The sequence below is a fragment of the Amycolatopsis solani genome (assembly GCF_033441515.1).
In the GTDB taxonomy this organism is placed as follows: Bacteria; Actinomycetota; Actinomycetes; order Mycobacteriales; family Pseudonocardiaceae; genus Amycolatopsis; species Amycolatopsis solani.
Window position 1 is genome coordinate 2,437,417 of the sequence record NZ_JAWQJT010000002.1, and the last position, 230,686, is coordinate 2,668,102.

At 72.2% G+C, this 230,686-nt stretch carries 192 protein-coding genes, 1 tRNA gene and 3 pseudogenes (2 of these 196 running past the window's edge); 132 read left to right on the forward strand and 64 right to left on the reverse strand.

Features of this window, described 5'->3' with window-relative positions:
* Positions 1–305: the beginning of a glycosyltransferase gene (locus SD460_RS31770; RefSeq protein WP_290058430.1), read on the reverse strand. It extends 820 nt beyond the left edge of the window; 305 of the gene's 1,125 nt are visible here — the first part of the coding sequence; it begins with the start codon at positions 303–305; the stop codon falls past the left edge of the window.
* A 160-nt stretch (positions 306–465) separates the two neighbouring features.
* Positions 466–1,092, reverse strand: a complete 627-nt coding sequence (locus SD460_RS31775; RefSeq protein ID WP_290058431.1) for a TetR/AcrR family transcriptional regulator — start codon at positions 1,090–1,092, stop codon at positions 466–468.
* Positions 1,093–1,227: 135 nt separating this feature from the next.
* Between SD460_RS31775 and SD460_RS31780 the strand changes: the two genes are divergently transcribed.
* Positions 1,228–3,312 (forward strand): AAA family ATPase, encoded by a 2,085-nt coding sequence (locus SD460_RS31780; protein ID WP_318307148.1) that lies wholly within the window; start codon positions 1,228–1,230, stop codon positions 3,310–3,312.
* On the forward strand, positions 3,302–3,814 hold the full coding sequence (locus SD460_RS31785) for a hypothetical protein (protein WP_290052174.1): 513 nt from the start codon (positions 3,302–3,304) through the stop codon (positions 3,812–3,814). The genes SD460_RS31780 and SD460_RS31785 overlap by 11 nt, the downstream gene beginning before the upstream one ends.
* Before the next feature lie 36 nt (positions 3,815–3,850).
* Here SD460_RS31785 and SD460_RS31790 read toward each other — a convergent pair whose 3' ends face one another.
* Positions 3,851–4,498: an isochorismatase family protein gene (locus SD460_RS31790; protein ID WP_290052172.1), complete on the reverse strand. Its 648-nt coding sequence runs from the start codon at positions 4,496–4,498 to the stop codon at positions 3,851–3,853.
* A 106-nt stretch (positions 4,499–4,604) separates the two neighbouring features.
* A complete protein-coding gene (locus tag SD460_RS31795) occupies positions 4,605–5,210 on the reverse strand; it encodes a TetR/AcrR family transcriptional regulator (RefSeq protein WP_290052171.1) in 606 nt (201 codons plus the stop codon).
* 49 nt (positions 5,211–5,259) lie between these two features.
* Between SD460_RS31795 and SD460_RS31800 the strand changes: the two genes are divergently transcribed.
* The 3 genes from SD460_RS31800 to SD460_RS31810 all read left to right on the forward strand — a co-directional run bounded on the left by SD460_RS31800 (position 5,260) and on the right by SD460_RS31810 (position 8,220).
* Positions 5,260–6,216, forward strand: a complete 957-nt coding sequence (locus tag SD460_RS31800) for a quinone oxidoreductase family protein (protein WP_290052169.1) — start codon at positions 5,260–5,262, stop codon at positions 6,214–6,216.
* A 104-nt stretch (positions 6,217–6,320) separates the two neighbouring features.
* On the forward strand, positions 6,321–7,265 hold the full coding sequence (locus SD460_RS31805) for an NADP-dependent oxidoreductase (RefSeq protein ID WP_290052167.1): 945 nt from the start codon (positions 6,321–6,323) through the stop codon (positions 7,263–7,265).
* 25 nt (positions 7,266–7,290) lie between these two features.
* Positions 7,291–8,220 (forward strand): alpha/beta hydrolase, encoded by a 930-nt coding sequence (locus tag SD460_RS31810; RefSeq protein ID WP_318307149.1) that lies wholly within the window; start codon positions 7,291–7,293, stop codon positions 8,218–8,220.
* A 17-nt stretch (positions 8,221–8,237) separates the two neighbouring features.
* On the opposite strand, the gene SD460_RS31815 is transcribed toward SD460_RS31810, so the two are convergent.
* Positions 8,238–8,795, reverse strand: coding sequence for a CGNR zinc finger domain-containing protein (locus SD460_RS31815; protein WP_318307150.1), 558 nt, complete (start codon positions 8,793–8,795; stop codon positions 8,238–8,240).
* Positions 8,796–8,905: 110 nt separating this feature from the next.
* Between SD460_RS31815 and SD460_RS31820 the strand changes: the two genes are divergently transcribed.
* The 4 genes from SD460_RS31820 to SD460_RS31835 are packed head-to-tail and all read left to right on the forward strand — an operon-like array spanning position 8,906 to position 13,197.
* Entirely contained in the window at positions 8,906–9,613 is a 708-nt protein-coding gene (locus SD460_RS31820) for an HAD-IA family hydrolase (protein WP_290052161.1), read from the forward strand.
* A 14-nt stretch (positions 9,614–9,627) separates the two neighbouring features.
* Positions 9,628–11,007 (forward strand): MmgE/PrpD family protein, encoded by a 1,380-nt coding sequence (locus SD460_RS31825; RefSeq protein ID WP_290052160.1) that lies wholly within the window; start codon positions 9,628–9,630, stop codon positions 11,005–11,007.
* A complete protein-coding gene (locus tag SD460_RS31830) occupies positions 11,000–11,836 on the forward strand; it encodes an asparaginase (RefSeq protein WP_290052159.1) in 837 nt (278 codons plus the stop codon). Before SD460_RS31825 ends, SD460_RS31830 begins: the two co-directional genes overlap by 8 nt.
* 2 nt (positions 11,837–11,838) lie before the next feature.
* Positions 11,839–13,197 carry an amidohydrolase family protein gene (locus SD460_RS31835; protein WP_290052158.1) on the forward strand — a complete coding sequence of 453 codons (1,359 nt, stop codon included), beginning with the start codon at positions 11,839–11,841 and terminating at the stop codon, positions 13,195–13,197.
* A 57-nt stretch (positions 13,198–13,254) separates the two neighbouring features.
* Here the strand turns inward: SD460_RS31835 and SD460_RS31840 are convergent, their stop codons facing one another.
* Positions 13,255–13,869: a TetR/AcrR family transcriptional regulator gene (locus SD460_RS31840; protein WP_290052155.1), complete on the reverse strand. Its 615-nt coding sequence runs from the start codon at positions 13,867–13,869 to the stop codon at positions 13,255–13,257.
* Positions 13,870–13,937: 68 nt separating this feature from the next.
* Between SD460_RS31840 and SD460_RS31845 the strand changes: the two genes are divergently transcribed.
* Together SD460_RS31845 and SD460_RS31850 are read left to right on the forward strand one after the other, a co-directional pair.
* Positions 13,938–14,324 carry a Dabb family protein gene (locus SD460_RS31845; RefSeq protein ID WP_290052154.1) on the forward strand — a complete coding sequence of 129 codons (387 nt, stop codon included), beginning with the start codon at positions 13,938–13,940 and terminating at the stop codon, positions 14,322–14,324.
* Positions 14,325–14,472: 148 nt separating this feature from the next.
* Entirely contained in the window at positions 14,473–15,273 is an 801-nt protein-coding gene (locus tag SD460_RS31850; RefSeq protein ID WP_290052151.1) for a TraB/TrbI/VirB10 family type IV secretion system protein, read from the forward strand.
* A gap of 57 nt (positions 15,274–15,330) precedes the next feature.
* Here the strand turns inward: SD460_RS31850 and SD460_RS31855 are convergent, their stop codons facing one another.
* Positions 15,331–16,500, reverse strand: coding sequence for a S8 family peptidase (locus SD460_RS31855; protein ID WP_318307151.1), 1,170 nt, complete (start codon positions 16,498–16,500; stop codon positions 15,331–15,333).
* A gap of 266 nt (positions 16,501–16,766) precedes the next feature.
* Between SD460_RS31855 and SD460_RS31860 the strand changes: the two genes are divergently transcribed.
* From SD460_RS31860 to SD460_RS31875, 4 genes are all read left to right on the forward strand, one after another.
* A complete protein-coding gene (locus SD460_RS31860) occupies positions 16,767–17,852 on the forward strand; it encodes an Rv2629 family ribosome hibernation factor (RefSeq protein ID WP_290052148.1) in 1,086 nt (361 codons plus the stop codon).
* A 554-nt stretch (positions 17,853–18,406) separates the two neighbouring features.
* Positions 18,407–18,940, forward strand: coding sequence for a (2Fe-2S)-binding protein (locus tag SD460_RS31865; protein WP_290052146.1), 534 nt, complete (start codon positions 18,407–18,409; stop codon positions 18,938–18,940).
* Positions 18,937–19,941: an FAD binding domain-containing protein gene (locus tag SD460_RS31870; protein ID WP_318307152.1), complete on the forward strand. Its 1,005-nt coding sequence runs from the start codon at positions 18,937–18,939 to the stop codon at positions 19,939–19,941. The genes SD460_RS31865 and SD460_RS31870 overlap by 4 nt, the downstream gene beginning before the upstream one ends.
* Positions 19,938–22,028, forward strand: a complete 2,091-nt coding sequence (locus tag SD460_RS31875) for a xanthine dehydrogenase family protein molybdopterin-binding subunit (protein ID WP_318307153.1) — start codon at positions 19,938–19,940, stop codon at positions 22,026–22,028. Before SD460_RS31870 ends, SD460_RS31875 begins: the two co-directional genes overlap by 4 nt.
* 303 nt (positions 22,029–22,331) lie before the next feature.
* On the opposite strand, the gene SD460_RS31880 is transcribed toward SD460_RS31875, so the two are convergent.
* From SD460_RS31880 to SD460_RS47035, 9 genes and pseudogenes are all read right to left on the reverse strand, one after another.
* Complete coding sequence (locus tag SD460_RS31880; protein WP_290052142.1) at positions 22,332–23,510, reverse strand: Gfo/Idh/MocA family protein; 1,179 nt, start codon at positions 23,508–23,510, stop codon at positions 22,332–22,334.
* Between the two features lie 17 nt (positions 23,511–23,527).
* On the reverse strand, positions 23,528–24,346 hold the full coding sequence (locus SD460_RS31885; RefSeq protein ID WP_290052140.1) for an SDR family oxidoreductase: 819 nt from the start codon (positions 24,344–24,346) through the stop codon (positions 23,528–23,530).
* A complete protein-coding gene (locus SD460_RS31890) occupies positions 24,343–26,010 on the reverse strand; it encodes a GMC family oxidoreductase (protein ID WP_290052139.1) in 1,668 nt (555 codons plus the stop codon). Before SD460_RS31890 ends, SD460_RS31885 begins: the two co-directional genes overlap by 4 nt.
* A complete protein-coding gene (locus SD460_RS31895) occupies positions 26,007–26,510 on the reverse strand; it encodes a gluconate 2-dehydrogenase subunit 3 family protein (protein ID WP_290052137.1) in 504 nt (167 codons plus the stop codon). Before SD460_RS31895 ends, SD460_RS31890 begins: the two co-directional genes overlap by 4 nt.
* Positions 26,511–26,529: 19 nt before the next feature.
* Positions 26,530–27,384, reverse strand: coding sequence for a sugar phosphate isomerase/epimerase family protein (locus SD460_RS31900; RefSeq protein ID WP_290052134.1), 855 nt, complete (start codon positions 27,382–27,384; stop codon positions 26,530–26,532).
* A 19-nt stretch (positions 27,385–27,403) separates the two neighbouring features.
* Positions 27,404–28,432 (reverse strand): substrate-binding domain-containing protein, encoded by a 1,029-nt coding sequence (locus SD460_RS31905; RefSeq protein ID WP_290052132.1) that lies wholly within the window; start codon positions 28,430–28,432, stop codon positions 27,404–27,406.
* Positions 28,429–29,409, reverse strand: coding sequence for an ABC transporter permease (locus tag SD460_RS31910; protein ID WP_290052131.1), 981 nt, complete (start codon positions 29,407–29,409; stop codon positions 28,429–28,431). Before SD460_RS31910 ends, SD460_RS31905 begins: the two co-directional genes overlap by 4 nt.
* Positions 29,410–29,411: 2 nt before the next feature.
* Positions 29,412–30,449 carry a sugar ABC transporter ATP-binding protein gene (locus tag SD460_RS31915; protein WP_438860856.1) on the reverse strand — a complete coding sequence of 346 codons (1,038 nt, stop codon included), beginning with the start codon at positions 30,447–30,449 and terminating at the stop codon, positions 29,412–29,414.
* A pseudogene (locus SD460_RS47035) lies at positions 30,444–30,887 on the reverse strand (ATP-binding cassette domain-containing protein); the annotation flags it as partial. The gene SD460_RS31915 and the pseudogene SD460_RS47035, both read right to left, overlap by 6 nt.
* A gap of 145 nt (positions 30,888–31,032) precedes the next feature.
* Here SD460_RS47035 and SD460_RS31920 point away from each other — a divergent pair.
* Positions 31,033–32,268, forward strand: coding sequence for an ROK family transcriptional regulator (locus SD460_RS31920; RefSeq protein WP_290052126.1), 1,236 nt, complete (start codon positions 31,033–31,035; stop codon positions 32,266–32,268).
* Between the two features lie 368 nt (positions 32,269–32,636).
* On the opposite strand, the gene SD460_RS31925 is transcribed toward SD460_RS31920, so the two are convergent.
* The 3 genes from SD460_RS31925 to SD460_RS31935 are packed head-to-tail and all read right to left on the reverse strand — an operon-like array spanning position 32,637 to position 36,669.
* A complete protein-coding gene (locus SD460_RS31925; RefSeq protein WP_290052124.1) occupies positions 32,637–33,200 on the reverse strand; it encodes a DJ-1/PfpI family protein in 564 nt (187 codons plus the stop codon).
* A 12-nt stretch (positions 33,201–33,212) separates the two neighbouring features.
* On the reverse strand, positions 33,213–34,295 hold the full coding sequence (locus tag SD460_RS31930) for a ricin-type beta-trefoil lectin domain protein (RefSeq protein ID WP_290052123.1): 1,083 nt from the start codon (positions 34,293–34,295) through the stop codon (positions 33,213–33,215).
* A 16-nt stretch (positions 34,296–34,311) separates the two neighbouring features.
* Positions 34,312–36,669, reverse strand: coding sequence for a ricin-type beta-trefoil lectin domain protein (locus SD460_RS31935; RefSeq protein ID WP_290052122.1), 2,358 nt, complete (start codon positions 36,667–36,669; stop codon positions 34,312–34,314).
* Between the two features lie 449 nt (positions 36,670–37,118).
* Between SD460_RS31935 and SD460_RS31940 the strand changes: the two genes are divergently transcribed.
* The 6 genes from SD460_RS31940 (at position 37,119) to SD460_RS31965 (ending at position 46,418) form a co-directional block, all read left to right on the forward strand.
* Complete coding sequence (locus SD460_RS31940) at positions 37,119–38,291, forward strand: ThuA domain-containing protein (RefSeq protein ID WP_438860562.1); 1,173 nt, start codon at positions 37,119–37,121, stop codon at positions 38,289–38,291.
* A gap of 32 nt (positions 38,292–38,323) precedes the next feature.
* Positions 38,324–41,185: a PQQ-dependent sugar dehydrogenase gene (locus SD460_RS31945; RefSeq protein WP_290052121.1), complete on the forward strand. Its 2,862-nt coding sequence runs from the start codon at positions 38,324–38,326 to the stop codon at positions 41,183–41,185.
* Positions 41,182–42,492 carry an extracellular catalytic domain type 1 short-chain-length polyhydroxyalkanoate depolymerase gene (locus SD460_RS31950; protein ID WP_318307155.1) on the forward strand — a complete coding sequence of 437 codons (1,311 nt, stop codon included), beginning with the start codon at positions 41,182–41,184 and terminating at the stop codon, positions 42,490–42,492. The genes SD460_RS31945 and SD460_RS31950 overlap by 4 nt, the downstream gene beginning before the upstream one ends.
* 21 nt (positions 42,493–42,513) lie before the next feature.
* Positions 42,514–43,857 (forward strand): RICIN domain-containing protein, encoded by a 1,344-nt coding sequence (locus tag SD460_RS31955; RefSeq protein WP_290052118.1) that lies wholly within the window; start codon positions 42,514–42,516, stop codon positions 43,855–43,857.
* A gap of 61 nt (positions 43,858–43,918) precedes the next feature.
* On the forward strand, positions 43,919–44,938 hold the full coding sequence (locus SD460_RS31960) for a LacI family DNA-binding transcriptional regulator (RefSeq protein WP_290052116.1): 1,020 nt from the start codon (positions 43,919–43,921) through the stop codon (positions 44,936–44,938).
* A 43-nt stretch (positions 44,939–44,981) separates the two neighbouring features.
* Entirely contained in the window at positions 44,982–46,418 is a 1,437-nt protein-coding gene (locus SD460_RS31965; RefSeq protein WP_290052114.1) for an arabinofuranosidase catalytic domain-containing protein, read from the forward strand.
* A 69-nt stretch (positions 46,419–46,487) separates the two neighbouring features.
* Here SD460_RS31965 and SD460_RS31970 read toward each other — a convergent pair whose 3' ends face one another.
* Genes SD460_RS31970 through SD460_RS31980 form a run of 3 tightly spaced genes read right to left on the reverse strand, consistent with a single transcriptional unit; the run spans position 46,488 to position 50,735 of the window.
* A complete protein-coding gene (locus tag SD460_RS31970) occupies positions 46,488–47,726 on the reverse strand; it encodes an extracellular catalytic domain type 1 short-chain-length polyhydroxyalkanoate depolymerase (protein ID WP_290052112.1) in 1,239 nt (412 codons plus the stop codon).
* 23 nt (positions 47,727–47,749) lie between these two features.
* A complete protein-coding gene (locus SD460_RS31975; RefSeq protein WP_290052110.1) occupies positions 47,750–49,363 on the reverse strand; it encodes a glycoside hydrolase family 27 protein in 1,614 nt (537 codons plus the stop codon).
* A 22-nt stretch (positions 49,364–49,385) separates the two neighbouring features.
* On the reverse strand, positions 49,386–50,735 hold the full coding sequence (locus tag SD460_RS31980) for a glycoside hydrolase family 43 protein (RefSeq protein ID WP_290052109.1): 1,350 nt from the start codon (positions 50,733–50,735) through the stop codon (positions 49,386–49,388).
* A 256-nt stretch (positions 50,736–50,991) separates the two neighbouring features.
* Here SD460_RS31980 and SD460_RS31985 point away from each other — a divergent pair, with 256 nt between their 5' ends.
* The 6 genes from SD460_RS31985 (at position 50,992) to SD460_RS32010 (ending at position 59,732) form a co-directional block, all read left to right on the forward strand.
* Positions 50,992–52,959, forward strand: a complete 1,968-nt coding sequence (locus tag SD460_RS31985) for an alpha-L-fucosidase (protein ID WP_290052106.1) — start codon at positions 50,992–50,994, stop codon at positions 52,957–52,959.
* Positions 52,960–52,986: 27 nt separating this feature from the next.
* On the forward strand, positions 52,987–55,359 hold the full coding sequence (locus SD460_RS31990; RefSeq protein ID WP_290052105.1) for a ricin-type beta-trefoil lectin domain protein: 2,373 nt from the start codon (positions 52,987–52,989) through the stop codon (positions 55,357–55,359).
* A gap of 29 nt (positions 55,360–55,388) precedes the next feature.
* Entirely contained in the window at positions 55,389–56,855 is a 1,467-nt protein-coding gene (locus SD460_RS31995; RefSeq protein WP_318307156.1) for an arabinofuranosidase catalytic domain-containing protein, read from the forward strand.
* A 28-nt stretch (positions 56,856–56,883) separates the two neighbouring features.
* A complete protein-coding gene (locus SD460_RS32000) occupies positions 56,884–58,299 on the forward strand; it encodes an endo-1,4-beta-xylanase (protein WP_318307157.1) in 1,416 nt (471 codons plus the stop codon).
* A gap of 114 nt (positions 58,300–58,413) precedes the next feature.
* Positions 58,414–59,070 carry a 3,4-dihydroxy-2-butanone-4-phosphate synthase gene (gene ribB, locus SD460_RS32005; RefSeq protein ID WP_318307158.1) on the forward strand — a complete coding sequence of 219 codons (657 nt, stop codon included), beginning with the start codon at positions 58,414–58,416 and terminating at the stop codon, positions 59,068–59,070.
* Positions 59,070–59,732, forward strand: a complete 663-nt coding sequence (locus SD460_RS32010) for an HAD family hydrolase (RefSeq protein ID WP_318307159.1) — start codon at positions 59,070–59,072, stop codon at positions 59,730–59,732. The genes ribB and SD460_RS32010 overlap by 1 nt, the downstream gene beginning before the upstream one ends.
* Here the strand turns inward: SD460_RS32010 and SD460_RS32015 are convergent.
* Positions 59,729–60,283 (reverse strand): DM13 domain-containing protein, encoded by a 555-nt coding sequence (locus SD460_RS32015; protein WP_290061788.1) that lies wholly within the window; start codon positions 60,281–60,283, stop codon positions 59,729–59,731. The genes SD460_RS32010 and SD460_RS32015 overlap by 4 nt on opposite strands.
* 148 nt (positions 60,284–60,431) lie before the next feature.
* Between SD460_RS32015 and SD460_RS32020 the strand changes: the two genes are divergently transcribed.
* From SD460_RS32020 to SD460_RS32040, 5 genes are all read left to right on the forward strand, one after another.
* Complete coding sequence (locus tag SD460_RS32020; protein ID WP_290061790.1) at positions 60,432–61,208, forward strand: IclR family transcriptional regulator; 777 nt, start codon at positions 60,432–60,434, stop codon at positions 61,206–61,208.
* A gap of 92 nt (positions 61,209–61,300) precedes the next feature.
* Entirely contained in the window at positions 61,301–62,182 is an 882-nt protein-coding gene (locus SD460_RS32025) for a fumarylacetoacetate hydrolase family protein (RefSeq protein ID WP_290061791.1), read from the forward strand.
* A gap of 419 nt (positions 62,183–62,601) precedes the next feature.
* Positions 62,602–63,570, forward strand: coding sequence for a ParB/RepB/Spo0J family partition protein (locus SD460_RS32030; RefSeq protein ID WP_290061792.1), 969 nt, complete (start codon positions 62,602–62,604; stop codon positions 63,568–63,570).
* A gap of 63 nt (positions 63,571–63,633) precedes the next feature.
* The gene (locus tag SD460_RS32035; protein WP_318307160.1) at positions 63,634–66,306 is read left to right on the forward strand and encodes a helix-turn-helix transcriptional regulator; all 2,673 of its coding nucleotides are present in this window, start codon (positions 63,634–63,636) and stop codon (positions 66,304–66,306) included.
* Positions 66,307–66,440: 134 nt separating this feature from the next.
* A complete protein-coding gene (locus SD460_RS32040) occupies positions 66,441–67,208 on the forward strand; it encodes an AfsR/SARP family transcriptional regulator (RefSeq protein WP_290062361.1) in 768 nt (255 codons plus the stop codon).
* Positions 67,209–67,232: 24 nt separating this feature from the next.
* Here SD460_RS32040 and fabG read toward each other — a convergent pair whose 3' ends face one another.
* Positions 67,233–68,018 carry a 3-oxoacyl-ACP reductase FabG gene (gene fabG, locus SD460_RS32045; RefSeq protein ID WP_290062362.1) on the reverse strand — a complete coding sequence of 262 codons (786 nt, stop codon included), beginning with the start codon at positions 68,016–68,018 and terminating at the stop codon, positions 67,233–67,235.
* 151 nt (positions 68,019–68,169) lie between these two features.
* On the opposite strand from fabG, the gene SD460_RS32050 reads away from it, so the two are divergent.
* From SD460_RS32050 to SD460_RS32105, 12 genes are all read left to right on the forward strand, one after another.
* Positions 68,170–69,198 carry a methyltransferase gene (locus SD460_RS32050; RefSeq protein WP_318307161.1) on the forward strand — a complete coding sequence of 343 codons (1,029 nt, stop codon included), beginning with the start codon at positions 68,170–68,172 and terminating at the stop codon, positions 69,196–69,198.
* Between the two features lie 112 nt (positions 69,199–69,310).
* Positions 69,311–71,146, forward strand: coding sequence for an asparagine synthase (glutamine-hydrolyzing) (asnB, locus tag SD460_RS32055; RefSeq protein ID WP_318307162.1), 1,836 nt, complete (start codon positions 69,311–69,313; stop codon positions 71,144–71,146).
* Between the two features lie 68 nt (positions 71,147–71,214).
* Positions 71,215–72,480, forward strand: coding sequence for a beta-ketoacyl-[acyl-carrier-protein] synthase family protein (locus SD460_RS32060; protein ID WP_290062365.1), 1,266 nt, complete (start codon positions 71,215–71,217; stop codon positions 72,478–72,480).
* A complete protein-coding gene (locus SD460_RS32065; RefSeq protein ID WP_318307163.1) occupies positions 72,477–73,679 on the forward strand; it encodes a ketosynthase chain-length factor in 1,203 nt (400 codons plus the stop codon). The genes SD460_RS32060 and SD460_RS32065 overlap by 4 nt, the downstream gene beginning before the upstream one ends.
* 286 nt (positions 73,680–73,965) lie before the next feature.
* Positions 73,966–75,030: a methyltransferase gene (locus SD460_RS32070; protein ID WP_290050832.1), complete on the forward strand. Its 1,065-nt coding sequence runs from the start codon at positions 73,966–73,968 to the stop codon at positions 75,028–75,030.
* A gap of 23 nt (positions 75,031–75,053) precedes the next feature.
* Positions 75,054–76,088: a methyltransferase gene (locus SD460_RS32075; protein WP_290050833.1), complete on the forward strand. Its 1,035-nt coding sequence runs from the start codon at positions 75,054–75,056 to the stop codon at positions 76,086–76,088.
* A gap of 22 nt (positions 76,089–76,110) precedes the next feature.
* A complete protein-coding gene (locus SD460_RS32080; RefSeq protein ID WP_290050834.1) occupies positions 76,111–76,383 on the forward strand; it encodes an acyl carrier protein in 273 nt (90 codons plus the stop codon).
* Positions 76,380–77,297 carry an aromatase/cyclase gene (locus tag SD460_RS32085; protein WP_318307164.1) on the forward strand — a complete coding sequence of 306 codons (918 nt, stop codon included), beginning with the start codon at positions 76,380–76,382 and terminating at the stop codon, positions 77,295–77,297. The genes SD460_RS32080 and SD460_RS32085 overlap by 4 nt, the downstream gene beginning before the upstream one ends.
* Positions 77,294–78,217 carry an MBL fold metallo-hydrolase gene (locus SD460_RS32090; RefSeq protein ID WP_290050840.1) on the forward strand — a complete coding sequence of 308 codons (924 nt, stop codon included), beginning with the start codon at positions 77,294–77,296 and terminating at the stop codon, positions 78,215–78,217. The genes SD460_RS32085 and SD460_RS32090 overlap by 4 nt, the downstream gene beginning before the upstream one ends.
* Positions 78,214–78,669, forward strand: a complete 456-nt coding sequence (locus SD460_RS32095) for a nuclear transport factor 2 family protein (RefSeq protein ID WP_318307165.1) — start codon at positions 78,214–78,216, stop codon at positions 78,667–78,669. The genes SD460_RS32090 and SD460_RS32095 overlap by 4 nt, the downstream gene beginning before the upstream one ends.
* 14 nt (positions 78,670–78,683) lie before the next feature.
* Complete coding sequence (locus tag SD460_RS32100) at positions 78,684–79,130, forward strand: nuclear transport factor 2 family protein (RefSeq protein WP_318307166.1); 447 nt, start codon at positions 78,684–78,686, stop codon at positions 79,128–79,130.
* Positions 79,127–80,521: an FAD-binding oxidoreductase gene (locus SD460_RS32105; protein ID WP_290050846.1), complete on the forward strand. Its 1,395-nt coding sequence runs from the start codon at positions 79,127–79,129 to the stop codon at positions 80,519–80,521. The genes SD460_RS32100 and SD460_RS32105 overlap by 4 nt, the downstream gene beginning before the upstream one ends.
* Before the next feature lie 251 nt (positions 80,522–80,772).
* On the opposite strand, the gene SD460_RS32110 is transcribed toward SD460_RS32105, so the two are convergent.
* The 3 genes from SD460_RS32110 to SD460_RS32120 are packed head-to-tail and all read right to left on the reverse strand — an operon-like array spanning position 80,773 to position 84,953.
* Positions 80,773–81,450 carry a response regulator transcription factor gene (locus SD460_RS32110; protein ID WP_290050849.1) on the reverse strand — a complete coding sequence of 226 codons (678 nt, stop codon included), beginning with the start codon at positions 81,448–81,450 and terminating at the stop codon, positions 80,773–80,775.
* Entirely contained in the window at positions 81,447–82,658 is a 1,212-nt protein-coding gene (locus SD460_RS32115; protein ID WP_290050851.1) for a sensor histidine kinase, read from the reverse strand. Before SD460_RS32115 ends, SD460_RS32110 begins: the two co-directional genes overlap by 4 nt.
* 45 nt (positions 82,659–82,703) lie before the next feature.
* A complete protein-coding gene (locus SD460_RS32120; protein ID WP_290050855.1) occupies positions 82,704–84,953 on the reverse strand; it encodes an MMPL family transporter in 2,250 nt (749 codons plus the stop codon).
* A 166-nt stretch (positions 84,954–85,119) separates the two neighbouring features.
* On the opposite strand from SD460_RS32120, the gene SD460_RS32125 reads away from it, so the two are divergent.
* Together SD460_RS32125 and SD460_RS32130 are read left to right on the forward strand one after the other, a co-directional pair.
* Positions 85,120–86,331 (forward strand): nucleotide disphospho-sugar-binding domain-containing protein, encoded by a 1,212-nt coding sequence (locus SD460_RS32125; protein WP_290050857.1) that lies wholly within the window; start codon positions 85,120–85,122, stop codon positions 86,329–86,331.
* Positions 86,331–86,978, forward strand: a complete 648-nt coding sequence (locus SD460_RS32130; RefSeq protein WP_290050859.1) for a DUF3159 domain-containing protein — start codon at positions 86,331–86,333, stop codon at positions 86,976–86,978. Before SD460_RS32125 ends, SD460_RS32130 begins: the two co-directional genes overlap by 1 nt.
* Here the strand turns inward: SD460_RS32130 and SD460_RS32135 are convergent.
* The gene (locus tag SD460_RS32135; protein WP_290050862.1) at positions 86,969–87,934 is read right to left on the reverse strand and encodes a LysR family transcriptional regulator; all 966 of its coding nucleotides are present in this window, start codon (positions 87,932–87,934) and stop codon (positions 86,969–86,971) included. The two genes, SD460_RS32130 and SD460_RS32135, sit on opposite strands and share 10 nt — an antisense overlap.
* Positions 87,935–88,038: 104 nt before the next feature.
* Between SD460_RS32135 and SD460_RS32140 the strand changes: the two genes are divergently transcribed.
* Positions 88,039–88,884 carry an alpha/beta hydrolase gene (locus SD460_RS32140; protein ID WP_290050865.1) on the forward strand — a complete coding sequence of 282 codons (846 nt, stop codon included), beginning with the start codon at positions 88,039–88,041 and terminating at the stop codon, positions 88,882–88,884.
* On the forward strand, positions 88,881–90,254 hold the full coding sequence (locus tag SD460_RS32145) for an MFS transporter (protein ID WP_290050867.1): 1,374 nt from the start codon (positions 88,881–88,883) through the stop codon (positions 90,252–90,254). The genes SD460_RS32140 and SD460_RS32145 overlap by 4 nt, the downstream gene beginning before the upstream one ends.
* A 57-nt stretch (positions 90,255–90,311) precedes the next feature.
* Here SD460_RS32145 and SD460_RS32150 read toward each other — a convergent pair whose 3' ends face one another.
* Positions 90,312–91,106, reverse strand: a complete 795-nt coding sequence (locus SD460_RS32150; protein ID WP_290050870.1) for an IclR family transcriptional regulator domain-containing protein — start codon at positions 91,104–91,106, stop codon at positions 90,312–90,314.
* A 113-nt stretch (positions 91,107–91,219) separates the two neighbouring features.
* Here SD460_RS32150 and SD460_RS32155 point away from each other — a divergent pair, with 113 nt between their 5' ends.
* The 7 genes from SD460_RS32155 (at position 91,220) to SD460_RS32185 (ending at position 97,406) form a co-directional block, all read left to right on the forward strand.
* Positions 91,220–91,780 carry a flavin reductase family protein gene (locus SD460_RS32155; protein WP_290050872.1) on the forward strand — a complete coding sequence of 187 codons (561 nt, stop codon included), beginning with the start codon at positions 91,220–91,222 and terminating at the stop codon, positions 91,778–91,780.
* A gap of 27 nt (positions 91,781–91,807) precedes the next feature.
* Complete coding sequence (locus SD460_RS32160; RefSeq protein WP_290050874.1) at positions 91,808–93,364, forward strand: 4-hydroxyphenylacetate 3-hydroxylase family protein; 1,557 nt, start codon at positions 91,808–91,810, stop codon at positions 93,362–93,364.
* A gap of 13 nt (positions 93,365–93,377) precedes the next feature.
* The gene (gene catA, locus SD460_RS32165) at positions 93,378–94,226 is read left to right on the forward strand and encodes a catechol 1,2-dioxygenase (RefSeq protein ID WP_290050876.1); all 849 of its coding nucleotides are present in this window, start codon (positions 93,378–93,380) and stop codon (positions 94,224–94,226) included.
* Positions 94,227–94,259: 33 nt separating this feature from the next.
* A complete protein-coding gene (locus SD460_RS32170; RefSeq protein WP_290050879.1) occupies positions 94,260–95,378 on the forward strand; it encodes a muconate/chloromuconate family cycloisomerase in 1,119 nt (372 codons plus the stop codon).
* Position 95,379: 1 nt separating this feature from the next.
* On the forward strand, positions 95,380–95,670 hold the full coding sequence (locus SD460_RS32175; protein WP_290050881.1) for a muconolactone Delta-isomerase: 291 nt from the start codon (positions 95,380–95,382) through the stop codon (positions 95,668–95,670).
* 123 nt (positions 95,671–95,793) lie between these two features.
* Positions 95,794–96,102, forward strand: coding sequence for a hypothetical protein (locus tag SD460_RS32180; protein WP_290050884.1), 309 nt, complete (start codon positions 95,794–95,796; stop codon positions 96,100–96,102).
* Complete coding sequence (locus SD460_RS32185; protein WP_290050886.1) at positions 96,099–97,406, forward strand: DUF4474 domain-containing protein; 1,308 nt, start codon at positions 96,099–96,101, stop codon at positions 97,404–97,406. The genes SD460_RS32180 and SD460_RS32185 overlap by 4 nt, the downstream gene beginning before the upstream one ends.
* A 6-nt stretch (positions 97,407–97,412) precedes the next feature.
* On the opposite strand, the gene SD460_RS32190 is transcribed toward SD460_RS32185, so the two are convergent.
* Positions 97,413–97,673, reverse strand: a complete 261-nt coding sequence (locus SD460_RS32190; protein WP_290050888.1) for a hypothetical protein — start codon at positions 97,671–97,673, stop codon at positions 97,413–97,415.
* A 9-nt stretch (positions 97,674–97,682) separates the two neighbouring features.
* Entirely contained in the window at positions 97,683–98,255 is a 573-nt protein-coding gene (locus SD460_RS32195) for a PadR family transcriptional regulator (RefSeq protein WP_290050889.1), read from the reverse strand.
* Positions 98,256–98,346: 91 nt separating this feature from the next.
* On the opposite strand from SD460_RS32195, the gene SD460_RS32200 reads away from it, so the two are divergent.
* From SD460_RS32200 to SD460_RS32225, 6 genes are read left to right on the forward strand one after another with little or no spacing between them, the layout of a single operon-like run.
* Positions 98,347–99,900 (forward strand): class I adenylate-forming enzyme family protein, encoded by a 1,554-nt coding sequence (locus tag SD460_RS32200; protein ID WP_318307167.1) that lies wholly within the window; start codon positions 98,347–98,349, stop codon positions 99,898–99,900.
* A gap of 5 nt (positions 99,901–99,905) precedes the next feature.
* Positions 99,906–102,344 (forward strand): xanthine dehydrogenase family protein molybdopterin-binding subunit, encoded by a 2,439-nt coding sequence (locus SD460_RS32205; protein ID WP_290050893.1) that lies wholly within the window; start codon positions 99,906–99,908, stop codon positions 102,342–102,344.
* Positions 102,345–102,346: 2 nt separating this feature from the next.
* Positions 102,347–103,126 (forward strand): enoyl-CoA hydratase/isomerase family protein, encoded by a 780-nt coding sequence (locus SD460_RS32210; protein WP_290050895.1) that lies wholly within the window; start codon positions 102,347–102,349, stop codon positions 103,124–103,126.
* Positions 103,127–103,135: 9 nt separating this feature from the next.
* A complete protein-coding gene (locus SD460_RS32215; RefSeq protein ID WP_290050897.1) occupies positions 103,136–104,032 on the forward strand; it encodes an FAD binding domain-containing protein in 897 nt (298 codons plus the stop codon).
* Positions 104,029–105,249, forward strand: a complete 1,221-nt coding sequence (locus tag SD460_RS32220) for a xanthine dehydrogenase family Fe-S subunit (RefSeq protein ID WP_290050900.1) — start codon at positions 104,029–104,031, stop codon at positions 105,247–105,249. Before SD460_RS32215 ends, SD460_RS32220 begins: the two co-directional genes overlap by 4 nt.
* A 24-nt stretch (positions 105,250–105,273) precedes the next feature.
* Positions 105,274–106,605 (forward strand): MFS transporter, encoded by a 1,332-nt coding sequence (locus SD460_RS32225; RefSeq protein ID WP_318307168.1) that lies wholly within the window; start codon positions 105,274–105,276, stop codon positions 106,603–106,605.
* 75 nt (positions 106,606–106,680) lie between these two features.
* Here SD460_RS32225 and SD460_RS32230 read toward each other — a convergent pair.
* Both SD460_RS32230 and SD460_RS32235 read right to left on the reverse strand, forming a co-directional pair.
* A pseudogene (locus tag SD460_RS32230) lies at positions 106,681–108,222 on the reverse strand (MFS transporter); the annotation flags it as partial.
* A gap of 3 nt (positions 108,223–108,225) precedes the next feature.
* Positions 108,226–110,724, reverse strand: coding sequence for an ATP-dependent Clp protease ATP-binding subunit (locus SD460_RS32235; protein WP_290050904.1), 2,499 nt, complete (start codon positions 110,722–110,724; stop codon positions 108,226–108,228).
* Positions 110,725–110,849: 125 nt separating this feature from the next.
* On the opposite strand from SD460_RS32235, the gene SD460_RS32240 reads away from it, so the two are divergent.
* Positions 110,850–112,199 (forward strand): cytochrome ubiquinol oxidase subunit I, encoded by a 1,350-nt coding sequence (locus SD460_RS32240; RefSeq protein WP_290050906.1) that lies wholly within the window; start codon positions 110,850–110,852, stop codon positions 112,197–112,199.
* Complete coding sequence (locus SD460_RS32245; RefSeq protein ID WP_290050909.1) at positions 112,196–113,209, forward strand: cytochrome d ubiquinol oxidase subunit II; 1,014 nt, start codon at positions 112,196–112,198, stop codon at positions 113,207–113,209. The genes SD460_RS32240 and SD460_RS32245 overlap by 4 nt, the downstream gene beginning before the upstream one ends.
* A 4-nt stretch (positions 113,210–113,213) precedes the next feature.
* Here SD460_RS32245 and SD460_RS32250 read toward each other — a convergent pair whose 3' ends face one another.
* On the reverse strand, positions 113,214–113,540 hold the full coding sequence (locus tag SD460_RS32250; RefSeq protein ID WP_290050911.1) for a DUF8129 domain-containing protein: 327 nt from the start codon (positions 113,538–113,540) through the stop codon (positions 113,214–113,216).
* Between the two features lie 94 nt (positions 113,541–113,634).
* Between SD460_RS32250 and SD460_RS32255 the strand changes: the two genes are divergently transcribed.
* The 3 genes from SD460_RS32255 to SD460_RS32265 all read left to right on the forward strand — a co-directional run bounded on the left by SD460_RS32255 (position 113,635) and on the right by SD460_RS32265 (position 115,778).
* A complete protein-coding gene (locus SD460_RS32255) occupies positions 113,635–113,982 on the forward strand; it encodes a hypothetical protein (RefSeq protein ID WP_290050913.1) in 348 nt (115 codons plus the stop codon).
* Positions 113,983–114,067: 85 nt separating this feature from the next.
* Positions 114,068–115,228 carry a glutathione-independent formaldehyde dehydrogenase gene (locus tag SD460_RS32260; RefSeq protein WP_290050915.1) on the forward strand — a complete coding sequence of 387 codons (1,161 nt, stop codon included), beginning with the start codon at positions 114,068–114,070 and terminating at the stop codon, positions 115,226–115,228.
* Position 115,229: 1 nt separating this feature from the next.
* Positions 115,230–115,778, forward strand: a complete 549-nt coding sequence (locus SD460_RS32265) for a type 1 glutamine amidotransferase domain-containing protein (protein ID WP_290050916.1) — start codon at positions 115,230–115,232, stop codon at positions 115,776–115,778.
* Between the two features lie 29 nt (positions 115,779–115,807).
* Here SD460_RS32265 and SD460_RS32270 read toward each other — a convergent pair whose 3' ends face one another.
* The 3 genes from SD460_RS32270 to SD460_RS32280 form a co-directional block, all read right to left on the reverse strand.
* Positions 115,808–116,080: a hypothetical protein gene (locus tag SD460_RS32270; RefSeq protein WP_290050919.1), complete on the reverse strand. Its 273-nt coding sequence runs from the start codon at positions 116,078–116,080 to the stop codon at positions 115,808–115,810.
* Entirely contained in the window at positions 116,077–116,523 is a 447-nt protein-coding gene (locus SD460_RS32275) for a hypothetical protein (RefSeq protein ID WP_290050921.1), read from the reverse strand. The genes SD460_RS32270 and SD460_RS32275 overlap by 4 nt, the downstream gene beginning before the upstream one ends.
* Positions 116,524–116,618: 95 nt before the next feature.
* Entirely contained in the window at positions 116,619–117,488 is an 870-nt protein-coding gene (locus SD460_RS32280; protein ID WP_290050924.1) for a TIGR03620 family F420-dependent LLM class oxidoreductase, read from the reverse strand.
* An 89-nt stretch (positions 117,489–117,577) separates the two neighbouring features.
* On the opposite strand from SD460_RS32280, the gene SD460_RS32285 reads away from it, so the two are divergent.
* Positions 117,578–118,441 (forward strand): LysR family transcriptional regulator, encoded by an 864-nt coding sequence (locus tag SD460_RS32285; RefSeq protein ID WP_290050925.1) that lies wholly within the window; start codon positions 117,578–117,580, stop codon positions 118,439–118,441.
* Here the strand turns inward: SD460_RS32285 and SD460_RS32290 are convergent.
* Positions 118,433–119,557, reverse strand: coding sequence for an LLM class flavin-dependent oxidoreductase (locus tag SD460_RS32290; RefSeq protein ID WP_290050928.1), 1,125 nt, complete (start codon positions 119,555–119,557; stop codon positions 118,433–118,435). The two genes, SD460_RS32285 and SD460_RS32290, sit on opposite strands and share 9 nt — an antisense overlap.
* A gap of 156 nt (positions 119,558–119,713) precedes the next feature.
* Between SD460_RS32290 and SD460_RS32295 the strand changes: the two genes are divergently transcribed.
* From SD460_RS32295 to SD460_RS32310, 4 genes are all read left to right on the forward strand, one after another.
* Positions 119,714–120,979 (forward strand): sulfite oxidase, encoded by a 1,266-nt coding sequence (locus SD460_RS32295; RefSeq protein WP_290050930.1) that lies wholly within the window; start codon positions 119,714–119,716, stop codon positions 120,977–120,979.
* 324 nt (positions 120,980–121,303) lie between these two features.
* Positions 121,304–122,170 carry an amino acid ABC transporter permease gene (locus tag SD460_RS32300; RefSeq protein WP_290050932.1) on the forward strand — a complete coding sequence of 289 codons (867 nt, stop codon included), beginning with the start codon at positions 121,304–121,306 and terminating at the stop codon, positions 122,168–122,170.
* Entirely contained in the window at positions 122,167–122,934 is a 768-nt protein-coding gene (locus SD460_RS32305) for an amino acid ABC transporter ATP-binding protein (RefSeq protein ID WP_290050933.1), read from the forward strand. The genes SD460_RS32300 and SD460_RS32305 overlap by 4 nt, the downstream gene beginning before the upstream one ends.
* 8 nt (positions 122,935–122,942) lie before the next feature.
* The gene (locus tag SD460_RS32310; RefSeq protein WP_290050935.1) at positions 122,943–123,881 is read left to right on the forward strand and encodes an ABC transporter substrate-binding protein; all 939 of its coding nucleotides are present in this window, start codon (positions 122,943–122,945) and stop codon (positions 123,879–123,881) included.
* 9 nt (positions 123,882–123,890) lie between these two features.
* On the opposite strand, the gene SD460_RS32315 is transcribed toward SD460_RS32310, so the two are convergent.
* Positions 123,891–126,740 (reverse strand): helix-turn-helix transcriptional regulator, encoded by a 2,850-nt coding sequence (locus SD460_RS32315; protein ID WP_318307169.1) that lies wholly within the window; start codon positions 126,738–126,740, stop codon positions 123,891–123,893.
* Positions 126,741–127,370: 630 nt separating this feature from the next.
* Here SD460_RS32315 and SD460_RS32320 point away from each other — a divergent pair.
* The 17 genes and pseudogenes from SD460_RS32320 (at position 127,371) to SD460_RS32400 (ending at position 146,422) form a co-directional block, all read left to right on the forward strand.
* Positions 127,371–128,231, forward strand: coding sequence for a 3-hydroxybutyryl-CoA dehydrogenase (locus tag SD460_RS32320; protein WP_290050938.1), 861 nt, complete (start codon positions 127,371–127,373; stop codon positions 128,229–128,231).
* A gap of 17 nt (positions 128,232–128,248) precedes the next feature.
* Positions 128,249–129,457, forward strand: a complete 1,209-nt coding sequence (locus SD460_RS32325) for an 8-amino-7-oxononanoate synthase family protein (RefSeq protein WP_290050940.1) — start codon at positions 128,249–128,251, stop codon at positions 129,455–129,457.
* Positions 129,454–131,058, forward strand: a complete 1,605-nt coding sequence (locus tag SD460_RS32330; RefSeq protein ID WP_290050942.1) for a carboxyl transferase domain-containing protein — start codon at positions 129,454–129,456, stop codon at positions 131,056–131,058. Before SD460_RS32325 ends, SD460_RS32330 begins: the two co-directional genes overlap by 4 nt.
* Before the next feature lie 7 nt (positions 131,059–131,065).
* Positions 131,066–133,018 (forward strand): acetyl/propionyl/methylcrotonyl-CoA carboxylase subunit alpha, encoded by a 1,953-nt coding sequence (locus tag SD460_RS32335; protein ID WP_318307170.1) that lies wholly within the window; start codon positions 131,066–131,068, stop codon positions 133,016–133,018.
* A gap of 11 nt (positions 133,019–133,029) precedes the next feature.
* Complete coding sequence (locus SD460_RS32340) at positions 133,030–134,283, forward strand: ATP-grasp domain-containing protein (RefSeq protein WP_318307171.1); 1,254 nt, start codon at positions 133,030–133,032, stop codon at positions 134,281–134,283.
* A gap of 11 nt (positions 134,284–134,294) precedes the next feature.
* Positions 134,295–135,332, forward strand: coding sequence for a 3-oxoacyl-ACP synthase III family protein (locus SD460_RS32345; RefSeq protein ID WP_290062827.1), 1,038 nt, complete (start codon positions 134,295–134,297; stop codon positions 135,330–135,332).
* Between the two features lie 12 nt (positions 135,333–135,344).
* Positions 135,345–136,565: an MFS transporter gene (locus SD460_RS32350; RefSeq protein WP_290062828.1), complete on the forward strand. Its 1,221-nt coding sequence runs from the start codon at positions 135,345–135,347 to the stop codon at positions 136,563–136,565.
* Positions 136,566–136,775: 210 nt separating this feature from the next.
* Positions 136,776–137,465, forward strand: a complete 690-nt coding sequence (locus SD460_RS32355) for a response regulator transcription factor (protein ID WP_318307172.1) — start codon at positions 136,776–136,778, stop codon at positions 137,463–137,465.
* A 215-nt stretch (positions 137,466–137,680) separates the two neighbouring features.
* On the forward strand, positions 137,681–138,646 hold the full coding sequence (locus SD460_RS32360) for an AraC family transcriptional regulator (RefSeq protein ID WP_318307226.1): 966 nt from the start codon (positions 137,681–137,683) through the stop codon (positions 138,644–138,646).
* A 106-nt stretch (positions 138,647–138,752) separates the two neighbouring features.
* Entirely contained in the window at positions 138,753–139,709 is a 957-nt protein-coding gene (locus SD460_RS32365; protein ID WP_438860849.1) for an ATP-binding cassette domain-containing protein, read from the forward strand.
* A gap of 124 nt (positions 139,710–139,833) precedes the next feature.
* Positions 139,834–139,944, forward strand: a pseudogene (locus SD460_RS32370) (daunorubicin/doxorubicin resistance ABC transporter ATP-binding protein DrrA); the annotation flags it as partial.
* Positions 139,941–140,720, forward strand: a complete 780-nt coding sequence (locus SD460_RS32375; protein WP_290060326.1) for an ABC transporter permease — start codon at positions 139,941–139,943, stop codon at positions 140,718–140,720. The pseudogene SD460_RS32370 and the gene SD460_RS32375, both read left to right, overlap by 4 nt.
* 7 nt (positions 140,721–140,727) lie before the next feature.
* On the forward strand, positions 140,728–140,958 hold the full coding sequence (locus SD460_RS32380) for a DUF5988 family protein (RefSeq protein WP_290060324.1): 231 nt from the start codon (positions 140,728–140,730) through the stop codon (positions 140,956–140,958).
* Between the two features lie 10 nt (positions 140,959–140,968).
* Entirely contained in the window at positions 140,969–141,979 is a 1,011-nt protein-coding gene (locus SD460_RS32385; protein WP_290060322.1) for a 3-oxoacyl-ACP synthase III family protein, read from the forward strand.
* On the forward strand, positions 141,976–143,949 hold the full coding sequence (locus SD460_RS32390; protein ID WP_318307174.1) for a CocE/NonD family hydrolase: 1,974 nt from the start codon (positions 141,976–141,978) through the stop codon (positions 143,947–143,949). Before SD460_RS32385 ends, SD460_RS32390 begins: the two co-directional genes overlap by 4 nt.
* On the forward strand, positions 143,940–145,136 hold the full coding sequence (locus SD460_RS32395) for a phthiocerol/phthiodiolone dimycocerosyl transferase family protein (protein ID WP_290060320.1): 1,197 nt from the start codon (positions 143,940–143,942) through the stop codon (positions 145,134–145,136). The genes SD460_RS32390 and SD460_RS32395 overlap by 10 nt, the downstream gene beginning before the upstream one ends.
* 14 nt (positions 145,137–145,150) lie before the next feature.
* Positions 145,151–146,422, forward strand: coding sequence for a glycosyltransferase (locus SD460_RS32400; protein ID WP_290060319.1), 1,272 nt, complete (start codon positions 145,151–145,153; stop codon positions 146,420–146,422).
* Between the two features lie 66 nt (positions 146,423–146,488).
* Here SD460_RS32400 and SD460_RS32405 read toward each other — a convergent pair whose 3' ends face one another.
* From SD460_RS32405 to SD460_RS32440, 8 genes are all read right to left on the reverse strand, one after another.
* Positions 146,489–147,184 carry an ABC transporter ATP-binding protein gene (locus SD460_RS32405; RefSeq protein WP_290060317.1) on the reverse strand — a complete coding sequence of 232 codons (696 nt, stop codon included), beginning with the start codon at positions 147,182–147,184 and terminating at the stop codon, positions 146,489–146,491.
* A complete protein-coding gene (locus tag SD460_RS32410) occupies positions 147,171–149,087 on the reverse strand; it encodes a dipeptide/oligopeptide/nickel ABC transporter permease/ATP-binding protein (RefSeq protein ID WP_290060316.1) in 1,917 nt (638 codons plus the stop codon). The genes SD460_RS32405 and SD460_RS32410 overlap by 14 nt, the downstream gene beginning before the upstream one ends.
* Entirely contained in the window at positions 149,084–150,025 is a 942-nt protein-coding gene (locus SD460_RS32415; RefSeq protein WP_290060315.1) for an ABC transporter permease, read from the reverse strand. Before SD460_RS32415 ends, SD460_RS32410 begins: the two co-directional genes overlap by 4 nt.
* Entirely contained in the window at positions 150,013–151,368 is a 1,356-nt protein-coding gene (locus SD460_RS32420; protein ID WP_290060314.1) for a GH1 family beta-glucosidase, read from the reverse strand. The genes SD460_RS32415 and SD460_RS32420 overlap by 13 nt, the downstream gene beginning before the upstream one ends.
* Positions 151,365–152,912 (reverse strand): ABC transporter substrate-binding protein, encoded by a 1,548-nt coding sequence (locus tag SD460_RS32425; RefSeq protein ID WP_318307175.1) that lies wholly within the window; start codon positions 152,910–152,912, stop codon positions 151,365–151,367. The genes SD460_RS32420 and SD460_RS32425 overlap by 4 nt, the downstream gene beginning before the upstream one ends.
* Before the next feature lie 30 nt (positions 152,913–152,942).
* Positions 152,943–154,811 carry a CocE/NonD family hydrolase gene (locus SD460_RS32430; RefSeq protein ID WP_290061484.1) on the reverse strand — a complete coding sequence of 623 codons (1,869 nt, stop codon included), beginning with the start codon at positions 154,809–154,811 and terminating at the stop codon, positions 152,943–152,945.
* 115 nt (positions 154,812–154,926) lie between these two features.
* On the reverse strand, positions 154,927–155,499 hold the full coding sequence (locus SD460_RS32435; protein ID WP_290061481.1) for a TetR/AcrR family transcriptional regulator: 573 nt from the start codon (positions 155,497–155,499) through the stop codon (positions 154,927–154,929).
* A 129-nt stretch (positions 155,500–155,628) separates the two neighbouring features.
* The gene (locus tag SD460_RS32440) at positions 155,629–156,477 is read right to left on the reverse strand and encodes a helix-turn-helix transcriptional regulator (protein ID WP_318307176.1); all 849 of its coding nucleotides are present in this window, start codon (positions 156,475–156,477) and stop codon (positions 155,629–155,631) included.
* A gap of 133 nt (positions 156,478–156,610) precedes the next feature.
* On the opposite strand from SD460_RS32440, the gene SD460_RS32445 reads away from it, so the two are divergent.
* From SD460_RS32445 to SD460_RS32510, 14 genes are all read left to right on the forward strand, one after another.
* A complete protein-coding gene (locus tag SD460_RS32445; RefSeq protein WP_290061476.1) occupies positions 156,611–158,224 on the forward strand; it encodes an AMP-binding protein in 1,614 nt (537 codons plus the stop codon).
* Positions 158,225–158,478: 254 nt separating this feature from the next.
* Positions 158,479–159,540 carry an alpha/beta hydrolase gene (locus tag SD460_RS32450; RefSeq protein ID WP_290061473.1) on the forward strand — a complete coding sequence of 354 codons (1,062 nt, stop codon included), beginning with the start codon at positions 158,479–158,481 and terminating at the stop codon, positions 159,538–159,540.
* A 1,856-nt stretch (positions 159,541–161,396) separates the two neighbouring features.
* Positions 161,397–161,828: a division/cell wall cluster transcriptional repressor MraZ gene (gene mraZ / locus SD460_RS32455; RefSeq protein ID WP_125314530.1), complete on the forward strand. Its 432-nt coding sequence runs from the start codon at positions 161,397–161,399 to the stop codon at positions 161,826–161,828.
* Positions 161,829–162,045: 217 nt separating this feature from the next.
* Positions 162,046–162,999: a 16S rRNA (cytosine(1402)-N(4))-methyltransferase RsmH gene (gene rsmH / locus SD460_RS32460; protein ID WP_290061489.1), complete on the forward strand. Its 954-nt coding sequence runs from the start codon at positions 162,046–162,048 to the stop codon at positions 162,997–162,999.
* Positions 162,996–163,715 carry a cell division protein FtsL gene (ftsL, locus tag SD460_RS32465; protein ID WP_318307177.1) on the forward strand — a complete coding sequence of 240 codons (720 nt, stop codon included), beginning with the start codon at positions 162,996–162,998 and terminating at the stop codon, positions 163,713–163,715. Before rsmH ends, ftsL begins: the two co-directional genes overlap by 4 nt.
* Positions 163,715–165,637 (forward strand): peptidoglycan D,D-transpeptidase FtsI family protein, encoded by a 1,923-nt coding sequence (locus SD460_RS32470; protein ID WP_318307178.1) that lies wholly within the window; start codon positions 163,715–163,717, stop codon positions 165,635–165,637. The genes ftsL and SD460_RS32470 overlap by 1 nt, the downstream gene beginning before the upstream one ends.
* A 236-nt stretch (positions 165,638–165,873) precedes the next feature.
* Complete coding sequence (locus SD460_RS32475) at positions 165,874–167,418, forward strand: UDP-N-acetylmuramoyl-L-alanyl-D-glutamate--2,6-diaminopimelate ligase (protein ID WP_290061983.1); 1,545 nt, start codon at positions 165,874–165,876, stop codon at positions 167,416–167,418.
* Complete coding sequence (locus tag SD460_RS32480; protein WP_290061981.1) at positions 167,415–168,917, forward strand: UDP-N-acetylmuramoyl-tripeptide--D-alanyl-D-alanine ligase; 1,503 nt, start codon at positions 167,415–167,417, stop codon at positions 168,915–168,917. The genes SD460_RS32475 and SD460_RS32480 overlap by 4 nt, the downstream gene beginning before the upstream one ends.
* Complete coding sequence (gene mraY, locus SD460_RS32485; RefSeq protein WP_290061980.1) at positions 168,914–169,996, forward strand: phospho-N-acetylmuramoyl-pentapeptide-transferase; 1,083 nt, start codon at positions 168,914–168,916, stop codon at positions 169,994–169,996. The genes SD460_RS32480 and mraY overlap by 4 nt, the downstream gene beginning before the upstream one ends.
* A gap of 1 nt (position 169,997) precedes the next feature.
* On the forward strand, positions 169,998–171,404 hold the full coding sequence (murD, locus tag SD460_RS32490) for a UDP-N-acetylmuramoyl-L-alanine--D-glutamate ligase (RefSeq protein ID WP_290061979.1): 1,407 nt from the start codon (positions 169,998–170,000) through the stop codon (positions 171,402–171,404).
* Positions 171,391–172,902, forward strand: a complete 1,512-nt coding sequence (ftsW, locus tag SD460_RS32495; RefSeq protein WP_318307179.1) for a putative lipid II flippase FtsW — start codon at positions 171,391–171,393, stop codon at positions 172,900–172,902. The genes murD and ftsW overlap by 14 nt, the downstream gene beginning before the upstream one ends.
* The gene (gene murG / locus SD460_RS32500) at positions 172,899–174,023 is read left to right on the forward strand and encodes an undecaprenyldiphospho-muramoylpentapeptide beta-N-acetylglucosaminyltransferase (RefSeq protein WP_290061932.1); all 1,125 of its coding nucleotides are present in this window, start codon (positions 172,899–172,901) and stop codon (positions 174,021–174,023) included. Before ftsW ends, murG begins: the two co-directional genes overlap by 4 nt.
* Complete coding sequence (gene murC / locus SD460_RS32505; protein WP_290061919.1) at positions 174,016–175,419, forward strand: UDP-N-acetylmuramate--L-alanine ligase; 1,404 nt, start codon at positions 174,016–174,018, stop codon at positions 175,417–175,419. The genes murG and murC overlap by 8 nt, the downstream gene beginning before the upstream one ends.
* 4 nt (positions 175,420–175,423) lie before the next feature.
* On the forward strand, positions 175,424–176,257 hold the full coding sequence (locus SD460_RS32510) for a cell division protein FtsQ/DivIB (protein ID WP_290061920.1): 834 nt from the start codon (positions 175,424–175,426) through the stop codon (positions 176,255–176,257).
* Here SD460_RS32510 and SD460_RS32515 read toward each other — a convergent pair.
* Positions 176,247–176,720: a M15 family metallopeptidase gene (locus tag SD460_RS32515; protein WP_290061922.1), complete on the reverse strand. Its 474-nt coding sequence runs from the start codon at positions 176,718–176,720 to the stop codon at positions 176,247–176,249. The two genes, SD460_RS32510 and SD460_RS32515, sit on opposite strands and share 11 nt — an antisense overlap.
* A gap of 87 nt (positions 176,721–176,807) precedes the next feature.
* On the opposite strand from SD460_RS32515, the gene SD460_RS32520 reads away from it, so the two are divergent.
* Both SD460_RS32520 and SD460_RS32525 read left to right on the forward strand, forming a co-directional pair.
* Entirely contained in the window at positions 176,808–177,476 is a 669-nt protein-coding gene (locus SD460_RS32520) for a response regulator transcription factor (RefSeq protein WP_318307180.1), read from the forward strand.
* Entirely contained in the window at positions 177,469–178,551 is a 1,083-nt protein-coding gene (locus SD460_RS32525) for a sensor histidine kinase (protein ID WP_290061926.1), read from the forward strand. The genes SD460_RS32520 and SD460_RS32525 overlap by 8 nt, the downstream gene beginning before the upstream one ends.
* Here SD460_RS32525 and vanX read toward each other — a convergent pair.
* Genes vanX through SD460_RS32540 form a run of 3 tightly spaced genes read right to left on the reverse strand, consistent with a single transcriptional unit; the run spans position 178,520 to position 181,156 of the window.
* Positions 178,520–179,155, reverse strand: a complete 636-nt coding sequence (vanX, locus tag SD460_RS32530) for a D-Ala-D-Ala dipeptidase VanX (protein ID WP_290061928.1) — start codon at positions 179,153–179,155, stop codon at positions 178,520–178,522. The two genes, SD460_RS32525 and vanX, sit on opposite strands and share 32 nt — an antisense overlap.
* The gene (locus SD460_RS32535; protein WP_290061930.1) at positions 179,152–180,156 is read right to left on the reverse strand and encodes a D-alanine--D-alanine ligase family protein; all 1,005 of its coding nucleotides are present in this window, start codon (positions 180,154–180,156) and stop codon (positions 179,152–179,154) included. The genes vanX and SD460_RS32535 overlap by 4 nt, the downstream gene beginning before the upstream one ends.
* Positions 180,149–181,156: a D-isomer specific 2-hydroxyacid dehydrogenase family protein gene (locus SD460_RS32540; protein WP_290061931.1), complete on the reverse strand. Its 1,008-nt coding sequence runs from the start codon at positions 181,154–181,156 to the stop codon at positions 180,149–180,151. Before SD460_RS32540 ends, SD460_RS32535 begins: the two co-directional genes overlap by 8 nt.
* 223 nt (positions 181,157–181,379) lie before the next feature.
* On the opposite strand from SD460_RS32540, the gene SD460_RS32545 reads away from it, so the two are divergent.
* Genes SD460_RS32545 through SD460_RS32555 form a run of 3 tightly spaced genes read left to right on the forward strand, consistent with a single transcriptional unit; the run spans position 181,380 to position 188,084 of the window.
* Positions 181,380–186,233, forward strand: coding sequence for an RHS repeat-associated core domain-containing protein (locus SD460_RS32545; RefSeq protein WP_318307181.1), 4,854 nt, complete (start codon positions 181,380–181,382; stop codon positions 186,231–186,233).
* A gap of 14 nt (positions 186,234–186,247) precedes the next feature.
* Positions 186,248–186,526: a DUF6881 domain-containing protein gene (locus SD460_RS32550; RefSeq protein WP_290062565.1), complete on the forward strand. Its 279-nt coding sequence runs from the start codon at positions 186,248–186,250 to the stop codon at positions 186,524–186,526.
* A gap of 43 nt (positions 186,527–186,569) precedes the next feature.
* The gene (locus tag SD460_RS32555) at positions 186,570–188,084 is read left to right on the forward strand and encodes a pentapeptide repeat-containing protein (protein WP_290062564.1); all 1,515 of its coding nucleotides are present in this window, start codon (positions 186,570–186,572) and stop codon (positions 188,082–188,084) included.
* A 129-nt stretch (positions 188,085–188,213) separates the two neighbouring features.
* On the opposite strand, the gene SD460_RS32560 is transcribed toward SD460_RS32555, so the two are convergent.
* Entirely contained in the window at positions 188,214–188,372 is a 159-nt protein-coding gene (locus SD460_RS32560) for a hypothetical protein (protein WP_290062563.1), read from the reverse strand.
* 159 nt (positions 188,373–188,531) lie between these two features.
* Here SD460_RS32560 and SD460_RS32565 point away from each other — a divergent pair, with 159 nt between their 5' ends.
* The 3 genes from SD460_RS32565 to SD460_RS32575 all read left to right on the forward strand — a co-directional run bounded on the left by SD460_RS32565 (position 188,532) and on the right by SD460_RS32575 (position 192,386).
* The gene (locus SD460_RS32565; protein ID WP_318307182.1) at positions 188,532–190,337 is read left to right on the forward strand and encodes a serine/threonine-protein kinase; all 1,806 of its coding nucleotides are present in this window, start codon (positions 188,532–188,534) and stop codon (positions 190,335–190,337) included.
* A 67-nt stretch (positions 190,338–190,404) separates the two neighbouring features.
* Entirely contained in the window at positions 190,405–191,598 is a 1,194-nt protein-coding gene (locus tag SD460_RS32570) for a right-handed parallel beta-helix repeat-containing protein (protein ID WP_318307183.1), read from the forward strand.
* Complete coding sequence (locus tag SD460_RS32575; RefSeq protein ID WP_290062312.1) at positions 191,595–192,386, forward strand: FHA domain-containing protein; 792 nt, start codon at positions 191,595–191,597, stop codon at positions 192,384–192,386. The genes SD460_RS32570 and SD460_RS32575 overlap by 4 nt, the downstream gene beginning before the upstream one ends.
* 128 nt (positions 192,387–192,514) lie before the next feature.
* Here SD460_RS32575 and SD460_RS32580 read toward each other — a convergent pair whose 3' ends face one another.
* Complete coding sequence (locus tag SD460_RS32580) at positions 192,515–193,186, reverse strand: response regulator transcription factor (RefSeq protein ID WP_290062313.1); 672 nt, start codon at positions 193,184–193,186, stop codon at positions 192,515–192,517.
* Between the two features lie 50 nt (positions 193,187–193,236).
* On the opposite strand from SD460_RS32580, the gene SD460_RS32585 reads away from it, so the two are divergent.
* The 3 genes from SD460_RS32585 to SD460_RS32595 are packed head-to-tail and all read left to right on the forward strand — an operon-like array spanning position 193,237 to position 197,015.
* The gene (locus SD460_RS32585; protein ID WP_290062314.1) at positions 193,237–193,908 is read left to right on the forward strand and encodes a response regulator transcription factor; all 672 of its coding nucleotides are present in this window, start codon (positions 193,237–193,239) and stop codon (positions 193,906–193,908) included.
* Positions 193,905–195,149, forward strand: coding sequence for a sensor histidine kinase (locus SD460_RS32590; protein WP_290062315.1), 1,245 nt, complete (start codon positions 193,905–193,907; stop codon positions 195,147–195,149). Before SD460_RS32585 ends, SD460_RS32590 begins: the two co-directional genes overlap by 4 nt.
* Before the next feature lie 12 nt (positions 195,150–195,161).
* The gene (locus tag SD460_RS32595) at positions 195,162–197,015 is read left to right on the forward strand and encodes a fibronectin type III domain-containing protein (RefSeq protein WP_318307184.1); all 1,854 of its coding nucleotides are present in this window, start codon (positions 195,162–195,164) and stop codon (positions 197,013–197,015) included.
* Positions 197,016–197,038: 23 nt separating this feature from the next.
* On the opposite strand, the gene SD460_RS32600 is transcribed toward SD460_RS32595, so the two are convergent.
* Complete coding sequence (locus tag SD460_RS32600; protein ID WP_318307185.1) at positions 197,039–198,322, reverse strand: serine/threonine protein kinase; 1,284 nt, start codon at positions 198,320–198,322, stop codon at positions 197,039–197,041.
* 127 nt (positions 198,323–198,449) lie between these two features.
* On the opposite strand from SD460_RS32600, the gene SD460_RS32605 reads away from it, so the two are divergent.
* The 6 genes from SD460_RS32605 (at position 198,450) to SD460_RS32630 (ending at position 205,147) form a co-directional block, all read left to right on the forward strand.
* Complete coding sequence (locus tag SD460_RS32605; RefSeq protein ID WP_318307186.1) at positions 198,450–199,223, forward strand: hypothetical protein; 774 nt, start codon at positions 198,450–198,452, stop codon at positions 199,221–199,223.
* A gap of 4 nt (positions 199,224–199,227) precedes the next feature.
* Positions 199,228–199,548, forward strand: coding sequence for a hypothetical protein (locus tag SD460_RS32610; RefSeq protein WP_290058280.1), 321 nt, complete (start codon positions 199,228–199,230; stop codon positions 199,546–199,548).
* A 25-nt stretch (positions 199,549–199,573) separates the two neighbouring features.
* Positions 199,574–200,770 carry a NucA/NucB deoxyribonuclease domain-containing protein gene (locus SD460_RS32615; RefSeq protein ID WP_290058279.1) on the forward strand — a complete coding sequence of 399 codons (1,197 nt, stop codon included), beginning with the start codon at positions 199,574–199,576 and terminating at the stop codon, positions 200,768–200,770.
* Between the two features lie 88 nt (positions 200,771–200,858).
* Positions 200,859–201,818, forward strand: a complete 960-nt coding sequence (locus SD460_RS32620; protein WP_290058278.1) for an AAA family ATPase — start codon at positions 200,859–200,861, stop codon at positions 201,816–201,818.
* Between the two features lie 3 nt (positions 201,819–201,821).
* Entirely contained in the window at positions 201,822–202,949 is a 1,128-nt protein-coding gene (locus tag SD460_RS32625) for a DUF58 domain-containing protein (protein ID WP_318307187.1), read from the forward strand.
* Positions 202,949–205,147 (forward strand): transglutaminase TgpA family protein, encoded by a 2,199-nt coding sequence (locus SD460_RS32630; protein ID WP_290058276.1) that lies wholly within the window; start codon positions 202,949–202,951, stop codon positions 205,145–205,147. The genes SD460_RS32625 and SD460_RS32630 overlap by 1 nt, the downstream gene beginning before the upstream one ends.
* Here SD460_RS32630 and SD460_RS32635 read toward each other — a convergent pair.
* Positions 205,051–205,779 carry an AfsR/SARP family transcriptional regulator gene (locus SD460_RS32635; protein ID WP_290058275.1) on the reverse strand — a complete coding sequence of 243 codons (729 nt, stop codon included), beginning with the start codon at positions 205,777–205,779 and terminating at the stop codon, positions 205,051–205,053. The two genes, SD460_RS32630 and SD460_RS32635, sit on opposite strands and share 97 nt — an antisense overlap.
* 147 nt (positions 205,780–205,926) lie before the next feature.
* On the opposite strand from SD460_RS32635, the gene SD460_RS32640 reads away from it, so the two are divergent.
* Positions 205,927–208,716, forward strand: coding sequence for a hypothetical protein (locus SD460_RS32640; RefSeq protein ID WP_290058274.1), 2,790 nt, complete (start codon positions 205,927–205,929; stop codon positions 208,714–208,716).
* A 117-nt stretch (positions 208,717–208,833) separates the two neighbouring features.
* Here SD460_RS32640 and SD460_RS32645 read toward each other — a convergent pair.
* A tRNA-Leu gene (locus tag SD460_RS32645) sits at positions 208,834–208,907 on the reverse strand.
* 175 nt (positions 208,908–209,082) lie between these two features.
* Between SD460_RS32645 and SD460_RS32650 the strand changes: the two genes are divergently transcribed.
* The 7 genes from SD460_RS32650 to SD460_RS32680 all read left to right on the forward strand — a co-directional run bounded on the left by SD460_RS32650 (position 209,083) and on the right by SD460_RS32680 (position 216,095).
* Positions 209,083–209,697 (forward strand): ANTAR domain-containing response regulator, encoded by a 615-nt coding sequence (locus SD460_RS32650; RefSeq protein ID WP_247021332.1) that lies wholly within the window; start codon positions 209,083–209,085, stop codon positions 209,695–209,697.
* A gap of 424 nt (positions 209,698–210,121) precedes the next feature.
* Positions 210,122–211,303: a branched-chain amino acid ABC transporter substrate-binding protein gene (locus SD460_RS32655; protein WP_290058282.1), complete on the forward strand. Its 1,182-nt coding sequence runs from the start codon at positions 210,122–210,124 to the stop codon at positions 211,301–211,303.
* Positions 211,304–211,409: 106 nt separating this feature from the next.
* Positions 211,410–212,408, forward strand: a complete 999-nt coding sequence (locus tag SD460_RS32660) for a branched-chain amino acid ABC transporter permease (RefSeq protein WP_290058272.1) — start codon at positions 211,410–211,412, stop codon at positions 212,406–212,408.
* Positions 212,405–213,550, forward strand: coding sequence for a branched-chain amino acid ABC transporter permease (locus SD460_RS32665; protein ID WP_290058271.1), 1,146 nt, complete (start codon positions 212,405–212,407; stop codon positions 213,548–213,550). The genes SD460_RS32660 and SD460_RS32665 overlap by 4 nt, the downstream gene beginning before the upstream one ends.
* Positions 213,547–214,473, forward strand: a complete 927-nt coding sequence (locus SD460_RS32670) for an ABC transporter ATP-binding protein (RefSeq protein WP_290058270.1) — start codon at positions 213,547–213,549, stop codon at positions 214,471–214,473. The genes SD460_RS32665 and SD460_RS32670 overlap by 4 nt, the downstream gene beginning before the upstream one ends.
* Entirely contained in the window at positions 214,460–215,173 is a 714-nt protein-coding gene (locus SD460_RS32675; RefSeq protein ID WP_290058269.1) for an ABC transporter ATP-binding protein, read from the forward strand. The genes SD460_RS32670 and SD460_RS32675 overlap by 14 nt, the downstream gene beginning before the upstream one ends.
* A 160-nt stretch (positions 215,174–215,333) precedes the next feature.
* Positions 215,334–216,095, forward strand: a complete 762-nt coding sequence (locus SD460_RS32680; RefSeq protein ID WP_318307188.1) for an alpha/beta hydrolase family protein — start codon at positions 215,334–215,336, stop codon at positions 216,093–216,095.
* Here the strand turns inward: SD460_RS32680 and SD460_RS32685 are convergent.
* On the reverse strand, positions 216,061–217,032 hold the full coding sequence (locus SD460_RS32685) for a LysR family transcriptional regulator (RefSeq protein ID WP_290058267.1): 972 nt from the start codon (positions 217,030–217,032) through the stop codon (positions 216,061–216,063). The genes SD460_RS32680 and SD460_RS32685 overlap by 35 nt on opposite strands.
* Before the next feature lie 6 nt (positions 217,033–217,038).
* The gene (locus tag SD460_RS32690) at positions 217,039–217,479 is read right to left on the reverse strand and encodes a PaaI family thioesterase (protein WP_290058266.1); all 441 of its coding nucleotides are present in this window, start codon (positions 217,477–217,479) and stop codon (positions 217,039–217,041) included.
* 62 nt (positions 217,480–217,541) lie between these two features.
* On the opposite strand from SD460_RS32690, the gene polA reads away from it, so the two are divergent.
* From polA to SD460_RS32705, 3 genes are all read left to right on the forward strand, one after another.
* Positions 217,542–220,283 (forward strand): DNA polymerase I, encoded by a 2,742-nt coding sequence (gene polA / locus SD460_RS32695; RefSeq protein WP_290058265.1) that lies wholly within the window; start codon positions 217,542–217,544, stop codon positions 220,281–220,283.
* 97 nt (positions 220,284–220,380) lie between these two features.
* Positions 220,381–220,908 (forward strand): EF-hand domain-containing protein, encoded by a 528-nt coding sequence (locus SD460_RS32700; protein WP_290058264.1) that lies wholly within the window; start codon positions 220,381–220,383, stop codon positions 220,906–220,908.
* A gap of 200 nt (positions 220,909–221,108) precedes the next feature.
* Positions 221,109–222,710, forward strand: a complete 1,602-nt coding sequence (locus tag SD460_RS32705) for a trypsin-like peptidase domain-containing protein (RefSeq protein ID WP_318307189.1) — start codon at positions 221,109–221,111, stop codon at positions 222,708–222,710.
* 320 nt (positions 222,711–223,030) lie between these two features.
* On the opposite strand, the gene SD460_RS32710 is transcribed toward SD460_RS32705, so the two are convergent.
* The 6 genes from SD460_RS32710 to SD460_RS32735 form a co-directional block, all read right to left on the reverse strand.
* Positions 223,031–223,603: a TetR/AcrR family transcriptional regulator gene (locus SD460_RS32710; RefSeq protein WP_290062800.1), complete on the reverse strand. Its 573-nt coding sequence runs from the start codon at positions 223,601–223,603 to the stop codon at positions 223,031–223,033.
* Positions 223,600–225,495 (reverse strand): YhgE/Pip domain-containing protein, encoded by a 1,896-nt coding sequence (locus SD460_RS32715; protein WP_290062801.1) that lies wholly within the window; start codon positions 225,493–225,495, stop codon positions 223,600–223,602. The genes SD460_RS32710 and SD460_RS32715 overlap by 4 nt, the downstream gene beginning before the upstream one ends.
* Positions 225,492–226,175, reverse strand: a complete 684-nt coding sequence (locus SD460_RS32720) for an ABC transporter ATP-binding protein (RefSeq protein ID WP_318307190.1) — start codon at positions 226,173–226,175, stop codon at positions 225,492–225,494. The genes SD460_RS32715 and SD460_RS32720 overlap by 4 nt, the downstream gene beginning before the upstream one ends.
* Positions 226,176–226,282: 107 nt before the next feature.
* The gene (locus tag SD460_RS32725; protein ID WP_318307191.1) at positions 226,283–227,203 is read right to left on the reverse strand and encodes a GNAT family N-acetyltransferase; all 921 of its coding nucleotides are present in this window, start codon (positions 227,201–227,203) and stop codon (positions 226,283–226,285) included.
* A gap of 15 nt (positions 227,204–227,218) precedes the next feature.
* Entirely contained in the window at positions 227,219–228,130 is a 912-nt protein-coding gene (locus tag SD460_RS32730; RefSeq protein ID WP_290057749.1) for a GNAT family N-acetyltransferase, read from the reverse strand.
* Positions 228,127–228,978 (reverse strand): class I SAM-dependent methyltransferase, encoded by an 852-nt coding sequence (locus SD460_RS32735; RefSeq protein ID WP_290057747.1) that lies wholly within the window; start codon positions 228,976–228,978, stop codon positions 228,127–228,129. Before SD460_RS32735 ends, SD460_RS32730 begins: the two co-directional genes overlap by 4 nt.
* Before the next feature lie 283 nt (positions 228,979–229,261).
* Here SD460_RS32735 and rpsA point away from each other — a divergent pair, with 283 nt between their 5' ends.
* Positions 229,262–230,686 carry the 5' portion of a 30S ribosomal protein S1 gene (gene rpsA, locus SD460_RS32740; protein ID WP_290057746.1) on the forward strand. The gene runs 75 nt beyond the window's last position, so the window shows 1,425 of its 1,500 coding nt (coding positions 1–1,425); the start codon lies at positions 229,262–229,264; its stop codon lies off the right edge, out of view.

The following is a 230,686-nucleotide window of genomic DNA, read 5'->3' on the forward strand; positions in this document are numbered from 1 at the left end:
TCGCACAGCTCGTCGAAGGCGAGGTCCGCGCGGGTCGTGGTGAACAGGGCGACGGTCGTGTCGAGAAGGCGGTCGCTGTCGGTGCGGTAACCGACAGCGTCCTGTCCGAACCGGCGGTCGTTCTCGGCGAGGACCTCGGGCAGCGACGGCCGGAGGGCGCGTACGGCCAGGCCGTCGACTGTCCCGTGCAGCTCGTCCGAAGTCACGACCACCGCCTCGTCATCGGCCGCGACCGCCGCCTTGGCGAGCGGAAGCATCGGCAGCAGGTGGCCGTAGGCGGGAAAAGTGGTGAAGAGCGCTTTCACGCAAAACCTTTCGGGCAAGGGAACGGAGGCTTTGTCCGAGACCCTGGGCCACGCCACCGTCCGATCTCCACCGCCCGCCGTGCCCACCGGTGCTCACTGCTGCCCACCGGCCCACTCCTGCGCGACGCGATCGGTGGTCCCGCGGCCGCGTCCGGCACGCCTAGGGCCCGATCAGGGCGCTGGGCAACGCGTCGTTGAGCCAGGCTTCGGAGGCGTCCAGTGTCCAGCCGAGGTCGTCGGTGCGGATGAAGTAGGCCGCGTTGCACAGGTGCAGCCAGAGCAGGTCAGTGGCGTGGGAAACGTCCATGCCGTCGCGGAGCGCGCCCATTTCCGCCAATCGACGGGCGGTCAAGGCCAGCCCGCCGCGCATGCTGTCGTGGGCGATCCGGAGGATTTCGCGCACACTCGGCTCCTGAGGAGCGGCGGCGACGACCTGTCGCATCAGGCCCGACCACTGCTCGAACTTGACCCGGGTGGCGTGCACGATGAAGCCGATCAGCTCTCGCGGCTCTTCGATCGACTCGATCCGGGCCAGGATGGCCGGGACGTCCTCGGCCGTGGTGCCGGACTCGACAAGCGTGCGGAGCAGTCCGTGTTTTCCTCCGCCGACCGCGTAAACGGTGGCCGGAGCGACACGGGCCATCCGGGCGATCTCTTCGACCTTCGTGTCGAAGTATCCCTTCCGGACGAACAGGTCGCGCGCCGCGTCCACAATGGCCTGACGGGTGAGCTGGGCGTATTCGCTCCTCCTGCCCGATGGGGCACTGCCGGCGTGCTCGCGAACCACGTCGTCGATCTTAGCTGCTACTGTTCGTCAGAGCCAGCTCTGACGAACAGACCTCGCTCTGCGGGGGTGGGGCGGGCGGTGCGGGGCGGACCTGCGATGCGGTCCGGGTACCGAACCGGACGAAAGGAGCGCCGGGTGGTTGCGACGGGTTTGGCGGCCCGCCTGGCCGAAGCGCGAGCCGGAGCGCTGGTGGGCCGGGAGCCGGAACGGGCGGTGCTCGACCGGATGCTCTCGGGGGCGGCCGACGCGCCGCTCGTGGCGTACGTGCACGGTCCCGGCGGCATCGGCAAGTCCTCGCTGCTGCGCTACGCCGCCCGGCAGGCCGAGCTCGCGGGGCGGCGGGTGGTGCCGGTCGACGCCCGGTTCCTCGACGCGGATCCGCGTCGCCTCGAGGAGGCCGCCACTCCGGCCTGCGCCGAGCCGGGCACCGTACTGCTCCTCGACACCTTCGAGCGGTGCCAGCCGCTCGAGTCGTGGCTGCGCGACACCTTCCTGCTCCGGCTGGCCGAGGGGGCTCTCGTGGTCCTGGCGAGCCGGGTCGCTCCGGATGCCGAGTGGTCGCTGGATCCGGGCTGGACGCCGCTGTTCACCGGGCTGGCCCTGCAGCCGCTGGATGCCGCCCAGTCCGATGCCCTGCTCGCCGCCCGCGGTGTGCCCGCCGGGCAGCGCGAGGCGTTCGTCGCGTTCGCCGGGGGCAGCCCGCTGGCCCTCTCCCTCGCCGCGTCGGTGCCGCTCGCGGCGCCGGACGCACCGTGGAAGCCGACCGGGGACGTGCTGAAGACCCTGGTCGACCGCCTGGTCGGCGACGTGCCGGGCACGGCCCACCAGCGAGCCCTCGAAGTCGTCGCTCAGGCTCACGTGACCCGCGAGTCGTTGTTGCGCACGGTACTGGCGGAGGAGGAAACCGCGGCGGTGTTCTCCTGGTTGCGGCAGCAGCCCCACATCGAGACCACGCCGGAAGGGCTGCACCCGCACGATGCCGTGCGGACCACGCTCGCGGCCGACCTGCGCTGGCGAGACCCCGAGCGTTACGACGACATCCGCGTCCGGATCTCGGTCGCGGCCCTGCAGGCGGTGCGTGCGGCCGCGGAGGACGACGCGCTGCTGCGGGCCGCGGAGTGGATGTTCCTCTGCCGCGCCCGAAGCGGCCCCGACCACCCGTACGACTGGCGGGCGCATCGCCACATCGAAGACACCCCGCTTCGGCCCGCCGACGTGCCCGATGTGCTGCGCATGGCCGAGGCAGCCGAGGGCCCGGCTTCCGCGGCCGCGGTCGCCCACTGGGTCCATCGGCAACCGGAGGGTTTCCGCGTCTACCGCAGTGCGGGAACCCCGGCCCCCTTGGGGTTCATGGCCATCCTGCACCTGGCCGTGCCGCTGCCCGAGGACCGGTCGGCGGACCCGGTGGTCGCGGCGGTCTGGGACGTCGTGGCCGCGGTCGCTCCACTGGGACCGGGCGAACACCTGGGTATCCGGCGGTTCGCCGTGTACCCCGGCCGGCACCAGCGGCCGTCGCCGCTGATGGATCTGATCAGCCGGCGCACCATCGCGGAGGAGATGCGCACCCGCGGCCGCGCGGTGACCTTCACCGTCTTCGAAGACGGTGAACGGTGGCGGGCCTATCTCGCGGAGGCCGGGCTGCGCGAGGTGGCGGTCGTGGACGTCGGCGGGCGGAGCCAGCACGTGTTCGGCCGGGATTGGCGGCTGCAGACGGTGGAACAGTGGGTGGAGCACCGGGTTCGCACCGTGGCCCCGCCGGTGGCCACGTGGCCGGCGGCTTCGCCGTCCGAACAGCCGGTGGGCCGGCCGCGCCGCGCGGCGTTCGAAGAGGGCGTGCTGGAGGCGCTGCGCCGGTGGCACGCTCCCCGCGAGTTCGCGACCAGCGTTCTGCTGCGCTCGTCCCTCGTGCCGCCGGATTCGGCCGACCCGGTGGCGGACCTGCGTGCCGCCATCATCACCGCGCTCGACGCGCTGCAGGTCGACCCGGCCGGCGTCAAGGCGCACGAAGTGCTCACCGCGACGTACATCGCGGCTCCTCGCACCCTCAAGGCAGCTGCCCGCCGGCTCGGCGTGCCCTACGGCACCTACCGGCGCCACCTCGCGACGGCCAAGGACCGGCTCATCGAGCAGCTCCTGAGCCCCGCGGACGCCGTCGTCATCGGTGCACGGGTGTCGCGCGCCGGCCACCCCGCCCCACGGAGGCCCGAACATGTCGGCTGAGCGGATTCCGGGCTCGTCGTCCGAACCCGCGGACCTGGTGGGCTGCGTGCCGTGCGACATGATGCGCGGGCGAGTTCCCCTGCCCGGCGGGCAGATCCACGCAACGCCGCGTTGGCTGGTCATGCACGTGCTCGGCACGTTCGGCCTGGGAGCGCTGGCCGTGGTGCCGCGGCGGCACGTCGTCCACGTCGCGGACCTGGTGGACGAGGAAGCCGCCGAACTGGGCGGCTTGCTCTCGGAGGCCGCCGCCGTGGTCACGGCGCTGACCGAGCCGGTGCAGGTCTACACGTGCCAGTGGTCGCACACCCACGGCGAAGCCGCCCACATCCACTTCATCCTCCAGCCGATCCGGCGCTCCGACATGGAGCGCCATCCCGGGCGGCTGGGCCCGGTGCTGCAGTCGGCCATGTTCACCGCGGAGAACAAACCCGGCCCGGCCGAGGTGGCAGCGTTCGCCGAGCTCGCCCGTACGGCGTTCGCCCAGCGGCGCACGGCGCGGTGAGCGCTGGGGAAAATGCCGCGGCCGATGCCGGAAGCGTCACTTCGGCTCGTCGGTCCGGTGGGCCGCGGCGCCGGCGAAGAAGGTGCGGCCGCTCATCATCATGAGCGGCTGGTGCGCGGCCATCAGCCGGCCGCGGATCGGGGAGTCCCGGAACTTCGGGTCGAGTTGGAACTCGGCCGCCAGCGACCACCAGGTGACCGGCACGATGCCCGACATGACCATGCGCTGGATCGCCGTCTCGTGCGCCTGCGCGCTCGTGGTGGCGGTGGCGTCCGCCACGACGTAGACCTCGTAACCCGCACGCAGCGCGGCGAGCGAAGTCTGCAGGACGCAGCCGTCGGTGGCGATCCCGCCGATGATCAGCCGGTTCCGGCCCGCGTCCCGCACCGCTCGCGCGAAGCCTTCGTCGAGGAACGCGTTGAACGCCTCGCCGCCGGTGCGCACGATCACCGGGATGTCCCCGATGGCTTCGGCCAATTCCGGGTACAGCGGTCCCGAAGGCCGCGAGTCGGCGCCGTTGGTGACCACGAGTTCCGCGCCGTACGACCGCGCCGTCCGGGCCAGGCCCACCACGTTGTTGATGTGCTCCCCGAGGTCGTGCGAGCGCAGGACGTTGGCGAAGCCGACCGCGTAGTCCACCAGCACCACGGTGCTGTCGTCGGGGGTCAGGGGTTCGATGTTCATCAGGTGCCGCCTTTGCTTGACGTAGCGACGAAGTCGGATCGCGGGCGCCGTCCTCTCGCCGCGATCCTGCCCCTCGTCGCTGCCCGATCGCCACGGTTCGCTGTGCTCAGCCGGGTCCGGGGGTGCTCGCCCACGACAGCAGGCGGTCGAGACAGAGGTCCAGCCCGGCTTCCAGGTGTTCCGTGGAGCCGGTGGAGAGCAGGACGGTGACACCGCCCTGGATGGTGCCGATCACGGCCGCGGCGGTGCGGTCGGGGTCGAGTCGCGGGTCGGCCTCGCCGGCCGCCTGGGTGGCCTCGATACCGGCCCGGATGCACTCCTGCCACCGTTTCACCAGTTGTGCCGCAACGGCTTGCGAGGCCGGGCTGTGGCGGCCGACGTCGGAGATCAGCACCCCGAGCGGGCAGTACAGACCCTGGTCGCGGTACTGGCTGACGATGAGGTCGCGCCACGCTTCCCAGGCCGCGCGCGAGGTGAGCTCGTCGAGGTACGGCCGCTGGCCCTCGAACACGCGGTCGGCTTCGTGTTCGGCGACCGCCAGCAGGAGCTCTTCCCGGCCTTCCGCGAAGTAGTGGAACAGCTGGCCTTTCCCGGTGCCGCTGCGCCGGCCCACGTCGTCGAGGGTGACGGCGTTCAGGCCGCGTTCCCGGATCTCGGCCGCGGCGGCCTCGACGATGCGCAGGCGGGTCGCCGCACCCTTCTTCGTGGTCATGGAAAAAGTGTACTTGCAGGTACATTTTTCGCGGCCTAGCTTCGGCCGCATGAAAGCGATGGTCGTCAGTGAAGCCGGGGGACCGGAAGTGTTGCGGCTGCAGGAACGGCAGGCCCCTCGGCCGGGCCCGGGAGAGGTCCTGGTGGACGTCCGGGTCGCGGGCGTGAACTTCTTCGACGTCGGTGTCCGCCGCGCACGGCTGGCCGAAGTGCCGGGCATGGAAGGCGCCGGCGTGGTCGCGGCGGTGGGCGAGGGGGTCGACGAGTTCGCCCCGGGAGACCGGGTCGCGTGGCTGACGATCGAGACCCACGCCAGTTACGCGGAGCAGATCGTGCTTCCCGTCGCCACGGTCGTCGCGGTGCCGGACGCCATCGATGACGAGACGGCCGCGGCCGTGCTGCTGCAGGGCCTGACCGCCCACCACCACTGCACCGTCTGCCACCCGGTGCGGCCCGGGGACGTCACGCTCGTGCACGCCGCCGCCGGCGGGGTCGGGCTGTTGCTGACCCAGCTGATCAAGGCCCGTGGAGGCACCGTGATCGGCCTCGTGTCGCGGCCCGAGAAGGCCGGGATCGCCACCGCCGCGGGCGCCGATCACGTCGTGGTCTCCACGGGTGCGGCGTTCGTCGAGCCGGTGCTGGAACTGACCGGGGGTGCGGGGGTGCACGCGGTGTTCGACGGTGCGGGCGGGCCGACGTTCGCCGCGTCGCTGGAGGTGTTGCGGACCCACGGCACGATGGTGTTCTACGGGCCGCTGATCGGTGACGTGCCGACCATCGCGATGAACGAGATCCCGCGCAGCACCCGGCTCACCTACGGCACGCTCCCCGATCACATCCGTACTCGCGAGGAGCTCGTCGGGCACGCGGCCGAGCTGTTCGGGCTGGTCGAGAAGGGCGAGCTGGTCGTGCGGATCGGCAGCCGTTACCCGCTGGCCGAGGCGGCCAGGGCCCACGCGGACCTCGAGTCCCGGGCGACGACCGGGAAACTGCTGCTGATCCCGTGACGGTGGTGCCGCGGGACGGGCAGCACTGGGCCCGGGTGGGCACTGTCCGGCATGGAGATCGAGCAGGGGGCGAGGGCAGGCTCGCGGGAGCGGAAGGGAGTTCGATGAAGGCAGTGCGTTTCCACCAGTACGGCGCCCCCGATGTGCTGCGGTACGAGGATGTGGAGGTGCCGGTTCCCGGTGCGGGGCAGGTGCGGGTGCGGGTGGCCGCGACGTCGTTCAACTCCGTCGACGGCACCATCCGCGGTGGGTTCATGCAGGGCCCGATCCCGGTGGTGCTGCCGCACACCCCGGGTCTGGACGTCGCCGGCACGGTGGACGCGCTGGGCGAAGGGGTGACCGGCGTCGAGGTCGGTGCCGAGGTGGTCGGGTTCCTGCCGATGGACAAGACCGGTGCCGCCGCCGAATACGTCGTCGCACCGGCTGAGGTCCTGACCGCCGCGCCGTCGAGCATCCCGCTGGCCGACGCGGCGGCGCTGCCGCTGGTGGGGCTGACGGCGTACCAAGCGTTGTTCGACCACGGCAAGCTGACCACCGGGCAGCGGGTGCTGATCAACGGCGCGGGCGGCGCGGTCGGGGGTTATGCGGTGCAGCTGGCCAAGGGCGCCGGCGCGTACGTGATCGCGACCGCGAGCCCGCACAGCGGTGCGGCGGTCAAGGCGGCGGGTGCGGATGAGCTGGTCGACCACACGGTCGGGAGCGTGCGCGAGGCGGTGTCCGAGCCGGTGGATCTGGTGCTCAACCTGGCTCCGGTCGAGCCGGCGGAGCTGGCCGCGTTCATCACGCTGGTGCGACCGGGTGGAGCGCTGGTCAACACCACGGTGTGGATGCCCGCACCGTCCGATGAGGACCGCGGGGTGCGCGGCATCGATTTGTTCGTCCGCAGCGACGCCGGCCAGCTGGCGAAGCTGGTCGCGCAGGTCGACCACGGCGAGCTGCGGGTCGGCGTCGCCGAGCGGGTTCCGCTGGCCGAACTACCCGCGCTGCACGCCCGGGCCGCCGAAGGCTCCGTGCGCGGCAAGGTCGTCGTCGTCCCGCGCACCGCCTGACCCCGACTGCGAAAGGCATCCTGTCATGGCACTCAGCTTGGATCCCGAAATCGCCGAGGCGCTGGCGCCGATGGCGGGCGCCACACCCCCGCGAGTGGGCGACATCGCGGCACGCCGCGCCCTGTGGGAGCCGATCATCGGCGCGGCCGGAACGGCCCAGCCGATCCCGGCCGACGTGCGGACGAGCGAGCACCACGCGACCGCCGGCGACGGCGCCCGGATCAAGATGCGCTGGTACACCAAGGAAGGCGCGACACCCGGCCCGGCGGTGCTGTTCTTCCACGGCGGCGGGTACATCTTCGGTCACATCGACCTGTTCGACGGACCGGTCAGCCGCTACGTCTCCGCCAGCGGCGTGCCGATGCTGTCGGTCGAATACCGCCGCGCCCCCGAGCACCCCTTCCCGACCCCGCTCGAGGACGGCTACGCGGCACTCACCTGGCTGCACGAGCACGCCGCCGAGCTGGACGTCGACCCCGCCCGGATCGGCGTCATGGGCGACAGCGCCGGCGGCGGCCTGGCCGCGGGACTTACGATCCTCACCCGCGAGCGCGGCGGGCCCCGGATCGCCCGGCAGATCCTCATCATGCCGATGCTCGACGACCGCACCACCACCCCCGACCCGCACATCGCGCCCTACGTGCTGTGGTCCTACGACGACAGCCGTACCGCGTGGCCGGCGTTGCTCGGCGACCGCACCGACGTCCCCGCCACGGCCGCCCCGGCCCGGCTCGAAGACGCCACCGGCCTCCCGCCCGCCTACATCGAAGTCGGCCAGCTCGACGTCTTCCGCGACGAAGACGCCGCCTACGCCACCAAACTCGGCCGCGCCGGGGTGGAGGTGGAATTCCACCTCCACCCCGGCGCCCCGCACGAGTTCGACTCGATCGCCTTCGGCTCGGACGTCGCCCGCCGCGCCATCGCCGACCGCGTCCGGGTCCTCAAATCCCTCTGAACGCCGGCCGGGCGCGGTCACCTTTCCGGCGTGCCGGCTTTCGCGCGTTGCCGGCGGCGATAGGCCGCCGTGTGGACGCGGTTCGCGCACGTTCGCGCGTCGCAGAAACGGCGGGAGTGGTTCTTGGTCGTGTCGAAGAGCACGTTCGCGCAGCCGTCGGCGGCGCAGGTTCTGAGGCGGTCCGATCCGCGGTCGCGGACCACGAGCAACAGGGCCATGAGGCTCGTCACGAAGACGCGCTGGGCCAGCGTTGCGCCGGGGCGGGCGTAGTGGAAGTGCCAGCCGCCGTCGTGGTCGGTCAGCTGGGGGAGGACGTCGCACTCGGACAGCAGCCGATTGAGGTGCGCCACCACCTCCCTCTCGTCCCCGCCCTCGAACGCGAAGCGCAGCCGGGGTCGCAGCGCCCGGAGAAACGCCAGATCCGCTGACGTCAGATCGTCGACGATCCAGCCGTGCTCGCCGAGGAGCTCGGCGCACGCGTCGAGGTCCGGCAGGCCGTCGTCGCCGGGGGTGAGGCTGTTGACCAACGCCACGACGGTGTTCACCGCTCGCTCGCCGTAAGGCTCAAAAGGCATTTGACTCCTGCTTCAGCTCGCGCTAGCGTCCCTCGCAACGACAGGAGTAAAACTATCATAGGTCCTGTTGCCGCGGTACGTGCGTGGCCAGGCTCCGAAGGAGGACGTCGATGGCCGCGCCCTTGCCCGACGAACCGCACCTGATCACCTTCGACACGTACGGAACGCTGATCGACTGGGACACGGCGTTGCGCGCCTACGTCGGCGCTCTCTTCGTCCGCAAAGGCGTCGGCCTCGACGTTTCGAGCTTTTACCGCGATTGGTACTACGGCCACGCATTGCCCGCGGTGTCAGGGCCTTTTGTGCCGTATCGAGAGTTGCTGACGACGACGTTGCGCACGGCCCTCGCCGCCGCGGACGTGCCGCTGGACGCCGATGACGGCCGTGATTTCGGGGATGCGATGGCGGCCGCCCGGCCGTTCCCGGATGCTGTCGACACGCTTGCCCGGCTCGCGCGTCACGTGCCGCTGGCCACGATCTCCAACAGCGAGCACGACATCATCCGCGAGAGCAGCAGGCTCTTGGGAGATCCGTTCACCTACGTGTTCACCGGCGAGGACGTGCGCGCGTACAAGCCGGACGCGGCGCTGTTCGAGCTCGTTCTCGAGAAAGCGGGCGTGCGTCCGCGGGAAACAGTTCACGTTGCCCAGTCACAATACGTCGACCTGCCGCGTTCGGTGCCGATGGGCATTCCGACGATCTGGATCAACCGGCACGGCCAGACGCTCGCGGACGGGACGCCGGCGCCGACACTCGAACTGCCGGACCTGACTCGGCTCCCGAGCGTGCTCGGCTTCAGCGCGAAAGGCGAAGAATGACCGGGGGAGCAGCCTTGACCAGTACGACGACCGAGCGGTTTGTCGCCTCGTTGCGCAACTACCGCTATCCGGCGTTGCCGGCCCAGGCGCTCCACGACGGCAAGCGCGCTCTGTTCGACTGCCTCGGCGCGGCGCTCGCCGCGACCGCCGATTCCTGGCCGATCCTCGGCCTCGTCGAAGGCGTCGCCGAGGAGACCGGCGGGACACCCGAGTCCTCGCTGATCGGGTCGAGCCTGCGGACGAACGCCGTGACCGCGGCTCTCCTCAACGGGACCCTGGCGTATTACTGCGACATCGAAAGCCATCACCCGACCGCGAACGTCCACGCGACCGCTGTCGTCGTCCCGGCCGCGCTCGCCGTCGGGCAGCGCACGCGGTGCAGCGGCGCCGACCTGCTGGCCGCCGTCGTCGGCGGAATAGACGCGGCCGCGCGGATCAGCTTCGCGCTCGGTCCGGCCGCGCAGTACGCGCGCGGGTTCCACCCCTCGACCGTCGCCGGCACGTTCGGTGCCGCCGTCGCCGCGGGACTGCTGCTCGGCTTGGACGACGAGACTTTCCTGAACGCACTCGGGCTCGCCGGGAACTCGGCTTCGGGGCTGCTGGCCTGGGTCGACGATCCCTCCGAACAGTCGCGGCCCCTGAGCATCGGCCTCGCCGCGCGAAACGGCGCACAAGCCGCGCTGCTCGCCGCCGCCGGGCTGAAGGGGCCGGCTGACATCCTCGCGGGCAAGTACCCGCTCGGCCGGGCGTTTTCCGACTCCTGGGACGAATCCGGGCTATGGCCTCGTGACCCTTCGTCCCTCGAAGTCAGTCAGCTGTTCTTCAAGCGCTGGTCCTGCTGCGTCTTCATTCCGGCCGGCGTCGAGGGCGTGCTCGCGGTCCTCGACGAGGACAACGTTGCGGTCGACCAGATCGAGAGCATCACGGTCCGCGCTCCCCAGTCGGTCTACCACGTGGTCGACGGCAACCCGTTGCGATCACACAACCTCCAGTACGTCGTCGCCGTCGCGGTCCATCGCGGAGACGTGCGATTCGACGACATCGTCAACGATCGCCGTCTCGAGGACGAGCGCATCAAGGACCTGCACGATCGCATCACCGTCGAGGGGGACAAGAGTCTCGACGAGGCCGCGGGCGCCGGTCGCCAGTCCGTCGCTTCGACGGTCTCGCTGACGACTCGCGACGGCAAGCGGCACTCACGTCACGTCACACATCCGCGTGGCGCCGCGGAGAATCCTCCTACCGAGGAGGAGCTTCGCGCGAAGTTCCGGCAATTGACCGAAGGCGTGGTCTCTCGTGACGACGCTGACGCGTTGTACGAATCGGTGTACGCCATCGAGCAGGCGTCCGATCTTTCGGAGCTGTTCGCTCACCTCACGAGACGACATGTCTGATGCCCGCCCCAAGGTGGCGGTCTTCGCGACCGGCGGCACCATGGCCTCGCCCGCGGAACCCGGCGTGGGATCGATTCCCCGGCTGACGGCCGAGGACTTGGTCGCGACTGTGCCCGATCTGGCCGACATCTCCGCGATCTCGTTCCGGCAGGTCCCCTCGTTCGAGCTGACCGTGCCCGACCTGGTCGACCTGGTGGAGAACATCGGCCGGCAGGTGTCCGCGGGAGCGACCGGAGCGGTCGTCGTCCAAGGCAGTGACTGCCTGGAAGAGATCGCTTTCCTGCTCGACCTGCTTTGGGACGGGGACCAGCCGATCGTCGTGACGGGCGCGATGCGCAACGACGAAATCCACGCGGCGCGGTTCGTCCACAAGACACACACATCGAGTACGGCAACGTTTCGCTCTACGCCCACTGGTCCGATCGGCTGGGTCTCCGAGGGCAACGTGCGGTTGGCGGTCCGCCCGATCGGGCGCCACCATGTTTGGCCGGATCACGCCCTCGCCCCGTCCGTCGCGCTTCTCAAAGTCGGATTCGGCGACGACGGGCGGCTGCTCTCTTCGATCGCGGAGGGCGGCTACTCCGGTCTGGTCGTCGAGGCTCTCGGTGGAGGGCATGTGCCTCGAACGATGGTCGAGCCGCTCGAACAACTCGCCGCGCGCATGCCGGTCGTGCTCGCCTCGCGGACGGGCAGCGGCGAGGTGCTGACCCGTACTTATGGTTTCCCGGGATCCGCGAGCTCGGAGCAAGTCGCCGAGGCGTTCTTGAAGGTGGGGACGCCGGGGAACGGCGATTTCCTTCTGGGCAAGCCATCGTGGAAGAGGTCGTGACCATGCCGGACGTAGTCGCGCTACAGCACGCCACCCTCATCGACGGGACCGGGCGTGCTCCCGTGCCGGACGCGACGGTCGTCGTAACCGACGGCCTGATCAGCGCGGCCGGGCCGACGGCGTCCGTCCCGGTGCCGGCCGGTGCCCAGGTCCTCGATTATTCAGGCAGTTACCTGATTCCCGGTCTCATGGACGCGAACGTTCATCTCGTCTCGGCTCGTACGCCGGACACGCTCCTGGAGTTCGAAGGCCGCTATGAGGAACTGGCGTTCGAAGCCGCCGAACTGGCCTTGAAGTACGGACTGACTACGGTGTTCGACACGTGGGGCCCGGCCGGTCCGCTGGTCACGGCACGCGACGCAATCGCCACCGGCCGGCGGGCAGGGGCGCGGTTCTTTTTCGCCGGCAACATCCTCGGTCTCAACGGCCCGATGTCCGAGGACTTCTTCAAGACCGGCCTGACTTTCGAGCCCGCGACCAAGCAGCGCATCAACGACGTGTGGGAGGTCGGGTGCGGCACCGACCTGATCTCGCTGACGGTGGACGAGATCGGTGAGGCGGTTACCGACTACATTCACGCCACCGGTGTCGACTTCATCAAGTACGCCGCGTCCGACCACCGCACAGAGGGCTTTCTGCTGTTCTCCGAAACGGCCCAGCGGAGGATCGTGGCGTCCGCGCACGCCGAAGGGCGGCTGGTCCAGGCGCACACGACCTCGGTCGAGTCCCTGCGGATGGAGGTCGAGGCGGGCGCTGACCTGCTCCAGCACCCGGACATCACCGGCGGCCACCCGATCCCCGAACCACTCGTGGACGAAATCGTCACCCGGCGGTTGCCGTGCATGGCCATGTTCCGCACCGAGCGCTACCTGGCGTGGCTCGCCGACGCGAAGCCCGAACTCGGCGCCCGTGCGGCGGTCAGCGACCAGAACAACCGCGCGTTCATCGCCAAGGGCGCTCGGGTCCTGCTGACCACCGACGCTTTTGCGTACGGGCAACGGGTGAAGAACCACCCGGGATTCCGCCCCGGCATCCTCGAAGACTCCGTGCCGGACATGCCGACGCACATCGGATCGGCCCACTTCCGGTGGATCCAGGCCGCGTGGGAGCGGGGTATGGAACCGATGGAGATCCTGCGCTCCGCGAGCGTTCACGTCGCGGAGGCGTACGGCAAAAGCGACCACTACGGCACCGTGACTCCCGGCAAGGTCGCCGACCTGGTGGTACTCGAGGGTGACCCGTTGGCCGCGCCGGAGAACTACCGCAGGATCCGCGACGTGATCAAGGACGGGGTCATCGTCGACCGCAGCTCCCTGGCGACCGAGCGGTTGCTTGCCGATGATCCCGGTGAGGCGCGGTAGCGGACCCAGCGGCCGGCCGGCGGCACCGCTACCGCCCTCCGGCTGAGGCACCGGGCTTCAGGCCGCGAAGGCGCGGAGCACCGTTTCGGCGGCCTGGTCGGCCACGGCGTCGATTTCGGCCGCGGGCAGTCGCCGGGTGCCGAGGTGCGAACGGTGCTCGAGCGGGCCGGTCAGCAGGGCGAGGAACTGCTCCGCGACCAGAGCCGGGTCGCAGTGCCGCAGCCGCCCGCTGACCACGAGCCGGGCGAGGCGGTCGGCCAGTGCGTCACCCAGCCGGCCCGCGGTGACGGCGTGGACGTCCACCAGGAGCTCGGGAAACCGGCTCAACTGGGCGTAGGTGAGTGTGCGCAGGGCGCGGGACCGCTCGTCGCAGCAGCGGCGGGCCAACGCCCGGGCTGCGCGCGTCAGGGTCCGCCGCGGGTCACCGTCCGGGGTGATGCGCTCGACCGCCGCGAGGTTGGCCGCGCCGACCTGCTCCGCCGCCGCGGCGAGCGCCGCGCGGAACAGCGTTTCCTTGTCGTGGAAGTGGTTGTAGACCGTCGGCTTCGCGACGCCGGCCTCGGCGGCGATCTCCTGGACGTTCGCCGCGTCGTAGCCGACCCGGGCGAAGACCGCGAAGGCGGCGTCGAGGATCGCCTCCCGCTTGTCGATCCGGCCTCGCGTGCTGGTCATGGACGTAGTTTACAACAGACGCATTGGTTCGCTAATTTGAACTCACGAGTTCATTCTAGGAGGCCGTCATGATCGTCAACCTGCTGCGGTTCCGCTTCCGTGACGACGTCACCGAGGCCGAGCGGGACACCGTCCTCGAGGCGATGCGGCGGACGGCGGGCGTCGAGTCCGCCGCGTTCGGCACGGTCGGGCGGGACCTCGGCGATCCGGCCGACGGGTTCACGCACGCCTACTGCGTCGGCGTCCCGGACCTCGCCGCGCTGGAGCGGTACCTGCACGATCCCGTGCACCTGGCCGGGGACGACGTCATCCTGCCGAGCCTGGCGCGGCTCTCGGCGGTGCGCTTCACCGACGACGCCGACCCGGACACCGGCGCGAAGATGGGCGCCTTGGTCCTCGCGAAACTCGCGAAGTACCCGGCCTGGGAACAGCAGCTGAACGCGATCCCGGGCTGAGTTCAGAATTCGGGCATCGTTGACAGTTCACGCACGCGTCCTTACTTTCGGTGCATGGCAACGGGATGGAGTTTCACACGATCGAGGTCGGACCGGATTCGGTGTCGCTGAACGTGACTCCGCGACCGATCCGTCCCGAGGAGCTCCCATGCGCCCCGTCGCCGAACGCTCGGCCGACCTGAACCGCCTGCTCGCCCAAGGCCCGTTCCCCGCCGCGCTGCGGGCGGCCATCGGGGAGAGCGGGCTGTCGCTGGATCGCATCCGCCACCGCCTCGCGCGGCGTGGTCTGACGGTCAGCGTTCCGACGCTGAGCCTCTGGCAGTCCGGCCGGCGGCGCCCGGAGCGCGCGGAGTCACTGCGGGTCCTCGCCGGCCTGGAACAACTGCTCGAGCTGCCGCCCGGTGCGCTCGGTACGTTGCTGGGGCCGCCACGGCCGCGGCGGCACGGCCGGTTGGTCGCGCTGAGCCAGCACGACCGGGCGGAAATCGACGAGAGCGGCCGGCTCACCGCCGTCCGCGTCCGGGTGGTGCTGCGAGCTGTCGAGGCGGGATCGGACCGCTGGCCGGTGCGCTGGGACCTGCCACCCCGCGTGACGCCGAAGATCGTGGCGGACCGCAACTGCCGGGTCGGCAGCGTCGTGCACGACCTCGACCGGAGCCGGCTGACCGCGGACCTCGTGCTGGACGCCGCGCCGGCACCGGGGGAGTCCGTCATCGTCGAATACGGGGCGACGTTCCCGGCCCGGCCGGCCGCGCACGAGTTCTTGCGCGTCTTCGCCCACCCGGTCCGCGACTACCTCTTGGAGGCGCGCTTCGCCGAGCTGCCGGCGCGGTGCGTGCGGCTGCCCGGCGGCGGCGCCGTCCGGGAGCTGTGCCCGGACTCCGGCGGAACCGTGCACGTCGCCGAAGCCGACGCCGCCGGCCGGATCGGGATCCGCTGGGAACCGTGAAGACGAGCGGGGCCCCGGCGTGTTCGCCGGGGCCCCGCTCTCCTTTCCGGTGCGGCGTCAGGGTGCGATGTAGAGGGTCCGGTTCGGGGTCCCGCTGCCCGGGTTCCTCACCAGGTTCGGCGTCGACGCCGCGACCAGCGCTTGGCCGACCTGGGCGGCGGTGGCGGTCGGGTGCGTGGCGAGGTAGATCGCCGCCGCGCCGGCGACGTGCGGCGACGCGAACGACGTGCCGTTGCCGGTGTAGGTGGCGGTGTCGTTGGTGTTCCACGCCGAGGTGATGCCGACACCGGGGGCGAACAGGTCGACACCGGCGCCGTAGTTGGAGAAGGACGCGCGGGTGTCGGTCTTGTCCGCGGCAGCGACCGTGATCGCTTCGGCGACGCGGGCGGGCGAGGAGGTCGAAGCGTTGGCGTTGGCGTTGCCCGCGGCGACGGCCCACGTGACGCCCGAGCTGATCGAGTTCCGGACCGCCGCGTCGAGCGCGGTCGACACCCCGCCGCCCAGGCTGGCGTTGGCCACGGCGGGCTTCTTCGCGTTGGAGGTGATCCAGTTGACGCCGGCGATCACCCCGGAAACCGTGCCGCTGCCGTCGGAGCCGAGGACCCGCACCGGGTACAGCTGGGCGCGCTTCGCGACTCCGTACTGCGAACCGGCGATCGTCGCGGCCACGTGCGTGCCGTGCCCGTAGCCGTCGTCGGCGTTCGTGTCGTTGTCGACGAAGTCGTAGCCCTGGTGCACGCGCCCGCCGAACGTCTGGTGGGTCGCGCGGATCCCGGTGTCGAGCACGTAGACGTTCACGTTCGACGCCGTGGTGCTGTAGGAGTACTGGTTGTTCAGCGGCAGGTTCCGCTGGTCGACGCGATCCAGGCCCCACGACGGCGGGTTCTGCTGGACCGCTTCCGCGTGAACGGTCTTGTCCTGCTCGACGAAAGCCACGGCGTTGTCGGCCGCGAGGCGCTTGGCGTGCTTTTCGTCCAGCCGCACGGAGAACCCGGCGAGGTTCTGCGAGTAGACCCGGGCGACGGTGCCGCGGTAGCGCCGGGCGAGGTCGCCGCTGTCGGTGTTCTTCGCGCTGTCCTTCAGCACGACGATGTAGCTGCCGGCGACGGTTCCGGTGTCGGTGGTCCCGAGCACCACGCCTTCGGCGGCCTGGGCCGGGGTGACGCCGGTGAAGACGACCGCGGCGGCCACGGCGACCGCGGCTCCGGTGAATCTCGCTGCACGCATTTCCTGCTCCTCGGGGAAGGGGACGTTCGCCCACCGAAGTTAAGGTCGCGCGTGTTTTCTCGGCAGCCGCGGGTTTTTGCGTTTTTGCGCTCGCTTTGCGGTTCCGCGCCGGCCGGATCTCGCCCTGCGAAGGGAGGTTCCCGCGACGTGGACCGGCGGCCTCGACCGGACCGCCGCCCGGACGGGCGACCCGATCGCGGCCGTGGCCGTTTGTCCGGGGGCTTGCCGGGTACGGGGGTGGCAGGCCGACGAGCGAGGAGAGTGCTGTGGACCAGGATCAGGTGAAGACCGTGCTGACCGCGGACGGCCCGTTCGCGTCGGTGTACCTCGAGGACTCGCACGACACCGAGGACGCGGACCGGCAGCTCGACGTCAAGCTGCGTGACATGGCCGGGGAGCTGGGCGAACAGGGGGTGGACGAGGCGACCGTAGAGGCGGTCGTGAGCGCGATCCGGGACGGTGATCCGCCGGTGGGGCGGAGCGGGCGCGGTGTGGTGGCCGCCGGTGGGCAGGTTCTGGTGGACCGGCGCCTCGCGGGGCCGCCGGCCGCCGAGGTGGCCCGCGTGTCGTCGCTGCCCTATCTGCTGCCGTTCTTCTCGCACGCTCCGGCGGGGATTCCGTACCTGCTGGTGACCGTGGACCACCGGGGTGCGGACCTGGTGACCCACGACCGCGACGGCCGGGAAGTCGCCACGGAGACGGTGGAGGGGGAGGACGCGCCGCTGCACAAGGTGCGTGGTGGGGGGATGGCGCACGCCGGCATGCAGGCCAACGTCGAGGAAACCCGTGACCAGAACCTCGAGCGGGTCGCCGAGCGGGTCGCGGCCACGCACCCCGGGCTGGTGCTGCTGGTCGGGGAGCAGCAGGCGCGGCGGGCGTTGCACACCAAGCTGCCGCCGGCGGTCCAGGACGTCACCCGCGAACTGTCGGCGGGCAGCCGGGCCCCGGGGGCCTCCCAGGAGGAACTGGAGCGGGAGATCCGGACCGTGCTGGCCGAGCAGCGGCTGCGGGTGCTGGACGAGCTGGCCGAGCGGTTCCGCATCGGGTCGGGCCGGGCGGACGGGCTCGCGGTGACCGGGCTCGCCGAGGTCGTCGGGGCGCTGGCCGAGGCCAACGTGGACGCGCTGCTGATCGGCGAACCCGGCGACGCCGAGGTCCGGGTCGGCCGCAACGCCGGTGAGATCGCCCTCGACCGCGACGGGCTGGCGGCTTTCGGGGTCGAGGACGGCCGGGAGGAGCGCGCGGACGAAGCTCTGCCGTGGGCGGCGCTCGCCTCGGGCGCGTCCGTGACGGTCATGGACGAGCGGATCGACCTGAAGGAGGGAGTCGGCGCTCTTCTGCGGCACACCTGATCGGGTGACGGCGAAGCAGAACCGCTTCCGCTCAGCGAAGGCTGGGGGGAGACCTGCGAGCGGAAGCGGTGGTCGAAGGTCGGTACGGGGGTCGCCTCTCGGCGAGTGGCACGACCCGGCTCCGGGGTGAACCGGTGGTCCGGGAAGGCGGAAGGGGTGAGGCCCGGGGGACTCCGCCGTACCGACACCCTGTACAACGCCCCGGGCGGCGCGGTGTTCCCCGCCGACGACGCCGGCCGGCGTGACGTGCGTCGCTCACAGGTCACAGTCACCGGCGACGTTCTGCGGATCGCGGTGTTTGTGCCGCCGCGGGGCGGGCACCCGGCCAGTCGCGCTCCCCGCGGGAAGACCAACGGGAGGTCGCGCGCGGCTGCCGCACGGCCGCGACGACCTCCCTGCATGAGGGTGACCCGGCGTGCGGTGACGGCCTGCAGGGGGCGGTCACCGCACCGGGTCACCCTCCCGGTCCCGCCGTCGACGGCCGACCCGGCCCGGCCGGGTTTTCCGGCGGGGCAGCCGGGTAACCGGACAGCTCACGGACGAGGAGCGACGCCATGGCGACCACCGGAACCGCGGGCCGGTCCCGCACGATCGAGCTGCGGGTCGACGGCACCGCGTACCACCCGGACGTCGACCCGCGGCGGACCCTGCTGGACCTGCTCCGCGAGCAGCTCGGGGTGACGAGCCCCAAGAAGGGCTGTGACCACGGCCAATGCGGCGCCTGCACGGTGCTGCTCGACGGCCGGCGCGTGCTCGCGTGCCTGACCTTGGCGCTGACCTGCGACGGCGCCGAGGTGACGACCGCGGCGGGCCTGTCCGGGGACGACGGCCTGCACCCCCTGCCGCAGGCGTTCGTCGACCACGAGGGGTTCCAGTGCGGCTACTGCACCCCCGGCCAGGTCTGCTCCGCCGCCGGGCTGCTGGCCGAGTTCGACGCCGGTGCGCCCAGCCACGTCACGCCGTCCGTTTCGGACAGTCCGCGGTGGACGGACGAGGAGATCGCCGAGCGGATGAGCGGCAACCTCTGCCGCTGCGGCGCCTACGTCGGCATCGTCGCGGCGATCCGGCAGGCGGGGGACAAGCGGTGAAGCCCTTCACGCTCGACCGGCCGGAAACCGCGGCCGACGCCGTCAGCGCGGTCGCGGCCGACCCGTCGGCGGCGTACCTGGCCGGCGGCACCAACCTGGTCGACCACCTCAAGCTCGGGATCACCGCACCCGGCCTGCTCGTCGACGTGTCGAGGCTGACCTCGTCGGACGTCCGCGAAGACGACCGCGGCGGCCTCGTCGTCGGCGCGGGCGTCCGCAACAGCGACCTGGCGGCCGACCGGCGAGTGCGGGAGCGCTACCCCGTCCTCGCCGAAGCGCTCCTGTCGGGCGCGTCCGGGCAGCTTCGCAACATGGCGACCACCGGCGGCAATCCGTTGCAGCGCACCCGGTGCGTCTACTTCCAGGACGTCAGCACGCCGTGCAACAAGCGGGCACCGGGATCCGGCTGCTCGGCGCTGGGCGGCTACACCCGCTACCACGCGATCCTCGGCGCCTCGGAGCACTGCGTCGCCACCCACCCGTCGGACATGGCGGTGGCACTGGCCGTGCTGGACGCCGAGGTCCGCGTCCTCGGGCCGGACGGAGAACGCGTGGTCGCCTTCACCGACCTGCACCGCCTGCCGGGTGACCACCCGGAGCGGGACACCGTGCTGGGCCACGGGGACCTGATCACGGAGATCGCCCTGCCCCCGGCGGCCTGGGCGCGCCGCTCGGCCTACCGCAAGGTCCGCGACCGCGCGTCCTACGCCTTCGCGCTGGTCTCCGTCGCGGCCGGGGTGTCCCTTGTGGACGGCGTCCTCGAAGACGTGCGGGTCGCGCTCGGCGGTGTCGCGCACAAGCCCTGGCGCGCCCACCGCGCCGAAGCGGTGCTGCGGGGTGCACGCCCGTCGCGTGAGGTGTTCCTGGCGGCCGCCGACGCGGAACTCGCCGACGCCCGGCCGGTCGAGGGCGCCGACGGCGGGAACGCCTTCAAGGTTCCGCTCGTGCGGCGGACGCTCGCGGCGGTGTTGCGTGATCTGACCGAGGAGGCGGACCGGTGACCGAACTGCTCGAACCCTCCGCGATCGGCCGGGACGACGTGCGCCGCGACGGCGCCGCGAAGGTCGCCGGCACCGCGCCGTACGCCTTCGAAGTGCCCGTCGACCAGCCGGTCCACTGCCACCTCGTCCAGTCGGCGATCGCGCTCGGCCGCTGCACCCGGGTCGGCACGGTCGAAGCCGAATCCCTCGACGGTGTACTGCGGGTGCTGACTCCGTTCACCGCCGAGCGGCTCGCCGACACCGACGACGCCGAGCTCGCCGTGCTGCAGGGCTGCGAAATCCCGTTCCGGGGCCGGGTGCTCGGGCTCGTCGTCGCCGAGACCTCCGAGATCGCCCGCCACGCGGCGGAACTGGTCGAGGTCGACTACGACAGCGAGACCGCCGACGTCACGCTCTCCGCCGACCGCGACGACCTGTACAAGCCGGACAAGGTCAACCCGTCGTTCCCCACCGACAGCGCCGAAGGCGACGTGGACGCGGCCCTGCGCGACGCCGAGGTCACCGTGGAGCAGACGTACACCACGGCGATGTACCACAACAACCCGCTCGAACCGCACACGACGACGGCGCTTTGGGACGGCGAAACGCTGACGCTCTGGGACTCCACGCAGGGCGTGCACCCCACGCGCAAGACGATCGCGAAGGTGTTCGGGCTATCGCCGGAGCGGATCCGGGTGATCAGCCCGTACGTCGGCGGCGGGTTCGGGTCCAAGGGCACCGTGCACGCCAACGTCGTGCTCGCGACGCTGGCCGCGCGGGCGCTGCCGGGCCGTCCGGTGCGGCTCGCGCTGACCCGGCAGCAGATGTTCGCGCTGGCCGGGTACCGCACGCCGACGATCCAGCGGATGCGGCTCGGCGCCGGCCGCGACGGGCGGCTTCAGGCGCTGCGGCTCGACGTCGTCGAGCAGACGTCGCGGATCAAGGAGTTCGCGGAGCAGACCGCCATGCCCGCGCGGATGATGTACGCCGCGCCGAACCGGAGCACCACGCACCGGCTCGCCGCACTCGACGTGCCGGTGCCGTCGTGGATGCGGGCGCCGGGGGAGTGCCCGGGCATGTTCGGCCCCGAGGTCGCGATGGACGAGCTGGCCACCGAACTCGGCCTCGACCCGGTCGAGCTGCGCGTGCGCAACGAACCCGAGCGGGATCCCGACTCGGGGAACCCGTTCTCCAGCCGGAACCTCGTCGAATGCCTGCGCACCGGCGCCGCGAACTTCGGCTGGGCGGATCGCGATCCGCGGCCCGGGATCCGCCGCGACGGGGCGTGGCTGGTCGGCACCGGCGTCGCGGCGTCGGTCTACCCGGCGAAGCGGATGCCGGGGTCGACCGCGACGGTCCGGTTCGAGGACGGCCACCACGTCGTCGAGATCGGCGCGGCCGACATCGGCACCGGCACGTGGACGGTGCTGCCGCAGATCGCCGCCGACGCCCTCGGCGTGCCGGCGGCGCGGGTCGAGGTGCGGATCGGCGACACCGACCTGCCGCCCGCCACGGTCGCCGGCGGGTCCACCGGAGTGGCCTCGTGGGGTTCGGCCGTGGTCGAGGCGGCCCGGGCGTTCCGCGCGAAGTACGGCCCGGACCCCGACGACGGCGACGAGGCCCAAGGCGACACCCCCGAGAACCCCGACGAAGAGCACTACGCGATGTACGCCTTCGGGGCCCAGTTCGCCGAGGCGCGCGTCAACGCCGACACCGGAGAGCTCCGGGTCGCGCGGCTGCACGGCACGTTCGCGGCGGGGCGGATCGTCAACCCGCGCACGGCCCGGTCGCAGTTGCTGGGCGGGATGACGATGGGCCTGTCGATGGCCCTGCACGAAACCAGCGTGGTCGATCCGCGCTTCGGGCACGTGGTCAACCACGACTTCGCGGAGTACCACATCGCGGCCAACGCGGACGTGGCCGACCTGCGGGCCGACTGGCTCGACGAGCACGACCCGCACCTGAACCCGATGGGCGCCAAGGGAGTCGGCGAGATCGGCATCGTCGGCACGGCGGCGGCGGTCGCCAACGCGGTGTTCCACGCGACCGGAGTCCGGGTGCGCGACCTGCCGATCACCTTGGACAAGCTGCTGCCGGCGCTGCCCTGAGGGCGACACATCAGTCCCTGAGGGACCTCAGCGGAACCGCTGGGGGGCGCGCAACCGCGGGTTCCGGGTCACGCCGCTGTCGATGCAGGCGCTCACCGACCTGACCGAGGCGCGCGTGGTCAACGAGGGTTCGGCGCTGCGGCTGTCGGCGCGGCGGCGTCACGTGGGAGTCGGAAGTGCCGGCCGCGCACCACCGGCTCGCCGGGCAGGCGATGCTCCTGCCCGGCGAGCCGGTGCGGCGCAACGAGGAGTGGGCGCGCGCACCTGAGTTCCACCACACGCTGATCAAGGCGTGCGGCAACGTCAGGCCGCGGCCCACGGCGGCTCGACGTCCTGTGCCAGCTCGACGACGTGCGGTTTCGCGTCGGACAACGTCCACTCCGGCAGGTACACCCGCTCGCCGCCGCGGAGGGCGGACTCGTGGGACAGGATGCCGGCGCAGGTGATGTTCGCGGCCTGCACCGCGTTCGGGTAGGGCTCGGCCTCACCGAGCACGGACATCAGCAGCCGGTGCGCCAGGTGCGGGTGGGAACCACCGTGCCCGCCGCCCTGGACGAACGAACGGTGCTCGGTCTCGCCGTCGTCGGTGTACACACCTGCCGTGGTGAACGAGCGGATCTCCTCGGGCAGCCGGTGCGCGAAGTCGGGTACCTCGACCCGCTCGGGCGTCTCGCCGAGGTACAGCACGTGGGCGGCGTCCTCGGTCTGGGCCCATTCGAAGGAGCGGATCGAGCCGTAGACGTCGAAGCTCTCCCGGTACTCGCGGGCGACGGCCCACAGGTGCCGGGTGACCTCGGCGACGACGTCGCTGTCCAGGAACTTGATGTGCGTCGACTCGATCGCGTAAGGCGAGCCGTAGGCGTCCTTCATGCGGTCGAACACCGAGCCCGAGCCCAGGCACTGCACGTACTCGGCCTGGTGCCCGGCGAGCGCGAGCGTCGGGCTGATCGCGTGGGTCGCGTTGTACATCGGCGGCATCCCGTCCCAATAGGACGGCCAGCCGGTCATGTCCTGGTGGTGCGAGGCACGGAAGAACTGGAGCCGGCCGAGCCGGCCACCGAGGTAGTTCTGCTCGAGGAAGAAGAACTCGCGGCTGTACACCGTGGTCTCCATCATCATGTACGTCAGCCCGGTGCGCCGCTGCGCCTCGACGATCCGGCGGCAGTCGTCCACCGACGTGGCCATCGGGATGGTGCAGCCGACGTGCTTGCCGGCTTCCAACGCGGCGACGACCTGGTCGGCGTGCAGCTGCAGCGGGGTGTTGATGTGGATGACGTCGATGTTCGGATCCGCCAGCATCCGCGCGTAGTCGGTGTAGCGCACGTCGACGCCGTAGCGGTCGCCGACCTCGTTCAGCTTCGACTCGGTGCGCTGGCAGATCGCGTACATCTCGGCGTGGGGGTGCCGCTGGTAGATCGGGATGAACTCCGCGCCGAACTCCAGCCCGACGATGCCGACGCGCAGCACCTTCTCCGAAGACATGCCTTGCCCTTTCTGGTTCATTTCTTGCTTTCGCCGGCGTCGACGGTCAGTTCCAAGCCGGTGATCATGCGCGCCTCGGCCGAGAGCAGCCAGAGCACGGCGGCCGTCGAGTCGCCGATGCCGAGGTCACCGGGCAGCAGCTGCCCGGCCCGGAACCCCGCCAGCAGGTCTTCGCGCGGCACCTGGTTCAGCTCGACCATCGCGGTGGTCATCTCGGTGTCGATGCCGCCGGGGTGCACGGTGTTGCACCGGATGCCGTACGGGCCGAGTTCGGCGGCGAGCGACGCGCTCAGCCCGCGCAACGCCATCTTCGCCGCGACGTAGTGCGCGAGCCGCGGGACCGGTTTGATGCCGACGCCCGAGCTGATCAGCACCAGCGCCGACCCGGCTCCCCGCTCGATGAGCCGCGGCACAGTCGCGTGGCAGGTGTGGAAGACGCCGGTGAGGTTGATGTCGATCATGGTCCGCCAGTGCGCCGGCGGCAGTTCCCAGGTGCGGTGGAAGCCGTCGGTGATGCCCGCGTTCGCGATCACGTAGTCGATCCCGCCGAGCCGGCGGACGGTCTCGTCCGCGGCCCGCACCAACGACGCGTGGTCGCGAACGTCCGCTTCGAACACTTCGGCCCGGCGGCCGAGCGCCACGATCTCCGCCCGGGTGGCTTCGAGGTCGTCGATCGTCGCGGTGCGGTACGGCGGGTTCGCCACCGTTCCGGCGCGGCCCAGGTCGAGCAGCGCGACGTCCGCGCCCTCGGCGGCGAGCCGCACGGCGTGACTCCGGCCCTGGCCACGCCCCGCTCCGGTGACGAAGGCGACCTTGCCGTCGAACCGGCCGCTCACCCCCGCTCCAGCAGGTGCTCGGCGCTCAGGTAGGCGAGCGCCTGGATCGTCTGGTTCGGGTTGTACCCGCCGTAGCTGACGAACTGCCCGCCACCGATCGCGAACAGGCCGCGGCATTCGTGCACCTCGCCGTAGACGTTCGTGACCGAGGTCGCCGGGTCCTCTCCCATGCGGTGCACGCCGACGTCGTGGGTGGACAGGTGGTACGGCGGCCGCGGGGCGTCCGTCCAGTAGTCCTTCGCACCCATTTCGCGGGCGATCTTTTCCTTGTAGCGGCCCATGAGCGTGACGGAGTTGGCGTCGTGGGCTTCCCAGTCGTGCGTGATCCGCAGCGCGGGCTGGCCCCAGCGGTCCTTGACGTTCGGGTCGAGGTCGCAGTAGTGGCGGGGGTGCGGGAAGTTCGTGGTCTGCGAGTACATCCGGTGCAGGTGCAGGTAGTTGTCGCGCAGCCAGTGCTTGAGCGACAGGCCCCACTTCGGCACCTTCGGGTCCATCAGGTGGTAGGCCTCGATGGGCTGCAGGTCCCCGGTGACGCTGATGATCGGCGAACCCCAGAGCACGCCGAGGTCGTTGTCCGGCACCAGTTCCGAGGTGTAGTCGTCGATCGCGCTGGAGGCGTTGAACGTGCCGAGGAACGGGTTCGTCGGCTCGGGCAGGACGGAGGTGAACCAGCCGAAGTTGTGCGTCATGAAGTTCCGGCCGACCTGGCCGTCGCGGTTGATCCCCGAGACCAGCAGCAGGCGCACGTTCTCCAGGGCGTAGGCGGTCAGCACCACCAGGTCGGACCGGACCTCGTGCGCGGTGCCCGTCGCGTCCACGTAGGTCACTCCGGTGACCCGGGAACCGTCGCCGGTCCGGTGGATCCGCAGCACCCGGCTCAACGGGCGCAGGTCGAGGTTCCCGGTCGCCTTGGCGGCCGGCACCGAGGTGACCTGCGTGGTCGACTTCGCGCCCACGTGGCAGGGATAACCGTGGCAGAACCCGCAGTTCACGCAGGCGGGCCGGCCGCGGTACTCGGTCGAGTTGATCGCCAGCGGCTGCCGGAACGGGTGCAGCCCGAGACGCCGGGCCGCCTCGACGAACGGCACGTCGCCCGGCCCCTGGGTGACCGGCGGCATCGGGTAGTCGTGCTCGCGAGGCGGCCCGAACGGGTTGTCCGCGGCCCGGCCCGAGATGCCCTGTTCCCGTTCGACCTTCTCGTAGTACGGCTCGAGATCGGCGTAGCTGATCGGCCAGTCCGCCAGGGTGCCCTCCGGCAGCGCCTCCTTGCCGAACCGCTCGGCGATCGCCGAGCGCATCCGGAAGTCGGCTTCCCGGAACCGGTACGCGGCGCAGCCCCAGTGGAGCGTGCCGCCCCCGGTGCCGATCGAGGGCAGGCCGTACAGCGGCTCGTCGGAACCGAGTTCGCCCGCGGACCACGGCAGCACGCTCGCCGTCTGGTTCTCCCCGGCCCGCCAGGTCACCGGGTCGACGTCGACCCCGGCGACGATGGCACCGCGCTGGTAGTACCGCAGCTCGTCCTGCTTCACCAGGAAGTCTTCCTGGGTGTAGTCCGGCCCCTTGTCCAGGCCCAGCACCCGCAGTCCCGCCTTGGTCAGCTGTTCGGCGATGATGCCGCCGGACGAGCCCATCCCGACGACGATCGCGTCGAAGCGCTCGGTCACCGCGCACCCCCGATCCGTGCGTAGAGGTCCTTGATGGTGAGCAGCGGGATCTCCCGGGCGTCGACGCCCGGGCGCATCTGCTCGGCCGAGTAGCCCCACTGCGCTCCCGGGAAGCCGACGAGCTTCCACCCGGCGAGGCCGCGGTTGCCGCCGTACGCCGGGTCGCCGAAGAACCCCTGGACGGTGTGCTCGCGCACGATCCGGAAGAACCGGCCGGCGAAGTCCGGGCTTTCGGCCAGCGTGGCCACGATCTCGCGCCGCGTTTCGGCGTCGAGGTCCGCGAAGGTGACGTCCCCGCTCAGCTCGCGCAGGGCGATCAGCCCCGCCCGGTAGACCGGTTGCAGGTCACGCAGGAAGCCGGCCAGCGAGCGGTCGATGTACTCGACGACACCAGCTTCGCTCGCCCCCGGCGAACCCTCTTCGCCGGGCAGGATCTCCTCGACCAGCGCGTCGAGGACGGCCGCTTCCTCGCGGTTGAGGAACAGCAGTGGGTGGTCCATCTTGTCTTTCTCCCGTGCTTCAGGAACTGATGCGGGCCTTGGTCCTGGCTTCGACCAGCGGGCGCAGGTACTCGATCGAGGTGCGCGCGTCCTCGTCCGGCTCGATGCCCCGGCGGTGGAAGCCCGTCTCCATCGTCAGGTAGCCGTCGTAGCCGGTGTCGAGCAGGGCGTCCACAAGGGACGGGAAGTCGCCGACGCCGGAACCGGGCGGGAGGCGCTCGCTGTCGGCGATGTGGATGTGCTTGAGGTGCTCGCCCATCTTGTAGACGTAGTCGCTGAGCACCTCACGCCGGTACAGCACGTGGAAGGTGTCGAACATGAGCTTCACGTTGTCCCGGTCGACGTCCTCCATCAGCTCGATCGCGTCGTCGGCGCTCTCGCAGAGGTTCGTGTCGTGGGAGGTCGGCTCGATGACCAGGGTGACGCCGGTGTGCGCGATCGAGTCGGCGATCTCGGTGAGGCATTCACGGCTCCACTTCAGCGCCTGCCGCCGCGAGGTGCCGAAGATGATCCAGCCGGGCAGGTAGATCAGCGTCTTGCCACCCCACTGCGCGGTCAGCTCCGCGAGCTCCTTGTAGTGCTCGACGGTCGCCCGGCGCTCTTCGGCGATGGGGGAAGCGGGGTTGTTGCCGGGACCACCGGACGGCGCGGGGAGCATGCTCGACAACGAGAGCCCGTGCTCGTCGAGCAGGTCCTTGACCTGGGCACGCCGGTCGGCCGAGAGGTGCGGCGGGTAGGCGTGCGGGGCGGCGGCGCCGATCTCGATGCCGTCGTAGCCGAGCCCGGCGATGCGCTTGATCGTCTCGTCGAGGGTGTAGGAGGGCACCCAGACGAAGAAGCTGGAGTAGGCCCAGGTGTTGTAGGAGATCTTCACTGCGTTGGTTCCTTTTCTGTTACTGCGGAGGCCGGCCGAGGAACCGGCCGACGTTGGTGCGGTCGATGAGGGTCGAGGCGAGCTTGATCCGGGGCGCGAGCGGCTCGCCCGCGCAGAGCTTCGCGGCGGCGATCGCGGCTTCCTTGGCCACGAGCGGATAGCCGACCGTGGCGGTGAGCGAGCCCGCGGAGATCCGGTCCAGCGCGTCGGCCTCACCGTCCACGCTGAACACCTTGATCTCGTTCTGCCGACCGGCTTCCCGGATCGCCTGCAGCGCACCGAAGGTCATCTGGTCGTTGTGCGAGTAGACGGCCTGGATCTGCCCGTGCGGGAAGCGCTGCAGCAGGTCTTCCATCACCTTGAGCCCGTCGGCGCGCTTGTAGTTGGCCGTCTGGGTCGCGATGATCCGGACGCCGGAACCGGCAATGCCCTGCCGGAAGCCGGCGCCGCGGGTGATGGTGGGGGAGGCGCCCAAGCTGCCGGACAGCTCGACGACCCCGCCGCGGCCGCCCAGCGCCTGGACGACGGCCTTGCCGTCGGTGACCCCGGCTTCGACGTTGTCGGAGCCGATGTAGCTGGACACGTCGCCGTCCACCTGCCGGTCGGCGGTGATCACCTTGACCCCGGATCGGGTGGCCTGCGCGACGATCCCGCGCAGGGCGGCAGTGTCCTGCGGCGAGATGACCAGGACCCGCACGCCACCGGCGAGCATGTCGGACACCTGGTTGACCTGGGCTCCCGCGTCGCCCTGGGCGTCGGACACGCTCACCTTCATGCCCGGCAGGAACTTCCGGGCGAAGTCCGGGAAGATCTGGGTCGTCTTCGCGCCGTAGGGAAAGGCCGTGCTGTTCCAAGAGACCCCGACGGAACAGTGCACAGTGGACGGATCGGCGTGCAGGACCAGCGCGCCCCGGCAGTCGGCCTCGCAGTAGACGCTGGGGGCCAGCCGGTCGCCGAGCTCGTCGGTCACCGGCGTCCCGTCGTGGGGGACCGTCGTGCAGCCCGCGGCGAGCAGCGCCAGGCTCAGCGCCGCCAGCCGGGCCTTCACGACTGCCTGCCCTTGCGGCGCCGGACCGCCTGCACGGCCAGCAGCACCGCCACGAGGATCACCGCGCCCTTGACGATCTGCTGGTCGAAGGGCGAGACCCCGATCAGGTTCAGCACGTTGGCCAGCACCGCGAGCAGCAGCGCGCCGAACACGGTGCCGACCGCGCCGCCGATACCGCCGGCGAGGCTGGTTCCGCCGATCACGACCGCGGTGATCGCGTCCAGGTTGGCCAGGCCACCGGCGGTCGGGTCACCGACCCCGAGCCGCGCCGCGCTCATGATGCCGGCCAGCCCGGCGCACAGGCCGCTGAGCGCGTAGGCCAGCACCAGCGTCCGGTCGGTGCGCACCCCGGAGAGCCGCGCCGCTTCCATGCTGCCGCCGATCGCGTAGAGGAACCGCCCGAACGGCAGGTAGCGCAGGGTCAGCACGCCGATGACGGAGACGAGGAGGAAGATCACGAACGGCCCGGGGATCCCGAGGACGTCGCCGCTGCCCATCAGGGTGAAGAACCCGCTGGCGGTGTCGAACGACTTCGGGCCGCCGTTGGTCAGGCGCAGCGACAGGCCCTGCATCGCGACCATCGTCGCGAGGGTCATGATGAACGGCTGCACGCCGAACCGGGCGACGCCGAGGCCGTTGAGCACCCCGACGCCCGCGCCGACCAGCAGCGACAGCACGACCGCGAGGGGCAGGACCATCCCGGCGTTCAGGAACAGCGCGGTGGTCACCCCGGTCAGGGCGAGGGTCGCGCCGACCGACAGGTCGATGCCGCCGGTGAGGATCACGAACGTCATGCCGATCGCGATCACCCCGACGACCGCGGACTGGCGGCCGACGTTGAGCAGGTTGGCGGGCTGGAAGAACAGCGGTACCGCGATCGCCACCACGGCGATGACGACAGCGGCGATGAGCAGCGGCAACCAGTTGCGCCGCACTCTCAGCGTCAGGGCCGGCATCCGGCCGGCTTCGATGGCCACGGCTATCGCCCTCCAACGGCGTGGGACATGATTTCCTCCTCGGTGGCGGTGCCGCCGGGCAGTTCGGCGGTGACTTCGCCTTGGTGCATCACGAGAATCCGGTCGGAGAGCGCCAGCACCTCGGGCAGTTCCGACGAAATGACGATGATCGCGAGGCCCTGCGCACACAGGTCCCGGATCAGGGTGTAGATCTCCTGCTTGGCGCCGATGTCGATGCCGCGCGTGGGTTCGTCGAGGATCAGCACGTCCACGCCCGCCTCGAGCCACTTGGCGAGCACCACCTTCTGCTGGTTGCCGCCGGAGAGCGTGCCGACCGGGGCCTGCGGGCCCGGCGTCTTGATGCGGAGCTTTTCGATGTGCCGCCGGGCGACGGCGTGGTCGGTCGCGGGCCGCACCGTGCGGCGCCCGCGTTTGAGCAGGCTGACCAGCGAGATGTTGGTGGCGCAGGACTGACCCACGACGAGCCCCTGCGTCTTGCGTTCCTCCGGCACCAGACCGATCCCCGCCTTGATCGCCTGCAGCGGGTCGGTGATCCGGACGGTCTTTCCGTGCACCCGCACGGTTCCGGTGTGCGGGTCGGCGCCGAAGATCGCGCGGGCCAGCTCGGTCCGCCCCGCGCCGCGCAGCCCGGCGATGCCGAGCACCTCGCCGGCCCGGACCGAGAACGAGATGTCCGACAGCACCCCGGGCCGGGACAAGCCTTCGACCTGGAGCACCGGCTCGCCGAGCCGGGCACCCGGTTCGCGGGTGCCGCGCACGAAGTCGCGGCCGACCATCCTTGAGACCAGCTCGTCGTGCGTCGTGTCCGCGATCGCGCCCTCGCCGGTCAGTTCGCCGTCCTTGAGCACGACGTACCGGTCGGCGAGGCCGAAGACCTCGTCCAGGCGGTGCGAGACGAAGATGACGCTCACCCCGCGCCGGGTCAGGTCGCGCACGAGCGCCAGCAGCCGGTCGACGTCGGCGCCGCCGAGCACGGCGGTCGGTTCGTCGAGGATGAGCACGCGGGCTCGGCGGCGCAGGGCCTTCGCGATCTCGATCATCTGCTTGTCGGCGACGCTGAGCTCCCGCACCCGCTGGTCGGGCGAGACGGTCAGGCCCAGTTCGGCGAGCAGGGCGGCGGCCTCCCGGCGCGCCGCCCGCCAGTCGATGCGGCCGCGGCCGGGATAGCTGTTGAACAGCAGGTTCTCGGTGACGGTGAGCTCGGGGAACAGGCTCAGTTCCTGGTAGACGGTCGCGATGCCGAGCGCCTCCGCGCCGGCCGGACCGTTGATCGCGACCGGGTCGCCGTCGAGGAAGACCTCGCCGCCGTCCGGTGCGTGCGCGCCGGAGAGGATGCGGATGAGGGTGGACTTGCCGGCGCCGTTCTCGCCGATGAGCGCGAGCACCTCGCCGGCCTGCAGGGAGAAGCCGACGTCCCGCAGAGCTTGGGTGCCGCGGAACGCCTTGGTCAGGCCGCGTACGGCCAGGCGGGCCGCCACTTACCCCACCCCCGGCGTCGGGACGCGGGTGACAGCGCTGTCCTCCGTGGATCTTGTCATGCGGCGAGCGTAAATTCTGCTGGCGAGAGCCAAAATAGGCCAGATTTATTTCTTTTTCGACATAATTAGGGCTAGGATCCCAGCCATGGGCTCCCTGTGGACTGAAGTCGGCATCCTGCTCGAGGAGCAGAGCCTGGCCCCCGACGCGCACGCCGCGCGGAGTGTCATCGCCCGGCTGATCGCGGACGACGCGCAGGTCAGCCGCAGCAGGCTGGTGCGCACCACGGGCCTGGCGCGCTCCACGGTGGACAAGCACCTCGAGGTGCTGCTCGACGCCGGGCTGATCGAGGACGCCGGGCTGGGCAAGCAGGACGCGCGCGGCCGCCCGGCGCAGATGTTCCGGGTCAGTGCCGCCAAGGGTGTCGTCCTCGTGGCCGAGGTGTCCCCGCGCCGGTCCCGGGTCGCGCTGACCACGCTGGACAAGGAGGTCGTCGGGCGGCGTGAGCTGGCGATCGACGTGGAAGCGGGCCCCGAAGTGCTGCTGGCCGCGCTCGTCGAGCAGTTCGAAGCCCTGCTGGCGGAGAACGGTCTCACGAAGGAGGACGCGCTCGCGATCTCGGTCGGCCTGCCCGGGCCGGTCGATTCGCACCTGGGCATCGCCGTGCGGCCGCCGCTGATGCCCGGCTGGGACGGTTTCGGCGTGTGCCGGTTCCTCGCCGAACGGCTCGGGTGCGACGTGGTCGTCGACAACGACGTGAACCTGATGGCACTGGGAGAGGCCCGGTCGCTGAAGGGCGCGCACCTGCCGCTGCTGCTCGTCCACATCGGGCCTGGCGTGGGAGGCGGCTTCGTCGGCGAGAACGGCCGGCTCCTGCACGGCGCGGACGGCGCCGCCGCGGACATCGGGCACATCCGCGTGCCCGAGCTGCCCGACGCGCTGTGCCGCTGCGGAAACCGCGGCTGCCTCGAAGCCATCGCCTCGACCGGCGCCATCGCGGCCCGGCTCGACCTGAGCGAGGACGACCTGATGGCCTCGGTGATCCGCGGCGAGGCGAACACGGTCAGCGTGGTCCGCGAAGTGGCCATCGTCGTCGGCCGGGTGATCGCCGACCTGGTCAACTTCTGCAACCCGGCGCGAATCGTGCTCAGCGGGCCGATCGCCCAGTGCACCGAAGAGGTGCTGGCGCAGGTCCGCAGCGTGGTCTACCAGCAGTCCCGCCCGCTCGCCACCCGCAACCTGTCGCTGGTGCACAGTTCACTGGGCGACGAGGCAGGCCTCATCGGCGGCATGGTGTCGGCGATCGAGCAGGTGCTTTCCCCGCGGGGGATCGCTTATCACACCCGGCCGCAGGACTCGCCCATGCTGCCGCTGGGGTTGTGACCGTCGACCGGCGACCGTCGACCGCGGGCCGCCGACTGCCCGACTGTCCACCGCGGATCGCCGACCGCCGGGTGGCGACCGCCGACTGCGGACTGCCGACCGCGGCCTCTGACTGCCGACTGTCGACAGCGGGCCGCCGACTGCGGACTGTCGACCGCGCACCGCCGACCGCCGACTGCGGACAGCAGGGCTGCCGACCGGCGACCACGGACCGCCGGCCGGTGACTGTCGACCGGCGACTGTCGCCGGTCGACCGCGGGCTCCGACCGCCCGACCGCCGACTGCCCGACTGTCCACCGCGGACCGCCGGCCGCCGGGTGGCGACCCGGAAGCCGCCGCGGGCCAGTCGGGGACGGCACCTCGGGCGGCTACCGGGCCGGGGTCTGCTTCTCGAGTAGCCGGAGGAAGGCGCGGGACCACTCGGGCAGGTCGGGCCAGCCTCGGCAGGACACCATCGGGCCGTCGACGACGTCCGGTGCGTCGGCGAACGTGGCGCCCGCCTGCTCCATGTCCACCTTCAGTGGCGGGAACGCCGCCGTGGTGCGGCCGCGCAAGAGACCCAGTGCCGCCGGAACCTGCGCGCCGTGGCAGATCGTGCCGATCGGGAGCTGCCTCTCGAAGAAGTGGGTGACGATCCGGGCCACTTCGGGGTCGGTCCGGAGGTACTCCGGTGCGCGGCCGCCGGGGATCACGAGGGCGTCGAAATCGCGCGGGTCCACGTCGGTGAACGGCAGGTCGGCCGGGAGCAGGTGCCCCGGCTTCTCGGTGTAGGCGTCCCACCCGGGTTCGAAGTCGTGGACCACCAGGTGCACGGGGCGCGCCGCCGGGGCGGCCACGACGGCCTCGTGGCCGCCTTCGCGCAGGCGGAAGATCGGGTACATCGAGTCGAGCTCCTCGGCGGCGTCGCCGACCAGGACCAGCACCCGGGCCATGTCTTTTCCTCCCTAACGCAACGTCCACCGCTGGTTCGCCTGCCCGCTGCAGGCCCAGAGGACCAGCTGAGTGCCGTTGGCGGTGCCCTGGCCGTACGCGTCGAGGCAGAGACCCGACTGGACGCCGGTGATCGTGCCGTTGGCGTTGACGGTCCACTGCTGGTTGGTCTGGCCGTGGCAGTCCCACACGATCACCGGGGTCCCGTTGGCCGTGCCGTGGCCGGACGCGTCGAGGCACTTGGTCCCGCCGACGGTCAGCGTCTGGCCGACTCGGGTCCACGCCTGGCCGGCCTGCCCGCCGCAGTCCTGCAGCCGCACCTGGGTGCCGTTGGCTGCGCCGGCGGCGTCGGCGCAGCGGCCCGACTGGGCGCCCACGATCTGGCGGGCCGTCGACGTCCCCGGGGTGCCGATGCTGCCGGACACCGACTGCAGCGCGCCGAACCAGGTGGCGGCCATCTTGTCGTACCCGGTGGCCGTGGGGTGGATGCCGTCGATCAGGTCGCCGGTGGTCACCGCGGAGTGCATGTCGACCAGGTGCACGTGCTTGCCCGCGTTCTGGTTGCTCTGCACGATGCCGGGGATCGTGGCGTTGAACGTGCGGACCGCGGACTCCTGCCCGGAGTTGGCGAGCGGGATGATCGTCGCGACGAAGACCTCGGCGTCCGGTGCCGTCGCGGTGATGTGGTCGATCAGCCCGGACAGCCGGGCGGGTGCGCGGCCGACGTCGTAGTTCTGCAGGACGTCGTTGGTACCGATGTGCAGCAGGACCGTGTGCGAGCCGGTGTTCCGCAGCCAGGTGACGACGTTCGCGTCGATCTGGTCGATGCGCCAGCCCGGGTGGCCCTCGTGGTCGTGGTCGCCGAGAGTGGCCGGGCCGTTGTACTGCGAGCCGGTGAAGTCGACCTGGTAGCCGCCCGCGCTCAGGCGCTGCCACAGCCCGATCCGGTAGCCGCCGGGTACCTGCGTGCCTTCGGTGATGGAGTCGCCGAGCGGCATGACCCGGACTCCGCCGTTGGAATCGGCGGCTGCCGGGGTGCCGGGGAGCAACGCGCCGAGGAACAGGGCCGTCGCGGCCGCGATGAATCGGATTCTCATGGCTCTCCTCGATCGTTCAGCCGAAGGCCCACTTCTGGTTGGCTTGCCCGGTGCAGGTCCACAGCCGGACGGTGGTACCGCCGTCGGGCACGTCCAGGCACAGTCCGGATTGGACACCGGTGACGGTGCCGGCCGAGCCGGCCTGCCAGCGCTGGTTGGCCCCGCCGTTGCAGGTCCAGATGACGACCTTGGTGCCGGGGGTGGTGCCCTGCCCGGACGCGTCCAGGCAGCGGGTGCTGTCTCCGCTGTAGACGGTCAGTTCCCCCGCGCTCGTCCGGGTCCAGGACTGGTTGGTCCCGCCGGTGCACTCCCAGATCTGCACCTGGGCGCCGGGGGTGGTGCTGACGCCGTTGACGTCGAGGCACTTGCCCGAACCGGCCGCGCGCACCGGGCTCGCGGCCGAACCGGTGCCGATGGGGCCCGCGCCGGCGATCACCTGCTGGGCGCCCGGCGGCCAGGCGGTGCCGCTCACCTGGACGTTGCCGCTGAGGACGTTGTTGTGCGGTGACCCGGTGGCCACGTTGGTCGCGCCGCCGTTGTACCAGTTGCCGCTGAAGGTGCTGTCGTTGGTGTTGTTGCTGCCACTGGCGTTGGTGAAGGCCCACACCCCGGAGTCCTGGATCACGTTGGCCGACAGGGAAACGTAACGGGAGCCTTCGTCCAGGTACAGGCCGACCGTGTGGTTGTTGTCGTAGACGTGGTTGTGGTCGATGGAGCTGCCGGGGTTGGCGGAGAGGTTGTAGATGCTCCCGCCGTCGTGCATGAGCTTCTTCGTGCCGTGCACCCGGTTGTAGCTGACGACGGTGTCCCGCAGCGTCGTCGCGGTGGAGTACACGGGCTGGTAGTTGTAGAGGCCGCGGTTGCGGTAGTCCTGGCTGCCGCCCGGGTCGTTCGCGCCCCAGCCCCAGCCGACGTCGATGCCGTCGTAGGTCAGGTTCGCCACGTCGTTGTGCGTGATCACCGCGTGCGTGACGTAGGTCGAGAGGATGCCGGCCATCTCCCGGTAGTCCAGGGCGACCCGGCTCACCGTGTTGTTCGACAGCGTGATGTCGCGGTTGGTCATCGCCGGGTCCGGCGGGTGGTGGGCGTCCGGCCGCACGCCGCCGACGACGATGCCCGCGCCCGAGTCCTCGGTGAAGGTGTTGCGGTCCACGGTGATCGCCGACGCACCGAGGCCGACGCCGGACGCGTGCGCGTTCGCGTCGTTGCCGATGCCCAGCGCCACCTGCCCGAGGTGGGTGAAGGTGTTGCCGCGGAACGTGATCCCGGTGGCGGCCGAGACCTGGACGGCGGCCGGCGCCTGCGCCCAGCTGTTGCGGGCGCCCTCGAACAGCGGGCAGCCCGACTGGCACGAGCTCAGGAAGTCGCCCGGCATGGTCGCCGCGGCCGGGAGGAACGTGCCGCTCTGCTGGTTGGCGTAGCCGGTCGACGTGCCCGGCGTGAGCCAGGTGGTGTGCTCGAAGTGCAGGCCGCTGAACGTGAGGCCGCGCACCGGATTGTCGTAGCTGCCGCTGATCCGCAGCAGCGACGTCAGCCGCGGCAGTTCGACGTCGTGGCTGCCGGGCACCCAGCCGCTCGGCGCCTTGTAGTAGAGCTTCCCGGCCTCCGGGTCGAGGTACCACTGGCCGGTGTTCTTGAGGAACGAGTAGGAGTTCTCCAGGAACAGCTGGCCGCCGCCGAAGGGACTGGCGAGGGTGTCGTAGCCCCAGTTGTTGTTGTTCCACGCGGGTTGCTGCATGACGATCGAAGTGCCGCTGACGTGGTCGACGGGGGAGTACCGGTCGGTGAAGGAGTTCTGGCTCTCCACCTCGATCCGGTTCTGCCGCGGCACCGTCGCGAGGTAGTTCAGCGCGGAGTTGACGATGGTCAGCCCGGACGTCGTGATCCGCACGTCGCCGCGCGAGATCGGGATCGACGCGCGCGGCGCCAGCGCCCCGTCCACGAACAGCTGCCGGGAGTCGGCGCCCGGCGGCACGGACGCCACCCAGATGTTCTGGGCCGCGTCCTGCACCGCCCAGCCGGTGACCGGCGAGCCGCCGGACAGGATCGGCGTCTGGCCGGGCGCGGCCTGCCAGGTGACGGTGTGGCCGTTCTGGCCCGAGTCGGCGCTGGTGAACGTCAGCGGGGCGGAAAGCCGGTACGTTCCGCCGTCGAGCTGCACGACGACATCGCCGGCGGCGGCCTGGGCGCGCGCCAGCTGCTGCGCCTTGGCCGGGGTGGCGACCGGCAGGCCGGGCGTGCCGGGGTTGGCGTCGTCGCCGGTGGGTGCCACGGCGATGGTGACGGTCGCGGCGGAGGCGGGCGGCGCGGCGAGCGCGGTCACCAGGAGGGCGGTGATGAGGGCGGCGGCCACGGATCCGGTGCGCGGCGACATGGCGAGGATACCTCTCCGGGGACGGGGTTTCGATCCTCTACAGTGGACAGTCGAAGCGGCGAAGATGTGTACGACTCATACGAGGTCAACACCGGTCCGGCGTCAAGGGACGAACGGATGCCTCGACGTCGTTCGATGATTTCACCTGCGGGAATGCATGTAATTTTCATTCCGGGCGGCTTCGGTGTTGACCGGACGGGCAGGCGGCGCGGTACAGTCACTGGTCGGCGCCCAGTGAGTCGTACTCATCGGCGATCCGCATCCCTGCGCGCATTCCTTTGTGGACCTTCGGGGCAGGCGCGATCCCGTTGCCCGTGAGTAAGTTTCACCGCACATTGACCTTTGCCGCCCACCGCTTCTATCTTGGCTCTTGCCCGTTTCGTTCGGTGACCGGACGATTTCGCGGCGCGCACCCCGCGCGCTCCCGCCACTCCTGAAGAGGAGTACTCGTGACGACGCTGTCTCGTGCTCTCCGTGCGGCTGCCCTGATCGCCGCCGTGGTCCTGGGCTTCGCGACACCCGTGGCCGCCGCGCCCGCGGCCGCTTTCAAGGTCCTGGTGTTCTCCAAGACCACCGGCTTCCGGCACGACTCCATCCCCGCCGGGATCGCCGCGATCCGGCAACTGGGGCAGCAGAACGACTTCGCGGTCGACGCCACCGAGGACGACGCGGTGTTCACCGACGCCGGCCTCGCCCCGTACGCCGCCGTGGTCTTCCTGTCCACGACCGGCGACCCGGTCGGCACGCAGGCCGCGAAGGACGCCTTCCGGCGGTACATCGAGCGCGGCGGCGGGTTCGCCGGCATCCACGCCGCCTCCGACAGCGGGTACGACTGGGCCTGGTACGGCCAGCTCGTCGGCGCCTACTTCAAGCAGCACCCCGCGCAGCAGAACGCCGTCGTGAAGGTCGAAGACGCGAACCACCCTTCCACGCAGGGGTTGCCGGCCCAGTACACCCACTACGACGAGTGGTACGACTTCCGGGTCAACCCGCGCTCGTCCGTCCACGTCCTGACCACCGTCGACGAATCGAGCTACTCGGGCGGCACGATGGGCGCGGACCACCCGACCACGTGGTGCCACGACTTCGACGGCGGCCGCGCCTGGTACACCGGCATGGGCCACACGAGCGAAAGTTTCAGCGAACCGAACTTCCTGCACCTGCTGCTGGGCGGGATCCGGACCGCGGCCGGTGCGGTCTCCGCCGACTGCTCGGTGACCACCACGCCGCCGCCGTCGGGCAAGCAGATCGTGGGCGCGCAGTCGGGCCGGTGCCTGGAGGTGCCGAACGCCTCGACGGCGAACGGGACCCAGGTGCAGCTGCGGGACTGCGCCGGCCAGGCCGCCAACCAGCAGTGGACCTACACCGGTGCCAAGCAGCTGACGGTCTACGGGAACAAGTGCCTGGACGCCTCCGGCCGGGGAACGGCCAACGGCACCCCGGTGATCATCTGGGACTGCACCGGGCAGCCGAATCAGCAGTGGAATGTTAGCGCGAACACGATCACCGGTGTTCCCTCGAACCGGTGCCTCGACGCCTCCGGCCGCGGCACGGCCAACGGTACGAAGATCATCCTGTGGTCCTGCGGCGGGCAGGCCAACCAGCAGTGGACCCTGCGGTGAACCGCCGGCCGCCCGCCTCGAGGAGGCCCGTCATGCCCGGATCTTCCGCACTGCGCCGCGGCGCGCTGGCGGTGGTCGCGGTCTTGGCCGCCGCCCTGGTCCCGGTGCTCACGACCCCGGTGGGACCGGCCGCCGCGGCGGCGCTGCCGCCGGACTCGAAGTTCCAGAAGGTCACGCTGCACACCGAGACGTCCAACCCGATGGCGCTCGACGTGGCCCCGGACGGGCGCGTGTTCTACATCGACCGACTCGGGGACGTGAAGGTCGTCAAGCCCAGCGGCACCACGGTCCTCGCGACGCACCTGAACGTCTTCACGGCCAACGAGTCCGGCGGGCTCAACATCGCGCTCGACCCGGGGTTCGCGACCAACCGGTGGGTCTACGTCTACTACTCGCCGAACAGCGGCGGCAACGTCGACCGGCTGAGCCGGTTCACCGTCAGCGGCGACACGATCGACCAGTCGACCGAGAAGGTCGTGCTGGACGTGCCGGTGCAGCGCGCCGAATGCTGCCACCACGGCGCGGGCCTGGTCATCGACAAGAAGAACGGGAACCTGTGGTTGTCGCTGGGCGACAACACCAACCCGTTCGCTTCCGACGGCTACAGCCCGCTCGACCAGCGGTCGGGACGCGCGTACTGGGACGCCGAACGCACGGCGGGCAACACCAACAGCCTGTCCGGCAAGGTGCTGCGGATCCACCCGGAGGCCGACGGCACCTACACGATCCCCTCGGGCAACCTGTTCGTGCCCGGCACGGCCGGCACGCGCCCCGAGATCTACGTGATGGGTGAGCGCAACCCGTTCCGGATGGGCCTCGACCCGAAGACCGGCTACCCCCTCGTCGCCAACTACGGTCCGGACGCGCCGAACGCCAGCTCGAGCCGCGGCCCGCAGAACACCGTGGAATGGGACGTCGTCAGCAAGCCCGGCAACGCCGGCTGGCCGTTCTGCGTCGGCCCGAACCTGGCCTACCACCAGTACAACTTCGCCACCGGCGCGTCCGGCGCGCAGTTCGACTGCGCCGGCGGTCCCACCAACAGCTCGCCCAACAACACCGGCCTGACCAAGCTGCCGCCGGCCATCCCGGCTCAGGTGTACTACCACTACCAGGCCGACCCGGCGCACTTCCCGCAGCTGTCCGGCGGGGCGCCGATGGCGGGCCCGGTCTACCGGTTCGACCCGAACCTCGCCTCCACCCGCAAGTGGCCGGCGGACTTCGACGGGCGCGCGGTCTTCGCCGAGTGGAACACCAGCTCGATGTACACCTTCCAGCTCGACAGCGGCGGCACGGCCGTCACCTCCATCGACGCGCTGCTGCCTTCGGTCGAGTTCAACCGGCCGATGGACTTCGAGTTCGGCCCGGACGGCGCGCTCTACGTGGTCGAGTGGGGCACCGGGTACGGCGGCGGCAACAGCGACGCGGCCATCGTCCGGGTCGACTACCTCGGCGGCGGTTCGGCCGCGCCGGTCGCGAAGGCGGCCGCGGACCGCACCAGCGGGCCCGCCCCGCTCACCGTGAACTTCTCCAGCGCCGGCTCGGCCGACCCGGGCGGCTCGACGCTGCGGTACAGCTGGAACTTCGGGGACGGCACGACGTCCACCGCGGCGAACCCCAGTCACACCTACGCCGCCGGCAACTACACGGCGGTGCTCACCGTGACGAACGCGGCGGGCGCCACCGCGACCGCGAGCGTCGCCGTCACCTCGGGCAACACGGCACCGGCGGTCACCATCACGACCCCGCCGGCGGGCGGCCTGTTCGAGTGGGGCGACAAGGTGAACTTCGCCGTCACGGTCAGCGATCCCGAGGACGGGACGATCGACTGCGCGCAGGTGACCGTCCAGGCCTACCTCGGCCACGACGAACACGGGCACCCGCTCGAGCAGTACCACGGGTGCACCGCCCAGGTGCAGACCACGCTTTCCTCGGGGCACAGCGAAAACGACAACCTCTTCTACGTCGTGGAAGCGTCCTACACGGACAAGGGCGGAGCCGGGGGAGCCGCCCCGGTCACCGGCCGCGCCCAGGCGCTCCTGCAGCCCAAGATGAAGCAGGCCGAGTTCTTCGGCGCCACCGGCCGCACCGCGGACGGGAAGGGCACCGACACCGCGGGCGTCACCGTGGAAACCGCGACGGACCCGGCCGGCGGCGGCAGCAGCGCGGCGTTCATCCAGGACGGCGACTGGTGGTCCTTCGACCCGCTGGCTCTCGACAACACCACCGGGCTGCACGTCCGGGCGTCGTCGGGCGGCTCCGGCGGCACGCTGGAGGTGCGCCGCAACGCGCCGGACGGCGCTCTGGTCGCCTCGGTGCCGATCACCGGCACCGGCGGCTGGCAGAACTGGCAGGACTTCGCGGTCGGCCTCTCGAGTCCGCCCACCGGGACCGGGAAGCTCTACTTCGTGGCCCGCAACCCCTCCGGCCAAAGCGGAGCCGCCTACCTGTTCAACGTCAACTGGGTCCACTTCACCGGCTCCGGTGTCGGCCAGCCCGGCACTCCGCCGTCCGGCAAGCAGATCGTGGGGACCCCGTCCGGCCGGTGCGTGGAGGTGCCGAACTCGTCGACGGCCAACGGAACACAGGTGCAGCTGCGGGACTGCGGCGGCCAAGCCAACCAGCAGTGGACCTACACCAGCGCCAAGCAGCTGACGGTGTACGGCAACAAGTGCCTGGACGCGTCCGGGCAGGGCACGGCCAACGGCACCCCGGTGATCATCTGGGACTGCCACAACCAGGTGAACCAGCAGTGGAACGTCAACGGCAACGGCACGATCACCGGCGTCCAGTCCGGATTGTGCGTGGACGCGAACGCGCAGGGCACGGCGAACGGCACGAAAGTCATCCTCTGGTCCTGCGGCGGCCAGGCCAACCAGCACTGGAGCTTGCGATGAAACGGCTGCTCGCCTTCCTCCTCCTGGTGCCGCTGGCGGTGGTGTTCGTGGTCGCGACCGCCCGTCCGGCCGCGGCCGCCGCGTTGACCCGCGTCACCGGCTTCGGGGCCAACCCGACCAACCTCGGCATGTACCTGTACGTGCCGGACAACGTGGCGCCCCGGCCCGCCCTGCTCGTGCTGGTGCACTACTGCGGTGGTTCGGCGAGCGCGATCTTCACCGGCAACGGGCACGACTACGCGACGGCCGCCGACCGGTACGGCTACCTCGTCGTCGTCCCCGAGGCGACCCGGGACGGCCACTGCTTCGACGTGTCCACGAAAGCGGGCTTGACTCGTGACGGCGGCAGCGACACCACCGGCATCATGGCGATGGTGGCCTGGACCCGCCAGCACTACGACGTGGACCCCGGCCGGATCGTGGTCAGCGGCTTCTCGTCAGGCGCCATGATGACGAATGTCCTGGCCGCGCAGTACCCCGATGTTTTCTCCGCCGGTTCCGCGTTCTCCGGGGTGCCCGCGGGGTGCTTCGCCACCACCGACGGCTCGCTCTGGAACAGCCAGTGCGCGGGCGGCAACGTCGTCAAGTCCGCGCAGCAGTGGGCCGACCAGGCGCACGCCATGTACCCCGGTTACGCCGGTGCGTATCCCCGGATGCAGCTGTGGCACGGGAACCAGGACACCACCCTGGCGTACCCGAACTACGGCGAAGAGATCAAGCAGTGGACGGCGTTGCGCGGGGTGAGCCAGACGCCGTCCGCCACCGATCACCCGCAGTCGTCCTGGACGCGGAACCGCTACGGTGACTCCGTCGAAGGCATCACCGTCGCCGGGACCGGCCACACCCTGCCGCAGGCCGGGATGATCGCGTACGCGATCTCCTTCCTCGGCCTCGACGCCGGCGGCGGGACGAGCACCGGCGGCCCGGTGCGGTCGGTGGCCGCGGGCCGGTGCCTCGACGTGCCGGGCCAGTCGACCACCCAGGGCACGCGAACCCAGGTCTGGGACTGCCACGGCGGCGCGAACCAGGCGTGGACGACCACGGCGGCCGGGGAGCTGACCGTCTACTCCGGTGGCTCACTGCGGTGCCTGGACGCCGAGGGCGCCGGGACCACACCCGGCACGGCCGCGATCATCTGGCCCTGCCACGGCGGAGCCAACCAGAAGTGGCGGATCGACTCCGGCGGCAGCGTCACCTCGACGCAGTCCGGACTGTGCCTGGAGCTCGCGGGCTCGACCGCGAACGGCACCGGCGTGCGGCTCGGGACCTGCACCCACGCCACCACCCAGCAATGGACCCGGAACTGACCGGGGAAAGGAGCGCACGCGATGAGGTTCGGACGTTTACTGGTGTCCTTCGCGCTCGGTGCGCTGCTGGCCGCGCCCGGGCCCGCCGAAGCCGCGGAGCCGGCGGTGACGGCGGCGACCGCGGGCTGTGGCCAGGCCCCCGGGCTCGCGAGCGGCACCCACACGATCTCCAGCGGCGGCCAGAACCGCAGTTACGTCCTGCGGGTCCCGGCCGGCTACGACAACGCTCACCCGTACCGGCTGTTCGTCGGGCTGCATTGGCGCGGCGGCACGGCCAACGACGTCGACTCGGGCGGGACCGACGGCTACAACTGGTCGTACTACGGGCTCCGGCGGCTGGCGGACAACGCGGGCAACACCACGATCTTCGTGGCACCCCAGGGCAACGGCAACGGCTGGGCCAACCCGGGCGGCCAGGACGTCACGTTCATCGACGACCTGCTGAGGCAGCTCGAGGCGGCCCTGTGCGTCGACACCTCGCAGGTCTTCGCGGGCGGGTTCAGCTACGGCGGCGCCATGAGCTACGCGCTCGCCTGCGCCCGGCCGGCGGTCTTCCGCGCGGTCGCCGTCTACTCCGGGGCCAACCTCAGCGGGTGCAGCGGCGGCACCCAGCCCGTCGCGTACATCGGCATGCACGGCACCGGGGACAACGTCCTGCCCATCGCTTCCGGCCGTTCGCTGCGCGACCAGTTCGTGCGGAACAACGGTTGTGCCGCGCAGAACCCGCCGGAGCCCGCGGGCGGCAGCCGGACCCACATCGTCACCGCCTACTCCGGCTGCCGGACCGGGTACCCCGTGGTCTGGGCCGCGTTCGACGGCGGCCACGACCCCGGCCCGCGCGACGGGTGCGCCTGCAGCGGCTGGCAGACCTGGACGTCGGGCGAGGTGTGGAAGTTCCTCACGCAGTTCGGCTCGTCGACTCCGCCGTCCGGGGCCCCGGTCCAGGTCGGGGTGAACTACACCCTGGCGGCCGAGCACAGCGGCAAGCTCCTCGACATCAGCGGCGTCTCCACCGCGGCCGGCGCCCTGCTGCAGCAGTGGCCGGCCACCGGCGGCCAGAACCAGCAGTTCGACTTCCTCGACTCCGGCGACGGCTACTACCGCGTCCGGGCCCGCCACAGCGGCCTCGTGCTCCAGGTGGCCGGCTCGGCCACCGGCGCGGACATCAGCCAGCAGCCGGACTCCGGAGCCGCCGCCCAGCAGTGGCGCGTGGTCGACCTGGGCGGCGGCGTGGCCGGCATGGTCAACCGCCTGAGCGGCCTGACGATGGACGTCTGGGGCGCCTCGACCGCCGACGGCGCGCGGATTTCCCAGTGGACGGCCACCGGCGGGGCCAACCAGCGGTTCCGGATCCAACGCGCTTGAGGCACCCCGGCGATATCCTCGAGCGAGCCCGCAAAGACAACGACGTCTTGGGAGAGCGAACGTGTCCTCCGTCGAGTTGCCCCAGCTCCGTCCGACCCTGGCCGACGTCGCGCGAGCGGCCGGGGTGTCGACCGCCACCGCGTCCCGCGTGCTCAACGGCTTTCCCCGGGTCCGGCCGAAGACCCGCAAGCAGGTGGAGTCGGCGATGTCGGCTCTCGGCTACGCCCGGCAGAGAGCCGCGCGGGCGACGGCGGGGCGCACCGGCTCGGTCGCGCTGGTCGTGTGCGAGGAGGTGCTGCGGCTGTTCGCCGACCCGTACTTCGCCCGCATCTCCGCCGGCGCCGGGAAGCAGCTGACCGAGGCGGGCCTGCAGCTGGTGCTGCTCACCGTGCCCGCGACGGAGAACTACGAGGCCCCGGTGGTCCGGTACCTCGACGGCGGCCACGTCGACGGCGCCCTCGTCGTCGGCATGCACGGGCGGCGCCCGCTCGACCTGGACTGGCTCGGCATCCCGGTGGTGTTCGGCGGGCGCCCGGTCCGGCCAGGGGGCTGCTCCTCCTACGTCGACGTGGACAACCGGGGCGGGGCGCAGCGGGCCACGCAGCGCCTCATCGACGCGGGACGGCGCACCGTGGCGACCATCGCCGGACCCCAGGACATGACCGCCGGCGTGGACCGCCTGCTCGGCTACCGGCAGGCGGTGGCGGGGGTCGGCCGCGGCGACCGCGGACTGGTGGTGTTCGGCGACTTCGGCCAGGCCTCCGGCGAGCACGCCACCACCCGCCTGCTGAGCCGCCGTCCGAACGTCGACGCCATCTTCGCCGCCTCCGACATGATGGCGGTCGGCGCGCTGCGCGCCCTGCACCGCGCCGGGCGGCGGGTGCCCGGTGACGTGGCCGTGATCGGGTTCGACGACCTGCCGATCGGCCGCCGGACGGATCCGCCGCTCACCACCGTGCGCCAGCCGATCGAGGAGATGGGCGCCCGGATGACGGGCGAGCTGCTCGCGATGCTCGACGGCTCGGCCACGCCCCGCTGCGCCGTGCTGGACACCAAGCTCGTCCTGCGCGCGACGGCTTGACCTTGATTGTGTTAGCGCTAACAACCTGAGTGCGGGAGGATTCGTGACGATTCGAGTCAAGCCGGTGCGCGCCATTTTGGTGGTGGCCGCCGTGCTGGCGGCCGCGCTGAGCGGCGCCCCACCGGCGTCCGCGGCGTCGACGTCCCTCACGAGCGTGGCGTCGGGGCGGTGCCTGAACGTGACGGGCGGCGCCGACACCCCGGGAACGGCGCTGGAGATCCGGGACTGCACCGGCCAGGCGAGCCAGTCCTTCGAGTTCACCTCCGCCGGTGAGCTGCGGGCACTGGGCGGAACGCGGTGCGTGGACGCCTACGGCAACCAGACCGCACCCGGCACGGCGGTGATCAGCTGGTCCTGCACGGGCGGGGCGAACCAGCAGTGGCGGCAGAACTCCGACGGGTCGATCACCGGCGTCCAGTCGGGGCTGTGCCTGGACGTGAACGGGGCCGGGACGGCGAACGGCACCGCCGTCATCCTGTGGACGTGCCACGGCCAGAGCAACCAGCGGTGGACCACGAACACCCCGCCACCGGCCGGCGCGGGCCCGTGCGACATCTACGCTTCGGGTGGCACGCCGTGCATCGCCGCGCACAGCACGGTCCGCGCGCTTTACGGCTCCTACACCGGAAATCTCTACCAGGTCCGGCGCGCGTCCGACAACACGACCCGGAACGTCGGCGCCGACGCCGGGGTCCAGGATTCCTTCTGCGCCGGCACTTCCTGCGTCATCACGGTGGTCTACGACCAATCAGGGCGGGGGAACGACCTGTGGTACCAGGGATCGACCGTGGTTCCCGGGTCCAGTCAGAGCAGTCCGGCGAAGGCGACCACGGAGTCGCTCACGGTCGGCAGCCGGAAGGCGTATTCCCTGTACATCAACCCCGGCAACAGCTACTGGCGCGACGGTCACCTGACCGGCGTGCCCACCGGCAGCGCGCCCGAGGGCATGTACATGGTGACCAGCGGGACGCACGTCAACAGCGGCTGCTGCTTCGACTACGGCAACAGCGAGACGACCCGGAAGGCCGACGCGGCCGGCGCGATGGACGCGATCAACTTCGGCAAGCAGTGCTGGTTCGGCGGGTGCTCCGGCAGCGGCCCGTGGGTGCAGGCCGACCTCGAATGGGGGCTCTACCCCGGCGGCAGCCAGACGTGGAACCCGAACCAGCGGGCGTTCACCGGCAAGTTCGTGACGGCGGTGCTGAAGAACAACGGGACGTCCCGGTTCGCCATCAAGGGCAGCGACGCCCAGTCCGGCAGCTTGACGACGCTCTGGGACGGCGGGCTCCCGAGCGGGTACAGCCCGATGAAGAAGCAGGGAGCGATCGTCCTGGGCAGCGGCGGTGACTGCTGCAAGCCCGGCGGCGGCGCGAACCTGAGCGCGGGGACCTTCTACGAAGGGGCGATGGTCGCGGGCTACCCGTCCGACGCGACCGAGAACGCGGTGCAGGCCAACATCGTGGCCGCCGGTTACCGCTGAGGCCACGTTCCCGGGGAGAACTGGACGCCCGAGCCGGCACGGCTCGGGCGTCCGGTTTTGTTCAGGGCGTCAGCGGAGGGAACAGGACTTGCCGTTGAGAGCGAAGGCCGAAGGTGCGGCCGCGTCACCGGTGTGGGTGGCCTGGAAGCCGATCGTGATCGAGGCGTTCGGCGCGAGCACCGCGTTGTAGGGCGCGTTCCGCGCGGTCACCTGACCCGACGCGGGGGAGTAGGTGGCACCCCAGCCGGAGGTGACGCGCTGCCCGCCCGGCAGGGTGAAGACCAGCGACCAGCCGTCGATCGCCGTGCTGCCGGTGTTCGTGAGGGTGAGGTTCTCCGTCAGGCCGGTGTTCCACGCGGACACGGTGGCCGTGACCGCGCACGAGCCGGCCGGGGTGACCGTGCCGGTCAGCCCGAAGAACGCGATGGCCTGGGCGGCCATGCCGGTGGCCGGGAGGCTGTGCCCGGCGCCCTGGATGCTGTACGCCTCGACCGTGTCGCCGTACCGGCGGCGTTGCCAGCCAGGCTGCGGGGTGTCGCTGGACGTCGGTGTTTGGCTCAGCCCGAACACGTCCGTCCACTGCTCGATCTCCTCCTGCAGCAGCGAGTAGGGCACGAGCGTGTCGGCGGTGCCGTGCCACAGCTGGACGCGCGGACGGGGACCGCTGTAGCCGGGATAGGCCTGGCGGACGGCGTCGCCCCACTGCTGCGGCGACCGGTTCATGCCGCCGCCCGTGCACTTGCTGACCCCGGGCGGGTAGTCGGCGGCGCCGGCGAAGCAGTCGAACGGCACGCCCATGAACGCCGCACCGGCCTGGAACACGTCGGGGTAGAGGGCGAGCATCTCGTTGGTCATCATGCCGCCGGAGGACGACCCGGTGGCGAAGACCCGGCTCGGGTCGCCGCCGTAGTGCTGTTCGGTGTAGGTCACCATCGAGACGATCGAGACCGGGTCGCTGCCGCCGCCGCGGTGCTTCGCCGCGTCGGACCAGGTGTCGAAGCACTTGCCGAAGCCGGCCTGCTGCTGGGCGCTGGGGTAGATGACGACGAACCCGTACCGGTCGGCCAGCGAGGCGAACTCACTGCCCGAGTGGAAGCCCGGGCCCGAGCCGCCGCAGCCGTGCATGGCGACCACGATCGCCGGCCGGGCCGGGTGCGAGTCCGGGACGTAGACGTGCATGCGCATCCCGCCCGGGTTGCTGCCGAAGTCGCTCACCTCCACCAGGGACGCGGCCGCCGCCGGCGGGGCGGCCGTCCCGGTGACGGCGAGCAGCAGAACGGCGGCGAGCGTCGTTTTCAGTCCGGCCATCGTGGCTCTCCTTCCGGATGGGTTCAGGCGCGGCTCCACCGCTGGTTGGGCTGCCCGTTGCAGCTCCACAGGATCGCGTGCGTCCCGTTGGCGGTGGCCGCCCCTTCGGCGTCCAGACACAGTCCGGAGTGGACGTTGCGCACCGAGCCGTCCGAGCCGAACGTCCACTTCTGGTTGTCCTGCCCCGTGCACGGCCTGCTCGTCACCTGGGCGCCGCTGGTCGTGGCGTCGAGGCACTTGTCGCCGAAGACGCGCACCTCGCCGCTGCCCCACGTGGTCCACAGCTGGTTGGCCGCGGTCTGGCAGTCCCAGATCAGCGTGCCCGCGCCGGCGGCCGTCGAGGCGTTGTCGACGTCGAGGCAGCGCCCGGATCCCGTGCCGCGCAGCCGGGACGTCGTCGAGGCCAGTGGGGTACCGCCCGATACCCGGTACGCCGCGACGCCGTGCGACGGCACGCTCGCGCTGATCGGGCCGCCGGTCGTCGACGTCGCGCCGGTCCACAAGTCGGTCAGGGTGAACGCCGTGCCCGACAGCCCGATCTGCGCCGCGGTCGTGCTCACCGTGGCCGTGGCGCTCCCGCGGTTGAGCAGCCCGACCGCCACCGATCCGTCGGCCAGGGGCTTGGCGAAGACCTCGGCGTTGCCGTCGTCGCGCACCCGGCGGCCACCGGACCCGAGGCGGTCCTGGTCGACCGCGAGCAGGCGCGGATTCCGCAGCACCGCGCTGATGTCGGCGGACATCGTGCGGATGTCGTTGCCCGCCATCAGCGGCGCGGCCATCAGCGCCCACAGCGCGAAGTGGGCGCGGGACTCGGTCAGCGACAGCCCCGGCCGCCCGACGACGAGCATGTCCGGGTCGTTCCAGTGCCCCGGGCCGGCCTGTGCGGCCAGCGGAGCCGTGACGTCCAGGACGTTGCCCACGCCCATCGGGTAGCTGTTGGTGTTGCCGTTCTGCCAGATGTCCAGCAGGTCTTCGGTGGTGCGCCAGAGGTCCGCGACCTGGCCCCAGTCGTACTTGTCGCCGGTGATGGCGTGGTAGCTGTTGGGGTTGATGCTGTAGACGATCGGGCGCCCGGTGGCGCGCACCGCGTCCCGCATCACCGTGAACCGGGCGACCTGCTCGTCGCGCGTGCCGGCGGGGGAGCACCAGTCGTACTTGAGGTAGTCCACGCCCCAGGACGCGAACGTGGTGGCGTCCTGGACCTCGTGTCCCGCGCTGCCGGTGGACCCGGGGTAGGTGCCGGTCCGCTGGGCGCAGGTGCGATCGGTCGGCACCTGGTAGATGCCGAACTTCAGGCCGCGCCCGTGGATGTAGTCGCCGAGGGCCTTCATGCCGCTCGGGAACTTCGACGCGTTGGCGCGCAGCGCGCCTTGGGCGTCGCGTTGCGGGTCGAACCAGCAGTCGTCGACGACGACGTACTGGTAGCCCGCGTCTTTCATCCCGGACGAGACCATCGCGTCGGCCGCCTGGCGGATCGCGGTTTCGGTGACGCCACAGCCGAAGCTGTTCCAGCTGTTCCAGCCCAGCGGCGGGGTCAGCGCCGGGCTGCCGGGTGCGGCCGTGGCGGCCGGTGGCGCGGTGAGCACGGCCAATGCGGTGGCCGCGGCGGTGAGCAGGTGGCGGAGTCGAGCGGGCATCGTCGCCCCTTTCCGGGAGTGGTCAGGCCGCGAACTGCCACCAGTTCACGTTGAACAGGTAACCGCTGCCGCCGGTGAACCGCAGGTACAGGTCGTGGGTGCCGGTGGCTCCGGTCACCGGGCAGGACACGCTCGTCCAGGTCTGCCAGCCACCCGTGCCGCCGACCGTGCAGGTGCCGGCCAGGGTGCCCCCGGTGCTGTCCAGCCGCAGCTCGATCCGGCCGCCGGACGCCGCGGAGGCGACTCGGGCGGTGAAGGACCGGGCGCCGGAGCCGAAAGCGGCGCCCTTGACCTTGATCCAGTCCCCGTTCTCGAGGTAGCCGACGTTCATCCCGCCTTCGGTGGAGGGCTCGGTCTCGACGCCGGACTCGAAGGCGATCGTTTCCGCTTCCTGCCGCGTGTACGGGTTCAGCGTGCCGACCTGTGGCGCACCCGCGGTGCTCATGGTGATGGTCGGGATGGAGCCGTCGGCGTTGTAGGAGAACTTCTCCACGGCCACCGAGCGCGTGTAGCCGCTGCCGCCCGGCAAAGCACCGTTGTGGTAGAAGAAGTACGAGTTCCCGTTGAAGTCGATCACACCCGGGTGGTTGGTGAAACTGGCGCCCTGGGTGGGCATGACCGTCCCGCGGTACGTCCACGGTCCGGTGGGGCCGGGCGCGGTCGAGTAGCCGATGAACTCCGAGCAGCACTTCGCCGCGAACACGTTGTAGTACAAGCCGTTGCGCTTGTAGACCCACGGGCCTTCTTCGAACAGGGTCGGCCGGCTGGTGTTCCCCGGCCGCGTGCCGAACCCGGCGGTGGTGAGCGGGATCTGCTTCACCCCGCCGGAGTAGGAGATCATGTCGGCGTTGAGCTTCACGTACCACAGATGCGGGTTGCCCCAGTACAGGTAGGCCTGGCCGTCGTCGTCGACGAACACCGTGGGGTCGAACTCGCCGTTGGCGACGAGCGGGTGCCCGAGCGCGTCGCTGAACGGCCCGGTCGGGCTGGTCGACACGGCCACGCCGATGCCCATCGCGCCGGTCGCCCGGACCGTCATCGGGACGTACCAGTAGAACTTGCCGTTGCGGTAGACGGTCTGGCCCGCCCAGGCGTTGGCGCTCGCCCAGGAGAAACTGGCCAGGTTCAACGGCGATCCGTGGTCGGTCCAGTTCACCATGTCCGCCGACGACCACACCCGCCATTCCTTCATGGTGAAGTTCGTCGAGCCGTCTTCGTCGTGGCCGGTGTAGAGGTAGACCCGGCCGTTGTACACCAGCGGTGCCGGGTCGGCGGTGTAGATCGTCTGGACGATCGGGTTGTCCGCCACGGCCGCGGCCGGGAACAGTCCGAGAGCGCACAGCAGCGCAACGACGAGGGTGACGACTTTCACGGGCGCTCCTTCGATTGTGGTCACCGTTGCTCGCGCTCCGAGGCCAGGCGAAGAGCAGTGTGGCACGGTGATGTTCACGCTCACAAGCATTCGTCGCAGCGCATGAAAGTTACAAGTCGTCCAAGAGGTTCACGCTGGGATTTCGCCGCCTTCCTCTTTTCCGTGCGCGGGAAAAGCTTGACCGCCGGCATCTCCGGAGCCTAAACCCATCGTGTTAGCGCTAACTCAATACCGCAGCCGAGGAGGCTTTCCCGCCATGCCCGAGTTCAGCCGTCGCACGATGCTGGGTCTGATCACCGTGAGCGGCGCGGCGACAGCCGGCCTCCTGCGCGGCGGGGCCGCGTGGGCCACCGCCGGGCCGAGCAGCTACACGCCCTCCTGGTCGTCGGTCGACCAGCACCCGCCCGCGGCGGAATGGTTCCAGGACGCCAAGTTCGGCATCTACTTCCACTGGGGCGTCTTCAGCGTCCCCGCGTTCGGCAACGAGTGGTACCCGCGGAACATGTACGTCAGCGGGTCCGGCGAGAACAACCACCACAAGGCCGTGTACGGCGACCCGTCGGCGTGGCCGTACCACAACTTCGTCAACGGAGCCCGCGACAAGGCGGGCAACTGGGTCCAGTTCGCCCCGAAGCTCAAGTCCGCGGGCGGGAACTTCGACCCGGCGGAGTGGGCGCAGCTGTTCGCCGACGCCGGCGCGAAGTTCGCCGGACCCGTCGCCGAGCACCACGACGGCTTCTCGATGTGGAACAGCGCCGTCAACGAGTGGAACTCCGTCGCCAAGGGGCCGCGGCTGGACCTGGTGCGGCTGCACGCCGACGCGATCCGGGCCCGTGGCCTGAAGTTCATGGTGTCGCTGCACCACGCCTACCACTTCACCGGCTTCTACGACCACGTGCCTTCGCAGCCGGACGCGAGCCTGCGCAAGCTGTACGGCCAGCTGGGCTCGGCGGCGGAGAACCAGCTCTGGTACGACAAGCTGGCCGAGGTCGTCGACGGCTACCAGCCGGACCTGCTGTGGCAGGACTTCAACCTGCCCCGCGTCGACGAGTCGCGGCGACTGAACTTCCTTTCGTACTACTACAACAAGGCCGTCGCGGGGAACAAGGACGTCGTCGCGACCTACAAGGACGGCTTCAACAATCGGGGCGAGGTGTTCGACTTCGAGCGCGGCGGGCCAGGGGACATCCAGAACCCGTACTGGCTGACCGACGACAGCATCTCCAGCTCCAGCTGGTGCTACACGGTGGGGATCGGGTACTACTCGATGAAGGCGATGCTGCACTCGCTGATCGACCGCGTCAGCAAGAACGGCACGATGCTGCTGAACATCGCGCCGATGGCCGACGGCACCATCCCTTCGGGACAGCGGACGATCCTGCTCGGCATCGGCGACTACCTCGCCCGCTTCGGAGAATCGATCTACGCGACCCGGGCGTGGTCGGCTTACGGTGAGGGCCCGACGCAGATGGGCGGCGGATCGTTCACGACACCCCGCGAAGGCACCAACCGGGACATCCGGTTCACCCGCAGCAAGGACAACACGGTCCTCTACGCCACGGTCATGGGCTGGCCGGGCGGCACGCTGGACATCGCGACGCTCGCCTCGGGCCGGATCACCCTCGGTTCGCTGAACTCCGTGCAGCTGCTCGGTGCCACGGCCGGGTCGTACACCGACCTGCCCGACCGCACCCAGGACGGCTCCGGGCTGCACATCCGGCTTCCGTCAGTGCCGTTCAGCGCCCCGGCGTACGTGGTGAAGCTGACGTTCTCCGGCCAGATCCCGGCCCTGGGCTCGGGTCCGGTCCCCACGGGCTGGGTGCGGATCGCCAACGTGACCACGGGTCTGGTGCTCGACAGCGGCGGGAACGTCGCGGCCGGGTCGGTGCTGAAGCAGTGGTCCTACGACGGTTCGACCAACCTGCACTGGCAGCTGGCCGACCTGGGCACCGGCTACCACCGGATCGTCAACCGCACCAACGGCATGGTCGCCGACAGCGGCGGCCGGACCGGCAACGGCGTCACCGCCGTCCAGGCCGCGTGGACCGGGAGCGACAACCAGCAGTGGCGGCTCGCTGCCCTGGGCAACGGCCGCTACCAGATCGTCAACCGGGCCACCGGCACCGCGCTCGACGGCGCGGGCAGCACGGCGGCCGGCTCGGCCGTGGTCCTGTGGGCCCCGAACGGCAGCACCAACAACCAGTGGACCGTCACGGCCGTCTGATCCCCTTCGTCGGAAGCGAGAGCTGCCATGTTCCGAACCCTGCCGCGGATGCTGGTTGCCGCCGTCGTCCTGGCCGCCGGTGTGGTGGCCGCGGCCGCGCCGGCCGAGGCCGCCACGTCGATCACGATCAACGGCGGTTCGGCGGGCCGCACGTTCGACGGTGTCGGCGCGGTCAGCGGCGGGGGTGGCAACAGCCGCCTGCTGATCGACTACCCCGAGCCGCAGCGCGGCCAGATCCTCGACTACCTCTTCAAGCCGGGCTACGGCGCCGCGCTGCAGATCCTCAAGGTGGAGATGGGCGGGGACACCAACTCCACCAGCGGCGCGGAGCCGAGCCACGCGCACTTCCGCGGCGACCTCGACTGCAACCGCGGCTACGAGTGGTGGCTCATGGAGCAGGCCAAGGCGCGCAACCCCGGCATCAAGCTCGTGGGCCTGCCTTGGGGCGCGCCGGGCTGGATCGGCAACGGCACTTTCTTCTCCGACGACCTGACCGGCTACTACCTTTCGTGGCTCGGGTGCGCCAAGCAGCACGGGCTCACCATCGACTACCTCACCAGCGTCCAGAACGAGAAGCAGTGGAGCGCGGACTGGACCGTGACCCTCCGGAACGCGCTCAACGCCAACGGGTACAGCGCGGTCAAGGTCATCTCCGGCGATTCGTGGCCGGGGGACTGGGGGCCCGCGAGCGCGATCTCGACCAACACGGCCTACCGCAACGCCACCGACGTGCTGAGCGCCCACTACACCTGCGGATACCTCAGCGCGCAGACGTCGTGCAGCGTTCCTGCCAGCGTCATCGGTACCGGAAAGACGTTGTGGTCCAGCGAGAACGGCTCGCAGGACTACAACGACGGCGCCAAGCCGCTGGCCCGCGGCATCAACCGCGTCTACCTCGACGGCAAGATGACCGCGTACCTCAACTGGGACCTCATCGCCGCGACCACGCCGAACATCCCGTGGCCGACCGTGGGCCTGATCCTCGCCAACCAGCCGTGGTCGGGCTTCTACTCGGTCGGCAAGGACGCCTGGGCGCTGGCGCACACCACGCAGTTCACCGCGCCCGGCTGGAAGTACCTCGACGCCTCGAGCGGCTACCTCGGCGGCAACCGCGCGAACGGCAGCTACGTCACGCTGAGGTCCCCGAGCACCGGTGACTACAGCACGATCGTCGAGACCATGGACGCCACCGCGGCCCAGACGCTGAACCTGAACGTCACCGGCGGGCTCTCGACCGGCCAGGTGCACGTGTGGGCGACCAACCTGAACTCGAACAACCCCGCGGACCACTTCGGGCACACCGCCGACATCACGCCGTCCGGAGGGGCGTTCTCCCTGACCGCGCAGCCCGGTTACCTGTACACGATCACGACCACCACCGGACAGGGCAAGGGAACCGCGGCCAGCCCGGCGCAGGGTTCGTTGAACCTGCCCTACAGCGACGACTTCGACGGGTACGCGAAAGGCAAGGAAGCCAAGTACCTGATGGACATGGAGGGCGCCTTCGAGACGTCCGCCTGCGGTGCCGGCCGCTCCGGCACCTGTGTGCGCCAGGCCGCGCCGCAGAAGACGATTCCCTGGAAGAAGTTCGTCGATCCCTACGCCCTGCTGGGCAACGTGGCCTGGAGCACCTACACGGTCAACGCGGACGTGCTGCTGGAGAAGCCCGGGTCGGTCCAGCTGCTCGGCCGGGTCGGCTCGCAGGACACGGGCAACCAGGGCGCGGTGAACGCGTACTACCTCCGGATCAGCGACGCCGGCGCGTGGTCGATCCAGCGCAACAACACCAGCCAGCAGGTCACGACCCTGCGCAGCGGCACGGCGACGGCGCTGGGCACGAACAGCTGGCACAAGCTGTCACTCGGGTTCTCCGGCAGCACCATCACCGCTTCCCTCGACGGCGCCGTGCTCGGCACGGTCACCGACAGCACCTTCCCGGCCGGCCAGGTCGGGATCGGCACGAGCACGGGGGAGACCGCCCAGTTCGACAACCTCGCCGTGACCGGTTCGGGCGGCGGGTCGACGTCGGTGCTGCGCAACGCCGCTTCGAGCCGGTGCCTCGACGTCCCGAACGTGTCCCAGACCAACGGCACCCAGGTCGCGTTGTGGGACTGCAACGGCGGCGGCAACCAGCAGTGGACGCTCACGTCCGGGAAGCAGCTGCTGGTGTACGGCGCCAAGTGCCTCGACGCGGAGGGCGCGAGCACGTCGGCCGGTACCCGGGCGATCATCTGGGACTGCACGGCCGGCACGAACCAGCAGTGGAACGCGAACGCCGACGGCACGATCACCGGTGTCGCATCAGGACTGTGCCTCGGTCCGGGCGGCACCGGGAACAGCGCACCGGTGACCCTGCAGGCCTGCACGGGCAGCAGCGCCCAGAAGTGGGCTCGGAGCTGACGGTGTTCCCCTCCGGACAAAGGAGTTCGATGAAGACACGATGGAGAAAGTCACTGCAGACTGCGGGTGCGGCGGTGGCGCTCGCCGCGGGCGCGCTGGCCGGTCCGGCCGCGCCGGCGCAGGCCGCCACGCAGGGGCCGTGCGACCTCTACGCCGCGGGCGGCACGCCGTGCGTGGCCGCGCATTCGACCACGCGGGCGCTGTACGGCGCCTACAACGGTGCCCTGTACCAAGTCCGGCGGGCGTCCGACAACGCGACGCGGGACGTCGGCCTGCTGAGCGCCGGCGGCGTCGCGAACGCCGCGACCCAGGATTCCTTCTGCGCTGGGACGACCTGCCTGATCACCGTGATCTACGACCAGTCCGGCCGAGGCAACCACCTCACGCAGGCCCCACCCGGCGGGTTCCAGGGGCCGGCCGCCGGCGGGTACGACAACCTCGCCAACGCCGCGGCCGCCCCGATCACCGTGGGCGGGCAGAAGGCCTACGGCGTCTTCGTGGCTCCCGGCACCGGGTACCGCAACAACAACGCCACCGGCACGGCGACCGGTGACCAGCCGGAGGGCATGTACGCGATCTTCGACGGCACGCACTACAACGGCGGCTGCTGCTTCGACTACGGCAACGCCGAGCGCAACAGCCGGGACAACGGCAACGGCACGATGGAGGCCATCTACTTCGGCAACATCAAGGTGTGGGGCTACGGCGCCGGGAACGGCCCGTGGATCATGGCCGACCTCGAGAACGGCCTCTTCTCCGGGATCAACCAGCGCTACAACGCCAACGATCCCAGCATCAGCCACCGCTACCTGACCGCGATCATCAAGGGCGGACCCAACCACTGGGCCATCCGCGGCGGCAACGCGCAGTCCGGTGGCCTGTCGACCTTCTACGACGGCGCTCGCCCCAACGTGTCCGGGTACAACCCGATGCGCAAGGAAGGCGCGATCATCCTCGGCACCGGTGGCGACAACAGCATCGGCTCCGCGGGGACGTTCTACGAAGGCGTGATGACGTCCGGCTACCCGTCGGACGCCACGGAGAACGCGGTGCAGGCCAACATCACCGCGGCCGGCTACGGCACCGGCGGCAGCGGCACCACGACCGGGCCGCTGCACGCGGTGGGCGCCGGCAAGTGCCTCGACGTCCCGGGCTCCACCACGACCCCCGGCACCCAGCTGCAGATCTACAGCTGCTCCGGCCAGGCGAACCAGAGCTGGACCCGCACGTCGTCGAACCAGCTGACGGTCTCCGTCGGCGGGCAGACGCTCTGCCTGGACGCCTCGGGCAACGGCACCAGCGCCGGGACGAAGGTGGTGACCTGGTCCTGCCACGGCGGGGCCAACCAGCAGTGGACCGTCAACTCCAACGGCACGGTCACCGGCGCCCAGTCCGGGCTGTGCCTGGACGTGACGAGCGCGTCCACGGCCAACGGCGCGCTGGTCGAACTGTGGACGTGCAACGGCGGCAGCAACCAGCAGTGGACGCTGGGTTGAGCACTTCGGACGAAGGAACGAGGTTGTGATGACCACCAGCCCATCCCGGTGGCGGAGCGCGCTCGCCGCCACCTGCCTCACGGCGGCCTCCTTGGTGCTGTTCCCCGGCACCGCCGGAGCGGCGAGCACCCTCGGCGCCGCGGCGGCGCAGAGCGGGCGGTACTTCGGCGCCGCGATCTCCACGAGCCACCTCGGCGAGTCGGCCTACGTGAACACCTGGACGGCGGAGCACAACGGCGTCACGCCCGAAAACGAGATGAAGTGGGCCACGGTCGAGCCGAACCGGAACCAGTTCAACTTCGGGCCGGGCGAGCAGATCGTCAGCCAGGGCCGGGCCAAGGGGATGAAGATCCGCGGCCACACGCTGGTGTGGCACGGGCAGCTGGCCGGGTGGGTGAGCGGGCTCGACGCGAGCAACCTGCGGTCCGCGATGCAGAACCACATCAGCCAGGTGGCCGGTCACTGGAAGGGCCAGCTCTACGCGTGGGACGTCGTCAACGAGGCGTTCGAGGAGAACGGCACCCGACGGCAGTCGGTGTTCCAGCAGAAGCTCGGTGACGGCTACATCGAGGACGCGTTCCGCGCCGCCCGCACGGCCGACCCGAACGCCAAGCTCTGCTACAACGACTACAACACCGACGGTGTGAACGCGAAGAGCACCGGGATCTACACCATGGTCCGGGACTTCAAGAGCCGGGGCGTGCCGATCGACTGCGTGGGCTTCCAGAGCCACCTCGGCTCGAACTCCGGTCTCGGCAGCTACCAGGCGAACCTGCAGCGCTTCGCCGACTTGGGCGTCGACGTGCAGATCACCGAACTGGACGTCGGCGGTTCGGGTTCCGGCCAGGCGAACGTGTACCGCCAGGTCACCCAGGCGTGCATGGCCGTCACCCGCTGCACCGGCATCACGGTCTGGGGCGTCACGGACAAGTATTCGTGGCGCTCGGGCGACACACCGCTGCTGTTCGACGGCAACTACGGCAAGAAGCAGGCGTACACCGCCGTCCTCGACGTGCTCAACGGCGGTGGCAACGGCGGCGGTGGCACCGGCGCGGTCCGCGCCGCGGCCGCGAACCGGTGCCTGGACGTGCCCGCGTCGTCGACCGCCGCCGGTACGTCGCTGCAGATCTGGGACTGCCACGGCGGGACGAACCAGCAGTGGACCCGGACGAGCTCCGGGGCGCTGACCGTCTACTCGGGTGACTCGCAGCGCTGCCTGGACACCGCCGGCGGCGGGACGGCCGCCGGCACCGCGGCGGTGATCGCGAACTGCACCGGCGGCACCGGCCAGCGGTGGACGTCGAACGCCAACGGCACCGTCACGAACGGCCAGTCGGGCCTGTGCCTGGACGTCAAGGGCGCCGCGACCGCCGGCGGCACCGCCGTGATCATCTGGACCTGCAACGGCGGGGCGAACCAGCAGTGGACCGGGCCGGCGGCCTGACCGCACCGGGGACTCGTTCAGGTCATCGGTGGCGCTTCGGCGAGCGGCCACGCCCTCGGTTGTGGATCATGCTCTCGTGCTGTTGACCCTCGCCGCGTCCGGAAAGGACAGCTGATGACCTCCACCATTCCCGGGCAGGTCCGCCACGACCGGTCGTCCCGGCTCGACACGGTGCAGGCCGCGATCGCCGACCTCAGGTCCGGGCGGCCGGTGATCGTGGTCGACGACGAAGACCGCGAAAACGAAGGCGACCTGATCATGGCGGCCGAGCACGCCACGCCGTACGCGATCGCTTTCTTCATGCGGCACACCAGCGGCCTGATCTGCGCCCCGATGCCGCCGGAGACGGTCGGCCGCCTGCGGCTCCGGCCCATGGTCGAGGCCAACGAGGACCCCGCGGGGACGGCGTACACCGTATCGGTGGACGCCGCCGACGGCATCGAGTCGGGGATCTCCGCGGCCGACCGCGCCCACACGCTGCGGGTGCTCGCGGATCCCGCCACCACACCCGGCGGGCTCTGCCGTCCCGGGCACGTCTTCCCCCTGCGGGCCAGGGAAGGCGGCCTCGCCGAACGGCGCGGGCACACCGAAGCCGCGGTGGAGCTCATGCGCCTGTGCGGCCTCACCCCGGTCGCGGTGATCAGCGAGGTGTGCAACGACGACGGAACCGTCTCCAGGCTGCCCGAACTGCGCGCGTTCGCCGACCGGCACTGGCTGAAGGTCGTCTCCATCGAGCAGGTCGCCGCGTTCGTGCCGCAGGTCGTCCACTGATGCCCGACGCCACCGTCTTCGACCTCGACGACACCCTCGTCGACAGCGCGGCCACGTGGAACCACGTCATCGGCACCGTCGCGGCCCGCCACGGCCACACCTGGACGCCGCGGGACTGGGCCGCGATCCAGGGCACCAGTACCGGTAGCTGGAGCGGCTACCTGGCCCGCCGGTGCCGGGGCCTCACCGCCGGTGACGCCGTCACGCAGTGCGTCGAGGGCATGGTCTGGGAGGTCGGCCGCGGGGGATTCGGCCTGGTGCCCGGAGCGGCGGACCTGGTCGCCGCGGCGACCGCACTCGGTCCGGTCGGCCTGGTTTCCGCGTCGCCGCGGCGCTACGTCGAGGCGGCCGTGACCGCCTGCGGGCTCGTGCCGCACCTCGCGACGGTCGTGGCCGGCGAAGACGTCGTGCGCGGCAAACCGGCCCCCGACCCGTACCTGCTCGCGGCGCACCGCCTCGGCGTGGCCCCGGCGCGGTGCCTCGCGGTCGAGGACTCGGCGTCCGGGATCCGCTCGGCCCACGCCGCCGGGATGACCGTGCTCGCCATCCCCAACGCGACGACGGCCGCCGACTTCGCGGTGCTGGAGCTCGCGCACCACCACGCCACGGATGCGCGCATCGCCGCGAAGACGCTCCGCACGCTCGCCGCCGTTGCCGGCTAGCGGGACGTCAGCTCGGCCGCGCCGAAGGAGACGTCGAAGCGGTCGCACCAGATGCTCACACTGGTGTACTTCGTCAGGTCGACGTCCGCGGGCAGCGCGTAGTTCTGGTTCCCGCGGTTGCCCTTGAGCTTGCCCGCGTCGAGGTGGCGGCCGTCGTCGAAGACGGACCAGCCGGCCTGGCCCGGCTTGACCGGTGCGTCGGTGAGCCAGACGTGGACGTCGGGGCCGCTGCTGGTGGCGAGGTTCTCCAGGCGCAGGACGAGTGAGCCGTCGGCCGCGCGGACGATGCGGACGGTGCCGCTCGTCTCGTGTTCGTGGCTGATCAGCGTCCCGGTCGCCAGCTCGGCGGGCTGCGGCGCCGGAGCCGACGCCGACGCCGACGTCGGAGCCGGCGCCGCGGCGGCGGCGGGTGGCAGGTCCTCCTGCACCGCCTCGTCGACCCAGAGCTGCCACGGCTGGAACCAGTACAAGCCCGCCGCCACCACGACCAGTGCCACCGCCGTGGCGCCGAGGAACCAGGGGCGGGTGAGCAGACGTCGTGCGCGGGTCATCGTGTTATCTCCTCGGGTCTCGTCCGGTGCCGCTCAAGTGAACCGGACGAATCGCCCGATCGTCGCCGAGACGGGGTTACCGAACTCTTACCGGCGGCCCGCGTCCAGCTAGGCTGAATGCCATTCAGCAGGACGGGAAGGACCGGACGTGGTGGAGCCACCGGTGCGCAGCGTGGACAAGGCGCTCGCCGTACTTCAGCTGCTCGGCGAGAAGGGGCCGGACGGTCTGTCCCTTGTGGACATCGCGCAGGCGCTCGGCAGTCCCAAGAGCGGGGCCCACCTCACCCTGTCCGCGTTGCGGCACCGCGGTTTCGTCGCCCAGGACCGGGAAAGCGGCCGGTACCGGCTCGGCGGTGAGACGTTGCGGGTCGCCGCGTCCTATGAGGAGAAGCTGAGCTTCCGCGCCAGCCTGCTGCCCCTGATCAGGCGGTTGTCCGAGGAGATCCGGCAGGTGTGCCACGTCGGCATCCTGGACGGCGCGGACATCATCTACCTCGAGAAGGTCGAGGCCGACCGGTCGGTGACGGTGGGCTCGAAGATCGGCGGCCGCAACCCGGCGGCGAGCACCGCGCTCGGCCGCGCGGTGCTCGCTTGCCACGATTGGGACAGCGGGGCGTTGCGAGCCCAGCTGGGGGGCACGAAGGCCGGTCCGCTGCCCGGACTCGGCTGGGCGCACCTGCAGGACGTGCTGGCGCAGGCGCGGGCTCGCGGTTACGCGCTCGACCTCGAGGAGAACGAGCCCGGGATCGCCTGCGTCGCGGTTCCGGTGCTGCTCAACGGAGTTCCGTGCTGCGCGATCTCGATCTCCACGCTCGCCGGGGAAACCGATCCCGGCACCCTCGCGGACTACGTGGCGCGGCTGCACGCGCTCGCGGCCCAGTACCTCGTGCCGCCGCTCCAGCTCCCGGCCCGCCCCTTGCGTTGACGGGGTGCTCACGGAACCGTAGGGTCTGTCTGATACTGAACGACGTTCAGTATCGCTGAACTCCGAAGCTGCTGACGCACAAGGAGAAAAGCGTGACCCAGCTGGTTCGATTCGCCGAGCCCGGCCGTCCGTCGGACATCCGCGTCGGGGTGCTGGACGACGAAGGTGAGCGCCTGCGCGCGCTTCCGGTGGGCAGCATGAGCGAGCTGCTCGGCCGGCCGCTGACGGAGATCCGGGAGCTGGTCGCCGCGGCCGCCGGCGCGCCGGACGTGCCCGCGGCCGGTGTGCGGCTGCTGCCACCCCTCGACGGGCGGATGGAGGTGTGGGCGGCCGGCGTGACCTACCGCCGGTCGGAGGAGGCCCGCCGCGAGGAAAGCGCGGACGAGGACGTCTACGCCCGCGTTTACCACGCCCAGCGGCCCGAGCTGTTCTTCAAGTCCGCGGCCTGGCGCGTGGTCACCGAAGGCGACCCGATCGTCATCCGGGCCGACTCGCCCAACAACGTGCCGGAGCCCGAACTCGGCCTGCTGCTGACGAGCCGCGGCGAAATCGCGGGCTACCTGGTGGTCGACGACGTCAGCTCGCGCAGCATCGAGGGCGAGAACCCGCTGTACCTGCCGCAGGCGAAGATCTACCAGGGCTCCTGCGCGGTGTCGCCCGGAGTGCGGCCGGCCTGGGAGATCGACGACCCGCTGAAGCTGGACCTGAGCATGCGGATCCTGCGCGACGGGGCAGAGGTGTTCAGCGGCCGCGCCACTACCGCCGAGATGAACCGCAAGCCGGCCGAGCTGGTCGAGTACCTGATGCGCGACAACCTTTATCCGGACGGAGTGGTGCTCTCCACCGGCACGTCGATCGTGCCCGGGCTCGATCTCGGCCTGGCCGAAGGAGATGTGGTCGAGATCGAGATCGAGCAGGTGGGCACTTTGCGCACGCCGGTGGTGCGAGGTGCGCGCCGGCTCGGCCAGGAGTGATGGCCCGGCGGCCGAAGTTTTCCGTCGCCCGGATTTCGAGCAACGAACAGAAATTTTTCTGAAACACGTTTCTTTTCCGTCGTGTCCGGCGCCGGGCGGTAAAGGGTTTCCCTGCGTTCCGCTCTGCTGGTGAAAATATTGCTATCCGGATGGGTGCATTCCGGCCGTGCCGTCGCGGATCGAGGACCCCTATCGGTGCCGATCGACCCCGGAATCCGCATGATGAGGGCGTCGGTCGGCCGGGGACTGGTAAGTTGTCCGTGGTACAGGGGGAGTTCCTAAGCGCTGATCCGATACCGCGAGAAGTGGGATGGCTCTCGCGGAGGTCCGGACGACGTCCGCGGGCGGTGCGGGAGTGGCGGGGACAATGAACTCTCGAAGGGCGAGCCGATCGGGCTGGGTCGGGAGGGGGATCGCTGGTGGCGCAATTCCGCGACGCGCACTGGCCTGCCGGGGGAGAACCGGAGCGGGTTTCGATCGATTCGCTGCGGCCTTCGGACTCGCCCCGGCTCGACGGGGAAAGCACCGAGCACGTCCGGACGCTGGCCGCGTCCGGTGCGTCGCTGCCGCCCATCGTCATCCACCGCGCCACGATGCGGGTCGTCGACGGGATGCACCGCGTGGGCGCGGCGATCCTGCGCGGTGAGGACGAAATACTCGGTCACTACTACGAAGGCAGCGAAGACGACGCTTTCATCATGGGCGTCGAGGCGAACATCGCGCACGGTCTTCCGCTGTCCACGGCCGATCGCACCGCGGCGGCCGAGCGCATCATCGTCGCGCGGCCGCAGTGGTCCGATCGGCGCATCGCCGCCGTCAGCGGGCTCGCCGCGACGACCGTGGGGGCGTTGCGGCGCCGTTCGACCGGGCGGGACGGACAGTCGAACAGCGCGCCGAGGGTCGGCATCGACGGCCGGGCCCGTCCGTTCGACGCCGCGGCGGGCCGGATCGCCGCCGGCGAGCTGATCACCTCGCGGCCGGACGCGTCGATCCGCGAAATAGCCGCCGCGGCGGGCATTTCGCCGTCGACGGTCCTCGACGTCCGGCGGCGGCTGCGGAACGGGGAGGACCCGCTCCCGAAGCGCCAGCGGGCGGCGGCGGGCGCGCCACCGAAACCGGGACAGCACACCGACGCCGGTTCGTCCCGGCAGGTCGTCGCCGAAGTCCAGACCATCATGCGCCGGCTGCGCAAGGATCCGTCGCTGAGCCTCAACGACGCCGGCCGGATGCTGCTGCGCTGGCTCGACGCGCACAACCCCGCGCTGCGGGACTGGGAGCGGTACCTGAACGTGGTGCCCGCGCACAACAAGCGCGCGATCGCCGAGCTGGCCCGGATGAACGCGCTGGTGTGGGAAGAGTTCGCGACTCAGCTCGACTGCGGTTCGTGACGGGCGCCGCGGGGCGCATTCGGTCCTGGGGAGGGAACAGCCGAGGTGCAGGCCGTTCAGGTGATGGAAACACTGGAACGCTACCTGGCGTTCGACGCCGACTTCGGGCACCTGACCGTGATGGTCAAGGGGGCACCGGCGGCCGGGCAGTCCGTGGTGCACCTGGGGTTCGGGCGGCTCGCGGAGGCGCACGGCGCCCTCGTGCTGGGCACCGTGACCGGCTACGGCGACGGGGTGCGCGACGTCCTCGACGCACTGCTGCACTCGCTGTCCGGCGCCGCGTTGTCCGGTGAGCAGGCGGCGCGGGTGAAGGAGTTCCGCCCTCCGGCCGGACCCGCCGCCGGGCGGGCGGTGGGGGGACTGCTGGCGGACCTGGCCGGGGCGCGGCCGATCGTCCTGCTGATCGACGACTTCCAGTTCGTCGACGTCGAGACCGCGGAAATGCTCGCGTACCTGCGGCGAGGCACCGGGAAGGCGCAGCTGCTGCTCGTGACGACCGAAGCCTGCTGCGCGGAGGTCAACGGCCCGCACGCGTCCTGGGAGCTCATCCGGTACCCGCACGTTTCGCTTTCGCTTTCCCCGCTGTCCGAGCGGGAGGTGGCCGCGGAGCTGGAACGCGGCTGCGGACGCGAGGCGGCGGCCCGGTGCGCGACGACCGTGCACGAGCTGAGCGGTGGCAACCCCGTACTGGTGAACGCGCTCGTCGAAGCCGTCCGGTCGACCGGCTCCGCCGAAGACCCGGCCTGCCACGAGTACGGGGCAGCCGTGCTCGCGATCCTCGACGGTGTCGATCCGGCGACCGCCGCCGTCGCCCGCGCGATCGCGGTGCTGGACGCGGACGCCGGCTCCGCGGTGCTGGCGCGGTTCGCCCGGCTCTCCCCGGAGGTCACCGGGCGGGCGCTGGAGTGCCTGGACCGGGCCGGGATCACCCGGGCCGGGCGGTTCCGGCACGGCGCCGCACGGGCGGCCCTGCTGGAAAGCATGACGGCGGCGGACCGGGCCGACGCGCACGTCCGCGCCGCCGAGCTGCTGCACGCCGGCCGGGTGGGCGCGGAAGCCGTCGCCGGGCACCTGGCCGCCGCGGACCGGGTCCCCGGCCCGTGGGCGCTGACGGAGCTGCTGGACGCGGCGGAGAACGAAATCGAGTGGGGTGACGCCGGTTCCGCGTCGCGGTACCTCGCGCTGGCCCACCGGTACGCCGATGCCGGCCTGCGGGCCCGGGTGACGCACGCGCTGGCCCGCGCGGGCTGGCGGGCCGGTCCGGCGCGGGCCGCCGAGCACGTGCGTGCCCTGCGTGCCGCGGCCGACGGCGGCACGCTGGACGGACCCGGCGCGCGGACCCTGATCCGGTACGCGCTGTGGGACGCCGACGGGGAGACGGCGGCGGCCGCGCTCCGGGTCCTGACCGCCGCCGGGCTCGACGCCGGCGAGCGCGCCGAGCTGCGGACGGCCTGGATGTGGTGGTACGGCGCGGTACCCCGTGCGGTGCCCGGCGTCGCGGACGACCCGTGGGGCCGGGCCGTCGAGGCGCTCGAGACGCTGTGGTCCGGCGACGCGAAAGCGGCGTCCGCGGCGGAAACGCTGCTGCGCAACACCAAGCTGGGTGACAGCTCGCTCGAGCTGGTCGCGACCGCCGTCACCGCGCTGACCATCGCGGGGGAAACCGGGCAGGCCGCCGAGTGGTGCGACCGGTTCCTGGAGACCGCGGCCGAGCGCGGGGCGGTGACGTGGCAGGCCCTGTTGTCGGTCTTCCGCGCCCGGGTCACCTTCCACCGCGGCGAGCCGGTCCGGGCCGCCGCGCAGGCCGAAGCCGCGCTGGCGGCGCTCGATCCGCGGGACTGGGGCGCGACGATCGCGGTGCCGGTCGAGACGGCGATCGGGATCAACACCGCCATCGGCCGGAACCTCCACGCGGCGGAAGCGCTCGAGGTGCCGGTACCGGACGCCGTGTTCACCACGGTCCCCGGGCTGCGGTACCTCTGCGCGCGCGGCCGCCACCACCTCGCCGAAGGGCGGCTGCTCACCGCGACCAGCGAGTTCGCCCGGTGCGAACGGCTGGCTGTCGAACTGGAGCTGGACCGGCCGGCGTTGGTCCCGTGGCGCACCGGCATGGCCGAGGCCCGGTTGCGGCTCGGGGACACCGACGTCGCGAGACGGCTGCTGCTCGACCAGCTCGACCGGATCGACGCGGCCGACCGCCGGACGCGCGGCAGCACCCTGCTGGTGCTCGCGCGGGTGAGCCGGGCGGCCGAACGGGCGCAGATGCTGGACACCGCGGCGGCCTGCCTCGGCGACGTCGGCGGGCCGGGGGAGCTGGCCGACCTGGTTTCCGCGTTCACCGACGCGCACGGCGAAGACCGGGGGTGGGAACGGCTGCGGTCCCTCACCGACCCGGCCGCGTTCGACACCCTGGTCACCGTGGTGTGCCGGCTCCTGCAGGCCCGGGGCGACTTCACCCGGGCGCGCACGGCGTCCGCCCGTGCGTCCGGTGCGGCCGACGACCGGGCGGGACGGGCGGTGCGGCCCGCCCCGCCGGGCCGGCTCAGCGACGCCGAACGGAGAGTCGCGGAGCTGGCCGCGGGCGGGCACTCCAACCGCGAGATCGGGCGCCGGCTCCACGTCACCGTGTCCACGGTGGAGCAGCACCTGACGAACGTGTACCGCAAGCTCGGCGTCGACGGACGCGCACACCTGCCCTCGGGCCTGGCCGGGCGGGACGGCGGGGAACGCCGGTAGGGGTTGGCACCGGCGCCGGTCGTTCCTAGCCTCGTCCGGCGAAGGGGAGCCCGGCCGGGACGAGCCGTCCGCCGGGTGGGTGCAACCGAGGACAAGGGGGATGGGCCGTGCTCGACATTCGTGTGCTGGGACCGATGACCGTGACGGGGCGCTCCGGCGCCGCCGCGCCGACGGCGCGCAAGCCGCGGCAGGTGCTCGCGCTGCTGGTGCTGGGGGAGGGGGAAGTCCTGTCCGTCGACTCGATCGTGCGGGAGCTCTGGGACGGGCAGCCGCCGAAGAGCGTTCTGACCACGGTCCAGACCTACGTGATGCTGATCCGGCGGCTGCTGTCCGCGGGTCTCGGGATGACCGGCGCCGAGGTCGCCCGGCGCGCGCTGATCACCCGGAACAGCGGCTACCTGCTGACGCTGCCGGACGCCGGTGTCGACCTGCGCGCGTACCGCTCGCTGGAACGCGAAGGCATGCGCGCGTTCGAGAGGAGGGACGACGAACGGGCGGTGCGCCTCTTCGACGACGCGCTCGGGCTGTGGCGCGGCCGCGCTTTCGCCGACGTCGAACTGGGCGGCGTGCTGGGGCCCGAGGTCGCCGGGCTCGAGCAGTCGCGCCTGACGCTGAAGGAGTGCCGCATCGAGGCGGAGCTGCGGCGGGGCCGGCACCGCGAGATGTTGAGCGAGCTCACCGTGCTCACCGCGCAGAACAGCTACAACGAGAACCTCCACGCGCTGTACATGCTGGCCCTGCACCGGTCCGGGCACCGGGGCCGGGCCCTGCAGACCTACCACGACCTCCGGGCCCAGATGATCGGCGAACTGGGGGTCGAGCCCTCGCGCCGGGTGCAGCAGCTGCACCAGGCGGTGCTGACCGGTGCCGCGGCGGCGGAACCGCCGGCGCCGGCGGGCTGAGCCGGCGCCGGGCGGTCGCGGGGGTCAGTAGTTCCCGAGGCCCCCGCACACGTTCAGCGCTTGCGCGGTCACCACGGCCGCTTCGTCGCCGGCCAGGTAGTCCACCATGGCGGCGACCTCGGCCGGGGTGCCGTAGCGGCCCAGCGGGATCTTGGCGTTGAACTTGGCCAGTACGTCCTCTTCGGACACTTCCCAGATGTTCGCGTAGGTGGCCCGCACCCGTTCGGCCATCGGCGTCTCGACGTAGCCGGGGCAGACGGCGTTGACCGTGATGCCCGTCTTGGCCAGTTCGAGCCCCAGCGCCTTGGTGAAGCCGACGACGCCGTGCTTCGAAGCGGAGTAGGGCGCGCCGAGGACGACGCCCTGCTTGCCGCCGGTCGACGCGATGTTGATGACGCGCCCGCGACCGAGGCCGAGCATGCCGCCGTCGGTGAGAACGCGTTTGGTCACCGAGAAAACGCTGTTGAGGTTGACGTTCACGACGTCGAGCCACAGCTCGTCCGGCAGGTTCGCGGTCACCCCGCCGCCGCTGCGCCCCGCGTTGTTCACCAGCACCGAGATCGGGCCGAACCGGGTCCGCGCCGCTTCGACCAGCCGGTCGACCTGGGCGGCGTCGGTCACGTCGCAGACCGCGCCGTCGGCCGCGTGGCCGTCGGCCCGCATGCTCTTCACCGTCGCTTCGACGGCCGCTCCGTCCCGGCCGCAGACGAAGACCCGATGCCCGCTCCTGGCCAGGCGCTCCGCCGTGGCCCGTCCGATACCGCTCGTGGCGCCGGTGATCAGCGAAACCCGGCCGTGTTCCTTCGGCATGAATCCTCCCTGTGTGGTCGCCCGCCCATGGTGATCCAGGCTTCTCGAACCGGCACCGGATCGTTCTCGAACCCTTTTCGCGCGCGTCTCGAAATCGCCCGGTTGACGAAAATTCCACGATTCCTGTAGCGCGCGGGTGCCCACTGGGGCGATGACGATTCAGGAAGAGGACATTCCCGGCCACGACGCGGTCATCGGGGTGCGTGAGCTCGCGCTGGGGGCGGCGGGCGCGTCGGCACTGCGGGCCGCGGCGCGGATCGGGGTCGCCGAAGCGCTGGGTTCGCGGCCCCGGACGGCCGCGGACCTGGCCGGCGAACTCGGGGTGGACCCGGAGGTGCTGGGGCGCGTGCTGCGCGCGCTCGAACAGTACGGCGTCTTCGCCCGGACGCCGGAGGGGTACGTGCACACGCCGTCGTCGCGGCTGCTGCGGGAGGACGATCCGCGCAGCCTCAAGTTCTACGTGCAGTGGGTGACCGAGCCGTGGACGTGGGAGCTCTGGCCGCACCTCGACGCGGCGACCCGCGCCGGGCGGGGCGGGTTCGACGAGCGGTACGGCGCGGACTTCTTCACCCACCTGCACCGCACGTGGCCGGAGTCCGCGACCGTGTTCGACCGCGCCCAGACCGAGCTGAGCAGGCTGGCGGCCGACGCGGTCGCGGACGCGCTCGACCTGCGCGGGGTGGGCACGCTCGCCGACGTCGCCGGCGGCCGCGGGTACACCCTGGCGACCCTGCTGGAGCGGAACCCCCAGCTGCACGGGACGCTGCTCGACCTGCCGCCCGTCGTGGCCGAGGCCGACGGACGGCTGCGCGACGGCGGGCCGCTCGCGTCGCGGGCCCGGCTGGTCGGCGGCGACTGCCTCGAGGAGATCCCGGTCGAGGCGGACGTGTACCTGTTCAAGAACATCCTCGAATGGGCCGACGAGAAGTCGGTGGCCGCGTTGCGCAACGCGGCGCGGGCGGGCCGCGGCGACAGTCGGTTCCTCGTCATCACCAACCTCATCGACGGCAGCCCGGAGATCCGGTTCACCACCGGGACCGACCTGCTTTTCCTGCTCAACTCCGACGGCCGGAAGCACACGAAGGAAACCATCACGAAGGTGGTGCGGGACGCGGGTCTCCGGGTGGTCGGCATGCGGCCGGTGAATTCCTACCTGCACCTCTTGGAAGCGGCGCCGTGACGGTCCGCTCGACGATTTCTCCAGCTGCGCCCGTGGTCCGGTTTTAAGGCGATTCGAGCAGACCCCAATAGGTTCACTTCGCGAGGACGCGGAGATTGCGGAGGGAAAAACGATGTGCGGTATCACTGGCTGGGTCTCGTTCGGCCGGGACCTGAGCGGGCAGGCGTCCGTGCTGGACGCCATGACCGCGACGATGGCCTGCCGGGGCCCGGACGCGTCGGGCACGTGGCTCACCGCGCACGCCGCGCTGGGCCACCGCCGGCTCGCGGTGATCGACCTGCCCGGCGGGGTGCAGCCGATGGTCGCGGAGACCGCGGACGGCCCGGTCACGCTGGTCTACTCCGGCGAAACCTACAACTTCACCGAACTGCGCGACGAGCTGCGCCGGCGCGGCGCGGTGTTCCGTACGGACTCCGACACCGAGGTGGTCCTGCGCGGCTACCTGGAATGGGGCGAGGCGGTCGTCGACCACCTCAACGGCATGTACGGCTTCGCGATCTGGGACGGCCGCACCGGGAAGCTGGTGATGGTCCGGGACCGGATGGGGATCAAGCCCTTCTACTACTACCCGACCGAAGACGGCGTGCTGTTCGGCTCCGAGCCGAAGGCCGTGCTGGCCCACCCGCTCGCCGACCACGTGGTCGGCATCGACGGCCTGCGCGAGATCCTCACCTTCGCGAAGACGCCCGGCCGCGCGATCTGGGAGGGCCTGCGCGAGCTGCCGCCCGGGCACCTCGCCGTGCTCGACCGCGGCGGGCTGCGCGAAAAGCGGTACTGGCAGCTGGAGGCCGGCGAGCACCGGGACGACGAGCAGGCCACCGTCGCGCACGTGCGCGAGCTGCTCGACGACATCATCCGGCGGCAGCTGGTCGCCGACGTGCCGCGGTGCACCCTGCTGTCCGGCGGGCTCGACTCGTCCGTCATGACCGCGCTGGCCGCCCGCGAACTCGGGCGCCAGGGCGAAGCCGTGCACAGCTTCTCGGTCGACTTCGCCGCCCAGGCCGAGAACCTCCGGGCGAACGAGATCTCGCCGACGCACGACGCGCCGTACGTGCACGCGCTCGCGGAGCACGTCGGCGCCGAGCACCGGGACATCGTCCTGGACGGTGCCGCGCTGTCGGATCCCGCGGTGCGGGTCGCGTCGGTGGGTGCCCGGGACTTCCCCGGCGCGTTCGGCGACCGCGACAACTCGCTTTACCTGCTGTTCAAGGCGATCCGGGAGCAGTCGACGGTGGCGTTGTCGGGCGAATCCGCGGACGAGGTGTTCGGCGGCTACCCGTGGCTGCACAACGAAGCCGCCCGCACCACCGAAGGCTTTCCCTGGCTGGGCAACCGGAACTCCCCGCTGCGGGCCACCGGCCTGCTCGACGCGGGGCTCGTCCGCGAGCTCGACCTGGACGCCTACGTGGCGGACCAGTACCGCAGCGCGCTGGCCGCGGTGCCCCGCACCGGCGCGGAAACCGGGCTGGAGCGGCGGATGCGCGAGCTGTGCCACCTCGCGCTGACCCGCGTGCTGCCGATCATGCTGGACCGCAAGGACCGGATTTCGATGGCCGTGGGCCTCGAGGTGCGGGTGCCCTTCTGCGACCACCGGCTGGCGCAGTACGTGTTCACCACGCCGTGGTCGCTGAAGACCTACGACGGCCGGGAGAAGAGCATCCTGCGGGGCGCCGCCCGCGACGTGCTGCCGGACGTGGTCGCCGACCGGAAGAAGAGCGGCTACCCGGGCAGCTTCGACCCGGGCTACCTGAGCGCCGTCCAGGCCCAGGTGCGGGACCGCGTCGAAGGCGATCACCCCGTCCTCGGCCTGCACGACCGCGCCGCGGTGCTGGCGGCCGCCGAGGTGCCCGCCGGCGCGATCACCCCCGCGCAGCGCTTCGGGCTCGAGCGGTTCCTGGACTTCGCCACCTGGCTGGACATCCGCGGCCCGCGGATCAAGCTCCCGTGAGCGCCGCCGAGCGTTCCCCGGTGCGGGCCCGGTCCGGCCGCCGCACCGGACCGAGAAAGGAGAAGACCGTGGACCGGAGTGTGGTGATCACCGGCATGGACGTGCTCGCGCCGGGCGGCGCGGGCCGGAAGGAGTTCTGGGACCTGCTCGTCTCCGGCCGCACGGCCACCCGGCGGATCTCCTTCTTCGACCCGAGCCCGTTCCGCTCGCGCGTGGCGGGCGAGTGCGACTTCGACCCGGCCGCCGCCGGCCTGCGGCCGCGGGAGATCCGGCGGCTCGACCGGGCCGCGCAGTTCGCCGTCACGTGCGCCGGGGAGGCGCTCGCCGACAGCGGCCTCGACCCGGGCGCGCTGGACCCCGGCCGGATCGGGGTGAGCCTCGGCAGCGCCGTGGGGGCGACCACGAGCATCGAGCGGGAGTACGTCGTGCTCTCCGACAGCGGCCGTGAGTGGCTGGTCGACGAACGGCACCTGTCCCCGCACATGTACGACTACATGGTGCCCAGCGCCGCCGCCGCCGAGGTCGCCTGGCGGGCCGGCGCCGAAGGGCCGGTCGCCATGGTCGCCACCGGGTGCACGGCCGGGCTGGACGCGATCGGCCGCGGGTACGAGCTGATCATGGACGGGGTCGCGGACGTCGTGCTCGCGGGCGGCACCGACGCCCCGATCTCCCCGATCGCCGTCGCGTGCTTCGACGCGATCAAGGCGACCACGCCGCGGGAGGACGACCCGGAGCACGCGTCCCGGCCGTTCGACCGCACCCGCGACGGGTTCGTCCTCGCCGAGGGCGCCGCGGTGCTGGTGCTGGAGGAGGCCGGGCACGCCCGGGCACGCGGCGCGCACGTCTACGCCGAGGTCGCCGCCCACGCCACCCGCTGCAACGCCTACCACATGACCGGACTGCGCCGGGACGGCCGCGAGATGGCCGAAGCGATCGGGCAGGCGCTCGCCCAGGCGCGGTGCGCGCCGGAGTCGGTCGACTACGTCAACGCGCACGGCTCTGGTACTCGCCAAAACGACCGCCACGAAACGGCCGCGGTCAAGCTCGCGCTGGGCGAGCACGCGTACCGCGTCCCGGTCAGCTCCATCAAGTCCATGGTCGGGCATTCGCTCGGCGCCATCGGCTCGATCGAGGTGGCCGCGTGCGCGCTGGCCGTCGAGAACGACGTGGTCCCGCCGACGGCGAACCTGCACGAGCCGGACCCCGAGTGCGACCTGGACTACGTGCCCCTCGAAGCGCGGGAGACCCGGGTGGACACCGCGCTTTCGGTGGGCAGCGGGTTCGGCGGGTTCCAGAGCGCGGTGGTGGTGCGCGCGTGGCGGGGGGACCGATGAGCGTCTCCGCGGTCGTGACCGGCATCGGCGTGATGGCCGGTGACGGCGAAGGTGCCGAGGCGCACTGGAAAGCCGTGCTCGACGGCCGGTCCTGGATCCAGCCGCTGCGGCGGTACGACGCGTCGCGCTACAGCGCGCGCCTGGCCGGCCAGATCGCGGGGTTCGAGGCCGCGGCGGTCCTGCCGAGCCGGCTCGTGCCGCAGACGGACCGGGTGACCCGGCTCGCGCTCGTCGCGGCCGACGAGGCACTGGCCGACGCCGGAGCCGCCCACCGCGGCTACGACGACTTCGAAACCGGGGTCGTGACGTCGAACGCGTCCGGTGGCTGGGAGTTCACGCACACCGAGATGAACAAGCTGTGGCGGCAGAGCCCCGACCGGGTCAGCGTGTACGAGGCCTTCGCCTGGTTCTACGCGGCCAACACCGGCCAGATCTCCATCCGCCACGGCCTGCGGGGCGCGGGTGGCGTGCTCGTCGCCGACCAGGCGGGCGGCCTGGACGCGATCGGCCAGGCCCGGCGCAGCCTGCGCCAGGGGGCCCGGCTCGTGGTGACCGGCGGCCTCGACTCCTCGCTCGATCCGTGGGGCTGGCTTTCCCACGTGTCCGGCGGCGAAGTGAGCACCGCCGAGGACCCGGCCGCGGCGTACCTGCCGTTCGACGCCGCGGCCCGCGGCAGCGTGCCGGGCGAGGGCGGCGCGCTCCTGGTGCTGGAGCGCGGCGACGCCGGCCGGGCCGCGCACCAGTACGGCCTCGTGGCCGGGTACGCGGCGACGTTCGACCCGCCGCCGGGCAGCGGCCGACCCGGCACCCTGGCGCGCGCCTTGCGCCTCGCGCTCGCCGACGCCGGAGTTACGCCGGCACAGGTCGACGTCGTGTTCGCCGACGGCGCGGGCATCCCGGCGCGGGACCGGGAGGAGGCACGGGTCCTCGCCGAAGTCTTCGGCCCGGGCGGCGTCCCGGTCACCGTGCCCAAGGCCGGGGTGGGCCGGCTGCTGGCCGGCGCCGGCCCGCTCGACGTGGTCACCGCGCTGCTGGCCGTGCGGGACGGCGTGATCCCGCCGACGCCCCACGTCCGCACGGTCCCCGGCGACTACGGCATCGACCTGGTGCGCGCACCGCGGCGCGCCGAACTCGACGTCGCCGTCGTGCTCGCCCGCGGCCGCGGCGGCTTCAACTCCGCACTGGTGATCACCCGGTGAGCCCGGGCGCCGAACCCGACCCGAACGAAAGCAGGCTGGCCATGGCGGCGAGACGGTCTGCCGAGCCGGGTCCGGTCACAGACCGAATCGGTGCGCCGGTTGGTCAAAGTTCTCGCCACCGAACGAAATCTCGTCCCCCGCGCGCAGCGGGCTCGCCGGGACAACAGCCACTGCCGCTGTTGCCGATCACCACGCGGTGGTGGTGTTCCTTGCCGATGTCCGCGCCGACACCGTCCACCGATCCGCCGAATGACCAGTTCGGACCCACAAAGAAGGTAGGACCACCATGACCGAGCAGACGGCGAGCAAACCGGCCGTGAGCACGATGAAGGAGCTGCACGGCGACTCCGCGTTCAGCGACATGATCTGGCTGCTCAGCGGCTTGCCCATCGCCTACATGCTCCAGACGGTCGCGGAGCTGGGCATCGCCGACGAGCTGGTGGCGGAGCCCCTGCCGGTGGAGGAGCTGGCGGAGCGCACCGGCAGCGACGCGGACGCCCTCTACCGGGTGCTCCGGGGCGTCGCGACGAAGGGCGTCTTCACCGAGGTCGCCCACCGCACCTTCGGCCTGACGCCGCTGGGGGACATCCTCCGCTCCGACGTGCCGAACTCGCTGCGTGATGCCTTCCGCATGCACGGGCAGCAGTGCATGCGCGACACCTACGCGGAGACGGCGTACTCGGTGCGCACCGGGAAGCCGGCTTTCGAGCACGTCAACGGCGCACCGCTGTTCCCGTACTTCGCGCAGCGGCCGGACCTCAAAGACCTCTTCGCCAGTTTCACCGGGACGGCGGCCCTGCGCATGCAGCTCGCCGCCGCGGAGACCTGCGACCTGACCGGCGTGCACCGGCTGGTCGACGTCGGCGAGCTGCACGGCAGACTGCTCGCGACGCTGCTGGTCCGCTACCCGCACCTCGAGGCCGTCTACGCCGACCAGCCGTTCGCCGTGCCCGGTGCGGAGCAGGCGTTTCGGGAGGCCGGGGTGGCCGGGCGGGTGGAGGTGGTCGCCGGGGACTACCTCCGGTCGATCCCCCCGGACGGCGATGTCTACCTGCTGCCGCAGCTGCTCCACCGGCTGAGCGACACCGACGCGGTCACCGTGCTCGCCGGCATCGCCCGGGTGATGTCGCCGGCCGGGAAGGTCCTGGTGATCGATCCCGTGCTGCCCGAAGGCGATCTGCCGCACCTGGCGAAGGTCCTGGACTGCACCCAGCTGCTGCTCGGGCCGATCCGGGACCGGACCGAGGCGGAGTTCCGCGAGCTCTTCGAGGAGGCGGGACTGCGGCTGGCGGGCATCAGCGGCCGCGCCCTGCCCTCGAGCGTGCTCGTCGCCCTTCCCCGGCCGCGATGACGACGAAACGAGGAGGGACGGTCATGTCCGAGTCCACTGTGGACGACAAGCGCGACGAAGCACTGCTGAACCGGATGATGGACTTCCACGGCGGGCTGCGGATGGGGTTCCTCCTGTCCGCGGTGGCCGAGCTCGGGGTCGCCGACCGGCTGGCGGACGGCCCGCTCCCGGTGGCCGAACTGGCCGCGCGGACCGGAAGTGACGCGGACGCCCTCTACCGGGTGCTGCGTGCGATGGCGAGCAAGGGCGTCTTCACCGAGGTTTCGAGCCGCACGTTCGGGCTCACGCCGCTCGCGGAGATCCTCCGGTCGGACGCGCCGAACTCGCTGCGCGACGTCTTCCGGTTGCAGGGCAAGCCGTTCATGCGCAACGCGTACGCGGAGATCGGCCTCTCGATCCGCACCGGCCTGCCCGCCTTCGACCAGGTGAACGGCACGGACCTGTTCAGCTACCTCGCCGAGCGGCCGGAGATGAACGAACTGTTCAGCCGGGCGATGGGCAACGCCGCCGGCCACTCGCAGCGGGCGGCCATCCAGGCGTACGACCTGACCGGCGCCCGCAAGCTGGTCGACGTGGGTGGCGCGCACGGGCACCTGCTGGCCGCCGTCCTGACCCGGTACCCGGACCTGGCGGGCGTGGTGTTCGACCAGCCGCACGTGGTGCCCGGCGCGGAGCGCGTGCTCCGCGACGCGGGGGTCTTCGACCGCGCCGAGCTGGCCGGGGGCGACTACCTGCGCGAGGTGCCCGGCGGCGGGGACGTCTACACGATTTCCCACGTGCTGCACCAGCTCGGCGACGCGGAGGCGGGCACGCTGCTCGCGAACGTCCGCCGGGTGCTGCCCGAGGACGGCCGGGTCGTGGTGATCGACCCGGTCATCCCGGACGGCGACGTGCCGCACCCGGGGAAGTTCATGGACATCACGATGCTCGCGCTGAGCCGCGGCCGGGACCGCACCGAGGCGGAGTTCGCGGAGATCTTCGAGAAGGCGGGGCTGCGGCTGACCGAGACGATCGGCCTCGCCGCGTCGTCGAGCGTCGTCGTGGCCGTCGCCGCCTGACGACCCGGAAGCTGGGAGAACCATGAGTGACCGCATGACGTTCGACGACTTGCGCTCGATCCTCGTCGAGGCCGCGGGTTCGGCGGGCGAGGCGCCGCTGGGGCCGGAGGCCGTGGACGCCGACCTGTACGAACTCGGCTACGACTCGCTGGCGCTGATGGAGACGTCCGCGTACATCAGGGCCCGGTTCCGGGTGGACATCCCCGAAGCGGAGCTGGCCGAGCTGCGCACCCTGCGCCAGATCCTGAACTGCGTGAACGCGCTGGTCCTCGCCGGGGAGGGGAGTCCGAGATGACGTCGCCGGAGCTCCACACGCGGCACGAGACGATCGTCGAAGCGGACGCCCCGGCGGTCTACGACTTGATCACCGACGTGGTGTCGTGGCCGGTGATCTTCGGCCCCACGGTGCACACCCGGGTGCTGGAGCGATCGCCACAAGGCGACCGGTTCGAGATCCGGGCGCTGATGCCGGACGGGGTGGTGCGGGCCTGGCGCTCGCACCGCGAGTTCGACGCGGCCCGCCGGGTCACGTTCGCGCAGGACCACGACGACCCGGCGTTCGGGCGGATGGCCGGCGGGTGGACCTTCGTCCCGCTGCCCGGCGAGCGGACGAAGGTGGTGCTGGAGCACGACTTCACGCCGCCGTCGGACCACGACCGCGACGCGGTCCTCGCGCGGCTGGACCACAATTCGACGGCGGAACTGGCGGCTCTGCGCGCGGTCGCCGTCCTGCCCGGCGGGGTGGGCCGGTGGCTGCTGACCTTCACCGAGTCGCTCGCGCTGGCGGGGCCGGTGTCCGCCGCGCGCGAGTTCGTCTGGGCCGCGGATCGCTGGCCGGAGCGGCTTCCCCACGTCGACGGCCTCGACCTGACCGGACTCGGGGCGGACACCCAGTCGCTGATCATGCGGACGCGTGCGGCCGACGGGTCGGTCCACACCACGCGCTCGCTCCGGGTGCTGCTGCCCGGTGGATCCATCGCCTACAAGCAGAACCAGCCGCCGCGGGGACTGCTCGGCCACTGCGGCCGCTGGGACTTCCCGGCTGACGGGACGTCGATCCGCTCCACGCACACGTTCCTGGTGGACCCGGCCGCGGCCGGCGCACCGGAGGCGGCGCTGAACCGGTTCCGCGCCGCGCTGGCGGCGAACAGCCGGACCACGATGGAGCACGCCGCCCGCTTCGCCGCGTCGATCGGCGCGGTGCGATGAGCACGCCGCTGCGGGCGCCGCTGGGCACGCTGCGGGAGGTGGCGGACGGCGTCCACGCTTTCCTGCAGCCACCGGGCGGCTGGTGCCTGAGCAACGCCGGGGTGATCACCGGGCCCGACGGGCTTCTCGTCGTGGACACCGCCGCGACGAGACGGCGTGCCGAGGCGCTGCGCGCGGCGGCCGAAGGGCTCGGCCGTGGCCCGGTGCGGGCCGTGGTCAACACCCACAGCCACGGTGACCACGTCTTCGGGAACTGCGCCTTCGACGCCCCGGTCATCGCCCACGAGCTGGCCGGGCCGGAGATGGCCGCCGCCGGTCTGGGGCTGCGCGAGCTCTGGCCGGACGTCGAGTGGGGCGAGCTGGCCCTGCGGCTGCCGACGGTGACCTTTTCGCGGAGCATGACGCTGTCGCTCGGGGGACGGGTCGTCGAACTCCACCACGTCGGTCCCGCGCACACCACCCACGACGTCGTCGTGTGGGTGCCGGACGCGCGCGTGCTCTTCGCCGGCGACGTGGTGCTCCCGGGCTGCACGCCGTTCTGCTTGACGGGTTCGGTCCGCGGGTCGCTGCCGGCGCTCGACCGGCTCCGCGGCTTCGGCGCGGAGACCGTCGTCGGCGGGCACGGCCGGATCTGCGGCCCCGAGGTGTTCGACCGGACGGAGAGTTACCTGCGCCGGATCCTCGCGCTGGCCGAGGAAGGACTCGCCGAGGGACGCACGCCGCTGCAGCTCGCGCGGCGGCACGGGCCGGGCGAGTTCGGCGGGCTGCTCGACCCGGAGCGGCTCGTCGGCAACCTCCACCGGGCCTGCCACGAGCTCGCGCACCCGGAAGCGCCGCTCGGCGCGGCCTTGGACGTCTTGGCGGTGTTCGGCGAGATGGCCGAATACAACGGCGGGCTCGTGCCGGAGTGCCTGGCATGACGGACGCGCTGCCCCTCGCGACCCACTACGAGCTCAGGCGGTTCTACGCGGACCAGCTCGAGGCCCGCGACCGCGGGGGGACCGAAGAATGGCTGGCCGTCTTCGACGACGACGCGACGATGACGACCAAGGTGCTCGGCCGCGATTCGCCGGTGCGGAAAGCGGAGTTCGCCGCCGAGGTGCGCGCGCTGGACGCGTCCTTCCACGAACGGGAAGTCCAGCGACGGCACTGCGTGCACGGGTTCGCGTTCAGCGCCCGTGACGGCGTGGTCGAAGCCCGCTTCTACGCGCTCTTCCTGGTCGTCGACGCCGCGAGCGGTGCGCGGCTGCAGTCGGCGGCGATGATCCACGACCGGCTGCGGCGCCACGGCGGCACCTGGCGGGTGCTGTCCCGCGTGATCGAACGCGACGACCTCGGCCGGTTGCGCCCCGGCCCGCCGTCGCCCGGATGAGGGAGGAACCCACCATGCAGCAGCAAACCGTCCCGGCCGCCGTCTCGGCCGAGATCTGCGCCCGGATCGACCAGTTCTACGCCGCGCAGATGCAGATGCTCGACGAAGGGAACGTCGGCGGCTGGGTGGCGACCTTCGCCGTCGACGGGGTGTTCGAGTCCAACGGCCTGCCGGAGCCGAGCCGGGGCCGGGCGGCGCTGACGGCGCTGGCCGCCGCGGCGGTGGCCCGGCTCGACGCCCAGGGCGCGATCCGGCGGCACTTCGTCTTCAACGTCATCGTCGAACCGCAGGACGGCGACGTCCTGCGCACGACGTGCTACGTCCCGGTCTTCGACACCGTCGGCGGCGTGACGACCCTGACCACGAGCACCGTCATGCGCGACGAGCTCACCGTGTCCGGTGCGGAGCTGCTCGTCCGGCACCGCACCGTCACGCGCGACGACCTCCTGGTGCGGTCGTGACCACCGCGCGGATCCGGCGGCTCGCGCTGCGCCGGGGGGACGACGGTTTCGAGGCAGCCCGCACCGGCGTGCAACGCGCCTACCTGCACCGGCCTTCGGTGGCGGTGCGCGCGACCGGCGTGGCCGACGTGCGGGCCGCGGTCCGCCACGCCGCCGAGCACGGCCACGCGGTCGCGGTGCAGGCGACCGGGCACGGGCTCACCGTGCCGCTCGAGGACGGGGTGCTGATCGACACCTCGCGGATGACCGGCGTCCGGGTCGACCCGGTGGCCCGGACCGCCCGCGTGGCGGCGGGCACCCGCTGGGCGGAGGTGATCGAAGCCGCGGCCACGCACGGCTTGGCCCCGTTGTCCGGTTCCTCGCCCGACATCGGGGTGGTCGGCTACACCCTCGGCGGCGGGCTCGGGCTGTTCGGCCGCGAGTTCGGCTTCGCGGCCGACCACGTCCGCCGGCTGGAGGTCGTCACCGCGGACGGCGAGCTCGTGACCGCGGAACCCGGCTCCGACCTGTTCTGGGCGCTGCGGGGTGGCGGCGGGAACTTCGGCGTGGTGACCTCGCTGGAGTTCGGGCTGTTCCCGGTCGGCCGGTTCTACGGCGGCGGCCTGTACTTCGACACCGACCGGGTGCCGGCGGTGCTTTCGGCGTACCGGGAGTGGACGGCGACGGTGCCGGACCGGATGTCGTCCAGCATCGGGATCGTCCCGCTGCCGGACGTGCCCGCCGTGCCGGCGCCCCTGCGCGGACGCCACGTGGCGCACGTCCGCATCGCCTACCCGGGCCCGGTCGCCGAGGGAGCGGAACTGGTGGCACCGCTGCGAGCCGTGGGGCCGCGGCTGGTGGACACGGTCGGGGAGATGCCCTACACGGCCTCGGGGACGATCCACAACGAGCCGAAGCAGCCCCGGAACTTCTACTGCGCCAACGTGCTGCTGAAGGACTTCGACGCGTCGATCCCGGACGCCGTACTGGACCTGGTCGGGCCCGGCCGCGGGGTCTTCGCCGTCGTGCAGGTCAACCACCTGGGCGGCGCGCTGGCCCGCACCCCGCGCGAGCCGAACGCGGTGGGGCACCGGGACGCCGCCTGCCTCCTGCGGGTGGTCACCCTTCCCCAGGGCCCGGACCGGGAAGCAGCTTACGAAACGGCGCGCGCGGTGACCCGGGTCGCGGCACCGTGGACGGTCGGCCGGTCGGCCGGCTTCGTCCAGGGCGAACGGCAGACCTCGGAACTGGCGCGGGAGTGCTGGGAGCCGGAGACCTTCGCCCGGTTGTCGGCGCTGAAGGCCGTCCACGATCCGGGCAACGTCTTCCGGTGCACCGTGAACATCCCGCCCGCGGGACGGGCGACGGGCTCGCTCTGGTGGCGTTTCCGGCCCGGCGCCCCGATCGCGTAGGCGAGTGCCCGGGGCAGCCGGGTGAGCTGTGGGCAGGCCGGGTGGGCTGCCGGGCTGGAGCGGGCCCGGCTGGTGGTGCCTCCGTGGCCGCACGATCCGGCGCGCCACCGGTTCAGGGGTGCGCGCGAGCCCGGGTCAGCCGAGTGAGCTGTGGGCAGGCCGGGCCGGCTGCCGAGCTGAACCGGGCCCCGCTGGGGGTGCCTCCGTGGCCGCACGATCCGGCGCGCCACCGGCTCGAAGGTGCGCCCGGGTCAGGCCGGGGGCCGCGGCCTGACCAGGCCGGTCGCGTAGGCGATGACCACCAGCTGGGTGCGGTCCCTGGCCCGCAGCTTGGTCATCGCGCGCTGGACGTGCGTGCGGACCGTCAGCGGGCTGACGACGAGCTCGTCCGCGATCTCGGCGTTCGACTTGCCTTCCGCGGCCAGGACCATGATCTGCCGCTCGCGCGCGGTCAGGACGGCCAGCCGCTCGATCGGCTCCGCCGGGGCTTCCGGCCGGGCGGCCGTGAGGAACTGGGTGATCAGCGACCGCGTCGCCGTGGGGGACAGGAGGGCGTCGCCGGCCGCCACCGTGCGGATGGCGTCGAGGAGGGCGTCCGCCGAGACGTCCTTGCCGAGGAACCCGCTCGCGCCGGCCCGCAGGGCACGGGCGACGTATTCGTCGGTCTCGAAGGTCGTGAGGATGAGCACGCGCGTCGCCGAAAGGCGCGCGTCGCTGCAGATCGCGGTGGTCGCGGTGAGCCCGTTCGTGCCGGGCATGCGGATGTCCATCAGGACGACCGTCGGCTGGTGGGCCCGGGTGAGCGCGATCGCCTCCTCGCCGTCGGCGGCTTCGCCGACCACTTCCATCCCGGGCGTGGCTTCGATGAGCATGCGGAAGGTCGTGCGCAGCAGCGCCTGGTCGTCGGCGAGGAGCACCCGGATGGTCACGGCCGGATCGGCAGTTCGGTGCGGACGGTGAACCCGCCCTCGGGACGCGGTCCGGCGTGCAGCCGCCCGCCCGCGGACTCGGCGCGCTCGCGCATGCCGAGGATGCCGAAGCCCGGGCCCCGGCTCGCCGGCGCGGGGTCCGGCGGCCCGGCGTCGTTTTCGACGGTGACGGTCAGCCGGTCGCGCCCGTAGGCCAGCCGCACCGCCGCCGTCTTCGTGGTCGCGTGCCGGACGACGTTGGTGAGCGCCTCCTGCACGATGCGGTACGCCGTCAGGTCCGCGCCCGGCGAAAGCTCCTGCCGCACGCCGTCGGTGACGACCTCGACGTCGAGCCCGGCCGAGGCGAACGCCGCCGTGAGCTCGGGGAGCTGCCCGAGACCGGGGGCCGGTTCCAGCGGGGAGCCGTGGTCGTCCGGGTGGCGCAGGAGGCCGACGGTGGCCTTCAGCTCGCGCAACGCCGAGGACGTCGTCACGGCCAGTTCCGCCAGGATCGGCTCGACCTGGTCCGACCGGTTCCTGGCGAGGTAGGCGGCGGTGCCGGCCTGGGCGTTGGCCAGCGCGAGGTGGTGGGCGACGACGTCGTGGAGCTCGCGGGCGATGCGCACGCGTTCCTCGGCGACGCGGTGGCGGGCCTCCTCCTCGCGGTTCTTCTCGGCGTACTCGGCGCGGGCCGTCACGGCGGCGACGTAGTCCTGCCGGAGCCGGGTGAACCCGGCCAGCACGATCGGGAGCAGCAGGAAGAGGATCGGGTTGAGGACGGCGAGGAACCACGGGTAGCCGCCCTGCCCGCCGAGCACCTCCGACACCACGACGAGCGCCGTCGTCCCGAGGTAGAACCCCCAGGCGGTCCGCGGCGGGACCTGCCCGGCCAGTTCGTACAGCGCGATCATCACCGGCGCCAGCAGCAGCGGCGTGATCAGGTAGCCGAAACCGCCGGCGACCGCGGCGCAGAGCGCGGTGACCACCACGACCGTGCGCGGGTAGCTGCGCCGCCACAGCAAGGCCAGCAGGGCGGTCGCGGCCGGCGGAACCGCGGACTCCCACGTCAGGTTGTCGGTGTCGGAGAGGTCGGCGTTGAGCACCGCTGGACCGGACACGGCGAGGAACAGCACGGCGCTCAGCGCCACGTCGACGACGCGCGGGTGGTCCTTGCCGTAGTGGCGCCAGCTGAACGTCGTCACGTGCGCCGGCCGCGGTGTCCGGTCCATGGTCGCTGCTCCCCGCACCGGAACCTCCCCGCCGGGCCCGGCCGCTCAGGCGTCCGGCTTTCCGGCGCCCGCCGGGTCCCGCTCGGCCTCCGCCGGCACCGGCCGGACGGCCGGCGTCTCCGCAGTATATCGGCGGCGCAGCGCCGCGCCTTCGAGATCGACGTGGGGCAGGAGCCGGTCCAGCCACCGGGGGAGGGCCCAGGCCCGTTCGCCGAGCAGGGCGAGCAACGCGGGCACGAGCGCCATCCGCACGACGAACGCGTCGAACAGCACGGCGGCGGCGAGGCTGAAGCCGATCATCTTGATCATGGCGAGGTCGGCGCCCACGAACCCCGAGAACACGGCGATCATGATGAGCGCGGCGGCGACCACGACCCGGGCACTGTGCCGGAAGCCGGTGACCACCGACCGCGCGGCGGATTCGCCGCCCGTGTACGCCTCCCGCATCCGCGAGACGAGGAAGACCTCGTAGTCCATGGCGAGCCCGAAGATCATGCCCACCAGCACGATCGGCATCAGGCTGATGATCGGCCCGGTCTGCTGCAGGCCGACCAGGTCGGCGGCCCAGCCCCACTGGAAGACCGCGATGACCGCGCCGAGGGCGGCGAGCACGGACAGCAGGAAGCCGAAGACGGCCTTGAGCGGCACGATCAGCGACCGGAAGATCATCAGCAGGAGCAGGAAGGCCAGGCCGAGCACCACCGCGAGGTACCGCACCAGTCCGCCGGGCACCTTCGAGGCGACGTCGATGTTGACCGCCGTCAGGCCGCTGACCAGGAAGCTCGCGCCCGTGCCCGCTTCGGTGGCGGCCCGCTCGCCGCGGATGCGGTGGACGAGGTCCTCCGTCGCTTCGCTGGTCGGCGCGGTGGCCGGGACCGCGGTGAACAGAGCCGTGTCGCCCGCCGGGTTGAACTGGGGTGGCGAGACCGCGGCCACGCCGGGCGTGCGGCCGACGGCGGCGGCGATGGTCTTGGCCGCGCCCTGCCGGTCCGCGGCGCCGCGCGCGTCGACCACGATCGCCAGCGGGCCGTTGACGCCGGGGCCGAAGGCGCGGGCGAGCGCGTCGTAGGCCCGCCGCTCGGTGGTCGCGGTGGACTTGGCTTCGTCGCCGGGCATGCCGAGCTGCAGCTGCGTCACCGGCAGGGCGAGGACCACCAGCAGGGCGATCGAGCCGGCCAGCACGAGCACCGGGCGGCGCAGGACGAACCGCGCCCACCGCGTCCCGGCGTTGTCCGCGGTGCCTTCGGGCGGCGGGGTCGGGCCGTCCTTGCGAGCCCGGCGGGCCAGCACGACGTTCGGCCAGAAGCCCAGCAGGGCGGGCACCAGGGTGAGCGCGATGAGGACCGCGACGGCGATGGCCGCGGCGGCGGTCAGGCCCATCCTGGCCGCCGCCGGGATGCCGATCAGCGCGAGCCCGGCCAGCGCGATGATCACGGTGAGCCCGGCGAAGACGACGGCCGACCCCGCGGTGCCGACGGCGAGGCCGGCCGCCTCCTGCGCCGGATGGCCCTTCGCCCGCTCCTCGCGGTAGCGCGAGACCACGAGCAGCGCGTAGTCGATGCCGACCGCGAGGCCCAGCATCGAGGCCAGGGTGCCGCTCGTCTGGGAGAGCCCCAGCGCGGCGCCGGTGGCGAAGACGGCGAGCGTGCTGATGCCGACGCCGAGCAGGGCGGTCAGCAGCGGCAGGCCGGCGGCCACGAGCGAGCCGAACGTGACCAGCAGGACCAGTGCGGCCAGCGCCACGCCCACCAGCTCGCTCACGCCGCCGATCGACGGCTTCTCCGCCAGCACCGGCCCGCCGACCTCGACCGTCAGCCCGGACGCGCGGGCGGCGTCGACGGCGGTGCGCAGCTGGTTCCTGGTGGTGTCGTCGATGTCGTCCGGTTTCACCTTGTACGCGACGCTGGCGAAGGCGGTGGACCGGTCGGGACTCACCGTCTGAGCCTGGAACGGGCTGAGCGCGGCGGCCACCTGCGGTCCGCGCGAGACCCGGCCGACGAGCGCCTCGATGGCCGCCCGGTTCCCCGGGTCGGTGACCTGCCGCCCGGCGGGGGCGACGAACACGACGCGCGCGGTCGCGTTGTCGATGCTGCCGGCGTTGCCCGGGAACCGTTGCTGCATCAGGTCCAGCGCCGCCTGCGACTCGATGCCGGGCATGGACCCGCTTTCCCCCGGCAGCGGCGGCGCGGTGCTCGAGGCGAACCCGGCGGCGCCGAGCAGGGCCAGCCACAGCAGCAGGAAGAGCCGGCGACGGCGGAAGGCCAGCCTGCCCAGCCGGTACAGATAGGTAGCCACGGGACGGAGGCCTCCTCGTCGGATCGGGGAACCCCGTCAGGCTCGCGCAGGGCGGCGTGTCCCGTCGTCGTGCGACTGCTGGCATCGCCGTACTGAAATCGCAGTACCCGGGCCGGTTGAGGGAGAGCCGACGCCGGCTGTAGCCGCCGGGCCGATCGTGGGTCGCATGACGGAAACTGCCTCTCGCGGAACCGAGCCCCTGCGTGTGCTCTTCGCCGTGCCGCCGGGAATCGGCCACGTGTTCCCCGTTGTCCCGCTCGCTTGGGCGCTGCGCGCGGCCGGGCACGAAGTACTGGTCGCCACCGCGGCCGACGGCGTGGCGGCGGTCGTGCGCGCCGGCTTGCCCGTCGTCGACACGGCCCCGGGGCTCGACGTCAAAGCCGTGTTCGGCGCGGGACAGGACACCGGCCGGGCGCTGGCCGCGCAGCTGCGCGAACACGGCGAGGAGTTCGTGCGCTCCGGCGGCCGCACCCCCGACTTCGTCCTCGGGCTGTACGCACGGATCAGCGACCGGATGGCCGGCGAGACGGTGCGCCTGGCGCGGTACTGGCGGCCGGACGTCGTGGTGCACACCGCCGATCAGGGCGCCGGCCTGCTCGCCGCCTGCGCGACGGGCGTGCCCTCGGTCGAGCACGGGATCAACTTCGTCCGGGAAGACGCCCTGCCGGAGCGGTTCCTGCCCTTCCTGGCCGAGACCGCGGCCCGGCTCGGTGTGCCGGACCGGCTGCCCGAACGCGCGGCGCTCCACGTCGTCCCGGCCGAGTTCCTCGTCGGCGATGGCGAGGGCTGGCCGCTGCGGTACGTCCCGTACAACGCGGGCGGCGTGCTGCCGGACTGGCTGTGCCGCCCGGCGGAGCGCCCGCGCGTGCTGGTGACCTTGGGTACCGTCCTGCCGTCGCTCGGCGGGCTCGGCGGGGTGGCGCCCCTGCTCGCGGCGACCGCCGAGCTCGACGCGGAAGTCCTGCTCGCGTTCGGTGACGGCGTCGACGCCGACGCGCTGGGCCCGCTCCCGGCCAACACCCGCCTGACGGGCTGGGTACCGCTGGCCGCCCTGCTCGCGTCCTGCTCGGCGATCGTCCACCACGGCGGCTCCGGCACGACGTTGACGGCGCTGGCCGCGGGCGTGCCCCAGCTGGTCCTGCCGCAGGCGGCCGACCAGTTCGTCAACGCGGAGGTCGTGGCCGCGCACGGGCTGGGCGTGCGCCGCGATCCGTCCGAAGTGGACACCGCCACGATCCGGAGCCTCGTGGCCGACGGCGAGCTCCGGGTGGCGGCCCGGGCCGCGGTCGCGCGGATCCGCGCCCAGCCGGCGCCCGCCGCGGTGGTGCCCCGCCTCGAAGCACTGGCCCGCCGGGTGCCGTCGCCCGCACCGGCTTGATGAACTTCGCGGTTCTCACGGAGAAGTCGCGCTCGGTCTTCACCGCGATCGGCGGCTGGCGCACGGTCGCCGAAGGGGTGGCGTCCCGGCTGCTGTTCCTGGTCGGCTACCTGTCGACCGGCCACGTCTTGGTCTCGGCCCTCGTGGCGGTCGCCGGCGTGCTGGTGTTCGCCGTGGTCCGGGTGTGCACCGAGCGCAAGTGGTGGCAGGCGGGCGTGGGACTGGCGGTGGTGGGCCTGTCCGCGGCCCTGGCGGGCGGAACGGGCCACGGCGCGGACTTCTACCTGCCGGACATCGTCCGCGGCGCGGTGGCGGGTGCGGTGTTCCTGCTGTCGATGCTCGTGCGCCTGCCGCTGGTGGGCGTGCTGGTCGAGGTGGCCCGTGGTGAGCGTTTCGCCTGGCGGCGAGACGGCGCACGCCGCCGCTGCTACCAGCTCTGCACGGCACTGCTCCTGGCGAAGTCGGTACTGGCGACGGCGGTGATGGTGCCGTTCTACGCCGCCGGCGAAGTGGTTCCGCTGGGGATCGCGAGCACGGTGCTGGGCGCTCCGGCGATGGGCCTGTGCGTGTACTGGGTGTGGCGGATCCTGCGTGCGCGCGGGGTGCTGCCGGCTGCCGGGGTGGGGACCCGGCGTCGTCAGCCGTGACCGGGAACCGGTTCGCCGGTGCGTGCCTGCCGTCCGGCGAGGATGTCGTCGAGGCGGGAGCCGACTTCGGTGCAGTTCGCGCGGACGGTGTCGAGGAACGCGGCGAGCACGGGGGAGTCGTCGGCCGCGCGGAAGGACAGCTGCAGGTCCGGCAGGCGCACGCGCGGGGTGACGTCGCAGAACCAGATGTCCTTGCGGATGACCAGCCGCATCCGGGCCGGGCCGAGGCCCACGCCGACGTCGCAGGCCGCGAGTCCGATGATCGTGTGGATGTCGCGCGACACCGTGGCCGCGTCCAGTGCCGTCGTGCCGGGGCCGAACAGGCTGCGCAGGTGGGCGGCCACCGCGGGTTCCTGCTCGGGTGCCGACACGATCAGGCGCTCGGCCGCCAGCTGCTCCAGCCGGATCTCCGCGCGGCCCGCGAAGGGGTGCGCGAGACTGACGACGGCGACCAGGTGGTCCGCGCCGATCGGAACGGTTACCAGCCCATCGGCCCCGGCGCCGCGCGGGAAGCCGCGGCCGACGGCGACGTCGAGCTGACCCTCGACCAGCGCCGCGGTCGCCTCCGGGCTGCTCATTTCGCGCAGGTCCAGCCGCACGTCCGGCCGGCCGCGGCCGAACCGGCTCAGCACCCCGGGCAGGGGGGCGAGCAAGGCCGAGCCGATGAAGCCCATCCGCAGCTGGCCGGTTTCGCCGCGCGCCGCGCGGCCGGCCTCGACCGCCGCGGCCGTCATCTCGCCGAGGGCCCGCCGGGCCCGGACGAGGAACGCGGCGCCCGCGGCGGTGGGGAACACGCCCCGGGCCGTGCGGTCGAACAGCCGCTCGCCGACTTCGCGTTCCACCGCCGCGATCTGCGTGGACAGCGGCGGCTGGGCGATCCCGAGTGACGCGGCCGCGCGACCGAAGTGCTGGTGCTCGGCCAGCGCCAGCGCGTAGCGGAGGTGCCGTGACTCCATACTTTGAAAGTATCACGCGACCTTGATCCAGATATGGAAGTGGATGACCGGCGCCGAGGCGCGGTGAGGTGGAGCTCGTACCCCACTGCCTCCGAAAGGTCGTCATGAACGAGCCCGCCGCCTGCGTTTTCGTCCACGGTGCCTGGCACTCTTCGCTGCACTGGGCCGCGACCCAGCGAGCACTGGCCGCACACGGCGTGGCCGGCGTGGCCGTGGACCTGCCCGGCCACGGCGTGACTGCGCCGCTGCCCGCCGGGTACCTGCGGCCCGGTCAGCCCGCACTGGCCACCGAACCGTCCGCGCTGGCCGGGCTCACCACCGGTGCGCTGGTCGACGCGCTGGTCGCCGAACTCGCCGAGGTGCGCCGCCGGTTCGCGAGGGTGGTCCTCGTCGCCCACAGCGCGGGCGGCGGTCCGGCGTCGGCGGCCCTCGAACGGCAGCCGGAGCTGGCCGACCACGTCGTCTACCTGTCGGCGTTCGTGCCGGCGGGCCGGCCGCGGTTCCTCGACTACGTCAGCGCGCCGGAGAACGCCGGCGCCGTGCGGGTGCCCAACTCCGGCGATCCCGAGGTGCTCGGCGCGTTCCGGATCAACCCCCTCTCGCCGGATCCCGCCGAGGTGGCGGTCATCCGGCGGGCGTTCCTGAACGACTGGCCCGCGGACCGGCCCGGCTGGCGGCTCACCCTCCACCCCGACGAACCCCTGGCGTCGCTGAACGGCGAGTTCCCGGTGACCGCCGGGCGGTGGGGCCGGGTTCCCCGCAGCTACATCCGGCTGACCGACGACCTCGCCCTGCCGCCGGCCACCCAGGACCTGATGATCGCCGAGGCGGACCGGCTGGCGCCGGACGCCCCGTTCTCGGTGTTCTCGTTGCCGGGCGGGCATTCGCCGTTCCTGACCCGGCCCGGCGAGCTCGCGGAGCTCGTCGCGCGGATCGCGAAGCAGGCATGAGGCCCGCCGCGCAAGCCGTGCTGCTGTCGGGGACGTTCGTGCAGCTGATGAGCGTCACCGTGATGCAGCTGGCCGTCCCGCGCATCCGGCACGACCTCGCGGCCGGCTCGGGAGCGGGGCAGCTGGCCCTGGCCGGCTACACGCTGACCTTCGCGTGCACGCTGATCACCGCGGCCCGGCTCGGGGACCGGTTCGGCTACCGGCGGCTGTTCGTGTTCGGCACCGTCGTGTTCACCGCCGCGTCACTGGCGGCCGCCGCCGCGCCGGACGCGGGGACGCTGGTGGTCGCCCGGCTGCTGCAGGGAGCGGGCAGCGGTGTGGTCGCACCGCAGATCCTGTCGCTGATCCAGACCGCGGTACCCGCGGACCGGCGCGCGGGTGTGCTGGGCCGGTACGGGGCGACGATGGCCGTCGCGTCGCTGGCCGGGCCGTTGTGCTGCGGCGTCCTGCTGCACTTCGACCCGTTCGGGGCCGGCTGGCGGGTGGCGCTGGCCCTGCCGGTGCCGGTCGGGCTCGCCGCGCTCGGCCTGGTCCGGATCCTGCCCGACGGACGCGGGCCGGCCGGCACCGGCCGGGTCGACCCCATCGGGGCCGCGTTGTCGCTGACCGGGCTGGTGCTGCTCGTGCTGCCGCTGACCCTGGGCCAAGACGCCGGCTGGCCGGCGTGGACCTGGCTGAGCGCGGTGCTGGCGATCGGCCTGCTCGTGGCGTTCGGCGTCTCGCAGCGGCGAGTCCGCCACCCCCTCGTGCACCCCGAAGCGCTGACCGCGGCGACGACCCGCTGGGGCATCGCCGCGGTGCTGCTGTTCAACGCCGGCATCCCGTCGTTCAGCCTGCTGCTTTCCCTGCACCTGCAGGGCGCGCTGCACCACGACCCGCTGGTGACCGCGGCGACGGTGGCGCCGTACGCGATCGGTGCCGTACCGGGCAGCCGGCTCGCCGAAGCCGCGGCACGCCGGTTCGGCGCCGTGATTCTGGCCGCCGCGTCGGGAGGCCTCGCCGTGGTGTCACTGCTGGTCGTCCCGGCGCTGGCCGCGCCGGCACCGGTCCTGTGGACGGTGCTGGGCGCGGGCGGGTTCGCGTTCGGCCTGTTCACCGCGTCGGCGTTTTCCCTGGTGCTGAGCCGGGTGCCGCCGCCGGCCGCCAGTTCGGTGTCGGGCCTGCTGCCGACGGCGCAGCAACTGGGCGGCACGGTGGGGGTGGCCCTGGCCGGTGTCGTCTACACCGAGGGAGCGATGGGCGCGGCGATGGGTTACGAGGCTTTCGTTTTCTTACTCGCCGCTGTGGCTACGGTGCGTCTGCGCCGCAGGCCCGCCGATCGGGCGGCTCCGGACACCGCGCTCCCGTCGTGGAGGAACGCGGGTTCGTGAGCCGCGAGCCCGACCCGGTCGACCGCCGCCGGATGCGCCTGCACGGCACCGAAACGTCTAGAAGAACCCTTCGCGGCCGGCGCCGGGCACGGCGCGGTGGCCGAGGTCGGCGCTGATCCGCGCGGCGGTCCGGACCACCAGCGGGACCACCTCCTGGCGCAGCTTCTCCACGTCCGAGCGCCCGCTCGACGTCGACGAGGCCAGCGCGGCCACCACCGCGCCGCTCGCGTCGCGCACCGGGGCCGACACCGAAATCAGGCCCTCCTCGAGCTCTTCGACGACGAGGGACCAGCCCTGGTCCTGCACCATCCGCAGCGCCTTCCGGAAGCCGCTTTCGTCGGTGATCGTCCGCGCGGTGAACCGCGGCAGCCCGGCCGCGACGACCTCGTCCACCAGTGCCGGTGGCGCCCAGGCCAGTAGCACCCGGCCCATCGACGTCGCGTGGGCCGGTACCCGCGTGCCGATCGACACGTTGATGCTCATGATCCGCCGCACCGGGACGCGGGCGACGTAGACGACCTCGGCACCGTCCAATGCGGCCAGTGACGCCGACTCGCCGGTCTCCTCCGCGAGGCTCAGCAGCCGCGGCTGGGCGGTCTCGATCATGCCGTGCGAGGCCGAATAGTGCTGGCCGATGCTGAGCACGCGCGGGGTCAGCGACCAGCGCGGGCCGTCGCCGCGGACGTACCCGAGCCGTTGCAGCGTAAGGAGGATCCGCCGCACCGCCGGGCGGGACAGGCCGGTCGCGGACGCCAGCTCGGCGAGCGTCGGGTTCGCGCGCTCGGCGTCGAACGCCATCAGGACGGCGAAGCCCCGCTCGATGCTCTGGATGTGGTCGCGGTCGGTCTCCATCGCCTCATCCTTCCGCACCGGCCGTCTTGACAACGCGGACGCGCCGGGGGACTCTCCTTAACGTGTCCGCATAGCGTTCATGATGTACGCACAGCGTACAGGAGGTAAGGGCAATGACGCTCGACCAGCGCGAGATCCGCAACGCCTTCGGCCGCTTCGCCACCGGCGTCACGGTGGTGACGTGCCGCAACGACCAGGGCGAACCGCACGGGGCCACGGTGAACGCCTTCACCGCCGTCTCGCTGGAACCGGCCCTGTGCCAGGTGACGCTGACGCGCCGGTCGAAGGCCTGCCGCTACCTCGACGGCGCGCCGTTCGCCGTCAACATCCTCGCCGCGGACCAGCTCGACACGGCCTGGCACTTCGCCGGCCGGCCCCAGGACCGGGCGCCGGAATGGGCCGAGGGAGTGGTGGCGCCGGTGCTGACCGGTACCGCGGCCACCCTCTCGTGCCGTCCGTGGCGCCTTTACGACGGCGGTGACCACCTCATCGTCATCGGCGAGGTCGAGCACCTCGAAACCAGCGACGCCGACCCGTTGCTGTTCTTCGCCGGCGGGTTCCGCGAACTCGGCCCGCGCGGCCACGCCCACTGGTCGGCCTCGGTCGACTGCCCCGACCTCGGCTGGTTCGGCTCGGCCGCCGAATTCGCCCCGCTCACCGCAGCAGCTTCCTGAACCGTTCACCGACGAAGGGTTGGCCCGATGACCATCCAAGAGCACGACGCACCCGCGAAGGTGCGCACGACCCGGCCGATGACCGGGGACGAGTACGTCGAGTCCATCCGGGACGGCCGGGAAGTGTTCATCTACGGGGACAAGGTCGACGACGTCACCACGCACCCGGCGTTCCGCAACTCGGTGCGGATGACCGCACGGCTCTACGACGCCCTGCACGACCCGGACCAGCAGTCCGTGCTCACCGCGCCGACCGACACCGGCAGCAGCGGTTTCACCCACCCGTTCTTCCGCACGCCGAGGTCCAAAGAGGACTTGTTCGCCGACCGCGACGCGATCGTCGCCTGGGCGCGGATGACGTACGGCTGGATGGGCCGCAGCCCGGACTACAAGGCCGCGTTCCTCGGCACGCTCGGCGCGAACTCCGACTTCTACGAGCCCTTCGCCGACAACGCCCGGCGCTGGTACACCGAGTCGCAGGAAAAGGTCCTGTACTGGAACCACGCGATCATCAACCCGCCGGTGGACCGCGACCGCAACCCCGACGACGTCAAGGACCTGTTCATCCACGTCGAGGAGGAGCGCGACGACGGCCTGATCGTCTCCGGCGCCAAGGTCGTCGCGACCGGCTCGGCCATCACCAACTACAACTTCATCGCCCACTACGGCCTGCCGATCAAGAAGCGCGAGTTCGCGCTCGTCTGCACGGTGCCCATGGGTGCGCCGGGCATGAAGCTGATCTGCCGCAACTCCTACTCCAACGTCGCCGACGCGACGTCGAGCCCGTTCGACTACCCGCTCTCGAGCCGGTTCGACGAGAACGACACGATCTTCATCCTCGACAAGGTGAAGATCCCGTGGGAGAACGTCTTCATCTACGGCGACGCCGAGAAGGCGAGCACGTTCTTCCCCGGGTCCGGCTTCCTGCACCGCTTCACCTTCCACGGCGTCGCGCGGCTGGCCGTCAAGCTCGACTTCATCGCCGGGCTGCTGATGAAGGGCGTGGAAGTCACCGGCACCAAGGACTTCCGCGGCATCCAGACCCGCGTCGGCGAGGTCATCGCCTGGCGCAACCTGTTCTGGGCGCTCTCGGACGCGATGGCCGCGAACCCGGACGAGTGGAAGAACGGCGCCGTCCTGCCGCACCTGGACTACGGGCTCGCGTACCGCTGGTTCATGACGCTCGGCTACCCGCGCATCCGCGAGATCATCATGCAGGACCTGGGGTCCGCGCTGATCTACCTGCCGTCGTCGGCGAAGGACTTCTCCTCGCCGGAGATCCGCCCGTACCTCGACCAGTACGTGCGCGGCTCGAACGGCTACAGCGCGGTCGAGCGCGTCAAGCTGATGAAGCTGATCTGGGACTCGATCGGCAGCGAGTTCGGCGGCCGGCACGAGCTCTACGAGCGCAACTACTCCGGCAACCACGAGGGTGTGCGCGCCGAGCTGCTGTTCGCCGCCCAGCAGTCCGGCTCGGCCGAGGCGATGAAGGGCTTCGCCGAGCAGTGCATGGCCGAGTACGACCTGGACGGCTGGACCGTGACCGACCTCTACAACCCCGGCGCCACCTCCCTTTCCCGCTGACGAAGGACCGGCCATGACCACCACCGAACACCACGCACCCACCGCGGCGGGCTCGGGCAGCTCCGCCAGCGCGGCCTTCCGCGCGGCCGCCCGGACGAGCCAGGACGTGCCGCCCGAGCGCGTCGACGAAGTCGCCCGTGCCGTGCTGCACGGCGTCCACCAGGCGATCCGCGACCACGACGTCACCTACCCGGAGTTCCAGGCCGCGAAGCAGTGGCTGATGGACGTCGGCGAAGGCGGCGAATGGCCGCTGTTCCTCGACGTGTTCGTCGAGCACGTCGTCGAAGAGGTCGCCGCCCGCACCCAGGACGGGACGAAGGGCAGCATCCAGGGCCCGTACTACCTGCCGGACCAGGAGAAGCTGCCGTGGCAGACGGCCCTGCCGATGCGGCCGGACGAAAAGGGGACACCGCTGGTGTTCGCCGGGCAGGTCCGCGACGTCGACGGCGCCCCGGTCGCCGGCGCCGAGCTCGACATCTGGCACGCCGACGACGACGGCTACTACTCGGGCTTCGCGCCGGACATCCCCGAAGGCACCCTGCGCGGCGTGGTCGTGAGCAACGGCGAGGGCCGGTTCGAGATCACGACCGTCCAGCCGGCGCCGTACCAGATCCCGACCGACGGCCCGACCGGCCGGCTCATCGCCGCCGCCGGGTGGCACGCGTGGCGGCCGGCGCACCTGCACCTGATGGTGCGCGCGCCGGGCCACCGCACGATCACCACCCAGCTGTACTTCCAGGGCGGGCAGTGGCTCGACAGCGACGTCGCCGAAGCCACGAAGCCGGAGCTCGTGCTCGACCCGCGGCCGGACGGCGACGGCCGGCTGCGTGCGACGTACGACTTCGTGCTCGAACGCGCCTGAGGCCCCGCTTCCCTTCTGCCGAAACGAGGATCGATGACCGACCTGGGGATCGAGCGCGTCGAGACGGTGCTGCTGGACGTGCCGCTGCGCCGTCCGCACCGCTTCGCCCGCACCGGCATGGCTGCCCAGCCGGTGCTGCTCGTGTTCGTCCACACCCGCGGCGGCGCCGTCGGCGTCGGCGAAGGCGTGGTGCCGGGCGGCCCGTGGTGGGGCGGCGAGTCCGTGGAGACCATGCGCCTGGTCGTGGAGCGCTACTTCACGCCGGTCCTGCTCGGCCGCCGGGTGGACGACGTCGCCGGGATCCTGCGCGATCTCGGCGACGTCGTCGCGGCCAACCTCTACGCGAAGGCGGCGGTGGAGGTGGCGCTGCACGACGCCTGGGCCCGCGGGCTCGGGGTGCCGGTGCACACGCTGCTGGGCGGGCTCGCCCGGCGGTCGGTGCCGGTGACCTGGGCGCTGGGCACCGAACCGGCGCCGGTCGTCGCCGACGAGGCACTGGCGAAGCTCGACGACGGACACCGCAGCTTCAAGCTCAAGATGGGCGCGCAGGATCCGGCCGACGACGTCGCGCGGGTGTGCGCGGTCGCCGAGAAGCTCGTCGGGGTGGCCAGCGTGCGGGTGGACCTCAACGCGCGCTGGGACCTGCTGACGTCGCTGAAGTACCTGCCGCGGCTGGCCGCCGCGGGCGTTGACCTCGTCGAGCAGCCGGTGCCGGGCGCGGAGGTCGAGGCGCTCGCCGAGATCAACCGCGCCCTGCCGATCCCGGTGATGGCCGACGAAAGCCTCCGCACCCCGGGCGACGCCCTCCGGCTGGCGAAGGCCCGCGCCGCCGACGTGTTTTCGTTGAAGACAACGAAGTCGGGTGGCCTGCGCGCCACCCGTGCTATCGCCGAGGTCGCCGCCGCGGCCGGGATTCCGTGCCACGCGGGCACGTCGATCGAGAGTCCGGTCGGGACCGCGGCGACGCTGCAGCTGGCGTGCTCGACCCCGGCGGTGACGTGGGGGAGCGAGCTGTTCGGCCCGCTGCTGATGAGCGAAGGGCTGTTGACGACGCCGTTGCGCTACGACGGCGGCGAGCTGCACCTGCCGGACGGCCCGGGCCTGGGCGTCGAACTCGACCTGGCGGCGGTGCGCCGCCTGGAAAGGCGCTGAAATGCTGTTCCACGTGCGGATGGACGTCTCGATCCCGCCGGGGCTGGACGTCACCGATCGGGTCGCCGAAGAAAAGGCCCGCGCGCTGGAGCTGCAGCGCGCGGGCGTGTGGGTGCACCTGTGGCGGATCGTGGGGCGCTACAGCAACTTCAGCGTGTTCGACGTGGCCTCGAACGACGAGCTGCACGGGATCCTCTCGGGTCTGCCGCTGTACCCGTTCATGAAGATCGAGGTCACCCCACTGGCCACGCACCCGTCGGATCTGGCCGTCGCGGGCGGCCAGGAGCGGTAGCGGCGCCTCGCTGCTTCGAGGCGATCACCGGGGCCGGCTAAACCGATCGTGGAACCACGGCGTTTCTCCTGCGGCAAGCTGTTACATTGCCGCCAGATCGTGTCACTTGCGGGAGGAAGTCCGGTGGGTTTCGAAGTCGACGTCGCGGACATCAGCAACGCCGCGGCCAAGCTCGCCGAGGGGAAGCCGCCGGTGCTCTCCGCGGAAGGGGCGCCGAACGTCGGGAGCACGGCGAGGGCCGGCGGCTTCGCCGGTGACTACGACGTCTGGCTGGCGACCAGGAAGGACGATCTGGACGCCGCCCAGCAGCAGGTCGAGACCCTGGTCGAAGCCATCCGAACCGCCGCGAAGGGCTACCACGGCTCCGACTCCGAAGCCCGTGACGCGTTCCTGAAATCCCTCGACGGCAGCTTCGGACGGATCGACCGGTGAGCGTCTTCGACGACATCTACGCGCTCGCCGACCAGGTCGAGAAGGGCAGCACCACCGAGCTGGACGACCGCGCGCGGGCGTGCCGGGCCACCAAGGAAATGGTCCAGGACACCAAGGCCCTGCTGGAGAGCGTGCGCGTCCAGCTCAGCGAGGGCTGGCACGGCGGAGCCGGTGAAGCGGCGCTGAAGTCGCTGGACGCGTTCAAGAAGAACCGCGACGACCAAGCCCAGGACCTCGAGGAGTCGGCCAAGTCGTTCGAGACGATCCGCGACGCGCTGGCGAAGGCCCAGCAGGACGCCCGGAGCAAGCGCGCGGACGCCCAGGCGCTCCAGAAGAAGAGCGACGACGGGTGGCACGGCTTCGGGATCCGCCCGGTCGACCTCGCCGCCACCTGGGCGCGGGACAAGGTCCTCAAGGCCGAGGCCCTGGTCCTGCTCGCCGACTTGGCGCGGGTGACCACCACCTACGACGCGATCCTGCTCATCGAGGGCCAGAAGCTCCGGTTCAAGACGGGCCAGGTGTGGGAGCTCGCGGGCTCCGAGAAGCGGAACCTCGCCGAAATCGGCGCGATCATGCTCCGCGAAGTACCCGGTCTCGCCGCGTTGGTCGCGAAGAACCCGGAGCTGCGGGACGCCCTGCTGCACGGGGACTGGGACAAGCTCATGCAGAACCCGGAGATCGCCCAGAAGATCTATGACTACCTCGGCTTCCGGTACAACGCGGAAGGCGACTTCTACACCACCGGCGAGCATTCGGTGCAGAGCTACCTGGGCTGGCGCGACTTCTACGACAAGCTCGGGCGGCTCGGCGGGATGGAGCTCGACGAAACCGGCACCGACGGCGACAACATGGAGTTCACCGACCCCGAGACCGGGAAGACCTACCGGCTGGAGCTGTGGAAGGGCAAGTACAGCAACCAGGCGTTCGGCGGTGAGGTCGGGTTCTACACCAGCGACTCGCCGAACAACAACGGGCACTTCAACGCGGCGCAGGGCGACGACCAGATCAAGGTGACCCAGACGATCTACAACAAGGAAAGCGGCGAGGTCTACTTCACCAACGACGGCCAGGGCGCCGACGGCACCGACAAGAAGCACTTCTGGAACCTGGCGATCCGCACCGACCCGGACGTGAACCCGGACCAGCTGGGCCAGCGAGCCACGGTCGAGGTGCGCGACGTCGGGCTGCGCGACCGGATGTACGCCGAGATGGTCCGGTACGCGGCCGCGCACCCCGGCGACCACCTCACCGTCACGAAGGGGTCCGACCACCCGCCCACGCTCAGCTACGACTGGCGGAAGTGACCGCTCCTAGGAGGTCACCGGCCTGAACTCGTACGGCCCGTCGTCGTCCTCGTCGCGGCGCCGGGCGGGTTTCCCGGTCAAGCCGGCGAACACCCCGTCGACGTCGACCAAGGCCGCGACCTGGTCGGCGACGTGCTGGCCGTGCCGGTCTTCGATGTCCTCCAGGCCCGAGCGCAACGCCGTGGTGGCGGCGCTCCTGGCCCGGTCCCGCAACGTGCTTGCCAGCTCGTCCGGCGTTTCGCCGGATCCCCGCCTCGAGTCGGTCATGCCCCCAGCCTAGTCCCGGAGTGAGTACTTCCCGATCTCGAACTCGCCCCGGGCGACGCGCTCGAGTACGCCGCGCCAGAATTCGAGCGCCGCGTATTCCATGCCCAGCCCCAGTTCCAGGGTGATCATGCGGCCGGCGACCTCTTCGATGTGGCCGAAGCGGCGCTGCATCTCCTCGTACTCGGCGATCCGGCGCTCGTGCTGCTCGACCTGGCCCTTCGCGAGCCGCGCCACGTCGTCCGGGCCGGCCAGCTCGCTGAAGAACAGCTTGATCTCCGCCACGTCGCGCAGCTCGAAGTGCTCGTCGACCGGCTCGGCCATCCAGCCGCGCAGGGCTTTGCGGCCGGCTTCGGTGATCGAGAACGTCTTGCGACGGCGCCCCGAGTCCTCCTCGTCGAGCTCCAGCAGGCCGGCCTCCTCGAGCCGCTTGGGCTCCGAGTACAGCTGCGCGTGCGGGAAGTTCCAGAAGTAGCCCACGGACCGGCCGATCGCGCGCTTGAGGTCGTAGGACGTGGAAGGGCCGCGCAGCGCGATCATGCCGAGCACCACGTACGACGTCGTCGACAACCGAACCGTTGACATGCTCCGAATCGTATCGTAGGTTCGCAACCATCCGAAACAGATGGTCGGTCTCGTACCATCGAGTGCGCACTGTCGCGTTGGAGGAACGGTCATGGATCTGGGTACGGTTCTGCGCTGGACGGCGGAGCGTTATCCCCGGCGCCGCGCGGTGGGCGGCAGCAGCCCCATGACCTACGCCGAATGGGACGCGCACACCGACCGCCTGGCCTGGGCACTGGCCGCGCTCGGCGTCCGGCCCCGCGACCGCGTCGTCCTCGCGCTGGCCGGCGGGGAACCGCTGGCCAGCCTGCACCTGGCCGCGCAGAAGCTCGGGGCCGTCTCGGTGCCGCTGTCCTACCGGTTCGCGCCACCCGAGCTCGCCTACTGCGTCGCCGACGCCCTGCCCGCACTGGTGATCACCGACGCTTCGACCGCGGTTCTCGCGGACGAAGCGCTGGCCGACTTGCCCCCGATACCCCGGACCGCCTCCGGGTCGCCCGACGAGGACACCATCGAACGCCTGGCCCTGCGCCAGCCGGGTGGCGCCCCGGACGTCCGGGTGGCCGACCAGGACACCAGCGTGATGCTCTACACCTCCGGCACCACCGGCAAACCGAAGGGCGTGCCGCGCACGCACTCCGCTGAGCACCACGCGGCGATCGCCCACCTGATCCAAAGTGGACAGTCCCGGTTCGACGCGACGCTCGGCGTGATGCCGCTGTTCCACACCATGGGGCTGCGCACGCTGCTGGCCACCCTGGTCGGCGCGGGAACCTGGGTGCCGCAGGTGAAGTTCGACGCGGACGAAGCCCTGGAGCTGATCACCGCGGAGGGCATCGGCTCGCTGTACCTGGTGCCGACGATCTACTGGTCGCTCGTGCGCACCGGCCGGCTCGCCGAGGCGCGGACCGTGCGACGGCTGGCCTACGCGGGCTCGTCGATGACCCCGGCGCTGGCCGAGCAGCTCGCCGGCGCGCTGGAACCGGAGTCCTTCGTCAACCACTTCGGCAGCACCGAGATCTACACCTTCACCATCGGACCGGACGTGCTCGCGAAGCCGGGGTCGGCGGGCCGCGCCGGCATCTTCTCCCGGGTCCGGCTGGTGGACCCGGACCCCGCCGCGCCGCCGGACGCCGAGGTGGCACCGGGGGAGCAGGGCCAGATCGCCATCTCGATGGCCAGCCCCGAGGCGTTCGCCGGGTACTGGCACCGGGCGGACGCCAACGCCAAGTCCATCCGCGACGGCTGGTACTTCCCCGGCGACCTGGCGAGCGCCGACGAGGACGGGGACCTCTGGGTCGCCGGCCGGGTCGACGACATGATCAACTCCGGCGGCGAAAACATCTACCCCGACGAGATCGAGGACGCGCTGATCCGCTGCGCGGCGGTGCGCGAAGTGGTCGTGGTCGGCATGGCCGACGACCGGTGGGGCCAGGCCGCCACCGCGTTCTTCGTCCCGGGTGACGGCATGACCCCCGAGCACGCGACGGAGGTGCTGGCGGCCTTCGTCCGCGAGCAGTCGGGGCTGCCGTCGTTGAAGCGTCCCAAGCGGTTCGTCGCCGTCGACACCATCCCCAAGTCCGGCGTCGGCAAGATCCTCCGCCGCGAACTGAGCTCCGGGAACTACCGCGCGCTGTTCGACAGCGCCGCAGAAGCAGGCAGGTGAACCGCATGACCGCAGTCTCCGACAAGCCGGCCAGGAGGACGGCGCGGATCGAGGACCCCGCGCTCCTCACCGGCCGCGGCCGGTTCCTCGACGACATGGACCCGTTGCCCGGCACCCTGACCGCGGCGATCGTGCGCAGCCCGCACCCGCACGCCCGGATCCGCGGCGTCGACCTCGAGCGGGCCCGCCGGCACCCCGGGGTCGCCGCGGTGATCGGCCCCGAGGAGGTCAAGGCGGCCCTGCGCCCGTTCCCGCTGGCCCTCAAGGCACCCATGCCGTACTACCCGACGGCCACGGACAAGGTGCGCTTCGTCGGCGAACCGGTCGCGGTCGTCGTCGCCAACGACCGGTACCTGGCCGAGGACGCCGCGGAACTCGTCGAGGTCGACTACGAGCCGCTGCCGCCGGTGGTCGACGTGGAGAAGGCGCTGCGGCCGGACGCGCCGCGGCTGCACGAGGACGCCGACGGCAACGTCGCGACCGACCGGACCTTCAGCTTCGGCGACGTGGACGACGTCTTCGCCAAGGCCGATCACGTCGTGAAGGGCAAGTACGACTTCCCGCGCTACTCGTCGACGCCGATGGAGTGCTACTCGGTCGTCGCCGAGTGGCAGGACGAAGGCGACGGCCCGGCCATCCAGGCGTGGGCGAACTTCCACGGCCCGTTCTCGATGGTCGCGGTGCTGGCCGGCGCGTTCGGCCTGCCCGCGTCGCGGATCCGGCTGATGATCCCGGCCGACAACGGCGGCAGCTTCGGCATCAAGGCGGGCATCTACCCCTACGTCGCGCTGATGGCGCTGGCCAGCAAGCACGCGGGCCGTCCGGTGCGCTGGACCGAGGACCGCATCGAGCACCTGCTGGCCAGCTCGGCCGGGTCGGACCGGGCGATGTGGTTCGAGGCGGCCGTCTCGGCCGACGGCACGGTGCAGGCACTGCGCGCCGATTTGGTCGACAACGTGGGCGCCTATCTGCGCCCGCCCGAACCCAGCACGCTCTACCGCTGCTTCGGCAACATCACCGGCGCTTACAAGATCGACGCCGTCGAGATCCGGTCGCGCGCCGTGGTGACGAACAAGACGCCCACCGGGCTCAACCGCGGCTTCGGCGGCCAGCAGCTGTACTTCGGCCTGGAACGGCTGATGGACAAGGTCGCCGAGACCTGCGGCCTCGATCCGATCGAGCTGCGCAAGCGGAACTTCGTGCGGCACGAGGACTTCCCGTACGCCACCCCGACCGGCGGCATCTACGACTCCGGCGACTACCACCGCGCCCTCGACATGGTCGTCAAGAACGCGGACTACCAGGCCCTGCGCGAAAAGCAGCGGGAAGCGCGGGCCCGGGGCGAGTACTTCGGCCTCGGCGTGGCCACCATCGTCGACCCGTCCGCGACCAACATCGGCTACGTCGGCTTGGCCACCCCGGCCGAGCAGCGGGCGTCCGGGCGTGGCAAGTCCGGCTCCACCGAGCACGTCCGGATCAGCGTCGACCCCAGCGGGCAGGTGTCGGTGCTGCTGGGCACCGTGCCGCAGGGCCAGGGCCACGCCACCGTCGCGCAGCAGGTGGTCGCCGACCAGCTCGGCCTTCCGCTGGAGCGGGTGCGCCCGCTCGTCGAGATGGACACCGCCACCACCCCGTGGACGATCAGCTCGGGCAGCTACTCCTCGCGCTTCGCGCCGCTGCTGACCAGCGCGCTCGTGGAAGCGGCCGAGAAGCTCGCGGTGACCGTCAAGATCGCCGGGGCCACGCTGCTCGGCGTCGCGGCCGAGGAAGTGGAACTGGCCGAGGGCCAGGTCCGGCTGCTTGCCGATCCGACCCGGGCGGTCCCGTTCAAGCACGCGGCCGGGCTGGTGCACTGGGATCCCGGCGCGCTGCCGGAAGGCACCTCCGCGCGGCTGTACGAGGAGGCCGCGTTCACCCCGCCGCAGTCGAAGGCGGCCAGCCGCTCGGACCAGATCAACTCGAGCCTGTGCTACGGCTTCGTCGCCGAACTGGCGGTCGTCCGGATCGACCCGGAGACCCGCGAGGTGAAGCTCGAGCAGGTGGTCACCGTGCACGACGCCGGCACGATCCTCAACCCGACCCTGCTGGAAGGCCAGGTGCACGGCGCGCTCGCGCACGCGCTGGGCGGCGCGCTGTTCGAGGAGATGCGCTACACCGACGCCGGGCAGCCCACCGCCACCTTCATGGACTACCTCTGCCCGACCACCGCCGAAACCACCTTCGAGCTGAACAGCGACCACCTGGAAACGCCGTCGCCGCTGACCCGGCTAGGCGCGAAGGGCTGCGGCGAAGGCAGCTGCATGAGCCTGCCGGTCGCGATCGCCAACGCGGTCGCGGACGCGCTCGCCCCGGCCGGTGTGGACATCACCAGCCTGCCCCTGCACGGAAACGTGCTCCACGAGCTGCTGAGCGGCAGCACCACGGAAACCGAAAGGAACCACTGACGATGGCACTCACCGGAGGCGAGATCCGGCTCGACCGCGGCCACGACGGCCGGGTCGCCTACCTGACCCTCGATCACGGCAAGTACAACATCATCACCTGGGAGACCCGCCAGGTGATGGCCGACCGGTTCGCCGAGATCGACGCCGACGACGAGATCAAGGTCGTCGTCATCCAGGGCGAAGGCGAGCACTTCTCCTCCGGCGGCGACATCGCCGGGTTCATGGAGGTCGACCCGATCGACTTCACCGACCTCGGCCAGAACGTCACCGCCCCGGCGCGCAGCCCCAAGCCGGTGATCACCGCGGTCGACGGCTACTGCTTCGGCGTCGGGCTGGAACTCGCGCTGTCCACCGACATCCGGGTGGCGACCAAGCGCGCCGAGTTCGCGCTGCCGGAGATGCGGCTGGGCATGATCCCGGGCTCCGGCGGCACGCAGCGCCTCGCCCGGCTGATCGGCCTGTCCCGCGCGAAGTACCACGTGATGACCGCGTCGCGGATCAACGCGCAGCAGGCGGGCGACTGGGGTCTGGTGGCGAACGTGGTCGAGGACCGCGCCGCCCTGGACGCCGAGGTGGAGCGGATCGTGGGCGTGCTGCTCGGGTTCTCCCCGCTGGCCGCCCGCACCGCCAAGGAGGTGCTCGACAAGGGCGTGGACGCGCCGCTGTACTCCGGGATCGAGCTGGAGCGCAAGGCGTACGCGATGCTGCGTTCCAGCAACGACTTCGCCGAGGGCGTCGCCGCGTTCACCGGCAAGCGCGCGCCGAAGTTCCAGGGCCGGTGAGCTGACACCATGAAAGCCGCACCATTCGCCTACGTCCGGCCGTCGAGTCTGCCCGACGCGATCGCCGAACTCGCGAGCACGGGCGGCGGCGGCAAGGTCATCGCGGGTGGGCAGTCGCTGGTCCCGGTGCTGGCCATGCGGCTCGCCCGCCCGGAAACCCTGGTGGACATCACTTCCGTCCCGGAGCTCGACCACCTCGGCGTCGCGGGCGGGTACCTCGAGATCGGCGCCACGGTGCGCCAGCGGCGGATCGAGCGCGACCCGGTGAGCGCGGCGGTTCCCTTGCTGGGCATGGCGTTGCCGTGGGTCGGGCACCGGGAACTGCGCAGCCGGGGCACCGTGTGCGGCAGCCTCGCGCACGCCGACCCGGCCGCCGAACTGCCGGCCGTGGCGTGCTGCCTGAACGCCGAACTGACCGTGACCGGGCCTGGCGGTGCCCGGCGGGTGCCGGCGCGGGAGTTCTTCTCCGGCGCGATGACGACCGCGCTCGGGGCCGACGACATCCTGACCGCCGTGCGGTTCCCGGTCGCGGCGGCGGGCGAGGGGTTCGGGTTCGCCGAGATCGCCCGCCGGCACGGCGACTTCGCGCTCGCCGGGGTCGTCGCCCGGGTCCGCGTCCGCGGCGGGGAAACCGACGCGGAGCTGACCGGGTTCGGCGTGTCCGACCGGCCGGTCACCCGCTCGGTCAGTGGTGAGCTGGCCGCCGCGCTGAACGAGAGCGGCGGCGACGTGAGCCGTGCCCTGTCCGGCCCGCTCACCGCGGTGGCGGAGGAACTGGTCGACACCGAAGGCGACGCCCACGCGTCCCGCGACTACCGCCGCCGGCTGTTCCGCACGCTGGCGGGCCGGGAACTGGGCAAGGCATACGAGCGCGCTCGCAAGAGCGCCGGTGAGGTGGATTCGTGACCGAAGTGGTGGCACAGAACGGGAAACCCCGCGCCGTGAAGGCGGCGGCGGACGACCTCGTCGAGGTCAGGATGACGGTGAACGGCACACCCGCCGTGCTCAGCCTGCCCGCGCGGGTCACGCTCGCCGACGCCCTGCGGGACCACCTCGGGCTCACCGGCACGCACGTGGGCTGCGAGCACGGCGTGTGCGGGATGTGCACCGTACTCGTGGACGGGCAGGCGGCCCGTGCCTGCCTGCTGTTCGCGGTCCAGCTCGACGGCTCGGACGTCGTCACCGTCGAGGGCCTCGGCCGGCCGGACGACCTGCACCCCCTGCAGGAGGCGTTCGGCCGCAACCACGCGCTGCAGTGCGGTTTCTGCACCCCGGGGTTCCTGATGAGCTCCTACGACCTGCTCAGCACGAAGCCCGAGGTGACGGAGGAGGAACTGCCCGAAGAGCTGTCCGGGGTCATCTGCCGGTGCACCGGCTACCGCAACATCCTCACCGCCGTCAACGAAACTCGCGAGGCGCACCCCGACGGCATCCCCGCCCCGGGCAACTGCGCGCACCGCGCGCTCGTCGGCCGGGCCACCGGTCAGGCGGGCGGCAGCACCGACGGCCGTGAAGCCATCGAGTCCACAGAGGACACCCCCCGGATCGACATCGTGCTGCCGGACGGGGACCCGACGATCGCCGTCGACATCGAGACCGGGATCGGCGTGCCGGTGGACGCGGTGTGGCGCGTGTTCGACGACATCTCGCTGCTCGCCCGGTGCCTGCCCGGCGCGGAGCTCACCGAAGACCTGGGCGACGACCACTACGCCGGCCGCGCGCGCGTGTCGGTGGGCCCGATCAAGCTCGCCTTCAAGGGGGTCGCGCACGTCGTCGAGCACGACCGCGCCGGTCAGTGCCTGCGCGTGCTCGCGCAGGGGCAGGACACCGGTGGCGCGCAGACCCAGGCCGACATCGTGCTGCGCACCGAGGCCACGGCCACCGGCACCGCGATGCGGGCCGAGGCCAAGGTCTACCTCACCGGCCGCATCGCGCAGTTCGGCCGGGCACTGGCCGGCGACGTGAGCCGGCGCATGTTCGAGCAGTTCGCGGACGCCCTGCGCGAAGCCGCGACGTCCGGGCAGGCACCCAGCGGCCCGGTCAAGGCGCCCAGCGCGCTGAAACTCCTGTTCGCCCCGCTGTTCGCCCGGATCCGGACCGCGCTGCGCCGCAAGTCCCGCTGATCCCTGTCCCGTGAGGGGAAAACCTTGACACCCGATATCGCACCACGGCCGAAGTCGCCTCGTGCCGCGGTATTCGCTTCCGTCGCCGGCTGGTCCTTCGACCTGTTCGACCTCTTCCTGCTGCTCTACGTGGCCGGTCCGATCAGCAAGAACATCTTCCCGAGCACCAGCCCGACCCTCGGCATCGCCGCGGTGTTCGGCTCGTTCGCGGTCACCGTCGTGATGCGCCCGGCGGGCGCCGCGCTCTTCGGGGAGCTGGCGGACCGCAAGGGACGCAAGGGAACCATGGTGCTCGTGATGAGCGGCGTCGGCGTCACCACGGCCGCGATGGGGCTGGTCCCGTCCCACGCCTCGGTGGGCGTGCTCGCCCCGATCCTGTTCCTGGCGCTGAGGGTCGCGCAGGGGCTGTTCGTCGGCGGCGTCACCGCGACCACGCACACGCTCGGCACCGAAAGCATCGGCCCGCGCTGGCGTGGCCTGATGAGCGGGCTGATCGGGGCCGGGGGAGCGGGGCTCGGGGCCGCGCTGGCCAGCACGGCCTACATCGTGGTCTCGGCGATCTTCCCCGGCCCGGCGTTCGACCAGTGGGGCTGGCGCGTGCTGTTCTTCTGCGGCCTGCTCAGCGCGCTGCTGAGCCTGTTCGTGCTACGCAAGGTCGAGGAATCCCCGGAGTTCGAAGGGAAACGGGAGGCTCCGGTGCCGTTCCGGGAGCTGGTCCGTGGTCGTGGCAAGAAAATCCTCGCGCTGAACATCGCGGTGGCCGCCGGCGGCGGTGCGCAGTACTACCTGACGTCCGGTTACCTGCCCACCCTGCTCAGCGAGGTGGTCCGGATCCCGGCCGGCCTGCGCGGCGCGATCCTGCTGGTCAGCAGCGTCGTGGTGGTCGGCGCGGCGATCGCCGCGGGCGAGCTGAGCGAACGGCTCGGCCGCCGCCGGACCATGCTCGGGTTCGGCCTGGTCAACCTGGTCGCGCTGCCGGTGCTCACCTGGGGCATCGCCGCCGCCGGAAGTGGCCGCGGCGGGCTCGTGGCGGTGCTGTGCGCGCTCATGGTGATGCTGTCGAACGCCGCGTACGCGCCGCTGATGATCTTCCTCAACGAGCGGTACCCGACCGGGCTGCGGGCCAGGGGCACGGCGGTGAGCTGGAACCTCGGCTTCATGCTCGGCGGGCTGATGCCGACCCTGGTGAGCCTGCTCAGCCCGGAGCTGCCGGACGTCCCCTCACGGCTCGCGCTCTTCTTGGCGGGCGCGGCCCTGGTGTTCCTCATCGCGCTCCTGGCGAGCCCGGAGACCCGGGGAGCGCTCGATCGCGACCGTGGCGTCCGGACCGCCGCCGACGACGCCACCGCGGTCTGACGGCGGCCAAGGGCGCGGGGAGCGGCCGAGGAGCCGGCGGTCCCGCCGCGGCAGGACCGTCTGCGCCAGGTGCCGCACCACCGGCGCGTCACCGGTGACGGTCAAGGCTCGCACGCGCTGGTCGAGCTGGCGGTCCAGCTCCGTCGACCGCTCGTAGTGCTGGCGCAGGTGCTCGTCCCAGCTCGGCACGACGAACTGCTCGACGAACAGCTCCGGGTCGTCCAGGTCGCGGTGCAGGCGCCACCGGGTCGCGCCGCTGCGGCGCCGGGACCAGCCGACCGGCTGCATCGCCCGCTCGAACTCCGCGGTGCGCTGCGCGGGGACTCGCCATTCGATCTGGACCTGCACCGGACCGGACGCGGTCGCCTCCGGGGGTTCCGGCCAGTAGCGGGTGCGGCCCAGCTCGAACGAGCTGTCGGGCAGCCGCAGCGCGCGGCCGCCGACCAGGGCCGCGACGACCAGGCCGGCACCGGGTACGGCGAACGCCGTCGCGAGCCCGGCGACGTCGGCGACGAAGCCCCACACCAGCGCGCCGAGGGCCTGGCCGCCCATGAACACCAGCTGGTAGTAGGCGAGTGCCCGGGCCCGGGTCCACGCGGGCAGCAGCAGCTGGGCCGCGGAGTTCAGCGTGGACAGCACGGCGATCCACGCGACGCCGGCGAGGAACAACGCCACCACCACCGCGGGCAGCGAGCCGGTCAGCCCGGCGACGAGGTCGGCCAGTCCGTAGAGCACCGTGCCCGCCGCGATCACGGTGTTGGTGCCGAGCACCGCCCGCAGTGACGGCAGCACGACCGCCGCGGTCACCGCGCCGGCGCCGAGGCAGGCCAGCAGCACGCCGTAACCGCCCGCGTCCAGGCGCAGCGGGCCGCGGGCGAGCGACGGCAGCAGCGACCACAGCCCGCCCGCGAAGAGCATGAACGACGCCGAGCGGGCCAGCACCGTCGCGAAGGCCGGCGCGCTGCGCACGTACCGGGCGCCCGCCCGCGTCGCGGCGACGAGGCGTTCCGAGCCGAGCGGGCGGTCGGTGCGAGGACGCCGCCAGGCGAACACGACCGCGAGCACCCCGAGGAAGGAGACGGCGTTCAGCGCGAACGTCGCCTCCGCGCCGACGGCGGCGATCAGCACGCCACCGAGCGCCGGCCCGACCGCGCGGGCGATGTTGGCGTTGGCGCTGTTCAGCAGTGCGGCCGTGGCGATCTCGGCGCGCGGGACGAGTTCGGGCTGGATCGCCTGGAAGCTCGGGACCGACAGGGCCTGGCCGACGGCCATGGTCGCGGTGAGCGCCAGCAGCGAGCCCGGCGAGACGTGGTCCGCGGCGGTGACCGCGGCCAGGGCCGCGGCGCCGGCGAGCATGACGGTCTGGCCGGCCAGCAGCAGCCGGCGCCGGTCGAAGATGTCCCCGAGCGCCCCGGCCGGGACGACCAGGAAGAACACCGGCAGCGTCATGGCCGTCTGGACGAGGGAGACCTCCAAGGCGGAGCCCCCGAGGTCGCCCATCAGCCACTGGGCACCGACGGTCTGCGCCCACGTGCCGACGTTCCCGGCGAACTGGGCGATCCACAACGCCCGGAACATCCGCCGCCGCAGGGGCGCCCACGCCGTGGCGGCCGGCATCGGTCAGCTCGCCGGCACGGCGGTTTCGAAGGTCAGGCCGCCGTCACCGGCGTCGACCCGGACCGTGGCGCCCTGTTCGAGGCGGCCGTCGAGGAGCATGGTGGAGAGCCGGTTGTCGACGTGGCGCTGGATCGCCCGGCGCAGCGGCCGCGCCCCGAACTCCGGCTCGTAGCCGGTTTCACTGAGCCAGCGGATCGCCGCGGGCGTGAACTCGACGGTGACGTCGTGGGCGTGCGCTCGCCGCTTCGTGCGTTCCAGCAGCAGTTCGGTGATCCGGTCGAGCTGCTCGGGCTCGAGGCGGCGGAAGACGATGATCTCGTCGATGCGGTTGAGGAACTCGGGCCGGAAGCTTTCGCGCAGCCGCCGCATCAGCCGCTCGCGCAGGTTCGCGCTCGCGTCGTCGCGGGCCGGGCCGAAGCCGAGCGCGCCCTGCGTGGAACTGGTGACCAGGTCGGAGCCGAGGTTGCTGGTCATGATGAGGACGGTGTTGGCGAAGTTGACGGTGCGGCCGCGGCCGTCGGTGAGCCGCCCGTCGTCGAGCACCTGCAGCAGGATGTTGAACACGTCGGGGTGCGCCTTCTCGATTTCGTCGAGCAGGACGACGGAGTAGGGCCGGCGGCGGACGGCTTCGGTGAGCTGGCCGGCGTCGTCGTAGCCGACGTACCCGGGTGGCGCGCCGATCAGCCTGCTGATGGTGTGCCGCTCGGAGTACTCGCTCATGTCGACGCGGATCATGTGGTCGTCGTCGCCGAAGAGCGCTTCGGCGAGTGTCCGGGCGAGTTCGGTCTTGCCTACACCGGTCGGGCCCAGGAAGAGGAAGCTGCCGAACGGCCGGTCCGGTTCGGCCAGTCCCGCGCGCGACCGGCGGACGGCCTCGGCGACGGCGTCCACCGCTTCCTCCTGCCCGACGACCCGGCCGTGCAGGTGCTCTTCGAGCTTGAGCAGCCGGTCGCGTTCGGACTCGGTGAGCCGCGCCGCCGGCACGCCGGTCAGGCGCGAGACGACTTCGGCGATGTCGGCGTCGGTGACCTCCACGACCCGGTCCGGGGTGCGCCGGTCCGCCGGTTCGAGCCCGGCCCGCAGTTCGGTGATCTCGTCACGCAGGGCTGACGCGCGTTCGAAGTTCTCCTCGGCGACGGCTTGGTCCTTGTCGCGCTGCAGCTCCTCCAGCCGGGTCTCCAGGTCGCGGACGCGGTCGGGCCGGGTCCGGGAGCGCAGCCGGACGCGCGCGCCGGCCTGGTCGATCAGGTCGATGGCCTTGTCGGGCAGGAACCGTTCGGTGAGGTACCGGTCGGACAGGTCCACCGCGGCGTGCAGGGCTTCGTCGGAGTACCGGACCTGGTGGTGGGCCTCGTAGCGGTCGCGCAGGCCGCGCAGGATCGCGACGGCGTCTTCGACACTCGGTTCGGGCACGAGGATGGGCTGGAAACGGCGTTCCAGCGCGGGGTCGCGTTCGATGCCGGTGCGGTACTCGTCGAGGGTGGTCGCGCCGACGACGTGCAGCTCGCCGCGGGCCAGGGCCGGCTTGAGCATGTTCCCGGCGCCCTGGCCCCCGCCTTCGCCGCCGCTGCCCGCGCCGACGATCATGTGGAGCTCGTCGATGAACACGATCAGCCGGTCGCGGTTGTCGCGGATCTCCTTCATCAGCGCGGACATCCGCTCCTCGAAGTCGCCGCGGTAGCGGGTGCCGGCGACCACGGCGGTGAGGTCGAGCTGGACGACGTGGCGGCCGCTGAGGATGTCGGGGACGTCGTCGTCGGCCAGCCGCTGGGCGAGCCCTTCGACGATCGCGGTCTTGCCGACCCCGGCCTCGCCGATCAGCACGGGGTTGTTCTTGGTGCGGCGCGAGAGCACCTCGATGGTCTGCTCGATCTCGTCGTCGCGGCCGATGACCGGGTCGATCCGGCCTTCGCGGGCCCGCTCGGTCAGGTCCTCGCCGTACTGGTCGAGGGTGGGCGTGCCGGCCCGCGCGAGCCGGGTCTGCCCGTCCGCGGTGCCTTCGTGGAGGCGGTCACGGGTCGCGCCGGCCTCACGCAGCCGCCGGCCCGCTTCGGAGTCGGGGTTCGTCGCCATCGCGAACAGCAGGTGGTCCGGCCCGATGTAGGAGGAGCCGAGCCCGCGGGCCAGCTGATGAGCGTCGAGCAGGGCACGCTTGGCGCCCGGGGCCAGACCGGTCGGGGTCGTCGCGTCACCGTGGCCGCCGCAGTCGCGTTCGAGCTGCTCGGCCAGCCGCCGCGGGTCGACGCCGGCCTGCTGGAGCAGGTGCGCGGTCGCCGGGGTCTGGGCGGCGGCCCACAGCAGGTGCTCGGTGTCGACGTGCCGGTGCCCCCACTCGGCGGCGCGGTTGGCCGCCTCGGCGAACAACGCCCTGGCCTGCTCGCTCAGCAGGCGGGTGAGGTCGACGGAGTACGCCCGCCGTCCCGGCGAAGCCTGGCCGAAGAACTGGGCGAGGAACTCGTCGAGCGGGCTGTCGCCCTGGTCTCGCGGAAGGAAGCCGGTCATGCGAAGGCACCGTCCTCAGCGATCGGGTACGGGTATCGGGCTCCAGAGCGGCTACCCGGGCCGCCGGGGCACAAACGGTCGTCCGGCCGGGGTTTCCCGGTCCCGGCCGCGGGTAGCCGCCCGGCGTGACCGGAGTGCTGACCTCGTCCGCCGCGCCGCTGGACCTGCTGGCGGCGCGGGACCAGATGGCGATCTCGCTGGGCTGGCACATCATCCTCGCCTGCCTGGGCGTCGGGATGCCCGCGCTGACGCTGTTCGCGGAGTGGCGCTGGCTGCGCACCGGCGACGAGGCCTACCTGCTTTTGGCCCGGCGGTGGGCCAAGGCGATGGGCGTGCTGTTCGCCGTCGGGGCGGTGTCGGGCACGATCCTCAGCTTCGAGATGGGCATCCTGTGGCCCGGCCTGATGGGCACCTACGGCCAGGTCATCGGCCTGCCGTTCACCCTGGAGGGCATCGCGTTCTTCGTCGAAGCGATCTTCCTCGGCATCTACCTCTACGCCTGGGACCGCCTCCCGCCGCGGCGGCACCTGCTCGCCGGGGTCCCGATCGTCGTCGCCGGGGTCGCGTCGGCGTTCTTCGTGGTGAGCGCGAACGCCTGGATGAACCAGCCGCGCGGGTTCGACCTCGACTCCGGCCGGGTCACCGGCGTCGACCCGTGGGCGGCGATGTTCAACCCGGCCACCCCGCCGGAGACGATCCACATGATCCTCGCCGCGTTCATGGTCACCGGCTACCTGATCGCCGGCGTCTACGCGGTGGGCATGCTGCGCGGCCGGCGCGACCGCCACCACCGGCTCGGCCTGCTGATCCCCTTGACGTTCGCCGCCGTGCTCACGCCGCTGCAGATCGCCGCGGGCGACTACGCCGCGCGGTTCCTGGCCGGCAACCAGCCCGCCAAGCTCGCCGCGCTCGAAGGCGTCTACCGCACCGGCTCGCACGTCCCGCTCACCATCGGCGGTGTCCCGGTCGGCGACGAACTGCGCTACGGCCTGGAGATCCCGAACGGGTTGTCGCTCCTGGTCGGGGACAGCCCGGGCACGGTGATCACCGGGCTCGACCGGACGTCGGTGGCCGACCGGCCCCCGGTGGCGATCGTGCACCTGTCCTTCGACGTCATGGTCGGCATCGGGTTCGCCCTCCTCGCGCTCGGCGCCTGGCTGGCGCTCGTGTGGTGGCGCCGCCGGGACGTCCCGCGGTCGCGGTGGTTCCTGCGCGCGGTCGCGGTCAGCGGCGTCGCCGCCTGCTGCGCGCTCGAAGCCGGGTGGGTGACCACCGAGGTCGGGCGCCAGCCGTGGATCGTCTGGGGCCACCTCCGGACGGCCGACGCCGTGAACCCCGCACCGGGCCTGCTGGCCGGGCTGATCGTCGTGCTCGCGGTCTACGTCGTGCTCACGATCGGGACGGTCTACGTGCTGCGCCGCATGGCCCGCACCGACCGGCGCGCGGCACCGCAGGAGGTGGACACGCCGTCATGACACTGGCCGACTGGTCCGTCGCCGTCCTCTGGGTCGGGCTGACGCTGTACGTGCTCCTCGCCGGGGCGGACTTCGGCGCCGGGTTCTGGGACCTGTTCGCCGGCGGCGCGGAGCGGGGGAGGGACCAGCGCGAGCTGCTGGAGCACGCGATCGGCCCGGTGTGGGAAGCGAACCACGTGTGGCTGATCTTCGTGCTCGTGACGCTGTGGAGCGCGTTCCCGCCGGTGTTCGCCGCCGTGATGTCCACTTTGTACATCCCGCTGACGCTCGTGGCGCTGGGCATCATCATCCGCGGCGCGGCGTTCGCGTTCCGGAAAGCCAGTGACACGCTGGCCCAGCAACGGCTTTTCGGGGCGGCGTTCGCCGTTTCCTCCGTGCTGACCCCGTTCTTCCTCGGCACGGTGGCCGGCGGCGTCGCCTCGGGCCGCGTCCCGGTCACGATCGCCGGCGGCGACCTGCTGACCAGCTGGCTGAACCCGACGTCGGTGCTGGGCGGCGTCCTCGCGGTCGGCGCGGCCGCGTACCTCGCCGCGACCTACCTCTGCGCCGACGCCCGGCGGGCCGGAAATCCCCGTCTGGTCGAGGCGTTCCGCCGCCGGGCGCTGGCGACCGGGCTCGCGCTGGGCGTGATCGCGGCGGCCGGGATCCCGGTGCTGGCCACCGACGCCCCGCGCCTGTTCGACGGCCTCACCCACCGCGGCCTGCCGGTCGTCATCCTCTCGGCACTGTCCGGCGCGGTGTCACTGGTGTTGCTGCTGCGCCGCCGGTACCTGGCCGTGCGGATCACGGCGGCCCTCGCGGTGGGGACCCTGCTGTGGGGCTGGGCCGCCGGGCAGTACCCGTACCTGCTGGAACCGGACGTCACCATCGCCGAAGGCGCGGCCACGCCGTCGGTGCTGTCGGCGACCCTGGCCGTCTTGGGGGCCGGGGCGCTCGTGCTCGTGCCGTCCCTGTGGTGGCTGTTCAGCCTGTTCCAGCGTCCGGCCGGCACGCGGTCCCCGGCCGAGTAGCCGCTCAGGGCCGGCCACGCCGGGGTGTCAGGCCGGCGACGCCGTGGCGCAACGGGGTGGATCCCTCGGCCGCCGTCGCCTCACTGACGGGTGAGCCGTTCGCCGTGTCGGGCGTCGGCGGGGTGGCCGCGGGGTCGCCGGGCGCGGGCTCGGCGCCGTGCCGCAGCTCGTCGAGGCGGGCCTCCAGGAGCTGCAGCACCGGTACGCGTGCGGCGTGCGCCCGCTCGTGGTCGATCAGCGTGGTGAGCTGCTGCTCGTCCAGGGAGCGGATGTGGTGGCGCAGCGAGCCGAGCGGGATCTGGTCGTAGTCGGGAATGGGCAGTTCGGTCATGCGGTCCTCCGCAACGTCGGCGTCGTCCCCGCGTACCCGGGCCGCCCGGGGGTACACCCGTCTGCCGGGGCAAAACCGAAAGGAGTGTGCCGGAATGGCGACACGCACCGTGACCAGTAGCCACGCGATGGCGGCCGACGCCGACATCGTCCTCAATACCGCGTCCGACCCCACCCGCGCGAAGGCGTGGCTGCCGGGCGGCGACTCGCGCGAGTACGACATCGACCTGCGTGCGGCCGAAGGGCGGGTGGAGTGGCGCCCGGCCGGCCACGACGGTTGGCCCGGCCGCCTGCGCGTCGTCGGCAGCGGGTCCGGGGCCAGCCAGGCCGAGCTGCAGGTGGAGGTCGATGACGCGGCCGACCCCGACGAGGTGCGCGAGTCCCTCGACGGCGCACTGCGCGCACTGGCGGCCGAAGTGGACCAGAACTTCAACGTCAGCTGACCCATCCATCGAGCGGTTGGGGTTTAGCGGGATCTTCGGCGGAAATTCGCGGCCCGAGGGGGACAGCTGCGACAAGGAGGAAGCCGTGAAAGCAGTGGTGTACGAAGGGCCGCGGAAGGTCAAGGTGAAGGACGTGCCGGACGCGCGGATCGAGCGGCCGACCGACGTCCTGGTGCGGATCACGTCGGCGAACATCTGCGGTTCGGACCTGCACATGTACGAGGGCCGGACCGATTTCGAGCACGGCCGCTGGTTCGGGCACGAGAACATGGGGCAGGTGGTCGAGGTCGGCGACGGGGTCGACAAGGTCCAAGTGGGCGACTGGGTCGTCATGCCGTTCAACATCGCGTGCGGGCACTGCAAGAACTGCGAACGGCAGCTGACGAACTACTGCCTGACCGCCCAGCCCGAGCCGCAGATGGCCGGTGCCGCGTACGGCTTCGCCGACATGGGCCCGTACGCCGGGGGACAGGCCGAGCTGCTGCGCGTGCCCTGGGGTGACTTCAACTGCCTGCGCCTGGGCGAGGACGCCGAGCAGCGGCAGACCGACTACGTGATGCTCGCCGACATCTTCCCGACCGGCTACCACGCCACCGAGATGGCCGGCGTGCGGCCCGGCGACCAGACGGTCATCTACGGCGCGGGCCCGGTCGGGCTGATGGCCGCGCTCTCGGCGACCATTCGCGGGGCGAGCAAGGTGATGGTCGTCGACCGGCACGCCGACCGGCTGCGGCTGGCCGAATCGATCGGCGCGATCGCCATCGACGACTCGAAGGTCGACCCGGTGCAGGCCGTGCTGGACGAGACCATGGGGCTGGGCGCGGACAACGGCTGCGAGTGCGTCGGCTACCAGGCGCACGACCCCGACGGCCACGAGCAGGCCAACCTGACGATGAACCGGCTGGTCGCCTCGGTGCGGTTCACCGGGACGATCGGCAACGTCGGCGTCTTCGTGCCCCAGGACCCCGGCGCCGAGGACGAGCTGGCCAAGCAGGGCAAACTCGCCTTCGACTACGGCCTGTTCTGGTTCAAGGGCCAGCACGTCGGCACCGGTCAGGCGCCGGTCAAGAAGTACAACCGGCAGCTGCGCGACCTGATCGCCGCGGGCAAGGCCGAGCCGTCGTTCATCGTCAGCCACGAGCTGCCCCTCGACCAGGCGCCGGAGGCCTACGAGCACTTCGACAAGCGGGACGACGGCTGGACGAAGGTCGTCCTGCACCCGGCGATGGCGGGAGCGGGTGCCTGACATGGCCGGAGAGCTGAACGGACGCCGGGTCGCCATCCTCGCGGCCGACGGGGTGGAGCGGGTCGAGCTGGAGGAGCCGCGGAAAGCGCTGGACGACGCCGGCGCTGCCACCACCGTGGTCTCCATTTCCGACGGCGAAATCCAGGCCCGGAACAACGATCTCGAGGACGCCGGCACCTTCAAGGTGGACAAGCTGGTCGGCGACGTATCGGTCGACGACTACGAGGCGCTGCTCCTGCCGGGCGGGACGGTGAACCCGGACAAGCTGCGGATGGAACCCGCCGCGGTGCGGTTCGTCCGCGACTTCGTCCAGTCGGGCAAGCCGGTCGCCTCGATCTGCCACGGCCCGTGGAACTTCGTCGAGGCCGACGTCGCGCGGGGCCGCCGGCTGACGTCGTGGCCCAGCGTGCGCACCGACCTGCGCAACGCCGGAGCCGAGGTGGTCGACGAGCAGGTCGTCACCGACGGCAACATCACCACGAGCCGGTCGCCCGACGACCTGCCGGCCTTCTGCGAGCGCATCGTGGCGGAGTTCGCCAAAACCTCGTAGCCCGCCGGTCCGTCCGGGCTGTTCTGGTGTCAGCCGCGCCGGCTTCTCGCGGCTGCCGCCAGGACGGCCCGGGCCGCCAGCAGTCCGCCGAACCCGGGGACGAGGGCCCGGGCCCAGATCCGGCTTCGCCCGTTCGCCACGAGGACCGCGGTGACGATCGTGGCGGTGTAGGCCAGGCCGTGCACCGGGCCGACGATGCCGGAGACCGTCCGGTGGTGGACCGTGACCAGGTTGAGCAGCAGCACGGCCAGGGAACCGAGCTCGAGGGTGCCGAGCACCCGCAGCGCGCGTCGGGCGCTCACCGGCCGACCCCCGTCGTCGAGCCGGGGCGGATGATCATCAGCACGACCACCACCGCCCAGAGCAGGTTGAAGATCCCCGTGGTCATCGCCAGGCGGCGGTCCGGGCTGCCGGTGCTGAGGACCTGTCGCTGGCCCGGGAGAACCAGGCCGATCAGCAGCACGGCGGCGATCCCGGTCAGGACCATGGAGACGATCAGCCAGGTTTCGCCGAGCACGCCGAGGGCCGCTCCGGTCGCGATGCCGAACACGGGCACGAAGATCCCGATGACCGCGTACACGCGCGTGATCCGGTTCAGCACACCGGGAACCGCGTTCTTGCGCGGGTCGTCCGGCGCGAGGTGCGCCACGCGAGCCGCGGCGGGGAACATGCTCGCCGCGACGGCGACCGGCCCGATGGCGAGAATGGCGGCGAGGACGTGCACGGACAGGAGAAACGCTTTCATGCGCTGGTCTCGACTCGCGGGTGAGGCATCGGCAACCCTTTCGCGGATGATGATCAGGTGCCATGCTCCGCACCGCCGGCCCCGGCGACAACTGGCTATCCGGCCAGATTCCGCCTGAATCCCGCCGAGCTCGCCGGCCGAGTCCGCATCGCTTCGCCGATCGTGGTCAGTGTCGCGATCGGATCGTCGCCGACCGGGTAGACGCCGACCTGGTCCGCCCCGGCCTCCAAGTGAGCTCGCAGTCCGGCCACGACGGTCGCGGGCTCGCCGTACGCCACCAGTGCGTCGATGAGGCGGTCGCTGCCGGAACCGGCGAGGTCTTCGTCGGTGAAGCCCAGGCGGCGCAGTGCGGCCGCGTAGTTGGTGACCCGCAGGGCGGCACCGGGCGGCTGGGAGCGCGCGAGTGCCCGGGCCCGGGCGGCGTCGGTCTCCAGCAGCGCGAAGTGGCCGGGCAGCACCAGCTTTCCGGGGCCGAGGAGCGCCCTCGCCTGCCGGGTGTGGTCCGGGGTGACCATGCACGGGACGGTGCCGGCGGTGCGATCGCGGGCCAGGCGCAGCATCCGCGGTCCGAGCGCGGCCAGCACGATCCGCTCGGCGGGCACCCCGGCCGCGGTCAGGGCGTCCACATAGGACGTCAGCTTGGCGTGCGGTGAAGCGTATTCGGTGTGGACTTCGCGGTGCCCGATCCCCACGCCCAGCAGGAACCGGCCGGGGTGCGCCGCTTCGATCCGGTGAAAGGAAGCGGCGACGGTACCGGCTTCGGCGGTCCAGGCGTTGACGATGCTCGTGCCGACGACGAGCCGGGTGGTGGCGTCGAGCAGCTCTTCGGCCTGGGCGAGGTCGGCCGGTGGTGAGGCGTCGAGCCAGAGCGTGCCGTAGCCGGCCCGTTCGAGTTCGCGGGCCCCGTCCGGGGTCGCCTGGTGGTCGCGCAGGTGGGCGCCGAGGGTGCCGAGGTCGATGGTCATGGGACGAGCTCACCACCCGCTTCGGCCGCGAACCAGATCCGGTGCCGACGCGCAGCGATAACCTGGCGGCATCGGCGGAGGAGGATTCGGTGGAGCTACGAGCGTTGCGGTACTTCGTCACGGTCGCCGACGAGCTGCACTTCGGCCGCGCGGCGGAGCGGCTGCACATCGCCCAGCCCGCCGTCAGCCGGCAGATCGCGCAGCTGGAACGCGAGCTGGGGACGCGCCTGTTCGACCGCACCCCCCGCCGGGTCCGGCTCACCGCGGCCGGGCACCGGGTGCTCGACGCGGCGCGCGAAACGCTGGCGGCGGCCGACCGGGTCCGGGGAGCCGCCGGGGCGGCCGGGGGCACGATGCGCATCGGCATCGGCGCCGGTTTCACCACGCGCCTCGAGCGCGGCATCGACGCGTTGCGCGAGGCGTCGCCGTTCGACGTCGTCCTCGTCGACCTGCCGCTCACCGCTCGCTTGGCCGCGCTGCGGCACGGGGAAATCGACCTGGCGCTGGCCAGGGGCGTGCACGCGGCCGACGGCTTGGAGGTGCTGCCGAGCTGGACCGAGCCGCTGCTGGCCGTGCTGTCCCGGCGGCACCCCGCGGCCGGCCGGACCGCGGTCGGTGTCGACGAGCTGGCGGAGAGCACCCTGCGCCTGCCGTCCCGGGACCAGGACCCGGCGCTGCACGACGCCGTCACTTCGGCGCTCGGACCGTCCGCGCGGCTCGGCCGGCCCGCCGGGACGCCGCAGCACACGGTCGTCGAGGTGGGCTCCGACCCGGGCAGCTGGACCGTGCTGCCCGCGGACCAGGCCGCCGAAGTCCGGTCCGCGCGGGTGCGCGCCGTCCCGCTCCGGCCGCGGATGACCATCGCCGGGAGCGTCATCACCCCGCCGGACCTGCCCGGCCGGTGCGCCGCCGCACACGCGGCCGCGTTCGGGGACGGACTCACGTCAGGCTGATCGGTTCCAGTGCTCCGCGAGCAGTTCGTAGGACCGGACCCGGTCGGCGTGCCGGTGCGTGATGGTCGTGATCACGAGCTCGTCGGCGCCGGTTGCCTCTTGCAGACGGCGCAGCCCGTCGGCCACGGTCGCGGGGGAGCCGACGAACTGGGTGTCGACGCGGTCCGCGACCAGCGCGCGGTCTTCGTCCGTCCACGCGTGCTCGGCGGCTTCCTCCGGCGTGGGGAAGGGGATCGCGCCCTCGGCGCGACGGATGCCGCGGACCCACAAGCCGTAGCCGGCGGCCAGTTCGCGGGCGGTGGCGTCGTCCTCGGCGACGACGGCGTCGGCCGACACCGCGACGTAAGGCTCCGGGAGCGCGTCCGAGGGCTGGAAGGCCTTCCGGTAGGCGCCGACGGCTTCGAGCACACCGGACGGGCTGACGTGGTAGTTCGCGGCGAACCGCAGGGAATTGCGGCCGGCCACGGACGCGCTCTGGCCGCCGCTGCTGCCGAGGATCCAGACTTCCGGCCGCGCGCCTTCGCCCGGCACGGCGTGCGCGCGCAGGCCTTCCGCGGACCGGTAGGTGCCGGCCAGCAGGGCGAGGATGTCGCCGACCTGCTCGCCGTAGTCGGGGGATTCGGCGCCGGGTTGCTGGAGGAGCTGGAAGGTCAGCGCGAGCCGCGGCGAACCGGCCAGCCGGCTGAAGTCGGGTTTCGGCGGGACGAGCAGGCCGCCGGCCCGGCGCGCGGGTTCGGGCGGCCGGGCGGCCGCCGCGGAATATTCGCGGACGAGCTGCTTGCCGCTGCGGCCGAGCCCGAGGTCGAGACGTCCGGGGTGGAGTGCCTCGAGCAGGCCGAACTCCTCGACCACCGCCAGCGGCGTGCGGTGGGCGAGCTGGACGCCCGCGGACCCGAGCCGGATTCGGCTGGTGGCCCCGGCGACCAGGGCGATCAGCACCGGCGGCGAAGCTCCGGCGACGCCCGGGTTGAGGTGGTGCTCGGCGAACCAGTAGCGGTGGTAGCCGAAGCGCTCGGTCCGCTGGGCGAGGTCGACGGTGTTACGCACGGCCTCGGCGACGTCGGACCCGGAACTGACCGGGACGAGGTCGAGCACCGACAGCGGGACATCAGGCATGGCGGGTCTCCTCCTCCGGCGCGGACGCTCCACAGGTATCCCGCGTCGTGGGGTGGCCGCACGGGTGCTCAGGATGTGGACTCGCCAGCTTCGACGCCCCCGTTCCGCACCGTGGACGTGCTGGCCCGCCGTCGGCGGCCCCCCGAAGATGCCCCCATGACCGTGCCGAACGACGAGTCCGCTTACGACCGGGTGCGCTGGGCGCAGTGGCAGGCGGGACAGGCGCGCCTGCCGGGGCTGAGCCGGCGCGGCCTGCTGCGGCTGACGGCCGCCGGTGGCCTCGCGCTGACCGCGCTCGGGACGGCACCGGGCACGGCGTCGGCCGCCGGCCCGATCGTGAAACCCCTGCCGCCGGAGTGGTTCGACGTCTACGGCACCAACGCCGAGACGCGCTGGGAAGCCATGAGCGGGCAGGGCTACCTGACCCCGGTCGACCGGTTCTTCGTCCGCGATCACACCTCGACCCCGGTGCTCGACGCCGCCGGCTGGCGGTTGCGGCTGTTCGGTTCCGGCCTGCGCGGCGCGCCCACGGCGGCGAACCCGGTCGAGCTGACCTACCGGGACCTGCGCCGGCTGCCGTCCGAGACGATCACCGCGTTCATCGAGTGCGCGGGCAACGGCCGGAGCTTCTTCACCAGCCAGCAAGGGCAGGCCGTGAGCGGGACGGCGTGGAAGCTCGGCGCGGTCGGGGTCGCGCGCTGGCGCGGAGTCCGCCTCGCGACGGTGCTCGCCAGGGCGGGGCTGACCCGCGACGCCGTCGACGTGCTCCCCGAGGGACTCGACCCGGACTACGTGACGGGCGGGGTGAACCTCGGCAAGGTGCGGCGGCCGCTGCCCGTGGGCAAGGCGCTGCAGGACGTCCTGCTGGCCTACGAGATGAACGGGGAGCCGCTGCCGCCCGACCACGGCTTCCCGGTGCGGCTGGTGGTGCCGTCGTGGGTGGGGATCTCGTCGATCAAGTGGCTGGGCCGGATCGAGGTGTCGGCGACGCCGTTGGTGTCGCCGTGGAGCACCCAGTTCTACCGGCTGCTGGGCCCGGACTACCCGGCCGAGGGCACGCTCGTGACCGAGCAGGTGGTGAAGAGCGCGTTCGAGCTCCCGTGGGACGCGACCTTGGCGGCCGGGCGGCGGCACGTCCTGCGCGGCCGGTCGTGGTCGGGCCACGGCCGGATCCGGCGGGTCGAGGTGAGCACGGACGGCTCGACCTGGGAGCAGGCGAAGCCGGTCGGGTCCACCGCCGATCGCGGGTGGCTGCGGTGGGAGTTCCCGTGGCGTCCCCGCACCGCCGGGGCGTACACGGTGCGGGCGCGCGCGACCGACGTGACCGGAGCGAGCCAGCCGGACGTCGCGCCGTACAACACGCAGGGCTATCTGTTCGGCGCGGTCGTCCGGCACCCGGTCACGGTCGTCCCGACCGCGTGACGGGCTGTCCCGGCCGGGGAAGGAGCGCAGGGTGAAGCGGTGGATTCGCGCGCTCGCAAGAGCCTTGAGGGCGCCCGGATGGGTATTCGTGCCGCCGGTTCCGCCGTTCGAACCCGGCGTGGCCGTGCCCGTTCCGGACTGAAGTCCAGGATCTGGAACCAGGAACTGGTTCATTGACCCGGCTCGGTCCGGCTTCTTAAGGTCATGGGCATCAGCAGGAAAAGCGTTTCGCGCTTTTCTTTCCGTTCTTGTCGGAACAGGTACCCTCATGCCCGAATCCGTTTGGCGCGCCTTCGAAGCGCCTCCCGTCGTCGCGGGGGCGAGATGACCAGCGACCTCGGCACCCGGCCCGCGCCCGCCGCGGCCCCGGAAGAGTCGCTGAAGATCGTTCCCGCGCGGCACCCGCTGACCTGGATCGCCGCCGTCGTCGTGGCCGTTCTCGTGGCGATGGCCGGCCACGCGTTGCTGACCAACAAGGCTTTCGACTGGCCGACGTTCGCGAAGTTCGTCTTCCAGAAATCGATCTTGGAAGCCGTCGCGCTGACGCTGGAACTGACGTTGTTCGGCGTGGTCGCCGGATTCCTGCTGGGCACGGTATTGGCGTTGATGCGGATTTCCCGCAATCCGCTGTTGCGGGCGGTCAGCTGGACCTACACGTGGATCTTCCGGTCGGTGCCGCTCATTCTCCAGCTGCTTTTCTGGTACAACCTCGCGATCCTGTACAACGAGATTTCGTTCGGCGTCCCGTTCGGGCCCTCGTTCGTCTCGGTGGGGACGATGAGCCTGATCCCGCCGTTCCTCGCCGCCGGCCTGGGGCTCGCCCTGCACCAAGGCGCCTACGCCGCGGAGATCGTGCGCGCCGGGTTCCTTTCGGTCGACGCCGGGCAGCGCGAGGCCGCCGCGGCGCTGGGCATCCCGGCCGGACGGCAGTTCCGCCGGATCGTGCTGCCGCAGGCGATGCGCACGATCGTGCCGACCGCGGCCAACGAGATCGTCGGCCTGCTCAAGGCGACGTCGCAGGTCTACGTGATGGCCCTGCCGGAACTGTTCTACCAGGTCCAGGTGATCTACACGCGCAGCGGCCGGGTGATCCCGCTGCTGCTGGTGGCCACGGCCTGGTACCTCGCGCTGACCACCGTGCTGTCGGTCGGGCAGTTCTTCCTCGAGCGCCGCCTGGGGCGTGGCGCATGACCACCGAGTACATGGTGGACGTCCGGGGCGTCCACAAGAGTTTCGGCGCGCTGACCGTCCTCGACGGCGTCGACCTCCAGGTGCGTCAGGGCGAAGTGACCGTCCTGCTGGGTCCGTCCGGGTCCGGGAAGTCGACGCTGCTGCGCCTGATCAACCACCTCGAGCGCGCCGACCGGGGCTTCATCAGCGTCGGCGGCGAGCTGATGGGCTACCGCCGTTCGGGCGACCGGCTGCACGAGCTCAAGGAACGCGAAATCCTCAAGCAGCGCACCAGGATCGGCTTCGTCTTCCAGAACTTCAACCTGTTCGGGCACCTGACGGTGCTGGAGAACGTCGTCGAGGCACCGATTTCCGCGCAACGCCGTCCGCGCGCCGAAGCCGAAGCGAAAGCGCGCGAGCTGCTCACCCGGGTCGGCCTCGAGGAGAAGGCGGCCGAGTACCCGCGGCGGTTGTCCGGCGGGCAGCAGCAGCGCGTGGCGATCGCACGGGCGCTCGCCCTCGAGCCCGACGTCCTCCTGTTCGACGAGCCGACCTCGGCCCTCGACCCCGAGCTGGTGGGCGAGGTCCTGGAAGTCATCCGCGACCTGGCGAAAGCCGGGACGACCATGGTCGTCGTCACCCACGAGCTGGGCTTCGCCCGCGAGGTCGCCGACACCGTCGTGTTCCTCGACGCGGGCCGGGTGGTCGAACAAGGCCCGCCCGCCGACGTCCTCGATCGCCCCCAGCACCCCCGCACCCGTTCCTTCGTCGAGAAAGTCCTTTGAGGAGAGTCATGAGACTGAGAACGCTTCTGCTCGCTTCGGTGTTCGCGCTCGCCGCGTGCGGCAGCCCCGAAGCGGCCACCACGGCACCCGCGGACCAGCCCGGCGGGGTCAACATCACCGCGAACCAGAACCGGATCCGGGCGCAGCAGGTCGACGCGATCGCCGCGCTCGTCCCGGCCGCCATCCGCACCCGTGGCACCCTCGTCGTCGGCACCACCGGCAACGGCACCCCGCCGCTGTCCTTCCGGGCGGACGACGACAAGACGGTCATCGGCGTCGAGCCCGACCTCGCCCAGCTGGTCGCCGACGTGCTCGGGCTGAAGCTCGACCTGCAGGCCTCGTCGTGGGAAAACCTGTTCCTCTCGGTGGAGAACCGGCAGTTCGACGCCGGGTTCTCGAACATCACGGTGACCGAGGAGCGCAAGGACAAGTACGACTTCGCGACCTACCGCAAGGACACGATCGCGTTCGAGGTCAAAAACGAGAAGAACATCGCGGTGAAGGAGGCGAAGGACATCGCCGGGCTCACCGTCGGCGTCGGCGCGGGGACGAACCAGGAGCAGATCCTCCTGCGCTGGGACCAGCAGAACAAGGCGGGCGGGCTGGCCCCGGTGAAGTTCCAGTACTACCAGGCGACCTCCGAGTACTACCTCGCGCTGCAGTCCGGCCGGATCGACGTCTACGCCGGCCCGAACCCGACGTCGGCCTACCACGTCGCCGTCGACGGGAAGACGAAGATCGTGGGCACGGTGTCCGGCGGCGGCACCATCCCGGCGGACATCGCGGCGATGACCAAGAAGGACAGCGGCCTGGTGCGGGCGCTGCAGCAGGCACTGGACACCGTGATCAAGAACGGGCAGTACGCCGAGGTCCTCAAGCGCTGGAACCTCGCGTCGGAGGCGCTGCCCGCGTCGGAGGTCAACCCGCAGGGCCTGCCGCGCAAGTGAGCCGCGGGCTCAGCGGCTGATCGCCGCCGCGTAGTCGAAGAGCGTCACGCGGTCGGGGAGCTTCGTCTTCGCCATCAGGCTGGAGACGTGCTTCTCGACCGTCTTCGGCGAGATCAGCAGGCGCCGGGCGATGTCGGTGTTGCCGAGGCGGTGCGCGAGCAGGCGGAACACGTCGTACTCGCGCACCGTCACCCCCGCGTCGCGCAGCTCCCGGGGGAGCAGCTGGAGGCCGGGCCGCCGCTGGCGGACGGACTCCCCGGCCCGCCGCAGCAGCGCCCGGCACGCCCCGGCGACGGCCGGGACCGCGGCGTCGTGGAAGTACTCCTCCGCCGCGCGCAGCCAGGTGACCGGGTCGCCCCAGCCGTCGGCCAGCGCGGCTTCGGCGACGAGCCGGGCACCGAGGTGGGCGGCCATCCGGTAGGGACGCGCCGCCTCCCGCGCCTCCCGCACCGCGGCATCCGCACCGGCGACGTCACCCCGGCGGCCACGCGCCACCGCCCGCGCCAGCGCGGTGAACTGCCGGTCCCAGCGCAGCCGGCCGCCGTGCGGCGCATCCGGATCCTCCTGCCCGGCAAGGACGTCTAGCAGGATCCGGAGCCCGTGGTGCCCGGCCAGCGGCGAGTCGCCGGCGCGCTTGAGGTCGCGGCGGGCCTGTTCGCGATCTTCCTCCAGCACCGCGCAGAACGCCTGGCCCAGGCCGAGGCACAGGGCGAGGTCCGGGTGGTGGTCGCCGCCGGCGGCACGCGCGTCGGCGATCGCCTCCGTCATGCCGGCACGGTCGGCCCGGTGCGCGGCGGAGACCGCGCGGAGGGCGTGGGCGTGCCGGACGACCGCGCCGAGCCCGTGGTGTACGGCGCTCGCCGTGAGCCGCTCGAGCCGCGGTGCGGCGGCGGGGAAGTCGCCGCCGAGCACCAGCCCGTGCAGGACGAGCCCGGCTTCGGCCGCATGCGTCGCGGCCACCGCCCCGACGCGTTCCGCTTGCTGCCGAGCCAGGGCGAGCCCGCCGGTGTCGCCGTCGGCGAAGGCCGCGTGCTCGCCCATGCCGAGCAGAACGTGCGTGCGCCACAGCGGGATCCGGTGCGTGTCGGTCAGGTGCCAGGCTCGTTCGAGGTGCTCGCTCGCCGCCGCCGGGTCCCGGTCCCGGGCGAGGACGCCCAAGGCGAGGGCCGCCTGGCAGGCGGCGACCGGGTCGTCGTGCCGTCCGGCCTGCTCCAGTGCGCCGGCGGCGAGCCGGCCCGCGTCGTCTTCGCGGCCCGGGAGGCCGAGCAGCAGGAGGGCGTGTACGGCGTCGGCGGCTGTGCGCTGCCGGTCGGACCCTCGCCGGGTGCGGGCGGCGGCCACCTGGACGAGCCCCTCTTCGGTCCGGCCGGCGAGGTACGCGGCCCAAGCCACCCGCGCGTGCAGCACGGCGGCCCGCTCGAACAGGCCGAACTCGGAGAAGCGGCCCGCCAGTGCCAAGGCGCGATCGGTCTGCCCCGTTTCGCCGAGCACCTGGATCAGCGACTCGAGCACCGCACCCCGCAACGGCAGGTCGGGGCTGTCGGTCAGCAGCGCGTCCGCACGCTCCAGGAAGGTGACCGCGGAAGCGGCCTCCGCCGTCTCGAGCGCCCGGTGCCCGGCGTCGGCGAACAGCCGCCCGGCGACGGCGCGGTCGCCCGCGAGCTGCCGCAGGTGCGCGACCCGCGCGCACCAGTCACCGGGCAGGCCCGGGTGCAGCAGCTCGGCGGCGTCGGCGGCCAGCCGGGCGAGTTCCGCGTGCCGCGTCGGCCCGAGCTGGGCGAGCACGGCCTCGACCGTCAGCGGGTGCCGGAAGGCGTACCACCCGAGCGCCGCCGGATCCGGCTCGAGGAGCCGTCCCTCGACCGCCGCGTCGAGGAAGACCGCCACGGTCCGGTCGTCGGCCCCGGCCGCCCGTTGCACCACCGGCACGGCGAACCGGAGCCCGAACACCGCCGCGGCGCTCAGCAGCCCGGCCCCCTCGGGGCCGAGCCGGGCCATCCGGGCGGCGACGCTGCCGACCAGAGCGGCGGGCACCGCGCCGGCGGACGTGTCCGCCAGCTGCCACCCGCCGGCGCCCTCGGTCAGCACCCGGTCGTGGACCAGCTCGTGCAGCAGCTCCTCGACCAGGAACGGGATCCCGGCGCTCAGCTGCCACAGGTGGGTCGCGGTCGCGGTGGGCACCCGGGCCCGCTCCGTTCCCAGGCACGCCGCCACCACGTCGTGCACCTCGCCGGGGCCGAGCGGGTGCAGCGTGCGGAGGGCGCAGACCCCGCGCCGGGCCGCGGCCCGGGCGATCTCCCGGGCCGCGGACGGCTCGTCGCCGATCGTGCCGATCAGCAGCACCCGCGTCGACTCCAGGTTGCCGGCCAGGTACTCCAGGACGAACAGCGTTTCCGCGTCGGCGTCGTGCAGGTCGTCCAGGACCAGCACGCAGCCACCGGCCCGGCCGACCACGGCCAGCAGCCGCAGCACCGCCTCGGCGACGACGAGCAGCGGCGGTGCGGGATCGTCCGCCGGGGCACCGCGCCAGTCGGGCACGAGCACACCCAGCGCCGGCCGGTACGGGCCGAGTTCGCCCACGTCGACGGGTTCGGCGTCCCGCGTCAGCGAAAACAGCGCTTCGGCCAGCGGGCGGAACGGCACCGCCGGGCCGACCGAGCTGCCTTGCCCGCGCAGCACCCGGGCGCCGCGCCCGGCCGCCCGTGCCGCGGCTTCCCTGGCGAGGCGGGACTTGCCGATCCCGCTCTCCCCGGCGAGGAAGACCGCGCCGCCGCGCCCGGCCAGCGCGGCGTCGAACGCCGTGGCCAGTTCCCGCAGCTGCGCGTCCCGGCCGACCAGCTCCGGCGACCGGATCAGCATGCGCGGCGCGCGGCCGCGAAAAAGGAACAATCGTATTCACGCATCGAATTGAGCCCCCAGCTCTCCGGCCCCCCGGACAGGCTCTCCTTGGATACACGAAGGGCCGGTCCGCGCCAAGGCGGACCGAATACTGGAATGGTGGTGCCGCGATACCGGCCGGACTGGGGTGGTTTCCCCCGGTTTCCGTCGGCCGGCCCGCGGGTGCGCCGGGCCGGTCGCTAGCCCGTTCGGGGGTTTACCGGACGCGGCGAGTTTGCCTCCCGCGCTCGCGCGCCGTGACGCTTGCCGCACAAGTGGTCCGGACCTCCGGTATCTACTGGGAAGTAGTGGCCGGGCTTCGCTGGTCAAGGCAAAGGTGGGTCGGTCGGCCGGAGGGTACGGGACAAAGGTGGGGGAGTTGCCCCTCTAGCGCCGCCGGGCCGGCGATGTGCAGACTGGCGACGGCCACGGACTGGGGTGAAGTGAGCCGGGGCACGGGGGTACCACAGCGGAACACGACGCGGGATGAGCCGCGCCCGTATCCGCTCGAGCACGTTTCCCCCGATCGGCAAAGTGCCCGGAAGGGTGCGCGATCGGACATTCACATCCGGAAAAGAAACGGTCATTCACGCGAAAGAATGCGGGGAAAAAGTGGGTGCGAACGGAATCACCCGGGTCGGCGTGGTCGGCTCGGGCACGATGGGCGCGGGGATCGCCGAGCTCTGCGCGACCCGGGGGCTGGACGTCCGGCTGGCGGTGTCACGGGAGTCGTCGCTGACGACGGCGCCGCGGAAGATCTCGGCGTCCCTCGACCGCCGCGTCGGCAAGGGGAAGCTGACGCCGGCCGAGCGCGATGCCGCGCTGGCCCGGATCAGCGTCGGCACGGACCTCGCCGACCTCGGCGACCGCCAGCTCGTCATCGAGGCGATCCCCGAGGACGAGCAGCTCAAGCTCGGGCTCTTCGCCACCCTGGACAAGATCGCCGGCGACGACACCGTGCTGGCCAGCACCACCTCGGCGATCGCGATCACCCGGCTCGCCGCGGCGACCACGCGCCCGGACCGGGTGCTGGGCCTGCACTTCTTCAACCCCGTCACCGCGCTGCGGCTCGTCGAGATCGTCCCGGCACTCGCGACGGCCACCGAGGTGACCGAGCGGGTGACGGCCTTCGCGGAGCACACCCTCGACCGGCAGCCGGTCAGCGTCGCCGACCAGAGCGGCTTCGTCGTCAACGCCCTGCTGATCCCGTACCTGCTCGCGGCGATCCGCATGGTCGACACCGGCTACTGCCCGGCCGCGGACGTCGACCTCGCGATGGAGCTGGGCTGCGCCCACCCGATGGGCCCGCTCAAGCTCGCCGACCTGATCGGCCTCGACGTCGTCGCCGCCATCGCGGCCGCATTGCACGAGGAGTTCAAGCAGCCCCTCTACGCCGCCCCGCCGTCGCTTTCCCGGCTCGTCGAAGCCGGCCACCTCGGCCGCAAGACCGGCCGCGGCTTCCACACCTACTGAGCTCGAGGAGAAACTCCGTGCACTCGTTCCTGAACATCAAGAAGTCCGCCCGGATCAGCGACGACTTCTGGGACGTCACCGACAAGGCCGGCCTGTTCGACGTCGTCGTCGCCGGGCTCGGCGACGGCCGCCACCGCGCCCTCGCCGACGGCCACGAGTTCGTCAACATGTCCTCGTATTCGTACCTCGGCCTCGACACCCACCCGAAGCTGGTGCGGGCCGCGGCCGACGCCGTGCTCGCCGAAGGCGCGCTCAACACGTCGACGTCCCGGATGCGTGTCCGCTTCGGTGTCCTGAAGGACGCCGAAGCCGCCCTGTCCGAACTGTTCGACGTCGAGGCCGTGACGCTCAACTCCTGCGCCGCCGCCGCGTGGGCCGCGCTGCCGCTGGTCGCCTCCGGCATCTTCACCGAAGGCGAGCCGCCGCTGATGGTGTTCGACAAGAACGCGCACTTCTGCCTCAACGCCATGAAGCCGAGCGTCGCCGACGAAACCGAAGTCGCCGTGGTGCCGCACAACGACGTCGAGGCCCTGGAGGCGTTGTGCAAGCAGCACAAGCGGGTCGCCTACGTCGCCGACGGCGTCTACAGCACCGGCGGCCAGGCCCCGGTGAAGGAACTCCTGGCCCTGCAGGAGAAGTACGGCCTGTTCCTGGTCTTCGACGAGGCCCATGGCATCTCGACCGTCGGCCACCGCGGCCGCGGTGTCGTGCTGGAGGAACTGGGCCAGATCAACGACCGCACGATCATCATCACCTCGCTGAACAAGGGTTTCGGCGCGTCCGGCGGCGCGATCTTCCTCGGCAAGCGCGGGTCCCAGTGGCGGCTGGACACCGCGCAGCGCAACGGCGGCCCGCTGATGTGGTCGCAGCGCATCAACACCGCCGGCCTCGGCGGCCTGCTCGCGTCCGCGGAACTGCACCGCACCGACGAGCTGACCGCGCTGCAGCAGCGGCTGCAGGACAACATCGCGCTCTTCGACCGCCTGGTGGAAACCGGCGAACGCGGCGACGGCCTGCCGATCCGGTTCGTTCGTGTGGGGTCGGAGGACGCGACCGTCCGGCTCGCGCAGGACCTGTTCCGCGCCGGGTTCTACGTGTCGCCGATCTTCTTCCCGATCATCGGCCGCGGCAAGGCGGGCCTGCGGATCATGCTGCGCGCCAGCATGACCACCGCCGAGATCGAGCAGTTCGCGGGGTTGCTGACGTCCCTGGGCGCCGAGGCATGACCGCTCTGCTCTCGACCATCGACGTCGGCTCGGACACGTTCCGCCGCAACATCGAAGACTTCGAAGCCAACCGCGACGTCATCGCCGCGGCCACCGCCGCCGCGGTCGCCGGCGGCACCGGGAAAGCGCACCGCAAGCACGCGGACCGCGGCAAGCTGACCGCCCGGCAGCGGATCGCGCGGCTGCTGGACCCCGGCACCCCGCTGCTCGAAGTCGGCCGGCTCGCCGCCCACGACGTCTACGACGAGCCGGTGCCCTCGGCCGCACTCGTCGTGGGCGTCGGGATCGTCGCCGGACGGCCGTTCATGGTCTTCGCCAACGACGCCACCGTGAAGGGCGGCACCTACTTCCCGCTCGGCGTCCGCAAGCACCTGCGCGGCCAGAAGATCGCCCGGGAAAACGGTCTCGGCTGCATCTACCTCGTCGACTCCGGCGGTGTTTTCCTGCCCCTGCAGGAGGACCTGTTCCCCGACGAAGACCACCTCGGCCGGATCTTCCGGAACATCGCCGAAATGTCCGCCGAAGGGCTGCCGCAGCTGGCGGCGGTGATGGGGTCGTGCACCGCGGGCGGTGCGTACATCCCGGCGATGTGCGACGAGACGGTGATGGTCCGCGGCACCGGCACGGTGTTCCTCGGCGGCCCGCAGCTGGTGCGCGCCGCGACCGGCGAGATCGTCGACGCGGAGACGCTCGGCGGCGCGGACCTGCACACCCGCGTCACCGGCGTCGCCGACCACCTCGCCGAGACCGACGACCACGCCCTCGAGATCCTGCGCGACCTCGCCGCGCGCAGCCCGCGGCCGCTGCTGGCCGCACCGTCCCGGCCGCCGCGCCCGCCGAAGTACGACCCGGCCGAGCTGGCCGGGGTCGTCAGCGCCGGGCTGAAGGAGCACATCCCGGCGCGGGAGATCCTCGCGCGGCTGCTCGACGACAGCGAGTTCACCGAGTACCGCGCGCGGTTCGGCCCGACGATCGTCTGCGGGACCGGGCACGTCGGCGGTTACCCGGTCGGCGTGCTGATCAACGACGGCGTGCTGTTCTCCGAGAGCGCCCAGAAGGCCGCCAACTTCATCGAGGTCTGCGCGCAACGCGATATCCCACTGCTGTTCCTGCACAACATCAACGGGTTCATGGTCGGCGCCGAATACGAAGCAGGCGGCATCACCAAGCACGGCGCCAAGCTCGTCAACGCCGTTTCGTGTGCGAAGGTGCCGAAGTTCAGCCTGGTCGTAGGCGGCAGCTACGGCGCGGGCAACTTCGCCATGTGCGGGCGGTCGATGGGCTCGCAGCTGATGGCGATGTGGCCGAGCGCACGGTCCACTGTGGTCGGTGCCGAGCAGACGGCGAAGGTGATGACGCAGATCCGCGCCGACCAGCTCGCCAAGGAGGGCCGCGAGCTGACACCCGAGGAAGAGGCGGCGATCCGCGAGCCGATCCTCGCCTCCTACGAGCGGCAGGCGCAGCCGCTGTACTACGCGGCCCGGCTGTGGGTCGACGCCGTCGTGGACCCGGTCGAGACGCGGGACTGGCTGACGTTGTGCCTGGCCATGGCCGCCGACGCGCCGAAGCGGGAGACCCGCTTCGGGGTCTTCAGGATGTGAGGGGACGATGCCGAAACGTGTGCTGATCGCCAACCGCGGGGAGATCGCCCGCCGGATCGCCCGCACCTGCCGCCGGCTGGGCGTCGACCACGTGGCCGTGCATTCGGACGCCGATGCCGGAGCGGCCCACCTGGACGGCGCCGTGGAGTCCGTCCACATCGGACCCTCGGCGGCGCGGGAGAGCTACCTCGACATCGACGCCGTCGTGGAGGCCGCCCTGCGCACGGACTGCGACGCCGTGCACCCGGGGTACGGATTCCTCTCGGAGAACCCGGAATTCGCCGCGCGCGTCACCGAAGCCGGTCTGGTCTACATCGGACCGGATGCGGCGACCATCGCGGCGATGGGGGACAAGGCCCGCGCCCGGGAGCTGATGGCCGCGGCCGGCGTCCCGGTGCTGCCGGGATCCGAGCACGCGACGGAATCGGCGGACGTCCTGCTCGCCGACGCCCGCCGGATCGGTTACCCGGTGATCCTGAAGCCGGTCGCCGGGGGCGGCGGCAAGGGGATGCGCGTGGTGCACACCGAAGCGGAGCTGCCCGAGGCGGTCGAGGAGGCGGTGCGGCTGGGCCGCGCCGGGTTCGGCGACGGACGGCTGCTGGCCGAACGCTACGTCGCCGCGCCGCGGCACATCGAGGTCCAGGTCTTCGGCGACCACCACGGGAACGTCGTCCACCTCTTCGAGCGCGAATGCTCGCTGCAGCGGCGGCACCAGAAGATCGTCGAGGAGGCCCCGGCCCCGCACCTCCCGGCGACGACGCGCCACGCTCTGCTGAACGCGGCGGTCCGCGGCGCCACCGCGCTCGGCTACGTCGGGGCGGGCACGTTCGAGTTCATCCTCGACGGCGACGGCCGGTTCTTCTTCCTCGAGGTCAACACCCGGCTGCAGGTCGAGCACCCGGTCACCGAGGAGATCACCGGACTCGACCTGGTCGAATGGCAACTGCTCGCCGCCGACGGCGAGCCGCTCCCGCTGCCGCAGTGGCAAATCCGGGCCACCGGCCACGCGATCGAGTGCCGGGTCTACGCCGAAGACCCCGAGCACGGGTTCCGGCCCGCGCCGGGACACGCCGAGGTCGTCCGCTGGCCGGCGGGCGTCCGCGTCGAGGCCGCGTTCGACGAGTCCGGCGCGGTGCCGGGCTTCTACGACCCGATGGTCGCGAAGCTGGTCGCCGCCGGTCCGGACCGCGACACCGCGCTCGCTCGCCTCCGCGCGGCGATCGAGGACACCACGCTCGTCGGGCTGACCACCAACCTCGGCTTCCTCGCCGAACTGCTGGCCGAGCCGCGGGTCGCCGAAGGCCGGGTCGACACCCACCTCGTCGACGCGTTGACCGCTCGCCCGGTGCCGCACAGCCGGGACGCCCAAGCGCTCGCGTGCGCGGCGGCCATGGCCGTGCCTCTCCGGGAGACGGGTGCGTCGCCGTGGACCGGCACGCTCGGCGCGTTCGACCGCGCCGCGCTCGATCCGGAGGCGCCACTCGGCCGGATCGTGCTGCGCCACGACGGCCGCGACCGCGAAGCCCGGCTGCTGGCCCGCGACCGGGCCGGACTGCACGTCGAAACCGGCGGCCGCCGGTACGCCGTAACCGCCGAGCGCGGGCCGGACGGGCTGGTCCGCGGCCGGATCGGGACCACTCCCTGGACGGGGTTGCCCACCGCGGGCGGCTACGAGATCGTCCTCGGCGGCCACCGGGTCGCCCTGGCGCGCCGCACCTTCGACGAAGGCGGCGGCGACGCCTCCGACGGCGCGGTGCGCACGCCGATGCCGGGGGTCGTCGTCGGCGTCGCCTGCGAACCCGGGGCCCGGGTCGAACCGGGGGAGCTGCTGGTGGTCGTCGAGGCGATGAAGATGGAGAACCGCATCGTCGCGCCGTTCGCCGGGACCGTCGAGCGGCTTTCCTGCGCCCTCAACGCGAACGTCACCGCCGGACAGGTCCTGGTCACCTTGAAACCCTGAAGGAGAAACCCATGCCCGAAACCCTGCTGTTCGTCGGGGGCGCCCGGCCGCTCAGCTTCAGCCTCGACATGGCGGCCGAGGCACTGGCCCAGGCCGCGGCGCGCGGCCTGCGCGTGCACGTCACCAACACCGCCGAGGTCCTCGCCGCCACCGAAGACGTCGTCGGGAAGGCCTCGGAGACGTCCACTGTGGACATCCTGAAGCCCGGCGAGTCCGCGGCCTGGGCGAAGGCGCGGGACGAGCACTTCGACGCCGTTTACGCGCTCCAGGAGCTGGCCCAGGTCGCCGTCGCCGAGACGGCCGAAGCGGTCGGCGCCCCGGGCAACCCGCCGGAGGCCGTCCACCGCGTCCGGACCAAGGACGCCTGCCGGGAAGCGCTGGCCGCCGCCGGGTTCCCGCAGCCGGTCGTGCGGTTGTGTGCCGACGAAGCCGCGGCGGCGGCGTTCCTGCGCGAGTACGCGGGGCCGTGGATCGTCAAACCGCGGGACGCCATGGGCAGCACCGGCGTGAGCCTGGTGACCGAGCCCGCGCGGCTGGCCGCGGCGATCGCCCTGCTGCCGGACACGAAGCCGTTCCTCGTCGAGCAGTTCGTCGAGGGGCCGGAGTTCAGCGTCGAAGGCGTCTTCCTCGGGGGTGAGCCGAAGATCCTCGCCGTGACGGCCAAGGAGAAGGTGCCGCCGCCGTTCTTCGTCGAGACCGGGCACGTGCTGCCCGCGCCGCTGCCGGACGCCCGGCGCCGGGAGATCGAAGACCAGGTGTCGAGCGCGCTGAAGACGCTCGGGCTGCGCGTCGGCGGCTTCCACGTCGAGCTGTGGCTCACCGCGGACGGCGTCGTGCTCGGCGAGGTGCACGGCCGCTTCGGCGGCGACTGGATCCACCGCATGCTCGCCCACGCCATCCCCGGCCTCGAGCTGTACGGGCTGGTGTTCGACGACATGCTCGGCCGTCCGGTCACCGGCGTCCCGCTGACGCCGAGCCGCGGCGCCGCCGTCCGGTACCTGACACCGCCGCCCGGGCGGCTGGCCGCCGTCGAAGGCTGGGACGAGGTGCTCGCCCACCCCGCCGTCCTGCACGCGGAACTGGGCGTCGGACCCGGGGACGAAATCAGGCCCTTGCACCGCTCCGGCGACCGCGTCGGCCTGATCGTCGTCGGCGCCGAGACGCCCGAAGCGGCCAGCGCGCTGGCCGCCGACCTCGTGGACTCGGTGAAGTTCGTGCCCGAGTCCGAACCCGACCGCCTGCCGGGCCTGTGGGCCCTGCGCTGACCGAGGACGACATGACCGACATCGGCATTCTCAGTACCGGCTCTTATCTGCCCGACCGCGTGGTCCCCAACGCCGAGATCGCGCCGGCGGCGGGCGTCGACGCGGCGTGGATCGAACGCAAGACCGGCATCCGCGAGCGCCGGCACGCCGCACCCGGGCAAGCGACGTCCAACCTCGCGGCGATCGCGGCCGACCGGGCCCTGCTCGCGGCGGGCTTGAGCCCGGACCACGTCGACCACATCGTCGTCGCGACCTCCACCCCGGACCACCCGCAGCCGGCGACGGCCAGCCTGGTGCAGCACCTGATCGGCGCCCGCTCGGCTTCGGCGGTCGACGTCAACGCGGTGTGCAGCGGGTTCGTCTACGCGCTGGCGATGGCCCAGGGGCTGGTGCGCGACGGCGGGCACGCGCTGGTGATCGGCGCCGACATCTACTCCCGCATCCTGGACGTGCGTGACCGCAAGACCGCGATCCTGTTCGGTGACGGGGCGGGGGCGGTCGTGCTCGGCCCCGTTCCGGCGGGAGGGGGCGTCATCGGCACGCGGCTGCGCGGACACGGCGACGCCCACCGCCTGATCGGCGTGCGCGCCGGCGGCAGCCGCATCCCGGCGTCGGTGCGTTCGGTTCTGGACGGCGAGCACTTCTTCCGCATGGACGGCCGTGGCGTGCGCGAGTTCGTCACCGGGCACGTGCCCGACGCGATCGCCGGGGCGTTGCGGGAAAGCGGCCTGCCCGCCACCGCCGTCGACCACTTCGTGCCGCACCAGGCGAACGGCGTCATGCTGCGTGAACTGGGGGAGACGCTCGACCTGCCCAATGCCGCCCTGCACCTGACCGTCGACCGCTTCGCCAACACCGGCGCGGCGTCCGTGCCGATCACGCTCGACACCGCCCACCACGCCGGCGCGCTGAACGTCGGCGACGTCGTGCTGCTCGCGGGGTTCGGCGGCGGCATGAACCTCGGCGTCGGCCTGTGCCGGTGGACCGCCGCCCCGCCGCGGCCCGAAGCCGGCGTCGAGGACCGCGCCGTCACCCTGTCCCACCACTGAGGAAGGCCTGCCATGCCCGCGCTCCTGCCCCGCGGCGGACCACCCCGGCTCCTGGCCGTGGCGACCCTGGTCACGATGACCGGCTACGGCGTCTACCTGACCGCGGGTGTCCTGTACTTCACCCGCGTCGTCCAGCTGCCGGCCGGCCAGGTCGGCGCCGGGCTGACCATCGCGGGCGCGGTGTCGCTCGCAGCCGGGATCCCGTTCGGCCACCTCGCCGACCGCCACGGCGCCCGTACCGTCTACGCGCTCACGCTCGTGCTCGGCGCGATCTCCATGACGGGACTGTGCCTGGCCCAGGACTTCTGGACGTTCGTGGCCTTCGCAAGCCTCGGCGCCGCGGCCCAGACCGCGGGGCCGGCGGCTCGCAGCCCGCTCGTGCAGGAGTACGGCGGCGACCGGCCCGCCGAGTTCCGCGGCTACCTGCGCTCGGTGACCAACCTCGGCATCGCGGTGGGGGCGTTGCTGGCCGGCTGGGGCGTCGCGGCCGACACGCGCAACGCGTACCTGCTGCTGATCGGCGGCAGCGCGCTGTCTTACGCGGCGAGCACGGCGATCGTGCTGTTCCTCCCGGCGGTCCCGCCCAAACCGGCGGGTGCCGGCCCGAGGTGGGTCGCGTTGCGGGACCGGCCGTACCTGGTGCTGACGCTGCTGGACGGCGTGATGGCGATCCAGTACCGGGTGCTCACGGCGGCGGTCCCGCTGTGGCTGGTCGCCCGGACGACGGCGCCGAACTGGACGGTATCCGGCGTGCTGGTGGTCAACACCGTGATCGTGGTGTTCTTCCAGGTCCGGGCCAGCCGCCGGATCGACACGACCCGCGCGGGCGCGGTGGCGTTCCGGCGGGCCGGCTTCGCGTTCTTCGCGGCGTGCGTGGCGATCGCGGCGATGGCGGGCGCCCCGACGTGGCTGGCGCTCGTCTTCCTGCTGGCCGCGGTGGTCGTGCACACGGTCGGCGAGCTCTGGCAGGCCGCGGGCGGCTTCGAGCTGTCCTTCACCCTGGCGCCCCCGCACGCGGTCGGCCAGTACCAGGGCTTGTTCGGGATGGGCTTGGGACTCGGCGTGACGCTGGGGCCGGCGGTGCTGATCGCGTTGTGCATCACGTGGGGCACCCCGGGCTGGTTCGTGATCGGCGGCATCTTCGCCGCCACCGGGTTGGCCGTCCCCGCGGTGGTGCGCTGGGCCGAGCGCGACCGGTCGCGGCAGGTGGAGGCCGAGCCGCAGGTCGCGTGAGCCCCTTCCCGGGCGCTGCGCCCTTCTGCCGGGTCCAGGGCGGCCGGACGGCGCAGTGGCGGATCCGGCGAACCGGTGGTGTGCGGGAATGGGACGAAGATCCACGGTGTGCCGCTGGTGCGCTCCGTCGTCGCTGCGCTACTTTCCGCCAGCAACGGCGAACCGGCTCCGGAGGTGACGCGGCTTGATCGGGACCATAGGTCCGAACCATTGCCCCTCAACGTGTTCTCCCGGCGGGGGTGGGACGCCGAGGTCGTGATCCGCGTCCTGCTGATCCTGTCCTGCGCACACCGGTCCCGCCGGATCGGGCGGCTGCTCGCCGCGGAGGCCGACATCGAGGTGCGGTACCGCGGCGCCGCGAGCTGGAGCGGTGTCGTGACCGAGCTCGCGGAGTTCGCGCCGTCGGTGGTGGTGCTCGACCGGGCCGTGCTCGGCGAGGAGGGCGTCACGGCCATCGGGGACATCGTGCGCGCCGCCCGCTCGCCCGCCGTCGTGCTCGTGGCCGACACCTACCACCCGGCGGACGCGCTGCCCGCCGCGCGGGCCGGCGTGCGCGGCTACGTCGTCGACGGCGCTGGCACCGGCCCGTGGGCGGCCGTGGTCCGCGCGGTCGCGGCGGGCGAGGCCTGGCTGGCCCCGCCCGCGGCCGGCGACCTGCTCGACGAACTCCGCGCGCGGGCGCCGCTGCGGCCGCGGGAGCCGCCGCAGGTTCCGTTGACCGAACGGGAACTGAGCGTGCTCCGGCTCGTGGCGCAAGGCTGCTCGAACCTGGAGGTGGCGGCGGAGCTGGGGCTGAGCCAGTCGACGGTCAAGACCCACGTGTCCCGCATGCTGGCCCGCCTCGACCTGCGCAGCCGTACCCAGCTGGCCGCCTTCGCGCGGGACCTCGGCATCGTGTGAAATCGTCGATGTTCGTTCTTTCGACCGATGCGGGCGCCGACGCGACCGCAATACGATGTCCGTGGCCGGTGCGGTCCCGCATTCGCGGCCCCGGCTGTAATGCCCCTGCTGTGGTGCCCCCGGAGTGCGCGATGACGCCGCTTCCGGTTCGGACGAATTCGCTGAACAGTGGACGGAGGTCGGTTTTGCCCAGGGAAGAGGGCTCCGCGTCGGGAATGCCGCTCGCGCGTTACGAGCTCTTCCGTTCTCGTGACCCGAATCATGTGCGTGCCGAGGTGAGCCGGGTGTGGACGCCGCACACCCTGCGGGTGCTCGGTGGCGATTCGCGGCTGGACGCGCGAATGCACTACGCGCGATTGTGCGATCTGTCGGTGAGCGCGCTGAGTTACGGCGGAACCGTGCGTGTCGCTTCCGGACCCGCCGAATCGTTCTTCACCGTGCTGGTTCCGCTGGCCGGCGAAGCCGAGGCGTGCTGCGGGAACGACCGGGTGCGGCTGAGCACCGCGACCGCCGGGGTGCTCTCGCCGGGTGACCCGGTGGCGCTGCGCTGGCCGGGTGACTGCACGCAGCTGGTCGTGCGGCTGGAGCGGACCGGGCTGGAGGCCCGGTTGAGCGACCTGCTCGGCGCGCCGCTGCGGCGGCCGCTGCGGTTCGCCCCCGCGATGACCGTCGGCTCCGGCAACGGCAGCAGCTGGCTGCGCGGCCTGCGGATGCTGGTGGCCGAGCTCGAGCGGCCCGGGTCGCTGATCGAGCGGCGCGCGGTGGCCGAGACGTTCGAGCGCACGCTGGTCACCGCGTTGCTGATGGGGCAGCCCAGCAACTACACCCGGATGCTCGACGGCGAGGTCCCGGCCGCCCCCACCCGCGCGGTCAGCATCGCGCTGGAGTGGATCGCCAACCACCCGAAGTGGCAGCACACGACGGCGAGCCTGGCGCGGGAGGCCGACGTCACCGAGCGGTCGCTGCAGCTGGGTTTCCGCAAGCACTTCAAGATGGGCCCGATGGAGTACCTGCGCGAGACCCGCCTCCGCGGGGTGCGCGACCAGCTGCGCGCGGCCCAGTCCGACGCCGTCACGGTGACCGAGGTGGCCGCGGAATGGGGTTTCCTGCACGCCGGGCACTTCGCCGCGCGCTATCAGCAGCGATTCGGTGAACGGCCGTCGGAAACGCTCCGGCGCTGAATTCCGCGCCTTTCTTTCGTTTTTCGGATATCGGCAGGCACGTCGTCCGGTGAATCATGGATTCCAGCCGGAAAACAAAACGTGCGAAGGAGGGAAAGTGCCGCCGATGATCCGGGTGGAAAACCTGGTCAAGCGGTTCGGGCGGACCACGGCGCTCGACCGGGTCGGATTCACCGCCGCCGCGGGCACCGTGGTCGGCGTGCTCGGCCCGAACGGTGCCGGGAAGACGACCGTGGTCCGGATACTGGCCACGCTGGTGCGGCCGGACGACGGCCTGGTCCAGGTCGGCGGGCTCGACGTGACGCGCGAACCGGCGCGGGTGCGCGCGCTGCTCGGGCTCACCGGCCAGTACGCGTCGGTCGACGGGGACCTGACGGGCACGGAAAACCTGGTGCTGTTCGGCCGCCTGCTGGGGCTGTCCCGCCCGGTGGCGCGGGACCGGGCGGCGGAGCTGCTCGAGCGCTTCGAGCTCGGCACCGCCGCCACCCGGCCCGCGGCGACGTACTCCGGCGGCATGCGCCGCCGGCTCGACCTGGCCGCCAGCTTGGTCGGCCGGCCCCGGGTCCTCTGCCTCGACGAGCCGACGACCGGGCTCGACCCGCACGTCCGGCGCGAGCTGTGGCAGGTGGTGCGGGAGCTGGTGGCCGAAGGCGTCACGGTGCTGCTCACCACGCAGTACCTGGAGGAGGCGGACCGCCTCGCCGACCGCGTCACGGTGTTCGACGCGGGCCGGGTGGTCGCCGACGACAGCCCCGCCGAGCTCAAGCGCCGGATCGGCGACCGCACGGTGCAGGTCCGGCCCGCGATCGCCGAGGACCTCGACGCGACCGCCCGCGTCCTGGCCAAGCTGACCGGCGTCACGCCGACCCGCGACGCGGGCACCGGCCTGCTCACCGCCCCGGCCGCCGACCCGATGGTGCTGTCCACTTTGGTCCGTGAGCTGGACCGGGCCGGGCTTGCTGTGGCCGAACTGGCGTTGCGGCTGCCGAGCCTGGACGAGGTTTTCCTGGCGTTGACGGGAAAGCCGGCGCTCCCCACGGCCCACGAAGGAGGTGCGCGATGAGCGGCCGGGTAGCTCCCGCGGGGCGGCCCTTGACGGGAAAGTCCGCGCGGCCGGAGGCGCCCGCGGTGCGGGAAGGAGGTGCGGTGTGAGCGGCCGGGTAGCTCCCGCGGAAGCCGTGCGGCACGGACTGGCCGTGGCCGAGCTGGCGTTGCGGCTGCCGAGCTTGGACGAGGTTTTCCTGGCGTTGACCGGAAAGCCGGCGCTCCCCACGGCTCACGAAGGAGGTGCGCGATGAGCGGCCGGGTCGCTCCCGCCGAAGCCGTCCGGCACGGGCTGATCCTCGCCGGGCGGGGGGTGCGCAAGATCCGGCGCAACCCCGAGCACCTCGTCGACGTGACCGTGCAGCCGCTGCTGTTCCTCGTCATGTTCGGGTACCTGTTCGGCGGGGCCATCGCCGGCAGCACGGACGCCTACCTGCCGGACCTCGTGCCGGGGCTGATGGTGCCGAGCGTGCTGATGGCCACCCTCTCGGCCGGGGTCGGCTTGAACAGCGACTGCGGCACCGGGGTGTTCGACCGGTTCCGCAGCATGCCGATCGCCCGGTCGGCGCCGCTGACCGGGGTCGTGCTCGCCGGTGCGGTCCGGTACTTCGTCGCGGTCGCCGTCCTGCTGGCGGCGGGCACGGCCCTGGGCTACCGCGTCCGGACCGGGCCGCTCGAAGTGCTGGCCGCGACGGCGATCCTCGTCACCGCTGGGCTTTGCTTCTGCTGGGTCACCGTGTTCCTCGGCATGGTGCTGCGTGATCGGGACGCCGTGCAGGGCAGCGCCGTCGCGCTGTTCATGCCGATGGTGTTCGCCAGCAGCGTGTTCGTGCCCGCGGCGAGCATGCCCGGCTGGCTGCGCGCGTGGTCGGGCGTCAACCCGGTGAGCCTGCTCGCCGACGCCGTGCGCGGCCTGCTGAACGGCGGCCCCGTCGCGGGACCGCTCACCGGTGCGCTGGCCTGGTCGGCCGGCGTGCTGCTCGTGTTCTTCCCCTTGGCGATCCGCGCCTACCAGCGGCGCGTCGGATGACGGAGAGGTGAACCAGGCCATGGGCTCTGCCGAGCCGACCGTGAAAGTGACCCTGCACGGAGCACCCGACGGAATGCCCGCGACGGTGCTCGTCCGCCTCGCCGATTTCTCGCCGGACCGGCTGAAGATCCCGTTCCGGGCCGGGTACGAGCACTTCGTTCCCCAAGACAGTTCCCCTGGAGTACCGGAAGACGGCGCCGTCTTCGTCTGGTGCGACCGGACGAAATTCGCGGAATAGAAAGGCGCCCATGAACACCGCCATCCTCGGGACCGGCTCGTACCTGCCGGAATCCGTGCTCACCAGTGCCGAACTGGGCCGTCGGCTCGGCCTCGGCGACCAGTGGATCTTCGACAAGACCGGCATCTCCGAGCGCCGGGTCGCGGCGCCGGACGAGGCGACCTCGGACCTGGCCACCCGGGCCGCCGAGCAGGCGCTGCTGGCGGCGAACCTCTCGGCCACCGACATCGACCTGCTGATCGTCGCCACTTCGACGCCCGACCAGCCGATCCCGGCCACCGCGTGCGCGGTCCAGGCCAACCTCGGTGCGAAGCGCGCGGCGGCGTTCGACGTCGACTCCGTCTGCAGCGGCTTCGTCTACGCGCTCGTCACCGCGCACGCGCTCCTCGAAGCCGACCCGTTGCCCCGCAACGCCTTGGTCATCGGCGCGGACACGTATTCGCGCATCCTCGACTACGAGGACCGGCGCACCTGCGTGCTGTTCGGCGACGGGGCCGGGGCGGTCGTGCTCGGCAAGCGCGGCAACGGCCGCGGGCTGCTGTCGAGCGCGCTCGGTTCGGACGGGACGACGGCCGACTTCGTGACCGTGCCCGGCGGCGGCAGCCGCCGTCCGGCGAGCGCGGCCACCGTCGCCGCGGGCGAGCACTACTTCGCCATGCGCGGCAGGCAGGTCAAGGACCTCGCCTCGCGGGTGCTGCCCGACCTCGTCGTCGACGTCGCGAAGTCGGCGGAATTCGAGGTCTCGGAGATCGACCTCATCGTGCCGCACCAGGCGAACGGCCGGATGCTCGAGGACCTGGCCAAGACCCTCGACCTGCGCCCCGAGCAGATGCACCTGACCGTCGAGCGCTACGGCAACACCGGCGCGGCCTCGGTCCCGATCACCCTCGACGACGCCGTGCGCTCCGGGCGGCTGTTCGACGACGACGTCGTCCTGCTCGTGGCCTTCGGCGGCGGCATGAGCTGGGGTGGGGCGACACTGCGCTGGACGCGCCCGCGCAAGCCGCGGGAGGCCCGGTGATCCGGGTGCCGCGCTCCGGGCCGCCTCGCCACGAAGTCGAGTTCCGCGGCGACGTGCGCATCCCGTCGAGCGAGCCGGGGCTGACCCTCGGCGCCGATCTCTACCTGCCCAAGACGGCCCACCGCGTGCCGGTGCTGGTGACCCTCCACACCGGACGCAAGGACGGTCTCGGCGGCATCGCGGCGAGCCGGTACCTGCGCTACTTCGCCGAACGCGGCTACGCGGTGCTCTACGTCGACTGCTTCGGCATCGGGACGTCCGAGGGAACACCACGGCCCCTGCTGAGCCCGGGCGAGGTCGCCGACGGCGTTTCGGTGGTGCAGTGGGCCGCCGCGCAACCGTGGTGCACCGGCCGGGTCGGCATGTGGGGCCTGTCCCACGGCGGCATGACGACGCTGGCCGTCGCCGCGGAGCGACCGCCCGCGCTGAAGGCGATCTTCCCGGTGATGGGCTGGACCGACGTCGAACGCGACCTGGTGCACCCGGCCGGCCTGCGCGGCGGGATCGGGATGTTCGGGCACCTGAGCCTCTACCACATCTTCTGCGCCCTGCTGCCGCCGTTGCGGGACCACGACCGCGAGACCTACGAAAGCGTGTGGAAGGAACGGCTGGAGAAGTTCGAGCCGTGGTTCGCCGACGCCTGGGAACACCCGCCCGGGCACGAAGTCTGGGCGCAACGCCGGATCGACGCGCGCCGGATCACCGTGCCGTCGTTGTGCGTCGCGGGCTGGCGGGACCTGTTCTGCGACGGGATGATCACCGCCTACCAGCAGATCCGGGCGCCGAAACAGCTGATCGCCGGCCCGTGGCTGCACACCTTCCCGGATGTGGCGGCGGTCGAGCCGTTCCCGTCGGCGGTGCTCGCCTGCGCGTGGTGGGACCGGTGGCTGCACGGCCGGGCACCGCGGGCGGGCAATCGCGAGCGGACGGCGATCTTCTTCGTCCAGGGCGCGGGCGCCCGCTGGGTCCGCGCCGGGCAGTGGCCGCCGGAGAAGAAGGCCGACCACGTCTTCGTCGCCTCCCGCACCGGGCACCTGTACCGGTCCGCGCCGGGCGGGCGCCCGTCGGCGGCCGCCACCGTCACCGGCCGGGGTGACCCGACCGTGGGCGCGTTGAGCGGCCTGACGAAGCACCCGACCGACCGCTTCGGCTACCCGCTCGACCAGCACGACGACGACGCCCGGACGCTCGCGTTCACCAGCGCGCCGCTGCCGGAGCCGCTGCTGATCGCCGGCCGGCCGTCGGTGCGGCTGCTGCTGGGCCCCGGCACCACCGCGACCCGGTGCGTGCTCAAGGTGACCGACGTCGACGAACAGGACCGCTCGCTGCTCATCGCCGCGGGCACCGTGGATCTGGCCCGGCGCGAGGACGTCGTCCAGGTGCCGCTCGACCCGACGTGCTACCGGGTCGCCGCGGGCCACCGCGTGCGGCTGGTGCTGGCCGAAGCGGACATCCCGCGGCTGTGGCCCGCCGAGGAGCCGGGACTGCTCGGCGTCCGCGTGATCCGCGGCCCCGGCGACTACGTCGGTCTCGCCGCCGAGGAGTACGAAGGCCACCACGCCACGACGCTGAGCCTGCCCGCGGCCGATCCGGCGGCGCTCACCGACGTGGCGGTTCCGCCGCCGGACCGGCGGAGCCCGCCCGGCCCCGGGCGTGACCGCTGGGAAATCGCCCGCGACCACCTGCGCTCGTCGGTCCGGCTGACCGTGGAAAAGCGCGACCGGATCCGGGTCCCCGGCGACGACCGGGACTTCCTCGCGATGACCACGCAGGTCGACCTGGGCGTGCCGGAGCACCACCCGGCGGCGGCGCGCATGACGGCGAAGGGGGAGAAGACCGCCGAAACCCCGGACGGCGACCGGGTCGTCGTCCGGGCCGGCATCGACATGGGGGCCGCCGACGCCGCCGTCACGGCCGAAGTGCTCGTCAACGGCACGCAGTTCTTCACGCGGGAGTGGAAATGGACCTGACCGGGCTCGAACGTCCGCTGAACTACCTGGAGCTGGCCCACCTCGACCGCGTGGTGATCATGGCCGCGGAGTACGACGGCGAGCTGGACCCCGTCGTGCTCGCCCGTGCGTTCCGGCACCTGTGCGCGGTCCACCCGGTGCTGCGCGCCCGGGTCCGCGGGACCTCCCCGGAGGCCGTGCTGGCCGTCGCCCCGGACCACGAACCGGAGCTGATCGTCCTGCCGGACGGGGCGGACGCGCTGGCCCGGATCGCCGCGCTGCCGTGGGACGCCACCGCCGGGGTCGCCGACCTCGTGCTCGTCCAGGGGGACGCGCACGGGTACGTGGCCCTGCGTACCGACCATTCGATCACCGACGCGAACGCGTGGCTCGGCACCTTCCGGGAGCTGCTGCGGGTGTTCACCGCGTTCGCGTCGGGGGAGGAGCCGGTGAGCGAGCCGGGCACGGCGTTGCCGGCGCCGCCCGCCGCGCTCTTCCACGAGCGGCTCGGCCTCATCCCGTACGACCGGCGGCTGTTCCACTCCGCGACCCCGCCCGAGCCGTCGGCCGCGCCGGCGGGCCTGTTCAGCGGCTACCTCCGGCTCGGCGTCGCGGAGACGCAGTGGCTCAAGCGCGCGGCCCGCCGGTACGAGACGACGGTGCACGGCCTGGTCGCCGGCGCGATCCTGCTCGCCCAGCGCGTGCTGGCGGGCGGGCGGGAGACCGTGCCGATGTACTGCGTCTCGCCGGTGGACTTCCGCCGCCGCGTCGACCCGCCGGTGGGCGAGCTGGAGACGACCAACTTCATGATGTCGTACGTGGCCGAGACGGGCGTTTCCCCGCGGCTGAGCCCGGTCCTGGTCGGCCGCGAGGTCAAGGCCCGGATGGACGAGGTGCTGGCGGGCCCGGAAGGCGTCCGGGAAGCGGCGCCGATGGAGGACGCGCTCGGGCGCAACCTCTCCTACGCGCTGATCAGCAACCTCGGCGTGGTCGAAGAGTTCCCGGCGCCCGCCGGGCTGGAGTTCTCCGAGATCCACATCCTCGACACGGTCGGCGACACCTTCTTCCCGGGCTACTACGTCTCGACGTACCGCGACCGGCTCACCGTGCTGCACATCTTCACCGAACGGTTCTTCAGCCGCGGCGACGTCGACCGGCTGGTCCGCGAGCTCCACGAGCAGCTGCTCATCGTCGGTGCTTCGGCTTAGGGAGGAAGGGATCCGTGAAGGTTCTGCTGCTGACCCACGGCAGCCGCGGCGACGTCCAGCCGTTCGCCGCGCTCGCTGCCGCGCTGACCGGGGCCGGGCACGACGTGGTGCTGGCCGCGCCGGCGTCTTCGGCCGCGGTGGCCGAGGCCCACTGCACGCGGGTGCTCCCGCTCGACGACGGGACGAACAAGCTGGTCGACGACCGGGCGGCGTGGGAGGCCGTCGAACGCAACTTCCGCGGCCTGCGCGGGAAACGGCTCGGCGTGCGACTGGCGCGCCGCAACCGCCTCGCCATGCGGCGGGTGTTCGACGACCTCGCGGCACTGGCCCGGACGACGGCCGGCGCCGTCGACCTCGTCGTGCACCAGGTCAACGTGCCCGGCCACGCGATCGCCGAACTGCTGGGCGTCCCGGCGGTCCCGGTGTGCCTGCAGCCGTTCTGGGTGCCGACGCCGTCGTTCCCCGACCCGCTGTTCCCGTACCGGCTGCCCGCGGCGCTCAACCGGGTGTCGTACCTGTCGACCAGGACGTTCGTGCGGGCCCTGACCGGCAGTCCCGCGCGGTTCCGGCGGGACGGGCTCGGCCTGCCCCGCCGCCGGTTCGCCGCCGACCCCCTCCGACGGCCCGGCGGCGGCCCGGCGCCGGTGCTGCAGGCGTTCAGCCGGCACGTGCTGCCGCCGGGGGCGCGGTACCCGGAAAACGTGCACACGCCGGGGTTCTTCTTCCTGCCCCCGGCACCGTGGACCGCGCCGCCCGACCTGGCGGCCTTCCTCGCGGGCGGCGAGCCGCCGGTCTACGTCGGGTTCGGCAGCATGGTCGGCAGCGACCCGGCCCGCACTGGCCGCATCGTGGCGGAAGCGTTGCGCGCCACCGGAGTCCGGGCGATCGTCGCGCTCGGCCGTGGCGGAATCCGGCCGGACGGCCTGGGGGACAACGCGTTCTGCCTGACGGAGGCCCCGCACGACTGGCTGTTTCCCCGCACGGCCGCGGTCGTGCACCACGGCGGCGCGGGCACGACGGCCGCGGCGCTGGCGGCCGGGCGCCCCCAGGTGGCTTGCCCGTTCATGTTCGACCAGCCGTACTTCGGCCGCCGGCTGTTCGCGTTGGGGGTGGCCCCGCCACCGCAACCCTTGCGGGAGCTGACCGCGGACGGCTTGGCCCGCGCGATCGGCGACGCGGTCGCGGGAACCACCCCGGCCCGCGCGAAGGAGCTGGGCGAGCTGATCCGCGCGGAGGACGGCGTCGGCCACGCGGTCAAGGTGCTCGAGGAGGTCGGCGCGGGTTGAGTGGTCTGCCGCGGCTGGTCGTGAGTGTTTAGGAGGGTTCTAACCCGACTAAACACTCACGACGCGCTAGCTGAGCCGGGCTGGGCCGTGCTCGGTGATGCGGCCGTCGCGCAGGATGGCGACGCGGTGGCAGGCGAAGCGGATCACGTCGATGTCGTGGGAGATGAACACGTAGCTCAGCCCCAGCTGCTGCTGCAGGTCCAGCAGCAGGTTGAGGATCTGGGCCTGCACCGACAGGTCGAGCGCGCTGGTCGGCTCGTCGCAGACCACCAGTTCCGGCTCCAGCACCAGGGCGCGGGCGATGGCGATGCGCTGCAGCTGCCCGCCGGAGAACGAGCCGGGGTAGCGGGTCGCCGTGGTGCGGGGCAGGCCGACGCGGTCCAGTACCGCCGCGACCCGGTCCTCGGCCGCGCGGCGGGGGAGGCGGCGGACCACCCGCAGCGGCTCGGCGAGCGTACTGCCGATCGTGCGGGACGGGTTGAGTGAGCCGTGCGGGTCCTGGAACACGATCTGCAGGTGCCGGCTCAGCTCGCGCCGCCGCCGCAGGCCCGCGTGCGTGATGTCCTCGCCGCGGAACAGGATCCGGCCGCCGCACGGGTGGACCAGGCCGACGATCGCGTGCCCGATGGTCGACTTCCCCGAACCCGACTCGCCGAGCAGGCCGAGCGTCTCCCCGGCGCGGACGACGAGGTGGACGCCGGACACCACCGGGTGCCGGGGCCGGTAGCCAGCCGACAGGTCGTGGAGTTCAAGCAGAGGCACGTTCCCCTCCCGGCGACAGCTTGGCGTGGTGGAGGCACCGAGTCCGGTGCCCAGTAGCGGGTTCGAAGACCGGGACCGGCGCCGCACTGCATTCGGCCGTCGCGAGGGTGCACCGCGGGGCGAAGTGGCAGCCACGCGGCCAGTGCGCCGGGTCCGGCACCGAGCCCGGGATCGCGGGCAGCCGCGAGCCCGGCCGGGCCCGGCGCGGCAGCGCGCCGAGCAGGCCCTCGGTGTACGGGTGGCGGGGCCGGTCCAGCAGCTCGCCGACCGGGCCGGACTCCACGATGTGCCCGGCGTACATGACGTAGGCCCGGCGGCAGAACTCCGAGACCACCGACCAGTCGTGCGTGATGAGCAGGATCGCCATCCCGCGCTCGGCCTGCAGCCGCCCCAGCAGGCCGAGCACCTCCGACCGCACCGTGGCGTCGAGGGCCGTCGTCGGCTCGTCGGCGATGAGCAGGCTCGGTTCCCCGGCCAGCGCCATGGCGATCGCGACGCGCTGGGCCATCCCGCCGGACAGCTCGTGCGGGTAGCGGCGGGCGACGTCGGCGGTCAGGTTGACGTCGGCCAGCAGCGCGAGCGTGCGCTCGCGCACCGACGCCCGCGTGCCGCCGCGGCGCAGCCGGACCAGCTCGTCGAGCTGGCTCGCCACGGTGAACACCGGGTCCAGCGCCGCCACCGGGTCCTGCGAGATCAGCGCGATCCGCGAGCCGCGCAGCCGGCGCACCGCCCGCGGTCCGGCCAGCGCCAGGTCGGCGCCGTCGAACCGGAGGCTCCCGGCGGTGACCGCGCCGCCCGCCGGGAGCAGGTCGAGGACCGCGCGGCCGGTGATCGTCTTGCCGCAGCCGGATTCACCGACCAGGGCGACGCTCTCGCCGTGGCCGATGTCGAGGTCGAGGTCGGTCACCACGACCCGGTCCTCGGACAGCGTGATCTCCACGTCCCGCAGGGAAAGCAGCGCCGTGGACGGCTCGGCGTGCGGCGTCAGCTTCGGCGCGGCCGCCCGGTGCGCGCGGTGCAGGCGGTCGCGCAGCGGTTCCGCGCGGTCGGCGGTCGCGTCGCGGACGACGTCGCCGAGCAAGCCGAAGGCCAGGATCGCCAGGCCGAGCACGACCCCCGGCGGCACCAGCAGCCACGGCTGCCGGTCGATCACCGCCGCCGCCTGCGCGATCATGTCGCCCCACGTCGGATCCGGCGGCTGCGCGCCGAACCCGAGGTAGCTGAGCCCGGCGTCGATCAGCAGCGCGCCGCCGGCCAGCAGCGACACCTGGACGATGACCGGGCCGGCGATCCGCGGCAGGATGTGCGCCACCACGATCCGGCGGTGCGGCAGCCCGCACACCCGCGCCGCGGCGACGTAGAGCTCCTTGCGCACGGCCAGGGTGGCGCCGCGGACCACCCGCGCGAGCCCCGGCGAGACGAGGATGCCCAGCGCGATCATCACGACGGTCTGGTGCTCGCCGACGACGGCCAGCACGACCAGCAGCGTCATCAGGACCGGGATCGCGAGCAGCACGTCGACCACCCAGGTGAACGCCCGGTCGAACCAGCCGTCCAGGTACCCGGCCAGAACACCGCTGGTGACGCCCACCCCGACCACCGTGGCGACGACGATCGCCGCGTGCAGCAGGCTGATCTGGCCGCCGTACATCAGCCGCGTCAGCACGTCGCGGCCGAGCGCGTCGGTGCCCAGCGGGTGCGCCCGCCCCGGCCCGGCGAGCACCTGGTCCAGGTCGGTCGCACCCGGGTCGTACGGCGCGAGGACGGGCGCCAGCACCGAACCGGCCACCAGCAGCACGAGGTAGCACAAGGGAAGCAGGGCGAGCGGGCGGCGCAGCGTGGCGAGCCACCGCCGTCCGGGCCGGACGCCCCGGGCGACGAAGTCCTCGATGCCGGCGGTCACCGGACCCGCGCCTTCGGGTTCAGCCAGCCGTAGGCCAGGTCCACCACGAGGTTGACCGCGACGACGATCACCGTGAACACCACCACCACGCCCTGGATCATCCGGATGTCGTGCAGGGAGGTGGCCTGGACGGCGAGCCCGCCCAGGCCCGGCATGGCGAAGACGGACTCCACGAAGACCGTCCCGCTCAGCAGCCCGATGAACGTCAGCCCGACGAGGGTCACCACCGGGATCGCCGCGTTGCGCAGCGCGTGGCGCAGCACCACCGACCCCTCGGGGACGCCGTGGGCGCGCAACGCCGTCACGTAGTCGCGCGAGAGCGCGTCCAGCATCGCGTCCCGGGTCTGCTTGGCGAACACGGCGATCCCCGGCAGCGCCAGGGTCGCCACCGGCAGCACCAGGCTGCGCGCCCACCCGGCGGGTGAGGTGCCGAAGGAGACGTACCCGGTGGCGGGCAGCAGCTGGACGGTGACCGCGAAGAGCGTCACCATCGTGAGCGCGAACCAGAAGCTGGGCAGCGCGTACCCGATCAGCGAAAGCACGTCGACGACCCGGCCGATCCGGCCACCGTGGACGGCGCTGACGACGCCGAGGGTGACGCCGACGAACGCGGTCACCGCGGTGGCGCAGCCGATCAGCGACAGCGTGACGGGCAGCCGGCCGGCGATCTCGTCCGCCACGGAAAGCCCGCTGATCGGCGAGGTGCCGAGGTCGCCGTGCAGCGCGTCCCGCAGCCACTGCCCGTACTGGGCCAGCACGGGCTGGTCGAGGCCGAGCTGGTGGCGCAGCTGTTCGTAGGCCGGGGCGCTGAAGTTCTGGCCGAGGATGGCGCGGGCGAGGTCGCCGGGCGCGGCGGACTGCAGCAGGAACGCCGCCAGCGAAACGACGAAGACGAGCGCCACCGACACCACCAGGCGATGCGCGATCAACCGAAGCATGGCCGCAGCCCGTCCTTCCCGTCCCGCCGCTGGACGTCCAGGAACTGCCGGTACCACCGGTAGGACGCCTTGGGCGTGCGGGCGAGCGTCGTGAAGTCGACGTGCACCAGCCCGAAGCGGGGGCGGTAGCCGTGGTCCCATTCGAGGTTGTCGAGCAGCGACCAGACGTGGTAGCCGCGGATGTCCGAGCCCGCGTCGAGCGCGGCGCGGACCTGGCGCAGGCACTCCCGCAGGTAGGCGATGCGCGGCAGGTCCTCGACCGAGCCGGTGCCGTCCGGCTCGTCCAGGCCGGCGTAGCCGTTCTCGGTGATCTGGATCGGCGGCAGGTCCGGGTAGGTGCGGCGCAGCCAGGCCAGCAGCGCCCCGAACCGCTCCGGGACCACCGGCCAGCCGAGCAGGTTCGTGCTCGCGCCGGGCACCGGCACGCGGGTGTAGCCGAACACCCCGGACTCCGACGCGGCGACGTGCGCGGGGGCGTACCAGTTGACCCCGACGAAATCGAGCGGCGCGGCCATGATGGCGCGGTCGGCGTCGCCCGCTTCGAGCACCGGCTTGCCGTCGAGGTGCGGGAAGTCCCCGCGCAGCAAGGGATCCAGGAACAGCCGGTCCTCGTAGGCCTCGGCCCGCGCGGCCGCGGCGACGTCCGCCGGCCGGTCGGTGGCCGGCGTCGTGCCGGCCAGGTTGAGGCTGATCCCGATCTCCGCGCCGGTGACGTGGGCCCGCAGGCGCGGGACGGCCAGGCCGTGCCCGAGCACCAGGTGGTGAGCGACCCGCAGCCCGTGGCGCCGCACCGGCGGCCCCGGCGGGCCGGTCAGCTCGGCGTGCATGACGGAAAGCGGTTCGTTGAGCGTGATCCAGCGCCGGACGCGGTCGCCGTAGCGGACGGCGAGCCCCTCGGCGTAGTCGGCGAAGCGGCTCGCGGTGTCGCGGTCGGCCCAGCCGCCGGCGTCCTCGATCGCCTGCGGGTGGTCCCAGTGGTAGACCGTGAGCATCGGCTCGATCCGCCGGGCCAGCAGCCCGTCGACCAGGCGGTCGTAGAAGTCCAGCCCGCGCCGGTTCCACCGGCCCCGGCCGGCGGGCTGGACCCGCGGCCAGGACACGGAAAACCGGTAGCTGCCGACGCCGAGCCCGGCCATCAGGTCGAGGTCCTCGGCCAGCCGGTGGTAGTGGTCGCAGGCGACGTCGCCGGTGGCGCCGCCGGCGAGGCCGCCCGGCCGGTGCGCCCGGGTGTCCCAGTTGGACGGTCCTTTCCCGTCGGCGTCCCACGCGCCTTCGATCTGGTAGGCGGCGGTGGCGACGCCCCACCGGAAGTACGGCGGGAACACCGGGTCCGGCTCGGTCATGCCCGGTCCACCGGGTGCCAGGCGGCGACGCTGGGGAACGGCTTGCCGGGCACCGGGTCGACGCCCACGGTGTCGCGGTAGAACAGCAGCCCGGGGCTCAGGCACACCGGCAGGAACCAGCCGAGCTCGACCACGCGCCGGACGATCTGTTTGTCGAGGGCGGGCCGGGTGGCGGCGTCGGCGGCCGCGGCCTGCCGGTCGAGGCGTTCCAGCTCGGGATCGCTGCTGTGGAACGGATTCATCCCGATCGCCTCCTTCAGCCAGAGCCCGCGGCCCATGAAGTAGGCGGGCAGCACGCCCCAGCCCATGCTGGAGGCCGGGTACTGGGTCAGCGCGGTGTTGGCGGTGGCGGGCTCCTTCGCCGCGATCCGCAGCGTGACCCCGATCTGCTTCAGGTCCGACGCGATGGCCTGGGCCAGGTCGCCGGGGAACGCGGGCGTGGACGGGATCACCACCGGCAGGTCGAAGCCGCCGGCGTGCCCGGCGTCGGCCAGCAGCTGCCGGGCCCGGCCGGGATCGTGGGTGTAGAAGGGCTGTGCGCTGTAGCCGTCCTCGCCCGGCGCCGACGGCTGGTCGACGGGGATGCCGTATTCGCCGAGCAGGGCCGAGGTGATCTTGGCCCGGTCGACCGCGAAGTTGAGCGCCTGCCGGACCCGCACGTCGGCCAGCGGCGGCGACAGCGTGCCGGCCCGGTCGTTGAGCTGCAGGCCCATCACGATGGCGGGGCTGGCCGCCACCGCGAACCCGGCGGCCTTCGCGCCGTCGGCGATGGCGTAGCTGCCGGCGACGACGTCGACCTGGCCGGTCTTGAGGGCGGCGAGGGCGGTGTTCTCGTTGGGCAGCACCTTGACGGTGATCTTGTCGTAGAACCGGCCCGCCGGGTTCCAATACTTCGGGCTGGGCCCGTAGGTGTAGTGGTCGTTGGCGACGGTTTCCCCGGGCAGGAGGACGTACGGCCCGGCGCCGGAGGTCCGGGTCGCGAGGTCCGCCGGCGCGGCGGCGCCCGCCGGGCTGATCACGTCGCCGGCGAGGAAGTCCTGGGTGAACAGCGTCGGCAGGAGCGGGTGCGGCTGGTCGAGCGTCAGGCGCAGCACCAGCGGTTCCGGCGTGGTCATCGTGGCGATCGGGGCGAGGAACGCCGCGGCTTGCCCGGCGGACCGGCGGAAGTGCTCGATGCTGGTCTTCAGGCCCTCGGCGGTCAGCGGTGTGCCGTCGCTGAAGGTCACGCCGCTGCGCAGGGTGAGTTCGAAGGCGGTGTTGCCGGTGCCCAGGTAGCGCCACGCCGTCGCGAGCCGGGGCTGGTAGCTGCCGTCGGCCGCCCGGTAGATCAGCGGGTCGTAGGCGGGTTGCAGGAAGAACTGCGACTCCCCGCCCGCCTTCGCCGGGTCGAGGCTGGTCGGCGGCCAGTACTGGCCGATGCGCAGGGTGCGGTCCGCGGCGGGCGGACCGGCCGGCCCGCCGCACGCGCCGGCGGCCAGGCCGGCGGCGAGCAGCAGGCCGCCGACGGTGAAGTCGCGGCGGGAAAGGACGGCAGGGGAGGACATGGAGCACCTTTCGCTTCAGGACCGGCGGGTTCAGCCGCGCCAGTGCCGGTCGAGCAGGGAAACGCCGTCCTGGACGACCTTTCCGCGGGCGTCGAGGGTGGTCGCGGTCGCGGTGACCGAGACCTCGACGACGACGTGGGCGCCGGTCGCGGTGTCGACGGTGCCGGTGATGCGGCCGGTGACGGTCGACTCGGCGGGGTCGAGCCGGTGCGCCGTGGCGACGAGTTCCTGGTCCACGCTCAGGGTGTGCCGTCCGCCGGGCACGTCCTCGGGCCGGATCCGGTTGCCGCCCGCCAGGCGCAGGGAAACCGTTTCGCGCAGCAGGTCTTCGGTGACCTCCCAGGACGCTTCCGCTCCGGCAGGGCCGGCCGGCTGCTCTTCGAGGTCCGCGAGCGCGGGCTCGGCCGGTTCCGGCATCGGGCACGCTTTCCCGCGGGTGGCGTCCGCGAGCGGGAGCGTGAGCGTGTGGGCCTCCGGCCACCCGTCGGGCGGCTCCTGCGGCCACACGCGGGGGAAGTCGCCGGGGGCGACGACGACCCGGATCCGGTGGCCCGCCGCGACTTCGTAGGCGGTCGGGTTCAGCGGCACGGTCAGGTCGCCGTCCGCTTCGCCCGCGCAGGCGAGGCCCGCGGAGATCAGCACCGACCGCCCGGCGGGGTCGACGTCGGTCAGTTTCACCGACACCCGCGGCCACCCCCTGGTGAGCGTGACCGACGGCCGGCCGGCGATGAGCCACGGCCGGGACAGCGGCGGCGAGGTGTGGCAGAGGCTGCGGCTGTCGTCGCCGTGCTGGTCCATGGGCAGCCCGAACTGCCCGGCGGGGGTCGACCACAGCCCGGACTGCAGGCCGGTGGCCGGATCCGGCTCGGGCGGCGCGGACCGCTGCCAGCCGGCGAGGTCTTCGATCCGCACGGTGCTTTCGGGTGGCCAGGAATCGAAGCCGAGCCAGCGCGGCCGCGCGCCCTGCGCGTACACCCGGACTTCGGGGGTGTCCTCGCCCGCGCCGGCGCCGAGCAGCCAGCGGTCCCACCACGACCGGGCGATCTCGAGGAAGTCGATCGGCGTCACCGGGCACTCCTGCGGCATGACGTGCATCCACGGCCCGGCGATCAGGGCCTTGGTGCCGCGGAGCTCTTCGTACGCGCGAACCGCGCCGTCGACGAAGAGATCCCGCCAGCCGGCGACGCACAGGGCCGGGACCGCCACGGCGGCGACGTCGATCCGGCGCCGGGGCCAGACCGGCGATCCCGGGCCGTTGCGGAAGAGGTCGAGGACGTAGGGCGCGAAGGTCAGGCGGCGGTGCCAGCGCGCCTGCTCGTCCGGGTCGGCGAAGTCGTCCACCGGGGGCAGGAGCTGGTTGAACAACGTGCTCACCGACCAGGACGCCAGTGGCGAGAACGCGCCGCGCGTCCCGCCCGGGTGGACGAACTGGTGCCCGGGATCGGTCGGGCCTTCGAGCGCGATGACCGCGCGCAGGGCCGCCGGTCGCCGGGCGGCGGCGCGCAGGGTGGTGATGGCCCCGTAGGACCCGCCCCACATGCCGACCGCGCCGGTGCACCACTCCTGCGCGGCGCCCCAGCGGATGGCGTCGAGCGCGTCGTCGGCTTCGCCGGGGTCGAACGGCGGCCGCTGGACGCCGTCGGACGAGCCGGTGCCGAGCAGGTCGACGAGCAGGGACGCGTAGCCGCGCTCGGCGAACCAGCGTTCGGTGGGCGAGCCGTTGAGCGCCGCGACGTCCCGCCGGTAGGGCAGGACGGTGACCAGCAGCGGGAACGGGCCCGGGCCGTCGGGCAGGAACAGGTCGGCCGAAAGCGTGACTCCCGGCTCGGGCGTGGGAATCCGGACGTCGCGCCGGAGCACGACTTCGTGGCGCCGGTCAGTGTCCGTGCGTGCAGGCATCGCCGCCTCCGCTTTCGCCGGAAGGAGTGGGTACTAGATCGAATACTTCAGTACCCGATTTCGTACGTTAGACACAGACGACGCGACCGCGCAAGCCCTGGCGGAGGTGAGGCCGCTACTTCCCGGCCTGGTTGGTCAACGCGGCGAGCACCAGCGCCCCGAGTTCGGTGTAGGCGTCGGCCATGGACAGTCCCGACCGGTCCAGCAGCTCGCCGTGCTGGATGCCGTCGATGAGCAGGCTGACCGCGGCACCGACGAAGTCCGCGTTGACGGCGCGGAACGCGCCCGAAGCCACACCGTCCTGAATGGACTCCCGCACGCGGTGCGCGGCGGCCAGCGAATGCCGGGCGTACAGCTCGGTGGTGGCTTCGAACGTGAGCAGGTCCGCGTAGCACTCCGGCGACATCCGGCGCAGCTCGGAGCCCAGTCCGGCCAGGTACTCGGCGATGCGCTGCGGGGGATCGGTGATCGGCCCGACCTTCTCCTCGACCCGGGCGGTCGCCTCCTGGAAGAAGTGCCGGACGGCGACGACGACGAGCTGTTCCTTGCTGCCGGCCACCGCGTAGAGCGTCGACTTCGAACACTGCAGCCTGCTGGCCAGGTCGTCGACGGTCAGCCGGGCGAAGCCCTCGTCCAGGAAAAGCCGTTCCAGGCGCAGGATCAGTTCCTCGCGCTTGGTGTCGGACATGCGTCGGCTTCGCGCCGTGCGCGCTCCCGGTGGCGTCATCCAAGGTGGCTTCGCGGTCATGGTTCCGTAGCCTCGCACACGCCCGGGTTCGAGGCGGCGCGCGGTACCACCGTACCCTATTTCGTACCGTCACGGGAGAAGGCCGAAGCGGCGGGCGGTGACCACGGCCTCCATCCGGCTGCGGGCCACGAGCTTGCGCATGGTGCTGCGCAGGTAGCTCTTCACCGTTTCCCCGGTGATCCCGAGATCCTCCGCGATCTGGTGGTTGGTCCAGCCGAGGGCCACGCACGCGAGCACGTCGAGCTCCCGTGCCGACAGCGCCGGCCCGGTCGGGGTCCGCGCCGGCCGGCCGGAGACGGCCGAGAGCGTTTCGCAGACCGCGCGGACGCGGCCGCGCAGCACCGGGTCCTCGAGGCTCTGGGTGAGGAGCCGGAGTTCGGCGTAGGCCTCGCGGACGAGCTCCCAGTGCGGGCGGTGGCAGTCGGTCGCGTCGTAGCGGTCCAGCCAGGCCAGCCGCCGGGTCACCTCGTCGCGCACGGCCAGGCCCTGTTCGAGCTCGCGGGCCGACTCCACGACGGACTGCACCACGCGGTCGCCCAGCGGCACCGGGCTGCGCACCGCGCCGTAGAGCACGCCGCGGACGGTGCGCGCCACGACCACCGGCACGGCGACCATCGCGCGCAGCCCCTCGGCCACGATGATGTGGTCGTAGTGGTGGCTGATCCCGGTCGAGCGCACGTAGTCGTCGACGACGACCGGCCGCCGCTGCGCCACCGCCTTCCCGCCGAGCCCGCGCCCGTACTCGAGGCTGACCCCCCGCAGCGCCCCCGTGTTCGGGCCGGCGAGCTGGCTCAGCTTCACCTGCCGGCCCGAGCCCACTTCGCCCCCGAACGTCAGCGGCAGGCCGGTCGCGTCCCGCATCCGGGCGAGCGCGCGGTGGATCTCCGGGCGGTCGTCGGCCGTGGCGTTCGGGTTCACGCCTGCCTCCTCGGGAACGTCGCGCGCTGGTCCCGTTCCCCTCAGCCGGGGGTAGCTGGGTCTCCGCCGCGATGGGACATTTTTGCCACGGTACGGCACCGCGGCGGTACCGCGCAGGTCCCGGGAGGCCCTCATGACGAGCATCCGACGCCACGTCGAGGATCTGGTCTCGCGGTTCGACCACCCGCGGGCCCGTGCCGCCGAGCTGCTGTGCGACCGGCACCCCGCGGACGCCGTGGCGTTCACCGTCGTCGAGCCGGACCTTTCCCGGCGCGACTGGACTTTCGGCGAGCTGCGAACCCGCTCCGCGCGGCTGGCCACGGCGCTGGCCGACCTCGGCGCCGGCCCGGGCGACCGCGTCGCGACGCTGCTGGGCAAGTCGGCGGACCTCGTCGTGACGCTGCTCGCGATCTGGCGGATCGGCGCCGTGCACGTGCCGCTGTTCACCGCGCTGGCCCCGCCGGCGATCGCCACCCGGCTCGCGGGCAGCGGCGCGCGGATCGTGGTCACCGAACCCGCGCAACGGGCGAAACTCGGCCCCAGCGAAGACATCCCGGCGGCGTGGCGGCTGACCGTGATCACCGCCGGCGCCGCCGGGGACCAGCGCGGCGACCACCGTTTCGAGCGGCTGCTCCAGGCACCCGAACAGCCGGTGCCGGTGGCGATGGGCGGGGAGGCGACCCTCGTCGAGCTCTACACCTCGGGCACGACCGGGCCGGCCAAGGGCGTGCCCGTGCCGCTGTGGGCGGTGGCGTCGATGCTGGCCTACCAGGAGTTCGGGCTGGACCACCAGGAGACCGACGTCTTCTGGAACGCCGCCGACCCCGGCTGGGCCTACGGCCTCTACCACGCGATCATCGGCCCGCTCGGCCTCGGGCGGCGCTCGCTGATGCTCCACAGTGGATTCTCCGCCCGGCTCACCTGGGCGGTCCTCGGCGCCTTCCGCGTCACCAACTTCACCGCCGGGCCGACGGTCTACCGCGCGCTGCGCGCCGCGGAGGACCTGGCGCCGCCGGACCTGTTGCTGCGGCACTGTTCGTCGGCGGGGGAGCCGCTGCCTGCCGACGTGAGCGCGTGGGCGGAGCGCGCGCTCGGCGTGCCGGTCCTGGACCACTACGGCCAGACGGAACTGGGCATGGCCGTCGCCAACGCCTGGCACCCCGGCCTGCGGGCCGAGCGGCGCCCCGGGTCGATGGGCCGCGCCCTGCCCGGCTGGCGCCTCGACGTGCTGCGCCCGGAGACGGCGGAGCCCGCGGCGCCCGGGGAGCGCGGGCGGCTCGCCGTCGACCTGGCCGCCAGCCCGCTGATGTGGTTCAGCGGGTATCGGGGCGCGCCCGGGCGCACGGCCGAGCGGTTCACCGCGGACCGCCGCTGGTACCTCACCGGGGACACCGCCGCGCGGGACGACGAAGGCAACTTCCACTTCACCGCGCGCGACGACGACGTCATCCTGATGGCGGGCTACCGGATCGGACCGTCCGAAGTGGAATCGGTGCTGCTGGCCCACCCGGCCGTCACCGAAGCCGCCGTCGTCGGCGTCCCGGACGACCTGCGCGGCGAGGTCGTCGCCGCCCACGTCGTCGTGCGCCCCGGCCACGACGCCGGGCCGGCGCTGGCCGCCGAACTGCAGGCGCTGGTGAAGGCGCGCTTCGCCGCGCACGCCTACCCGCGGATCGTCCGCTTCGTCGCGGAACTGCCGAGAACGCCGAGCGGCAAGCTCCAGCGGTCCGCCCTGCGCTCGCGATAGCGGTCGCTCGTCGCCTTCCCGGGTGACCCCCGGGAAGCTTTGCCCTGCCTGCGCGCGTCTTCCGCGAGCCGGCCCGTTCCCGGCTGCTCCCGAAGCGCCGGGCTCAGTCGCCCGTGCCGGCCCACGCCCGGCGCGGGTCCGGGAGAGCGCTCTGTTCTCCTGCCCACGCCTGGTGTCCCCGGGCCGGTCGCACCGGCGCGCCCGGACACGCCCGGGGACACCAGGTTCCGCATCCCCCGCCCCTGGAGGCAACGATGCCCAGGCCCGTCGAAGACCGGCAGATCCCGTCCCGCGCGGCGGCACCCGAACGAGGGCCCGTGCCTTCGCGGGTGTCACGGCGGAAGTTCGTCCTCGGCGCGGCCGCGGGATTGTCCGCGCTCGCCCTCGCCCGGCCCGCCGCGGCCACGACGTCGCCGCGCGCGGTGGCGGACAGCGGCGCCCGGGTGCTCGCCGAGCAGCGGCTGAGCCCGACCATGCTCGACCTGACCGTCGACTCCCCGGCCCTGGCGGCCACCGCGATGGTGCGGCTGCTGCACCCGCCGGACTGGACCCCGGGTGCCACCCGCACCTGGCCCGTGCTCTACCTGCTGCACGGCGCGGGCGACGACTACACGTCGTGGACGCGCTCGACCGACATCGCCACCTTCACCCGCGGCGCCGAACTGCTGGTGGTGATGCCCTCGGGGGGCCGTGACGGGTTCTATTCGGACTGGTTCAACCGCGGCGCCGGCGGGGCGCCGCGCTGGGAGACCTTCCACCTCACCGAACTGCGGCAGATCCTCGAGCGCGGCTACGGCGCCGGCCCCGTCCGGTCGATCGCCGGTCTGTCCATGGGCGGTTTTGGCGCGCTTTCCTACGCCGGACGGCACCCGGGGATGTTCGCCGCGGCCGCGTCCTACAGCGGCGTGGTGCACACGACCTACCAAGGCGCCCGCGGGCCGAGCCTGATCCAGGGCGTCCTGGTGAAGGACGGCTACGATCCCACCGCGCTGTGGGGCGATCCGAACCTGAACTCCGACGTCTGGGCCGCGCACAACCCGTACGACCTGGCGAGGAACCTGGGGGGCATCCCGCTGTACCTGGCCTGCGGCAACGGAACCCCCGGCGTGCTCGACCCGCCGGGCACGCCGCCGGACCTGTTCATCGAGCCGCTGTGCGCGGAGATGAACACCGCGCTCGCGCGCCGGCTGCGCGACACCGGCGCGACCGTCACGACGGACTTCTACGGCCCGGGAACGCACAACTGGCCGTGGTGGCAACGTTCCCTCCACCAATCGCTGCCCCTGCTGACCCAGCCGCTGAACCTCGGGGGCTGACGGCCGGGCGATACCCCGGGTATCACCCGCGCGGGGGTCGCCGCGCCCGTGCAGGTCCAGAGAGTCGTGGGGGGTTTTTTGGGGGGGTAAACCCCAAAAAAAAAAAAACAACAGGGACCCCCCCACATCGGGGGGCCCCCCCGCGGCCCCCCGCGCCCCCGCCCCCGCCCCCCCCCCCCCCCCCCCCCCCCCCCCCCCCCCCCCCCCCCCCCCCCCCCCCGCCCCCCCGGGGGGGGGGGGCCCCCCCCCCCCCCCCCCCCCCCGGCCCCCCCCCCCCCCCCCCCCACGTCCGAGCAGGCGGACCGGCGGGCGGGGACGCGCGGCCGCGGCGCGGTATGCGGCGACGAGATCGCCGGCGACAGCACCCGGTTCCCTGCGCAGCCGGCTCGGCACCGTCTGCACGAAGGCGACACCGGCCGCGGTGTAGCGGTTGTTCCTGGCCAGGGTCGCGGTGTAGCCGGGTTGTCCGAAGTGGAACTCGCAGGAGTCGATCTCCCAGGCCAGTGCGACGTCGTCGAGCCAGGCGTCGGGGGTGGCGAGGTAGCGGCCCTGCTCGTCGTGGACCACGGGGTTCCAGATCGGCTCCGGCAGACCGGTGCGGCGCCACAGCGCCATGGCCTCCGCTTCGGCGGCCGAGCGGGCGCCGCGACTGATTTCGGCGAGCGCTTCGCGGGGCAGGGCGCTTCCCCGGTCGCTGCCGTTCTCCAGCTCGGCCGACAGCTCGGCCGGATCGACCCGCAGCTGCTGGACGGCTTCGGCAAGCAACGCCCGGATCGGCGCGAGTTCGGTCAGCCGGCGGCACGCGTCCAGCACCGCCCGGGCCACCGGAGCCATGGCGAGCCCGCCTGCCCGGACCGTCGCGGGCATTCGGGTGGTCCGCTCCATGAGGACGTAGCCGCTGCTCATGGTCTTCAGGTGGGCCGGCAGCAGAAGGTGAACCGGCTCGCCCGGCTTGGCATCGCGCTTCAGTCCCTGGCGCCGGCAGGACTCCAATCCCGTGACGACTGCCGTGTCACCGCCGTAGAGCAGCGCGCCCTCGACCAGCTGGCGGCGGGTCGGGACGCCGGTGCGAAGCAGGACCACGCCCGGCAAGAGCCGCTGCCACGGCCGGCCGGGACGGCACCTTCGGTAGCTCGTGCGGGAAGGAACGCCCAGTTCTTGCAGCCGGGCGACGGTGATCACCCCTCGCCGACTGGCGGCGTAGAGCGCCTCGGCGTCCGCGGTCCACGATCGTCTCGTCACCGTTCGATCGTCTTGAGCCGGACTGCTCCGCGCCAGGCCCCTTCCGTGATCTGTGGACTACTCGGCCGCGCGTACCCCGGGCTGTGGACAACCTCGCGGGGGCCCGGGTTCGAAGGTCGCGAATGACTCATTCGGGACGTCGGAGGTCCCCAATGAGTCATTCGCGACCTCTGGGCCGCGCGCCACCCTCGGCCCACCGGATCCCACTCGCGTCTCGTGCGCCACGACCCGCAGCCCCACCGGACCCCACCGAGGGTCGACCGGCGCCCCCACCCGGCCCCACTCGCGGCCCCACGCGCCCCCACCGGCGCCCCCACTGGGCCCCACCGGGCACCCCGAGGGTTCCTTCGCGGCCGTTATGCGGACGCATGGGGAACAGCTGAGGTTGCTCCGGACCCCGCCGAGGGGGATCTTGGCCACCGGGCCCCACATCGGCCCCCACCTGCCCCCACCCTGCTGACCTGCAAAAACGGAACACACGACGGAGTGAGCCGCCGGTTTCTCGCGTTGACTGTGGTGAAAAGTGGGGTACGGTGGTGGCCAGTGGGGCGGAAGGGAAGCCCTGGAGCCGTAGACGGTGGTTCGCCACCGGGTGCGGTAGGGAGGTGGAGGCCGTGTTCCTCGGCACCCACACCCCGAAGCTGGACGACAAGGGGCGGCTCGCGCTGCCCGCGAAGTTCCGCGACGCCTTGGCCGGCGGGCTGATGCTCACCAAGGGGCAGGACCACTGCCTCTTCGTCTTCCCCCGCGCCGAGTTCGAGCAGATGGCGCGCAAGGTCGCCGAGGCCCCGTTCACGAACGAGGCGGTTCGGGCCTACCAGCGCTACCTGTTCGCCGGGACGGACGAGCAACGGCCGGACGGCCAGGGGCGCATCACGATCGCGTCCGAGCTCCGCCGCTACGCGGGGCTCAGCAAGGAGTGCGTGGTGATCGGGGCGATCACCAGGCTGGAGATCTGGGACGCCCAAGCGTGGCAGGGCTACCTGGAAGAACACGAAGACAGCTACGCGAAGGCTCGAGAGGAAGTACTGCCGGGCGTCTTCTAGACGTGCGGTCGCGGTGCACCTTCGTCGTCGGGGGACGAAGAGGTTCGCCGCCCGTGCGACGAAGGGGAAGCCCACCCGGATGCCGTGAGGCCTCTGTCCGCTCAACAGCCCTGGTGCACCTTCCCCGGTACCAGGTCCGCAGCGGGCGGACAGGGACCTGACGGCATCCGCCATATTTCCCCCGGGCCGCCCAGGCGAGAAAGGGGGAGGGGACACCATGACGGCACCCGAGCACGTCCCGGTACTGCTGCGGCGCATCGTCGAGCTGTTCACCCCCGTGTTCGCCGACCGCGACGGCGTCCTCGTGGACGCGACGGTCGGCCTCGGCGGGCATTCCGACGCCCTCCTCGACGCCTTCCCGCGGCTCCGGCTCGTCGCGCTGGACCGCGATCCGGCCGCGCTCGAGAAGTCCGCGGAGCGCCTCGCGCGCCACGGCGACCGCGTCGACTTCGTGCACACGATCTACGACGGGCTGCCCGAGGCGCTCGCCGGGCTGAACCTCACCAAGGCCGACGGCATCCTGTTCGACCTCGGCGTCTCCTCGATGCAGCTGGACCGGGCCGAACGCGGGTTCGCCTACGCCAAGGATTCGCCGCTGGACATGCGGATGGACCCGACCACCGGGTTCACCGCCGCCGACGTGCTGAACACCTACGCGCCCGGCGAGCTGATCCGGATCCTGCGCGACTACGGCGAGGAACGCTTCGCGCAGCGGATCGTCAAAGCCGTCGTGAAGGCCCGCGAACAGGAGCCGTTCACGACCAGCGGACGCCTGGTCGAGCTGCTCTACGACGCCGTACCGGCCGCCACCCGGCGCACCGGCGGGCACCCGGCCAAGCGCACCTTCCAGGCGCTGCGGATCGAGGTCAACGGCGAGCTGGAGGTGCTCCGGCGGGCCATGCCGGCCGCACTCGGCGCGCTGAGGACGGGCGGGCGGATCGTCGTCGAGTCCTACCAGTCGCTGGAGGACCGGCTCGTCAAGCAGGCGCTGGCCGAACTCGCGAAGTCCCGCACCCCGGAAGGACTTCCGGTCGAGCTGCCGGGACACGGGCCGGAGCTGAAGCTCCTGACCCGGGGCGCCGAGAAGGCCGGCGAAGAGGAGATCGAACGGAACCCGCGCGCCGCCTCGGTGCGGCTGCGGGCCGCTGAGAGGATCGGAGAGCCGCGATGACCGCTCCCACGAAGTCCCGCCGCCGCACCGCGCCGTCGACGCGGGGACGCACCGAGGCCGCCCGCACCACCGTCGAACCGGACCCGCAGCCGACCGAGCCGGGCAAGGCGTCCCGGCGCGGGTCGCGGGGCCGCACGTCCGCGGCCGAGCGCGCCTACGCGCGCCGCGCCCAGCGGGCCGACCTGCTCAAGGAGCGCGAGCCGCGCCCGGCGCCGAAGGCCGCGCCGGGCACGCCCGCGCCGAAGCTCAAGCTGAAGCTGCGGCTGCCGAAGTCGCGGGCCTCGTTCGTGCTGATGATGATGGCGCTGCTGGCCGTCGGCGTGGCCACCACGCTGTGGCTGTCCACGCAGGCGATCGCCGACTCCTACCGGCTCGAGCAGCTGCGCACCGCCAACGCGGGGCTGGCCGAGACGAAGGAACAGCTCCAGCGCGACGTCGCCAAGGCCGAGTCGCCCGCTTCGCTGGCCCCCGCGGCCCAGCAGCAGGGCATGGTGCCCGGGGGCGACCCGGCGCGGATCGTCGTCGGCCCGGACGGCAAGACCTCGCTCGTCGGCGAGCCCAAGAAGGCCAAGGCGGACACGCCGGCGGTGCCGGTCGCGCCGCCGGCCGCGCCCGCCGCGGGCACGCAGTCGCAGCAGGGCGCCCCGATCGAAGGTGACCAGCCCGCCGTGCCCGCCGAGGAGCAGCCGCCGGCGCAGCCGGGGGCCGGTCAGTGATGGCTTCGAGCCGCGGACAGGTCCGCGCGCGCTCCGCGGGGAGCGCGCGCCGGACCTACGCCGCCGGGACGCGCAGCGCGGCCGCACGCCGGGGCAACGGCGGCAACCGCACGCGGTTCTCCGCCGTGCGGCTGCTGCTGGTCGCCGTGCTGCTGGTCGCGGGCGGGAAACTGGTGCAGGTGCAGTGGTTCGAGGCCGGGGCGCTGTCCGCCGCGGCCGAGCGGCAGCGCACCCAGACCATCGACATCCCGGCCCAGCGCGGGTCCATTGTGGACCGCAGTGGTGCCAAGCTGGCGTTCAGCGTCGAGGTGCGCACGCTTTCGGTGAACCTCAAGGCGCTGCGCAAGAGCATGACCGACTTCGCCGCGAAGAACCCCGGCACCGAGCGGACGTTCGACGCCGAGACGGCCGCCGCCGCGAAGTACATCGCCGGCAAGCTGCCTAACGTGATCGGCGAGCAGCAGCTGCTGGACCTGTTCCACAAGCAGGCGTCCTTCACCTACCTGGTGAACAACGTCGAGCCGTCGATCGCCGCCGACATCGTCAAGCACTTCGCCTGGATCGGCGTCGAGAAGCGCGCGCTGCGCGAATACCCGGGCGGCAGCCTGGCCTCGAACATCGTCGGCGCGGCGAACTGGCGCTCCGACGACCCGGACGTCTCCAAGCACAACCTGCACGGCCTGGTCGGGCTGGAGCTGCTGCGCGACAACGACCTGGCGGGCACGCCGGGCCGGATGATGGTCAACACCAAGAACGGCAGCGAAAACGTCGTCATCCCGGGCACCGAGCACGACCTGCAGGCCGCGGTCCCCGGCTCGGACCTCGAGCTGACCGTCGACTCGGACCTGCAGTACGAGGTGCAGCGGCAGCTGTCGGACTACGTCCAGCAGTCGCACGCCAAGGGCGGGCAGGCGGTCGTGCTGGACGCCAAGACCGGCGAGGTCTACGCGCTGGCCAACGACAAGACGTTCGACCCCAACGACCAGACGACCTGGACCAACGAAGACCTGGCCAACCCCGCGGTCACCACGCCGTTCGAACCGGGGTCGGTGAACAAGATCGTCACCGCCACCGGCGCGATCGACGAGGGCATCGCGACGCCGGAGTCGACGATCCCGGTGCCCGGCGCGCTGCAGGTGGCCGACAAGACGGTGCACGACGCCTGGACCCACGGCACGCAGACGTTCACCACCGCCGGCATCTTCGCCAAGTCGTCGAACATCGGCACGTTGCTGCTCGCGCAGAAGATCGGCGAGGAGCACTACTCGGAGCTGCTCAAGCGCTTCGGCCTCGGCCAGCGCACCGGCGTCGGCCTCCCCGGCGAGAGCGCCGGCGTGGTGCCCGCGCGCAGCCAGTGGTCGGCGACGACGTTCGGCAACCTGCCGATCGGGCAGGGCCTGTCGATGACGGTCCTGCAGATGGCGGGGATGTACCAGGCCATCGCGAACGACGGCCTGCGCGTCGAACCGCGGATCGTCAAGGCGAAAGTCAACCCGGACGGGACGACGGTGCCCGAGCCGGCGCCGAAGAGCGTCCAGGTGGTCAGCCCGCAGACGGCGAAGACGGTGCGCGACATGATGCGCGCGGTCGCCCAGAACGGCAAGGGCCTGCAGAAGGGCACCGCGCCGACGGCGGCGGTCGAGGGCTACCAGATCTCCGGCAAGACCGGCACCGGCCAGCAGGTCGACCCGCGGACGAAGGCCTACAGCGACCACCTGTACAACATCACCTTCGCCGGCATCCTGCCCGCCGACCACCCGCGGTTCGTGGTCGGCATCCGGCTGGACGCGCCGGACACGACGCTGCCGGTGGGGCACTCCGCGGCGCCGCTGTTCCACAGCATCGCGTCGTACCTGACGCAGCGGTACCAGATCCCGCTGTCGGACGGCCCCACGCCGGAAGTCCCGCTCATCGTCCAGTAGGCACAGTGCGTGAAGGCCCCCTCACCTGCGTGAGGGGGCTTTCGTGTGCCCAGCGTCCACTTCGGTCAGCAGCGGGGGTGAAAGCGTTGCGGCGCAATGAGGTGCGCGTCGCCGTCTAGCACATGTGCCTCAGCCGCGCGCAATCGCCGTACCGCGTGCGGGGCCCCCGGACGGCCGCCGGTAGCCTCTTGGCCGTGTCCGTGTCCTCGTCCCGTTCCCAGGTGCCGGAAAGCCCGGTGAAAGCGGTCCCCGCGCCGCCGCGCCCGGCGCGCATCGACCCGGTCCCGCTGGCGACCCTCCTCGCCAGGGCGGACGCCCGCCTGATCGCCGAGCGGCCCGACGCCGCCGACCTCACCGTCACCGGCACCACCCTGCGGGCCCAGCACGTGCTGCCCGGCGACCTCTTCGCCGCCCTCCCGGGGGCCCGCGCGCACGGCGCCGACTTCAGCGACCAGGCGGTCGCCGCCGGTGCCGTCGCGGTGCTCACCGACGCCGCGGGCGCCGAGCGGCCCGCCCTGCGCGACGCCGGCGTCCCGATCCTCGTCCACGCCGACCCGCGCGCCGCCCTCGGCGAGATCGCCGCCTGGATCTACGGCGAGCCCTCCCTGAAGCTGGCCATCCTCGGCGTCACCGGCACCTCCGGCAAGACCACGACGTCCTACCTGGTCGACGCCGGGTTGCAGGCCGCGGGCCTGACCACCGGCCTGATCGGCACGGTGGAGACCCGGATCGCCGGCGAACGCCTGGTCAGCGGCTTCACCACACCCGAGGCACCGGACCTGCAGGCGCTGCTCGCGGTGATGCTCGAGCGTGGGGTCACGCACGTGCCGATGGAGGTCTCCAGCCACGCGCTCGCGCTGGGCCGCGCCAACGGCACCCGGTTCGCGGTCGGCGCGTTCACCAACCTCTCCCAGGACCACCTGGACTTCCACAAGGACATGCAGGAGTACTTCGCCGCGAAGTCCCTGCTGTTCGACGGCCGCTCGACCACCGAGGTCGTCGTGGTCGACAGCGCGTGGGGCCAGGCCCTGCTCACGCCGCAGACGGTCACGGTGACCACGGACCCGGGCACCGACGCCCTCTGGAAGGCCACCGACCTGGAGGCCACCCCGCACGGCGAGCAGACGTTCACCCTGCACGGTCCGGACGGCGTCAGCGTGCCCGCCCGGATCCCGCTGCCCGGCGAGTTCAACGTCGCCAACGCCGTGCTCGCCGCCGCGATCCTGAGCACCGCCGGCGTGGGCCTGGAGCACATCGTCACCGGGCTCGCCCAGGTGCAGGTGCCGGGCCGGATGGAGCGGGTCTACGTCGGCCAGGAGTTCACCGCCGTCGTCGACTACGCCCACAAGCCCGCCGCGGTCGCCCAGGGCCTGGACGCGCTGCGCGCCCGCACCGAGGGCCGGATCATCACCGTGCTCGGCTGCGGCGGCGACCGGGACACCGCCAAGCGCCCGATGATGGGCGAGGCGGCGGCCCGCCGCAGCGAAGTCCTGATCGTCACCGACGACAACCCGCGTTCCGAGGACCCCGCGGCGATCCGCGCGGCGATGCTGGCCGGCGCCCGCGCGGTCGGGCCCGCCGAGGGCGGCGAAGTCGTCGAGATCGGCGACCGCCGCGAAGCCATCGCGCACGCGGTCGCGCTGGCCGGGCCGGGCGACATCGTCTTCCTCGCCGGCAAGGGGCACGAGTCCGGCCAGGAGGCCGGCGGCGTCGTGCACCCGTTCTCCGACCGCGACGAGCTGGCCGCGGCCATCAGAAACAAACTCGAGGTGAATGTGTGATCGTGCTCAGCCTGGCCGAGATCGCCGACGTCGTCGGCGGCCGGCTGCACCGCGCCGAACCGGGCGTGCGGGTCACCGGCAGCGTGGAGTTCGACACGCGGAAGCTCACCCCCGGCGGCCTGTTCGTCGCCCTGCCGGGGGAGAAGGTCGACGGCCACGACTTCGCCGCGCAGGCCGTCGAGGCCGGCGCCGTGGCCGTGCTGGCCGCCCGCGAGGTCGACGCGCCCGCGATCGTCGTGCCGCCGCTGGCCGAGGGCGAGGCCCACGAGCGCTCGGTCGCGCTGACCGGCGACAAGGACGGCTCCGGCGCCGCGGTGCTGGGCGCGCTCGCCAAGCTCGCGCGCTACGTCGTGCAGCGGCTGGCCGAGGGCACCCTGACCGTCGTCGGCGTCACCGGCTCGTCCGGCAAGACGTCGACGAAGGACGTCATCGCGCAGCTGCTCGAGCCGCTCGGCCCGACCGTCGCGCCGCCCGGGTCGTTCAACAACGAGCTGGGCCACCCCTGGACCGCCCTGCGGGCCGACGCGCAGACCCGGCACCTGGTGCTGGAGCTGTCCGCGCGCGGCCCGGGGCACATCGCCCACCTCGCCGAGATCGCCCCGCCGAAGATCGGCGTCGTGCTCAACGTCGGCACCGCGCACGTCGGCGAGTTCGGCTCGCGCGAAGGCATCGCGAAGACCAAGGGCGAGCTCGTCGAGGCCCTGCCCGCGGACGGCGTCGCGGTCCTGAACCTCGACGACCCGCTGGTCGCGGCCATGGCGAGCCGCACCAAGGCCCGCGTGGTGTACGTCGGCGAGAGTGCCTCCGCGCAGGTCCGGGCCGCGGACATCACCCTCGACGACGAAGCCCGCGCTTCCTTCCGGCTGATCACCCCGGCCGGCGAGGCCGACGTCCGGCTGCCGCTGCACGGCGAGCACCACGTCGGCAACGCCCTGTCCGCCGCGGCCGTCGCGCTGGAGCTGGGCGCGACCCCGGCGGAGATCGCCGCGCGGCTCTCCGGCCTCGAACGGCGGTCCGCGCGCCGCATGGAGGTCGTCACCCGCGAAGACGGCGTGACGATCCTCAACGACTCGTTCAACGCCAACCCCGAGTCGATGCGGGCGGGCCTGAAGGCCCTCGCGGCGATGACGCGGGAGACCGGCCGCCGGTCCTGGGCCGTGCTCGGCGTGATGGGCGAGCTCGGCGCGGACGCGATCACCGCGCACGACGAGATCGGCCGCCTGGTCGTCCGGCTCAACATCGCCAAGCTCGTCGTGATCGGCCCCGAGGCGGCGGCCATGCACCAGGGCGCGCACCAGGAGGGCTCCTGGGGCGAGGAGTCGGCACTGGTACCCGACGTCGAGGCCGCGATCGCCCTGCTGCATGATCAGCTCCGCCCCGGGGACGTGGTGCTGGTGAAGGCCTCCAAGGCCGCCGGCCTCTGGCGGGTCGCCGAAGCTCTGCTCGAACCCCGGGCAACCGACAACTCCGAGAATCGCTCGAACGGTGGTGACGCGTGATCAGCATCCTGATCGCGGCCGCGGCGGGCCTGCTGGTCTCCATCATGCTGACGCCCTACCTGATCCGGGTCTTCTCCCGGCAGGGCTTCGGCCAGGAGATCCGCGAGGAAGGCCCCCAGGGACACAAGTCCAAGCGCGGTACCCCGACCATGGGCGGTGTCGCGATCATCATCGCGATGGTCGTCGGGTACTTCGCCGCGCACCTGATCAACTGGATGTTCAACTCCCGCAGCGGCGCGCCGACGGCCTCCGGGCTGCTCGTGCTGATGCTGGCGGTCGGACTGGGGATCGTCGGCTTCCTCGACGACTTCATCAAGATCCGCAAGCAGCGCAACCTGGGGCTGAACAAGACCGCGAAGCTGGTCGGCCAGCTCGTCGTCACGGTCGCGTTCGCGGTGCTCGCGCTGAACTTCGCCGACGAGCGCGGCATCACGCCGGCGTCGCAGAGCCTCTCCTACGTCCGCGACCTCGCGCTGATCACGTTCCCCGCGGTGTTCTTCGTGATCTTCTGCTACATCGTGATCTCCGGCTGGTCGAACGCGGTGAACTTCACCGACGGCCTCGACGGCCTGGCCGGCGGCTCGGCGGCGATGGTGCTGGCGACCTACGTCGTGATCTCGTTCTGGCAGGAGCGCCTCAACTGCGCGAACGGCCCGGCGCCCGCCTGCTACGACGTCCGCGACCCGCTGGACCTGGCGGTGGTCGCCGCCGCGGCCACCGGCGCCTGCGTCGGGTTCCTCTGGTGGAACGCGGCCCCGGCCAAGATCTTCATGGGCGACACCGGGTCGCTGGCCCTCGGCGGCCTGGTCGCCGGCCTGTCCATGACCACCCGCACCGAGCTGCTCGCCATCGTCATCGGCGGCCTGTTCATGGTCGAGATGATCTCGGTGGTCGCGCAGATCGCGGTGTTCCGGACGACCCGGCGAAGGCTCTTCCGGATGGCCCCGTTCCACCACCACTTCGAGCTCGCCGGGTGGGCCGAAACCACGGTGATCATCCGGTTCTGGCTGCTCTCGGCGATCTGCTGCATGTTCGGCCTCGGCCTGTTCTACAGCGAACAGCTCGGTTTCGGCGGCTGACGTGGACATCGCCGGTCGTCACGTTCTCGTCGCCGGTGCGGGGGTCACCGGCAAGTCGATCGTGCCCGTGCTCATCGAGCTGGGCGCGCGCGTCACGGTCACCGACGGCAACGCCGAGCGCCTGGCCGAGCTGGACGGCCTGGGTGCCGAGCTGGTCCCGGGCCTGACCGAGCCGCCGGAAGACGTCGTCCTCGTCGTCACGAGCCCCGGCTGGCGGCCGGCGTCGCCGCTGCTGGTCGCCGCCGCCGAGGCGGGCGTCGAGGTGATCGGCGACGTCGAGCTGGCCTGGCGGGTCGGGCAGCTGCGCGAGCACCCGCCGTCCTGGCTCGTGGTGACCGGCACCAACGGCAAGACGACCACCGTCGGCATGCTCGAGTCGATCCTCAAGGCGGCCGGCAGCAACGCGGTGGCCTGCGGGAACATCGGTTACGCGGCCCTTGACGCGGTGCGGGCCGGGTACACGGTGCTGGCCGTGGAGCTGTCGAGCTTCCAGCTGCACTGGTCCTCGACGCTGGCCCCGGACGCGGCGGTCGTGCTGAACCTGGCCGAGGACCACATCGACTGGCACGGCTCGATGGACGAGTACGCGGCCGCGAAGGGCCGGGTGTACACCCGCGCCAAGGTCGCCGTGCACAACGCCGACGACGAGTGGTCCACGCGGATCGCCGAAGAGCACGCCAGCGCCGACGCCCGCCGGATCGGCTTCCAGCTCGACACCCCGCGGACGGGCGAGCTGGGGATCGTCGAAGACCTGCTGGTCGACCGTGCTTTCGTCGCCGACCCGGCGACCAGCGCCGAGGAGCTGGCCACCCTGGCCGACGTCCGCCCGGCCGGCCCACACAACGTCTCGAACGCCCTCGCGGCGGCCGCGCTGGCCCGCGCCCACGGCGTCTCCCCGGAGGCCGTGCTGAAGGGCCTGCGCGAGTACCAGCCCGCCCCGCACCGGGCCGTCGAGGTGGCCGAGGTCGCCGGCGTCCGGTACGTCAACGACTCGAAGGCGACCAACCCGCACGCCGCCGCCGGGTCGCTGCGGGCGCACCAGAGCATCGTCTGGATCGCCGGGGGCCAGCTCAAGGGCGCTTCGGTCGACGAACTCGTGAGCAGCATCGCCGGCCGCCTGCGCGGAGTCGTGCTACTCGGGGTCGATTCACCCGTGATCGCCGCCGCGGTCGCGCGACACGCGCCGGATGTCCCGGTGAACAGCCTCCGTCCGGGTGACCATGAACCCATGACTGCGGCGGTGAGTGCGGCCAGCGCGATGGCCCGGCCAGGTGACGTGGTGCTGCTGGCACCCGCCGCGGCGTCGTTGGACATGTTCCCGAACTACGGCGCGCGCGGCGACGCGTTCGCCGCGGCGGTGCACGTCCTCCTCGACGACGCAGCGGGGGAGCCGAGTGACGGTCACTGAGCCCAAGCCCAAGACACCGCCGAAGCGGCCGCGCCGCGAGCGCAAGGAGAGCGGCTTCGTCGCCTTCCGGTCCGCGCTGACCGCGTGGCTCTCGCGCCCGCTGGCGTCGTTCCACCTCGTGCTCGCGCTCACCGGCGTGCTCACCGTGATCGGCGCCGTCATGGTGCTGTCGGCGTCGTCGGTCGAGTCCTACAACCCGAAGACCGGCAGCGGCGTGTACTCGCTGTTCATCAAGCACCTGGTGTTCGTGGCCATCGGCTCGGTCGTGTTCTGGCTGGGCCTGCGGGTCAAGCTGGAGCGGATCCGCGCGATGTCGGCCACCGCGACGGTCGTCTGCCTCGGCCTGCTGGTGCTGGTCCTCACGCCGCTGGGGTCGACGGTGAACGGCTCGCAGGGCTGGTTCCGGCTCGGCGACTTCACCTTCCAGCCGGTCGAGGCGGCGAAGGTCGCGCTGGCCTTCTGGGGCGCGCACATCCTGGTGATCAAGTACAACGTGATCCACCAGTGGCGGCACCTGCTGGTGCCGGTCGTGCCCATCGCGCTGCTGATGTTCGCCCTGGTCATGCTGCAGCCCGACCTGGGCGGCACGGTCACCCTCGCCGTCGTCCTGCTGGCGCTGCTGTGGTTCGCCGGCGCGCCGAAACGGCTGTTCGGGGTCATCCTCGCGGGTGGCCTGGCCGGCGTGCTCGTGCTCGCCCTGATCGCGCCCTACCGGCTCGCCCGCGTCATGTCGTTCCTCTCGCCGGACGCCGACACCAGCGCCGAGGGCTTCCAGGCCAACCAGGCCAAGCTGGCGCTCGCTGACGGCGGGCTGTTCGGCAAGGGCCTCGGCCAGGGCGCGGCCAGCTGGAGCTACCTGCCGAACGTCCAGAACGACTTCATCTTCGCGCTGATCGGCGAGGAGCTCGGCTTCATCGGCTGCGCCGTGGTGCTCAGCCTGTTCGCCGGGGTCGCGATCGTGGGCCTGCGGATCGCCACCCGCAACATCGACCCGTGGATCCGGATCGTCTCCGGCACGCTGACGGTGTTCCTCGTGGCCCAGGCCGGTATCAACATCGGCTACGTCGTCGGCCTGCTGCCGGTCACCGGCGTCACGCTGCCGCTGATCTCCTACGGCGGGACGTCGCTGGTGATCACCATGCTCATCATGGGGGTGCTCGCGAACGCCGCCCGGCACGAACCGGAGGCGGTGGCCGCGCTGCGCACACAGGGGCCGGGTAAATTCGGACGCCTGCTGCGGCTGCCCGCGCCCGATCCGTACCGCCCGCCCGCCACCCGCAAGGGTGCGGCGCGCACCGGGGCGAAGGCGGCCAGGCCCGCGCCCCGTGCGGCGCGGCCCGCCCCGGCACAGGAACGACGCAGGTCGGTCCGCGAACCGGTGCGCCGCAGCGCGGCACGGACGAGCACGACCCGCACGAGCACGTCTCGCGGCGGGGCCGCGCGGACAACAGCGAGCCGTGGTACCCGGAGTACCGCGAACCGGAGAGGTCATTGGTGAGTAAGCCCGTCAAGGGAACCGAGCGAGCCGCCGCGGGCAGAGCGCCCGTGGTCGTGGTCGCCGGAGGTGGCACCGCAGGACACATCGAACCCGCCCTCGCCCTGGCCGACGCCGTCAAGCGGCTGCGCCCGGACGCGACGGTGATCGCCCTCGGGACCGAGCGCGGCCTGGAGAACAAGCTGGTCCCGGCCCGCGGCTACGACCTGGAGCTGATCCCGCCGGTGCCGCTGCCGCGCAAGCCGACGCCGGAGCTGCTGCGGCTGCCGCTGAAGGTCCGCGACTCGGTGCGCAAGACCCGCGAGGTGCTGGACCGGGTCGGCGCGGACGTCGTCGTCGGCTTCGGCGGCTACGTCGCCCTGCCGGCCTACCTGGCCGCGCGCGGGCGCGTCCCGATCGTCGTGCACGAGGCCAACAAGTCGGCCGGCCTGGCCAACAAGGTCGGCGCGCGGTTCGCGGCGCGGGTCGCCGTCGCCGTGCCGGGGACGCCGCTGCCGAAGGCCGAGGTCGTCGGGATCCCGCTGCGGCGGTCGATCACGTCGCTGGACCGGGCCGCGCTGCGCGCCGAGGCCCGCGCGCACTTCGGGCTGGACCCGGACGCGCCGACGCTGCTGGTGTTCGGCGGTTCGCAGGGCGCGCAGTCGATCAACGCCGCGGTGTCCGGCGCGGCGAAGGACCTGGCCGACGCCGGGATCGGCGTGCTGCACGCGCACGGCCCGAAGAACACGCTCGTCGTCCAGGAGTTCCCGGGCAAGCCGGCGTACGTGCCGGTGCCGTACCTGGAGCGGATGGACCTGGCCTACGCCGCCGCCGACGTCGCGATCTGCCGGTCGGGCGCGATGACCGTCGCCGAGGTGACCTCGGTCGGCCTGCCCGCGGTGTTCATCCCGCTGCCGATCGGCAACGGCGAGCAGGCGTCCAACGCGCGGCCCGCCGTCGATGCCGGGGCGGCGCTGATGGTCGACGACGCCGACCTCGGCCCGGCCAAGGTCGCCGACCTGGTCGTCCCGCTGGTCACCGACGCCGACCGCGTCGCGAAGATGAGCGCGGCCGCGGCCGGCATGGGCCACCGCGAGGCCGACGAGACCCTCGCCCGCATCGTCCTGGAGGCCGCCCGTGGTTGAGCCAGCACAGCCTGAGCTGCCCGCCGGGCTGCGCCGGGCGCACCTGATCGGGATCGGCGGCGCCGGCATGTCCGGCATCGCGCGGATCCTGCTGGCCCGCGGGGCCTTCGTGTCGGGCTCGGACGCCAAGGAGTCGCGCGCGCTGCTGTCGCTGCGGGCCCAGGGCGCGGAGCTGTTCGTCGGCCAGAACGCCTCGAACATCTCGTCGCTGCCCGAGCCGCCGTCCGCGGTGGTCGTCTCGACGGCGATCAAGGAGACCAACCCCGAGCTGGCCGCGGCCCGCGCTGCCGGCATCCCGGTGCTGCACCGCGCCGAGGCGCTGGCCGGGCTGATGGCGGGCCACCGCGTCGCCTGCATCGCGGGCACGCACGGCAAGACGTCGACGACGTCGATGCTCACGGTCGCGCTGCAGCACTGCCGGCTCGACCCGTCGTTCGCCATCGGCGGCGACCTCAACGAGTCCGGCGCCAACGCCCACCACGGCGAGGGCGGCATCTTCGTCGCCGAGGCCGACGAGAGCGACGGCTCGTTCCTGAACTACTCGCCGTCGATCGCGGTCGTCACGAACGTCGAGCCGGACCACCTCGACCACCACGGCACGGCCGAGGCCTACACGAAGGTCTTCACCGACTTCGTGAGCCGGATCGTGCCGGGCGGGCTGCTGATCGTCTGCGCCGACGACCCCGGGGCGGACGAACTCGGCCGGCAGGCCGCGGACCTCGGCGTCCGCGTGCGCCGCTACGGCCGCACGGCGACCGACGCGCGGATCCTGGACTACGTCCCGACGCCCGACGGCGGCCTGGTGCGGCTCGAGACGGACGGCTCCGAGCTGTCGGTGCGGGTCGCGGTCCCGGGTGAGCACATGGCGCTGAACGCCGTGGCCGCGCTGCTCGCCGGGATCGAGCTGGGCGCGCCCGCGGCCGAGCTGGCGGACGGGCTCGCGGCGTTCGGCGGCGTCCGGCGCCGCTTCGAGTTCAAGGGCCGGGCCGGCGACGTCCGCGTCTACGACGACTACGCCCACCACCCGACCGAGGTGTCCGCGCAGCTGCGCGCGGTGCGCACGGCGGCCGGGTCCGGCCGCGTGATCGTGGTGTTCCAGCCGCACCTGTACTCGCGGACGAAGGCGTTCTCGGCCGAGTTCGCCGAGGCGTTGTCCCTGGCCGACGAGGTCGTCGTGCTGGACGTCTACGGTGCGCGCGAGGAACCCGAGCCCGGCGTGACCGGCGCGCTGATCGCGGACGCGGTGACCAAGCCGGTGCACTACGAGCCGGCGTTCGACGTCGCCGCGCCGCTGGTGGCCGGGCTGGCGAAGCCGGGCGACCTCGTCGTCACCATGGGCGCCGGGGACGTGACGCAGCTCGGGCCGGAGATCCTCGCCGAGCTGGAAAAGCGCTGACACCATGAGTCCGACCAGGGAACGCCGCCGTCCGTCCGAAGAGGACGAGCGGGATCGCGCCGCCCTGGCGCGGGAACGGCGCGGGCGGCGCTCCGAAGAGGAGCGCCGCCGCACCCGCGCCGCGCGCGTGCCGTCGAGTCCGCGCAACCGGCCCACCCGGCAGGTCGAGATCCGCCGCCGGTGGGTCGCGCTGCTCACCGTGCTGACCGTCGTCGCGGGCGTCTACCTGCTGTTCTTCAGCTCGATGCTGGGGGTCAAGGACGTCGCGGTGTCGGGTGCGCGCACGGTGACGGCGGACCAGATCCGCGCGGTGGCGGCGGTCCCGGCCGCGAAACCGTTGCTGCGCCTGGACGCCGACGAGATCCGCGACCGGGTGGCGGGGATGCCGGGCATCGCCACCGTCGAGGTCTCGCGCTCCTGGCCGAACACGGTCGAGATCACGGTGACCGAGCGCACGGCCATCGCGTTCTTCGACAGCGGCCCCGGCGGCGACGGCGTCCACCTGGTCGACGGCGGCGGCGTGGTGTTCAAGACGGTCGCGGCCCGCCCGCCGGGCCTGCCGGAACTGAAGCTGCCCAAGGTGTCCGCGGACGACCCGGTGACCCGCGCGGTGACGGCGGTGCTCGGGGTGATCCCGGAGCAGCTCCTGAAGCAGGTCACGACGGCGACGGCCAAGACGCCGGCGAGCGTCGAGTTCACGTTGTCGAGCGGGAAGATCGTCCGCTGGGGCACGGCGGAGCAGACCGACCGCAAGGCCAAGGTCCTGGCGGCGCTGCTCACCCAGGACGGCAAGGTCTACGACGTGGCGGCGCCGGAACTGCCGACCATCACGTCCTGAAGCCCGTCCGCGGGTCGTGGCTGGGGTCGGGGTACATCGGCGGGCAGCCGTGCTCGACGGCTTCGGGGCGCAGCTCGTAGTGCCACGGCTCGTTGCGGTAGATCCGGCACAGCCCGTACCCGGCACCGTGCTCGGCCAGCCATTGCCGGGCGGCCGCGGGTCCGATGTCGACGGCGTTGCCCGAGACGTGCGCGGAGGTGTCCGGCGTGGCCACCCACCGGCGCGCTTCCCGTTCCGAGCCGTACTCCGCGACGGCCCGGCGGAGCAGCTCTTCCTGGTAGGCCGGGGCTCGCCAGCCGCCGTTGACGAGGATCTCGACGCCGTCGCGCGCGGCGTCGGCCGCGGCCCGGCGCAGGGCGGCGAGCAGGTCCGGCTCGAGGTTGACGACGGCCGGCGTCTCGTCGTCGAAGACGGACACCGGGCGGGGGACGGCACCGCGGACGACCAGTTCGCGAGAAGTCATGCGCCCAGTCAAGGAAACGCCGTGCTGCGGGCCCGTATCCGGTTTTCGATACGCCGCCGATAGGAACCGGCTCGTACGATCGGGAGCGTGCGTGTGCTGGTCGTCGAGGACGAACCCTATCTGGCCGAAGGCATCCGGGACGGCCTGCGCCTGGCGGCGATCGCGGCCGACATCGCCGGCGACGGGGACACCGCCCTGGAGCTGCTGAGCGTCAACACCTACGACATCGCCGTGCTCGACCGCGACATCCCCGGCCCGTCCGGCGACGAGGTCGCGCGGCACATCGTCGCCTCCGGCAGCGGGACCCCGATCCTCATGCTCACCGCCGCCGACCGGCTCGACGACAAGGCCACCGGGTTCGAGCTCGGCGCCGACGACTACCTCACCAAGCCGTTCGCGCTGCGGGAGCTCGTGCTGCGGCTCCGGGCGCTCGACCGCCGCCGCGCCCACAACCGGCCGCCGGTGCGGGAGATCGCCGGCCTGCGACTGGACCCGTTCCGCCGCGAGGTCTTCCGCGACGGCCGTTATGTCGCCCTGACCAGGAAGCAGTTCGCCGTGCTTGAGGTCCTCGTCGCCGCCGAAGGGGGTGTCGTCAGCGCCGAGGACCTGCTGGAACGGGCGTGGGACGAGAACGCCGACCCGTTCACCAACGCCGTGCGGATCACGGTGTCGTCGTTGCGCAAACGGCTCGGCGAACCCGGGATCATCGCCACCGTGCCCGGCGTCGGCTACCGCATCGAGGCGGACCGTGGATAGGGCGCCGGGGCTGAGCGTCCGCCTCAAGCTGACCCTCAGCTACGCCGGGTTCGTCATGCTCACGGGCATCTTGCTGCTCGCCGCGGTGGGCCTGTTCCTGCTGAACTACCAGCAGCTGGGCCGGGAGCTCATGCCGGTGGTGATGGCACCCCCCGGCCGCGTCCTCATCCGGGCCTTCGCGCCGTCCGCGGCGGCCTGCCTGCTCTTCCTGCTGGTGTTCGGCCTGGTGGGCGGGTGGTTCCTCGCCGGACGGCTGCTCGCCCCGCTGAACCGCGTCACCGACGCCACCCGCACGGCCGCGGACGGCTCGCTCTCGCACCGGATCCGGCTGCCGGGCCGCCGGGACGAGTTCCGCGAGCTCGCCGACGCGTTCGACACCATGCTCGCCCGGCTCGAAGCGCAGGTCGCCGAACAGCGGCGGTTCGCCGCCAACGCGTCCCACGAACTGCGCACCCCGCTGGCGATCACGCGGACGCTCCTGGAAGTCGCCCGCGACGACGGCGAGCGCGACGTCGACGAGCTCGTGGACCGCCTCGACGCCGTCAACACCCGGGCGATCGACCTCGCCGAGGCGCTCCTGCTGCTCAGCCGCGCCGACCAGCGGTCGTTCACCCCGGAGCCCGTCGACCTGTCCCTGGTCGCGGAGGAAGCCGCCGAGACGCTGCTCGCGTTCGCGGAGAAACGCGGCGTCACCCTCTCGGTGTCCGGCGAACCGGCCACCGCGACCGGCTCGGCCGCGCTGCTGCTGCAGCTGACGACGAACCTGGTGCACAACGCGATCGTCCACAACCGGCCCGAAGCGGGCATCGTGTGGGTCGAGACCAGCGTCCACGCCGGGAGCGTCGAGCTCACCGTGGAGAACACCGGCGAGCCGCTCCCGCCGGACCTGGTGGCCACACTCGCCGAGCCGTTCCAGCGCGGCACCGAACGCGTGCAGCGCGACGACGCGGGGGTCGGCCTCGGGCTGGCGATCGTCCGCAGCATCGCCCGCGCCCACGACGGCACCCTCACGCTGACCCCGCGCCTGGCCGGCGGCCTCCGCGTCACGGTGCGGGTGCCGGCCGCGCCGCGCTGAGCACCGGGAAGTCGAAGTACGTGTCCGGGTACGGCTCGTCGTTCAGCGTGTAGTGCCACCATTCCCGGTCGTACCGGCGGAACCCGCACGACTCCATGACGGCGCAGAGGTCCCGCCGGTTCGCCGCTTCGGCCGGCGTGATCCCGGCCGCCCCGTGGTGGGAGACGGCGTCCATCAGGTCGTGGCCGCCGCCCATCGCGGCGAGCTCGCCGGTGGCCAGGTGGTAGAGCGTCAGATCGACCGTGCTGCCCCGGCTGTGCCCGGATTTCGCGGCCACATAACCCTTTTCGACCATCTGGCCCCGGGCGATGCGCGGGTAGTGCCGCGGCTTCGTCCGCCCGTCCTCGGGTTGCCGCGACCAGCGCAGGAAGCAGTCGACGGCCCGCTGCGGGCGGTAGCCGTCCCACAGGAGCAGCCCGAACCCGAGGGTTTCGGCTCTCTCCTGGGCCCGCTCCAAAGCTGCGCACAACGCCCTGGTGCCGACGACCCGGTTGGCCAGGTAGCCGTCCACGGGTTTGCCGGTGAAGTTGTCCCAAGTGGCGTACTTGGCGTCCCAGCGGATCCCGGGCGCGAACTCGTCCACGAAGACGAAGTCGCCGTTCACCGCGATTTCCCTTTCAGTGCCAGCGAAATCAGCCGGTCGAGCACGTCCCCGAGCGACCACCCGGCCGCGGCCATCATCCGCGGGTAGCGGCTGTAGGAGGTCAGGCCCGGCAGGGTGTTGACCTCGTTGAGCACGACGGTCCCGTCGTCCTTCAGGAACATGTCCACCCGGGCCAGCCCCCGGCACCCCAGCGCGCGGTAGACGGCCTTCGCCGTCTCCAAGACGAGCGAGCGTGCCTCGGCCGGAATGTCCGCGGGCACGATGAACGCCGAGTTCTCGGAACCGCTTTCCGGGTTCTCCTCCTGGTGGATCTTGAAGAACCCGTGGGTGAGCGCGACCCGGTCCAGTTCACCCGCGATCAAGTCGGAACCGATGCCCAGCAACGAACACCCGATTTCTTCGCCGGCCACGGCTTCCTCGATCAGCACCTTCTCGTCGTACTGCCGCGCGGCTTCCACCGCTTCCGGCAGGTCTTCCGCCCGGGACACTTTGCTGACCCCGAAAGAAGATCCGGACCGCGCGGGCTTGACGAAGACGGGATACGAGAGCGTGTCGGGGATTTCGCCCGCGTCCCAGTGGTTCGGGGTGGCGATGCCCGCGCTCGCGGTGACCAGGTAGGTGAGGGACTTGTCCATGCACAGCGCGGAACCGGTGACGTCACAACCGGCGTAGGGGACGCCGGCGAGTTCGAGTAAACCCTGCACCGCACCGTCTTCCCCGAACCGGCCGTGCAGCACGGGGAGGACGACGTCCAGCCGGATCACCTCGTACTTCCCGCCGTCGAGGACGAGCAAGCCGTCCGGCGACAGCACGACCGGGTTACCGGGCTCCGCGCCGGGACCGTCGCAGAGTTCCCAGGCGCCGTCCTTGGTGATCCGGATCCAGACCGGCTCGTACTTTTCGGCGTCGAGGTGCTTGGCGACCTCGTGGGCGGACTTGACGGAGACGGGGTGCTCCTCGGACGCGCCCCCGAAGAGGATCCCGACTTTCAGCTTAGCCATGGTGGTTCCCGCTTTCGAAGCTCAGGCAGTTGACGAGACTGTTTTCGACGGTGTCGCTCAAGGCGTGGTCGGTGTAGTAGGCGGTGTGCGGGCTGAGCACGACGTTCGGCAGTTCCTGCAGCCGCACCAGCGCTTCGCTCTCGATGGGCTTTCCCCGGCAGTCGGCGTAGAAGACGCCTTCCTCGCCCTCGACGACGTCCAGCGCGGCCCCGCCCAGCCGCCCGCTTTCCAGCCCGCGCACGAGGGCGCCGGTGTCGAGGAGCGGACCGCGTCCGGTGTTGACGACGAACGCACCCCGCTTCAGCCGCGCGATCCGCCGCCGGTCGAGGAGGTGGTGCGTGTCCGCGCTCAGCGGGACGTGGAGCGTGACGATGTCGCTCACCTGGAGGAGCTCGTCGAGCGGAACGTAATCGGCGGAGTTTCGCGGCACGCTGTCGTGCGCCACGATCCGGCACCCGAACCCCCGCAACCGATCCATGACGGCGACGCCGATCCGTCCGGTGCCGACGACCCCGACGGTCAGGTCGCGCAGTTCCTTCCCGCGGACGTCGTTGAGCCGGTAGTCGTGGACGTCCGCCTTCCGGAGGACGGATTTCGCACCGCGGATCGCCATCAGCACGAGCATCAACGTGTAGTCGGCCACGCTGTCGGGCGAGTAGGCGACGTTTTCCACGGTGATGCCGACGGACTTCGCGTATTCGACGTCGATGTGGTTGTAGCCGACGCTCCGGGTGGACACGTATTCCACCCCGGCCCGGCTGAGCGCGCGCAAGGCCGGACCGGTGACTTCGCTCTTGTGCCCGATGCTGACGCACCGGTTCCCGGCGGCCAGCCCGGCCGTGCGCTCGGAGAGAGCGGCTTCGGTGATGGTGGGCGTGACACCACAGTGGACGGCCAGCTCCCGGAAGAGAGCGGCTTCATCGGGTTCGCACCCGTAGACGGTGACCCCGATCCCCACCGGCACCCGCGTACGGGCCGGTGCTCGCTGACTGTCGGTCATGCGGGCCAGTCAAGACGGGGCGGGGTTGCGAGCCCGTATCCGGTTTTCGATACGCGGGCGATATCGGTTCCGTCGAGGGCTGCTGCGGCGGGAACGCCGCAAAGCTCACGAGTCGGCCGAACCCGGGCGTTCCGGTTGCCCGTAAATACGTTCCCCGGCGGCCTTTGAGGCGACCCGGTGGTTGCGCGTGATCACCGGGACACGCCGTCGTTAGGATGAACGGGTGACCAACCCCCTCGTCGCTCAGCCCCAGGACTCCACCAAGGCCTACTCGGGCATTTCCCTGCTGGAGAGCGCCGCCGACCTGAAGTCGGCGATCGAGAGCGGGGACTGGGCGTCGGTCGCGATGGGTGCCGTGGGTACCGCGCTGGACGCCCTGTCCATGGCGATGGACCCGTTCGGCGCGGTCCTGGCGGCCGGGGTGGCGTGGCTGATGGAGCACGTCGGGCCGTTGAAGCAGGCGCTCGACGGCCTCACCGGCAACGCCGACGAGATCGCGGCGCAGTCGGAGACCTGGAAGAACGTCGCGGGCGAGCTGCAGGCCGTCGGGACCGATCTGGGCGACATGGTGAAAGCCGACCTGCAGGCCTGGACCGGCCCGGCCGCGGACGCCTACCGGCAGCGGACGCAGGACGCCGTGGACCTGCTGGGGACCGCCCAGAAGGGCTGCGAAGGCGCCTCCAGCGGTGTGAAGACCGCCGGTGAGGTCGTTGCCGCGGTGCGGGCGCTGGTGCGGGACATCATCGCGGAGCTGATCGGGCACCTGATCAGCTGGGCGCTGCAGGTGGTGTTCACCCTTGGCATCGGGTTGACGTGGGTGGTGCCGCAGGTGATCGGGGCGGTCGCGAAGACGGCGTCGAAGATCGCCGATCTGGTGAAGCGGCTGGTCACGGCGTTGAAGGCGCTGGTGCCGCTGTTGAAGCGGGCGGGGGACCTGTTCGGCGACGCGGCGAAGGCGTTGAAGAACATCAAGCCGGGCAAGGCCGGGCCGCCGCCGAAGGTCAGCCACATCGACGGCACGCCGAAGGCGCCGAAGCCCGACGGCGGCACCACGACCCCGTCCGGTGACCACTCGCCGCCGCCGAAGGGGAACGGCTCCACGACCCCCTCCGGCGACCACACCCCGCCGCCCAAGGGTGGCGATTCGACCACTCCGTCCGGTGCCCACCCGACGCCGGACACCACGCCGCCGCCGGGCCGGGGGCCGTCGGACTCCACGTCGACGTCGGGTGCGAACGACGGCGTCCGCGGCGGCAACAGCAACCCGCCGCACAACTCCACACCCACGCGGGACCTGCCCGACTGCGGTGACCCCATCGACGTCGCGAGCGGGCGGATGTTCCTGCCGCAGACCGATGTCGAGCTGCGGGCCGCGCTTCCGCTGATCGTCTCGCGCACGCACCTCTCGGACTACCGCTGCGGGCGGTCGTTCGGCGCGACCTGGGCGTCCACTTTGGACCAGCGGCTGGAGGTGGACGAAGCGGGCATCAGCTTCGCCGCCGAGGACGGCGCGCTGATGACCTACCCGCTGCCGGGCGCCACCGGGTCGGTGCTGCCGGAGTTCGGCCCCCGCTGGCCGCTGGCCCGCACCGCGGACGGCGGCTTCACCGTCACCATGCCCGAGCTGTCGCAGACGCTGCTGTTCGCCGCGACCGGCCGCGCGGAGCTGCCGGTCACCGCCATGCTGCGCGGTTCCGGTGCCCGCATCGACTTCGGTCGTGACGAAACGGGCCTCCTGACGACGATCGCGCACTCCGGCGGCTACCTGCTCGGCGTCGAGTCCAGTGGCGGCCTGGTCACCGGGCTCAGCCTGGTCGGCGGCGCCCGGCTGCCGGACGGCACCCCGGCCGACCTCCCGCTGGTCCGCTACCGCTACGACGACGCCCGGCGCCTCGTCGAGGTGGTCAACTCCTCCGGCCGCCCGCTGCGTTTCGGCTACGACGCCGAGGGGCGGATCACGAGCTGGGAGGACCGCAACGGCGTCTCCTACCGCTACCACTACGACGCCGCCGGCCGCTGCGTACGCACCGAAGGCGACGGCGGCTACCTCGACTACACCTTCGAGTACGACGCCGCCGCGCGCGTCACCCGGGCGACCAACTCGCTCGGCGCGGTCATCACCTACCACTTCACCGAGTGGGGCCAGGTCAGCCGCGAGATCGACCCGCTCGGGCACGAGGTCCGCAACGAGTGGGACCGGCACCACCGGCTGCTGGTCCGCACGGACGAACTCGGCGGCGCCACCACCTACACCTACGACGAGGCCGGCGACCTGGTCGCGATCGGCTACCCGGACGGCACCGCCGACTCGGCGCGGTACGACGAGCACCACCGGCCGGTGCTCACCGTGGACGTCGACGGCGCGCGCACGACGCGGGAGTACGGCGAACTCGGCGAGCTGGTCGCGGCCGTCGACCCGGCGGGCGCCCGCACCACCTACGGCTACGACAGCCTGGGGAACCTCGCCTCGATCGTCGACCCGACGGGCGGGCGGACGACCATCGTCTCCGACGCACGCGGCCTGGCCGAGTCGGTCACCGGGCCCACCGGCGCGGTGCGCACGTTCGAGTACGACGCCTTCGGCCGCCTGGTCGCGGAAACCGCCCCGGGCGGGGAGACCACCCGCTACGCGTGGACCGTCGAGGGCCGCCCGATGCGCGTGACCCGCCCCGGCGGCGCCACCGAGCACTGGTCCTACGACGGCGAGGGCAACCTCCGCGAGTACCGCGACGCCGCCGGCGCGCGGACGCTGCACGAGGTCGGCGGGTTCGACCTGCCGTCCGCGCGGATCGCGCCGGACGGCAGCCGGATGGAGTTCACGCACGACACGGAGCTGAGGCTCGTCTCGGTCCGCAACGAGCAGGGCCGCCGGTGGGAGTACCGCCACGACGCGGCCGGGAACCTGGTCGAGGAAACGGACTTCGACGGGCGCGTGCTGCGCTACGGCTACGACGCGGCGGGCAACCTGACCAGCCGCACGAACGGCGCGGGCGAGACGCTCGAGTTCACCCGGGACGCGCTGGGCCGCGTGGTCGAGCAGCGCGCCGGCGCGGACGTGACCCGGTGGACCTACGACGCGGCGGGCCGGCTCCTGCGCGCGGTCAACGCCGACGCCGACGTCACCTTCACCTACGACGCGCTCGGCCGGGTGCTGTCCGAGACCTGCAACGGCCGCACCGTGCGGTCGGAGTACGACGTGCTCGGCAGGCGGGTCCGGCGCGTCCTCCCGTCCGGGCTGACCGGCGAGTGGGCCTACGACGGCGCCGGCGCGCCGATCGGGCTGCGGGTGGGCGGGCACACGATGAGCCTGCGCCGTGACCTGGCGGGCCGTGAGGTCCAGCGCGAATGGGGCGTCGCGGACCTGCGCCGGCACTGGGACGCGGCGGGCCGGCTCGCCGCGCAGACCGTCGCGGGCGCCGGCGGCGCGCTGGTGCACCGGCGTGCCTACGACTACCGCGACGACGGCCTGCTGGTCGCGACGCACGATGCCGCCGGCACCCGCTCGTTCGAGCTCGACCCCCTCGGCCGGGTCAGCGCGGTCACCGGCGCCACGCACGCCGAGCGCTACAGCTACGACAGCACGGGCAACGTGACCGGCGTCCAGGCGGGTGCCGTCCCGGACGCGCTCGCCGGGCCCCGGACCTACGCCGGTGGCCGGATCACCGCCGCCGGCGCGGCCCGCTACACCCACGACCGGCAGGGCAGGCTCGTCGAACGCACCGCGCCGGGGCTCGACGGCCGGCCGCAGGTCTGGCGCTTCACCTGGAACGCCGAGGACCGCCTCACCGGCGTCACGACGCCGGACGGGCAGCAGTGGCGCTACCGCTACGACCCGCTGGGCAGGCGGGTCGCGAAGCAGCGGCTCGCGGCCGACGGCGCGGTGGCCGAGCAGATCGACTTCACCTGGGACGGCCCGGCACTGGCCGAGGAGCACCGGCTGACCGCGTCGGGCCAGCGGCGGCTGCTGAGCTGGGACGTCGAGCCCGGCAGTGAGCTCCCGCTGCTGCAGTGCGAGCGGCTGCTCGGGCCGGAAGGCTTCCAGCAGGTGCTCGACCAGCGGTTCTTCGCGATCGTGACCGACGTCGTCGGCACCCCCACCGAGCTGGTCGGGCTCGACGGCGCGGTCGCCCGCCAGCAGCCGCAGACGATCTGGGGCCGGGCGCTGGACAACGCGCCCGAGGTGACGCCGCTGCGGTTCCCCGGCCAGTACTTCGACGCCGAAACGGGCCTGCACTACAACTACCACCGCTACTACGACCCGGGCACCGCGCGCTTCCTCAGCGTCGACCCGCTGGGCCTGGCGGGCGGGGCGAACCCGCAGGCGTACGTCGCCAACCCGCTGGCGTGGATCGACCCGTCCGGCCTGACGCCGTGCTCCGACGCCGCCGCGGCGTCCGGCAGCGGGGGCAGCCGCGGTGGCGGCGGCAACCGGGGCGGCGGTGGCAACCGGGGTGGCAACGGCCGTGGCGGCAACGGGAACACGAGCGGGCCGAGCCGGCCGCCGCGCACCAACAACCGCCCGCCGCCGCCGTACTACGACAACCCGCTGCCGACGACGCCGCACGCGACGGTGCCGCACACGCCGGACAACCCGAACGGCAGCCTTTACCACTACACCAACGAAGCCGGCATGAACGGCATCATGGGCAGCGGCCACGTCCGTCCCTCGGCGTGGACCCACGGCACCCCCGACAACCCGCTGGTCGGCTCCCACGCCCGGTACGGCTCGGGCGGCTACTTCACCAACATCGCGCCGGGACAGCTGTCGCAGGAAGGGCTTTCCCAGGCCCTGGTGCTCAACCCGGGCTCCGGCGCCAGCTTCACGCACCACATCGAGGTCAGCCCGTCCGCGCTGGAGAGCCAGGGCTACACGATCTCGCAGTCCGACCACCGGCCGGACGTCTACGTGGTGCACCACAACGACCAGCCGACCAACCACCCGAACCCGAGGCCGGTCGAGATCGGCGACGCCCACGTCAGCCACGGCCCGAACCCCCAGGGCCCCCACCTGGGCAGCAGCATGGGCCAGGAAGACTGGGGCGACGCGGCCCGCCCCCGGCCCCCGCGGCAGCGCTGAACCGGAGACCCGACATGGACTACCTGCACGTGCACTGGCAGCACGACGCACCCGATGCCCCGGCGGACATCTACAGCGAACTCGACGACGACCGCTGGGAGGTCCGCAAGGTCGAGGTCTTCCCGGACGGCACGCACCACTACGCGGACGACTGGAAGTCCACCGGCAAGACCGGGCTCAGCGAGGTACCGCTCCCGCCGTTCGAGGACCTGGCCGCCCAGCGAGCGCTGACCCCGACGGAGATCGACGAGGCGGAGTTCGAGCGGCGGTGGCAGGCCGCGACGGAGGGCTGACGAGGTTTGTTGCACCGCTCCTGAGCCGCGCGACTGACCAGACATGACGAGGTGGGAGATCAAGCCAGGCCGGTGGCTCGCGTCCGGCCGCAGGATGCTGCGTGGCGGGCGGGCACCGGGGCTGAGCTGGTGGTTCGTCGTCTGCGCCGCGGCTGTGGTGGTGGTCGTGGCTTGGGTCGCCACCAGCTGGCTCCTCGGCGAGGCAGCTTCGGCGAAGGACCCCGGCGCCGCGCGGGTCGAGGCGATCAAGACCGGGCTGGGCATCGGCGCGGGCACCACGGGGGTCTTCGCGCTGCTGCTGGCGGTGCGCCGGCAATGGCACAGCGAGCACGACGCGATCGAGAAGAACCTCACGGAGCTCTACACCAAGGCCGCCGACCAGCTCGGCTCCACCGACGCTTCGGTACGTCTGGCCGGCCTCTACGCCTTGGAACGGCTCGCGCAGAACAACGGCCGCCAGCGGCAGAGCATCGTGAACGTGGTGTGCGCGCACCTGCGCATGTCGGACGAATCCCGCGACGGCGAAGTCCGGCTCGCGGCCCAGCGCATCCTCGCCGACCACCTGTCACCCGACGGCCGGGTGTTCTGGGACGACATCGACCTCGACCTCACGAACGCCCACCTGGTCGACTTCAACCTGGGCAACTGCCGGCTGCGCAATGGCCGCTTCGCCGGTGCGACGTTCACCGGCGACGCCGCGTTCGGCGGCGCCACCTTCACCGGAGACGCCCGATTCGGCGGCGCGACGTTCACCGGAAATGCCCGGTTCGGCATGACGACCTTCGTCGGCACGGCCCGGTTCGGTGCGGCGAAGTTCACGGGAGAAGCCCGGTTCGGCGCCGCGAAGTTCTCGCGCGCGACCTCATTCGCTTCGACGACCTTCGCGGCGCGCGCTCAGTTCGGTGATGCGGCTTTCGCGGACAACGCGCAGTTCGGCGGGGCCGTCTTCGGGGGCGATGCTCAGTTCAAGAACACGACGTTCGAGGGCAACGCCGGTTTCGCCGGCGTCGCTTTCACCGCGCGCGCGGGATTTCGCGCGGCCGGATTTCGTGGTGAGGCGAGGTTCCGGGACAGCACCTTCGGCGGAGCTGCCACGTTCACCGGAGCGACCTTCGCCGGCGACGCTCGCTTCAGGCACACGACGTTCGCCGACGGAGGTGCCTTCGAACACGCCAGTTTCGCGCATCGCGCCGGCTTCGGCAGTGCTGCGTTCGCCGGTGGCGCGACCTTCGAGCGCGCTGCTTTCACGGCCCACGCGGGCTTCAGCCGAGCGACGTTCGACGGCGAAGCCCGATTCGGCGACGCGGCCTTCGGCCGGAGCGCCGGTTTCAGCAGCGCGACGTTCGCCGGTGGCGCGTGCTTCGATCGGACGACCTTCACCGGCCGAGCGGAGTTCGGAAACGCGACGTTCGCGGGTGATGCGCACTTCGCCGGCACGGCCTTCGACGAGGGTGTCCTCTTCGACGGCGCCACGTTCGACGGCAGGGCTGATTTCGAGGGCGCGACGCTGACCGGCGCCTTCGCGTTCAACCCGTGGCGCGGCCGGAAGACGTCCTGAGCCAGGGGACCGGGGTCGTTGTCACCACGGCGCGTCCGGGGCAGGCGAGCGAGTCCCGTGCGATGGCTTCGGCCCCGTCGTCCTGGAGGGTCAGCGGCACGGGTTCGGGAGCCGGCCAAGCCACCAGTGTCAGGTGTCCGGCGTGGCGGGATGGTCGCGAGCGAGCTGGTCGAACGACACCGTGCGGTCCGCTGCCGGCGAGACGGGGTGGCCGCCGCCGTCTTCGTGCTGCGCCATGAGTTCGCGGGCGCCTTCGGCGAGCAGGTCGAGGTGGGCATCTGCGGTCAACCGGTCGACGGCCACCGGCCGGGCGCCCAGGCCGCGTTTCGTCGCTCTCCACCGCCGGCACGCTGCTCCACCTCCTGTGGCTGGTGCCGTTCGTCGGCGGCCCGCCGCCGCGGTGACGCGGGGTCAGCGGGTGGACACGGGCTTTCGTACACTGCTCGCGTGAGCGAGGGGCGAGTCGTGGCCAACCGGTACCGGTTGGAGGAGGAGCTCGGCCGGGGTGGGATGGGCGTCGTCTGGCGGGCGGTCGACCTCGAGCTCGGCAGGCAGGTGACGCTCAAGCGGGCGCTCGGCGAGGACGCCGGGCAGATCCGGCGTGAGGCGCGGATCGGTGCCGGGCTGCTGCACGCGAACGTCGTCACCGTGTTCGACACGGTCGTCGACGGGGACGCCCGGTGGCTGGTCACGGAGTACCTGGCCGCGCGGAGCCTCGAGGAGCTCGTCGACGACGACGGGCCGCTGCCCGAGGAGCGGGTCCGGCGGATCGGCGTGCAGCTCGCCGGGGCGCTCGCGGACATGCACGCCCGCGGCATCGTCCACCGCGACGTCAAGCCGGGCAACGTCCTGGTGACCGCGGACGACGTCGCCAAGCTCACCGACCTGGGCATCGCCCGCTGGACCGAAGTCACCCGCACCGGTGGCGCGCAGCTCACCGGCACGCTCGGGTACGTCGCGCCGGAGGTGGCCGACGGCGCCGAAGCCGGGCCCGCCTCGGACGTCTTCTCGCTGGGGGCCACTCTCTACGCCGCGATCGAGGGCCGGTCGCCGTGGGGGTCGGGCGAGGACGGCCCGTTCGCGCAGATGCGCCGCGCCGCCGCCGGACGGCCCGCACCCGCCGAGCGCGCCGGGCCGTTCGCGCCGGTGCTCGCCGCGCTGATGGCCCGGCACCCGGCCGACCGGCCCGGCGCCGCCGAAGCGGTCACGCTGCTCACGGTGGACGCGCCCGTGCCCCGGCGGCCGCGACGCCACCTGCGTCGCCGGCTGCTCGCCGGGGCCGCGGTGGCGGCGGTGGCCGCACTGGTGGCCGGGTTCGTCCTCGGCCGCCCGCTGTGGACGAACACCGGCGGCGCACCGGCCGGGACGAACGCCGGCGGCGCGCCGGCCGGGGCGAACACCCTCGGCGCCGACCCGGGCGGAACCGACCCGTGCGCGGCGATCGCGCTCAACTCGCTCACCGGGTTCGGGGAGCCGTTCGTGGACCCCGAGGTGTTGAACTTCGGCACCTGCGTGGTCACGACGACGTTGTTCAACGACGCCGGGAAGGTGCAGACCCGGCTCGACCTGACCGGCCCGCTGCGGTACCCGCCCCGGCCGCCGGTGCCCGGCAAGATGGGCGAAATCGAGTATCCCGAGCCCCGCGAGGGTGCTTGTGCGCGCGCCATTTCGCTGGCCGACGCCAACCGGATCGTCATCACTTCGCGCGCGCTGGAACGCGCGCAGGACGCGCCGGTGTGCACCTTTTCGGAGGCGGTGCTGTCCGGGGTGCTGGCCAAGCTCGCCAACGGGCCCCTGCCGCGGCGTGCCGAACTGCCGGTGGGGTCGCTGGTGCGCGTCGACGCCTGCGGCCTGCTCGACGACGCCACGACGACCGGTGTGCTGGGCCGGAGCACGCCGCCGGACCGCGGGTTCGGTGGCTGGGGTTGCACCTGGGAACACGATCCGCGCACGATCAGCGTGGAGTTCAGCCGGGAATGGCCGGTCGAAGCGGACGAGGACGTGCCGGGCGACCGGATCCAAGTGGGGAACCGCAACGCCGTCGTGGCGCCGGTCCAGGGCGGGCACCCGGAGTGCGCGGTCACGGTCGTGCACCGCCGCTACACCCCGGCGTTGCCGGTGCTGCGCGGCACTCCTCCGGATCGGGAGGAGGTCGCGGTGGTCTCGGTCGAGGACACCTCGGCGGCTACTGGGGACGCGTTGTGCGGTACGGCGCGATCGCTGGCGGAGGCCCTCGTCCGGCGGCTGCCCTGAACCGGGGACCGGTCCCCGGCCACCTCGGCTAGACAGTGAGCCGGGGCCGGAGGAGGCGGGACGAGAAGTGGCGATACGGGTGTTGGCCGGCGTGGTGCTCCTGGTGCTGGGCGTGGCCGGTCCGGCAGCCGAGGGGGCTGCCGGACCGATGGCGCGGACCCTGCGGGTGGGGCCGCACGGGCAGTACGCGGGAGTCCAGGCCGCGGCCGACGCAGCCCGTCCGGGCGACACGGTCGCGATCGAGGCCGGCGCCTACCCGGGCGGGCTGACCGTTCACCGCGACGGCGCCCCGGGCCGCCCGATCCGGTTCACCGGCGTCGGCGGTACCGCGGTGCTCACCGGCGCCGGCGGCCTGGCCGTCGGCGGACACGGCTGGCTGGAGTTCACCGACGTGAGCGTGGCCGGCTCGGCCCGCTTCGGCGTGTACGCCGAGGGCGCCCACGACCTCGTGTTCGACCGGTTCGGTGTCGACGGCTCCCGCGACGGCGGGCTCGTGCTGGTCGGCACCCGGCGGGTGCGCGTCGCGAACTGCGACATCCGCGGCACCAACGCCCGCGGCACCGCGGCCGATCACGAAGCGCTGAGCATCGCCTCGGGCTCGTCGGACGTGGAGGTGTCCGGCTGCCGCGTGCACGACAACGGCGAGGAAGGCATCGACGTCAAGTACGACGATGCCGCCCGGGTGAAGATCCACCACAACGTCGTCACCGGCAACCGCGGCCCGGACATCTACGTCGACTCCTCGTCCACTGTGGACGTCTACGCCAACGCCGTCGGCGGTACCCGCGAGGCCACCAAGGCCGGGATCGGGCTCGCCGTCGAGGACTATTCGGAAAGCCGCCTGCTGTCGGAGATCCGGGTCTTCGACAACCTTTCGACCGGCAACGCGCAGGCCGGGCTGAGCCTCTGGACCGAGTCGACCGGGACCATGCGGGACCTGACGATCGTCAACAACACCTTCGACGGCAACGCCCGCGGCTCCCTGCTGATCGACGCCGACCGGTTCACCGGAACGAACACCTTGCGGAACAACGTGTTCGGCGACGGACCGGTCGACACCGGGCCGTTCGCCGCCGACCACAACTTCGCCGGAAACCCGGGATTCGCCGATCCGGCCCACGGTGACTACCACCTCGCCGAGGGCTCGGCCGCGGTCGACGCCGGCAGCCCCCGGCGCGCGCCCGTGTTCGACCTCGACGGCGTCGCCCGGCCCGCCGGCGCGGGCTTCGACATCGGCGCCTACGAACGGAGGTGGCCGTGACCAGCGGACGGCTCGACCCGCACCACCAGCGCAGCCTGCGTCACGGCGTCGACGGCGCCGCACCGGGCACGTTGAGCGCGCTCACCGTCACCGGCGGCGTCGCGGTGCCGCCGTCACCCGGCAGCCTGGTGACCTTCGGGCGCAACCGGCTGGAGGTCGACGTCTGCGTCGGCGAGGAAGACGTGCGCATCAGCCGGGTCCACGGGCGGCTCGTGCGCGAACGGGACCGCTGGTGGCTCAGCAACACCGGCCGCTCGCCGATCCGGCTGTCCGACAGCATCCTGCTGCACCGCGACAGTGAACCGCTGCCGCTGGCCGACGGCTACACCGCGCTGTTCCTGCGCGGCACCCGCGAGCACGTCCTGGAACTGCTCGTCTCCGACGGCGACGCCCTCGTCGCCACGCGCCGCCCGACCCACCCGACAGCGCCGCCGAAACGCTGGCGGCTGTCCCCGGAGGAGCACCTCGTGCTGGCCGTTCTCGGGCAGCGTTACCTCGGCTACGACCCCCACCCGCTGCCGCTGTCCCGCCAGCAGGCGGCCGCCGAGCTCGCCGAACGACGACCGCGCGAGAACTGGACGGCCAAGCGCGTCGAGCACCTCGTTTCCCGCGTCCGGCAACGCCTTTCCGACGCCGGCGTGCACGGCCTGCGCCGCGAGGAGGTGGGGGAGCCGGTCGGGCTGACCCTGACCGTGAACCTGCTGCGCGAACTGGTGCTGTCGACGACGCTGGTGCCGATGGACCTGGAGTGGCTCGAACTCCCCGACCCGCCGCTCGCCCCCGGGTGAGGGTGGACTGGTGGAACGCGGTCCTGATGCGGCCGGCACCGGCCTGACCGATCGGCTCGGCGTGGCGGCCGGTGAACTACGGTGATGAGGGGGCCGGGATGCGAGCACACGATGACGGGCTTTTCGCGCTAACCGTTCCCCCGGGCTTGGCCGAGCAGGTAACCCGTTCCGCGGACCGTGTGGATCGCCCGTGGCTCGCCGAGTTTGCCCCGCAGCTGCGCGATCAGGACGTCCAGGACGTTGGCGGCCGGGGGAACGAGCTCGTCCCAGGCCGCGGCCATCAGCTCGGCGCGGCGGACCGGTTCGCCCGGCGTGGCGAGCAGGCGGTGCAGGACCGCGAACTCCTTGCCGGTCAGGGTGAGCAGGACGCCGCCGCGGCGGGCCTCGTGGCGGCCGGTGTCCAGCTCGAGGCCGGCGAACCGCAGGACGGGGGCCGGGCCGGTGGTGCTGCGCCGGCACAGGCTCCGCACCCTGGCCAGGAACTCGGCCATCGCGAACGGCTTGACGAGGTAGTCGTCGCCCCAGGCCAGCCCGGCGATGCGGTCGGCGACGGTGTCCCGCGCGGTGAGGAACAGGACCGGCACGTCCCAGCCGCTCCGGCGGCGGCCCGTCACGTACGCCAGCGAATCGCCCGCGGGCAGCATGCGGTCGAACACCACGCAGTCGTAGGCGTTGACGCTCACCGCTTCGTCGGCGTCCGGCAGATCGGCGACGGCGTCCACCGCGAACCCGGCACCCCGCAGGGAGGCCTCCACGGCCACCCGGAGATCCTCGTCGTCTTCGGTGACCAGCACGCGCATGGCCGAAAGCGTAGCGTGACCAGCCGCCCGCGTTCCCGCACGAGGTTCCGATGACAGCCGCGCGCGTGCTGGTGGTGGAGGACGACGAGGACCTGCGGGTGGCGGTGACCACCGAGCTGGCCGCGTCCGGGCTGAAGGTCGGTCAGGCGGCCGACCTCGCCGGCGCGCACGCCGAACTGGCGGGCGAAGACTACGACTGCGCCGTCTTCGACCGCATGCTGCCCGACGGCGACTCGATCGGCTACGTCCACCAGCGCCGCCTCGAAGGTTGTGCGGTACCCGTGCTGTTCCTCACCGCCCGCGACAGCCTCGACGACCGGGTGGCCGGTTTCGACCACGGTGGCGACGACTACCTGGTGAAACCGTTCGCCGTGGCCGAGATGACCGCACGGGTGCACGCGCTGTGCCGCCGTTCCGGCTCGGGACGGCCGTCCGTGCTGCGGCACGACGACCTGGAAGTGGACTGCGCCCGCCGTGAGGTCCGCCGGGCCGGGACGCTGCTCACCCTGAGCGGCAAGGAGTTCGCCGTCCTCGAGTTCCTGCTGGCGCGGCCCGGGCGGGCGGTCGGTCGGGACGAGCTGATCGAGCACTGCTGGGACAGCCGGACCGATCCGATGTCCAATGTGGTCGACGTCGTCGTCCGGCGGCTGCGCCTGAAGCTGGGCGAACCCGAGGTGATCCACACCGTGCGCGGGCGCGGGTACCGGCTGGCCGCCCGATGAGGCGATCGGCGGCCGACCGGCTGCGCCGCCTGCGCCGGCTGCTCACCTGGCTGTTCACCGGGCTCAACGCGGCAGGCCTCATCGTGTTCGCCTGGCTCGCGGTCCAGGCCGACGCACAGCAGCGCGAGCTGCGCCTGGACGGCCGGACCAGTCGGGTCACCGCGGCGGTCACCCGGCTGGTCAAAGAAGGCGACGGGGTCGTGACCGGGCTGGTCGGCCAGGACCCGGTGAGCACCCAGTGCCCCCAGTTCGCGGTCCTGTCCGCCGGCGCGGGCCGGTTCGCGGACTTCACCAGCACGGGGACGTGCGTCCCCGTGGACCTCGTGAAGCTGCGTGCCTGGGCCAACCAGGCGGTCCGCAGCGAAGCCGTCCTCGACGGCTACGGCAGCGGTACCGGCGGGGAGCTGGTCAGGATCGGCGCGGAACCGTTCCGCAACACCGCCGGCCAGTACGTCGGCGCGGTGGTCGTCGTCGCCGACGCCCGGGACGAGGAGGCAGGCCACGACCGGCTGGTCGTGTTCGTCGTCGGTGGTTGCGTGCTGCTCGTCGTGGTGCTGGCCGTCGCGGGGCACGTCCTGTCCGGACGGGCGATCCGCCCCGCGACGGCCGCGCTGGAACAGCAGGAGGTCCTGCTCGCGGAGACCGCGCACGACCTGCGCACGCCGGTGGCGGCGCTGCGCGCGCTGGCCGAGACGGCCTTGCGCAACCCGGCCGACCGCGCCGACCTGCTGCCGCGCACGGTCCGGCTGGCCGGCCGGATGGGCACCATCATCGACGGCCTGCTCGTGCGTGCCCGGCTCGCGGCGGGGGTCGAGTCACTGGCCATCCAGCCGGTCTGGCTCGACCAGCTGGTCACCGGCGTGGTCGACGAGACGCCGCAGGAAGACGCCCAGGTGACGGTGACGGCGGCACCGACGAAGGTGCTCGCCGACCCCGCGCTGGTCCAGCGGGCCATCGGCAATCTGCTGGACAACGCGATCCGCCACGGGCGGCGTCCCGAGTCCGAGGCGATCGTGCACATCACCGTCGCGGGCGGCCGGGTGACGGTGGCGGACCACGGTCCCGGCATCGACGCGGCGGTCGCCGAGGAGACGTTCGACCGGTTCACCAGCGGTGCCGGGTCGAGCGGGCTCGGCCTGTCCATCGTCCGATGGGTCGCCCAGGCCCACGGCGGCGTCCTGCGCGTGTACAACGCGGAAGAGGGCGGCGCGATCTTCGAACTCAGCTTCCCGGAGGCGTGAATGTCACGTTCGATGCGAACCCGAGCAGGGAACGTGTTCGCCAAGGCACGCCGCCGGTTCCCGCTGACGGCGCTCGTCAGCGTCTGCGCGGTGTTCATCGGGGTGGCCGTGTCCGGGGGTGCTTCGCCGTTGCCCGGGCTGGAGCTCGCGCAGGCCGGGCATTGGATCGCCAGCCCGGCCCTCGATCTCGTGCTGTTCGTCAACGGTTCGGCCAAGAGCGTGGACGCCCAGGTGCCCGTGGCCGGCCTCGAACCGGGCAGTCAGGTGGTGCAGGGCCCGACCAGCGGGTACGTGATCGGCAAGTCCGCGATCGTCCGGTTCGGCAAGTCCGACCTGTCGGTCGACGGCACGCTGACCCCGCCGTCGGGCGAGTGGCCGGCGCTCGTGGAGGCCTCCGGCGGTCCTTACCTGGTGTACCGGGAAGCCGGCCAGGTGGTCCGCCTCGGCAGCGGGCTCACCGCGTTGCCCGCGGGCGGTCCGGTCGGTGCTCCGGTCGCCACCCCCGACGGCACGCTCTGGCTCAACCGCCTCGATTCCGGCGCGCTGTGCCGGCTGGCGAAGGATTCCGGCACGGTGGCCTGCCGGGATGACCTCGGCGCGGGGCACACCGGCGGGCTCAGCATCGCGGGTGACCGCGCGGTGTTCGTCGACACGACGACCGACACGATCCGGCGGGTGTCCGGGGACGAGCCGGGTGAACCGGTGGCGATCGGGAAGGACCTTTCGCCCGCGGCGCAGATCGCTCCCGCCGACGCCGACGGCCGGATCGCCGTGCTGGACCGGGAAAAGCGGCAGCTGTCCCTGCTCGACGCCGGCGTGCTCGACGCCGGGCGCGCGCCGGCCCAGCCGATCGACGTCGCTCTGCCCGACGGTGTCTACTCGAACCCGACGGCGAGTGCGTCCTCGGTCGTGCTCCTCGATCTGACCCGCCACACCGTGCTCACCTACGGCGCGGACGGCACCCGGCGGCAGGCGACGGCGATCCCGCCGGAGTCGGGCACCCCGCAACTGGTGCGCGGCGACGACAAGCGTGTCTACGTCGACGGCGGGGAAGGCAAACACGTCCTGGTCGTCGACCCGGACGGCAAGGTCAGCCAGGTGCCGGTCACCGCGGAGAAGGCGCCGGTTCCGGCGACCTCGCCGCAGCCGCCTACCCAGCAACCGCCGGCGCAGCAACCGCCGGTTCAGCCCGACGTGCGGGCGGACGGCCCGAAGCAGCCTCCGCCGGTGCGCAAGACCGATCCTCCGGTGACGCAGCAGCAGAAACCCATTCCGCCGAGCCCGCCGGGCATCCCGGCCCGGCTGGTCGCGCGGTTGCAGGGCGGTGACGCGCACGTCACCTGGGGCGCGGCGGCCGACAACCGGGCCGCGGTCACGGCGTACCACGTGACGTGGCAGCCGTCGTCCGGCGCCGGAGCGGGGGCCGCCGATCTGCCGGGCACCGCACGGTCGACGGTGATCCGCGGGCTGCGCGCGGGGATCACCTACACGGTCACCGTGGTCGCGGAAAACAGTGCCGGGCGGGGGACTCCGGCGACGGCGAAGGTGACGGGCCCGGCGATCCCGAAGCCGGCGATCACCGTGACCCGGGGGAAGACGGGGACCTACGAGCCGGATCCCTCGGAGTGTTCGGCACCGGACTGCGCCAAGATGCACGTGGTGGTGAAGGGTTTCGCGCCCAACACCGAATACCACTTCACCCCGCACTGCGGATGTACCTACTCGAACGAGGGCCGTTCGTTCACCACCGACGCGAACGGCGCTGTCACCTTCGAAGCGTTCGACTTCGGCGCGGTCGGCAAGCAGGTCTGGGTCACCTCGGACAACGGCGTCTCGTCCGCGAGGTACACCTGGCCGCCGGACTGAGCCGGGCGCGCGCGGCCCGGCGCCTACTGCTTGCAGCGCGCGTCGCGGATGCCCTGCGGTCCACTTTGGACCGTTGTCGGGCCGTCGGTGCCCTGGACGACGAAGCAGTACTTCAGTGACGGCTCCACGGTCACGCGGTGACTCGTCTCGCGTCGCACGTACTCGACGTGGTTCGGCCTGCCCTCCGGGGCGACGACGACGGCGTAGTCGAGGCCGGGTGTGCTGCTGCGCCAGCTGAGGTCCACATAGGTGTCGTGGTCGGCGGGCGTCGCGAGTTCGACCTGCGCGGCCACCGGCGGCGCCTTCGCGGGCACCGGGGCCGGGGGCACGCTCAGTTCCTCGGGCCGGTTCGTCAAGGCGGCCACCGCGACGACGGCGAGCGCGGCCGCGACCGCGACGGCCGCGACGGTCAGCACGGTGCGGCGCTTCCGAGGCGCGGCGGTCGCGGGCCCGTACTCGGCCACCAGCTCGCGGGGCGGGCGTGGCGGGAACACGACTTCGCTCGGCACGGGGTCCCCGGGGCCGGTCAGCGCGCCCAACCGGGTGAGGACGAGGGCGGCGTCGATCGGCCGGGCAGCCGGATTTCCGGCGAGCAGCGAGGAAACGAGAGCAGCGAGGCCGGCGGGGAGGCCGGGCCGGTCCAGCGGGGGAACGTCGCCGCCGAGGACCCGCAGGGTCACCGCGTCCGCGGGCTCACCGGGGCGGCTCTCGTGCGGCGGCCGTCCCGACAGCGCGAGGTACAGGACCGCGCCGAGGCCGTGGAGATCGGTGCGTTCGTCGAGGGTTCCGTCGCGCACGGTTTCGGGCGCGAGGTGTTCGACGCCGCGTTCGAGGTCGCGGGGAAAGGCTTGGCGCAGGGTCAAACCGAAGTCGGCCAGCACCGGGGCGCCGGTTTGCCGGAAGAGCACGTTGCCCGGCGTGACACCGCCGTGGACGAGCCCGGCTTGGTGCGCCTCCGCGAGCGTCGAGGCGAGGGCTTCGCCGAGCGCCAGTGCGTCGGCGATCGACAGCGGCCCGAACGCGGAGACCAGTTCCGGCAACGACTGCGCACAGAGCTCCATCCGGATTCCGCACCGGCCGTCGGCGAGTTCCCGGACCTCGTCCGGCACGAGCGCGGTCCCCAGCTCGCGCAACCCGGCGAGTGCGCGCAGTTCCTCGTCGAGTTCGGCGCGGGTCCGGCGGTCCAGCTTTCCCGGGTACACCTTGAGCGCGAACGCCTCCCCGGTCGTGCCGTCCACCCCCGCCAGCACCCGCGCGACCGGGCCTTCGCCGAGCGGCACCAGTTCGCCGTGCTCCGTGTCCACCATGGTCCCATTCTAGGAACATTTTCCTCCGTAGCACGAATGTATCGCGGCTGAACTCGTGCTGGACCTCCTGCGGCCATTGTGGTTCCGGTGGCGGCGACCGGTCGCCGATGACCAGCGAGGTGAGGGAATGAAGCGGAATCTCAAGCGCGCCGCCGTTTACGGGGTGGCGGGGCTCGCCACCGCGGCGATCGGGGCATCGACGGCGAGCGCGCTCGGCGACGACGGCCGGGAAAGCCAGGACGTGAAGCCCGCTCAGGCGGCTCCGCTCCCGAAGCAAGCTGTTCCGCCCGCCGCCGCGGCCCAGCAGGGCAAGCTCGCCCAGCCGCAGCACACGGTCGACGGGCCGGCGAAGCCGCGGCCGCAGCAGCTGGTGCCGGCGGCGGCGCACCGTCCGGCGGTGGCGGCGGCCCGGCCGGTCCTGCCGAAGCAGCAGCCCGCGAAACACGCCAAGACGGCACCGCGGACCCGTTCGTCGGCGGTGCAGAAGAAGGTCGACGCGTCGACCACGCGCTACGTCGTGCGAGCCGCGGTCCAGACCGCCACGCCGGTCGTCGAGCGTCACGACGTCCGGCAGATCGACGAAGCCGTCAAGACCGTCGGCGTCGCGCACCAGGCCGTCCGGGACGCGGAGAAGAAGTTCGACGAGGCGGGCAAGGCACTGGTCAAGGCCAGGGACACGCTCGGCAAGGCCGAGACGGACCTCAAGAAACTCCGCACCGGCGCCAAGACCGGGAAGAAGCCGTGCGACGACGGGCCCGCGCGGGAGACCAAGCACGTGAAGCGGACGCACAGCAAGCACGACGGGGTGGTCACGAAGACCGCGTCCGCCTCGTCCGGCGGCGTGTCGTCGACCTCGACCGCGACGTCGACCAACGGCACCGTCTCCGCGGACGCGTGGTGAGGCCGTGACCACGGCCGACTACATCGTGATCCCGGGCCACGTGTGGTTCGGGCAGAAGGCGCCGGTTCCGGAGCGGGAGCACAGCGAGGAAGCCACCGAGACCTATTACCTGCCACCGCTCGAGCCGAGGCCACCGCTCAGCCTCGGCGCGGTGACGGGAATCGGCGGCGTGTCGGGCTCACTCGTGTTCGGCGTCGTCGCCGGCGTGCTCGCCACGTCGCCACTCGGTCTGGTCATCGGCGTCGCCGCGGGTGTTTTCGGCGGCCTGATGGGCAGCTCGCTGGCGGAGGAAATGCACGATCGTTCCACGACAGCGCGGGAATAGCAGCAGACGAGGGGAGAGGTCGTCGATGACGAGGGACAAGGCAATCAGGGGTGTGGTCGCGGCCGGCCTCGGGGTGGGGGCCGCCGCGCTGTTCGGAGTGCTGGGGGCGCAGTCGGCGGAGGCCGCACCGGCTCCGCCGCCGCCGCGTCCCAGTACGCCCGCGGAGATCGCGAAACAGGACGCCGCGGACAAGCGGACGGCCCAACGGCCGAAGGTGAACTCACCCGCGGAGAACCTGAAGCAGGACGCGGACGACAAGCGCAAGGCGGCCGACTCCCCGAGCACGCAGGAACAACGGGCCCAGGGGCGGAAGAAGGCGGAGCAGCAGGATTCCGAGTCGAGGAAGGCTGCCGAGCACAAGGAGAACTCGTCCGAGGACGATCGGAAGCAGGACGCGGACGACAAGCGCACGGCCGCTGACGCCGGGTCTCCGGAGAGGCAGCGAGAACGCGCGACGGGCAAGCATGCGGCGAAGGTCGAAGCCGATCGACGCGAACAGGACAGGAAGAACGCCGAGGCGCCCGAAGCCGACCCGATCAGGGCCTGCGGAGGCTGGCCATCGGACGTGACTCCGGGAAGTGAAACTTCGGTCCAATGTGGAGACGCTGTCGCGGAGAACCCCAAGCCCCTCAGCGACATCGCCCACGGCGCTCTCGAAGGGTGGAGTTACGCCCCAGTCGTGGGACAAGCCGCCGAGGGCGCCAACGCGGTCCTCTACGGAGTCGAAGGAAACTGGGAGGAGGCCACGGCGCACATCCCGGTCGCCGGCAAGCCGATGAGGGCCGTCCGAGCCGCCGCCGTGCCTGCGAAACCGAAACCGAAATCGAAGGCGGCGGCGGGGCGGCCGAAGGTCAATCTCAAGCGCACCGTGATCGACGGCACCGCACACCCGGAGTCCGCCCAGCACATCATCGACAACCTCAAGCCCAACGCGAAGGGAAAGTACCGGTACGACGCAACAGTGGACCGGCCGGGAGCGAAGGCCCGCCGCAAGGCGTCGCTGCGTGGTGTCCCTCGCAAGCCGCTCAAACACCGCGACGAGTGGCCTCAGGCGGTGTTCGAGGAAGGCGGCGAGGGGGCGAGCGTCCGGCACATCTCCCCCAGGGACAACCAGGGTTCGGGCGCTGCCCTGGGCAACCACCTGCGCGGCAACAAGGCGGGGGACTACCGGATCGAAGACGGCACCAGGATCCGGGTCTTCGTCAGGCCGCCCAGGCCGTAGCAGTTCATCGGCTGACGAGCCGTCGGGACCGGTCCCCGGAGGTCGCGGCTACGGTCGGCCGGATGCGACAGAGATGAGGTCGGGAACCATGGGTGAGGCGAAGGCCGGCGAGGTCTACGCACTGATCGCGCGGAACGTCCAGGGGGTGATCCGCGGCAAGCCGGAAGTGGTCCGGCTCGCCGTCGCCGCGCTGTTCGCCGAAGGGCACCTGCTGATCGAGGACGTCCCCGGCCTCGGCAAGACGACGCTCGCGCGGTGCCTGGCCCGCAGCATCGGGGGCAGCTGGAGCCGGATCCAGTTCACCCCGGACCTGCTGCCCGGCGACATCACCGGCGTGACCGTCTACCACCAGAAGGACGAGCGGTTCGCCTTCCACCCCGGTGGGGTGTTCTCGAACGTCGTCGTGGCCGACGAAATCAACCGCGGTACCCCCAAAACCCAGTCGGCGCTGCTGGAGGTGATGTCCGAGCGGCGGGTCACCGCCGACGCCGTTTCCCACGACGTCCCGCGGCCCTTCCTCGTCGTCGCCACGCAGAACCCGATCGAGATGGAGGGCACCTACCGGCTGCCCGAGGCTCAGCTCGACCGGTTCCTGATGCGCCTGTCCGTCGGTTACCCGGACGTCGACGCCGAGGTCATGGTGATCATGAGCGACTGCGCCGGCGTGTCACCCGACGACCTCCCGGCCGTGGTCGACGTCCCGACGCTGCTGGACGTCATCGCCGAGGTCCGTGCTGCACACCTCGACCGGGCGGTCGTCGAGTACGCCGCACGGCTCGCCGGCGCGACCCGCGAACACGCGGCGGTGCGGTTCGGCGTGAGCCCGCGCGGGAGCATCGCGCTGGTGCGCGCCGCCCAGGCCATGGCCGCGACCGAAGGCCGCGGGTTCGTCACGCCGGACGACCTCAAGGACGTGGCCGTGCCGGTCTTCGCGCACCGGCTGGTGCTCACCGCCGAGGCCGAGCTCGGCCGGGTCGGCGCCGCCGACGTCGTGGCCGAGGTCCTGGCCACGACGCCGGCTCCGGCGATGAACCACGCGGGCCGCTGACCCATGCGGCTGACCCCGCGCGGCGTCGCCGTCCTCGTGGTGTCCGTGGTGCTGGTCGCCGCGGCCGAGTGGGCGGGGTACCCGCTGTTGCGCGTGCTCGGCGCGATCGGCCTCGGCGCCCTGCCGGCCGCCGTCGCCGTGACCGCCCGCGCCCCGCGCGTGGCGGTGTCCCGGGTCGTCTACCCGGACCGCGTCGAGCGAGGCCGCCCGGCCCTGGCGAAGCTGCGGGTCCGCAATGTCGCCGGCCGGCCGCAGCCCGGCCTGTCCGCGTGGGACCACGCCGGCGGGAAGACCCGGACGGTCCAGGTGCGGGCACTGTCCGAGGGGGCGGAAGCGACGTACCGGTACGAGCTTCCGACCGGGACCCGCGGGCCGATGACCGTCGGGCCGCTGACGCTGCAGCGTGGCGATCCCTTCGGCCTCGCCCGCAACCGGCATCCGGCGGGCGGGACCGTCACGTTGTGGGTGCACCCGCGCACGTACCCGGCGCGCGCCCTGATCGGCGGCTTCCCCCGGCACCACCACGACGGCGCCACCACCGACGACTCGTTGCGGGGCTCGCTCGACCTGCGCGACGTCCGCGAGTACCAGCCCGGTGACGAAATCCGGCACCTGCACTGGAAAGCGACCGCCCGGACCGGCCGGCTGATGGTCCGCGACTACGCCGACCCGGAGCAGCCGCGCTTCACCCTGCTGCTCGACACCCGCGGCGACGTGCTGCCGCCGGCCGGTTTCGAGGAGGCCGTCGATCTCGCGGCCTCGCTGCTCGCCGCGTCCGCCACCGCCGGGCACCACAGCAGGTTGGTCACTTCGGGCGGCGTCGACCTCGCGACCGCCGGCGGCCCGCTCGCGGTCCGGCAGCTGCTCGACGAGCTGTGCCGGGTACGCCAGGACTCCGGTGCCGGGCAGGCGCTGGTGCCGGCGGCTTTGTCTGCCGCCGCGCACCAGGGCGGCTGCCTGACGGTCGTGACGTCGGGAGCGGGAAGTCTCGCTGGGCTGCGCGCGCGATATTCGGCTTTGTTCGTCCTGAACCTGGCTTCCGGCGGCGTCCCGCCGGTGATCCCGGGCGCACGCGTGCTCAGCGCCGACAGCGCGGCGAACGCCGTGCGCCGGTGGAACGAGGTGGTGTGATGCCCGGCCGGTCGAGCGCGTTGTGCGTGCTGCTCGCCGCCGTCGCGGGCCTGTTCTTCGCGCCGATGTTCGGGCTGACGGCGTTGCTCGCCCCGATCCTGGTCCCCGCGGTGGTGCTGGCCGGCGTCGATCGCCTGTGCGCGCGTACCGAGGTGCTCGCCGCGTGGCGCCCCCTGCTGCTCCTCGTGGCGGGACTGGCCGCCGTCGTCGAGACCGTGCTCTACCCGACGACGGCGGCCGGGCTGCCGACCGGCGAGACGTTCGCGGCGCTGGCGTCCGGGATCACCGAGTCGTGGCAGCGGACCCTGCAGTCGACCTGGCCGGCGCGGCCGTCGCCGGACCAGCTGCTGTTCGTCCCGTTGCTGACCCTGACGGCCGGGGTGCTCGGCATCGAACTGGTGCGGCGTTCCCGGAAGCCGGTGGTGGCGCTGATCCCGAGTCTCGCGGTGGTCGTCGTGAGCCAGCTCTACGGTGCGCTCGCGGGACTCGCGGCCGTGGCCGCCGGGCTGGGTTACGCGGCTGTCGCGGGTGCGTTGTTCGCCGTGAACCCTTCGGGCGGGGAAAAGGCGGCGAGCCGGGGAGTGCCGTCGTTCGCGTCGGCCGTGCCGGTGGTGCTGCTCGGTCTCGCCGCGGCGGTTGCGGCGGGATTGCTGCTCCCCGGTCCGGGCCGGGCGTATTCGCTGAAGCAGGACCAGCCGGCGCAGGTGAGCGGGCGCGTGGCCGGGCCGTTGGACGACATCGCCAACCGGCTCGAGCACCCCGGCGTTCCGATGTTTTCCGTCCGCGGCGACGCGCGTCCCGACCGGTGGCCGGTGGTCGTGCTCGACACCTTCGACGGAGTCAACTGGACGCCGGGCGGCCACTACCGGCGGCTCGGTGCGGAGTTGCCGCCGAGCGCGTCGGTGAGCGTGCCTTCGCGGCAGCGGACGGCGACGATCCGGCTCGACGGTCTCGGCGGGCCGTGGCTGCCCAGCCAGACCTGGCCCGCCGCCGTCAGCGGAGCCGACCCGCTGGTCGAGGAGTCGCAGGGCTCGCTGTGGCTGCCGCGCCCCACGGGCGAGTACCGGCTGAGCTGGTGGGAACCGCAGGTCCCGGCCGCGGACCTCGCGTCCGCCGCGATCGACCAGCGGGCGCCGGGCGGGCTCGGCGCGATCGGCGAGGTACCCGCGGACGTCGAGGCGGTGGCGCGTACCGCCGTCGGCGGCTTGAGCCCGAGCTTCCGGGCGGCGCTGGCGCTCGAGCGGTTCCTCCGCGAGGGCTACCGCACGGCCGCGGGGCCCGGCCTGCCGAGCGGCCACGCCTGGCCACAGCTGCGGAAGTTCCTGTTCGAGACCCGGCGTGGGACCAGTGAGCAGTTCGCGGCCGCGTACGTCGCGCTCGCCCGGATCGTCGGCATCCCGGCCCGCCTGGTCGTCGGCTTCCGCAGCCCGGCCACCCCGGACGCCGGCGGCGGCTACACCGTCCGCAACGGTGACGTCATGGCCTGGCCCGAGGTGGCGGTCGCCGGCGCCGGCTGGGTGCCGCTGGATCCGGCCGGGGCCACTCGGCTCGGCGGCCCGGCCGGTCTCTCCGGCGCCACCGCCCAGGCACGTGCCCAGCTGCCGCCGGCGACGCAGTTGCACGACGCACCGGTCGCGCCGGTCAAGGGCACCGGCGGCGCGGGTGCCGCGGATCGCTCGTTCCCGGTGCTCTGGCTCCTCGCCGGGCTTGCGGCGCTGGTGCCGGCCGGGCTCATGGGGGTTCCGCTGGCCAAGTTCGTCCGGTCACGGCGGCGACGGCGCCGGGCGGGTGTGGGCGCGGTGCTCGGCGCGTGGCTCGAGGTCCGAGACCACCTCCGTGACCACGGTGTCCCGTGGACGGCCGGGATGACGGCTCGCGACCTGGCCGCGGCCGCCCACGGTGTCGGTTATCCGTCCATAGCGGACGGAATACGCGCGCTGGGCGTCACCGTGGACCAAGTCCTGTGGTCGGGCGCCGCTCCCGGCCCGCAAGCGGGTCACCAGGCCTGGGCCGCGGTCGCGACGGTCCGGCGCGGCCTGGCCGGTCGCGGACTGCGCCGCCTGCGCGCGGCCCTCGACCCCCGCACGCTCCTGACCGGGGTTCAGGCCCGCTCCAGGACCATGCGGTGTGCCCCGGCGAGCTCGGCACCCGGCTCGATGCCGAGGTCACGCACGATCGCCGAGCGCGCGCGGCGGTAGGTGGCGAGCGCGGCGCCGCGTCGTCCGGTCTCGTGCAGCACCGTCACCAGCCGCGCCCAGACGTTCTCGCGCAGCGGGTCATCGCAGGTCATGGCGCTGAGCAGCCCGATGGCGTCGGCGGACCGGCCGAGCGCGCGGTAGGACTCGGCCAGCAGTTCCCGCAGCTCCCAGCGCACTTCGTCGAGCCGCGCGGTCTCCGGCGCCCGGACTTCCCCGGCCAGATCCTGGAACGGCGTGCCACGCCAGAGGGCGAGCGTCTCGGTGAGCAGCTTGACGGCGCGCCCGGGCTCGTCGTGAGCGAGGGCGATCCGCGCGTCGACGGTGCTCTCGGCGACGTGGTCGGCATCGACCTCGGCGAGGCCGGTGCGAATCCGGTACGCGCCCGCGTGGCTGTCGATGCGGGCTTCGGGCAGCGCGTGGCGCATGCCGCAGACGTAGGACTTCACATTGCCCGACGCCGACGCCGGCACGGTCCGGTCGTGCCACAGCACGTCGATCAGGCGGTCCATGCTGACCCAGGTGTTGCGGTGCAGCAGCAGCGTGGCCAGCAACTTCGTCGGCTTACCCGGCTTGATCCGGAGCAGGGCGCCGTTCGAGCGAACCTCGATCGGGCCGAGAACGTGGAAGTGCATTTGCGACACCTTCGCTCTATCCGTGGTTCTGTGCCGCTCACCTTGCCGGGTGGTACCTGAGGTTTTGATGACGATGAACCACTGCTGAACCGCCTTGCCCCAGCCTGTGCCCGGCGGCGGTTCCGCCACGGCAGAGGGGAGTCATCGATGGACGACGAGACCGGGGCACCGGTGGGGAACGCGCTCAAGTACGCGATGTCGGGCGGATTCCTGGCGGTGGCGTTCGGGATACTGGCCGCGGCGCCGGCGCAAGCGAAGCCGGTGGCCGTGGACGCCGACGGCAAGCAGGCGCCCGCCAAGCCGTCGACGAACGTGGTGGAGGCCGCGAAGGTGGTGCCCGGCGGCGGATTTCTCAAAATCGCGGATTCGGCCACCAAGTACGTGGAGTCCGCGAAGTCGAAACCGGATCACGCGGACGAAGAGAAACCGCAGCGCGACAAGGAGCGAGCTGACGAGACCGGCTCGCACGACGAGTCTCCGCGCCGGGAAGAACCTGACCGGCCGGCGAAGCCTGATGACGGCGGTGTCGGAGCCACGCTCCAGCCACTCCTGCAAGCCACCCCCGGCCCGGAGGCCGAGCAGGATCCCCTGCTGACGATGCCGCAGCCGAAGGCCGATCGGTCCGGAGCGGCGCACGACGTGGCCGCACACAACGCCGCCGCGACCAGGAGCAAGGCCTACGAGTACGCGGCGCACCGCAACGAGGGAGTCACCGGGTCGCTGACCGCGTGGGAGACCACCAGCCGGTTCGCCGACGAATACAACGCGGAAGCGACCGGGTGGGAGCGGGTTCGTGATGCCGGCGTCGAACCCTCCTCGGCGCCACCGAAGGTGAACTACACGATGCCGGTCCATTCCCAGACGCCGGTAGCGGTCTCGGTGCCTGCCACCGTCGAGGTGAGCAAGTGGGAAAACGTGCCAGGGGAACCCGGCGGCGTCCCGGTCGGTGTCGACAGCACCGGCCGGCGGGTGGCGCTGTCGAAAGAGCGGCTGTCGCCGGAGCTGCGGACTTTGCTGGAGCAGGGCGGTACCTCGACCTGGTCGCCCACCGAGGACGGGCGGATCCTCACCGTGTTCGCCCCCGAGACCCAGCTCGATCGGAACCTCCGGGACTCGAAGCACCAGTGGAGCGAAGCGGGCAGCAGCCCGCTGGACGCGGTGCAAGCGGCGGCCGGGACGGCAGCGTTGATTTCGGACGTGGCTTCTTTCGGGGCCGGCAACGCCTACGGCACGGGTAAGGACTGCCTCGGCTCGGGGGAGAACTGCGGCGAATTCGCCGCGGAGGGAGGGGCTGCCGCGCTCACCTTCGTGCCGGGTGGACGGTTGCCGGTGGCCGTGAAAGGTGTGGTGGAGGCGGCCGGCGCAGCCGCGAAGGGCGGCAGAGCGCTCGGGGAGGTCGCCGATGCCACCAACCTGATCAGCCGGGCCAACGCGGCCCGGCAAGGCGTCGCCTGGGTGGCGGAAGGCACGAGGGTGCCGGCGGCAGCAGGCGCCCGCGCGGTGCCGGGCCCGGGGATCACGTCGGCGCCGTCGGCGTTCGCGGGTGTCGAGGAAGTGACGTCGACCGCGGCGAAGGGCGTCCCCGCAGGTGGCGCCGACGTGCTGCCCCCGGCCGTAGCGGGCCGGTCTCTGCGCGGCGGGGTGACCGGGAGCAACGGCCCGGCATACGGAAAGGCGGCTCCGCTGGTGGCCGGTGTCGCCGGCACCGGCGTGATCGCCGAGGCGATGGGGGATGGCCGGGGTGACGCGGAACCGTCGCCGAAGCCCGGGGATGCGCCGCCGTCCGCGGGCACGGTTGAGCCGCGGATACCCCCGCTTCCAGACCGGTACCCCGCACCGAGCCGGCGCGAACCGATTCCGGGTGCCGGGCGCGTGCTGGATCCGCGGCTGGCACCGTGGGCCGTGCCGAGCGGGCCGAGGGGCCCGGGAGACCCGGTCCCGGACAATTGGGCTCGTGCCGACCCGCGGTTCACGCCGCTGGCCGTGCCGACCGAACCGGTCGCCCCGGGAAGCCCGGTCCCCGGCGACTGGGACCTGCCCGATCCGCGCCTCACCCCGTGGGGCGTGCCAACCGAACCGGCCTCGCCGGGCTTGCCCGCTGCGGTGGTGCCATCGGAATCGACGGACCTTGCGACCGAGGAAGCGATCACACGGCCGGCACCGATGCCATTGCCCGCTCTCCTCGGGCCTTCGATCACAGACATCCCCCGAGCCCGGTTCGCTTCACCGGTCTGGTCCGCCGGCGCTGGACTGCCCGACGTCGAGGCCTATCTCGACGAGAACCAGGCCCAGAACACCCGCAAACACCGAAACCGCGATCGGGCGGCAGAAGCGGTTCCCGTCCTTTGGCGGATCCTGCCGGAACTCCAGAAACGTGTGGACGACACGGAGGTCGAGTACGCAAACGGACCCGGCTTCACCGTGGGGCAGCTCGCGAACCAAGCCAGGATCCTGGCGGAGGCCGAAGCCTTGATCCCCCCGCGCCAAGCGGAAGCTGCCAAGGTCAAGGCCGGGACTGGCGACCCGGAAAGGCTGAAGCGGTTGCAAGAAGAGGAACATCGTCTTTACGAGAAGCTGTGGGGCATCCGCATGGCCAATGCGGGAACGCAGAAGCACGCGATCTTCGAGGAGTCGGTGATGCGGGACGCGACGGAAATCCTCGGTGAATACGCTGACGAATACCGCTTTCGCGTTGAAGTTCCCTTCACCATCAACGGCGAGGCAGTGCCCGGCGGTTCAGTGGGCCAGGAGGCCCGCAAGACCATCCCGGATCTCGTACTGGAGCGGCGCGCCCCCGACGGGACGTGGTACCGCGTCCAGGACTTCGACCTGAAGACCGGCAAGAAGGGAATCGCCCCGGGCTGGGCCTTCCGCGAGGAGCGCAACGCTCGCAGCCTGTTCAAGGTCATCACCCTCCGGCCCAGCCGGCAGCCGTAGGGCTGGCGCCAGCGTACGGAGGAAGACCGATTCGAACCCGTACGGCGCGACCTGGGCAAACGTGCCCACGGAACGGCTGTTCTGGCGGAGAAGGCCGCCTGACCTGGGAAAATCCAGTGCCCCCGGTGAGATTCGAACTCACACTGGACGGGTTTTGAATCCGTTGCCTCTGCCAGTTGGGCTACGGGGGCGCGACGCGACAACCCTACGGGATCACCGCCTTGCGGTGACCTTCGGGGGCGGGAGTGTCGCGCCCGCCACTTCGTGGTGAACGCCATCTCTGGATCTGGATCGTTCCCGGTAGGCTTCAGGTTCGCGGGAAGCCGCGAAAACCGACCGTCCCGCCGAGTCTTCAGGAGGACCCCGGTGACCGATCAGGCTACCGAGGCCAACGGTGCCGCCACCGTGCCGCAGCGACGGGTGCTCGTCGCGGAGGACGAGGCGCTCATCCGGCTGGACCTCGTCGAAATGCTGCGCGAAGAGGGCTATGAAGTCGTCGGCGAAGCCGGCGATGGGGAGCAGGCCATCGCGCTGGCCACCGACCTCAAGCCCGATCTCGTGATCCTCGACGTCAAGATGCCCAAGCTGGACGGGATCGAAGCCGCCGCGAAGATCACCGGGGATCGGATCGCGCCCGTTGTCATCCTCACCGCTTTCAGCCAGCGTGACCTCGTCGAACGCGCGAGGGACGCCGGGACCATGGCTTACCTGGTGAAGCCGTTCGCGAAGCGGGATCTGGTGCCCGCCATCGAACTCGCCGTCAGCCGGTTCTCCGAGCTGCAGGCGCTCGAGGCCGAGGTCGCCGGGCTCACCGATCGGCTCGAGACGCGCAAGGTCATCGACCGGGCGAAGGGGCTGCTCATGAGCCGGCAGGGGCTCACCGAGCCCGATGCCTTCCGGTGGATCCAGCGCACCGCCATGGACCGGCGGACCACCATGAAGGCCGTGGCCGAGGCCGTCGTGGAAAGCATCGGCAGCTGAACCAACGGCAAAAGGGTGCGTCCGGGAAACCGGGCGCACCCTTTTTCGTGACGCTCCGGGTGCCCGAAAGGGCGCTGTTGGTACCTTTGCGAACCTTCCCGGCGTGGCCGGGCGCGGTGATCGACTCGCGGCTCGTAGACTCTGCACACCTTGAACCGGGCGTCAAGGGGCACTCCGCGGGCTGTTGAGCACCGAGAGTAACCACCCGCTGGTCGGATTACGACGAGCGGGTGTAAATCATACGTTAATACTCGTGACGACCGTCACGATGTGGCTACAAGAGCTCGTGTGACTCTGTGCAACGGCTCCCGGGGCGGCTACTTTCAGCGGCCAGTCAGGTCCCACATGGGGACAGCCGTCCTACCGGGCGGTCAGGTGGCATTTGGAGGAACGAGTGCAGAAAGCACGACTTGCGCGGTTCATCGTGCTGGCCGCTGCCGGGGCCATTTCGCTCAGCGCGTGTTCGGCGCGCACCGACAGCGGTTCGGGCGACAGCAGCGCGAGCTCGCAGTCCCAGGCTGCGGCTCCGTCCGCCGCCGCCGACGCGGCCGACCCGGCCGGTGACGGCAAGGCCCAGTGTTCCCCGACCTCCATCGCGTACGCGGGCACCATCAACGGCGCCAACGCCGCGCTGGGCGTCAACATCCTGAACGGCGCGAAGCTCGCCGTCGACCAGCACAACAAGGCCAACCCGGGCTGCCAGGTCAAGCTGGAGCAGTTCGACACCGAGGGCACGCCCGACAAGGCGCCCGGCATCGTGACGCAGATCGTCAACACGCCGGCCATCATCGGCGTCGTCGGCCTGCCGTTCTCCGGCGAGTCCAAGGCCGCGGGCAACATCTTCAACGGCGCGGGCCTGGTCACGGTCACCCCGTCGGCGACGAACCCGACCCTGAGCCAGAACGGCTGGAAGACCTTCTTCCGCGGTCTGGGCAACGACAACACCCAGGGCCCGGCCGCCGCGAAGTTCATGACCGGTGAGCTCAAGGCCGCCAAGGTCTGCGTCATCAAGGACGACTCCGACTACGGCACCGGCCTGGCGGCTTCGACCATTCAGGCGCTCGGCGACAAGGGCACCTGCCAGGACAGCGTCAAGACGAAGCAGACGGACTTCTCGGCCGTGGTCAACAAGATCAAGAGCGAGAAGCCGGACGCGGTGTTCTACTCCGGGTACTACCAGGAAGCCGCGCCCTTCGCGCAGCAGCTCAACGACGCGGGCGTCGAGGCCAAGTTCGTCGGCCCGGACGGCGTGAAGGACGACGAGTTCGTCAAGGGCGCCGGCGAGGCGGCCTCGAAGGCGTACTTCACCTGCCCGTGCGTCCCGGCTGACCAGTTCACCAAGTTCACCGACGCCTACAAGGCCGCGGTCGGCAAGGACCCGGGCACCTACTCGCCCGAGGCCTACGACCTCGCGACGATCCTCCTCAAGGGCATCGACGCGGGCAAGAAGGACCGCGCCGGCCTGCTGGACTTCGTCAAGAGCTACGACGGCCAGGGCATCACGAAGCACTTCAAGTGGGACGACAAGGGCGAGCTGTCCAGCACGACCGTGTGGACCTACAAGGTCGAGGGCGGGAAGATCGTCCGCAACACCGAGATCAAGTAGCGCAACGCTTCCGTTCTGATTCCCGGGGTGCTCGCCCGGCGGCTTGATCCCGCCGGGTGGGCACCCCGGTCCCACATGGAGAACTAGTGTGTCATTGACTCATCACTTGAGCTCGGTCGTTCTGGCGCAGAGCGACAGCTGGATCACGTTCAACGTGGACGCGTTCCTCGACCAGTTCTGGAACAACACGTTCGACGGGCTCGCGTACGGCAGCATCTACGCTCTCGTGGCGCTGGGCTACACGCTCGTTTACGGCGTCCTGAAGCTCATCAACTTCGCCCACTCCGAGGTGTTCATCTACGGCGTCTACGCGACGTGGTTCACCTTCTACGGCCTCGGGTTCCGCCCCGGTAACACGCCCACGCTCACCGTGATCGAGCTGATCGGCTTCCTGCTGCTCGCGTTGCTGGCGTCGATGGCGATCTCCGGCGGCACGGCGGTGGTCCTCGAACGGGTCGCCTACCGGCCGCTGAGAAAACGCGGGGCACCGAAGCTGGTCTTCCTGATCACCGCGATCGGCGCGTCCTTCGTGCTGCAGCAGCTCATCTTCATCTGGCGCGGCGGCAACCCCGAGCTGGGCATCCGCCTCATGCGCAACCAGGAAGTCTTCACGCTCTTCGGCGGCAGCGTCACCAACGTCACGATCATCACGGTCGTCGCGTCGATCCTGCTGATGCTGGGCGCCAACTACTTCGTCAACAAGACGAAGTTCGGGCGCGGCATCCGCGCCGTGGCGCAGGACCCGGACACCGCGACGCTGATGGGCGTCAACAAGGAACGCGTCATCATGCTGACCTTCCTCATCGGCGGTCTGCTCGCCGGTGCGGCGGCGCTGTTCTACATGATGAAGATCCCGCAGGGCGCCTGGTACCAGGGCGGCTTCCTGCTCGGCATCAAGGCGTTCACCGCGGCGGTGCTCGGCGGTATCGGCAACCTGCGCGGCGCGCTGCTGGGCGGCCTGCTGCTCGGCGTCGCGGAGAACTACGGCCAGTCGCTCTTCGGCGGCGGGTGGCGCGACATCGTCGCGTTCGTCCTGCTGGTGCTGGTCCTGATGATCCGGCCCACCGGCATTCTCGGTGAGTCGCTCGGAAAGGCCCGGGTATGACGACGACCTCGACAAAGCCGGCGGTGGCGAGCGCCGGCAAGCACTCGCTGCGCGAGCGCTGGAACAACCTGAGCCGCGTCCAGCAGTGGGTCGTCCTGATCCCGCTGGTGGTGCTGATCTACTTCCTGCCGGTGCTGAACCCGCCGATCCTGACCACCCAGCCGGGGTACGACTTCCCGATCGCGATGTTCGAGGTGGCCCGCTACGCGCTGGTCGCCATCGGCCTGAACGTCGTCGTCGGGCAGGCGGGCCTGCTGGACCTCGGGTACGTCGGCTTCTTCGCCATCGGCGCGTACGTGATGGCGCTGTTCACCAGCCCCGACTCGTCGCTCTCGCACCTGCCGTTCCTCGTCGTGCTGCCGATCGCCATGGTCGTGACGATGGTGTTCGGCGTGATCCTCGGGACACCGACACTGCGATTGCGCGGGGACTACCTCGCGATCGTGACGCTCGGCTTCGGCGAGATCGTCCGCCTGCTCGCGGACAACGTCGGCCCGCTGCGCGGCAACTCCGGGTTCAAGGAGGTCGGGCACCCGCCGGGCACGAACGCCGACGGCTCGGCGCTGTTCAACAACTCGAACGGCACGCCGTGGTACTGGCTGTGCGTCACGCTGATCATCGCCGTGCTGTTCCTGGTCGGGAACCTGGAACGCAGCCGCGTCGGCCGCGCGTGGGTGGCCATCCGGGACGACGAGGACGCCGCCGAGATCATGGGCGTCCCGACGTTCAAGTTCAAGATCTGGGCGTTCATCAGCGGCGCGGCGATCGGCGGCCTCTCCGGCGCGCTCTACGCCGGCCAGCTCGGCTTCGTGAACAACCAGAAGTTCGACGTCGTCACGTCGATGCTGTTCCTGGCCGCGGTGATCCTCGGCGGGTCGGGCAACAAGGTGGGTGTCCTCCTCGGCGCCTGCGTCGTCGCCTACGTCCCGCTGCGCTTCCAGGCGATCGCCGAATACAAGTACCTGATCTTCGGTCTGGCGCTGATCATCCTCATGATCTTCCGGCCGCAGGGCCTGCTCGGCGCACGCCAGCGGCTGCTCGCCTACGGCAGGCAGGCGTACCAGCGCCTGCTCGGCCGCGGTGAGCAGATCAGCAGCGACGGCGCGCTGCAGACCGAACCGACCCCGGGGAGCAAGTCATGACCGAGCCCCAGAACGGCGGTCCCGAGGTCGCCGCCGAGGGCGGCCTCGTCGCCGAACTGCAGCACATGACCGCGGAGGAGCGCGCCGAGCACGACGCCGAAGTCGCCGAGGTCGTCGCGCCGGACCGCGACATCGAGGTCGAGGTCGGCGAAACGCTGCTCGAGGTCGACGACGTGACGATGCGCTTCGGCGGCCTCGTCGCGCTCGACCAGATCTCGTTCGGCATCCGCCGCGGCGAGATCCTCGGCCTGATCGGGCCGAACGGCGCGGGCAAGACGACGTGCTTCAACGCGATGACCGGCGTCTACCGGCCGACCTCGGGCGAGGTCCGGCTGGAGGGCAAGGCGCTGGGCAAGACGTCGCGGCACGGCATCACCCAGCTGGGCATCGCGCGGACGTTCCAGAACATCCGGCTCTTCAGCGAGATGACCGCGCTGGAGAACGTCGTCGTCGGCACCGACGCGCGGCACAAGACCAGCCTGCTCGGCGCGCTGGTCCGCTCCCCGCGGCACCACCGCGAGGAGAAGGCCGCCGTCGAGAAGGCGATGGCCCTGCTGGAGTTCGTCGGCATCGCCGACCGCGCGGCCGACCGGGCGAAGAACCTGCCCTACGGCTACCAGCGGCGCCTGGAGATCGCGCGGGCGCTGGCCACCGAGCCGAAGCTGCTCTGCCTGGACGAGCCCGCGGCGGGCTTCAACCCGGCGGAGAAGGAAGACCTGATGGGCCTGATCCGGACCATCCGCGACGACGGCTACACCGTGCTGCTCATCGAACACGACATGAAGCTCGTCATGGGCGTGACCGACCGGATCGTGGTGCTGGAGTTCGGCAAGAAGATCGCCGAAGGCCTGCCCGCCGAGATCCGCGAGAACCCCGCGGTGATCGCGGCCTACCTGGGGGTGCCTGACGATGACGTTGCTTGAGTTGTCGGACGTGTCCGTCCACTACGGACGGATCCAGGCGGTCTCCGGGCTGTCCATCTCGGTCCAGGAAGGCGAGATCGTCACGCTGATCGGGGCCAACGGCGCCGGCAAGTCGACGACGATGCGGGCCATCTCGGGCATCCGGCCGATCTCGTCGGGCAAGATCACGTTCGCCGGCGAGGACATCTCCAAGCTGCGCGGCGACCTCCGGGTGGTCCGCGGCATTTCGCAGGCGCCGGAAGGCCGCGGGATCTTCCCCGGCATGACGGTCTCGGAGAACCTCGACATGGGCGCCTACGCCCGCAAGGACCGCAAGGACCTGGCCGAGGACCTGGAACGGGTCTTCGAGCTGTTCCCGCGGCTCGCGGAGCGCAAGACGCAGATGGGCGGCACGATGTCCGGCGGCGAGCAGCAGATGCTCGCCATCGGGCGCGCGCTGATGGCGAAGCCGAAGCTGCTGCTGCTGGACGAGCCGTCGATGGGGCTCGCCCCGCAGTTCATCCAGCAGATCTTCCGGATCATCACGGAGATCAACAAGCAGGGCACCACGGTGCTGCTGGTGGAGCAGAACGCGCAGCAGGCGCTGTCCCGCGCCCACCGCGCGTACGTGCTCGAAACCGGCCGGATCACCAAGTCCGGCACGGGCAAGGAGCTCCTCGCGGACAACAGCATCAAGGAGGCCTACCTGGGCGTCGGCTGACGTCCCGGAAAGCCCGACCGGCCCCGCGCGCTTCGGCGTGCGGGGCCGGTTCGCGTTCCCGGTGACAACCACCGGTTGTCGTCGACGCCGGAAAGGCTGTTGGACCCGCCCGTCCTCCTCGCGGTTTGCTTGTGGCACAACGAAAACCGAGGAGGACGAGATGATCGAGGGAATCGCGGCCGGGGTGCCGTTCGTGGCGGTGCCGCCGTCGGCCACCGGCGAGCGGACGGCGTTGGTGGTGGGCTGGCACCTGATGGACGCGCCGGCGAGCGAGCGGGCGATGGCCGAAGCCGTCCCGATGGCCGGGCTGCCGGCGTGGCGGGTGTACCTCGGCCTGCCGCTGACCGGGGCGCGGCTGCCCGAAGGCGGCTACGACGAGGTCTTCCGGCGGGCGGGCGAGGACGCCGTGCTGAACGTGTTCGAGCCGGTGACCGAGCAGGCCGCGGGCGAGTTCCCGGCGGCGCTGGCCGAGCTGCGCGACCGGCTGCCGGGCGCGAGCGGGCCGCTCGGGGTGTTCGGCGGGTCGGCCGGGGCGCTCGTCGCGCTGGAGGTGCTGGCGCGTGGGGACGCCGAGGTCGCGGCCGCCGCGGTGGCCAGCCCGGTCGTCCAGCTCGCGCCGATGATCGCCGCCAACGAACGGCGCTTCGGGGTGACCTACTCGTGGACCGAGCGGTCCCGCGCGGTCGCGGCCCGCTACGACTACGTGAACCGGGCCGCCGAGCTGACCGCGCCGCTGCTGCTCGTCGCCGGCGCCGGCGACGACATCGCCGTCCGCGAGCCCGCCGCGGCCCTGCACGAGAAGCTGGGCGCCGACCTCGTGACGGTCGAGGGGATGGCGCACGAGTTCCCGCCGGGGACACCGGAAGCGGCCCGCGTCGACGCCGCCTTCACGGAGTGGTTCGCGCGGAAGCTGCGAGGCTGACGTCGTCGTCCGGCACCCAGGCGTGCGCCGGGTCGTAGGCGCACCAGGCCTCTTCACGGCTGGTGCGCCCGGCCGGCGCCATCAGCCGCTTCAGCGCCGGGTGCGCCTTCCCGCGCCGCCAGACCAGCGACCACGGGAACAGCGGCGACGGCTCGAACGGCAGCACCTTCAGGTTCAGGTCGGGCGCGAGCTCCATGTCCGCGCCGGCGAGCGTGACGCGCCGCTTGCCGTAGCGCGTCTGCTCGAGGGTGTGCCGCAGGTCGTAGCTGACGCCGGAGTCGTCGACCGGCACGCCGAAGCGGGTGCACAGCTCGTGCACGTAGGACAGCCATTCGGCGGGGCCGCCGTGGCCGGGCAGCCAGATGCCGTCGGCACGCAGGTCCGTCAGCGGGAGGGCGTCCTGCACGGCGAGGGGGTGCTCCGGCGCGAGCAGCGCGACCAGCGGTTCGAGCCGGACGACCCGGTGCTCCAGCTCGTCCGGCAGCGGCCGCCCGAAGCCGTTGACCCGGCCGAAGGCGGCGTCGAGCTCGCCGGACAGCAGCTTCTCGACGGCGTTGGCGAACCCGCCGCCGGCCACCTTGTCCACCTGCAGCGCCGGTTCCCGCTCGGCGAGCCGGCGCAGCAGGAACATGGGGGAGAGGCGGTAGTCGAGCAGGTCGAGGCGCAGCGGCCGGTCCTCGGCGCCCATGGCGGCCACCGCCGCGTCGGCCACCCGCACCAGCTCGCGCGCGTGCGGGAGGAACCGCTCGCCCTCGGCGGTCAGCTCGACCGACCGGTTGGTGCGGACGAACAACGGCGTCGCGAGGACGTCTTCCAGCTTGCGGATGCGCTTGGACAGCGCCTGCTGGGTGAGGAACAGCGCCTGGGCGGCCCGGCCGAAGTGGCGCTGCTCCGCCGTCACCACGAACGCCCGGACCTGGGCGACGTCGAGGTCCACGGGGGCTCAGGCGCCCGGCGGGCGGTCCCGGACGACGCAGGTGAGCCGCGCGGTGCAGGTGCGGCGGCCCTCGTCGTCGGTCAGCACGATCTCCGCGGTGATGGTGCCGCGCCCGACGTGCAGCGGGGTCGCCACGCCGGTGACCGTGCCCGCGCGGACGGCCCGGTGGTGCGTGCAGGACAGCTCGAGCCCCATCGCCGCGCGGCCCGGGCCCGCGTTCAGCGCCGCGACCGTCGAGCCCAGCGCCTCGGCGAGCACCGCGTTCGCGCCGCCGTGCAGCAGGCCGTACGGCTGGAGGTTGCCCTCGACCGGGATCGTGCCGACGACGCGTTCGGCCGTCGCTTCGAGCAGCTTCATCCCGATCTTTTCGTTCAGCTGCTGGTCCGCCGCCGCCGGGTCGATGCCCGACAGCCGCTCCACGTCGATGGGGGCGGCACTGTCCGTCACACAAAGCTCCTGTTCCTATGCGACACGTAAGAGTGTCGGACCCTCAGCCTAGACTCGGCCCCGTGAGCCCGAGTGAGAAGACGACCGTTGCCAACGCCACAGGAACGACCGGTGTCGCCGAGCGCCCGAAGCTGCTGCTGATCGACGGCCATTCGATGGCCTACCGCGCCTTCTTCGCGCTGCCCGCGGAGAACTTCAAGACCAAGACCGGCCAGGTCACGAACGCGGTCTTCGGCTTCACCTCGATGCTCATCAACCTCCTGCGCGACGAAGCGCCGACCCACCTCGCGGTGGCGTTCGACCTCTCGCGCAAGACGTTCCGCTCGGAGACGTACGCGGACTACAAGGCGAACCGCAGCGCGACGCCGGACGAGTTCCGCGGCCAGGTGGACCTGGTCAAGGAAGTCCTCGACGTGCTCGGCATCCCGTCGCTGACGAAGGAGAACTTCGAGGCCGACGACATCATCGCCACGCTCACCACGCAGGCGACGGCGGACGGCTTCGACGTCCTGATCTGCACCGGCGACCGCGACGCGCTGCAGCTGGTCACCGAGCACGTGACCGTGCTGTACCCGAAGCGCGGCGTCTCGGAGATGACCCGGTTCACGCCGGACGCCGTCGAGGAGAAGTACGGGCTCACCCCGCGGCAGTACCCCGACTTCGCGGCGCTGCGCGGCGACCCCTCGGACAACCTGCCGAACATCCCCGGCGTCGGCGAGAAGACCGCGGCCAAGTGGATCAAGCAGTTCGGCTCGCTCGACGACCTGATCGACCGCGTCGACGAGGTCAAGGGCAAGGCGGGGGAGGCGTTGCGCGCGCACCTCAGCTCCGTCCAGCTGAACCGCCAGCTCACCGAGCTGATCCGGGACGTCGAGCTGGAGATCGCCCCGGCCGGGCTGGAGCTGCGCCCGTGGGACCGCGAAGCCGTGCACGCGCTGTTCGACGAGCTGGAGTTCCGCGTGCTGCGGGACAGGTTGTTCGCGACGCTGCAGAGCGCCGAGCCGGAGGCCGAGGAGGGCTTCGAGGTCTCGGGGACCGCGCTGGCGCCCGGTGCGCTGGGCGCGTGGCTGGCCGCGCACGCGGGCGGGAGCGAGCCGGTGGCGCTCGCGTTCCGCACGACGGGCGCGTCCGTCCGCTCCGACCTGCGCGCGGTCGCTTTCGCGGCGGCGGACGGCGAAGGCGCGTACGTCGACGTCACGGCGATGGACCAGGCCGACGACACGGCGCTCGCCGCCTGGTTCGCCGACCCGAAGATCCGCAAGACCGGCCACGACCTCAAGGTTCCGCTGCACGCGATCCGCGCCCGCGGCTGGGCGCTGGCCGGGCTCGCCATGGACACCGCGCTGGCCGCGTACCTGGTGCGTCCTGGGCAGCGCACGTTCGAGCTGGACGACCTCGCGCTGCGCTACCTGCACCGCGAGCTGCGCTCGGAGACCGACGCCGGCGACGGGCAGCTGTCGCTGCTCGACGGCGGCGCGGAAGGCCTGGAGCAGAAGGAAATCCAGGAAGAGCTCGTCAAAGCCCGTGCGATCTTCGAGCTGGCCGGCGCGCTCGAGAAGGAACTGGAGCAGATCGGCGGCGCGAAGCTGCTCGCCGAACTGGAGCTGCCGCTGCTGGAGGTCATCACCGAGCTGGAGATCGCCGGCGTCGCCGTCGACCTGGAGCAGCTGACGACGCTGGAAGCGCACTACCTCTCGCGCGTCACGCAGGCGGCCGAAGAGGCGTACGCGGTGATCGGCAAGCAGATCAACCTCGGCTCGCCGAAGCAGCTGCAGGTCGTGCTGTTCGACGAGCTGGGCATGCCGAAGACCAAGCGCACCAAGACCGGCTACACGACCGACGCCGAGGCGCTGCAGGGCCTGTTCGAGAAGACCGAGCACCCGTTCCTGCAGCACATGCTGGAGCACCGGGACGCGACGAAGCTGCGCACGACGGTCGAGGGGCTGATCAAGTCCGTCGCCGACGACGGCCGCATCCACACGACGCTGCTGCAGACGATCGCGGCCACCGGGCGGCTGTCCTCGACCGAGCCGAACCTGCAGAACATCCCGGTCCGCACCGAGGAAGGCCGCCGCATCCGTGACGCCTTCGTCGTCGGCGAGGGCTACTCCGAGCTGATGACCGCGGACTACAGCCAGATCGAGATGCGGATCATGGCGCACCTGTCGAAGGACGAGGGCCTGATCGAGGCGTTCAACTCCGGCGAGGACCTGCACACGTTCGTCGCGTCGCGGGCGTTCTCGATGCCGCCGGAGGAGATCACGCCGGAGCTGCGCTACCGCGTCAAGGCGATGTCGTACGGCCTCGCGTACGGGCTGTCGGCGTACGGGCTTTCGCAGCAGCTGCGGATTTCCACCGAGGACGCCAAGTCCCAGATGGAGGCGTACTTCGACCGCTTCGGCGGCGTGCGCGACTACCTCCACTCCGTGGTCGGCGTCGCGGCGAAGAACGGCTACACCGAAACGGTCTTCGGCCGCCGCCGCTACCTGCCGGACCTCAACAGCGACAACCGCCAGCGCCGCGAGATGGCCGAGCGGATGGCGCTGAACGCCCCGATCCAGGGCAGCGCGGCGGACATCATCAAGGTCGCGATGCTCAACGTCCACCGCGAGCTCGTCAAGGCGAAGCTCAAGAGCCGGATCCTGCTCCAGGTGCACGACGAACTCGTGCTGGAGGTCGCCGAAGGGGAGCGCGAGCAGCTGGAAGCGCTGGTGCGCCAGGGCATGGGCTCGGCGTACGACCTCGCGGTGCCCCTGGAGGTCTCGGTCGGCTACGGGCGGTCCTGGAACGAAGCCGCGCACTGAGTTCACGCTGTGCCACGGCCCGGATCACCGGGTCGTGGCGCGGGTGCACTCGGGCGGACGTCGTCGGGTACCGGCCGGCGCGGCGATGCTGTCCTGCATGGCCAGTGACTTCCAGCGACGCAAGATCTCCGTCGTCTTCGGCGCCATGGACGCCGACGAAGACGGCTACCTGACCGAGTCCGACTTCCGGGCGCTCACGGCTAGATGGCTCGGCGTGCGCGGCACCGACGGCGGCAGTCCCGACGGCGACAAGCTCGCGGCGATCATGATGGGCTGGTGGGCGACCCTGCGCGACGCCTCCGACCGCGACCGCGACGGCAAGGTCTCGCTCGACGAGGTCCTCGGCGTCGTGGACGAGCTCCCGCGGATGCCCGGCGCGGTCACCGGCACGGCGTCGGCGATGTTCGAAGCGGTCGACGAAAACGGCGACGGCACGATCTCGGCGGCGGAGTACGACCGGATGATCGAGGCGTGGGGCGGCACTCCCGCCGACGACGTGTTCGCCCTCCTGGACACCGACGGCGACGGACGGCTCTCGCACGACGAGTTCACCGCCCACTGGTACGAGTTCTGGGCGGGCGACGACCCGGCCGCACCGGGCAGCTGGGTGTTCGGCCGGGTCTGACGTTTCCGGGCAGAGCCGCGTGCTCTTTCGGGCAGATCGCCCGGCGCGTTCCGGGGTGCCGTCGAACGGTCTCCGTACGCACCCGCGGACGAAAACCGTTGGCATTGCGACGAACGGTGGACTCCGTTCGGGTGAGCCATTACCGCTGGGTAGGGAGGTCGGCGCCCGCGGCGCGGCGATCACGGCGTAGGGTCCGCCGAATGGGGTTCGAGCGTGAGCGACGACGCTGGCGGGTCCGGCTGCACGACGAACTCGGCCGGGTGTGCGGGGCGGGCACGGTACTGGACGAGTACCACGTGCTGACGAGCGCGCACGTCGTCGAGACGGCCGGCGGGCCGAAGTCCGCGCTGACCGTCGACTTCGTCGGCTTGGCCGAGGCGCTGCCCGGCACCGCGACCGTCGTCGAGGGCTGCTGGGTGCCCTCCGACGGCGGCGGGCACGGCGATCTCGCCCTGCTGCGCCTCGAACGCCCCGAGTCGCGCGTGTTCCGCGCGCCGCTGCACCGCATGCCGCTCGGTGAACACCAGCTCGTGCGCGCGTTCGGGTTCCCGCCCGGCTCGGTCGGCCGGTGGACGCACGCCCGCCTCGGCGCCCCGGAACCGACCGGCGGCGAGTGGGTCCGCCTGTTCCGCACCGCCGAAGCCGAACCGCTCGGCCCCGGGTTCGGCGGCACGGCGGTGCTCGACGAAGCGACCGGCCACGTCGTCGGCGTCGTCGTCGGCAAGGACACCGGGACGTGGATGGTCCCCGTCGAGACGATGCTCGGCCACCTGCCGCAGCTGAGCATCTGGACGTCCGGCAGCCCGGCCGTCGACGCGAGCTTCTCGCGCCCGGTGGGCGAAGCCGTCGACGTCTCGTTCGTGCGGCAGGTCGCCGACTGGTTCGCGAAAGCCGAGCCCGGCACGGTCTGGGTGGTCGACACCGGCGAGGCGGGCTCACCCGTCGCGGCGGCCCTGCGGTTCGGCATCGTCCTCGCCGACCGCGAACGCTCACTCGGCGTGTCGGGCCTGCCGCCCGCGTTCGGGCCGATGCCGCCGGCGGGCAGCGTCGACCTCGCCGTCGACGCGACCGGCCGCACCGCCGACGCCGTCCGCCACCGCATCGCCGACCGCCTGACGAACGGCGTCGCCGGCCGCACCCTGGTCGTCGACGCGATCGACGACTCGGCCGAACCCGACCGCTTGGTCGGCGAGGTGCTCGCGCCCCTGGCCGGCCGCGCGGCCGAGCTGGGCCTGCGGTTGCTGCTCGGCTTCCGCGAGGAGTCGTCCCCGGGCGTGGCGGCGGTCCGCGCGGGCACGGCGGCGGCCCGCCCGGCCCCGGACGACCTCGCCGGCCGGCTCGAGGTGCTGACGCAGGCCGTCGAGGAGCTCTCGGAGATCGAGTCCTACCAGCTGCGCGTGGCGACGCGCTTCACGGGCGTGGCGATGCTCCCGGCCCGCGCCCACCGCCTCCGCGGCGCCCTCAAGCAGCTGCGTTCGGCCGAGGTCGACGGCGACGCGGAGTGGGTGGAGCGCCACATCGACAGCCACGAGCACGCGGTCGCCCCCGCAGTCGAGGACGGCCGCCGCCAGCGCGCGGTCCTCGACGCGTTGATGGCCCGCCGCGAGGAACTGCGAGCCCGCCTGGCGGCCGACAACGAGCTGGCCCGCGAACACGGCCTGGACGGCGACCCGGAACTGGACCAGGCCTACGTCCCGGCGAAGCGCCTGCTGATCGACGGCCCGTGCGAGCTGACGGCAGCGGCAACAGCGGTGGACACGTACGCGGCGGCGGTCCGGTCACGCTTGGAAGGCCGCGGCTGAGCTCCTGCCGTGAAGGACCCCTTCACGGCTTTCGGCGCGCGAAATTGTCGGTGCCTGCCGGTAGCGTGGAAAACGGGGGCGCCCCCGCGCGGCCGCCTCTCAACCCGGCTCGAGCGCCCCAATGTGGCGTTGGTTGCGTCTAGCGCACCCAATGTGGCGTTCGGTGCGTCAGACGCACCGAACGCCACATTGGGGCGCTTGTCGGCCAGCGAAACCCCGGCCAGCGAAACCCCGGCCAGCGGAGCCGCGGCCAGCGGGGCTGCGGTGAGCGAGCGACGTGGGGAGCGCCCGGGTGAGCGAGCAGCGCGGAGCCGGCGTGGCTAGCGGCGGCCCAGGCCGCGGATCAGCACCATCACCGCGTCCCGCACCTCCGCCTTCGTCCGCTGCGGCCCGAACACCTGCCAGTCCAGCGCCACCACCAGCATGGTCCCGAACAACCCGGCCGCCGCCGTCGGGATCTCCACTCCCTCCGGCAGCCGGCCCGCCTCGTCCAGCCGGGACAGCTGGTGCTTCACGATCGAGATGATCTCCTCGCGCAGCAGCGAAAGCGTCCCGTGCCACTGGCCCGGCGTCCGCCACAACTCGCTCACCAGGATCTGCGAAAACCCCGGGTACAGCGCGATGAACTCCAGCGTCGTGTCGACCTGCGCCTCGATCACGTCCAGTGGATCACCGGAAGAGACCGCCGCGCGCAGCCGGAGCGCGAGCATGTCCACCCCGTACCGCAGCAGGGCGTCGACCAGCCCGTCCTTGGACCCGAAGTTGTAGTACACCGTCCCCTTCGCGACGCCCGCCGCCGCCGCGATGTCGTCGACCGTCAGGCCGACCAGGCCGCGGCTCTTCGAGAGCTCCAGGGTGGCCTCGAAGAGCTTCTGCTTCGTCCCGCCGCTCACAGGCTCAGCTCGGGCTTGAGCGCGGACACCGTCCAAACGCGACGCTTCCGCGCGGCCAGCGTGGACACCAGGATCCCGCCCACCAGGTACGCGAGCAGCACGCCGATGTCGCCGAGCAGGTTCACCGTCGCCCCGCTGTAGAACAGGTGGCGGAAGCCGTCGATCGCGTAGCCCATCGGGAGCACCACGTGCAGCGGGTACAGCGCGTCCGGGATGGTCTGCCACGGGAACGTGCCGCCCGCGCTGACCAGCTGCAGCACCAGCAGCACCAGGCCGAGGAACTTCCCGACCGCGCCGAAGAACGCGTTCAGCGCGTGCACCACCGAAGTGAACGTCAGCGAAACGAGCACGGCGAACCCTATCGCGCCCAGCGGGTGCGCGATGTGGATGCCGACCAGCCACGTCACCGCGCCGAACAGCACGACCACCTGCGCGACGCCCAGCAGCGCCGAGGACAGCCAGCCGCCCACCGCGACGCGGAACGGGGACGCGCCCGCGGTCAGCGCGCGCGTCGACAGCGGCCGCAGGATCAGGAACAGCACGAACGCGCCGATCCAGGTGGCCAGCGAGATGAAGAACGGGGCCAGCCCCGCGCCGTACGTCCCCGCCGACGCCTCGCCGTTGGCGTTCACCGCCACCGGGTCCGCGATCGTGTTGGCCGTCGCGTTGCGGGTCGGGTCGTCCGGGTTCGGGATCTGCTGCAGGCCCGCAGCCAGCCCGTCGCGCAGCTTGACCGCGCCGTCCGCGAGCTGGTTCGTGCCGTTGACGGCGGTCTTCTCACCGTCGTTGAGCTGCGAAGCCCCGTCGCGAAGCTGGTTCGCGCCGTCGGACGCCTGCGCGATGCCGCTCGCCAGCTGCGGGGACGCGGCGGCGAGCTTGGCCGCGCCGTCGGACACCTGGCGGGCGCCGTCGGCCAGCTTCGCGAGGTCGCCGTTGGCCTGCTGGATCTTGCCGTTCGCCTGGTCGACGGGGGAGCGCAGCTGGTCGGCCTTCGCGAGGATCGCCTGCACCTGCGCTTCCGGCACGCCGGCGTCGCGCAGGTCGGTCTGGAGCTGGCTGCGGTAGGAGTCGAGCTTGCCCTGGATGTCGGACGACGCCGTCGCGGCGATCGAAGCCGCGTCGGCGACCTTCTGGTCCCCGGCGGCCACCTGCGAAGCGCCGTTGGCGAGCTGCTGCGTCTGCGAGGGCAGGGAAGCGGTGCCGCTCTTGAGCGTCCCGAGGCCGGTCGCCAGCGTCGACGAGCCGTCCGCGAGCTTGGCGGCGCCGTCGGCCAGCTGCTGCTGCCCCGACTTGAGCTGCGTCGCGCCGTCGGCGAGCTGCGCGGCGCCGTTCGACGCTTCCTGGATCTTGGCGTAGATCGTCGAGAAGCCGACGAGGAACCGGTCCGCGGCCTCGCTGCCGACCTTCTCCGCGATCGTCTTGCGCACCTGCTCCGCGACCTGCTTCGCGATCGTCCCGGACAGGTAGTTGTTGGCGTCGTTGGTGGTCAGCGTGATCGTCGCCTGCTGCGGCTGGAAGTTGCCGACCGACAGCAGCGCGGCGGAGAAGCCGCTCGGGATGCCGATCGCGAACGAGTACTTGTCGTCGCGGACGCCGTCGCGCGCTTCCTGCTCGGACACCTCGTGCCACTGGAAGGTGCCGGACTTGACCAGCTCGTCGGTCACCTCGCGGCCGACGTTGCGCTGCTGCCCGCTGGAGTCCTTCGCGCCGGTGTCGCTGGTGAAGACGGCGGCGGGCAGCTTGTCGAGGCGGCCGTAGGGGTCGTAGTTCGCGTAGAGGTAGAAGGACGCGTAGAGCAGCGGCACCAGCACGAGCGCGACCAGCGCGAGCTTCGGCATCGTGCCGGTGGACAGGCGGCGCAGTTCGTTGCGCGCGATCCGGAAGGCGTTCATGCGGGGTCTCCGTCAGTGCTCTCGGGGAGCTCTTCGGTGGGTTCGGGGGAGAAGTGCGGCGGCTCCGGCTGCTCGGCCGCGCCGAGGAGCGCGGGCGCGAAGGGCAGCGCCGACAGCGGGGTGGTCGCGGTCAGCACGACCACGGCGAGGCCGCGCCCGGCCAGCTCGCGGGCCAGCCCGGCCCAGCTTTCGACGTCGCTGGTGTGCCGGTCGGGGGTGTCGAGCACGAGCACGCGCACGCCCTTGCGCTCGGCGGCCAGCTCGGTGAGCAGCCGCGTGCGCAGGGTGGGCGCGAGGTTTTCGAACCGCGTACCGGCGAACGGCGCGGCGTCGTGCTCGCCGAGCCAGCGGGCGACGTCCTCCTTGCCCGCGGGGCGGTGCGCCAGCGCGAGCTCCTCGCCGGCGACCACGCGCAGGGGCAGGGCGTCGTCGGGCTCGCTGACGCCCGGCGCGTCGACGACCGCGACCAGTTCGGTCAGCGCCGCGTCGGCGCCCTCGGCGTGCACCGTGCCGGTGGTCGGCTTGAGCCGCCCGGCCAGCGCCAGGCCGAACGCCGTGACGCCGACCCCGGGTTCGCCGTGCACGATCGCCAGGTCGCCCTCGCCGAACGTCAGCGAGGTGGGCGGTAACAAGGTGCCGTGGTGCCCTTCGAGGGACACGCGATCGGCTCGGACCTGCACGGTTTCTCCCGCTTCGCGAACTTTTGAACTGACCGGTCAGTTCAAAAGCTAGCCCCCGTGGGAGCCCGCGGCAAGATCACCGGACGCACGTCACACGAGCGAGTGATTCACCGGAGCGCCCCCGCCGGGCGCACCTCCCAGCTCGTCCACAGTGGACGGTAGCCCTGCCGGTGCCAGAACACCGAGGACAGCGGGTTGGTCGGGTTGTAGTAGAGGTACGTGCGGGTGGCGCCGCCCCGGTGGAGCTCCCGGTGCACGTGCGCCATCAGCGCCCGGCCGAAGCCGCCGCCGCGCTCGCCCGGCGCGGTCACGACGTTGTTCACGTACCCCCAGCGGCCCGCCGGGAGCAGTTCGCCCGCCTCGCTCCCCGGTGCCGAGTCCACCCACGCGCAGTGCGCGAGCGCGCGGATCTCGCCGTCTTCTTCGGCCAGCCAGACGGCGGGTTCCGCCTCGTCGAGCGCGGCACGCAGGCCGGGTCCCAGCAGGTCCGCGGTGTTGGCCCGGCGGGGCGCGGCGACGAGGCCGGTGTAGTCGAAGGTCGCCACGGCGAGCGCGACCGCGGCGGCGTGGTCGGCGGGCCCGGCGCGGCGGACGGTGACCGCGTGGTCGGCCTCGACCGGCGGGGCGGTCCGCACGCCGACCGCCGACAGCGGGACCAGCCCGTGGTCGAGGAAGGCGCGGATCGCCTCGGCGTCCCGGCTGGGCCAGAGCACGACGCACGCCGAGTCGTCGCCGGTCTCCGCCGCGTCCAGCCGTCCTCGCAGCGCGCGCAGCAGCACGTCCACGCCCTCGGTGCCGGTGTCGCCGAAGTACGGGAAGAGCTGCCAGGTGTCGGCGGCCGACCACAGCATCGGGACGTCGCCGTCGCCGAACCGGTGCCGCTGGAGCACGCCGGTCACCTGCGTGCCGTTCGCGGTGGCCGCGTCGAGCCGCTCGCCTTCGGCGGGCGGCGCGGCGGGCGGGAGCAGCGCGTCGACCGCCGCGAACCGCGCCTGGTGGGCCGCGAGCAGCGGCCGCGCGATCTCCATGGTTCCCCCTTGTGATCAGGACCAGGCGGGGCGCCGGATCCACATGGTCCACAGTGGACGATAGCCCTGCCGGTGCCAGAACACCGGCGAAAGCGGGTTCGCCGGGTGGTAGAAGAGGAACGTCCCGAGCGAACCCGGCCGGAGCAGTTCCCGGTGCGCCACCGCCATCAGCGCCCGGCCGACGCCGCCACCGCGGGCCGCGGGCGCCACCGACAGCGTGTCGACGTACCCCCAGCGCCCCGGTCGCAGCCGCCCGTGGATGCTGTCGCCCGGCGCCGGGGCGGCCAGCGCGCACGCGGCCAGCCCGGCCGGGACGCCGTCGTCCTCCGCGAGCCAGACCAGGCCGCTGAAGCGCAGCGAACGGACGACCTCCGCGCGCAGCAGCGCCCGCGCGCCCGGCCGCGGGACCGCGGTGCCGACCAGCGACGTGTACCGCCACTCGGCCAGCCGCAGGTCCGTCAGCGCTTCGACGTCGGCGCTCCCGGCGAGCCGGACGGTCACCCGCGCCGGCCCGGGGTCCGCCGGGGGTTCCGGCGGCCGCACCGCCAGGCAGGTCGACGGCGTGAACCCGTGCGCCAGCAGGACCGCCGACGCCTCGGTGTCGCGGCTCGGCCAGGCCAGCGTGCAGCCCGAGTCCGGGTTCGGCCGGGTCCCGCGCAACCGCTCGCGCCATGCGTCCAGCAACGCGGCGAGGCCCGCCGCGCCGCTGTCGCCTGGCACCGCGGTCAGGTCCCAGACCTCCGACGGCCCCCACAGCGCGGGCCACGAGCCCGCCGCGTGCACGTGGTGCGCCAGCAGGCCGCCCGCCTTCCGGCCGCCGGTGCGCACGACGAGCGGCTCGCTGACCGCCGGCGGAGCCGCGATCGGGGGCAGCAGGGGGTCGAGCGCGGCGAACCGCGCGTTCTGCTGCTCCTCGAGGGAGCTCACGAGCGGCGCGTGCGGAAGATGGCCGTGCCGGGGAAGAGCTTGCCGCGCAGCGGGCTCCACTGGCCCCAGACCCGCGTGTGCCCGGCCGGCCACTCGGGCTCGATCAGGTCGGTCAGCGCGAACCCGGCCGCGGCCAGCGCCCGCACGTAGTCGCCGAGGGTGTGGTGGTACTCGACGTAGGTGGCGGTGCCCTCGTCGTCGACCTCGACGTACGGGGTCCGGTCGAAGTAGGGCTGGGTGACGGTGAGCCCCTGCGGGCCCGGGTCGTCGGGGAAGATCCACCGCATCGGGTGAGTCACCGAGAACACCCACGGCGCGCCCGGCCGCAGCACCCGGTGCACTTCGGCGAAGACCGCGTCGACCGAGGCGACGAACGGGATCGCGCCGAAGGCCGAGCAGGCGGCGTCGAAGCTGCCGGACGCCAGCGGCAGGTACTCGGCGTTGGCCTGCACGAGCGGCACGGCGAGGCCGGTGCGCTCGTTGCCTTCGCGGGCGTGGCGCAGCATGCCGGCGGACAGGTCGGTCGCCACGGCGCGGGCACCCTGCTCGGTGAGCCAGCGCGAGCACGCGGCCTGCCCGCAGCCGACCTCCAGCACGCGCCGGCCGCGGACGTCGCCGAGCAGCCGCGCCTCCGCCTCGCGCACGCCCTCCGGGCACCAGACGAAGTCGGCGTCGCCGAGGAAGCCGCCGTGCTCGGCCTGGTAGTCGTCGGCGTCGGCGTCCCACCACGCGAGGTTCGCCGCCGCGGCTTCCGGGCCGCCGACCTCGCGGTACGCGACCGCGGCGGTGCCCAGCCGGTGCTCGGCCGCGTCGTGGCGCCCCGGCGCGGGCGGCTCCTCCGGTGGCATGATGGTGGTCTCCGGTCCCTGGGGGTTTGCTTCCGCGAGGACCTTAGCGAGCGGCGGGGACCCTGATTGTGCCGCCCGGTGACCGCCGCGTAGGATAAGTGTTAGCGCAGTGGGTTCGCGCTGCCTTCCGCTCAGCTTCTGGTTGGGACTCGGGTCGCGCACCGTATGCGGGTCATGCCGCGGTCGTTCACTGGATGGACGTTTGCTCGCAGGGTCGTCGCATGCACCCATTCGCGCCGACAACTGCCAACCCTCGATTCCATCCACCGGAGCAACCCGCCTAATGACCACCGACACCGCCACCGCCCCGACCGCCCCCACCGGGGCCCCGCAGGTCGCCATCAACGACATCGGGTCGGAGGAAGACTTCCTCGCGGCTATCGACAAGACGATCAAGTACTTCAACGATGGCGACATCGTCGAAGGCACGATCGTCAAGGTCGACCGCGACGAGGTCCTGCTCGACATCGGCTACAAGACCGAGGGTGTCATCCCCTCGCGTGAGCTCTCCATCAAGCACGATGTCGACCCGGCTGAGGTTGTCACCGTCGGCGATGAGGTCGAAGCCCTCGTTCTCCAGAAGGAGGACAAGGAAGGCCGTCTGATCCTGTCCAAGAAGCGCGCGCAGTACGAGCGCGCCTGGGGCACGATCGAGGAGCTCAAGGAGAAGGACGAGCCCGTCAAGGGCACCGTCATCGAGGTCGTCAAGGGCGGCCTCATCCTGGACATCGGCCTGCGCGGCTTCCTCCCCGCGTCCCTGGTCGAGATGCGCCGCGTCCGCGACCTGCAGCCGTACGTCGGCCGCGAGCTCGAGGCGAAGATCATCGAGCTGGACAAGAACCGCAACAACGTGGTCCTGTCCCGCCGCGCCTACCTCGAGCAGACCCAGTCCGAGGTGCGCAGCGAGTTCCTCAACGCGCTCGCCAAGGGCCAGGTCCGCAAGGGCGTCGTGTCGTCCATCGTCAACTTCGGTGCCTTCGTGGACCTGGGTGGCGTCGACGGCCTGGTGCACGTTTCCGAGCTGTCCTGGAAGCACATCGACCACCCGTCCGAGGTCGTCGAGGTCGGCCAGGAGGTCACGGTCGAGGTTCTGGACGTCGACATGGACCGCGAGCGCGTCTCGCTGTCGCTGAAGGCGACCCAGGAAGACCCGTGGCGCCAGTTCGCCCGCACCCACGCGATCGGCCAGATCGTGCCGGGCAAGGTCACCAAGCTCGTCCCGTTCGGCGCGTTCGTGCGCGTCGAGGAGGGCATCGAGGGCCTGGTGCACATCTCGGAGCTGGCCGAGCGCCACGTCGAGATCCCGGAGCAGGTCGTCCAGGTCAACGGCGACGTCATGGTCAAGGTCATCGACATCGACCTCGAGCGCCGTCGCATCTCGCTGTCGCTGAAGCAGGCGAACGAGGGCGTCACGCCGGACACCGAGTTCGACCCGACCCAGTACGGCATGGCCGCCGAGTACGACGCCGAGGGCAACTACATCTACCCCGAAGGCTTCGACCCGGACACCCAGGAGTGGCAGGAAGGCTTCGACAAGCAGCGTGAGGAGTGGGAGCGCCAGTACGCCGAGGCGCACACTCGTTACGAAGCCCACATGAAGCAGGTCCAGAAGGCCGTCGAAGCCGACGCGGAGGCCGCGGCCGACGCGGCGACCGGCATCGAAGGCGGCGCGGAAAGCTACACCTCGGGTTCGGCCCCGGCCGACACC

Excerpts from the sequence above, each read along its gene's own strand:
- SD460_RS31785 (WP_290052174.1), top strand. The coding sequence starts at position 3,302 with ATGTCGGCTGAGCGGATTCCGGGCTCGTCGTCCGAACCCGCGGACCTG.
- SD460_RS31790 (WP_290052172.1), bottom strand. The coding sequence starts at position 4,498 with ATGAACATCGAACCCCTGACCCCCGACGACAGCACCGTGGTGCTGGTG.
- SD460_RS31795 (WP_290052171.1), bottom strand. The coding sequence starts at position 5,210 with ATGACCACGAAGAAGGGTGCGGCGACCCGCCTGCGCATCGTCGAGGCC.
- SD460_RS31800 (WP_290052169.1), top strand. The coding sequence starts at position 5,260 with ATGAAAGCGATGGTCGTCAGTGAAGCCGGGGGACCGGAAGTGTTGCGG.
- SD460_RS31805 (WP_290052167.1), top strand. The coding sequence starts at position 6,321 with ATGAAGGCAGTGCGTTTCCACCAGTACGGCGCCCCCGATGTGCTGCGG.
- SD460_RS31810 (WP_318307149.1), top strand. The coding sequence starts at position 7,291 with ATGGCACTCAGCTTGGATCCCGAAATCGCCGAGGCGCTGGCGCCGATG.
- SD460_RS31815 (WP_318307150.1), bottom strand. The coding sequence starts at position 8,795 with ATGCCTTTTGAGCCTTACGGCGAGCGAGCGGTGAACACCGTCGTGGCG.
- SD460_RS31820 (WP_290052161.1), top strand. The coding sequence starts at position 8,906 with ATGGCCGCGCCCTTGCCCGACGAACCGCACCTGATCACCTTCGACACG.
- SD460_RS31830 (WP_290052159.1), top strand. The coding sequence starts at position 11,000 with ATGTCTGATGCCCGCCCCAAGGTGGCGGTCTTCGCGACCGGCGGCACC.
- SD460_RS31835 (WP_290052158.1), top strand. The coding sequence starts at position 11,839 with ATGCCGGACGTAGTCGCGCTACAGCACGCCACCCTCATCGACGGGACC.
- SD460_RS31840 (WP_290052155.1), bottom strand. The coding sequence starts at position 13,869 with ATGACCAGCACGCGAGGCCGGATCGACAAGCGGGAGGCGATCCTCGAC.
- SD460_RS31845 (WP_290052154.1), top strand. The coding sequence starts at position 13,938 with ATGATCGTCAACCTGCTGCGGTTCCGCTTCCGTGACGACGTCACCGAG.
- SD460_RS31850 (WP_290052151.1), top strand. The coding sequence starts at position 14,473 with ATGCGCCCCGTCGCCGAACGCTCGGCCGACCTGAACCGCCTGCTCGCC.
- SD460_RS31855 (WP_318307151.1), bottom strand. The coding sequence starts at position 16,500 with ATGCGTGCAGCGAGATTCACCGGAGCCGCGGTCGCCGTGGCCGCCGCG.
- SD460_RS31865 (WP_290052146.1), top strand. The coding sequence starts at position 18,407 with ATGGCGACCACCGGAACCGCGGGCCGGTCCCGCACGATCGAGCTGCGG.
- SD460_RS31880 (WP_290052142.1), bottom strand. The coding sequence starts at position 23,510 with ATGTCTTCGGAGAAGGTGCTGCGCGTCGGCATCGTCGGGCTGGAGTTC.
- SD460_RS31895 (WP_290052137.1), bottom strand. The coding sequence starts at position 26,510 with ATGGACCACCCACTGCTGTTCCTCAACCGCGAGGAAGCGGCCGTCCTC.
- SD460_RS31915 (WP_438860856.1), bottom strand. The coding sequence starts at position 30,449 with ATGATCGAGATCGCGAAGGCCCTGCGCCGCCGAGCCCGCGTGCTCATC.
- SD460_RS31920 (WP_290052126.1), top strand. The coding sequence starts at position 31,033 with ATGGGCTCCCTGTGGACTGAAGTCGGCATCCTGCTCGAGGAGCAGAGC.
- SD460_RS31925 (WP_290052124.1), bottom strand. The coding sequence starts at position 33,200 with ATGGCCCGGGTGCTGGTCCTGGTCGGCGACGCCGCCGAGGAGCTCGAC.
- SD460_RS31930 (WP_290052123.1), bottom strand. The coding sequence starts at position 34,295 with ATGAGAATCCGATTCATCGCGGCCGCGACGGCCCTGTTCCTCGGCGCG.
- SD460_RS31935 (WP_290052122.1), bottom strand. The coding sequence starts at position 36,669 with ATGTCGCCGCGCACCGGATCCGTGGCCGCCGCCCTCATCACCGCCCTC.
- SD460_RS31945 (WP_290052121.1), top strand. The coding sequence starts at position 38,324 with ATGCCCGGATCTTCCGCACTGCGCCGCGGCGCGCTGGCGGTGGTCGCG.
- SD460_RS31950 (WP_318307155.1), top strand. The coding sequence starts at position 41,182 with ATGAAACGGCTGCTCGCCTTCCTCCTCCTGGTGCCGCTGGCGGTGGTG.
- SD460_RS31955 (WP_290052118.1), top strand. The coding sequence starts at position 42,514 with ATGAGGTTCGGACGTTTACTGGTGTCCTTCGCGCTCGGTGCGCTGCTG.
- SD460_RS31970 (WP_290052112.1), bottom strand. The coding sequence starts at position 47,726 with ATGGCCGGACTGAAAACGACGCTCGCCGCCGTTCTGCTGCTCGCCGTC.
- SD460_RS31975 (WP_290052110.1), bottom strand. The coding sequence starts at position 49,363 with ATGCCCGCTCGACTCCGCCACCTGCTCACCGCCGCGGCCACCGCATTG.
- SD460_RS31985 (WP_290052106.1), top strand. The coding sequence starts at position 50,992 with ATGCCCGAGTTCAGCCGTCGCACGATGCTGGGTCTGATCACCGTGAGC.
- SD460_RS31990 (WP_290052105.1), top strand. The coding sequence starts at position 52,987 with ATGTTCCGAACCCTGCCGCGGATGCTGGTTGCCGCCGTCGTCCTGGCC.
- SD460_RS31995 (WP_318307156.1), top strand. The coding sequence starts at position 55,389 with ATGAAGACACGATGGAGAAAGTCACTGCAGACTGCGGGTGCGGCGGTG.
- SD460_RS32000 (WP_318307157.1), top strand. The coding sequence starts at position 56,884 with ATGACCACCAGCCCATCCCGGTGGCGGAGCGCGCTCGCCGCCACCTGC.
- ribB (WP_318307158.1), top strand. The coding sequence starts at position 58,414 with ATGACCTCCACCATTCCCGGGCAGGTCCGCCACGACCGGTCGTCCCGG.
- SD460_RS32010 (WP_318307159.1), top strand. The coding sequence starts at position 59,070 with ATGCCCGACGCCACCGTCTTCGACCTCGACGACACCCTCGTCGACAGC.
- SD460_RS32015 (WP_290061788.1), bottom strand. The coding sequence starts at position 60,283 with ATGACCCGCGCACGACGTCTGCTCACCCGCCCCTGGTTCCTCGGCGCC.
- SD460_RS32035 (WP_318307160.1), top strand. The coding sequence starts at position 63,634 with ATGGAAACACTGGAACGCTACCTGGCGTTCGACGCCGACTTCGGGCAC.
- SD460_RS32040 (WP_290062361.1), top strand. The coding sequence starts at position 66,441 with ATGACCGTGACGGGGCGCTCCGGCGCCGCCGCGCCGACGGCGCGCAAG.
- fabG (WP_290062362.1), bottom strand. The coding sequence starts at position 68,018 with ATGCCGAAGGAACACGGCCGGGTTTCGCTGATCACCGGCGCCACGAGC.
- SD460_RS32050 (WP_318307161.1), top strand. The coding sequence starts at position 68,170 with ATGACGATTCAGGAAGAGGACATTCCCGGCCACGACGCGGTCATCGGG.
- asnB (WP_318307162.1), top strand. The coding sequence starts at position 69,311 with ATGTGCGGTATCACTGGCTGGGTCTCGTTCGGCCGGGACCTGAGCGGG.
- SD460_RS32065 (WP_318307163.1), top strand. The coding sequence starts at position 72,477 with ATGAGCGTCTCCGCGGTCGTGACCGGCATCGGCGTGATGGCCGGTGAC.
- SD460_RS32070 (WP_290050832.1), top strand. The coding sequence starts at position 73,966 with ATGACCGAGCAGACGGCGAGCAAACCGGCCGTGAGCACGATGAAGGAG.
- SD460_RS32075 (WP_290050833.1), top strand. The coding sequence starts at position 75,054 with ATGTCCGAGTCCACTGTGGACGACAAGCGCGACGAAGCACTGCTGAAC.
- SD460_RS32080 (WP_290050834.1), top strand. The coding sequence starts at position 76,111 with ATGAGTGACCGCATGACGTTCGACGACTTGCGCTCGATCCTCGTCGAG.
- SD460_RS32085 (WP_318307164.1), top strand. The coding sequence starts at position 76,380 with ATGACGTCGCCGGAGCTCCACACGCGGCACGAGACGATCGTCGAAGCG.
- SD460_RS32090 (WP_290050840.1), top strand. The coding sequence starts at position 77,294 with ATGAGCACGCCGCTGCGGGCGCCGCTGGGCACGCTGCGGGAGGTGGCG.
- SD460_RS32095 (WP_318307165.1), top strand. The coding sequence starts at position 78,214 with ATGACGGACGCGCTGCCCCTCGCGACCCACTACGAGCTCAGGCGGTTC.
- SD460_RS32100 (WP_318307166.1), top strand. The coding sequence starts at position 78,684 with ATGCAGCAGCAAACCGTCCCGGCCGCCGTCTCGGCCGAGATCTGCGCC.
- SD460_RS32115 (WP_290050851.1), bottom strand. The coding sequence starts at position 82,658 with ATGGACCGGACACCGCGGCCGGCGCACGTGACGACGTTCAGCTGGCGC.
- SD460_RS32125 (WP_290050857.1), top strand. The coding sequence starts at position 85,120 with ATGACGGAAACTGCCTCTCGCGGAACCGAGCCCCTGCGTGTGCTCTTC.
- SD460_RS32130 (WP_290050859.1), top strand. The coding sequence starts at position 86,331 with ATGAACTTCGCGGTTCTCACGGAGAAGTCGCGCTCGGTCTTCACCGCG.
- SD460_RS32135 (WP_290050862.1), bottom strand. The coding sequence starts at position 87,934 with ATGGAGTCACGGCACCTCCGCTACGCGCTGGCGCTGGCCGAGCACCAG.
- SD460_RS32140 (WP_290050865.1), top strand. The coding sequence starts at position 88,039 with ATGAACGAGCCCGCCGCCTGCGTTTTCGTCCACGGTGCCTGGCACTCT.
- SD460_RS32145 (WP_290050867.1), top strand. The coding sequence starts at position 88,881 with ATGAGGCCCGCCGCGCAAGCCGTGCTGCTGTCGGGGACGTTCGTGCAG.
- SD460_RS32150 (WP_290050870.1), bottom strand. The coding sequence starts at position 91,106 with ATGGAGACCGACCGCGACCACATCCAGAGCATCGAGCGGGGCTTCGCC.
- SD460_RS32155 (WP_290050872.1), top strand. The coding sequence starts at position 91,220 with ATGACGCTCGACCAGCGCGAGATCCGCAACGCCTTCGGCCGCTTCGCC.
- SD460_RS32160 (WP_290050874.1), top strand. The coding sequence starts at position 91,808 with ATGACCATCCAAGAGCACGACGCACCCGCGAAGGTGCGCACGACCCGG.
- catA (WP_290050876.1), top strand. The coding sequence starts at position 93,378 with ATGACCACCACCGAACACCACGCACCCACCGCGGCGGGCTCGGGCAGC.
- SD460_RS32170 (WP_290050879.1), top strand. The coding sequence starts at position 94,260 with ATGACCGACCTGGGGATCGAGCGCGTCGAGACGGTGCTGCTGGACGTG.
- SD460_RS32175 (WP_290050881.1), top strand. The coding sequence starts at position 95,380 with ATGCTGTTCCACGTGCGGATGGACGTCTCGATCCCGCCGGGGCTGGAC.
- SD460_RS32190 (WP_290050888.1), bottom strand. The coding sequence starts at position 97,673 with ATGACCGACTCGAGGCGGGGATCCGGCGAAACGCCGGACGAGCTGGCA.
- SD460_RS32195 (WP_290050889.1), bottom strand. The coding sequence starts at position 98,255 with ATGTCAACGGTTCGGTTGTCGACGACGTCGTACGTGGTGCTCGGCATG.
- SD460_RS32200 (WP_318307167.1), top strand. The coding sequence starts at position 98,347 with ATGGATCTGGGTACGGTTCTGCGCTGGACGGCGGAGCGTTATCCCCGG.
- SD460_RS32205 (WP_290050893.1), top strand. The coding sequence starts at position 99,906 with ATGACCGCAGTCTCCGACAAGCCGGCCAGGAGGACGGCGCGGATCGAG.
- SD460_RS32210 (WP_290050895.1), top strand. The coding sequence starts at position 102,347 with ATGGCACTCACCGGAGGCGAGATCCGGCTCGACCGCGGCCACGACGGC.
- SD460_RS32215 (WP_290050897.1), top strand. The coding sequence starts at position 103,136 with ATGAAAGCCGCACCATTCGCCTACGTCCGGCCGTCGAGTCTGCCCGAC.
- SD460_RS32235 (WP_290050904.1), bottom strand. The coding sequence starts at position 110,724 with ATGACCGGCTTCCTTCCGCGAGACCAGGGCGACAGCCCGCTCGACGAG.
- SD460_RS32245 (WP_290050909.1), top strand. The coding sequence starts at position 112,196 with ATGACACTGGCCGACTGGTCCGTCGCCGTCCTCTGGGTCGGGCTGACG.
- SD460_RS32250 (WP_290050911.1), bottom strand. The coding sequence starts at position 113,540 with ATGACCGAACTGCCCATTCCCGACTACGACCAGATCCCGCTCGGCTCG.
- SD460_RS32255 (WP_290050913.1), top strand. The coding sequence starts at position 113,635 with ATGGCGACACGCACCGTGACCAGTAGCCACGCGATGGCGGCCGACGCC.
- SD460_RS32265 (WP_290050916.1), top strand. The coding sequence starts at position 115,230 with ATGGCCGGAGAGCTGAACGGACGCCGGGTCGCCATCCTCGCGGCCGAC.
- SD460_RS32275 (WP_290050921.1), bottom strand. The coding sequence starts at position 116,523 with ATGAAAGCGTTTCTCCTGTCCGTGCACGTCCTCGCCGCCATTCTCGCC.
- SD460_RS32280 (WP_290050924.1), bottom strand. The coding sequence starts at position 117,488 with ATGACCATCGACCTCGGCACCCTCGGCGCCCACCTGCGCGACCACCAG.
- SD460_RS32290 (WP_290050928.1), bottom strand. The coding sequence starts at position 119,557 with ATGCCTGATGTCCCGCTGTCGGTGCTCGACCTCGTCCCGGTCAGTTCC.
- SD460_RS32295 (WP_290050930.1), top strand. The coding sequence starts at position 119,714 with ATGACCGTGCCGAACGACGAGTCCGCTTACGACCGGGTGCGCTGGGCG.
- SD460_RS32300 (WP_290050932.1), top strand. The coding sequence starts at position 121,304 with ATGACCAGCGACCTCGGCACCCGGCCCGCGCCCGCCGCGGCCCCGGAA.
- SD460_RS32305 (WP_290050933.1), top strand. The coding sequence starts at position 122,167 with ATGACCACCGAGTACATGGTGGACGTCCGGGGCGTCCACAAGAGTTTC.
- SD460_RS32310 (WP_290050935.1), top strand. The coding sequence starts at position 122,943 with ATGAGACTGAGAACGCTTCTGCTCGCTTCGGTGTTCGCGCTCGCCGCG.
- SD460_RS32315 (WP_318307169.1), bottom strand. The coding sequence starts at position 126,740 with ATGCTGATCCGGTCGCCGGAGCTGGTCGGCCGGGACGCGCAGCTGCGG.
- SD460_RS32330 (WP_290050942.1), top strand. The coding sequence starts at position 129,454 with ATGACCGCTCTGCTCTCGACCATCGACGTCGGCTCGGACACGTTCCGC.
- SD460_RS32335 (WP_318307170.1), top strand. The coding sequence starts at position 131,066 with ATGCCGAAACGTGTGCTGATCGCCAACCGCGGGGAGATCGCCCGCCGG.
- SD460_RS32340 (WP_318307171.1), top strand. The coding sequence starts at position 133,030 with ATGCCCGAAACCCTGCTGTTCGTCGGGGGCGCCCGGCCGCTCAGCTTC.
- SD460_RS32345 (WP_290062827.1), top strand. The coding sequence starts at position 134,295 with ATGACCGACATCGGCATTCTCAGTACCGGCTCTTATCTGCCCGACCGC.
- SD460_RS32350 (WP_290062828.1), top strand. The coding sequence starts at position 135,345 with ATGCCCGCGCTCCTGCCCCGCGGCGGACCACCCCGGCTCCTGGCCGTG.
- SD460_RS32360 (WP_318307226.1), top strand. The coding sequence starts at position 137,681 with ATGCCGCTCGCGCGTTACGAGCTCTTCCGTTCTCGTGACCCGAATCAT.
- SD460_RS32365 (WP_438860849.1), top strand. The coding sequence starts at position 138,753 with ATGATCCGGGTGGAAAACCTGGTCAAGCGGTTCGGGCGGACCACGGCG.
- SD460_RS32375 (WP_290060326.1), top strand. The coding sequence starts at position 139,941 with ATGAGCGGCCGGGTCGCTCCCGCCGAAGCCGTCCGGCACGGGCTGATC.
- SD460_RS32385 (WP_290060322.1), top strand. The coding sequence starts at position 140,969 with ATGAACACCGCCATCCTCGGGACCGGCTCGTACCTGCCGGAATCCGTG.
- SD460_RS32395 (WP_290060320.1), top strand. The coding sequence starts at position 143,940 with ATGGACCTGACCGGGCTCGAACGTCCGCTGAACTACCTGGAGCTGGCC.
- SD460_RS32415 (WP_290060315.1), bottom strand. The coding sequence starts at position 150,025 with ATGCTTCGGTTGATCGCGCATCGCCTGGTGGTGTCGGTGGCGCTCGTC.
- SD460_RS32420 (WP_290060314.1), bottom strand. The coding sequence starts at position 151,368 with ATGACCGAGCCGGACCCGGTGTTCCCGCCGTACTTCCGGTGGGGCGTC.
- SD460_RS32425 (WP_318307175.1), bottom strand. The coding sequence starts at position 152,912 with ATGTCCTCCCCTGCCGTCCTTTCCCGCCGCGACTTCACCGTCGGCGGC.
- SD460_RS32430 (WP_290061484.1), bottom strand. The coding sequence starts at position 154,811 with ATGCCTGCACGCACGGACACTGACCGGCGCCACGAAGTCGTGCTCCGG.
- SD460_RS32435 (WP_290061481.1), bottom strand. The coding sequence starts at position 155,499 with ATGTCCGACACCAAGCGCGAGGAACTGATCCTGCGCCTGGAACGGCTT.
- SD460_RS32445 (WP_290061476.1), top strand. The coding sequence starts at position 156,611 with ATGACGAGCATCCGACGCCACGTCGAGGATCTGGTCTCGCGGTTCGAC.
- SD460_RS32450 (WP_290061473.1), top strand. The coding sequence starts at position 158,479 with ATGCCCAGGCCCGTCGAAGACCGGCAGATCCCGTCCCGCGCGGCGGCA.
- rsmH (WP_290061489.1), top strand. The coding sequence starts at position 162,046 with ATGACGGCACCCGAGCACGTCCCGGTACTGCTGCGGCGCATCGTCGAG.
- ftsL (WP_318307177.1), top strand. The coding sequence starts at position 162,996 with ATGACCGCTCCCACGAAGTCCCGCCGCCGCACCGCGCCGTCGACGCGG.
- SD460_RS32470 (WP_318307178.1), top strand. The coding sequence starts at position 163,715 with ATGGCTTCGAGCCGCGGACAGGTCCGCGCGCGCTCCGCGGGGAGCGCG.
- SD460_RS32510 (WP_290061920.1), top strand. The coding sequence starts at position 175,424 with ATGAGTCCGACCAGGGAACGCCGCCGTCCGTCCGAAGAGGACGAGCGG.
- SD460_RS32515 (WP_290061922.1), bottom strand. The coding sequence starts at position 176,720 with ATGACTTCTCGCGAACTGGTCGTCCGCGGTGCCGTCCCCCGCCCGGTG.
- SD460_RS32535 (WP_290061930.1), bottom strand. The coding sequence starts at position 180,156 with ATGGCTAAGCTGAAAGTCGGGATCCTCTTCGGGGGCGCGTCCGAGGAG.
- SD460_RS32540 (WP_290061931.1), bottom strand. The coding sequence starts at position 181,156 with ATGACCGACAGTCAGCGAGCACCGGCCCGTACGCGGGTGCCGGTGGGG.
- SD460_RS32550 (WP_290062565.1), top strand. The coding sequence starts at position 186,248 with ATGGACTACCTGCACGTGCACTGGCAGCACGACGCACCCGATGCCCCG.
- SD460_RS32555 (WP_290062564.1), top strand. The coding sequence starts at position 186,570 with ATGACGAGGTGGGAGATCAAGCCAGGCCGGTGGCTCGCGTCCGGCCGC.
- SD460_RS32580 (WP_290062313.1), bottom strand. The coding sequence starts at position 193,186 with ATGCGCGTGCTGGTCACCGAAGACGACGAGGATCTCCGGGTGGCCGTG.
- SD460_RS32585 (WP_290062314.1), top strand. The coding sequence starts at position 193,237 with ATGACAGCCGCGCGCGTGCTGGTGGTGGAGGACGACGAGGACCTGCGG.
- SD460_RS32590 (WP_290062315.1), top strand. The coding sequence starts at position 193,905 with ATGAGGCGATCGGCGGCCGACCGGCTGCGCCGCCTGCGCCGGCTGCTC.
- SD460_RS32595 (WP_318307184.1), top strand. The coding sequence starts at position 195,162 with ATGCGAACCCGAGCAGGGAACGTGTTCGCCAAGGCACGCCGCCGGTTC.
- SD460_RS32600 (WP_318307185.1), bottom strand. The coding sequence starts at position 198,322 with ATGGTGGACACGGAGCACGGCGAACTGGTGCCGCTCGGCGAAGGCCCG.
- SD460_RS32605 (WP_318307186.1), top strand. The coding sequence starts at position 198,450 with ATGAAGCGGAATCTCAAGCGCGCCGCCGTTTACGGGGTGGCGGGGCTC.
- SD460_RS32615 (WP_290058279.1), top strand. The coding sequence starts at position 199,574 with ATGACGAGGGACAAGGCAATCAGGGGTGTGGTCGCGGCCGGCCTCGGG.
- SD460_RS32620 (WP_290058278.1), top strand. The coding sequence starts at position 200,859 with ATGGGTGAGGCGAAGGCCGGCGAGGTCTACGCACTGATCGCGCGGAAC.
- SD460_RS32625 (WP_318307187.1), top strand. The coding sequence starts at position 201,822 with ATGCGGCTGACCCCGCGCGGCGTCGCCGTCCTCGTGGTGTCCGTGGTG.
- SD460_RS32630 (WP_290058276.1), top strand. The coding sequence starts at position 202,949 with ATGCCCGGCCGGTCGAGCGCGTTGTGCGTGCTGCTCGCCGCCGTCGCG.
- SD460_RS32635 (WP_290058275.1), bottom strand. The coding sequence starts at position 205,779 with ATGCACTTCCACGTTCTCGGCCCGATCGAGGTTCGCTCGAACGGCGCC.
- SD460_RS32640 (WP_290058274.1), top strand. The coding sequence starts at position 205,927 with ATGGACGACGAGACCGGGGCACCGGTGGGGAACGCGCTCAAGTACGCG.
- SD460_RS32665 (WP_290058271.1), top strand. The coding sequence starts at position 212,405 with ATGACGACGACCTCGACAAAGCCGGCGGTGGCGAGCGCCGGCAAGCAC.
- SD460_RS32670 (WP_290058270.1), top strand. The coding sequence starts at position 213,547 with ATGACCGAGCCCCAGAACGGCGGTCCCGAGGTCGCCGCCGAGGGCGGC.
- SD460_RS32675 (WP_290058269.1), top strand. The coding sequence starts at position 214,460 with ATGACGTTGCTTGAGTTGTCGGACGTGTCCGTCCACTACGGACGGATC.
- SD460_RS32680 (WP_318307188.1), top strand. The coding sequence starts at position 215,334 with ATGATCGAGGGAATCGCGGCCGGGGTGCCGTTCGTGGCGGTGCCGCCG.
- SD460_RS32700 (WP_290058264.1), top strand. The coding sequence starts at position 220,381 with ATGGCCAGTGACTTCCAGCGACGCAAGATCTCCGTCGTCTTCGGCGCC.
- SD460_RS32705 (WP_318307189.1), top strand. The coding sequence starts at position 221,109 with ATGGGGTTCGAGCGTGAGCGACGACGCTGGCGGGTCCGGCTGCACGAC.
- SD460_RS32715 (WP_290062801.1), bottom strand. The coding sequence starts at position 225,495 with ATGAACGCCTTCCGGATCGCGCGCAACGAACTGCGCCGCCTGTCCACC.
- SD460_RS32725 (WP_318307191.1), bottom strand. The coding sequence starts at position 227,203 with ATGGAGATCGCGCGGCCGCTGCTCGCGGCCCACCAGGCGCGGTTCGCG.
- SD460_RS32735 (WP_290057747.1), bottom strand. The coding sequence starts at position 228,978 with ATGCCACCGGAGGAGCCGCCCGCGCCGGGGCGCCACGACGCGGCCGAG.